The 221,523-nt window shown below is 69.3% G+C and carries 216 protein-coding genes, 3 tRNA genes and 1 pseudogene (1 of these 220 only partly in view); 119 read left to right on the top strand and 101 right to left on the bottom strand.

Annotated features, from left to right (window positions below):
- A protein-coding gene (locus AB6A69_RS11450; protein ID WP_371060857.1) for a hypothetical protein crosses the window boundary here: on the top strand, window positions 1–353 show its 3' portion. The gene continues 136 nt to the left of window position 1, outside the view; only the last 353 of its 489 coding nucleotides appear in the window; the start codon falls outside the window, past its left edge; its stop codon occupies window positions 351–353.
- On the opposite strand, the gene AB6A69_RS11445 is transcribed toward AB6A69_RS11450, so the two are convergent.
- Entirely contained in the window at window positions 350–949 is a 600-nt protein-coding gene (locus AB6A69_RS11445) for an HD domain-containing protein (RefSeq protein ID WP_371055839.1), read from the bottom strand. The two genes, AB6A69_RS11450 and AB6A69_RS11445, sit on opposite strands and share 4 nt — an antisense overlap.
- A 284-nt stretch (window positions 950–1,233) precedes the next feature.
- Here AB6A69_RS11445 and ahcY point away from each other — a divergent pair, with 284 nt between their 5' ends.
- Window positions 1,234–2,628 carry an adenosylhomocysteinase gene (ahcY, locus tag AB6A69_RS11440; protein WP_371038802.1) on the top strand — a complete coding sequence of 465 codons (1,395 nt, stop codon included), beginning with the start codon at window positions 1,234–1,236 and terminating at the stop codon, window positions 2,626–2,628.
- 121 nt (window positions 2,629–2,749) lie between these two features.
- On the top strand, window positions 2,750–3,091 hold the full coding sequence (locus AB6A69_RS11435) for a DUF2853 family protein (protein WP_371055838.1): 342 nt from the start codon (window positions 2,750–2,752) through the stop codon (window positions 3,089–3,091).
- Window positions 3,092–3,261: 170 nt separating this feature from the next.
- On the opposite strand, the gene AB6A69_RS11430 is transcribed toward AB6A69_RS11435, so the two are convergent.
- From AB6A69_RS11430 to tsaD, 3 genes are read right to left on the bottom strand one after another with little or no spacing between them, the layout of a single operon-like run.
- Window positions 3,262–3,687 (bottom strand): EVE domain-containing protein, encoded by a 426-nt coding sequence (locus tag AB6A69_RS11430; RefSeq protein ID WP_371060856.1) that lies wholly within the window; start codon window positions 3,685–3,687, stop codon window positions 3,262–3,264.
- Window positions 3,688–3,695: 8 nt separating this feature from the next.
- Window positions 3,696–4,658, bottom strand: a complete 963-nt coding sequence (locus AB6A69_RS11425) for an NAD(P)H-dependent glycerol-3-phosphate dehydrogenase (RefSeq protein ID WP_371060855.1) — start codon at window positions 4,656–4,658, stop codon at window positions 3,696–3,698.
- The gene (gene tsaD, locus AB6A69_RS11420; protein ID WP_371060854.1) at window positions 4,655–5,752 is read right to left on the bottom strand and encodes a tRNA (adenosine(37)-N6)-threonylcarbamoyltransferase complex transferase subunit TsaD; all 1,098 of its coding nucleotides are present in this window, start codon (window positions 5,750–5,752) and stop codon (window positions 4,655–4,657) included. The genes AB6A69_RS11425 and tsaD overlap by 4 nt, the downstream gene beginning before the upstream one ends.
- A 67-nt stretch (window positions 5,753–5,819) precedes the next feature.
- Here tsaD and AB6A69_RS11415 point away from each other — a divergent pair, with 67 nt between their 5' ends.
- From AB6A69_RS11415 to AB6A69_RS11395, 5 genes are all read left to right on the top strand, one after another.
- Complete coding sequence (locus AB6A69_RS11415; protein ID WP_371038797.1) at window positions 5,820–6,560, top strand: uroporphyrinogen-III synthase; 741 nt, start codon at window positions 5,820–5,822, stop codon at window positions 6,558–6,560.
- A gap of 51 nt (window positions 6,561–6,611) precedes the next feature.
- A complete protein-coding gene (locus AB6A69_RS11410) occupies window positions 6,612–8,198 on the top strand; it encodes a hypothetical protein (protein WP_371060853.1) in 1,587 nt (528 codons plus the stop codon).
- 4 nt (window positions 8,199–8,202) lie between these two features.
- Complete coding sequence (locus tag AB6A69_RS11405; protein ID WP_371038795.1) at window positions 8,203–9,732, top strand: heme biosynthesis protein HemY; 1,530 nt, start codon at window positions 8,203–8,205, stop codon at window positions 9,730–9,732.
- 45 nt (window positions 9,733–9,777) lie between these two features.
- A tRNA-Thr gene (locus AB6A69_RS11400) sits at window positions 9,778–9,853 on the top strand.
- Between the two features lie 35 nt (window positions 9,854–9,888).
- Window positions 9,889–10,779, top strand: coding sequence for an NAD-dependent epimerase/dehydratase family protein (locus AB6A69_RS11395; RefSeq protein WP_371060852.1), 891 nt, complete (start codon window positions 9,889–9,891; stop codon window positions 10,777–10,779).
- Window positions 10,780–10,783: 4 nt separating this feature from the next.
- Here AB6A69_RS11395 and AB6A69_RS11390 read toward each other — a convergent pair whose 3' ends face one another.
- Window positions 10,784–12,103: a UDP-glucose/GDP-mannose dehydrogenase family protein gene (locus AB6A69_RS11390; protein WP_371060851.1), complete on the bottom strand. Its 1,320-nt coding sequence runs from the start codon at window positions 12,101–12,103 to the stop codon at window positions 10,784–10,786.
- Between the two features lie 185 nt (window positions 12,104–12,288).
- Between AB6A69_RS11390 and AB6A69_RS11385 the strand changes: the two genes are divergently transcribed.
- Window positions 12,289–14,607: a hypothetical protein gene (locus tag AB6A69_RS11385; protein WP_371060850.1), complete on the top strand. Its 2,319-nt coding sequence runs from the start codon at window positions 12,289–12,291 to the stop codon at window positions 14,605–14,607.
- Between the two features lie 251 nt (window positions 14,608–14,858).
- Here AB6A69_RS11385 and AB6A69_RS11380 read toward each other — a convergent pair whose 3' ends face one another.
- The gene (locus tag AB6A69_RS11380; protein ID WP_371060988.1) at window positions 14,859–15,593 is read right to left on the bottom strand and encodes an ABC transporter permease; all 735 of its coding nucleotides are present in this window, start codon (window positions 15,591–15,593) and stop codon (window positions 14,859–14,861) included.
- Window positions 15,594–15,909: 316 nt separating this feature from the next.
- Here AB6A69_RS11380 and AB6A69_RS11375 point away from each other — a divergent pair, with 316 nt between their 5' ends.
- Window positions 15,910–16,998 (top strand): sugar transporter, encoded by a 1,089-nt coding sequence (locus tag AB6A69_RS11375; RefSeq protein ID WP_371060849.1) that lies wholly within the window; start codon window positions 15,910–15,912, stop codon window positions 16,996–16,998.
- A gap of 17 nt (window positions 16,999–17,015) precedes the next feature.
- Entirely contained in the window at window positions 17,016–17,723 is a 708-nt protein-coding gene (locus AB6A69_RS11370; protein ID WP_371060848.1) for an ABC transporter ATP-binding protein, read from the top strand.
- A 184-nt stretch (window positions 17,724–17,907) separates the two neighbouring features.
- Here AB6A69_RS11370 and AB6A69_RS11365 read toward each other — a convergent pair whose 3' ends face one another.
- The 14 genes from AB6A69_RS11365 to crtA all read right to left on the bottom strand — a co-directional run bounded on the left by AB6A69_RS11365 (window position 17,908) and on the right by crtA (window position 32,939).
- The gene (locus tag AB6A69_RS11365; protein ID WP_371060847.1) at window positions 17,908–18,879 is read right to left on the bottom strand and encodes a glycosyltransferase family 2 protein; all 972 of its coding nucleotides are present in this window, start codon (window positions 18,877–18,879) and stop codon (window positions 17,908–17,910) included.
- Between the two features lie 157 nt (window positions 18,880–19,036).
- On the bottom strand, window positions 19,037–20,023 hold the full coding sequence (locus tag AB6A69_RS11360) for a hypothetical protein (RefSeq protein WP_371060846.1): 987 nt from the start codon (window positions 20,021–20,023) through the stop codon (window positions 19,037–19,039).
- Window positions 20,024–20,027: 4 nt separating this feature from the next.
- Window positions 20,028–22,334: a glycoside hydrolase family 99-like domain-containing protein gene (locus AB6A69_RS11355; protein ID WP_371060845.1), complete on the bottom strand. Its 2,307-nt coding sequence runs from the start codon at window positions 22,332–22,334 to the stop codon at window positions 20,028–20,030.
- 104 nt (window positions 22,335–22,438) lie between these two features.
- Window positions 22,439–23,320, bottom strand: a complete 882-nt coding sequence (rfbA, locus tag AB6A69_RS11350; protein WP_371060844.1) for a glucose-1-phosphate thymidylyltransferase RfbA — start codon at window positions 23,318–23,320, stop codon at window positions 22,439–22,441.
- Window positions 23,317–24,195, bottom strand: coding sequence for a dTDP-4-dehydrorhamnose reductase (rfbD, locus tag AB6A69_RS11345; RefSeq protein ID WP_371060843.1), 879 nt, complete (start codon window positions 24,193–24,195; stop codon window positions 23,317–23,319). The genes rfbA and rfbD overlap by 4 nt, the downstream gene beginning before the upstream one ends.
- 79 nt (window positions 24,196–24,274) lie before the next feature.
- A complete protein-coding gene (rfbB, locus tag AB6A69_RS11340) occupies window positions 24,275–25,315 on the bottom strand; it encodes a dTDP-glucose 4,6-dehydratase (RefSeq protein WP_371060842.1) in 1,041 nt (346 codons plus the stop codon).
- A 71-nt stretch (window positions 25,316–25,386) separates the two neighbouring features.
- The gene (gene rfbC / locus AB6A69_RS11335) at window positions 25,387–25,950 is read right to left on the bottom strand and encodes a dTDP-4-dehydrorhamnose 3,5-epimerase (protein ID WP_371060841.1); all 564 of its coding nucleotides are present in this window, start codon (window positions 25,948–25,950) and stop codon (window positions 25,387–25,389) included.
- A gap of 38 nt (window positions 25,951–25,988) precedes the next feature.
- Window positions 25,989–26,819: a 3-deoxy-8-phosphooctulonate synthase gene (kdsA, locus tag AB6A69_RS11330; protein WP_371060840.1), complete on the bottom strand. Its 831-nt coding sequence runs from the start codon at window positions 26,817–26,819 to the stop codon at window positions 25,989–25,991.
- The gene (locus AB6A69_RS11325; protein WP_371060839.1) at window positions 26,816–27,601 is read right to left on the bottom strand and encodes a 3-deoxy-manno-octulosonate cytidylyltransferase; all 786 of its coding nucleotides are present in this window, start codon (window positions 27,599–27,601) and stop codon (window positions 26,816–26,818) included. Before AB6A69_RS11325 ends, kdsA begins: the two co-directional genes overlap by 4 nt.
- Window positions 27,598–28,569: an SIS domain-containing protein gene (locus AB6A69_RS11320; protein ID WP_371039396.1), complete on the bottom strand. Its 972-nt coding sequence runs from the start codon at window positions 28,567–28,569 to the stop codon at window positions 27,598–27,600. Before AB6A69_RS11320 ends, AB6A69_RS11325 begins: the two co-directional genes overlap by 4 nt.
- Before the next feature lie 35 nt (window positions 28,570–28,604).
- Window positions 28,605–29,495, bottom strand: a complete 891-nt coding sequence (gene bchO, locus AB6A69_RS11315) for an alpha/beta fold hydrolase BchO (RefSeq protein WP_371060838.1) — start codon at window positions 29,493–29,495, stop codon at window positions 28,605–28,607.
- 5 nt (window positions 29,496–29,500) lie between these two features.
- Window positions 29,501–31,195 (bottom strand): magnesium chelatase subunit D, encoded by a 1,695-nt coding sequence (locus tag AB6A69_RS11310; protein ID WP_371060837.1) that lies wholly within the window; start codon window positions 31,193–31,195, stop codon window positions 29,501–29,503.
- Window positions 31,192–32,196, bottom strand: a complete 1,005-nt coding sequence (gene bchI / locus AB6A69_RS11305) for a magnesium chelatase ATPase subunit I (RefSeq protein ID WP_371060836.1) — start codon at window positions 32,194–32,196, stop codon at window positions 31,192–31,194. Before bchI ends, AB6A69_RS11310 begins: the two co-directional genes overlap by 4 nt.
- Window positions 32,193–32,939, bottom strand: a complete 747-nt coding sequence (crtA, locus tag AB6A69_RS11300; protein ID WP_371060835.1) for a spheroidene monooxygenase — start codon at window positions 32,937–32,939, stop codon at window positions 32,193–32,195. Before crtA ends, bchI begins: the two co-directional genes overlap by 4 nt.
- Before the next feature lie 80 nt (window positions 32,940–33,019).
- On the opposite strand from crtA, the gene AB6A69_RS11295 reads away from it, so the two are divergent.
- From AB6A69_RS11295 to AB6A69_RS11285, 3 genes are read left to right on the top strand one after another with little or no spacing between them, the layout of a single operon-like run.
- Window positions 33,020–34,564: a phytoene desaturase gene (locus AB6A69_RS11295; RefSeq protein WP_371060834.1), complete on the top strand. Its 1,545-nt coding sequence runs from the start codon at window positions 33,020–33,022 to the stop codon at window positions 34,562–34,564.
- The gene (crtB, locus tag AB6A69_RS11290; protein WP_371060833.1) at window positions 34,561–35,601 is read left to right on the top strand and encodes a 15-cis-phytoene synthase; all 1,041 of its coding nucleotides are present in this window, start codon (window positions 34,561–34,563) and stop codon (window positions 35,599–35,601) included. The genes AB6A69_RS11295 and crtB overlap by 4 nt, the downstream gene beginning before the upstream one ends.
- A 5-nt stretch (window positions 35,602–35,606) precedes the next feature.
- The gene (locus AB6A69_RS11285; RefSeq protein ID WP_371060832.1) at window positions 35,607–36,089 is read left to right on the top strand and encodes a TspO/MBR family protein; all 483 of its coding nucleotides are present in this window, start codon (window positions 35,607–35,609) and stop codon (window positions 36,087–36,089) included.
- Here the strand turns inward: AB6A69_RS11285 and crtC are convergent.
- Together crtC and crtD are read right to left on the bottom strand one after the other, a co-directional pair.
- Entirely contained in the window at window positions 36,086–36,961 is an 876-nt protein-coding gene (gene crtC / locus AB6A69_RS11280; protein ID WP_371038790.1) for a carotenoid 1,2-hydratase, read from the bottom strand. The two genes, AB6A69_RS11285 and crtC, sit on opposite strands and share 4 nt — an antisense overlap.
- On the bottom strand, window positions 36,916–38,499 hold the full coding sequence (gene crtD, locus AB6A69_RS11275; protein ID WP_371060831.1) for a 1-hydroxycarotenoid 3,4-desaturase CrtD: 1,584 nt from the start codon (window positions 38,497–38,499) through the stop codon (window positions 36,916–36,918). The genes crtC and crtD overlap by 46 nt, the downstream gene beginning before the upstream one ends.
- Window positions 38,500–38,596: 97 nt before the next feature.
- Here crtD and AB6A69_RS11270 point away from each other — a divergent pair, with 97 nt between their 5' ends.
- The 14 genes from AB6A69_RS11270 to dxs all read left to right on the top strand — a co-directional run bounded on the left by AB6A69_RS11270 (window position 38,597) and on the right by dxs (window position 51,799).
- Entirely contained in the window at window positions 38,597–39,463 is an 867-nt protein-coding gene (locus tag AB6A69_RS11270) for a polyprenyl synthetase family protein (protein WP_371060830.1), read from the top strand.
- 1 nt (window position 39,464) lies between these two features.
- Window positions 39,465–40,604, top strand: coding sequence for a methyltransferase (locus tag AB6A69_RS11265; RefSeq protein ID WP_371060829.1), 1,140 nt, complete (start codon window positions 39,465–39,467; stop codon window positions 40,602–40,604).
- Between the two features lie 123 nt (window positions 40,605–40,727).
- Window positions 40,728–41,669: a chlorophyll synthesis pathway protein BchC gene (gene bchC / locus AB6A69_RS11260; protein WP_371055542.1), complete on the top strand. Its 942-nt coding sequence runs from the start codon at window positions 40,728–40,730 to the stop codon at window positions 41,667–41,669.
- A complete protein-coding gene (locus tag AB6A69_RS11255; RefSeq protein ID WP_371038774.1) occupies window positions 41,666–42,670 on the top strand; it encodes a chlorophyllide a reductase iron protein subunit X in 1,005 nt (334 codons plus the stop codon). Before bchC ends, AB6A69_RS11255 begins: the two co-directional genes overlap by 4 nt.
- Window positions 42,657–42,800 carry a hypothetical protein gene (locus tag AB6A69_RS11250; protein ID WP_371038773.1) on the top strand — a complete coding sequence of 48 codons (144 nt, stop codon included), beginning with the start codon at window positions 42,657–42,659 and terminating at the stop codon, window positions 42,798–42,800. Before AB6A69_RS11255 ends, AB6A69_RS11250 begins: the two co-directional genes overlap by 14 nt.
- Window positions 42,797–44,374, top strand: coding sequence for a chlorophyllide a reductase subunit Y (gene bchY / locus AB6A69_RS11245; RefSeq protein WP_371060828.1), 1,578 nt, complete (start codon window positions 42,797–42,799; stop codon window positions 44,372–44,374). The genes AB6A69_RS11250 and bchY overlap by 4 nt, the downstream gene beginning before the upstream one ends.
- Window positions 44,375–44,456: 82 nt before the next feature.
- The gene (gene bchZ, locus AB6A69_RS11240; protein WP_371038771.1) at window positions 44,457–45,929 is read left to right on the top strand and encodes a chlorophyllide a reductase subunit Z; all 1,473 of its coding nucleotides are present in this window, start codon (window positions 44,457–44,459) and stop codon (window positions 45,927–45,929) included.
- Between the two features lie 13 nt (window positions 45,930–45,942).
- The gene (pufQ, locus tag AB6A69_RS11235; RefSeq protein WP_371060827.1) at window positions 45,943–46,158 is read left to right on the top strand and encodes a cytochrome PufQ; all 216 of its coding nucleotides are present in this window, start codon (window positions 45,943–45,945) and stop codon (window positions 46,156–46,158) included.
- Between the two features lie 128 nt (window positions 46,159–46,286).
- Window positions 46,287–46,436: a light-harvesting antenna LH1, beta subunit gene (pufB, locus tag AB6A69_RS11230; RefSeq protein ID WP_371038769.1), complete on the top strand. Its 150-nt coding sequence runs from the start codon at window positions 46,287–46,289 to the stop codon at window positions 46,434–46,436.
- Between the two features lie 15 nt (window positions 46,437–46,451).
- Window positions 46,452–46,613: a light-harvesting antenna LH1, alpha subunit gene (pufA, locus tag AB6A69_RS11225; RefSeq protein ID WP_371038768.1), complete on the top strand. Its 162-nt coding sequence runs from the start codon at window positions 46,452–46,454 to the stop codon at window positions 46,611–46,613.
- A gap of 112 nt (window positions 46,614–46,725) precedes the next feature.
- Window positions 46,726–47,565, top strand: coding sequence for a photosynthetic reaction center subunit L (gene pufL, locus AB6A69_RS11220; protein WP_371038767.1), 840 nt, complete (start codon window positions 46,726–46,728; stop codon window positions 47,563–47,565).
- A gap of 3 nt (window positions 47,566–47,568) precedes the next feature.
- The gene (gene pufM, locus AB6A69_RS11215) at window positions 47,569–48,555 is read left to right on the top strand and encodes a photosynthetic reaction center subunit M (protein WP_371038766.1); all 987 of its coding nucleotides are present in this window, start codon (window positions 47,569–47,571) and stop codon (window positions 48,553–48,555) included.
- Between the two features lies 1 nt (window position 48,556).
- Window positions 48,557–49,675, top strand: coding sequence for a photosynthetic reaction center cytochrome PufC (pufC, locus tag AB6A69_RS11210; protein ID WP_371055546.1), 1,119 nt, complete (start codon window positions 48,557–48,559; stop codon window positions 49,673–49,675).
- 189 nt (window positions 49,676–49,864) lie between these two features.
- Window positions 49,865–51,799: a 1-deoxy-D-xylulose-5-phosphate synthase gene (gene dxs, locus AB6A69_RS11205; protein WP_371060826.1), complete on the top strand. Its 1,935-nt coding sequence runs from the start codon at window positions 49,865–49,867 to the stop codon at window positions 51,797–51,799.
- A 144-nt stretch (window positions 51,800–51,943) separates the two neighbouring features.
- Here dxs and AB6A69_RS11200 read toward each other — a convergent pair whose 3' ends face one another.
- Window positions 51,944–52,471, bottom strand: a complete 528-nt coding sequence (locus tag AB6A69_RS11200; protein WP_371060825.1) for a MarR family winged helix-turn-helix transcriptional regulator — start codon at window positions 52,469–52,471, stop codon at window positions 51,944–51,946.
- Window positions 52,472–52,518: 47 nt separating this feature from the next.
- Here AB6A69_RS11200 and AB6A69_RS11195 point away from each other — a divergent pair, with 47 nt between their 5' ends.
- Together AB6A69_RS11195 and AB6A69_RS11190 are read left to right on the top strand one after the other, a co-directional pair.
- The gene (locus AB6A69_RS11195) at window positions 52,519–53,217 is read left to right on the top strand and encodes a fumarylacetoacetate hydrolase family protein (RefSeq protein WP_371060824.1); all 699 of its coding nucleotides are present in this window, start codon (window positions 52,519–52,521) and stop codon (window positions 53,215–53,217) included.
- Window positions 53,218–53,221: 4 nt separating this feature from the next.
- Entirely contained in the window at window positions 53,222–54,442 is a 1,221-nt protein-coding gene (locus AB6A69_RS11190) for a 3-hydroxybenzoate 6-monooxygenase (RefSeq protein WP_371060823.1), read from the top strand.
- On the opposite strand, the gene AB6A69_RS11185 is transcribed toward AB6A69_RS11190, so the two are convergent.
- Genes AB6A69_RS11185 through AB6A69_RS11155 form a run of 7 tightly spaced genes read right to left on the bottom strand, consistent with a single transcriptional unit; the run spans window position 54,439 to window position 61,686 of the window.
- Entirely contained in the window at window positions 54,439–55,221 is a 783-nt protein-coding gene (locus AB6A69_RS11185) for a ZIP family metal transporter (RefSeq protein WP_371055551.1), read from the bottom strand. The genes AB6A69_RS11190 and AB6A69_RS11185 overlap by 4 nt on opposite strands.
- A gap of 23 nt (window positions 55,222–55,244) precedes the next feature.
- Window positions 55,245–55,772, bottom strand: a complete 528-nt coding sequence (idi, locus tag AB6A69_RS11180; RefSeq protein ID WP_371055552.1) for an isopentenyl-diphosphate Delta-isomerase — start codon at window positions 55,770–55,772, stop codon at window positions 55,245–55,247.
- Window positions 55,769–56,947, bottom strand: coding sequence for a geranylgeranyl diphosphate reductase (locus AB6A69_RS11175; RefSeq protein WP_371060822.1), 1,179 nt, complete (start codon window positions 56,945–56,947; stop codon window positions 55,769–55,771). The genes idi and AB6A69_RS11175 overlap by 4 nt, the downstream gene beginning before the upstream one ends.
- A gap of 3 nt (window positions 56,948–56,950) precedes the next feature.
- A complete protein-coding gene (locus AB6A69_RS11170; RefSeq protein WP_371060821.1) occupies window positions 56,951–58,240 on the bottom strand; it encodes a BCD family MFS transporter in 1,290 nt (429 codons plus the stop codon).
- On the bottom strand, window positions 58,237–59,148 hold the full coding sequence (gene chlG / locus AB6A69_RS11165; RefSeq protein ID WP_371060820.1) for a chlorophyll synthase ChlG: 912 nt from the start codon (window positions 59,146–59,148) through the stop codon (window positions 58,237–58,239). The genes AB6A69_RS11170 and chlG overlap by 4 nt, the downstream gene beginning before the upstream one ends.
- 57 nt (window positions 59,149–59,205) lie before the next feature.
- Window positions 59,206–60,639 (bottom strand): transcriptional regulator PpsR, encoded by a 1,434-nt coding sequence (gene ppsR, locus AB6A69_RS11160; RefSeq protein ID WP_371060819.1) that lies wholly within the window; start codon window positions 60,637–60,639, stop codon window positions 59,206–59,208.
- Between the two features lie 36 nt (window positions 60,640–60,675).
- On the bottom strand, window positions 60,676–61,686 hold the full coding sequence (locus tag AB6A69_RS11155) for a B12-binding domain-containing protein (RefSeq protein WP_371060818.1): 1,011 nt from the start codon (window positions 61,684–61,686) through the stop codon (window positions 60,676–60,678).
- 150 nt (window positions 61,687–61,836) lie between these two features.
- Between AB6A69_RS11155 and bchF the strand changes: the two genes are divergently transcribed.
- The 15 genes from bchF (at window position 61,837) to AB6A69_RS11080 (ending at window position 78,956) form a co-directional block, all read left to right on the top strand.
- Window positions 61,837–62,343, top strand: coding sequence for a 2-vinyl bacteriochlorophyllide hydratase (gene bchF, locus AB6A69_RS11150; RefSeq protein ID WP_371060817.1), 507 nt, complete (start codon window positions 61,837–61,839; stop codon window positions 62,341–62,343).
- Window positions 62,340–63,626, top strand: a complete 1,287-nt coding sequence (locus AB6A69_RS11145) for a ferredoxin:protochlorophyllide reductase (ATP-dependent) subunit N (protein WP_371060816.1) — start codon at window positions 62,340–62,342, stop codon at window positions 63,624–63,626. Before bchF ends, AB6A69_RS11145 begins: the two co-directional genes overlap by 4 nt.
- Window positions 63,623–65,218, top strand: a complete 1,596-nt coding sequence (bchB, locus tag AB6A69_RS11140) for a ferredoxin:protochlorophyllide reductase (ATP-dependent) subunit B (protein WP_371060815.1) — start codon at window positions 63,623–63,625, stop codon at window positions 65,216–65,218. The genes AB6A69_RS11145 and bchB overlap by 4 nt, the downstream gene beginning before the upstream one ends.
- Window positions 65,208–68,780 carry a magnesium chelatase subunit H gene (locus tag AB6A69_RS11135; protein ID WP_371060814.1) on the top strand — a complete coding sequence of 1,191 codons (3,573 nt, stop codon included), beginning with the start codon at window positions 65,208–65,210 and terminating at the stop codon, window positions 68,778–68,780. Before bchB ends, AB6A69_RS11135 begins: the two co-directional genes overlap by 11 nt.
- 295 nt (window positions 68,781–69,075) lie before the next feature.
- Entirely contained in the window at window positions 69,076–69,894 is an 819-nt protein-coding gene (bchL, locus tag AB6A69_RS11130) for a ferredoxin:protochlorophyllide reductase (ATP-dependent) iron-sulfur ATP-binding protein (RefSeq protein WP_371060987.1), read from the top strand.
- Window positions 69,894–70,574, top strand: a complete 681-nt coding sequence (gene bchM / locus AB6A69_RS11125) for a magnesium protoporphyrin IX methyltransferase (protein WP_371060813.1) — start codon at window positions 69,894–69,896, stop codon at window positions 70,572–70,574. The genes bchL and bchM overlap by 1 nt, the downstream gene beginning before the upstream one ends.
- Entirely contained in the window at window positions 70,571–72,016 is a 1,446-nt protein-coding gene (locus AB6A69_RS11120) for a PucC family protein (protein ID WP_371060812.1), read from the top strand. Before bchM ends, AB6A69_RS11120 begins: the two co-directional genes overlap by 4 nt.
- Before the next feature lie 27 nt (window positions 72,017–72,043).
- Window positions 72,044–72,814, top strand: a complete 771-nt coding sequence (puhA, locus tag AB6A69_RS11115; RefSeq protein WP_371038748.1) for a photosynthetic reaction center subunit H — start codon at window positions 72,044–72,046, stop codon at window positions 72,812–72,814.
- A 19-nt stretch (window positions 72,815–72,833) separates the two neighbouring features.
- On the top strand, window positions 72,834–73,493 hold the full coding sequence (gene puhB / locus AB6A69_RS11110; RefSeq protein ID WP_371060811.1) for a photosynthetic complex putative assembly protein PuhB: 660 nt from the start codon (window positions 72,834–72,836) through the stop codon (window positions 73,491–73,493).
- Between the two features lie 30 nt (window positions 73,494–73,523).
- Window positions 73,524–73,991 (top strand): photosynthetic complex assembly protein PuhC, encoded by a 468-nt coding sequence (gene puhC, locus AB6A69_RS11105; RefSeq protein WP_371060810.1) that lies wholly within the window; start codon window positions 73,524–73,526, stop codon window positions 73,989–73,991.
- A gap of 19 nt (window positions 73,992–74,010) precedes the next feature.
- The gene (locus AB6A69_RS11100) at window positions 74,011–74,307 is read left to right on the top strand and encodes a hypothetical protein (protein WP_371038745.1); all 297 of its coding nucleotides are present in this window, start codon (window positions 74,011–74,013) and stop codon (window positions 74,305–74,307) included.
- Complete coding sequence (gene acsF, locus AB6A69_RS11095; RefSeq protein ID WP_371038744.1) at window positions 74,304–75,440, top strand: magnesium-protoporphyrin IX monomethyl ester (oxidative) cyclase; 1,137 nt, start codon at window positions 74,304–74,306, stop codon at window positions 75,438–75,440. The genes AB6A69_RS11100 and acsF overlap by 4 nt, the downstream gene beginning before the upstream one ends.
- Window positions 75,440–76,255, top strand: a complete 816-nt coding sequence (gene puhE / locus AB6A69_RS11090; protein WP_371038743.1) for a putative photosynthetic complex assembly protein PuhE — start codon at window positions 75,440–75,442, stop codon at window positions 76,253–76,255. The genes acsF and puhE overlap by 1 nt, the downstream gene beginning before the upstream one ends.
- Window positions 76,245–77,459 carry a 5-aminolevulinate synthase gene (hemA, locus tag AB6A69_RS11085; protein WP_371038742.1) on the top strand — a complete coding sequence of 405 codons (1,215 nt, stop codon included), beginning with the start codon at window positions 76,245–76,247 and terminating at the stop codon, window positions 77,457–77,459. Before puhE ends, hemA begins: the two co-directional genes overlap by 11 nt.
- Window positions 77,460–77,735: 276 nt before the next feature.
- Window positions 77,736–78,956: a Wzz/FepE/Etk N-terminal domain-containing protein gene (locus AB6A69_RS11080; RefSeq protein WP_371060809.1), complete on the top strand. Its 1,221-nt coding sequence runs from the start codon at window positions 77,736–77,738 to the stop codon at window positions 78,954–78,956.
- Between the two features lie 131 nt (window positions 78,957–79,087).
- On the opposite strand, the gene AB6A69_RS11075 is transcribed toward AB6A69_RS11080, so the two are convergent.
- Both AB6A69_RS11075 and AB6A69_RS11070 read right to left on the bottom strand, forming a co-directional pair.
- Window positions 79,088–79,786, bottom strand: coding sequence for a CpsD/CapB family tyrosine-protein kinase (locus tag AB6A69_RS11075; RefSeq protein WP_371060808.1), 699 nt, complete (start codon window positions 79,784–79,786; stop codon window positions 79,088–79,090).
- 386 nt (window positions 79,787–80,172) lie between these two features.
- Complete coding sequence (locus AB6A69_RS11070; protein ID WP_371060807.1) at window positions 80,173–80,865, bottom strand: sugar transferase; 693 nt, start codon at window positions 80,863–80,865, stop codon at window positions 80,173–80,175.
- A 709-nt stretch (window positions 80,866–81,574) separates the two neighbouring features.
- Between AB6A69_RS11070 and AB6A69_RS11065 the strand changes: the two genes are divergently transcribed.
- The 6 genes from AB6A69_RS11065 to AB6A69_RS11040 all read left to right on the top strand — a co-directional run bounded on the left by AB6A69_RS11065 (window position 81,575) and on the right by AB6A69_RS11040 (window position 85,375).
- Window positions 81,575–82,186 (top strand): ribonuclease D, encoded by a 612-nt coding sequence (locus tag AB6A69_RS11065; protein ID WP_371038788.1) that lies wholly within the window; start codon window positions 81,575–81,577, stop codon window positions 82,184–82,186.
- Window positions 82,187–82,231: 45 nt separating this feature from the next.
- Window positions 82,232–82,834, top strand: a complete 603-nt coding sequence (locus AB6A69_RS11060; RefSeq protein WP_371055569.1) for a hypothetical protein — start codon at window positions 82,232–82,234, stop codon at window positions 82,832–82,834.
- 17 nt (window positions 82,835–82,851) lie between these two features.
- Entirely contained in the window at window positions 82,852–83,331 is a 480-nt protein-coding gene (gene lptA / locus AB6A69_RS11055; protein ID WP_371060806.1) for a lipopolysaccharide transport periplasmic protein LptA, read from the top strand.
- The gene (gene lptB / locus AB6A69_RS11050; RefSeq protein WP_371038736.1) at window positions 83,331–84,089 is read left to right on the top strand and encodes an LPS export ABC transporter ATP-binding protein; all 759 of its coding nucleotides are present in this window, start codon (window positions 83,331–83,333) and stop codon (window positions 84,087–84,089) included. The genes lptA and lptB overlap by 1 nt, the downstream gene beginning before the upstream one ends.
- 196 nt (window positions 84,090–84,285) lie before the next feature.
- Entirely contained in the window at window positions 84,286–84,861 is a 576-nt protein-coding gene (gene hpf / locus AB6A69_RS11045; RefSeq protein ID WP_371060805.1) for a ribosome hibernation-promoting factor, HPF/YfiA family, read from the top strand.
- 49 nt (window positions 84,862–84,910) lie between these two features.
- Complete coding sequence (locus AB6A69_RS11040; RefSeq protein ID WP_371038735.1) at window positions 84,911–85,375, top strand: PTS sugar transporter subunit IIA; 465 nt, start codon at window positions 84,911–84,913, stop codon at window positions 85,373–85,375.
- Here the strand turns inward: AB6A69_RS11040 and AB6A69_RS11035 are convergent.
- From AB6A69_RS11035 to cysQ, 7 genes are all read right to left on the bottom strand, one after another.
- On the bottom strand, window positions 85,344–86,807 hold the full coding sequence (locus tag AB6A69_RS11035; protein WP_371060804.1) for a nodulation protein NodH: 1,464 nt from the start codon (window positions 86,805–86,807) through the stop codon (window positions 85,344–85,346). The genes AB6A69_RS11040 and AB6A69_RS11035 overlap by 32 nt on opposite strands.
- Before the next feature lie 3 nt (window positions 86,808–86,810).
- Window positions 86,811–88,511 (bottom strand): beta-1,6-N-acetylglucosaminyltransferase, encoded by a 1,701-nt coding sequence (locus AB6A69_RS11030; protein WP_371055573.1) that lies wholly within the window; start codon window positions 88,509–88,511, stop codon window positions 86,811–86,813.
- On the bottom strand, window positions 88,508–89,518 hold the full coding sequence (locus AB6A69_RS11025) for a glycosyltransferase family 2 protein (RefSeq protein ID WP_371060803.1): 1,011 nt from the start codon (window positions 89,516–89,518) through the stop codon (window positions 88,508–88,510). The genes AB6A69_RS11030 and AB6A69_RS11025 overlap by 4 nt, the downstream gene beginning before the upstream one ends.
- Complete coding sequence (locus AB6A69_RS11020) at window positions 89,519–90,400, bottom strand: glycosyltransferase family 2 protein (protein WP_371060802.1); 882 nt, start codon at window positions 90,398–90,400, stop codon at window positions 89,519–89,521.
- 164 nt (window positions 90,401–90,564) lie between these two features.
- A complete protein-coding gene (gene galE / locus AB6A69_RS11015; protein ID WP_371060801.1) occupies window positions 90,565–91,548 on the bottom strand; it encodes a UDP-glucose 4-epimerase GalE in 984 nt (327 codons plus the stop codon).
- 19 nt (window positions 91,549–91,567) lie between these two features.
- A complete protein-coding gene (gene galU / locus AB6A69_RS11010) occupies window positions 91,568–92,461 on the bottom strand; it encodes a UTP--glucose-1-phosphate uridylyltransferase GalU (RefSeq protein WP_371060986.1) in 894 nt (297 codons plus the stop codon).
- Window positions 92,462–92,589: 128 nt separating this feature from the next.
- Window positions 92,590–93,387: a 3'(2'),5'-bisphosphate nucleotidase CysQ gene (gene cysQ, locus AB6A69_RS11005; RefSeq protein ID WP_371060800.1), complete on the bottom strand. Its 798-nt coding sequence runs from the start codon at window positions 93,385–93,387 to the stop codon at window positions 92,590–92,592.
- Window positions 93,388–93,521: 134 nt separating this feature from the next.
- Here cysQ and AB6A69_RS11000 point away from each other — a divergent pair, with 134 nt between their 5' ends.
- Both AB6A69_RS11000 and AB6A69_RS10995 read left to right on the top strand, forming a co-directional pair.
- On the top strand, window positions 93,522–94,343 hold the full coding sequence (locus AB6A69_RS11000) for an ABC transporter permease (RefSeq protein WP_371038728.1): 822 nt from the start codon (window positions 93,522–93,524) through the stop codon (window positions 94,341–94,343).
- A gap of 32 nt (window positions 94,344–94,375) precedes the next feature.
- Window positions 94,376–95,014: a COG3650 family protein gene (locus tag AB6A69_RS10995; RefSeq protein WP_371060799.1), complete on the top strand. Its 639-nt coding sequence runs from the start codon at window positions 94,376–94,378 to the stop codon at window positions 95,012–95,014.
- Between the two features lie 4 nt (window positions 95,015–95,018).
- Here the strand turns inward: AB6A69_RS10995 and AB6A69_RS10990 are convergent, their stop codons facing one another.
- Window positions 95,019–95,666, bottom strand: coding sequence for an alpha-ketoglutarate-dependent dioxygenase AlkB (locus tag AB6A69_RS10990; protein ID WP_371060798.1), 648 nt, complete (start codon window positions 95,664–95,666; stop codon window positions 95,019–95,021).
- Window positions 95,667–95,822: 156 nt separating this feature from the next.
- Here AB6A69_RS10990 and dnaK point away from each other — a divergent pair, with 156 nt between their 5' ends.
- The 3 genes from dnaK to radC all read left to right on the top strand — a co-directional run bounded on the left by dnaK (window position 95,823) and on the right by radC (window position 100,043).
- On the top strand, window positions 95,823–97,757 hold the full coding sequence (dnaK, locus tag AB6A69_RS10985; protein WP_371060797.1) for a molecular chaperone DnaK: 1,935 nt from the start codon (window positions 95,823–95,825) through the stop codon (window positions 97,755–97,757).
- Window positions 97,758–97,842: 85 nt separating this feature from the next.
- Entirely contained in the window at window positions 97,843–98,991 is a 1,149-nt protein-coding gene (dnaJ, locus tag AB6A69_RS10980; RefSeq protein ID WP_371055578.1) for a molecular chaperone DnaJ, read from the top strand.
- 281 nt (window positions 98,992–99,272) lie between these two features.
- On the top strand, window positions 99,273–100,043 hold the full coding sequence (gene radC / locus AB6A69_RS10975) for a DNA repair protein RadC (protein ID WP_371060796.1): 771 nt from the start codon (window positions 99,273–99,275) through the stop codon (window positions 100,041–100,043).
- Between the two features lie 24 nt (window positions 100,044–100,067).
- On the opposite strand, the gene AB6A69_RS10970 is transcribed toward radC, so the two are convergent.
- Window positions 100,068–101,246, bottom strand: a complete 1,179-nt coding sequence (locus AB6A69_RS10970; RefSeq protein ID WP_371060795.1) for an acetyl-CoA C-acyltransferase family protein — start codon at window positions 101,244–101,246, stop codon at window positions 100,068–100,070.
- Between the two features lie 121 nt (window positions 101,247–101,367).
- Here AB6A69_RS10970 and AB6A69_RS10965 point away from each other — a divergent pair, with 121 nt between their 5' ends.
- Together AB6A69_RS10965 and tdh are read left to right on the top strand one after the other, a co-directional pair.
- Window positions 101,368–102,552 (top strand): glycine C-acetyltransferase, encoded by a 1,185-nt coding sequence (locus AB6A69_RS10965; RefSeq protein ID WP_371038721.1) that lies wholly within the window; start codon window positions 101,368–101,370, stop codon window positions 102,550–102,552.
- Complete coding sequence (tdh, locus tag AB6A69_RS10960; RefSeq protein WP_371060794.1) at window positions 102,552–103,589, top strand: L-threonine 3-dehydrogenase; 1,038 nt, start codon at window positions 102,552–102,554, stop codon at window positions 103,587–103,589. Before AB6A69_RS10965 ends, tdh begins: the two co-directional genes overlap by 1 nt.
- 3 nt (window positions 103,590–103,592) lie before the next feature.
- On the opposite strand, the gene deoC is transcribed toward tdh, so the two are convergent.
- The 6 genes from deoC to AB6A69_RS10930 all read right to left on the bottom strand — a co-directional run bounded on the left by deoC (window position 103,593) and on the right by AB6A69_RS10930 (window position 110,847).
- Window positions 103,593–104,549 (bottom strand): deoxyribose-phosphate aldolase, encoded by a 957-nt coding sequence (deoC, locus tag AB6A69_RS10955; RefSeq protein WP_371060793.1) that lies wholly within the window; start codon window positions 104,547–104,549, stop codon window positions 103,593–103,595.
- 83 nt (window positions 104,550–104,632) lie between these two features.
- Window positions 104,633–105,409 carry a sulfotransferase family protein gene (locus AB6A69_RS10950; RefSeq protein ID WP_371060792.1) on the bottom strand — a complete coding sequence of 259 codons (777 nt, stop codon included), beginning with the start codon at window positions 105,407–105,409 and terminating at the stop codon, window positions 104,633–104,635.
- Between the two features lie 7 nt (window positions 105,410–105,416).
- The gene (locus AB6A69_RS10945) at window positions 105,417–106,766 is read right to left on the bottom strand and encodes a lytic murein transglycosylase (RefSeq protein ID WP_371060791.1); all 1,350 of its coding nucleotides are present in this window, start codon (window positions 106,764–106,766) and stop codon (window positions 105,417–105,419) included.
- Window positions 106,767–106,865: 99 nt separating this feature from the next.
- Window positions 106,866–109,121 carry a ribonuclease R gene (gene rnr, locus AB6A69_RS10940; protein WP_371060790.1) on the bottom strand — a complete coding sequence of 752 codons (2,256 nt, stop codon included), beginning with the start codon at window positions 109,119–109,121 and terminating at the stop codon, window positions 106,866–106,868.
- A gap of 146 nt (window positions 109,122–109,267) precedes the next feature.
- On the bottom strand, window positions 109,268–110,413 hold the full coding sequence (dapE, locus tag AB6A69_RS10935) for a succinyl-diaminopimelate desuccinylase (protein ID WP_371060789.1): 1,146 nt from the start codon (window positions 110,411–110,413) through the stop codon (window positions 109,268–109,270).
- Between the two features lie 95 nt (window positions 110,414–110,508).
- Window positions 110,509–110,847, bottom strand: a complete 339-nt coding sequence (locus AB6A69_RS10930) for a hypothetical protein (RefSeq protein ID WP_371038714.1) — start codon at window positions 110,845–110,847, stop codon at window positions 110,509–110,511.
- A 128-nt stretch (window positions 110,848–110,975) separates the two neighbouring features.
- Here AB6A69_RS10930 and AB6A69_RS10925 point away from each other — a divergent pair, with 128 nt between their 5' ends.
- Both AB6A69_RS10925 and AB6A69_RS10920 read left to right on the top strand, forming a co-directional pair.
- Window positions 110,976–111,998, top strand: a complete 1,023-nt coding sequence (locus AB6A69_RS10925; RefSeq protein ID WP_371038713.1) for an aspartate-semialdehyde dehydrogenase — start codon at window positions 110,976–110,978, stop codon at window positions 111,996–111,998.
- Window positions 111,999–112,175: 177 nt separating this feature from the next.
- Window positions 112,176–112,532, top strand: a complete 357-nt coding sequence (locus AB6A69_RS10920; RefSeq protein ID WP_371060788.1) for a hypothetical protein — start codon at window positions 112,176–112,178, stop codon at window positions 112,530–112,532.
- 3 nt (window positions 112,533–112,535) lie between these two features.
- On the opposite strand, the gene AB6A69_RS10915 is transcribed toward AB6A69_RS10920, so the two are convergent.
- Window positions 112,536–113,189 carry a carbonic anhydrase gene (locus tag AB6A69_RS10915; protein ID WP_371060787.1) on the bottom strand — a complete coding sequence of 218 codons (654 nt, stop codon included), beginning with the start codon at window positions 113,187–113,189 and terminating at the stop codon, window positions 112,536–112,538.
- Between the two features lie 180 nt (window positions 113,190–113,369).
- Between AB6A69_RS10915 and AB6A69_RS10910 the strand changes: the two genes are divergently transcribed.
- Window positions 113,370–114,761, top strand: coding sequence for a M17 family metallopeptidase (locus tag AB6A69_RS10910; protein ID WP_371055588.1), 1,392 nt, complete (start codon window positions 113,370–113,372; stop codon window positions 114,759–114,761).
- On the top strand, window positions 114,758–115,642 hold the full coding sequence (locus tag AB6A69_RS10905; RefSeq protein ID WP_371060786.1) for a C40 family peptidase: 885 nt from the start codon (window positions 114,758–114,760) through the stop codon (window positions 115,640–115,642). The genes AB6A69_RS10910 and AB6A69_RS10905 overlap by 4 nt, the downstream gene beginning before the upstream one ends.
- Here AB6A69_RS10905 and AB6A69_RS10900 read toward each other — a convergent pair.
- Genes AB6A69_RS10900 through paaZ form a run of 3 tightly spaced genes read right to left on the bottom strand, consistent with a single transcriptional unit; the run spans window position 115,590 to window position 118,823 of the window.
- The gene (locus AB6A69_RS10900; protein WP_371060785.1) at window positions 115,590–115,928 is read right to left on the bottom strand and encodes a DUF2794 domain-containing protein; all 339 of its coding nucleotides are present in this window, start codon (window positions 115,926–115,928) and stop codon (window positions 115,590–115,592) included. The genes AB6A69_RS10905 and AB6A69_RS10900 overlap by 53 nt on opposite strands.
- Window positions 115,929–115,960: 32 nt before the next feature.
- Window positions 115,961–116,776 carry a PaaX family transcriptional regulator C-terminal domain-containing protein gene (locus AB6A69_RS10895; protein ID WP_371060784.1) on the bottom strand — a complete coding sequence of 272 codons (816 nt, stop codon included), beginning with the start codon at window positions 116,774–116,776 and terminating at the stop codon, window positions 115,961–115,963.
- A 19-nt stretch (window positions 116,777–116,795) separates the two neighbouring features.
- Entirely contained in the window at window positions 116,796–118,823 is a 2,028-nt protein-coding gene (gene paaZ / locus AB6A69_RS10890; RefSeq protein ID WP_371060783.1) for a phenylacetic acid degradation bifunctional protein PaaZ, read from the bottom strand.
- A 116-nt stretch (window positions 118,824–118,939) separates the two neighbouring features.
- Between paaZ and paaI the strand changes: the two genes are divergently transcribed.
- Genes paaI through AB6A69_RS10870 form a run of 4 tightly spaced genes read left to right on the top strand, consistent with a single transcriptional unit; the run spans window position 118,940 to window position 122,452 of the window.
- A complete protein-coding gene (gene paaI, locus AB6A69_RS10885) occupies window positions 118,940–119,371 on the top strand; it encodes a hydroxyphenylacetyl-CoA thioesterase PaaI (protein ID WP_371055593.1) in 432 nt (143 codons plus the stop codon).
- Entirely contained in the window at window positions 119,368–120,561 is a 1,194-nt protein-coding gene (pcaF, locus tag AB6A69_RS10880) for a 3-oxoadipyl-CoA thiolase (protein ID WP_371060782.1), read from the top strand. Before paaI ends, pcaF begins: the two co-directional genes overlap by 4 nt.
- Window positions 120,561–121,874 (top strand): phenylacetate--CoA ligase PaaK, encoded by a 1,314-nt coding sequence (gene paaK, locus AB6A69_RS10875; protein WP_371060781.1) that lies wholly within the window; start codon window positions 120,561–120,563, stop codon window positions 121,872–121,874. The genes pcaF and paaK overlap by 1 nt, the downstream gene beginning before the upstream one ends.
- An 8-nt stretch (window positions 121,875–121,882) precedes the next feature.
- Entirely contained in the window at window positions 121,883–122,452 is a 570-nt protein-coding gene (locus AB6A69_RS10870) for a TetR/AcrR family transcriptional regulator (protein WP_371038702.1), read from the top strand.
- Between the two features lie 116 nt (window positions 122,453–122,568).
- On the opposite strand, the gene AB6A69_RS10865 is transcribed toward AB6A69_RS10870, so the two are convergent.
- Both AB6A69_RS10865 and AB6A69_RS10860 read right to left on the bottom strand, forming a co-directional pair.
- On the bottom strand, window positions 122,569–124,206 hold the full coding sequence (locus AB6A69_RS10865) for a DUF6504 family protein (RefSeq protein ID WP_371060780.1): 1,638 nt from the start codon (window positions 124,204–124,206) through the stop codon (window positions 122,569–122,571).
- A gap of 77 nt (window positions 124,207–124,283) precedes the next feature.
- On the bottom strand, window positions 124,284–124,550 hold the full coding sequence (locus AB6A69_RS10860; protein ID WP_371060779.1) for an I78 family peptidase inhibitor: 267 nt from the start codon (window positions 124,548–124,550) through the stop codon (window positions 124,284–124,286).
- Between the two features lie 118 nt (window positions 124,551–124,668).
- On the opposite strand from AB6A69_RS10860, the gene AB6A69_RS10855 reads away from it, so the two are divergent.
- The 4 genes from AB6A69_RS10855 (at window position 124,669) to AB6A69_RS10840 (ending at window position 127,779) form a co-directional block, all read left to right on the top strand.
- Window positions 124,669–125,796: an S-(hydroxymethyl)glutathione dehydrogenase/class III alcohol dehydrogenase gene (locus AB6A69_RS10855; protein ID WP_371060778.1), complete on the top strand. Its 1,128-nt coding sequence runs from the start codon at window positions 124,669–124,671 to the stop codon at window positions 125,794–125,796.
- A 25-nt stretch (window positions 125,797–125,821) separates the two neighbouring features.
- On the top strand, window positions 125,822–126,310 hold the full coding sequence (locus tag AB6A69_RS10850) for an N-acetyltransferase family protein (protein ID WP_371060777.1): 489 nt from the start codon (window positions 125,822–125,824) through the stop codon (window positions 126,308–126,310).
- A gap of 57 nt (window positions 126,311–126,367) precedes the next feature.
- Window positions 126,368–127,084 carry an NYN domain-containing protein gene (locus AB6A69_RS10845; protein WP_371055599.1) on the top strand — a complete coding sequence of 239 codons (717 nt, stop codon included), beginning with the start codon at window positions 126,368–126,370 and terminating at the stop codon, window positions 127,082–127,084.
- 176 nt (window positions 127,085–127,260) lie between these two features.
- Window positions 127,261–127,779: a GNAT family N-acetyltransferase gene (locus AB6A69_RS10840; RefSeq protein ID WP_371060776.1), complete on the top strand. Its 519-nt coding sequence runs from the start codon at window positions 127,261–127,263 to the stop codon at window positions 127,777–127,779.
- A 265-nt stretch (window positions 127,780–128,044) separates the two neighbouring features.
- Here the strand turns inward: AB6A69_RS10840 and AB6A69_RS10835 are convergent, their stop codons facing one another.
- Window positions 128,045–128,686, bottom strand: coding sequence for a TetR/AcrR family transcriptional regulator (locus AB6A69_RS10835; RefSeq protein ID WP_371060985.1), 642 nt, complete (start codon window positions 128,684–128,686; stop codon window positions 128,045–128,047).
- A gap of 130 nt (window positions 128,687–128,816) precedes the next feature.
- Here AB6A69_RS10835 and mbfA point away from each other — a divergent pair, with 130 nt between their 5' ends.
- The 9 genes from mbfA (at window position 128,817) to zapE (ending at window position 136,530) form a co-directional block, all read left to right on the top strand.
- Window positions 128,817–129,791 carry an iron exporter MbfA gene (mbfA, locus tag AB6A69_RS10830; RefSeq protein ID WP_371060775.1) on the top strand — a complete coding sequence of 325 codons (975 nt, stop codon included), beginning with the start codon at window positions 128,817–128,819 and terminating at the stop codon, window positions 129,789–129,791.
- Window positions 129,792–129,857: 66 nt separating this feature from the next.
- Complete coding sequence (locus AB6A69_RS10825; protein ID WP_371038693.1) at window positions 129,858–130,787, top strand: AEC family transporter; 930 nt, start codon at window positions 129,858–129,860, stop codon at window positions 130,785–130,787.
- Between the two features lie 14 nt (window positions 130,788–130,801).
- Window positions 130,802–131,506: a nitroreductase family protein gene (locus AB6A69_RS10820; protein ID WP_371060774.1), complete on the top strand. Its 705-nt coding sequence runs from the start codon at window positions 130,802–130,804 to the stop codon at window positions 131,504–131,506.
- A gap of 66 nt (window positions 131,507–131,572) precedes the next feature.
- Window positions 131,573–132,403, top strand: coding sequence for an S-formylglutathione hydrolase (fghA, locus tag AB6A69_RS10815; protein WP_371060773.1), 831 nt, complete (start codon window positions 131,573–131,575; stop codon window positions 132,401–132,403).
- Window positions 132,400–132,846 carry a YaiI/YqxD family protein gene (locus AB6A69_RS10810; RefSeq protein WP_371060772.1) on the top strand — a complete coding sequence of 149 codons (447 nt, stop codon included), beginning with the start codon at window positions 132,400–132,402 and terminating at the stop codon, window positions 132,844–132,846. Before fghA ends, AB6A69_RS10810 begins: the two co-directional genes overlap by 4 nt.
- Before the next feature lie 94 nt (window positions 132,847–132,940).
- Window positions 132,941–133,561 (top strand): HAD family hydrolase, encoded by a 621-nt coding sequence (locus tag AB6A69_RS10805; protein ID WP_371060771.1) that lies wholly within the window; start codon window positions 132,941–132,943, stop codon window positions 133,559–133,561.
- A complete protein-coding gene (locus AB6A69_RS10800; RefSeq protein WP_371060770.1) occupies window positions 133,558–134,478 on the top strand; it encodes an ornithine cyclodeaminase family protein in 921 nt (306 codons plus the stop codon). Before AB6A69_RS10805 ends, AB6A69_RS10800 begins: the two co-directional genes overlap by 4 nt.
- Entirely contained in the window at window positions 134,475–135,422 is a 948-nt protein-coding gene (locus AB6A69_RS10795) for an alpha/beta fold hydrolase (RefSeq protein ID WP_371060769.1), read from the top strand. Before AB6A69_RS10800 ends, AB6A69_RS10795 begins: the two co-directional genes overlap by 4 nt.
- A gap of 46 nt (window positions 135,423–135,468) precedes the next feature.
- Window positions 135,469–136,530, top strand: a complete 1,062-nt coding sequence (gene zapE / locus AB6A69_RS10790; protein ID WP_371060768.1) for a cell division protein ZapE — start codon at window positions 135,469–135,471, stop codon at window positions 136,528–136,530.
- 23 nt (window positions 136,531–136,553) lie between these two features.
- Here the strand turns inward: zapE and AB6A69_RS10785 are convergent, their stop codons facing one another.
- Genes AB6A69_RS10785 through AB6A69_RS10775 form a run of 3 tightly spaced genes read right to left on the bottom strand, consistent with a single transcriptional unit; the run spans window position 136,554 to window position 139,725 of the window.
- Complete coding sequence (locus tag AB6A69_RS10785) at window positions 136,554–137,828, bottom strand: folylpolyglutamate synthase/dihydrofolate synthase family protein (protein WP_371060767.1); 1,275 nt, start codon at window positions 137,826–137,828, stop codon at window positions 136,554–136,556.
- Window positions 137,825–138,757: an acetyl-CoA carboxylase, carboxyltransferase subunit beta gene (gene accD, locus AB6A69_RS10780; RefSeq protein WP_371038683.1), complete on the bottom strand. Its 933-nt coding sequence runs from the start codon at window positions 138,755–138,757 to the stop codon at window positions 137,825–137,827. The genes AB6A69_RS10785 and accD overlap by 4 nt, the downstream gene beginning before the upstream one ends.
- A 59-nt stretch (window positions 138,758–138,816) precedes the next feature.
- Entirely contained in the window at window positions 138,817–139,725 is a 909-nt protein-coding gene (locus AB6A69_RS10775; RefSeq protein WP_371038682.1) for a lysostaphin resistance A-like protein, read from the bottom strand.
- Between the two features lie 104 nt (window positions 139,726–139,829).
- On the opposite strand from AB6A69_RS10775, the gene ilvD reads away from it, so the two are divergent.
- The 4 genes from ilvD to AB6A69_RS10755 are packed head-to-tail and all read left to right on the top strand — an operon-like array spanning window position 139,830 to window position 143,406.
- Window positions 139,830–141,563 carry a dihydroxy-acid dehydratase gene (ilvD, locus tag AB6A69_RS10770; RefSeq protein WP_371060766.1) on the top strand — a complete coding sequence of 578 codons (1,734 nt, stop codon included), beginning with the start codon at window positions 139,830–139,832 and terminating at the stop codon, window positions 141,561–141,563.
- A complete protein-coding gene (locus AB6A69_RS10765) occupies window positions 141,544–142,203 on the top strand; it encodes a dihydroxy-acid dehydratase (RefSeq protein WP_371060765.1) in 660 nt (219 codons plus the stop codon). The genes ilvD and AB6A69_RS10765 overlap by 20 nt, the downstream gene beginning before the upstream one ends.
- A 50-nt stretch (window positions 142,204–142,253) precedes the next feature.
- Window positions 142,254–143,024: a DUF6478 family protein gene (locus tag AB6A69_RS10760; protein WP_371060764.1), complete on the top strand. Its 771-nt coding sequence runs from the start codon at window positions 142,254–142,256 to the stop codon at window positions 143,022–143,024.
- 10 nt (window positions 143,025–143,034) lie between these two features.
- The gene (locus AB6A69_RS10755; protein WP_371038678.1) at window positions 143,035–143,406 is read left to right on the top strand and encodes a hypothetical protein; all 372 of its coding nucleotides are present in this window, start codon (window positions 143,035–143,037) and stop codon (window positions 143,404–143,406) included.
- Between the two features lie 55 nt (window positions 143,407–143,461).
- On the opposite strand, the gene AB6A69_RS10750 is transcribed toward AB6A69_RS10755, so the two are convergent.
- The 3 genes from AB6A69_RS10750 to petA are packed head-to-tail and all read right to left on the bottom strand — an operon-like array spanning window position 143,462 to window position 146,214.
- Window positions 143,462–144,277 (bottom strand): cytochrome c1, encoded by an 816-nt coding sequence (locus tag AB6A69_RS10750; RefSeq protein WP_371060763.1) that lies wholly within the window; start codon window positions 144,275–144,277, stop codon window positions 143,462–143,464.
- A 17-nt stretch (window positions 144,278–144,294) separates the two neighbouring features.
- Window positions 144,295–145,638, bottom strand: coding sequence for a cytochrome bc complex cytochrome b subunit (locus AB6A69_RS10745; RefSeq protein ID WP_371038676.1), 1,344 nt, complete (start codon window positions 145,636–145,638; stop codon window positions 144,295–144,297).
- A 12-nt stretch (window positions 145,639–145,650) separates the two neighbouring features.
- The gene (gene petA, locus AB6A69_RS10740; RefSeq protein ID WP_371060762.1) at window positions 145,651–146,214 is read right to left on the bottom strand and encodes a ubiquinol-cytochrome c reductase iron-sulfur subunit; all 564 of its coding nucleotides are present in this window, start codon (window positions 146,212–146,214) and stop codon (window positions 145,651–145,653) included.
- Between the two features lie 258 nt (window positions 146,215–146,472).
- On the opposite strand from petA, the gene AB6A69_RS10735 reads away from it, so the two are divergent.
- Window positions 146,473–147,132, top strand: a complete 660-nt coding sequence (locus tag AB6A69_RS10735) for an outer membrane protein (protein ID WP_371055614.1) — start codon at window positions 146,473–146,475, stop codon at window positions 147,130–147,132.
- A gap of 9 nt (window positions 147,133–147,141) precedes the next feature.
- Here AB6A69_RS10735 and AB6A69_RS10730 read toward each other — a convergent pair whose 3' ends face one another.
- The 3 genes from AB6A69_RS10730 to dapF all read right to left on the bottom strand — a co-directional run bounded on the left by AB6A69_RS10730 (window position 147,142) and on the right by dapF (window position 149,881).
- Window positions 147,142–147,744, bottom strand: coding sequence for a glutathione S-transferase (locus AB6A69_RS10730; protein WP_371060761.1), 603 nt, complete (start codon window positions 147,742–147,744; stop codon window positions 147,142–147,144).
- Between the two features lie 80 nt (window positions 147,745–147,824).
- Window positions 147,825–149,081, bottom strand: coding sequence for a tRNA (N(6)-L-threonylcarbamoyladenosine(37)-C(2))-methylthiotransferase MtaB (mtaB, locus tag AB6A69_RS10725; protein ID WP_371060760.1), 1,257 nt, complete (start codon window positions 149,079–149,081; stop codon window positions 147,825–147,827).
- Entirely contained in the window at window positions 149,078–149,881 is an 804-nt protein-coding gene (gene dapF / locus AB6A69_RS10720) for a diaminopimelate epimerase (RefSeq protein ID WP_371060759.1), read from the bottom strand. The genes mtaB and dapF overlap by 4 nt, the downstream gene beginning before the upstream one ends.
- Window positions 149,882–150,021: 140 nt before the next feature.
- On the opposite strand from dapF, the gene AB6A69_RS10715 reads away from it, so the two are divergent.
- A tRNA-Lys gene (locus AB6A69_RS10715) sits at window positions 150,022–150,097 on the top strand.
- Window positions 150,098–150,161: 64 nt separating this feature from the next.
- Here the strand turns inward: AB6A69_RS10715 and dapD are convergent.
- Complete coding sequence (gene dapD, locus AB6A69_RS10710; RefSeq protein WP_371060758.1) at window positions 150,162–150,989, bottom strand: 2,3,4,5-tetrahydropyridine-2,6-dicarboxylate N-succinyltransferase; 828 nt, start codon at window positions 150,987–150,989, stop codon at window positions 150,162–150,164.
- A 109-nt stretch (window positions 150,990–151,098) separates the two neighbouring features.
- On the opposite strand from dapD, the gene AB6A69_RS10705 reads away from it, so the two are divergent.
- From AB6A69_RS10705 to AB6A69_RS10695, 3 genes are all read left to right on the top strand, one after another.
- A complete protein-coding gene (locus tag AB6A69_RS10705; RefSeq protein ID WP_371039290.1) occupies window positions 151,099–151,959 on the top strand; it encodes a TIGR00730 family Rossman fold protein in 861 nt (286 codons plus the stop codon).
- Window positions 151,960–152,040: 81 nt separating this feature from the next.
- The gene (locus AB6A69_RS10700; protein ID WP_371060757.1) at window positions 152,041–153,000 is read left to right on the top strand and encodes a DnaJ C-terminal domain-containing protein; all 960 of its coding nucleotides are present in this window, start codon (window positions 152,041–152,043) and stop codon (window positions 152,998–153,000) included.
- Entirely contained in the window at window positions 152,997–153,344 is a 348-nt protein-coding gene (locus tag AB6A69_RS10695; protein ID WP_371039288.1) for a hypothetical protein, read from the top strand. The genes AB6A69_RS10700 and AB6A69_RS10695 overlap by 4 nt, the downstream gene beginning before the upstream one ends.
- Before the next feature lie 9 nt (window positions 153,345–153,353).
- Here AB6A69_RS10695 and AB6A69_RS10690 read toward each other — a convergent pair whose 3' ends face one another.
- The 4 genes from AB6A69_RS10690 to AB6A69_RS10675 form a co-directional block, all read right to left on the bottom strand.
- The gene (locus AB6A69_RS10690) at window positions 153,354–154,064 is read right to left on the bottom strand and encodes a gamma-glutamyl-gamma-aminobutyrate hydrolase family protein (protein ID WP_371039287.1); all 711 of its coding nucleotides are present in this window, start codon (window positions 154,062–154,064) and stop codon (window positions 153,354–153,356) included.
- Window positions 154,061–155,020, bottom strand: coding sequence for an amidoligase family protein (locus tag AB6A69_RS10685; RefSeq protein ID WP_371060756.1), 960 nt, complete (start codon window positions 155,018–155,020; stop codon window positions 154,061–154,063). The genes AB6A69_RS10690 and AB6A69_RS10685 overlap by 4 nt, the downstream gene beginning before the upstream one ends.
- Window positions 155,021–155,070: 50 nt before the next feature.
- Window positions 155,071–156,249, bottom strand: a complete 1,179-nt coding sequence (gene rlmN / locus AB6A69_RS10680; RefSeq protein WP_371060755.1) for a 23S rRNA (adenine(2503)-C(2))-methyltransferase RlmN — start codon at window positions 156,247–156,249, stop codon at window positions 155,071–155,073.
- Window positions 156,250–156,353: 104 nt separating this feature from the next.
- A complete protein-coding gene (locus tag AB6A69_RS10675; protein WP_371039284.1) occupies window positions 156,354–156,890 on the bottom strand; it encodes an invasion associated locus B family protein in 537 nt (178 codons plus the stop codon).
- A 180-nt stretch (window positions 156,891–157,070) separates the two neighbouring features.
- Here AB6A69_RS10675 and AB6A69_RS10670 point away from each other — a divergent pair, with 180 nt between their 5' ends.
- Window positions 157,071–158,093, top strand: a complete 1,023-nt coding sequence (locus tag AB6A69_RS10670) for an asparaginase (protein WP_371060754.1) — start codon at window positions 157,071–157,073, stop codon at window positions 158,091–158,093.
- A gap of 33 nt (window positions 158,094–158,126) precedes the next feature.
- Here the strand turns inward: AB6A69_RS10670 and serB are convergent, their stop codons facing one another.
- Window positions 158,127–159,011, bottom strand: coding sequence for a phosphoserine phosphatase SerB (gene serB / locus AB6A69_RS10665; RefSeq protein WP_371060753.1), 885 nt, complete (start codon window positions 159,009–159,011; stop codon window positions 158,127–158,129).
- A gap of 161 nt (window positions 159,012–159,172) precedes the next feature.
- Between serB and AB6A69_RS10660 the strand changes: the two genes are divergently transcribed.
- The 3 genes from AB6A69_RS10660 to AB6A69_RS10650 all read left to right on the top strand — a co-directional run bounded on the left by AB6A69_RS10660 (window position 159,173) and on the right by AB6A69_RS10650 (window position 162,826).
- Window positions 159,173–160,330, top strand: a complete 1,158-nt coding sequence (locus tag AB6A69_RS10660) for a phosphoserine transaminase (protein ID WP_371060752.1) — start codon at window positions 159,173–159,175, stop codon at window positions 160,328–160,330.
- Window positions 160,331–160,461: 131 nt separating this feature from the next.
- Window positions 160,462–162,057: a phosphoglycerate dehydrogenase gene (gene serA / locus AB6A69_RS10655; RefSeq protein ID WP_371055627.1), complete on the top strand. Its 1,596-nt coding sequence runs from the start codon at window positions 160,462–160,464 to the stop codon at window positions 162,055–162,057.
- A 52-nt stretch (window positions 162,058–162,109) separates the two neighbouring features.
- Window positions 162,110–162,826: a metallophosphoesterase gene (locus tag AB6A69_RS10650; RefSeq protein WP_371060751.1), complete on the top strand. Its 717-nt coding sequence runs from the start codon at window positions 162,110–162,112 to the stop codon at window positions 162,824–162,826.
- Window positions 162,827–162,846: 20 nt separating this feature from the next.
- On the opposite strand, the gene AB6A69_RS10645 is transcribed toward AB6A69_RS10650, so the two are convergent.
- The 3 genes from AB6A69_RS10645 to smpB form a co-directional block, all read right to left on the bottom strand.
- Window positions 162,847–164,022 carry an aromatic amino acid transaminase gene (locus tag AB6A69_RS10645; RefSeq protein WP_371060750.1) on the bottom strand — a complete coding sequence of 392 codons (1,176 nt, stop codon included), beginning with the start codon at window positions 164,020–164,022 and terminating at the stop codon, window positions 162,847–162,849.
- The gene (gene sseA / locus AB6A69_RS10640; protein WP_371060749.1) at window positions 164,022–164,909 is read right to left on the bottom strand and encodes a 3-mercaptopyruvate sulfurtransferase; all 888 of its coding nucleotides are present in this window, start codon (window positions 164,907–164,909) and stop codon (window positions 164,022–164,024) included. The genes AB6A69_RS10645 and sseA overlap by 1 nt, the downstream gene beginning before the upstream one ends.
- A 61-nt stretch (window positions 164,910–164,970) precedes the next feature.
- Window positions 164,971–165,456, bottom strand: coding sequence for an SsrA-binding protein SmpB (gene smpB, locus AB6A69_RS10635; RefSeq protein WP_371060748.1), 486 nt, complete (start codon window positions 165,454–165,456; stop codon window positions 164,971–164,973).
- Between the two features lie 112 nt (window positions 165,457–165,568).
- Between smpB and AB6A69_RS10630 the strand changes: the two genes are divergently transcribed.
- Window positions 165,569–166,918 carry an aminotransferase class III-fold pyridoxal phosphate-dependent enzyme gene (locus AB6A69_RS10630; RefSeq protein WP_371060747.1) on the top strand — a complete coding sequence of 450 codons (1,350 nt, stop codon included), beginning with the start codon at window positions 165,569–165,571 and terminating at the stop codon, window positions 166,916–166,918.
- A 109-nt stretch (window positions 166,919–167,027) separates the two neighbouring features.
- On the opposite strand, the gene AB6A69_RS10625 is transcribed toward AB6A69_RS10630, so the two are convergent.
- Both AB6A69_RS10625 and nth read right to left on the bottom strand, forming a co-directional pair.
- Window positions 167,028–168,014: an adenosine kinase gene (locus tag AB6A69_RS10625; protein ID WP_371060746.1), complete on the bottom strand. Its 987-nt coding sequence runs from the start codon at window positions 168,012–168,014 to the stop codon at window positions 167,028–167,030.
- Window positions 168,011–168,655: an endonuclease III gene (nth, locus tag AB6A69_RS10620; RefSeq protein ID WP_371060745.1), complete on the bottom strand. Its 645-nt coding sequence runs from the start codon at window positions 168,653–168,655 to the stop codon at window positions 168,011–168,013. Before nth ends, AB6A69_RS10625 begins: the two co-directional genes overlap by 4 nt.
- A gap of 108 nt (window positions 168,656–168,763) precedes the next feature.
- On the opposite strand from nth, the gene AB6A69_RS10615 reads away from it, so the two are divergent.
- Together AB6A69_RS10615 and AB6A69_RS10610 are read left to right on the top strand one after the other, a co-directional pair.
- Window positions 168,764–169,630 (top strand): methylated-DNA--[protein]-cysteine S-methyltransferase, encoded by an 867-nt coding sequence (locus AB6A69_RS10615; RefSeq protein WP_371060744.1) that lies wholly within the window; start codon window positions 168,764–168,766, stop codon window positions 169,628–169,630.
- Window positions 169,631–169,754: 124 nt separating this feature from the next.
- On the top strand, window positions 169,755–170,411 hold the full coding sequence (locus AB6A69_RS10610; protein ID WP_371060743.1) for an OmpA family protein: 657 nt from the start codon (window positions 169,755–169,757) through the stop codon (window positions 170,409–170,411).
- Between the two features lie 65 nt (window positions 170,412–170,476).
- On the opposite strand, the gene rsmD is transcribed toward AB6A69_RS10610, so the two are convergent.
- Both rsmD and AB6A69_RS10600 read right to left on the bottom strand, forming a co-directional pair.
- A complete protein-coding gene (gene rsmD, locus AB6A69_RS10605; protein WP_371060742.1) occupies window positions 170,477–171,037 on the bottom strand; it encodes a 16S rRNA (guanine(966)-N(2))-methyltransferase RsmD in 561 nt (186 codons plus the stop codon).
- A complete protein-coding gene (locus AB6A69_RS10600) occupies window positions 171,034–172,245 on the bottom strand; it encodes an NAD(P)/FAD-dependent oxidoreductase (protein WP_371055637.1) in 1,212 nt (403 codons plus the stop codon). Before AB6A69_RS10600 ends, rsmD begins: the two co-directional genes overlap by 4 nt.
- Before the next feature lie 95 nt (window positions 172,246–172,340).
- On the opposite strand from AB6A69_RS10600, the gene AB6A69_RS10595 reads away from it, so the two are divergent.
- Entirely contained in the window at window positions 172,341–172,829 is a 489-nt protein-coding gene (locus AB6A69_RS10595; RefSeq protein ID WP_371060741.1) for a peroxiredoxin, read from the top strand.
- Window positions 172,830–172,848: 19 nt separating this feature from the next.
- Here the strand turns inward: AB6A69_RS10595 and AB6A69_RS10590 are convergent, their stop codons facing one another.
- From AB6A69_RS10590 to AB6A69_RS10560, 7 genes and pseudogenes are all read right to left on the bottom strand, one after another.
- Window positions 172,849–173,604, bottom strand: coding sequence for a hypothetical protein (locus AB6A69_RS10590; RefSeq protein WP_371060740.1), 756 nt, complete (start codon window positions 173,602–173,604; stop codon window positions 172,849–172,851).
- Entirely contained in the window at window positions 173,601–173,903 is a 303-nt protein-coding gene (locus AB6A69_RS10585; protein WP_371060739.1) for a 4a-hydroxytetrahydrobiopterin dehydratase, read from the bottom strand. The genes AB6A69_RS10590 and AB6A69_RS10585 overlap by 4 nt, the downstream gene beginning before the upstream one ends.
- Window positions 173,900–175,099, bottom strand: a complete 1,200-nt coding sequence (locus AB6A69_RS10580; protein WP_371060738.1) for a GNAT family N-acetyltransferase — start codon at window positions 175,097–175,099, stop codon at window positions 173,900–173,902. Before AB6A69_RS10580 ends, AB6A69_RS10585 begins: the two co-directional genes overlap by 4 nt.
- Before the next feature lie 32 nt (window positions 175,100–175,131).
- The gene (locus tag AB6A69_RS10575; protein WP_371060737.1) at window positions 175,132–175,896 is read right to left on the bottom strand and encodes a glycerophosphodiester phosphodiesterase family protein; all 765 of its coding nucleotides are present in this window, start codon (window positions 175,894–175,896) and stop codon (window positions 175,132–175,134) included.
- Complete coding sequence (locus tag AB6A69_RS10570; RefSeq protein WP_371060736.1) at window positions 175,893–176,360, bottom strand: RidA family protein; 468 nt, start codon at window positions 176,358–176,360, stop codon at window positions 175,893–175,895. The genes AB6A69_RS10575 and AB6A69_RS10570 overlap by 4 nt, the downstream gene beginning before the upstream one ends.
- Before the next feature lie 104 nt (window positions 176,361–176,464).
- A complete protein-coding gene (locus AB6A69_RS10565; protein ID WP_371060735.1) occupies window positions 176,465–177,772 on the bottom strand; it encodes an HlyD family type I secretion periplasmic adaptor subunit in 1,308 nt (435 codons plus the stop codon).
- Window positions 177,769–179,502, bottom strand: a pseudogene (locus AB6A69_RS10560) (type I secretion system permease/ATPase). The gene AB6A69_RS10565 and the pseudogene AB6A69_RS10560 overlap by 4 nt, the downstream one beginning before the upstream one ends.
- A 207-nt stretch (window positions 179,503–179,709) precedes the next feature.
- On the opposite strand from AB6A69_RS10560, the gene AB6A69_RS10555 reads away from it, so the two are divergent.
- Window positions 179,710–180,471, top strand: coding sequence for a VacJ family lipoprotein (locus AB6A69_RS10555; RefSeq protein WP_371039262.1), 762 nt, complete (start codon window positions 179,710–179,712; stop codon window positions 180,469–180,471).
- Window positions 180,461–181,060, top strand: a complete 600-nt coding sequence (locus tag AB6A69_RS10550) for a phospholipid-binding protein MlaC (RefSeq protein WP_371039261.1) — start codon at window positions 180,461–180,463, stop codon at window positions 181,058–181,060. The genes AB6A69_RS10555 and AB6A69_RS10550 overlap by 11 nt, the downstream gene beginning before the upstream one ends.
- A 12-nt stretch (window positions 181,061–181,072) precedes the next feature.
- Here the strand turns inward: AB6A69_RS10550 and AB6A69_RS10545 are convergent, their stop codons facing one another.
- Complete coding sequence (locus AB6A69_RS10545; protein WP_371060734.1) at window positions 181,073–183,241, bottom strand: transglycosylase domain-containing protein; 2,169 nt, start codon at window positions 183,239–183,241, stop codon at window positions 181,073–181,075.
- Window positions 183,242–183,493: 252 nt separating this feature from the next.
- Between AB6A69_RS10545 and AB6A69_RS10540 the strand changes: the two genes are divergently transcribed.
- Complete coding sequence (locus AB6A69_RS10540) at window positions 183,494–183,832, top strand: P-II family nitrogen regulator (protein ID WP_371039259.1); 339 nt, start codon at window positions 183,494–183,496, stop codon at window positions 183,830–183,832.
- Between the two features lie 34 nt (window positions 183,833–183,866).
- Window positions 183,867–185,210: an ammonium transporter gene (locus AB6A69_RS10535; RefSeq protein ID WP_371039258.1), complete on the top strand. Its 1,344-nt coding sequence runs from the start codon at window positions 183,867–183,869 to the stop codon at window positions 185,208–185,210.
- An 80-nt stretch (window positions 185,211–185,290) separates the two neighbouring features.
- Here the strand turns inward: AB6A69_RS10535 and AB6A69_RS10530 are convergent, their stop codons facing one another.
- Entirely contained in the window at window positions 185,291–185,668 is a 378-nt protein-coding gene (locus AB6A69_RS10530) for a rhodanese-like domain-containing protein (RefSeq protein WP_371039257.1), read from the bottom strand.
- Window positions 185,669–185,816: 148 nt separating this feature from the next.
- Here AB6A69_RS10530 and mutL point away from each other — a divergent pair, with 148 nt between their 5' ends.
- Both mutL and AB6A69_RS10520 read left to right on the top strand, forming a co-directional pair.
- Window positions 185,817–187,673, top strand: a complete 1,857-nt coding sequence (gene mutL, locus AB6A69_RS10525) for a DNA mismatch repair endonuclease MutL (RefSeq protein ID WP_371060733.1) — start codon at window positions 185,817–185,819, stop codon at window positions 187,671–187,673.
- On the top strand, window positions 187,670–188,839 hold the full coding sequence (locus AB6A69_RS10520) for a DNA recombination protein RmuC (protein WP_371060732.1): 1,170 nt from the start codon (window positions 187,670–187,672) through the stop codon (window positions 188,837–188,839). The genes mutL and AB6A69_RS10520 overlap by 4 nt, the downstream gene beginning before the upstream one ends.
- A gap of 18 nt (window positions 188,840–188,857) precedes the next feature.
- Here the strand turns inward: AB6A69_RS10520 and AB6A69_RS10515 are convergent, their stop codons facing one another.
- Both AB6A69_RS10515 and AB6A69_RS10510 read right to left on the bottom strand, forming a co-directional pair.
- Complete coding sequence (locus tag AB6A69_RS10515; RefSeq protein ID WP_371060984.1) at window positions 188,858–189,517, bottom strand: ChrR family anti-sigma-E factor; 660 nt, start codon at window positions 189,515–189,517, stop codon at window positions 188,858–188,860.
- An 8-nt stretch (window positions 189,518–189,525) separates the two neighbouring features.
- A complete protein-coding gene (locus tag AB6A69_RS10510) occupies window positions 189,526–190,086 on the bottom strand; it encodes a sigma-70 family RNA polymerase sigma factor (RefSeq protein ID WP_371039254.1) in 561 nt (186 codons plus the stop codon).
- 228 nt (window positions 190,087–190,314) lie between these two features.
- On the opposite strand from AB6A69_RS10510, the gene AB6A69_RS10505 reads away from it, so the two are divergent.
- From AB6A69_RS10505 to AB6A69_RS10485, 5 genes are all read left to right on the top strand, one after another.
- The gene (locus AB6A69_RS10505) at window positions 190,315–191,610 is read left to right on the top strand and encodes an NAD(P)/FAD-dependent oxidoreductase (protein ID WP_371060731.1); all 1,296 of its coding nucleotides are present in this window, start codon (window positions 190,315–190,317) and stop codon (window positions 191,608–191,610) included.
- Window positions 191,607–192,365, top strand: coding sequence for a DUF1365 domain-containing protein (locus AB6A69_RS10500; RefSeq protein ID WP_371060730.1), 759 nt, complete (start codon window positions 191,607–191,609; stop codon window positions 192,363–192,365). The genes AB6A69_RS10505 and AB6A69_RS10500 overlap by 4 nt, the downstream gene beginning before the upstream one ends.
- The gene (locus tag AB6A69_RS10495; protein ID WP_371060729.1) at window positions 192,362–193,570 is read left to right on the top strand and encodes an MFS transporter; all 1,209 of its coding nucleotides are present in this window, start codon (window positions 192,362–192,364) and stop codon (window positions 193,568–193,570) included. Before AB6A69_RS10500 ends, AB6A69_RS10495 begins: the two co-directional genes overlap by 4 nt.
- Before the next feature lie 270 nt (window positions 193,571–193,840).
- Window positions 193,841–194,572 (top strand): SDR family NAD(P)-dependent oxidoreductase, encoded by a 732-nt coding sequence (locus AB6A69_RS10490; RefSeq protein WP_371060728.1) that lies wholly within the window; start codon window positions 193,841–193,843, stop codon window positions 194,570–194,572.
- A 48-nt stretch (window positions 194,573–194,620) separates the two neighbouring features.
- Entirely contained in the window at window positions 194,621–194,947 is a 327-nt protein-coding gene (locus AB6A69_RS10485) for a DUF3775 domain-containing protein (protein WP_371039249.1), read from the top strand.
- 13 nt (window positions 194,948–194,960) lie between these two features.
- On the opposite strand, the gene AB6A69_RS10480 is transcribed toward AB6A69_RS10485, so the two are convergent.
- From AB6A69_RS10480 to AB6A69_RS10460, 5 genes are all read right to left on the bottom strand, one after another.
- Entirely contained in the window at window positions 194,961–196,106 is a 1,146-nt protein-coding gene (locus AB6A69_RS10480; RefSeq protein ID WP_371060727.1) for a saccharopine dehydrogenase family protein, read from the bottom strand.
- On the bottom strand, window positions 196,103–197,158 hold the full coding sequence (locus tag AB6A69_RS10475) for a saccharopine dehydrogenase (protein WP_371060726.1): 1,056 nt from the start codon (window positions 197,156–197,158) through the stop codon (window positions 196,103–196,105). Before AB6A69_RS10475 ends, AB6A69_RS10480 begins: the two co-directional genes overlap by 4 nt.
- 10 nt (window positions 197,159–197,168) lie before the next feature.
- Window positions 197,169–197,822 carry a histidine phosphatase family protein gene (locus AB6A69_RS10470; protein ID WP_371039247.1) on the bottom strand — a complete coding sequence of 218 codons (654 nt, stop codon included), beginning with the start codon at window positions 197,820–197,822 and terminating at the stop codon, window positions 197,169–197,171.
- A gap of 93 nt (window positions 197,823–197,915) precedes the next feature.
- Window positions 197,916–198,617, bottom strand: coding sequence for a response regulator (locus AB6A69_RS10465; protein WP_371039245.1), 702 nt, complete (start codon window positions 198,615–198,617; stop codon window positions 197,916–197,918).
- On the bottom strand, window positions 198,614–200,530 hold the full coding sequence (locus AB6A69_RS10460) for a PAS-domain containing protein (protein WP_371060725.1): 1,917 nt from the start codon (window positions 200,528–200,530) through the stop codon (window positions 198,614–198,616). Before AB6A69_RS10460 ends, AB6A69_RS10465 begins: the two co-directional genes overlap by 4 nt.
- A gap of 204 nt (window positions 200,531–200,734) precedes the next feature.
- Between AB6A69_RS10460 and AB6A69_RS10455 the strand changes: the two genes are divergently transcribed.
- The 8 genes from AB6A69_RS10455 (at window position 200,735) to AB6A69_RS10420 (ending at window position 209,561) form a co-directional block, all read left to right on the top strand.
- Window positions 200,735–202,711, top strand: a complete 1,977-nt coding sequence (locus tag AB6A69_RS10455; RefSeq protein WP_371060724.1) for an AMP-binding protein — start codon at window positions 200,735–200,737, stop codon at window positions 202,709–202,711.
- A 125-nt stretch (window positions 202,712–202,836) separates the two neighbouring features.
- Window positions 202,837–203,595 (top strand): ABC transporter ATP-binding protein, encoded by a 759-nt coding sequence (locus AB6A69_RS10450; protein WP_371060983.1) that lies wholly within the window; start codon window positions 202,837–202,839, stop codon window positions 203,593–203,595.
- Between the two features lie 95 nt (window positions 203,596–203,690).
- Window positions 203,691–204,677, top strand: a complete 987-nt coding sequence (locus AB6A69_RS10445; RefSeq protein ID WP_371055661.1) for a branched-chain amino acid ABC transporter permease — start codon at window positions 203,691–203,693, stop codon at window positions 204,675–204,677.
- 4 nt (window positions 204,678–204,681) lie between these two features.
- Window positions 204,682–204,957, top strand: a complete 276-nt coding sequence (locus tag AB6A69_RS10440) for a hypothetical protein (RefSeq protein WP_371060723.1) — start codon at window positions 204,682–204,684, stop codon at window positions 204,955–204,957.
- Entirely contained in the window at window positions 204,944–206,020 is a 1,077-nt protein-coding gene (locus tag AB6A69_RS10435) for a branched-chain amino acid ABC transporter permease (RefSeq protein WP_371039240.1), read from the top strand. Before AB6A69_RS10440 ends, AB6A69_RS10435 begins: the two co-directional genes overlap by 14 nt.
- 66 nt (window positions 206,021–206,086) lie before the next feature.
- Window positions 206,087–207,373, top strand: a complete 1,287-nt coding sequence (locus tag AB6A69_RS10430; RefSeq protein ID WP_371060722.1) for an ABC transporter substrate-binding protein — start codon at window positions 206,087–206,089, stop codon at window positions 207,371–207,373.
- Between the two features lie 115 nt (window positions 207,374–207,488).
- A complete protein-coding gene (locus tag AB6A69_RS10425) occupies window positions 207,489–208,310 on the top strand; it encodes an ABC transporter ATP-binding protein (RefSeq protein ID WP_371055663.1) in 822 nt (273 codons plus the stop codon).
- A 15-nt stretch (window positions 208,311–208,325) separates the two neighbouring features.
- On the top strand, window positions 208,326–209,561 hold the full coding sequence (locus tag AB6A69_RS10420; protein ID WP_371060721.1) for a phenylacetate--CoA ligase family protein: 1,236 nt from the start codon (window positions 208,326–208,328) through the stop codon (window positions 209,559–209,561).
- 19 nt (window positions 209,562–209,580) lie between these two features.
- On the opposite strand, the gene AB6A69_RS10415 is transcribed toward AB6A69_RS10420, so the two are convergent.
- From AB6A69_RS10415 to AB6A69_RS10405, 3 genes are all read right to left on the bottom strand, one after another.
- Window positions 209,581–211,407, bottom strand: a complete 1,827-nt coding sequence (locus AB6A69_RS10415; protein WP_371060720.1) for a PHA/PHB synthase family protein — start codon at window positions 211,405–211,407, stop codon at window positions 209,581–209,583.
- Between the two features lie 148 nt (window positions 211,408–211,555).
- Window positions 211,556–211,681: a type B 50S ribosomal protein L36 gene (gene ykgO, locus AB6A69_RS10410; protein WP_371039234.1), complete on the bottom strand. Its 126-nt coding sequence runs from the start codon at window positions 211,679–211,681 to the stop codon at window positions 211,556–211,558.
- An 84-nt stretch (window positions 211,682–211,765) separates the two neighbouring features.
- Window positions 211,766–211,840: transfer RNA gene (locus AB6A69_RS10405), tRNA-Val, on the bottom strand.
- 151 nt (window positions 211,841–211,991) lie between these two features.
- Here AB6A69_RS10405 and AB6A69_RS10400 point away from each other — a divergent pair.
- The gene (locus AB6A69_RS10400) at window positions 211,992–212,855 is read left to right on the top strand and encodes an N-formylglutamate amidohydrolase (RefSeq protein ID WP_371060719.1); all 864 of its coding nucleotides are present in this window, start codon (window positions 211,992–211,994) and stop codon (window positions 212,853–212,855) included.
- Between the two features lie 4 nt (window positions 212,856–212,859).
- On the opposite strand, the gene AB6A69_RS10395 is transcribed toward AB6A69_RS10400, so the two are convergent.
- Together AB6A69_RS10395 and pyrF are read right to left on the bottom strand one after the other, a co-directional pair.
- Entirely contained in the window at window positions 212,860–214,113 is a 1,254-nt protein-coding gene (locus AB6A69_RS10395; protein WP_371060718.1) for a DNA polymerase IV, read from the bottom strand.
- A 79-nt stretch (window positions 214,114–214,192) separates the two neighbouring features.
- Window positions 214,193–214,882, bottom strand: a complete 690-nt coding sequence (gene pyrF, locus AB6A69_RS10390) for an orotidine-5'-phosphate decarboxylase (protein ID WP_371060717.1) — start codon at window positions 214,880–214,882, stop codon at window positions 214,193–214,195.
- 190 nt (window positions 214,883–215,072) lie between these two features.
- Between pyrF and clpB the strand changes: the two genes are divergently transcribed.
- Window positions 215,073–217,697, top strand: a complete 2,625-nt coding sequence (gene clpB / locus AB6A69_RS10385; protein WP_371039230.1) for an ATP-dependent chaperone ClpB — start codon at window positions 215,073–215,075, stop codon at window positions 217,695–217,697.
- Between the two features lie 76 nt (window positions 217,698–217,773).
- Here the strand turns inward: clpB and AB6A69_RS10380 are convergent, their stop codons facing one another.
- The 3 genes from AB6A69_RS10380 to AB6A69_RS10370 form a co-directional block, all read right to left on the bottom strand.
- Window positions 217,774–218,268, bottom strand: a complete 495-nt coding sequence (locus tag AB6A69_RS10380; RefSeq protein ID WP_371039229.1) for a fasciclin domain-containing protein — start codon at window positions 218,266–218,268, stop codon at window positions 217,774–217,776.
- Window positions 218,269–218,358: 90 nt separating this feature from the next.
- Window positions 218,359–218,835, bottom strand: a complete 477-nt coding sequence (locus AB6A69_RS10375; RefSeq protein ID WP_371039227.1) for a fasciclin domain-containing protein — start codon at window positions 218,833–218,835, stop codon at window positions 218,359–218,361.
- Window positions 218,836–219,059: 224 nt separating this feature from the next.
- Window positions 219,060–219,500: a DUF302 domain-containing protein gene (locus tag AB6A69_RS10370; RefSeq protein ID WP_371060716.1), complete on the bottom strand. Its 441-nt coding sequence runs from the start codon at window positions 219,498–219,500 to the stop codon at window positions 219,060–219,062.
- Window positions 219,501–219,788: 288 nt separating this feature from the next.
- Between AB6A69_RS10370 and msrP the strand changes: the two genes are divergently transcribed.
- On the top strand, window positions 219,789–220,694 hold the full coding sequence (gene msrP / locus AB6A69_RS10365; RefSeq protein ID WP_371060715.1) for a protein-methionine-sulfoxide reductase catalytic subunit MsrP: 906 nt from the start codon (window positions 219,789–219,791) through the stop codon (window positions 220,692–220,694).
- Window positions 220,694–221,320, top strand: coding sequence for a protein-methionine-sulfoxide reductase heme-binding subunit MsrQ (gene msrQ, locus AB6A69_RS10360; protein ID WP_371060714.1), 627 nt, complete (start codon window positions 220,694–220,696; stop codon window positions 221,318–221,320). Before msrP ends, msrQ begins: the two co-directional genes overlap by 1 nt.
- Before the next feature lie 19 nt (window positions 221,321–221,339).
- Here the strand turns inward: msrQ and AB6A69_RS10355 are convergent.
- Window positions 221,340–221,523 (bottom strand): hypothetical protein (locus AB6A69_RS10355; RefSeq protein ID WP_371060713.1); only part of this gene is annotated, 184 nt, incomplete at its 5' end.

The raw sequence follows: 221,523 nt of genomic DNA, 5'->3' as shown, positions 1-221,523 counted from the left end.
TCGAGGTCGGATTCGGCCGCACGCAGGAAAGCGCCACGGACACGCTGCGCGACATACTCGGCTCCCCCGCCCCGCCGCAACGCTCGGTCGCCTGCGCGGGCGTGCAGACGGTGCGCTGGGCCGAAGAGGGCCTTTCGCTCCATTTCGCCCGCGACGCTTTCGTCGGATGGGAGGCGGTGCCCGCGCCTCGGCCGATCCCGAGCGCAAGCGGCCTTCGCGCCGGCGGCCCGGCCCCGGGCGGCGCGGGGCTCGGCCCCTTCGAGCGCGACGGGATACGCGGCCTTTCCGGGCCGGACGGCGAGATTTCCCGGCTCTGGGCCGGGCGCGACTGCCCGACGGGCGGCGTCGGCTAACCAAGCGCCTCGAGGAGGTCCGCGTGCCGCCGCCTGTAGGCGGTACGAACCTCCACGGGCGGGCGCGGCCGGATCACGATACCCTCGATCAGGCCGGCGTCGGGCCGGCCGAAGAAACGGTCCGCCTCGCGCGCGTCGAAGCCCGCGATCTGCGTCGCCTCGAGCCATGCGCTCACCCGGTCGGCGCGCTTGATCTGCTTCTTCAGTTTCGCGCCGCATTCCGCCTGCAGGCCGAAGCGCAGGTGGATCGCCGCCTGAAGCCGCGCCTCGAGCGCGCCGTACCCCGGCCCGACGGCGGATTTGACCGGCGAGATCATGTCGCCGATCACGTATTCCGGCGCATCGTGCAGAAGCGCGGCGAGGCGCGCGGCGGGCCCTGCCCCGGGATGCATCCGGGCGAAGAGCTCCTCGACCAGGAGCGAATGCTCGGCCACCGAATAGGGCCAGTCGCCTTCGGTCTGGCCGTTCCAGCGCGCGACGAAGGCAAGGCCGTGGGCGATGTCCTCGATCTCGATGTCGACGGGCGTCGGATCGAGAAGGTCGAGCCGGCGGCCCGAGAGCATTCTCTGCCAGGCGCGGGGCGGGGCTTTCGGCATGGCGCGGTCCCGGATGAACGGATCGCCGCTCTCCTAGCAGAGCGGCCGGCCGCTCCGCCAGACCCGCGCCGCGCGGGCGGATCGGTCCCGCGGCTTCGGGCGGCGACATGTCGCGCCCGTGGCGCCGTGTTTCCGGTATTTCAGCCGATTCGATCCGATCTTTCGGTATTGCGCCGGTCCGCGGGGCCTCCGAACGGCGTTCCGGGCCCCCGGGCGCGTTGAACATGGCCGGCACGGTCGCTATAGCGATAGCCGACAGCCAGCCATCAAGCAGGAGCCGCCCCGTGGCCAAGGACTACATCGTCAAGGACATCTCGCTTGCCGGCTACGGCCGCAAGGAACTCGACATCGCCGAAACGGAGATGCCGGGCCTCATGGCGCTGCGCGAGGAATACGGCGCGTCGAAGCCGCTCGCCGGGGCGCGCATCGCCGGCAGCCTGCACATGACGATCCAGACCGCCGTGCTGATCGAGACGCTGACGGCGCTCGGCGCCGAGGTGCGCTGGGCCTCCTGCAACATCTTCTCCACCCAGGATCACGCCGCCGCGGCCATCGCCGAGACGGGCACGCCGGTCTTCGCCGTGAAGGGCGAGACGCTGGAGGAGTACTGGGACTACTGCGACCGCATCTTCCATTTCGAGGAAGGCGGCGCGAACATGATCCTCGACGATGGCGGCGACGCCACGCTCTACATCCTGATGGGGGCCCGCGTGGAGGAAGGCGAGGAGGATCTCATCGCCGTGCCGACCTCCGAGGAGGAGGAGGCGCTTTTCGCCCAGATCCGCAAGCGCATGGCCGAAAGCCCCGGCTGGTTCACGAAACAGCGCCACATGATCAGGGGCGTGACCGAAGAGACCACTACGGGCGTCAACCGGCTCTACAAGATGATGGAGAAGGGGCACCTGCCCTTCCCCGCGATCAACGTCAACGACAGCGTCACCAAGTCGAAGTTCGACAACAAGTACGGCTGCAAGGAAAGCCTCGTGGACGGCATCCGGCGGGCGACCGACACGATGATGGCGGGCAAGGTGGCGGTCGTCTGCGGATACGGCGACGTGGGCAAGGGCTCCGCGGCCAGCCTGCGGGGCGCGGGCGCCCGCGTGAAGGTGACCGAGGTGGATCCGATCTGCGCGCTCCAGGCCGCGATGGACGGCTTCGAGGTCGTGCTGCTGGAGGACGTCGTCTCGAGCGCGGACATCTTCATCACCACCACCGGCAACAAGGACGTCATCCGCCTCGAGCACATGCGCGACATGAAGGACATGGCGATCGTCGGCAACATCGGCCATTTCGACAACGAGATCCAGGTCGCGGCGCTGAAGAACCACAAGTGGACCAACATCAAGGACCAGGTGGACATGATCGAGATGCCGGCGGGCAACCGGATCATCCTTCTGTCCGAAGGGCGTCTGCTGAACCTCGGCAACGCCACGGGGCATCCGTCCTTCGTGATGTCGGCCTCCTTCACCAACCAGGTGCTCGCGCAGATCGAGATCTGGACGAAGGGCGACCAGTACGAGAACAAGGTCTACGTCCTGCCCAAGCACCTCGACGAGAAGGTGGCGCGTCTGCACCTCGAGAAGATCGGCGCGAAGCTCACCCCGCTCGATCCCGAGCAGGCGGCGTATATCGGCGTGACGCCCGAAGGTCCCTTCAAGCCCGAGCATTACCGCTACTGAGGGCATCCCGTCCCGGGCGCCCCGCGCAAGAAACGTCTTGAGGTGACGTTGCGTGAGGGTAGACTGGCGCCGGGCCCGCGGTTTGCCCGCAGCGGCGTGTTGGGACAGGGAGTGTTTTCGGATGGGACGAAGAGAGGAACTGATCGAGGTCTACGCCGACGATCTGAAAAAGAAGTGCGGCGTGACGCCGGACATGGACCTTCTGACCAAGGTCACGATCGGCTGCGGCCCGGCGATCTACGACGCGGACGCGTCCACGGTTGCCTCGAGCCAGCCCGGGGAACTCGAGACGGTGAAGCAGAACTTCCTCGTCAAGAAACTCGGCCTCAAGGACGGTCCGGAACTCGACGATGCCATCCAGAAGGTGATCGAGACCTACGGCGCCTCGGAGCGCAACAAGTATCGTGCCGTGGTCTATTATCTCCTGACCAAGCATTTCGGCAAGGAAGCCGTCTACGCCTGATCGCCCGATCCGGGCAATTCTAGGTACTTCCGGTTTGCGCCGCGCCCCTGACCGGCGCTATCCTGAGAGTAGAGGCCAGAATGGCCGGAACCGACAGGACGCATGTCTGGTGTGTGGGATCACCGGGAGTGGCGGAGGGTTCCGGCGTGGCCGGCCCTCCGTTTTCCGTGTCAGGACTCCGGGTCCGCCTCACCCATCTCGCAGACACGGCGCCATTCCGCCGCCGACACGGGCTGGACCGACAGGCGCGGGTTCTTCACAAGCACCATCTCCGCCAGCTCCGGGTCGGCCTTGATCTCGTCCAGCGTCACGGGCCGGGGAAAGGGGGCCACGGCCTTCACGTCCACGCAGTCCCAGCGCGGGTCGTCGCTGGTGCTGTCGGGATGCGCCTCGGCGATCACCTCGACGATGCCCACGACCGCCTTGTCGGTCTGCGAGTGGTAGAAGAATCCGCGATCGCCCACCGCCATCTCGCGCATGAAGTTGCGCGCCTGGTAGTTTCGCACGCCGTCCCATTCCTCGCCGGCGTCCCCCTTGGCGACCTGGTCGTCCCAGGACCAGGTGTCGGGTTCCGACTTGAAGAGCCAGTAACGCATCTCGCCTCCTATTCCGCGCGCAGCGGCCGCGCCAGAAGCATGTCCATCGCCTGCGTCACGTCAAGCCGCCCCTCCAGCAAGGCGACGACGGCTTCGGTGATGGGCATCTCCACCCCGAGCCGCGCGGCGCGCTGGGCCACCGCGCGGGCGGTTGCCGCGCCCTCCACGGTGACCGCCGGGTCGAACGCGTCCCCCCGCCCCAGCGCGAGCCCGCGCCGGTAGTTCCGCGAGCCTTCGGAGGTGCAGGTGAGCGCGAGATCGCCGAAACCCGAAAGCCCGGCGAGCGTCGCCGGGTCGGCCCCCTGCGCCACCGCCATGCGGTTCATCTCGGCGAAGCCCCGCGTCATCACCGCCGCGCGCGCGCTTTCGCCCAGCCCGGCCCCGATCGCGGCGCCGCAAGCGATGGCGATGACGTTCTTGAGCGCGCCGCCAAGCTCCGCTCCCACTATGTCGGCGGTGCGGTAAAGCCGCAGCACGGGCGTCGAGAGCAGCGCCTGCAGCGCCTCGCCCGCCGCCTCGTCGGCGCAGGCGAGCGTGAGCGCTGTCGGCAGCCCGCGCGCGATGTCATGGGCGAAGCTCGGTCCCGTGAGGATGGCGGCGGACGCCCCGGGCAACGCCTTGGCCAGAACCTCGGCCGGGCCCAGCGTCGTGCCGAGTTCGACCCCCTTGCAACAGGCGACGAGGCGGTGCGGGGCAAGCGTTTCCGCCTCGGCTTCGACCAGCCCGCGCAGCGCCTGCATCGGCACGGCGAGCAGGATCGCCTTGGCCCCCGAAAGCGCGGCGACGTCCGCGACGGGCGACAGGCCCGGTGGCAGGGCGTGACCGGGAAGGTGGCGGCGGTTCTCGCGCGACTGCGTCATCGCGGTCACGTGTGACGGGTCGCGCGCCCAGAGACGCACCTCGCGTCCCGCACCTGCAAGCGCGATGCCGAGCGCGGTGCCGAACGCGCCCCCGCCCGCGATGCCGATCATGCCTTGGCCCCCTTGCGCCCACCGCCGAGCAACCCGGCCCGCCCCGGATCGAGCGGCCAGCGCGGCCGCGCGGCAAGCTCCATCCCGTCGCGCCGGCCGGCGCGGTAAAGTTCGAGCCCGGCCCAGGCGATCATCGCCGCGTTGTCGGTGCAAAGCGCGAGGGGCGGCGCGACGAAGCGCGCGCCGACGTCGCGCGCGACCCGCTCGATCGCGGTGCGTATCGTGGCGTTCGCCGCGACCCCACCCGCCACGGCGAGGGAGGGGGCGGCGGGCGTCTGTGCGAGATGGGCGTGAAGCGCCCGCCGGGTCTTTTCGGCCAGCACCTCGGCGACCGCCGCCTGGAACCCGGCGCAGAGATCCGCGCGGTCGGCGCGCGTCAGCCCGCCCTGCTGCGCCACCAGCCGGTCGCGCGCGCGCAGCACGGCGGTCTTCAGCCCCGAGAACGACATGTCGCATCCCGCCCGGTCGAGAAGCGGGCGCGGGAAATCGAAGCGCGCCGGATCGCCCGCCGCGGCCTCCCGCTCCACCGACGGCCCCCCGGGCTGGGGCAGGCCCAGCAGGCGCGCCACCTTGTCGAACGCCTCGCCCGGCGCGTCGTCGATGGTGCCGCCGAGCCGGTGGAACGCCTCCGCGCCGCGCACCTCCAGAAGCTGGCAGTGCCCGCCCGAGACGAGAAGGATCAGATAGGGGAACGCCAACCCGTCGGTCAGGCGGGGCGTCAGCGCGTGGCCCGCGAGGTGGTTCACGGCGACGAGCGGCAGACCGGCCCCGGCGGCGATCCCCTTCGCGCACATCACCCCGGCCAGGACGCCCCCGATGAGGCCCGGACCCGCCGTCACCGCCACGGCGTCCATCTGCCTGAGCGTGAGCCCCGAAACCGACAGCGCCTCCGTCACGCAGAGGTCGAGCCGTTCCGCGTGCGCCCGGGCGGCGATCTCGGGGACGATGCCGCCATAGGCCGCGTGCAGCTCGCCCTGTCCCTTCACGACGGAGGCGAGGATTTCGGGCCGATCATCCGCACGTTGCCGCACGACCGCGGCAGCGGTATCATCGCAACTGCTTTCCAGCCCCAATATGGTGAGCTGATCCGCCACAACGCCTCCCGATGCTTCGGAACGCTCTCCCGTAGCACCGTGCCCGCGTCCGAACAATGGCCCGCCCATGCCGCCCCCGCCCGTCCTTTTGCTGACCCGGCCCCATGACGCCTCGGAGCGATTCGCGACCGAGCTTTCGCGGATCCTGGGCGACGCCGCGCCGGAGGTCTGCATCTCGCCGCTGATGCGCGTCGATTTCGCGGGCCGGCTGCCCGGCATGGCCGATGTTGCGGCGCTGGTCTTCACCTCGGCCAACGGGGTCCGCGCCTTTGTCGCGGCGGGCGGGCCCCGCGGCCTGCCTGCCTTCGCCGTGGGCGAGGCGACGGCAGAGGCGGCGCGCCGCGCAGGCATCTCCGCGCAGCCCGCGGGCGGCGACGCGCAGGCGCTCGTGGCGCATGTCGCGGCGCGGCGGCCCGCGGGGCGCATCGTGCATGTCCGCGGCGAGCATGCCCGGGGCGATGTCGCGATGCGGCTTCGTGCGGCGGGGCTTCGCGTGGAGGAGGCGGTGCTTTACCGCCAGGTGCTCTTGCCCTTCACGGATAGCGCCCGCCGCGTCCTGGCAGGGCGCGCGCCGGTCGTCGCGCCGCTCTTCTCGCCGCGCACGGCCGAGCAGTTCGCGCGGCAGCATCGCGGCGGCGCGCCGCTCTGGCTCGTCGCGATGAGCGAGGCCGTGGCCGGGCGGGTGAGCCATCTTCCGGCCCGCCGCATCGCCGTGGCGACGCGGCCCGACGCCCCTTCCATGCTGAAGGGCGTGGCGCAACTTATTGAAAGCGCCGTGCGGCTTGAGAGCGATGAGGGTGCCGGGTAAGGTCGCTCCGGCGACAGTGCAGCCGGACGAGAATCGAAAGGTGGGTGAGACGTGGCAGACCGGGACAAGACGCGGAAGCCCTCCGAGACCGAAGACGAGGACAAGGCCGCCGCGACGGTCGACGGCTCCGAGCCGGAGCAAGGCGAAGACGGCGCCGAAAACGACAGCGCCCGGGACGAGGACACCCCCGACCGAGCGGAACACCCGGGGGCCTACGAACCCGACGCTTTTCCCGAAGGCGAGGACGCGCCCGCCGCGATGTCGGATGCCGGCCCCGGCGCGGTCGAGGATGACGCACCCGACACCGGCGCGGGCCCGGACGTAGAGGCCGGGAGCGGAGAGGCGCCGCAGACCGGAACGGCCGACGATGAACCCGACGAGGCGCCGCCCGAGCAGCCTTGGGGCGGCGGCGAGGAGCCGCAGCAGGTAGAGCCGGAAGACACCGCCGATGACGCGGACCGGACCGGCGCGCCCGTCGCCGAGGCCGCGGGGGGCGCCGCCGCCGGCGCGGCGGCCGGTGCCGCCGCCGCCAGCGCGAGCGCGGACGACGAGGCGCGATCGTCCCGCGAGACGCGGTCCGCGCCCGCCACGCGCGAAACGATCGTGCGGAAGGGCGGTTTCTGGCCCATGCTTTTCGGCGGCATCGCCGCCGCCGCGCTGGGGTTCGGCGCCGCGCAGGTCATCGACCCCGAGGCGCTGGGCCTGCCGGGACGGGACGACACCGAACTGGAAGACGCGCTTGCCGCGCAGTCCGACCGAATCGCGGAGCTGCGCCAGCAGCTCGCGGCGCTGAGCGACGACGCCCCCGATATTTCGTCTCTCGACGCGCGGCTGGAGGAGATGGCGGGCGCCATCTCCGGCCTGCAATCGGATCTGACGGGCCTTTCCGACGAGGTGGCGGCGCTGTCGTCCTCCGCCGCGCGGATCGACGAGATCGCCGCACGGCTGGGCGACATCGACGCACGGCTTGCCGAGGTCGAGAAGCGCCCCGCGGCCGAGAACGTCGAAGCCAGCGTGATCGCGGCGTATGAGCGTGAACTCCAGGCCTTGCAGGAGTCCGTGGCGGCGCAGCGCGCCGAGGTGGAGCGGATGGTGGAAGAGGCCACCGCCCGCGAGGCGGACGCCGCCGAGGCCGCACGCCGTGCCGAAGCCGTGTCCGCGCTCGCGCGGATCGTGTCGGCCATCGATGCCGGGCAGCCATATGACGCCGCGCTCGACACGCTTTCGGACAGGCTGGACGGGTCCGTGCCCGAGGGCCTTGCCGCCGCCGCCGCCGACGGCGTGGCCCCGCTCGCCGCCTTGCAGGACGCCTTCCCCGACGTGGCGCGCGCCGCGCTCGCCGCCGCGCGGAACGCCGAGGCGCCCCCCGAGGATGCCGGCGGACGGCTGATGAACTTCCTGCGTGACGAACTCGGCGCGCGCTCGACCATCGCCCGCGAGGGCGACGACGCCGATGCGGTGCTGTCGCGCGCCGAGGCCGCGGTGCGTGCCGGCGAGCTTGGCGCGGCGCTCGAGGAGCTCGCGGCGCTGCCGGAACCCGCCCGGGCCGAAATGGCGGCATGGGAGGAGCGCGCGCGCGCCCGGGTCGCCGCCACCTCCGCCGTGGACGCGCTCGCGCAGCGCCTGAACGAGGAATAGCCGCATGCTCTGGTCCCTTATCAAGATCCTGCTTTTCGTCGCCGCCGTGGCCGGTCTCGCCTACGGCGCGACGTGGCTTCTGGACGCCGAGGGCGGGGTTCAGATCACCGTGGCGAATACCGAGTTCACCCTCGGCGCGTTGCAGTCGGCGATCGCGCTGCTTCTTCTCGTCGTGGTGCTCTATGTCGTTCTCAAGCTGGTCTCGCTCCTGGTGGCGACGCTGCGGTTCATCAACGGTGACGAGACGGCGATCAGCCGGCATTTCACTCGCAACCGGGAAAAGAAGGGCCTGCGCGCCGTGAGCGACAGTCTCATGGCGCTGGCCGCGGGGGACGGGCAGGCGGCGATCTCCAGCGCGCGGCAAGCCCGCAAGTATCTCGACAAGCCCGAACTGACCAACATCCTCATCGCCCAGGGCGCGGAAGCCGCGGGCGATGCGAAGGTCGCCGAGGCGACCTACAAGAAGCTCGTTGCCGAGGAGCGGACCCGCTTCGTCGGTCTGCGTGGGATCCTCAAGCAGAAGCTCGCCGCGGGCGATACCGACACCGCCCTGAAACTCGCGGAGCGGGCCTTCGCGATCCGTCCGCGCAACGAGGAGATGCAGGATACGCTTCTCAAGCTTCAGGCCGAATGCAAGGACTGGGCCGGGGCGCGCAAGACGCTGGCCGCCAAGCTGAAGCATGGTGCGATGCCGCGCGACCTGCACAAGCGCCGCGACGCGGTGCTCGCGCTTTCCGAGGCGAAGGAAGTGCTCGACGAGGGGAGCGACATCAAGGCGCGCGAGGCCGCGATCGAGGCCAACCGCCGCTCGCCCGACCTCATTCCCGCCGCGGTCATGGCGGCGCGCGGCTACATCGAGAAGGGCAAGCCGCGCTATGCCGCGCGTCTTCTGAAAAAGGCGTGGGGCGTGCGGCCCCATCCGGATCTCGCCGCCGCCTTCGCCGAGATCGCCCCGGACGAGACGCCGGCGAAGCGCCTGAAGCGCTTCGAGGAGCTGGTGCAGACCAATCCGGGGGACCGCGAGTCGAAGCTTCTGAAAGCGGAGCTGCACATCGCGGCCGAGGATTTTCCCGCGGCGCGCCGCGCGATCGGCGACCTGGTCGAGACGGATCCGGACACGCGCGTTCTGACCACGATGGCGGCGATCGAGCGGGGCGAAGGCGCGCCGGACGAGGTCGTGCGCGGCTGGCTGGCGCGCGCTGTCACCGCGCCGCGCGGCCCGCAATGGGTGTGCGACAACTGCCATGCGGTTGCAGCCGACTGGGGGCCTATCTGCCACAACTGCGGCGGCTTCGACACGCTGAGCTGGAAACGCCCGCAAGAGCCGGAGCAGACGGCGGCCTCGACCGAGGCGATGCTGCCGCTGATCGTGGGCCATGGCGCCCGCCGGGAGGACGTCGCGGAGGCCGAGGTCCTGCCCGCCGGGTCCGGGCAGTCCGATCGCGCCCGGGATGCCGGCTCCGCGAACGAGGCGGAGGAGGCCGGAAAGGGAGAAACCGTCGAGGCCGAAGCTGCGGACGAGACGCGAAAATAGCCCTTTTCGCCCGCGCCACCCGGTGCTAAGAGCCACGCCCACGGCGCCGGTGTAGCTCAGCTGGTAGAGCACGTCATTCGTAATGATGGGGTCGGGGGTTCGAGTCCCTTCACCGGCACCACCCATCCCCGTCACCTGTCGCCGAGGTGCGACGCCATGGCTGCGCATGACCGGGAAGACATCGTTCTCGCCGGGGCGAGCGGTCGGGTCGGGCGCCTTCTGCGCCGGGCGTGGTGCATAGCGCCGGGGCCCGGCGCCGGGCTCGTTCCGATCGCCCGGCGGCCCGGGCCCGGCACGCTCGCCTGGGATTCCCTCGAAGCGCCGGGCGCATTGTCTCGCCTGCTCGCGGGGCGCGCCTCCCGCATCGCCGCCATGGTTGTCCTGACGGGCATCACGCCAGGGCCGGGGGTCCGGCTGGATCTCAATGCGCCGCTGGCGCGCGGCAGTCTGGACGGGGCGCGGGCGGCGGGGATCGAACGCGTGCTTTTCGCCTCCTCCGCGGCGGTTTACGGACCCGGTGGCGGCAGGCGCCCGTTCTCGGAGAAGGACCCGCCCGCGCCGGCGACCGCCTATGGCGCGGCCAAGCGGGATGCCGAAGCCGAGGTCGCGCGCTTTCGGGATCTCGGCATGGAGGTCGCGATCCTGCGCATCGGCAACGTTCTGGGCGCGGACGCGCTGATGCGCAGCGCGGAAAACGCCACGCCCGATGCGCCGCTCGCCCTCGACCGCTTCGCCAGCGGGCACGGCCCGGTCCGGAGCTACATCGGCCCCCTCGGGCTCGCCCGGGTGATCGCCGCGCTCGCCATGCATCCCGGGCCGCTGCCCGATCTGCTGAACGTGGCCGCCCCGGAACCCGTGGCGATGGAGGATCTTCTGCAAGCGGCCGGCGTGCCGTGGCGCTGGACGCCCGCGCCCGGTGCCGCTCAGGAACGCGTCACGCTGGACTGCGCCCGGCTGACCGCACTTCTGCCCGGCCTGCCGCTCGCCGAGACCGCCGCGGCCATGGTCGCCGAAGGCGCCGCGTTGCCGCCCCTGCCGGCGGCATGAGGGATCACGCGCCGAACCCGGCGCGCCCCACGCCCTCGTAGGCCTCGAAGCCCGCGTCCCGCACGTCCTGCGGCGCGTAGACGTTTCTCAGGTCGGCCATGCGGGGCGCGGCCATCTGCCGTGCCAAACGCTTCAGGTCGAGCGCCCGGAACTCGTTCCACTCCGTCAGGATGACGAGAAGATCGGCCTCCTGCGCCGCCTCGTAGGCGTCCTCCACCCAGCTGACGCCGGGCAGCAGGGCCTCTCCCTCGCGCCGCCCCTGGGGGTCCGTCACCCGGACCCTGGCGCCGCCGCCCACCAGCGACGGCACGATGGTGAGGGCCGGCGCGTCCCGCATGTCGTCGGTGTTGGGCTTGAAGGTGACGCCCAGCACCGCGACCGTCTTGTTGTTGAAGCTGCCGCCGCAGAGATCGAGCAGCTTCTCGATCATCCGCCGCTTCACCTCCTCGTTGACTTTGATGACCGTCTCGGTGATCTGCATCGGCATCGCGTGTTCCTGCCCGATCCGGGCCAGCGCCCGGGTGTCCTTGGGAAAGCACGACCCGCCATAGCCCGGCCCGGCATGGAGGAACTTGTTGCCGATCCGGTTGTCGAGACCCATCCCGTGCGCCACCTGCTTCACGTCCGCGCCCACCCGCTCGCACAACCCGGCGATCTCGTTGATGAAGGTGATCTTGGCGGCGAGAAAGGCGTTGGCCGCGTACTTGATCATTTCCGCCGACTCGAGGTCGATGGTCAGGATCGGGAAGTCGCGCAGGTAGAGCGGGCGGTAGATCTCTGACATCACCTTCGCCGCGCGATCGGACTGAACCCCCACCACGACGCGGTCGGGGCGCATGAAATCGTCGATCGCGGCGCCTTCGCGCAGGAACTCGGGGTTCGAGGCCACGTCGAAGTCGAGCTCCGGGTTGGCGGCGCGGACCACCTGCCCGACCTGCCGGTTCGTTCCAACCGGCACGGTCGACTTGGTCACGATCACGACGTAGTCGCTGGCGACGCGCGCGATCTCTTCGGCGGCGGCCATGACATAGGTCAGATCCGCGTGGCCGTCGCCGCGCCGGGTCGGCGTGCCCACCGCGATGAACACCGCCTCGGCGCCCGCCACGGCATGGGCGAGATCGCGGGTGAAGGAAAGCCGCCCTGCCTCGACGTTGCGGGCCATGAGCTCGTCGAGCCCCGGCTCGTAGATCGGCACCTCGCCGCGTTCGAGGCGCGCGATCTTCTCCGGGTTCTTGTCGACGCAGACCACCTCGTGTCCGAAGTCGGAAAAACAAACGCCTGAGACGAGCCCGACATAGCCCGTCCCGATCATCGCAATCTTCATGGCCGCCCCTCGCTGTCGCGTCGGGGGCTTATGGGGCGAGGCCGCGCGGCGTGTCAACGACGGGTGAAACCCGTTCGTCGGGGCCGCGAGGCCTGCCGGTGGTCGCCCGTGGGGCCGGCGGCGAAAAGGTTCTGTTAACCAAGCACCCCTAGCATGGCACGAGTTGCAGAAAGGGCGAACCCGGCTTGACACCTCTTACCCATGTCGCGTCGCTCGGCGGCAGCACGGCGTCCGTCTTCGGGGGCATCCTGGATCTCGCCTGGCTCTCGGTCGGCGGCCGTGACGTTCTCTACATGCTGAGCAGGCCGGACGGGGTCTGGCTCACGGCCTACGCCGCAGGGCCAGACGGCGCGCTCGGCGAACTCGGGCGCGCGGATATCCCGGGCCTTCCCGTTCCGGGCCTCTCCGCGCGGCTGGCCGTCGCGCCGGCAGGCGACGCGCCTTCCGTCTTCGTCTCGGGGCTCGCGGCGCCCGGGCTCGTCTCGGTGGCTCTCGACGCGAGCGGCGCGCCCATGGCCGCCGTCGCCGCGGTTGCCGGGACCGAAAGCCTCCAGGCCTTCCTTCCCGGAGGGAGCGGCATCGCCTACGCCGTGGATGCCGGGGCCGAGGCCATCGATCTCCTGCGCATGGGGCCCGACGGGGCCTTCGAGGCTTTCGGGCAGGTCCCCGCGCCGGGCGGTATCGGGGCGCTGGCTCTGGCGGACCATGCCGGCGCCCGTTTCCTGCTCGCCGCGGCGTCCGGCGAGGTGAGCCTGGCGAGTTACGCGGTGGCGGAGGACGGTTCGCTCCGCGTCGCGGACACGCTTCTTGCGGTGGACGGGCCGGGCATCGCCGCGCCTTCCGCGGTTGCCGCCGCGACGGTCGAGGACGCGACCTACGGCATCGTCGCCGGGGCGGGAAGTTCCAGCCTTTCGGTGCTGCGTCTCGACGCGAATGGCGGCATGACGGTCGCCGATCACCTGATCGACGACCTGACGACACGTTTCGACCATGTCGGCCAGCTGGCCGTCGCGACCACGGCGCAGGGGGTCTATGTCGCGGCGGCGGGCGGCGATGACGGGGTCAGCCTGTTCCGGCTGCTTCCGGGCGGCCGGTTGCTGCACCTCGCCACGCTCGAGGATGCGGCCGGGCGTGCGCTCGCCGATGTCGCCTCCCTCTCGCTCGGCGTCACGGTGGGCGGGCTGCACCTCGTCACCGCGAGCGCATCCGAGGCCACGATCGCCTGGCACCGGATGGAGCTTGATCCCGATGGCCTCACACTTCGCGCCGATCCGGTGGGCGCGCCGCTTGCGGGCGGGGATGGCGACGACCTGCTGGCGGGCGGCAGCGGCGACGACCGGCTTTCCGGCGGGGCGGGCCGCGACATCCTGATGGATGGCCCGGGCGACGACACGCTTCTTGGCGGCCCCGGCGCCGACGTGTTCGTGATGGCGTGGGACGATGCGCCGGACCGGATAGAGGACTACGACCCGGCGGAGGACCGCATCGACCTCTCTGCCTGGCCGATGTTCCGGGACGCCTCGCAACTCTCCGTGACGTCCGTCGCCGGCGGTTCCGAGATCCGTTTCCGAGCCGAGACCCTGACCGTGGCGACCCGCGACGGCCGTGCGCTCGACGATGCGGCCGTCGCCGCGCTCACCCCGACGGGTGGATCGCGGTTTCTGCCGGCGTGGTTCGGACCCCCACCGGAAAATCCGCCGCCGCCCGAGCCGGACGCCCCCGGCATCTCTTTCACGGGTACGGCGGCCGACGACATGATCCTGGGGTCAGAGGGTGATGACACTCTCGACGGGGCGGGGGGCGACGATTCGATTGAGGGTGCGGGCGGCAACGATCTGCTCCTCGGAGGAACGGGTAACGACACACTGCGCGGTCAGGATGGCGCGGACACGCTCAAGGGTGGAGACGGGCGCGACACGCTCGACGGTGGCGCCGGCGACGACCGGCTTGTCGGAGGCGAGAGCGAGGCGGATTTAGGCGACGTAATCTATGGCGGCGCCGGCGACGACAGTATTGACGGTGGACATGGCAACGATCTGCTTTACGGCGGCGAAGGAGGCGATACGCTTGCGGGCGGTTTCGGCGCCGATACGCTGGTGGGTAACACCGGCGACGACGTGTTGACAGGCGGGGCCTTCTCGGACCTGATCTTCGGTGGCGACGGGTTCGACTTTATCAATGGCGGCTTTGGCAGCGACCGTCTGAACGGCGGCGCGGGCGCCGACCGGTTCTTTCACGTCGGCATCCAGGGACATGGCTCGGACTGGATCCAGGACTTTTCCGACGTGGAGGGCGACGTGCTCCTCTACGGCGGGCAGGGTGCCAGATCCGATCATTTTCAGGTCAATTACGCCAACACGGCGGGCGCGGGCGATCCAGCCGTGGACGAAGCCTTCGTCATCTACCGCCCCTCCGGCCAGATCCTCTGGGCGCTGGTGGACGGTGGCGGCCTCGGCAGCCTTGAGTTGCGCATCGACGGAGAAACCTTCGACCTCATGGCCTGACAGCGCCGATGTGGTGAGAACATTCGAGCGATCCGCAAGGCGCTCGAACCGTTGCGGTTGAAGACAAGAGGCTTTCTGTCCCGTCTTGCCGAGCGCGCTCCAAGCGTTTGGGAAACAACGTTCAGAGCCTGGAATCGTCAGAACGGTTGCAAGGGGGCGGTTGGCAGCCCTCTCATTCGGATTGGACTTTCGTCGCAGTCGAGCCTGCTATGGCCTTACCCCGGGCAATATTCGTGGCGCAACGAAGCGGCCTACCTCCGGTCGATGATCGCCCTGTGGTATCGTCTGAGCATAAGCATCGCGAAGACGGCGCAGACCAGAGAAATCCCGAAGACATAGGCTTCCGATACGAGATTGGCGTCGTAAGTGCCGTAGAAGCCGGCGCGCATTTCCATGATTACATGAGCGAGGGGATTCCAGAGCAACATGTCGCGATACTGTTCGGGCAACGCGTCCATCAGGAAGAAAATGCCGGAAATGATGAAGAGAGGCCGTGTCAGGATGGACCACACCTGCTGCCAGACGGGGAACATGCTCATCAGAAAGCAATTCAGGCAACCGACGCCAAAACCGAGGGCGAAGAGCATGGCGAGGGCCCTGAAGATCGCCGACATGTCCAGCAATACTTTGAGATCGAGAAGAACCACGATGCCTGTCATGACGATGATGAACACCAGCGTTTGCGTGAGAAAACTCAGGATCATCCGCGCGAGCACCGCGTCCATGAACGTCACGTTCGGGTATGCAAGGAGCTGGTGCGAGAAGAGGATGGCTGTGCCCAGTCTATGATTGAGGCCCGTAAAGGCCGTCAGCGTGGTGTAACCCGTGGCGTAGAAAAGCACGAAGCTGGTGCCCATCGGTGGCGTGCGAAAGGCGTAGGAAAACACGATCGACAGAAGAGCGATCGCGGCGACAGGCTCAAGGATCGCCCAAAGGTAGCCGCCGGGCGACCTGCCATAGGTCGTCGACATTTCGCGTAGAACCAGAGCCCCGATTGAGCGCAGGGCTGGAAACCGACGCCTGCTGCCTGTGGAGCGTGGGGCCGGGCCGAAGTTTTCCGTGGCAGTCAGGAGACTTCCCTCTCAACCGATTTCTGCTAAGACCATGAATGGATGAAACAGCATGGGAATCCAAGTCTGCGGCGCCCCGCGGACGCGCCCGAAAGCTGGAGATCGGCTCATTTTGAAAACACCCCTTCAACCGGACAAGAGTGATACTCAACCACGCCAAGGGGGCTGTCAGGGTGCGGCGGCCCCGGCGCCGGCAGGCGCGTCCGTCCCGAAGACGCGTCATTTCGGGATCGTGTTCAGTTTCGTGCTGCTCGTGCTCGCGCCGTTCGGGGCATCGGTCTACTATCTCTACGCCATTGCGGCAGATCAGTATGCAGCTCGCGTCGGCTTCGCCGTGAGATCCGAGGAAATCGAGAGCGCGCAGGACCTGCTCGGAGGACTTTCGAGGTCTCTCTCCGGCTCCAGTTCTTCGGACACGGATATTCTTTATGAGTTCATCCAAAGCCAGGATCTGGTGGAAACGATCGACGAAGAGCTCGATCTGGTCCGGATCTTCACTGTCCCGGAGCACGACCCCGTCTTCGCCTACCAGCCCACAGGTGCCATCGAGGACCTCGTTGACTACTGGCAGCGCATGGTGCGCGTGAGCTACGATGGGAATACGGGTCTGATCAATCTCCGCGTCAACGCGTTCGACCCCGTGGACGCGCACCGAATGGCGCGGGAGATAGTCGCCAACTCTGCGGACCTGATCAACAGGCTTTCGGCGATCGCGCGCGAGGATGCGACCCGCTACGCACGTGAAGACCTCGAGCAAGCGGTCGAGCGTTTGAAGTCGGCGCGAGAGGCGCTTACTCAGTTTCGGAGCGAAACCCGTATCGTCGACCCAAGCGCGGACATCCAGGGCCAGATGGGATTGCTGAACTCGCTCGAGGCGCAGCTCGCCGCCGCCTACATCGAACTGAGTGTCCTTCGGGAAACCGTCCGCGAGGAGGATCCGCGGATAGATCAGGCACGCCGCAGGCTGTCGGTGATCGAGGGTCTGATCGAGCAGGAACGCGCAAAGTTCGGGATGGGAGGCGGCCGTGGTGTTCGCGCGGATGGAAGGGACTATTCCACGCTGGTGGGAGAGTTCGAGCGGCTCATGGTCGATCTGGAATATGCCGAGGAAAGTTACCTTGCGGCCCGAAACGCGCTGGATACGGCCACCGCCGCGGCGCAGCGGCAGAGCAGGTATCTGGCAACATATGCCCAGCCGACGATGCCGCAGAGCTCTCGCTATCCTCAGCGCTTCATGCTTTCGGCCGCGATCGGAATGTTCCTGTTGCTGTCATGGTCCTTGCTCGCCTTGATCTATTACAGCCTGCGTGACCGGCGCTGAGCACATCGGGGTGGCACATGATAGAGTTGCGTAACGTCAGCAAGAGCTACTACCTCGGCGGCGCGACCAAGGCGGTTGCGCGCAACATCAGCTTCGTCTTTCCAAGCGGTACGAGCGTCGCGCTTCTGGGTCGCAATGGCGCTGGCAAGTCGAGCATGCTCAGCATGATCGCCGGCACGATAGAGCCCGATTCCGGCGAGATAATCGCGAATGGCACGATCTCTTGGCCCGTCGGTTTTGCCGGTTCCTTTCATCCCGACCTTACAGGCCGGCAGAACGTCAGATTTGTTGCCCGCATCTACGGTGTGGATACCGACGAGATGGTAGATTTCGCGTGTGACTTCGCGGATCTCGAGAAGCACTTCGACCAACCGGTGCGCACCTACTCGTCCGGGATGAAGGCGCGGCTCGCCTTCGCGACCTCCATGGCCGTTCCTTTCGACACCTATCTGATCGATGAGGTGACCGCCGTTGGCGATGCCGCGTTTCGCGCGAAGAGCCAAGCGATCCTGTCGGCCCGCCTCGAACGCAGTGGCGCCATCATCGTGTCTCACTCGATGCAGTTGCTGGAGCAGTTGTGCACTTCCGGGGTCGTGCTCGACAGGGGACGGTTCTTCTATTACGCGCGCGTGCAAAAGGCGATCGAGCATCACCAACATCTGATGCAAGGCCGCCTGCCGCCATGGATGCAGCGCGCGCGTCCTCGGCCGCGCGTGGTGAATTGAGGCTTGCAGGCGAGATGCAGACGGTTAAGCGAGCGTCTCCGTTTCTCTGAATTCGTCCACGTATACGATCAGGATCGACATTCGGCCAGCTATGCGGTGGACGATCGGCCGGGCATCGCGCCGTTGCCGGGCTGGACGACCGCCAATTAAGGATCGTTCGTCTCATGCGGAGCGCCGCGCGAAATCATAACCGCCCGAAAAGCGCCGCAGTATAAAGAGAGACGAGCCCGAAAAAACCCTGTCGGTACAGTCGGGCTTGTCGCAACAGGCGCAGCCTTTGCCAAACGGCGGCCTTTCTGCAGGCGTCGAACTCGGCGAGCAATTGCCGATTCTCCGGCGTTAACCTGTGAGACGATGCCTTGAGCGCGAGAAGATTGATCGTGTTCCAACGCCGGAAACGGCCGGAGAGCATCAATCTCAATCGCCGCAACCGTGCTGCCATCCCGGTGTTCGCACCTATCAGGTTCCCGCCATGCTGCCGATACAAAAGCACCGGCTGCGGATCAAATATGACGCGGCCTCCGGCTCCCGTCACGATTTGGTATATCCACCAATCATGTACGACCAGCTTGGCCACAGCCCGGCTGGCATCGCGCACGAGGTCAAGGGCTGCGCGGTTCAGCATCATGGTGTTGCCGCCCGCGATGTTCTGGACCAAGGCATGGCGGAAGGCCGGTGGCCTGGTAATGTTTCGTGAGAGGCGGAGATGGTTCAACTCGGCATCACATTCGAACGTGCGGGCACAATAAAGAACGATCTCCGATTCATGGCTGTTCTCCGACAGGGCGGAGAGCCCTCTCTCCAGCTTGTCGGGCAGCCAGACGTCATCCTGATCCGAAAGTGCGACCACATCGATCCAGTCGGGCGTGTCCTGGAGGAGGCTGAGAAAGTTCTTCGCGGATCCCCGGCGCGGCCCGTTGGTGGTACGGATGCAAATCTCGGGATGCGACTTTCGGAACGCGTCGATGAGCGCGAGTGTGTCGTCGGTCGAGCCGTCGTCGCTGACCAAGATCAGGTCTGGGAGGCGGCTCTGTGACAAGTAGCTTTCCAGTTGTTCCTGGATACAGGACGCGCCGTTGTAGGTCGCTAGCAGGACCGCGATGGAGGGGTGTGTCCGTGTCGCGCCCGCGCTCTCAGGCATGCGCTCCGGATCCATCGAGGTTCAGGGGCGACAGAGCTTCACCATGGCGCAATTCGAGAACGCAGACGAAACATGCAGGATGCAGGGTAGGGCAGCGCGCCAGTCTTCGGTCCGCTCCGAAACCGGGCCGCGGTCGTTGCAACCGTCTGCGAAATGGCATCGCTTCGTGCTCCTACAAGCGGTCCTGCACGAAATGGCGGGCCGCTTTCGGCCAGAATCCGGCCTCCAGCCCTCCTCGGAAGACGGCTGGCTCGAGTGGCGCGCTGGACGTGATTCGGAAATCGGGTTGCAGAGGTTGCCGCCGTCTGGTGAGCTTCTCGTTGAGAGGATCGAAATGCGCGCGCAACATATCAAATTCCGGACGCGAAAAGACGCATGTAGCAATATCTTCGCCGTGGCTCGACTTTATGAGAGACGCGCAGCGGTGCACGAGCCAAGGCGGTGCAACCTTCGGCTGCGCGAGGACATTTGCAAGCCAGCTTGCCAGTGGCATCGGAGACACATTCGATTGTCCGCCGTTCACCAACTTCATTTCGTCCTGCGCAATTTCAATTCCAAGAACACGCAGAAGTATCGAGATGATGCCGCCTTCGGAAGTTTTGCTTCTGTTGTAATCCAGTAGTGTTATCTCCTCAGGTAAGAAGACGCGCTCAAGTCGATCGATCAGTAGATTGTAATCGACGAAGAGCCCGCCTATCACTCCTGTTTCGATACTTTTCGAAACGATGTGTGGCGCACCTGGTGGCTGCTGTTTCTTGGAGAGCTCAAGATAAACGGACTGTAGAAACTGCCATTGTTCACGAAGAACGCAGATAACTTCAATCGTTTCGAAGTCCGAAAGTATGTCGCGAATTTCTGCTAGGTCTACGTCCCCTTCACCGCATCTAGAGAACTCTTCGCTCGACAAGAAGACAGTGCTTTCAGTCGTGGCGTATTTTCTGGTCAGTTTGCGCAACGCTTCCCCACTGCCACCTGGAAGTTGGTACACCGGGTTCAACGAGATCCAGTCGCAAACGAAGCCGTGATGTCCGGAAACCGCTCCGAGCACCGGATAGATCAGCCTGTGTCGCGCCAGAAGGGCCGCGTTGGCGGCGAATGTATCCTGAATCGTCGTAGAGGCAGTCTTGTGCGTTCCTATGTGCAGTACGACGCGTGCCATGCAGTCAAGCCTCCTTCGGCGCCGCAGAGGGTCTCGGATCCCGAACGGTGACGGCCGTCGCGGATGGTGTCACCTTTGTGCCGGAGGGCCGGAGATGTTCGGCGAGTACCTTCAGGTAAAGGTCCTGGTAATTGAGTGTCGGTTCGAGCATCGCCTTTTCAGCCCATTCGTTCCATGCATTTATAATAAGCTCTCTACGGTAGGAGTTGGAAACCCGTTCTTTCATTAATCTGGATAGCCAGCGATTGAAGCTTGCTGGATTGGCGCCATAGGCAATATGTGCTTTCAGGCGACGTCTTGCAGTATTGTCCCAGCTTGGCATTATCCCACAAATCGTTCTTTGGGGTAGCGAATTTGCATAAACTGATGACAGGGATCTGTCCGAGACCTTGCAATAATCATAAATGGTACCCAAAAATTCGTCCCGTAGGCGCTGGCTCAACCGCGTCTCGATTGGCCCGCCAAAAAGATATGCATCCGTGTCGACAAGGCCGTGGGGTGGCATTTCTACCCAGAAGTCGAAAACGTCGCGATCGACAGGCGAGTCACCCGCCACATGGAAGCAGACCGCGCCGAGTTCGACCTCGCCGACTCCCGCCTTTCGCCAGGCGAACCGCATGCGTTCCACGTTTTTGGAGGGCTCAGGCAAGTCCTCTGGCCGATAGATCACGAAACGGGGGCGCCGACCGTCCGGTCTCTGGTAGCGCGGATCTTTCATGTAGGGCAGGCTGTCGGCCACAAGCATCTCTTCAAAGCCTGGTGCGTAGCTCTGCTCGATGAGAACGGTACCACTCAGGCCATCCCAGTTGCGCCGCCAGCTTTCGTTGGCCCAGCAAAGGTAGAAAGGAAAGTCGATTTCCGGTCGCTCCAGCAGCCGGTCGAGCGGTGCCTCTAGAACGCGGCGTCCGTCGAACCAGTAATGATAGACGCAGAAGCCGTCGATCCCCGCTGCCCTCGCCAACTCGGCTTGCTGACCCATCACCTCTGTGAGGCGCAGATCATAGAAGCCGAGTTCGGAAGGCAACATGGGTTGGCTGTGCCCGTCGAAGAAACTCTTGGCGCCCACGACGCCCCGCCATTCTGTGAAGCCCTTGCCCCACCATAGATCATTTTCGGGAATTGGGTGAAACTGGGGGAGATAAAAGGCTGAGACGTAGGACGGTGGGCAAGGCCGGGCGATCACCCGCTGCGCCGCTGCATTGCGTAACTCGGCCGTCTGCAGAACTTTCTGGCCCGCCGCCCTTGCAAGTGCGCCAATGGCGCGTTCGAGCGCGTGGGCAAGCGTTCCGTCCACCTGGCCCGTCTCCGCTTCGAAATGCTCGGGCTTCAACTGCAAGGCCTTCAGAAGCCCGATCATAAGCGGTTTCATCCAGTACATCGACCCGGCGGGGAAAGAGAGATCTTCAGGCTCGATCTCGATCTCTATTCGCCGCAACACGCTGCGCGTGTTTTCAAGATTTGTCCCCCACCATTTCGGATCCGTGTAGTGCTGCCCGTCCGCCACCCAGTAGGCCGCGGCCTGATCGCCAACAAAGGTCTCCACCAGTGCTGCCTGATCATCTGGCAAGATGCCCTTGATGAGATGGCGTCGCCAGGAATCGCCGTCCGCTCGATGCGGAGATTTCTTCGAATGAAGCTTGCAGACGGCTTCGTAATCGTCGAGCGCTCCGGAGTTGACCAGTTTCAGGAAGGGCAGAATGTCGCGCCCGCGATTCTCGACAGGCTGCACAAATGCCCCGGGGAATTCGCCCCTTATTTCCTCGGCCAGAACGAGAGTCTGGTCGCCTCGGTAGGGCAGGGTGACGAAGATATCGTGGTCCAGCTGGACACGGCGCAGTGTTTCGGCGAATTCGGGCCAGAGCTCGGGATAATAGAGATGGAGAACGATGGCGAACCGCGCGCGCGGGCGGCCAAGATCCACGAACGGCATATGGGGAACGTCCGCCGGCAGCTCCTCGATACGCGGCAGCTCCTTGGTGATGCGGGATTCCGTGTGGCCGATCTGGAGAAAGTGCAGTAGAGGCGACATGCCGATCTCGGCGACGTCCGGATTGTAACGCAGATAGGCTGCAGGCGAAAATTCCGGGTTCGGCCTATAGCCTCGGCTCTCGCCGAAGACGACATAGTGACGCAAGGGAAACCGGTGGAACAGCGGATGGATGTCGGGATAGGCCCCGCGATAGTAGATCGGGTCGAACAGGCGGGATGTCCGGGCCTGCCGCAGGAGTTGTCGCTCCTCACCCGTTAACAGGAAGATGCGAAGGAAACGCGCAAGGCGGGAAAAAGGATCTAGCGATGGTTCGGACTGCATAGGCGACACCCAATGAAAGTCCGGTTTCCGAGACCGACCGACCGCAAGCAACGCTCAGTTGAGAAGGAGCCAACCTCAATCGCCCACCTCCACGAGAACATGGCTCATTTCTCCACAACCGACAACAGGTAGCGTCCGTAGCCGTTCTTCGCGAACTGCGCCGCCCGTTCCCGCAGGCTCTTGGCATCGATCCAGCCCTGCCTGAAGGCGATTTCGTCGGGGCTTCCGGTCTGGAGACCTTGCCGCGTCTCCAGCGTGCGCACGAAGTTACCGGCCTCGAGGAGCGATCCGTGTGTGCCGGTGTCGAGCCAGGCGTAACCGCGGCCCATCAGCTCGACGCTGAGCGTCGCCTCCGCGAGGTAGGTTTCCAGAAGGCTGGTGATCTCAAGTTCGCCGCGCTCCGAGGACGTGACGTGCCGGGCCCGCTCCGGCGCGGTTCCGTCCAGGAAATAGAGCCCGGTGACCGCGTAGCTCGACGGCGGAACCTCAGGCTTTTCGATGATCGCGCGGGCTTTGCCATCGGCATCGAAATCCACCACCCCGTATCTCTCTGGGTCCGAGACGTGGTAACCGAAGACGGTTCCGCCCGTGGCCTTGCGGTCGGCCTCCTTGAGAAGCTCGGGCAGCCCGTGGCCGAAGAAGATGTTGTCGCCGAGCACCATGGCCGAGCAAGCGCCCGCCAGGAATTCTTCGGCGAGGATATAGGCCTGGGCAAGGCCCTCTGGACGCGGTTGGATGATATAGGTCAGCGAGATTCCCCACTGCGCGCCGTCGCCGAGCATGCGCTGGAACTGCGCCTGGTCCTCGGGCGTGGTGATGACGGCGATGTCCCGGATGCCGGCGAGCATGAGAACGCTCAGCGGGTAATAGATCATCGGCTTGTCGTAGATCGGGAGAAGCTGTTTCGAAACGCCGAGCGTGATCGGGTAGAGCCGCGTGCCCGACCCGCCGGCGAGAATGATGCCCTTGCGCTGCGTGACGCTCATCTTGGCCTCCGGATATCTTCGCGGGCGAGCGCGCCCAGTTCGTTGAGAACCTGCACGAGCCCCGCCTTCCAGTCGGGCCGCGCGGTGCCAAAGGCGGTCTCCGTCATCCGGCAGTCCAGCCTGGAGTTCAGCGGGCGCGCTGCGGGAGTGGGGTAGTCGCTGGTCGGGATACCGTCCACGTGCACCGGCCGTCCGGCAAGATCGAATATGGCTTCGGCAAACGCCTTCCAGCTCACGTCGGGCGCGCCGGAAAAGTGATAGGTGCCCGCCCTGCCCGGTTGCCCCGCAAGGCCGGACGCGATCGCGAGGCAGGCTTCGGCGATTGCCGTGGCGGGCGTCGGCCCGCCGATCTGGTCGTCCACGATGCGGAGCGACTGCCGCGTTTCCGAGAGCCTCAGCATGGTCTTGACGAAATTGGCGCCATGGGCGGAGAAGACCCAGGAGGTGCGCAGGATGGCATGGACCCCGCCCGCCGCGCGCACCGCCCGTTCGCCTGCCAGTTTCGTGCGGCCATAGGCGTTGATCGGGGTCTCCCGGTCGTCGGGGCGCCAGGGCGCTTCGCCCGAGCCATCGAAGACGTAATCGGTGGAGACGTGGACGAAGGGGATGGAGAGCCTCGCGCAGGCTTCGGCCATCGCGCCCGGCGCGTCTGCATTGATCCTGCGGGCGAGCGCCTCTTCCTCCTCGGCGCGGTCGACGGCGGTGTAGGCGGCTGCATTGATCACCGCGTCCGGCGCATGGTCGGCAATGGCTGCCGCGCAGCTTTTAGGCATCGAAAGGTCGGCCTCGGCACGGGAGAGCGCCCGCACGCCCGGTGCCCGCCGGGCGAGTTCACGTGCGACTTGGCCGGTCGTGCCGAAGACGAGTGTCTTCATTCGGCGACTCCCCCCACGGCGGAGCACCCCGAACCCCGAGAGGAGGGGCGAGACCGGAAGGATGTGCCCAATAAACACATCACTGCGCGAGTCCGAGCCTCTGCCCGACGCCGCGCCGCGTCTGCAGGGCGCGCCACCACGGCTCGTTCTCAAGGTACCATCGCACCGTAATCCGAAGCCCGTCCTCGAGCGTCACGCCTGGCCGCCAGCCGAACTCGGCCCGGATGCGTGACGGGTCGATCGCGTAGCGCAGGTCGTGGCCCGGACGGTCGGTCACGAAGCTGATCTGCTCGGCATAGGGGGCGGCTCCGGGGCGCTCCTCGTCGAGGATCGCGCAGAGTGTCCGCACCAGGTCGATGTTGCGCGCCTCGCTGTCGCCGCCGATGGCGTACGTGCGTCCGACCGCGCCCTCGCTCAGGACGAGCAGAAGCGCCTCGGCGTGATCCTCGACGTAAAGCCAGTCCCGCACGTTCTCGCCTGCGCCATAGACCGGGATCGGATCGCCGGCGAGAGCGTTCAGGATCGTCACCGGGATGAGCTTCTCGGGAAACTGGTAGGGCCCGTAATTGTTCGAGCAGTTGCTGAGCACCACGGGCAGCCCGTAGGTCTCGTGCCAGGCCCGCACGAGGTGGTCCGAGCCCGCCTTGGATGCCGAATACGGGCTGCGCGGGTCGTAAGGCGTATCCTCGGTGAAGCGGCCCTCCGGCCCAAGGGAGCCGAACACCTCGTCGGTGGAGATGTGATGGAACCGGAAGTCTTCCGGTTGGCCGCTCGCGGTCCAGTAGGCGCGCGCGGCCTCGAGCATCTGGAAGGTGCCGAGGATGTTCGTCTCGATGAAGGTCGCCGGCCCGTCGATCGAGCGGTCCACGTGGCTTTCGGCGGCGAGATGCATCACCGCGTCCGGACGGTGTTCCGCGAAGATGCGGTCGAGCGCGGCGCGGTCGCGGATGTCGGCCTTCTCGAACCTGTAGAGCGGGCTGTCGGCGACGCTGGCGACATTGGCGAGACAGGAGGCGTAGGTGAGGGCGTCGAGGTTCACGACCTCGTGTCCCCCGGAAATCGCCCGCCGGATGACGGCGGACCCGATGAACCCCGCGCCGCCGGTGATCAGAATGCGCATGATCCTCCGTCCCGAACCGCTTCTCAAGATGGTCGTAGATGCTCCTTGGCGCTGCGTAAACACGCTGGCGGTCAGTCAGCAACGTTGAACGGGCTTTCCAGCTCCGAGAGAGGCGCGGCGCGGGCATCCTTTTCCGACAGAACCGGCGCGCGATCGCCAAGCGGCCACTCTATGCCGATCTCGGGATCGTTCCAGAGCACGGCGCCCTCGGCTTCGGGCGCGTAGGTGTCGGTGCACTTGTAGATTATCTCCGTATCGGGCTCGAGCGTGCAGAAGCCGTGGGCGAAACCCGCGGGCACGAGGAGTTGCCGGCCGTTCTCGAAGGAAAGCTCCACACCGACCCAGCGGCCGTAGGTCGGGCTGTCCATGCGGATGTCCACGGCCACATCGAAGAGCGCGCCGCGCCCGCAGCGCACGAGCTTGTCCTGCGCCCGGGGCGGCGCCTGGAAATGCAGGCCGCGGATGGTGCCCGCCTCCGCCGAGAGGGAGTGATTGTCCTGCACAAAGACATGATGAATCCCAGCCGCAGCGAATGTTTCGCGGTTGTAGCTTTCGCTGAAGAAGCCGCGGTGGTCGCCGAATCGGCGCGGCGTCAGGATCTTCACGCCGGGAAGGCTCGTCTCTTCGATCTGCATGAGGCGCGTCCTGCGGGTTGGATGTCTTTGTGTCGCGGTCAGACCGCGCCCTCCTTGGCCAGCGCGTCGAAGGCGCGCAGGCGGGCGATGATGGGGGCGAGGTCGTCCACCGGGATCATGTTCGGCCCGTCCGAGGGCGCGTTGTCGGGGTCCTGGTGGGTCTCGAGGAACACCGCCGAGACGCCCACGGCACAGGCGGCGCGGGCGAGCACCGGCGCGAACTCGCGCTGGCCACCGCTCGTGGCGCCCTGCCCGCCGGGCTGCTGCACCGAATGGGTGGCGTCGAAGACCACCGGGTAGCCCGTCCGCGCCATGATCGGCAGCGCGCGGAAATCGGTGACAAGCGTGTTGTAGCCGAAGCTCGTGCCGCGCTCGCAGAGCAGGATGCGCTCGTTACCAGTGGAGGCGATCTTGGCCGCGACGTTGGCCATGTCCCAGGGCGCGAGGAACTGGCCCTTCTTCACGTTGACCGCGCGTCCCGTCTCTCCGGCGGCCAGCAGGAGGTCGGTCTGGCGGCAGAGGAAGGCCGGGATCTGGAGCACGTCGCAGACCTCGGCGGCGGGCGCGCAATGCCCGGGCTCATGCACGTCGGTCAGGATCGGAACGCCGAATTCCTCGCGGATGCGGCCGAGGATCTCGAGCCCCGCCTCCATGCCGAGGCCGCGCGCCGTGCCGAGGGACGACCGGTTCGCCTTGTCGTAGCTCGCCTTGAAGACGAAGCGCGTCCCGGTGGGCGCGCAGGCCTCTGCGATGCGCTCGGCCATCATCCGGGCATGGTCGAGGCTTTCGAGCTGGCAGGGCCCGGTGATGAGCGCGACGGGCCGGTCGCCCCCGATCTCGATGTCGCCTGCGGTGACGATGCGGGTCATGCCATCTCTCTCAGCGCCGCCTCAATCCGGGGGATGTCGGCGGGATTGTTGAGTTCCCAGAAGACGCGGCCATGCGCCTCGACCTCCACGCAGCGGATTTTCTGCCCATGCTCTAGAAAGCGCAACTGCTCCAGCCCCTCCAGCCCTTCGAGCCGCCCCACGGGCCAGGCGCGATAGGCCGAAAGCGCCGCCTGCCGGTAGGCGTAGACGCCGATGTGATGCCAGACCGGCGGCGCGCCCGCGATCTTCGCCGAATCGAGCCAGGGAATCACTTCCTTCGAGAAGTAAAGCGCGTCGCCATGCACGTCGAAGACGGCCGTCGTGCCGCCCACCCGGCCCTGGCGGCGATCCTCGGTGAAGTGCGCGTAGGTGGTCGCGTCGCAGCGCAGCACGGGCGTGGCCACCTGCACCCCGGGCGCGGCGCGCATCTCGGCCACGAGCGCCTCGACGAACCAGGGCGGCGTCAGCGGCGCGTCGCCCTGCAGGTTCACGACGATCTCCGCGCCGATGCGCTCGGCCGCTTCGGCGCAGCGCTCGGTGCCGTTGCGGCAATCGGGCGATGTCATCACCACGGAGGCGCCGAAACCCAGGGCCGCGTTGCGGATGCGCGCGTCGTCGGTGAGCACATGAACCGCGTCGATGCCGGGCACGGCCTGCGCCGCCTCCCAGGACAGGCGGATGAGGCTTTTGCGGGTGCCGTCGGGCAGCGCGATCTCGGCCAACGGCTTGCCGGGATAGCGCGTGGAGGCGTAGCGCGCGGGGATCAGGATCGCCACGCTCATGCCACGCCCGCGCGCAGAAGATCGTGGATGTGCAGCACGCCCAGCGGATGCCGCGCCGCGTCCGCCACGAGAAGAACGGTGATCTTGCGCGCGTTCATCAGCGCCAGCGCCTCTGCGGCCAGCATGTCGGGCGCGACCGTCACCGGGTCCGGCGTGGCGACCTCTCCGGCGGTCCGCGACATCAGCCCGTCCATGCTGCGGCGCAGGTCGCCGTCGGTGATGACGCCGCTCACGCGGCGGTCGGTGTCGAGCACGGCGGCGATCCCGAACCCGCCCGAGGTCATGGCCAGCAGCGTCTCGGACATGGGCGCATCGGGCGCGACGGCCGGCACGGCCGCGGCGCCGTGCATCAGCTGGTCGACACGCGCGAGCTGCGCGCCGAGCTTGCCGCCCGGGTGGAACATGCGGAAATCCTCGGCCCGGAAGCCGCGCGCCTCCATCAGCGCGACGGCGAGCGCGTCGCCGAGCGCCATGGCCATGGTGGTGGAGGTGGTGGGCGCCATGCCGATGGCGCAGGCCTCCGGCGCGTCGGGCAGCAGGAGCGCATGGTCGGCGGCGCCCATGAGCGTGCTGTCGGCACGCGAGGAAATGGCGACGAGCGGGATCGAGAACCGCCGCACATAGGCGAGGGTATCGCGCAGTTCCGCCGTCTCGCCGGAATTGGACAGCAGCAGGCAGACGTCGCCCTGCGCGATCATGCCGAGATCGCCGTGGCTCGCCTCGGACGGGTGGACGAAGAGCGCGGGCGTCCCGGTGGAGGCGAGCGTGGCAGCGATCTTGTGGCCCACATGCCCCGACTTGCCGATGCCCGACACGATCACGCGGCCCTGCGCGGCGAGGATCGCCGCCACCGCGGCGTCGAACGCCTCCGGCAACTCCGCCGCGAGCCGCGCGAGCGCGTCGGCCTCCACCGATATGACGCGGCGCGCGGTGGCGCTGGCGGCGGTCGAGGAGGGCGGGGGGCTCATTGGGCGATGGTCTCCGGCACGGCGGCAGTTCGGAGCTATGCCGAGCCGCGCTCCGCCGCAAGCCCTGCGGGCCGGCCGGCGAGGAACCCCTCGATCTCCGCGGCCACCGCCGCCGGGTTTTCCTCATGCGCGAGGTGGCCGAGGCCCGGCAGGTGGACGACGCGCGCATCGGGCAGCCGCGCGGCCGCCCGGTCGGACACCGAGGGCGGCACCGCGCGGTCGCGATCGCCGGTGATGAAAAGCGTGCGCGCCGCGAGGTCCGGAAGCCGCCCGATGAGCGGATCGATGCTCCATTGCGCCATCATCTTCAGCGTCGCGTCGACGTGGTCGCGGTCGCCCATGAGGCGGGCATAGAGCGCCAGCCCCGTCTCGTCGAGCTCGGACCCCGTCGAGCCGATGAGCCGCCGGACGCGGGCGGGGCTGGCGCCGCCAAGCGTGAAGGCGCTTGCGGTGAACGGGTTGAGCGCGAGCAGTTTCGCGAGCGCGGGGAAAAGCCATCCGGCCACGCCTTCGAAATTTCCCAGCGCGGCGTTGATCCCGATGACGTCGGGCGCGGGCGTCAGCCGCTCGGCAAGCGCGAGCGCGATGGCCGCGCCGGCGGAATGGCCGATGATGGCCCGCGGCTGCCAGCCCTCCGCGGCCACGAGCGCGGCGATATCCGTCGTCATCAGCGGCAGGGAGCAGCGCGATTTCGTGCCGGCCCGCGTGAAGCCCTGCCCGGGCATGTCGAGCGCGACGACGTGCCGGTCGGCCGCGAGGATCGGCAGAAGGTCGCGGAAGCTGTGGGTCGACCCGCCCGCGCCGTGGATCAGCAGGAGCGTCTCGCCCGCGCCCGCCTCCTGCACGTGCCAGCGATGCGGCGCCACGGCGGCGCGGCGGGACATGTCGGCGTTCGGCCAGCCCGGAAGGTCGCGTGCCCAGTCCATGCGGCTCAGTCCCCCAGCGCCTGCGAGATGGCGCCGGACAGCCGCCGCGCGTCGGCGCGCGGCAGGGCCAGGTAGACGCCGCCAAGCCGGTCGGACAGGTTTCGCCCCTCCTGCCCCGGGCGGGTCGCCGTGTCGATGACGATCGCGCCGATCCCCTGCGCGCGCAGCGTGTCGGCCATGCGCCCGGCATCCTCGGCCGCCTGTGCGCGCCCGCCGGTCCCGTCGAGCCCGACATTGGCGCGCCCATCGGTCAGAAGCGCGATCTTCGGGCTGAGACCGCGCCCGCCGGATTGCACGGCAAGCCGCGTCGCCGCCTCGAGCCCCGCGGCCAGCGGCGTACCGCCGCCGCCCGGCAGCGCGGCGAGGCGGCGCTTGGTCTGCACGAGCGAGCGGGTGGGCGGCAGGAGAAGCTCCGCCCCCGTGCCGCGAAACGCCACCAGCGCGACGTGGTCGCGCCGGGCATAGGCCTCTGCCAGAAGGATCTCCACCGCGCCCTTCGCCTCGCCGAGCCGCGCCATGGCAAGCGATCCCGACGCGTCCACGGCGAAGATCAGCAGGCGGTCCGAGCGGTCCTCGTAACGGCGCAGGCGGACGTCGGAGGCATGGACGAGCACGCGCCCCGCGTCGGGCTGCTGTCGCCGGCGGATGGTCTGCCAGGGCGCGGCGGCGCGCAGCGTCGCGACGAGATCGACCCGGTCAGGCCCGCCGGGGCGGCCGGGGCGCGAGGGCAGGGGTCGGCCGCGCCGGTTGCCCTTGCGCTTCGCCCCGGCGCCCGCGCCGCCCATGGCGCGCCGCGTGGCCTTTTCCTCGGCGAGCCGCGCGAGCAGGTCGCGCGGCACGAACGCCGATACGGCCTCGACCAGAAGTTCTGACGGGATCTCCGCGCCCTCGTCTTCCCCGTCGGGCCTGTCCTCGCCGTCCTCCGTCTCCGGCGGATCGGGGTCGGGAGGCGGTGGCTCCTCCTCTTCTTCCTCCTCTTGGGGCAGCATCGTCGCGCGGGCGGGGTAGACGAGTTCGGCGGCGTTTCGCAGGTCATCGTCCGAGATCGCGTCGCGCCCGGCGAGCGCGGCCTCTGCGCGCGCGGCGCGCAAGGCGAGGAGGGGCGCGCGCAGGCTGTCGATCCCGAAGCGCGCGGCAAGCGCGGTCAGGGCGGCGGCGTGCTCGTCCGTGGTGGCGAGCTCGGGAAGACGGGCACGCGCCGCCGCGATCGCTGCCGCGCCGGGCATGTCGCCGCGGGCCTCCAGCCTGCCGATCCCCTCCAGGTCGACGCGGAACGCCAGCCGCTCGGCAAGCGGTTTCGGCGCGCGCTCGTCGGGCTCGGCGCCCTCGTCGAGCAGGATGAGCGCGTGTCCCGGGCTTGCGTCGAGGATCTGCGCCAGCCGCGCGGCAAGATCGGGCGGGCAGCGTTCCGCCATCGGCAGCACGATCCGGCCGGGGCGCTGGGCGAGCCCCCCTTGCACCACGGGCCGCCCGGCGGCGAGGGTCGCCGCGACGTCGAGGCCGCCGAAAAGCTCGGCATCGCCGGTTTCGGGATGGATGCGGTGAGCCTCTCCCGAAAGGCCGGCGACGTGGTCCTCGAAGGCGCGCCGCACCGGGCCGACGCGGGCGCGCACCACCATGCCCCGAAGCCCGGCCGGATCCACCGCGAGAAGCGCGAGCGCATGGAGCGCCCGCTCCCACCGCGCCCGGCCGTCCGTCACGCGAGGATCTCCTCGACCACCCGGGCCACGCGCGTGCCCGAGCCGGCCTCGTCCAGCGGATCGCGGCGCAGCCGGTGGGAGAGCGCGATCGGCGCGACACGGCGCAGATGCGGCCGCGCCAGCTCGTCGGCGCCCTCATAGGCGGCCAGCGCCCGGCCCGCGCGCAGCAGCGTCAGCTCGCCCCGCAGCCCGTCGGCGCCGAGCGCCACGCAAAGCGATGCGCAGTCGCGCAGGCTGTCGTCCGGGGTCGCCACCTCGCGCAGGCGTGACCGCGCGTCGAGGATCCGCTCGCGCACCTTGGCGTCCTCGGCCTGCCAGTGCGCCATGAAGGCATCGTGGCGGGTCTCGAAGGCGTCGCGCCGGCGCACCACCTCGATCCGGTCCTCGATGTCGGTCGGAGAGGCGACCTCGACCGAAAGGCCGAACCGGTCCAGCAGCTGGGGGCGCAACTCGCCTTCCTCGGGGTTGCCCGAGCCCACCAGCACGAAGCGCGCCGGATGGCGGACCGACAGGCCCTCGCGCTCCACCACGTTCTGGCCCGATTGCGCCACGTCGAGGAGAAGATCGACGATGTGATCCTCCAGAAGGTTCACCTCGTCGATGTAGAGGTAGCCGCGATTCGCCTGGGCGAGCAGGCCGGGCTGGAACACCTTCTCGCCGCTGGTGAGCGCGCGTTCGATGTCGAGCGCGCCGGTCACGCGGTCCTCGGTCACGCCGAGGGGAAGGTCGACGACGGGCGTCGGTTTTTCCACGATCTCGCTGCCCACGCCCAGCGCCCAGTCGGGCACCTGCTCTGGGGCCTCGGCGTTCACCGGGCAGCCCTGCACCACGCGAATCGGCGGCAGCAGCGCGGCGAGCGCCCGCACGGCGGTGGATTTCCCCGTGCCCCTGTCGCCGAAGACCAGGACGCCGCCGAGCCCCGGCTCGATCGCGGTCAGGATCATGGCGAGCTTCATCTGTTCCTGTCCGACGATGGCTGAAAACGGGAACGGGGCGGTCATGCGGCGATCTCCAGGTCTGCGACGGGGTTCCGGCCTTCCCATGTGCCACGGACCGACCGGACGCGGAAGCGTGCGTAGAGTTCCTCGCTGAACCAGCCGCCCTCGCGCACGGCGCGGATGGCGCGGCCGTGCGGCCCGTCGCCCCGGGCGAAGCGGGCCATGGCCGAGGTGTCCGGCCAGATCGAGAAGGTCACCTGGCGCAGCCACGGCACCTCGCCGATGCCGATCTTGAAGCGCACGTTGGGGTCGGCGCCGATGACGTCGCTGATGTCGGGCCCCGCGCCCCAGAACGCGCGCGCCCTCGTGGGCCGGATCGTCGCGCGGGTGAGGGCCGCGACCGGGCCGGGGCGGGCCGCCTCCGTCACCTCGAAGGGTTCGCGGCCCGACCAGCGCCCGCGCACCGAGGTGGTCGAGAGGAAGACGGTCATCGCCTCCTCCGCGTGGTCGTGGTAGCGGCGGAAGACGGGCGCCTCGGCGGTCTGCCTCTCGGCGGCCTCAAGGTCGGGCCAGGTGGCGAGAATGGCGTAGACGCCCCAGTTGGGGCGCGGGGTGAAGCCCTCGCCCGTGCCCGAGCCGCAAAGCTTCCAGAAGCCCAGACCGGGCAGGCGCGACATCGCCCAGCGCGCGGCCCCCATCTGGGTGAACGCCCAGACCCTGTCGAAGCCCGGGGCAAAGCGGAAAAAGCTGAGGCTGACGGTCTGGATGGCATCCCCTCCGGCTTGGGTGTCAGATGTTTCTGACACGGATTGCGGGGCCTGAAAAGAGCCCGCCCCGACCTGCGGTTCTGGTTGTAAAGTAAAATGGACAGTAGTAGCATACAGGCATGTTGACACGCCTCGATCCGAACCTCGTCGCCGGCGCCACGCCCGCCGCCCCATCCGCCATCGTCGTCGGCGCCGGACTCGGGGGGCTCGCCTCCGCGATGCGGCTCGGCGCGCGCGGCTACCGCGTCACCGTCATAGATCGCCTCGACCGCGCCGGGGGGCGCGGATCCTCCATCACGCAGGAGGGTCATCGCTTCGATCTCGGCCCGACCATCGTGACGGTGCCGCAGGTCCTGGAAAAGCTCTGGGCGGCCTGCGGGCGCGATTTCCACGCCGACGTGGACCTGCGCCCGCTCGATCCCTTCTACGAGATCCGCTGGCCGGACGGGTCGCATTTCACCGCGCGCCAATCCACCGAGGCGATGGTGGAAGAGGTGCGCCGCCTCTCGCCCGACGACGTGCCCGGCTACCGGAAATTCCTCAAGGATGCGGAGCGCCGTTACGTCGTCGGTTTCGAGGGTATGGTCGCCGAACCCATGCACCGGCTCTGGGACACGGTGAAGGTGCTGCCGGAATTCGCGCTGCTTCGGGCGGACCAGTCGATCCTGGGCCTCGCCCGCAAGCGGGTGAAGGACGAGCGGTTGCGCATGGCGCTGTCGTTCCATCCCCTCTTCATCGGCGGCGATCCGATGCACGTGACCTCGATGTACGCGCTCGTGAGCCACCTCGAGAAGCAGTTCGGCGTGCATTACGCGATCGGGGGCGTCCAGGCGATCGCCGACGCGATGGCCAAGGTGGTGACGGAACAGGGCGGGCTGATCCGCCACGGCGCCGAAGCCGACGAGATCCTCGTCCGGGATGGTCGCGCCGCGGGCGTGCGCCTGACCGACGGCGAGACGCTGCCGGCCTCCGTCGTCGTGTCGAACGCCGATGCGGGGCACACCTATACCCGGCTGCTGCGCAACGCGCCGAAGCGCCGCTGGTCCGACCGCAAGATCGGGTCGCGCCGGTGGTCGATGGGCCTGTTCGTCTGGTATTTCGGCACGAAGGGCACCGCGGGGATGTGGAAGGACGTGGGACACCACACGATCCTTTCCGGGCCGCGCTACGAGGGGCTTCTGAAGGACATCTTCCTCAAGGGGCACCTGGCGGACGACATGAGCCTCTACCTGCACCGACCCTCGGTCACCGATCCCACCGTGGCACCCGAGGGCGGCGACACCTTCTATGTCCTTTCGCCCGTCCCGCATCTGGGACATGCCGATCCGGTGGACTGGTCGACGATGCGCGATGCCTATCGCGCGAAGGTCGCGAAGGTGCTCCAGGACACGATCCCCGGCTTCGAGGATCACCTGAGCGCAGAACTGATCTTCACCCCCGAGGAGTTCCGCGACCGGTACCTCTCGCCCCTGGGCAGCGGGTTCTCGATCGAGCCGCGCATCCTTCAAAGCGCGTGGTTCCGGCCCCACAACGTGAGCGAGGAGGCCGAGGGCCTCTATCTCGCCGGCGCGGGCACGCATCCCGGCGCGGGGTTGCCGGGCGTCGTCTCTTCCGCCGAGGTGCTGGACAAGCTCGTGCCCGATCCCGTGCAGGTGACGGCGTGATCGCGCCTGCGGATCTCGACCACTGCACCCGGGCGATACGGCACGGGTCGCGCAGTTTCCACACGGCATCGCGGCTTCTGCCGCGCGACGTGCGCGACAAGGCGCTCGCGCTCTACGCGTTCTGCCGGCTGGCCGACGACGCCGTGGATCTCCAGGATGCCAAGGCCTCCGCGGTGGACGGCCTGCAGGAGCGCCTTTCGCTCGTCTACGACGGGCGGCCGCGCAACGCGCCCGAGGATCGCGCCTTCGCCGCCATGGTGGCCGACACGGACATGCCGCGCGCGCTGCCCGAGGCGCTGCTCGAGGGATTTGCCTGGGACGCGCTGGAGCGGCGATACGACAGCTTCTCGGAGCTTTGCGCCTATTCCGCGCGGGTCGCGTCGGCCGTGGGCGCGATGATGTGCGTGCTGATGGGCGTGCGCGACAGGGGCGCGCTTGCGCGGGCGTGCGATCTCGGCGTGGCGATGCAGCTCACGAACATCTGCCGCGATGTCGGCGAGGACGCGCGCGAGGGGCGGCTTTACCTGCCCACCGCCTGGCTCGTCGAGGCCGGGCTCGATCCGGACGCGTTCCTCTCCGACCCGGACGCCTCCCCGCAGCTTCGCGCCATCGTGCGCAGGCTTCTGCGGGAGGCCGACACGCTCTACGCCCGCTCGGAGGCCGGGGTAACGCGCCTTCCGCGCGGGGCGCGGCCGGGCATCTTCGCGGCGCGTTACATCTACGCGGGGATCGGCGGGCGTGTCGCGCGCGCAGGGCATGACAGTGTCGGCACGCGGGCCCGGACGAGCGGCGCGGAGAAACTCGGCTGGGCGAGCCTCGCCATCCTGCGCGCCTCGGCCACGATGGTGATGCCGGTCTCGCCGCTGCTTTACGCGCGCCCGTTGCCGGAGACGGCCTTCCTGGTCGAGGCTGCCGCGGCGCCGGAGACGCGGCGCGCCGATTGGTCGGACAAGCTTTACGCGACGCTCGCGCGCGCGAAGGCGCATGAGCTCGAGCGTGCGCGGCCCTTGATGCAGCGGATGCCGCGGGCTAGCTAGCCTGCATGGATTTCGTTCTCTTCGCGATTTTCCTCGCGGCCTGCTTTGCCGCGGGGTCGACCGGCGGGCTCTTCCCGCCGGGATCGTGGTATCGCGACCTTTCGAAACCCTGGTGGACCCCGCCGGACTGGATGTTCCCGGTCGCCTGGACCGCGCTTTACATCTGCATGTCGAGCGCCGCGGCCCTTGCCGCGGTCGAACCTGACAGCGGCCTCGCCATGGCGCTCTGGGGACTTCAGATCGCGCTCAACGGCCTCTGGACGCCGGTCTTCTTCGGGTTGCGGCGGATCAAGCTCGGCATGGCAGTGCTCGGCGCGCTCTGGCTGTCGGTCGCGGCCTGCATGGCGGCGCTCTGGCAGGTCGTACCGCTCGCCGGGGCGCTTTTCCTGCCCTACCTGGTGTGGGTCAGCATCGCCGCCGCGCTCAATCTCGCGGTGTGGCGCCGCAACCCCGACATCGCCGCCAATCCTCCGGAATTCGCCAGCTAGTCCGGAAAGCGCCAGCCGGCGCGGCGCGGGACCCGGACGGCGAGCATTGGCTTGAGAAGCGGCGAGCGGAATCGGGTGAGGTCCAGCGCCTCGTGCACGCCCACCGTCTCTTCCCCGTCGAGGCGCGTGCGCACCGCCGAGCGGTTGTAGAAGGGCGCGTCGAGCATGGCGAGCACCTGCCGCGGCCGGTAGCCCGCATCGGCGCGCGTCTCGCGGCGGACCATCCAGAAGGGGCGCTTGAGCGGCGCCTTGGGATGCGGCTCCACCAGTTCCGCCCCGCCGGACTCGTCGAAGTGGATCGCCTGCGCCAACTCGCTGCCGTCGAGGCGCGTGGCGTCGTAGAAGCAGGTGGCGCCCTTCCGGGTCGGGAAGCGCCCCCAGGTCCAGTAGGCGAAATCCTCCTCCAGCGCCCGGCTGCCGAAATTCGCGTCGAAGTAGCCGTGCCCCGACCACTGCCATCCCGGCGCGTCCAGCGCGACCTCGATCCCGGCATTGGGGGCGAAGGGCCGCCAGACATGGGCGCCGTCCTCCGTCAGCAGAAGTTCGCGGTCGCTCAGGGCGGCGGGCTTCACCCGGATCTGTCCCCGCACCCGCGAGATCACCGGCGGGGCGGAGATCTCGTTCACGTCGATGACGAGTTCGCCCGCTTGCCAGTGCATCGCCGAGGGGCCGACGCGGAAACTGTCGCGGCTCTTGCGAAGCGCGCTGCGGCCCCGGTCGGTCATGGTGAAGCGCCCGCCGGGCCCGTAGGTGGCCACGTTGATGCAGACGTGGTTCTCGGGATCGCGCCGGCCCGACCAGCGGTACCAGGGCGAGAAGACCGAGCCTATGAAGCCGATGACGGAGACGGCGCGGCGGCCGTCGTCCGAGATGCCGTCGATGTACCACCACGCGTAGCCGTTGGGCGGGACGTCGATGTCGAAGTTCGGTCGCTCAGCATCGCCTCGGCCGCGTGCCGCCCGGAGAGGGCCGCCATCGGCACGCCCGCCCCCGGGTGCGCCCCGCCCCCCGCGAGGTAGAGCCCCGCCACTTTCGTCCGCGCCCGCGGCCGCCCCAGCGCGGCCGTCATCCCGTGCGGGCTCTGCCCGTAGAGCGCCCCCAGAGAGGCCGGGAACAGGCTCTCGAACCCGCCCGGGGTCGTCAGCGCCTCCGGTCCCGGCAGGGGATCCATCGCAAGCCCCATGTGGTTCAGCTTGTCGAAGGTGCGTTTCAGGCATGGGGCGTACTCCTCGGCGGCGCGCGACGGGCCCTCCAGGGGCGGCGCGTTGACGATGATCTCGAAGCGTTCCTGCGCGGGTGGCGCGCGGCCGAGGCCGCGGTCCTGCGCGCAGATGTAGAGCGTGGGGTCGGCGGGCGGTCGGCCCGCACGCAGATCGGCGAACTCGGCCGCGTAATCGGCCGAGAAGAAGACGTTGTGGTGGGCGAGGTCGCGCCCGGACGGCTGTGCCGCGAATGCCCAGACCTGCGCCGAGAGCGAGCGCGGCGCCCGCGCCGCGGCCTGCGCGACCTTGCCCGTGCCGGGTCCGAGCGCCCCGGTGGCCAGCGCGCGCGGATCGCCGTTGAAAAGAACCTGTGCGGCCGGAAGCCGTGTGCCGTCCGCGAGAGACACCGCCACCGCGCGGCCCCCGTCGGTTTCGATCCGCGCCACATGGGTTTCGTAGCGGAACTGAGCGCCGCATTCTTCGGCAAGCCGCGCGATCTTCGCGGCGAGCGCATGCATGCCGCCCTCGACCACCCAGACCCCGGCGGCCTCCGCCTGCCAGATCAGCGCGAGAAGCGCGGGCGCGGCATAGGGCGAGCCGCCGACATAGGTGGCGAACCGCCCGAAGAGCTGCGCGAGGCGCGGGTCGTCGAACTGGCGGCGCAGGGCCTGCGCGAGGGTCGCATGGGGCGCCATGTCGGCCATCAGCCGCGGCCGGCGCAGGACCGTCGCCGCGAGGTCGGGCAGGCGCGGCTCCGCCGTCTGCATCATCGGGCGGTCGAACGCCTGATAAAGGCGCCGCGCCCGGGCGGAGAAGGCACGGAACTGGTCCGCCGCCCGCGGTCCGGCGAAGGCGTCGATGGCCGCGGCGCTCTCCGTCTCGCTGTCGAAGAGGTCGAGCGTCGCGCCGTCGGGCCAGAAATGCCGCGCCAGCAGATGCTGGCGGTGCAGGGTGACGTGATCCTCCAGACGCGCGCCCATGGCGGCGAAGAGATCGTCGAAGACGCGCCGCATGGTGAGCACCGTGGGGCCGGTGTCGGCCGGGCCGGAGGCCGTGGGCACGGTCCGCATCTTGCCGCCGGGCGCCGCGTGCCGCTCCAGCACGAGGACGGGCCGGCCGGCTGCGGCCAGCCGCGCCGCGGCGGCCAGCCCTCCTATCCCCGCGCCCACCACGATCGTGGGCGTGTCGCTGAAATTCGTCGCCGCCATGCCCTGATTGTTGACTCCGGCTTGCGAAGTGTCCAGAATAATTTACACAATACGTGTCAGTTTATGAAGACGCAGCCAGAAAGCAGGAGCCCGCCCCATGGATCTGAACGCGCGTATCGACGACGCGGTGTGCCGCGCGATCGCCATCGGCCGGGGCGGTGTCGCGCCGGCGCAGCTTTCCGAGGCGCTGGATTACGCGACCTCGCCGGGCGGGGCGCGCATCCGGCCGACGATCCTCGCCTCGGTGGCGATGGCCTGCGGCGACGACCGGCCCGGCGTGACCGATGCCGCCGTCGCGGCGCTGGAACTGATCCATTGCGCCAGCCTCGTGCATGACGACCTGCCCTGCTTCGACGATGCCGAACTGCGCCGCGGCAAGCCGTCGGTGCACCGGGCCTACTCGGAGCCTCTCGCGGTTCTTGCCGGCGACAGCCTCATCATCCTCGCCTTCGACGTGCTCGCCCGTGCCGCCGAGGACGCGCCCCGCCGCGGCGTGCGCCTCATGCGCACGCTGGCGCAGTGTTCGGGCATGCCGAACGGGATCTGCGCGGGCCAGGGCTGGGAGAGCGAGGCGAAAGTCGATCTCGCCGCCTATCACCGGTCGAAGACCGGCGCGCTTTTCATCGCCGCGACCCAGATGGGGGCAATCGCGGCGGGACACGACCCCGAACCCTGGTACGAGCTGGGCGACCGCATCGGCGAGGCGTTCCAGGTGGCCGACGACCTGCGCGATGCGCTCATGGACGTTGACGCGCTGGGCAAGCCCGCGGGACAGGACGAGGCGCATGGGCGCCCGAACGCGGTGGCCGAGCTCGGCGTGGCCGGCGCCACCGGCAGGCTGCGCAACATCCTCGCGGGGGCCATCTCCTCGATCCCGTCCTGCCCCGGCGAGGCGCGCCTTGCCCAGATGGTTCGCATGCAGTCCGAGCGGATCATGCCCGACGCCGTCCGGCACCTCGCCTGACATGTCCGACGCGGTGCAGGAGCGCCTGGCCTCGCGCCCCCGCGGCGATCTTCGCACATGGCTCGCCCGGCTCGCCGCGCGCGAGGACGTCCAGCGCTGGGCGAGCGCGTTGCCGTTCACGCGCGGCCGCGTGCGGCGCGAGGGCGAGGCGCTCATGGATCTCGTCTCGGGGTTCGTGCAGAGCCAGGCCCTGCTCGCGCTGGTGGAGCTCGACGTGATCGCCGCGCTGATGGACGGGCCGCGCGCGCCCGCCGCGCTGGCCCGCGCCGCGGACGTGCCGGAAGACCGGATGGCGGCGCTCTTGCAGGCCGGGGCGGCGATGGGCCTGCTGCACCGGCGCCACGACGGCCGCTTCGCGGTGCGGCCCCGGGGCGCGGCGCTCGTCGGCGTGCCGGGCCTCGTGCCGATGATCCGGCATCACGGCGCGTTTTACCGCGACATGGCCGATCCGGTGGCGCTCTTGCGTGGCGAGGCGGAGACCGAGCTCGCGCGGGTCTGGCCCTATGTCTTCGGCGCCCGGGAGGGGCTGCATCCCGCGACCGCGCGCGCCTATTCCGACCTCATGACGCAATCGCAGGGGCTGGTGGCGCAGGACGCCCTTCGCATGGTCCCGCTTCGCGGCGTTCGGCGGCTTCTCGACGTGGGCGGCGGCACCGGCGCGTTCCTGCGCGCCGCGGCGGCGCGCCATCCAGGGCTCGAGCTCGCGCTCTTCGACCTGCCCGAAGTGATCGACGAGGCGCGCGGCCAGATGGCTGCCGCCGGTCTCGAGGCGCGGACCCGCTTTCACCCGGGCTCGTTCCGGGACGCCCCGCTGCCCCAAGGGGCCGATGCGATCTCTCTGATTCGCGTGCTCTACGATCACGAGGACGCGACGGTGCGCGACCTTCTGGCCAAGGCGCATGCCGCGTTGCCGCCGGGCGGTACACTCGTCGTGGCCGAACCTATGTCGGGCGGCGACCGGCCGGACCGCGCCACCGACGTCTACTTCGCCTTCTACACGATGGCGATGCGGACCGGGCGGGTGCGTTCGGCCGCGCGTATCGCGGAAATGGTCGCCGAGGCGGGATTTGACGAGATCCGCGTGCCGCGCGCCGCGCGCCCTTACGTCACCGGCGCGCTCTCCGCCGTCAGGCGGAGCTGACGGCGTTGCAGAAGAATCCGTCCAATGGCATTGACAGATTAGACTGTAAAGCTAAACTGACACTCAAGACACGGGAACGCATAGGGCGCCGACTCGCAAGCGGGCGCCGGCGAGAGAGAGAACATGGATACGACTGCTGTTCTTCTTAACGGTCCGAGGGACCTTCATCTGGACCAGGTTCCCCTCGCGGAGCCGGGCGCGGGCGATCTCGTCGTGCGAATCGGGCATTCGGGCATCTCCACCGGCACCGAGAAGCTTTTCTACACAGGCCAGATGCCGCCGTTTCCGGGCATGGGCTACCCGCTCGTCCCCGGCTACGAGGCCGCGGGCGAGATCGTGGAGGCCGATGCGGCCACCGGTTACCGGCCCGGCCAGCACGTCTTCGTGCCGGGCGCCAACTGCTTCGACGGGGCCTTCGGGCTCTTCGGCGGGGCGGCCAGAACGCTGGTCACGCAGGCCGACCGGGTGACGCCCATCGACGCCGGCTGGGGCGCGGAGGGCGCGCTGCTCGCGCTTGCGGCCACGGCGCGCCACGCCATGGCCGGCCTCGACAAGACGGTGCCCGACCTCGTCGTCGGTCACGGGGTCCTGGGCCGACTGCTCGCCCGGCTGACCGTCGCGGCGGGCGCCCCCGCTCCCACCGTATGGGAGGTCGCCGAGGACCGGCGCGCGGGCGCCGAGGGCTACGAGGTCATTCACCCCGACGACGATCCGCGGCGTGATTACCGCGCGATCTACGACGCGTCCGGCAACGCGGCGATCCTGAACGACCTCATCGGACGCCTGGCGAAAGGCGGCGAGGTGGTGCTCGCGGGGTTCTATCCCGAAGGGCTCTCCTTCGCCTTCCCGCCCGCCTTCCTGAAGGAGGCGCGCCTTCGCGTGGCCGCCGAATGGGCGCGCGAGGATCTCGCGGCGACTCGGGCCCTGGTGGAGAGCGGCGCGCTCTCTCTCGCGGGGCTGATCACTCACCGCGTTCCCGCGCGGGAGGCCGAAACCGCATACCGGACAGCCTTCGAGGATCCGGCATGCCTGAAAATGATTCTGGACTGGGAGGATGCGGCGTGAAGGACGAAGTGCCGAACCTGAAGGATTTCGATCAGCGTCTCCGCGACGAGGCCGCAGAGGATCCGACGCTTGAGGTTCCCGCGGAGGAGCCGACCAAACACACCCAGATCATCGCGATCTACGGCAAGGGCGGCATCGGCAAGTCGTTCACGCTGGCCAATCTCAGCCACATGATGGCCGAGCAAGGCAAGCGCGTGCTGCTGATCGGCTGCGATCCCAAGTCGGACACCACGTCGCTTCTGTTCGGCGGCAAGGCCTGCCCCACGATCATCGAGACCTCGACCGCGAAGAAGCTCGCCGGCGAGGAGGTGAAGATCGGCGACGTCTGCTTCAAGCGCGGCGGCGTCTTCGCGATGGAGCTTGGCGGGCCCGAGGTCGGCCGCGGCTGCGGCGGGCGCGGCATCATCCACGGCTTCGAGCTGCTGGAGAAGCTGGGCTTCCACGACTGGGATTTCGACTACGTGCTGCTCGATTTCCTGGGCGATGTCGTCTGCGGCGGCTTCGGCCTGCCGATCGCGCGGGACATGGCGCAGAAGGTGATCGTGGTCGCCTCCAACGACCTGCAGTCGCTTTACGTGGCCAACAACGTCTGCTCGGCGGTGCAGTATTTCCGCAAGCTCGGTGGCAATGTCGGCGTGGCCGGCATGGTCGTCAACAAGGACGACGGGGCCGGCCAGGCCCAGGCCTTCGCCGAGCAGGTTGAAATCCCCATTCTCGCCGCGATCCCGCAGGACGACGACCTGCGCCGCAAATCGGCCTCCTACGAGATCGTGGGCACCAACGAGACCCAGTGGGGCGCGCTTTTCGCGGAGCTGGCCGAGAACGTGGCCGGAGCCCCGCCGACGCACCCCACGCCGCTGTCCCAGGACGGGCTGCTCGGCCTTTTCGAGGGCAAGGACACCGGCGCCGACTTCGTGCTCGAGCCGGCGACCGACGAGGACATGCGTGGCAAGTACACGGCGACCAAGGAGTCGCTGGAGGTGATCTATGACGACGCCTGAGCCCGCTCGCGATCCCCAGCTCGCCGCGCTGCGCCGGATGCTGGCGCAGGCCAAGCCCGAACAGCTTCGCCGGCTTTTCGACGACATCCGCCACGCCGGCGCCCCTGATGAAGACGGGAGGACCGCATGACCGACGAGGTGCGCTACGACGACGCCGCCGACGCCGTGGTGATCCGGGGCGAGACCCGCACCGCCTCCGCGCCGGAAGGCGCGGCCGCCGCCGGTGCGGCCGACGGGATGGGCTGCCACTCGGGCCAGGAGATGGAGAAGGCCGCGCGCATGGCCGGCCAGTCCGAAATCCTGGACCAGTATGCCGCCGACTATCCGCAAGGGCCGCACGACAAGCCGCAAAGCATGTGCCCCGCCTTCGGCTCGCTGCGCGTGGGTCTTCGGATGCGGCGCGTGGCCACGATGCTGTCGGGCAGCGCCTGCTGCGTCTATGGCCTGACCTTCGTGAGCCATTTCTACGGCGCGCGGCGCTCGGTTGGCTACGTGCCCTTCAGTTCCGAGACGCTGGTCACGGGTAAGCTGTTCGAGGACATCCGTGACGCGGTCTACGAGATGGCCGATCCCGACCGCTTCGACGCGATCGTGGTGACGAACCTCTGCGTTCCGACCGCCTCGGGCGTGCCGCTGCGGCTCTTGCCGGACGAGATCAACGGCGTGCGCATCGTGGGCATCGACGTGCCGGGCTTCGGCGTGCCCACGCATGCCGAGGCGAAGGATGTTCTTGCCGGCGCCATGCTGAACTACGCCCGCGCCGAGGTCGAGGCCGGGCCGGTCGCGGCGCCCGAGGGCGGGCGCGCGTCGCGCCCCACCGTGACGATGCTGGGCGAGATGTTCCCCGCCGATCCCATGATGATCGGCCGGATGCTCGACCCCATGGGTCTTGCCGCCGGGCCGGTCGTGCCCTGCCGCGAGTGGCGCGAGCTTTACGCCGCGCTCGACGGCGCGGTGGTCGCGGCGATCCACCCCTTCTACACCGCCGCGATCCGCGAGTTTCAGGCGGCCGGTCGGCCGATCGTGGGCTCGGCGCCCGTGGGCTACGAAGGCACGGCGAGCTGGCTGAAGGCGATCGGCGAGGCGCATGGCGTCCCGGCCGAGAAGATTGCCGAGGCGCAGAACGCCGTGCTCCCAGCCATCAAGGGCGCGCTCGAGGGCGCGCGGCTGGAGGGACGGATCACGCTTTCCGGCTACGAGGGCAGCGAGCTTCTGGTGGCGCGGCTTCTGGTCGAGAGCGGTGCGGAGGTTGCCTATGTCGGCTCCGCCTGCCCGAAAACGTCCTGGAGCGAGGAGGACGCCGCCTGGCTCGAGGCGCATGGCGCCAAGGTCAAGTTCCGCGCGAGCCTCGAGGACGACTGTGCCGCGATGGAGGCCATCCGGCCCGACCTCGCCATCGGCACGACGCCTGTCGTGCAGAAGGCCAAGGAGATGTCGATCCCGTCGCTCTACTTCACGAACCTCATCTCGGCCCGGCCCCTGATGGGGCCCGCGGGCGCCGGCTCGCTTCAGCAGGTCATGCGCGCCGCGATGGAGAACAAGGACCGCATGGAGCACATGAGCGCCTTCTTCGACGGTGTCGGCGAAGGCGACACGGCGGGCATCTGGGAAGGTGCGCCCAACCTGCATCCCGAGTTCGCCGAGCGCCACCGCAAGAAGCTCGAGAAGCAGGCGCGCGCGGCCAAGGCGGAGCAGATGATATGAGTGCCGCCCGCCGCAACCACCCTGCAGGATGCGTGATCTCACGCACCCTGCGCGCCACCTCCGGAAACGACGGGAGGGCCACATGCTGATCCAGGACCATGACAGGGCCGGCGGCTACTGGGGCGCGGTCTATGCCTTCACCGCGGTGAAGGGTCTCCAGGTCGTGATCGACGGCCCGGTGGGCTGCGAGAACCTGCCGGTGACGAGCGTGCTGCACTACACCGACGGCCTGCCGCCGCACGAGTTGCCGATCGTGGTCACCGGGCTCGCCGAAGAGGAGCTGGGCCGCGAGGGCACCGAAGGCGCCATGAAGCGCGCGTGGGACACGCTCGACCCGGCGCTTCCCTCGGTCGTCGTCACCGGCTCCATCGCCGAGATGATCGGCGGCGGCGTGACGCCGCAGGGCACGACGATCCAGCGCTTCCTGCCGCGCACCATCGACGAGGACCAGTGGGAATCGGCCGACCGGGCGATGACCTGGATCTTTACCGAGTTCGGCATGACGAAGGGCCGGATGCCGCCCGAGAAGAAGCGGCCCGAAGGCGCGAAACCGCGCGTCAACATCCTCGGGCCCATGTACGGCGTGTTCAACATGCCCTCGGACCTCGCCGAGATCCGGCGTCTGGTCGAGGGCATCGGCGCGGAGGTCAACATGGTGATGCCGCTGGGCAGCCACCTGGCCGAGATGCGCGATCTCGTGAACGCCGACGTGAACGTGGTGATGTACCGCGAGTTCGGCCGCGGCCTCGCCGAGGTGCTGGGCAAGCCGTACCTGCAGGCGCCGATCGGGGTGGAGAGCACCACGAAGTTCCTGCGCAAGCTGGGCGAGCTCACGGGCCTCGATCCCGAGCCGTTCATCGAGACGGAGAAGCACTCGACCATCAAGCCGGTCTGGGATCTCTGGCGCTCGGTCACGCAGGATTTCTTCGCCACGGCGAGCTTCGCGGTGGTGGCGAACGAGACCTATGCCCGCGGCCTTCGCCAATACCTCGAGCACGATCTGGGGCTGCCCTGCGCCTTCGCGGTGGCGCGCGTGGCGGGCCGCAAGACCAACAACGAGGAGGTGCGGGCGCTGATGGCGCGCGAGCGGCCTCTGATCGTGATGGGAAGCATCAACGAGAAGATGTACCTGGCCGAACTCAAGCAGGGCCACGGCCCGCAGCCGGCCTTCATCCCGGCGAGCTTCCCGGGTGCCGCGATCCGCCGCGCCACGGGCACGCCCATGATGGGCTATGCCGGCGCGACCTACGTCCTGCAGGAAGTCTGCAACGGGCTTTTCGACGCGCTTTTCCACATCCTGCCGCTGGGCACGGAGATGGACGCGGCGGACGCGACGCCCACGCGGCTGCGCCGCGATTTCCCCTGGGACGCCGACGCGCAGGCGGAACTCGACCGCATCGTGGCGACACATCCCATTCTCACACGCATCTCGGCGGCGAAGTCCTTGCGCGACGCCGCCGAGCGCGCCGCGCTCGAACAGGGCGCGGAGCGCGTGGTTCTCGAAACCGTCAAGGCCTTGTCGCCGGCCTCACAACGCGACGCTCAGGAGGGCTGACAAAATGACAGACATGACCTCTAACCCCCCGACCCGGACCCGCTGCGGACGGCGCCGCGGGGCCGAATTCCAGTTCTATTTCGCACTCATCTTCACGGCGGCGATCCCCTTCGCCTCCGCCGCGTGGGTGCGCGACGTGATCGGTCAACGCTCGCTCAACATGCACGGGCCGCTCGCCCGGGCCTGGGCCGAGGCGGACCGGATCACGCCAGTGATCTTCTCGGCCTGAGCGTGACGCTCGGACCGGGAGAAAGCCCTGCCCGCCTTCGGGGCGGACAGAACCCGGCGGGGCATCCTGCTCCAAAGGACCCGGCCGCGGGGATCGCGGCGTCAGTCTAACGTTCCGGAGGAAAGTTCATGGCTGATAATACCGACCTGTCCTTCACAGGTCTCACAGACGAACAGGCCCAGGAACTGCACTCGGTCTACATGAGCGGCCTTTGGCTGTTCGTGGCCGTTGCAGTGGTCGCGCACATCGCGACCTTCATCTGGTTCCCCTGGTTCTGATCGGAGGAAAACAAGATGGCAAAGTTCTACAAGATCTGGCTGATCTTCGACCCTCGCCGCGTGTTCGTGGCCCAGGGCGTGTTCCTCTTCCTGCTCGCGGTGATGATCCATCTCGTGCTGCTCAGCACCGATGGCTTCAACTGGTTCGAGATCGCTGCGGCGAAATACGAACGGTGACCACGGCACACCGAAATGGCTGCGGGCGGCCCGGGTCGCCCGCAGCAATCCGACACGGCAACACTGACGGCTTTCGGTCGCACCGGCCAGCCGCCAAACGCGGAGAAAGATAATGGCTTTGCTCAGTTTCGAGAGAAAGTACCGCGTCCGCGGAGGGACGCTGATCGGCGGCGACCTGTTCGATTTCTGGGTCGGCCCCTTCTATGTAGGCTTCTTCGGGGTCACGACCGCCTTCTTCGCCGCGCTGGGGACGATCCTCATCTTCTGGGGCGCGGCAGAGCAGGGAACCTTCAATCCCTGGCTCATCAACATCGCGCCGCCCGATCTCAGCTACGGGCTCGGCATGGCGCCGCTCATGGAGGGCGGGCTGTGGCAGATCATCACGATCTGCGCCATCGGCGCCTTCGTGAGCTGGGCGCTCCGGGAGGTGGAGATCTGCCGCAAGCTCGGCATCGGCTATCACGTGCCCGTCGCCTTCGGCTTCGCGATCTTCGCCTACGTCACGCTGGTGGTGTTCCGCCCGGTGCTGATGGGCGCCTGGGGGCACGGATTTCCCTACGGCATCTTCAGCCACCTCGACTGGGTGTCGAACACGGGCTACGCCTACCTGCACTTCCACTACAACCCGGCGCACATGCTGGCGGTGACGTTCTTCTTCACCACCACCCTGGCGCTCGCCCTTCATGGCGGCCTGATCCTGTCGGCGGCCAACCCCGAGAAGGACGAGGAGGCCAAGACGCCGGACCACGAGGACACCTTCTTCCGCGATTTCATCGGCTACTCGGTGGGCACGCTGGGCATCCATCGCCTGGGCCTGCTGCTGGCGCTCAACGCCGGCTTCTGGTCGGCCATCTGCATCATCATCTCGGGTCCGGTCTGGACCAAGGGCTGGCCCGAATGGTGGAACTGGTGGCTCGAGCTCCCGATCTGGCCCTCTCAGGTGGGGATGTAAGACATGCCGGAGTATCAGAACATATTCACGCAGGTGCAGGTCCGCGGACCCGCCGAAATGGGAATGGACGACAGCGGCCTGATGGCCCAAGAGCGTACCGGCGGCGCAGGCTTCTCGAACCTGCTGGGCTGGATCGGCAACGCGCAGCTCGGACCGATCTATCTGGGCTATGCCGGGGTCATCAGCCTCGTCACCGGGACGCTGTGGCTCAACATCATCGGGTTCAACATGCTCGCCCAGGTGGGCTGGTCGATCCCCGAGTTCATCCGCCAGCTCTTCTGGCTTGCGCTCGAGCCGCCGGGGCCGGAATACGGCCTGTCGATGCCGCCGCTCAACGACGGCGGGTGGTTCATGATCGCCTCGTTCTTCCTTCTGGTCTCGGTGCTGGCCTGGTGGCTGCGCTCCTACCAGCTGGCGCAGGAACACAAGATGGGCAAGCACGTCTTCTGGGCGTTCGGCGCGGCGATCTGGCTCTTCCTGGTGCTGGGCCTCTTCCGTCCGGTGCTGATGGGCTCCTGGTCCGAGATGGTGCCCTACGGCATCTTCCCGCACCTCGACTGGACGACAGCCTTCTCGATCCGCTACGGCAACCTCTACTACAACCCGTTCCACTGCCTCTCGATCGTGTTCCTCTATGGCTCCGTGCTCTTGTTCGCGATGCACGGCGGCACGATCCTCGCGGTGTCCCGCTTCGGCGGCGACCGGGAGCTGGAGCAGATCTACGACCGTGGCACGGCCTCCGAGCGGGCGGCGCTGTTCTGGCGCTGGACCATGGGCTTCAACGCCACGATGGAGGGTATCCACCGCTGGGCGTGGTGGTTCGCGGTGCTGACGCCGATCACCGGCGGCATCGGGATCCTGCTTACCGGAACGGTCGTGGACAACTGGTTCATCTGGGCCCAGGAGCACAACTTCGCACCGGCATACGATGGCTCCTACGGCTACGAGGCCTATGGTTCCTACGAGGCCTTCATCGGACAGGAGAACTGAGATGCTCCCCCAATGGTTCAACAAGTGGAATCGTGAGAACCCCACGAACATCTACGGCCCCGCCATCGGCGTTGGCGTGGTCGGGGGGGCCGTCTTCGTCGCCGCCCTGCTCGTCAGCTGGGGCCAGCCCTACGCGACCGACAGCCTGCAGACGGGTCCGCGCGGCACGGGGATGTCGGTGCCGGAGTTCGAGAGCGATCTCGCGACGCCGGACCCGACCATCGCCGGCTTTCTCGAGACCACCTCCGCGCCGATCCCGCCCCAGGGCGGCGAGGAGACCGCCGGCGACGCGCGGGACAACGTGCCCCCGGGCCTGGAGAACCTGACGGTCGAGAACTACGACCGTCTGCTCACGGCGATGCGCGCCTGGACCGGGATTCCGGATCTTTTCGAGGATGCGGGATCCTACCAGACCGCGGTGGGCCACGTGATGATCGGCATGACCCAGAACATCAACGAGAACTGGGCCGGGCACGTCAACGCGAACAAGGAGGTGGGCGTGACCTGCTACACCTGCCATCGCGGGCAGCCGGTGCCGAACAACATATGGTTCCGCGCCACGCCCACGGTGGAGACCATGGAAGGCTGGTCGGCCGTCCAGAACAGGGTGACCCCCCTCAGCCAGTACACCTCGCTGCCCTCCGACGCGCTCGAGGAGTACCTGGTGAACTACGGGGTGATCGCGGTGCACGATCTGGAAAGCCGTGTGGAGAACGACATCGCCAACGACCCGCTGATCCAGCACACCGAGCGGACCTACTCGCTGATGAACTACGTCAGCAACTCGCTCGGCGTGAACTGCCTGTTCTGCCACAACAGCCGGGCCTTCTACGCGTCGTCCGGCCAGATCACGCCGCAATGGGCCACCGCCAATCTGGGCATCCAGATGGTGCTCGAACTCAACAACGAGTACCTGATCCCGATCGAGGGGCTCTATCCGCCCGAGCGGTTGGGCCCGGTGCACGGCGACGCGCCCAAGGCCGCCTGCAAGACCTGCCACCAGGGCTACCAGCAGCCGCTGCAGGGCACCAACGTCATCGCCGACTGGCCCGAGCTCGCCACGACGAGCGGGGAGCCGGTCTACGACACGCCCGCGGATCAGGCGGCGCTGACCGAATAGGGGCACGGGGGCGGCGTCGCGCCGCCCCGCCCCACGCCGCGTTCGGGCCGGCCCTGGGAGGGGTGGTCCGGGCGTCGGGGCCCAGGCCCCGGTTCCCTTCCTGTTGGCGACAGGAAACCGGCGCCGCGCCAGCTGCTTGCACTTCGGGCGCGGCGCCGACCCCCGGGTCGGTACATGACGGAGGACACGATGACGTTGCCCCAGACCCCCCTTCTCGACCGTGTCGCCGGGCCCGCGGACCTGCGCCACCTCCCGGACCGGGACCTCGCCGCGCTGGCCGACGAGCTGCGCGACGAGGTGATCTCCGCCGTCTCCGAGACGGGCGGGCATCTGGGCTCCTCCCTCGGGGTCGTCGAACTCACCGTGGCGATCCATGCCGTCTTCAACACGCCGATGGACAAGCTCGTCTGGGACGTCGGCCACCAGTGCTATCCGCACAAGATCCTGACCGGGCGGCGCGACCGCATCCGGACGCTTCGCCAGAAGGACGGGCTTTCGGGCTTCACCAAGCGCGCCGAAAGCGAGCACGATCCCTTCGGCGCCGCGCATTCCTCCACCTCGATTTCCGCCGCGCTCGGCTTCGCCGTGGGGCGCGACATGGGTCAGCCCACGGGCGATGCGATCGCCGTGATCGGCGACGGCGCGATCAGCGCGGGCATGGCCTACGAGGCGCTCAACAACGCGGGCCACGAGGGGCGGCGCCTTTTCGTGATCCTCAACGACAACGAGATGTCGATCGCGCCGCCCGTCGGCGCGATGTCGCGCTATCTGTCGCGGCTTTACGCCAACGAGCCGCTGGCGCGGATGCGCTCGCTCGCCGAGGGGTTCGAGGCCGCGCTGCCCGAGCCCATGCGGGAGGGCGCGCGCCGCGCCCGCCAGCTCGTCACCGGCGTGACCGGGCAGGGTACGCTCTTCGAGGAGCTCGGCTTCGAGTATGTGGGCCCGATCGACGGCCACGACATGAGCCAGCTCCTGCCCGTCCTGCGCGCGGCGCGGGCACGGGCCACCGGGCCGGTCCTGATCCATTGCTGCACGGTGAAGGGCAAGGGCTACGCCCCCGCCGAAAGCGCCGCCGACAAGTATCACGGGGTGGCGAAGTTCGACGTGGCGACCGGCACGCAGGCGAAATCGACGCCCGCCGCGCCGTCCTATACTGGTGTCTTCGGCGACGCGCTGACCCAGGCGGCGGCGCGCGATCCGAAGATCGTCGCGGTGACGGCGGCCATGCCGGGCGGCACCGGCGTGGACCGCATGGCGAAGCGTTTCCCGGGCCGCGTCTTCGACGTCGGCATCGCAGAGCAGCACGCCGTGACCTTCGCGGCGGGCATGGCGGCGAGCGGGCTGCGCCCGTTCTGCGCGATCTACTCCACCTTCCTTCAGCGCGGCTACGACCAGGTGGTGCATGACGTGGCGCTTCAGGGGCTGCCCGTGCGCTTCGCCATCGACCGGGCGGGGCTTGTGGGCGCCGACGGCGCGACCCATGCAGGAGCCTTCGATATCGGCTATCTCGGCGCGTTGCCGGGCATGACGCTGATGGCCGCCGCGGACGAGGCCGAGCTCGTCCACATGGTGGCCACCGCGGCGGCGTTCGACGAGGGGCCCATCGCTTTCCGCTACCCGCGCGGCGCGGGCGTCGGGGTCGCGATGCCCGAGGCGGGCCAACCCCTCGAGATCGGGCGCGGCCGCGTTCTCCGCGAGGGGACTGACGCGGCGATCTTCTCCTACGGCGCGCATCTTTCCGAGGCACTCCGCGCGGCCGAGGTGCTGGATCGCGACGGCATCTCCGTCACCGTCGCCGACGCCCGCTTCGCCAAGCCGCTGGACGAGGCGCTGCTGTTGCGACTTGCGCGGAACCACGGCGCGCTGATCACGCTGGAGGAGGGTGCGATGGGCGGTTTCGGGGCGTTCGTCATGCACGCGCTCGCCCGGCATGGCGCGTTCGACCGTGGTCTCGCGATCCGCAACGTCGGCCTGCCCGACCGCTACATCGACCAGGCCAGGCCCGAAGACATGTATGCGGCGGCCGGAATGAGCGCGGCGGACATCGCCTCCGCCGTGCGCGATGCGCTTGGCCGCGGCGAGGCGGTCGCGCCGGGCGTCGTGCCGTTCCCTGCCGTGCGTTAGGGCAAGGCAAGGCCGCGGAGCGGCCATAACCACGGCAAGCCGGCAAGCGCTGCCTTCGGGCGTTCAGTCCGAAGCCGGGCACGCCTTGCCCCCGCGGGCCTGAAGCCTCCATTTCGGCCTCTCCGTCGGCCCGGGCGCCGCGGGTCACCCTTTTCCGACACGCCTGTCCGCGTCCTGCAGCGGGGCCCGGCTGCGCGCGTTGCCGGCCTCTGCCGCCTTGCGGAGCAGGCGTATCAGTTCGGTGCGTTCGGCCGGGTCGAGCCCTGACAGGATCTCGTCCTGAAGGGCACGCACGACGGGATCGGCCTCGGCGAGCAGCGCCTCGCCGGCCCGTGTCGGCCGCAGCACCCGGGCGCGCCGGTCGCGGGCGCTGACATCCCGTTCGACGAGCCCCTTGGCTTCCAGCCTGTCCACCACGCCGCCAATCGTCACGCGGTCGTAGGCGATGAGGCCCGCGAGCGTCGCCTGGTCCACGCCCGGGTTCCGGGCGAGCGCGGAGAGCGCGGCGAACTGCACCGGGGTCAGGTCATGGCCCGCCCGCCGCATCGCGCCGGCGAAGACCGAAACCGAGATCTGGTGCAGCCGCCGGATCAGGTGGCCCGGCATCTCGTGAAGGTCCAGCATCCCGGAAGGGTAGGCGCGTGCCCGATAATTGACAAGTATACTTATCATTCGTACAGGTCGTATGAGAGCCGGCACCGCCGGCAAGGGAGGACTGCATGACCGATTTCCTGTTCGAACCGCCGGCCACGCCGGGTGTTCCCGTTGCGGGCGAGGCGGCGCTCTATCCGGTGGGGCGCATCTTCTGCGTGGGGCGCAACTACGCCGCCCACGCCGCCGAGATGGGGGTGGAGGCCGACCGCGAGGCGCCCTTCTACTTCACCAAGTCGCCCTCGGCCTTCCTCGCCTCGGGCGCGACGCTGCCCTACCCGCCGGGTACGGAAAACCTGCATTACGAGATGGAACTGGCGCTGGCCATCGGCGCGCCGGCCTTCCGGGTGAGCGCGGCCGACGCGCCGGACGCGATCTACGCCTATGGCTGCGCCCTCGACATGACGCGGCGCGACCTGCAGCTCAAGGCCCGCGAGAAGCAGCGGCCCTGGGATCTCGGCAAGGATGTCGAGGGCTCCGCTGTCTTCGCGCCGATGACCCGGGCCGCCGAACTGGGCGAGATCGGCCCGCAGCGCATCCATCTTTCCGTCAACGGCGAGATCAGGCAGGACGCCCGTCTCTCCGACCTGATCCATTCGGTGCCCGAGATCGTCGCGGACCTCTCGAAGTTCTATCACCTGCGTCCGGGCGACCTGATCATGACGGGCACGCCCGCGGGGGTCGGCCCGGTGGAGCCGGGGGACCGGATCGAGGGCGGGGTGGACGGGCTCGCGCCCATCTCGCTCGCCATCGGTCCGGCGGAGTAGCCCCGTGACCCAACGGCCCGTCCTGATCGCCGGAGGCGGTATCGGTGGCCTCGCGGCCGCCATCGGCCTCGCCCGTGCGGGAATCCCCGTGTTGGTGCTGGAGAAGGCGCGCCAGCTCGGCGAGATCGGCGCGGGCATCCAGCTCGGCCCGAACGCCTTCCATGCCTTCGATTATCTCGGCGTCGGAGAGACGGCGCGCAAGATGGCGGTCTACGTGGACAGCCTTCGCCTGATGGACGCGCTGACGGCGGAGGAAATCTGCCGCATCCCGCTCGGAGAGGCGTTCCGCGCGCGGATGGGTAACCCCTACGCCGTGGTGCACCGGGGCGAATTGCACGGCGTCTTCCTCAAGGCGTGCGAGGCGCACCCGCTCGTGGAGCTGCGGACCTCGTCTGCCGTCGCGAGCTACGCGCAGGACGGCGAGACCGCGACCGCGATCCTCGAGTCCGGTGAGCGCGTGACGGGCCGCGCGCTTATCGGCGCCGACGGTCTCTGGTCGCCCATACGCGCGCAACTCGCGGGGGACGGCGCGCCACGCGTTTCCGGCCACACCACCTACCGGAGCGTGATCCCGGTCGAGGAGATGCCGGAGGAGCTGCGCTGGAACGCCGCGACGCTCTGGGCCGGTCCGAAGTGCCATATCGTGCACTACCCGCTCTCGGGCTGGAAGCTCTTCAACCTGGTCGTGACCTATCACAACCATGCGGCCGAGCCGGCGGCGGGCAAGCCGGTCTCGCACGACGAGGTGCGCCGCGGCTTCGAGCATGTCGCGCCGATGGCGCGGCAGATCATCGAAAAGGGACAGGACTGGAAGCTCTGGGTGCTTTGCGACCGGGAGCCGGTGGCGAACTGGGTGGACGGGCGCGTAGCGCTTCTGGGCGATTCGGCGCACCCCATGCTGCAATACATGGCGCAGGGCGCGTGCATGGCGATGGAGGACGCGGTGGCGCTCGCCCACGAGATGGAGGCGGTCGGCGGCGATGTCGCGGCGGCGCTTCCGGCCTACAACGCGCGCCGCGCGCTGCGCACCGCGCGGGTGCAGCTCCAGTCGCGCGCGGTGGGCGAGCATGTCTACCACCCGGCGGGGGCCCATGCGGAGCTGAGGAACGCGATCATGCGTGCCAAGAGCCCGGAAGACTGGTACGACACGGTGGATTGGCTCTACGGTTCCACCGGGCTCGAGGGCGCGGTCTCGCTGGAGATGCGCGGCCGCCGCGCCGGCTAACCCAGCGCCACGTCGAGAATCAGCATCACGACAAGGCCCACGGTCAGCCCGGCGGTGGCCTGTTTGCGGTAGCCGGAGCGGTGCGTCTCGGGGATGATCTCGTGGCTGATGATGTAAAGCATCGCGCCCGCCGCGAAGGTGAGGCCCCAGGGCAGAAGAGGCTCGGCAAGCGTGAGCGCGGCGGCGCCCAGAAGGCCCCCAACCGGCTCCACCAGCCCGGTCAGCGTGGCGATCAGCACGGCGCGGCCCGGAGGATAGCGTTCGCCCACGAGCGCGAGCGCCACCGCGAGCCCCTCGGGCATGTTCTGAAGCCCGATCCCGAGGGCGAGCGCGGCACCCTTGCCCACGTCGCCCGAGGCGAAGCCCACGCCCACCGCCATGCCTTCGGGAAAGTTGTGCAGCGTGATGGCGATGACGAAAAGCCAGATCTTCTCGAGCCGTGTGCCCGACGGGCCCTCGGGGCCCGAGACGAAATGCCGGTGGGGCACGCGCTCGTTCAGGCCCCACATCGCGGCCACCCCGAGCAGGATCCCGGCCGAAGCGATGAGCGCCGGGGGCAGCCGCCCATCGTAGCGCTCGCCGGCGTGGTCGATCGCGGGCAGGATCAGCGAGAAGAAACTCGCGGTAAGCATCACGCCCGCCGCGAAACCCAGAAGCGTGTTCGACATGCGTTCGGACACGCGGCGTCCGAAAAGGACCGGAAGCGCGCCGGCGCCCGTCATGAGCCCCGCGCCAAGGCTGCCCGCGAGACCGAGGATGACCGGATCGCCCGGTTGCATGCCCGCGACCCCGGGGCGCGCGGCTAGGCCATCACGCGGCCGAAGATCTCCGCCCGGTGCCGCTCCAGGTAGATCCGGAGCCAGGGCGTGAACCGGTCGGCGTGGCGCGAGACCTCCTCCACGAGCGTGGAGAGCGGAAGCCAGCGCGTCGCCATGACCTCCTCTGGGTCCGGGGCCGCCGCGATCCGGCGCCCCGCCCGGGCGACGAAGACATCCACGACCTCGTGTTCGATAAGGTTCCCGCCCACCGGCGCGCGGTATTCCAGCTGTCCGCGATAGGTCAGCGGCAATCCCTCGATGCCGAGTTCTTCATGCAGGCGGCGGCGCGCGCAGTCCTGCGGCGCCTCGTCCCAGCCCGGATGCGTGCAGCAGGAATTCGCCCAGAGCCCAGGCGTGTGATATTTCCCGAGCGCCCGGCGCTGGAGCAGGACCTCGTCGCCGTGCATCACGAAGACCGACACCGCCTTGTGCCGCAGCCCGCGGCGATGCGCCTCCAGCTTCTCGACCGGCGTCAGCGCGCCGTTGACCCAGGCGGGGACGGTGAGGCTCATGTATAGGTTTCCCTGACGATCCCGGAGAGGTGGGCGAGGTTCTTCAGCCCGATCTTTATATGGGCGAGCGGGCGGGATTTCACGAGTTCCTTGTTCATGTAGGCCTCGAAGGTCAAGCGCTGCACGTCCACGTCGTGGCACAGCGAGACGAAGCGTTCCCGCCGCGCATCGGAGCGGTAATAGGCATCCTGCATCACGCCGAGGATCTTGAAGACGCTCTTGTGCTCGCGCATGAAGAGGTGCCGGGCGAGCTTGAGCTTGGCGGTCTGGCCCGAGGTCAGCGTCGCGGCGGCGGCCGCGGCGGCGACGCGCCCGCCCATCATGGCATAGAAGATCCCCTCTCCCGAGGAGGGTGCGACGACGCCCGCCGCGTCGCCGGCAAGCACCACGTCGCGGCCGTTGTCCCAGCGGTCGAGTGGCTTGAGCGGGATGGGCGCGCCCTCCTTCCGGATGGTCGGGCAATCGGCAAGGCCGGAGGCCGCGCGCAGATCGGCGGTGGCCTGCTTCACGTCCACCTCCTTCACCATGCTGCCCATGCCGACGCTCGCCGACTTGCCGTGGGGGAATACCCAGCCGTAGAAGTCGGGCGAGATGCGCCCGTCATAGACGACGTCGCAGCGCTCGGGGTCGTAGCTGCCGATCTTGCCGGGCGCCTCGATGATCTCGTGATAGGCGATCACGTAGGGGATCTTGTCGCCGCCCGGCACTTCCTGCCGCGCCACGCCGGAACGCGCGCCGTCCGCGCCGATCACCAGCGTCGTCGCCAGCCGCCGGGTCTCGCCCGTCTCCTTGTCGCGGAAGACGACATGCGTGCCCGTCTCGTCGCGCTCGATCTTCGTGAACGTGCCGAGGTAGCGATCCGCGCCCGCGGCCTCCGCGCGGTCGCGAAGGAAGGCGTCGAAATGCTCCCGGTCGACCATGCCGACGAAGCCGTTCTCGATCGGGATGTCGACCTGGCGGCCGGTGGGCGAAATCATCCGCGCCGTGGTGATCCTGGCCACGAGCTGGTCCTCGGGGATGTCGAAATCCCGGATCGCGCGCGGCGGGATCGCGCCGCCGCAGGGTTTTATGCGCCCCTCGCGGTCGATGAAGGCGACCTTGCGGCCCTCGCGGGCGAGGTCTTCCGCGGCTGTGGCACCCGAGGGGCCAGCCCCCACGACGACGACATCATACATATTTCATTCTCCCGGCATCAGCGCCGCGCCACGTCCGGCGCGGGTGGTTTCGATCACGCGGAGCGCCATCAGCGCCGCCACGAGGAAAAGAGTGGCCTCGGCCAGGAAGACGGCGCCGAAGGCGGTCGCCTCGCTGTCGAAGAGGCGGCGCATCATGTCGGCGCCGGCCGCGCCGGCCAGCCCGCCGAAGCCCGCCGCGATGGCCTGCGCCGCACCCCAGAGGCCCATGCGTGTGCCTTCGCGCGTTTCGCGGCCGCGGCCTGCAAGCGCCATCATGGAGCCGATGGCGGCCACCGCGAACACCCCGTTGAAAAAGCCCAGCGCCACGACGGCGGGCATCAGCAGCGGCCGAAGCCCCAGACTGCCCGCGGTGGCGATGACGATGAGGCTTGCCGCCGAGCCGAGGCAGCCTGCGATGACCCAGCCGCGAAGACTTCCAAGCCGGAAACCGGTCGCGGCAATGCCCACGAGCAGCATGCCCAGAAACACGCCGCCGTTCTGCGCGCCCGACAGCGTGGTGGACTGGCCCGGCGTCAGCCCGAAGACGAGGCCGGCGAAGGGTTCGAGGATCAGTTCCTGCATGAAATAGGCGGTCATGGACAGGAAGACGAAGATCGTGAAATTGCGGGCATGAGGCTCACCCCATACCTCGCGCAGGCCCTCGCGAAAGCTCATCTCGTCATGCGACGGCTGCGCCGCGACGCGACGCTCGATCCCCCAGACGGAGACCAGGGTGAGAAGGACCGCGCCGCAGGTCACGACGGCGACGATGCGCAGCAGGAGCGCGTGGCTGTAAGGCTCCAGGAAGGCGCCCACCGTCCCCGCGGTCACGGCGATGCCGAGAATCATCATCAGCCAGGTGATCGTGGCCGCCGCGGCGCGGCGGGGCGGCGCCGTGGCGGTGGCGAGCAGGGCGAGCAGCGAGGTGCCCGAGGCGCCGACGCCGATCCCGATCAGCGCATAGGCCAGGATGGAAACCGAAAGGCCGAGTGCGAAGCTCGTGTCCAGAAGTACGACGCCCCAGGCCGCCCCGAAGCCGCCGGCCGCGAGGACCGCCATGCCGCCCACGATGAAGAGCGTCCGGTTGCCGCCCGCGTCCGACAGGAAGCCCCAGTTCGGGCGCGTGATCTGGATGCCGTAATGCAATGCGACCAGAAGGCCCGGCAGCACCGCGGGCAGCGCCAGTTCGACGACCATCAGGCGGTTGAGGGTGGAGGTCGTGAGCACCACGATCGCGCCGAGGCTCATCTGCACGAGCCCCAGCCGGAAGATCGATAGCCAGGACAGCGTCATCCCGCACCTCCCAGCGCGCGAAGCGCGAAGGCCGCGATCATCATGCCCGAGACATACATCGCCACGCCCGTGCCGTTGAACCACGGCGCCTTGCCCTTCGGGTCGCGCATCATCACTTGCGCCGCCCAGATCTGTCCGAGGATCAGCACCGCGATCGCCGCCGCGTGCCATTCGCGGCCCCAGCCGGCGAGCAGCGTGAACACCACGATCTGCGGCAGGATCATCACCCACGCCGCGACCCGGGCCGCGCGTTCCGGGCCCAGAACGACCGGCAGCGATTCGACCCCGGTCTGACGGTCGCCTTCCAGCGCCTTGAAATCGTTCAGGGTCATGATGCCGTGCGCGCCAACGCCGTAGAGCAGGGCGATGGTCACGATCTCGGGCGAGGGCGCGCCCGCCGAAAGGACGGCCGCGCCGGTGAACCACGGCAGCGTTTCGTAGGAGAGGCCGACAAGGCCCGGCCCGGCGATGCCAGACCGCTTCAGCCGCACCGGCTCGGCCGAATAGGCCCAGGCGGCGATGACGCCCACCACCGTCGCGCCGAAGCCCCAGGGCCCGAGCTGCCAGCCGACGACGAGCGCCAGCGCCGACATCGCGAGCGCGATCCAGAGGCCCCAGCGGCCGGGAATGCGCCCCGAGGGGATCGGGCGGTCCGGTTCGTTGATGGCGTCGACCTCGCGGTCGCACCAGTCGTTCGCGGCCTGGCTCATCCCGCAGACGAGCGGGCCGGCCAGCACCACGCCGAGCAGCACGAGGCCCAGACTGTCGAAAGGGTTCGCGCCGACCGAGACGAGGCCGCACAGGTAGGCCCACATCGGCGGGAACCAGGTGATCGGTTTCAGAAGCGTCAGAACCGCCCCGGGTTCGGGCAGCCGACGCTCGGACTGTAAGTTTTCCAAGACACTCATGTGTCAAGTAAACTATACAATCGAGAGTCGCGAAAGGGTTTTCTTGCCTGTCGCGCTTTATTCGTCGGGGTCGTTGCTGCTGTCGATGAGGCCGTATTTGCGAAGCTTCACGTAGAGGCTTTGCCGGGACAGGCCGAGCATCTCGGCCGCGGCCACGCGGTTGTTGTCGGTCAGGCGGATCGCCGTCTCGATGCAGAGCTTTTCCACGACGTCGGTCGTCGCGCCGACGAGTTCCTTGAGCGACGCGGTGCCCACGAGGTCCATCACGTTCTGCATGGCCTCGTCGCTGACGGCGGCGCCGGCCTCGGCGATGCCGCGCGGCTGGGACGTCGTCACGTCACGGAGGATGAAGCCGATGCCCCGGTCCACGCGGCCGCGAAGCCTGGCGGCCGAAAGCTCGACGGTCGCGCGCATGCCGACGACGCTTTCGAGTTGTGCCGCGTACCCCTTGATCTTGCCGGTCTTCTCGAGCGCTTCGAGAATGAGCTTCATGTCGACCGAGCCGCGGGCGAGGAAATCCGCGATGGAACGCCCTTCCACGTCGCGCTGCTGCGCCGCGTCGGTCAGGCGCAGGAACCCCTCGTTGGCCTCGCGGATCACGCCCTTGGCGTCCGTCAGCACGATCGCGTCCGGCGTATATTCGTAAAGCCGGGCGAGACTAAGGGCAAGCTCGCGCCCGGTCCCCTCCTCGTCCGACAGGGCCTCGATCCGGACCAGCATCGACACCTCGCCGGAGGCCCGGAAGAACTCGGGAAGGAGCCGCACGTCGCGGGCGGTGCGGCGCACCACGGCCGGAACGCCGGTGCCGTGTTCGGATGCCGCGGCGGTCTTCAGGCTCTCGCCGAACTCGCCCTTGCGCCGGCCCTCGAAGCACTGGGCGAGGGCGCTGGCGCTCAGGTTGTCGGTCTTCACGCCCAGCAGATCCATCGCGGCTCGGTTCATGTCGATCGCACGCCCCGAGTCGGGATCCACGGTGATCATGGGTGTGGCGGCGGCATCGAACACGACGCGATACCGCGTCTCCACGCCGCGGAACCGCTCGAGGTCGCGTTCCCGCGCCATCTGCTCGCGCACAAGGCGTTGCTGCAGATCCGCGAAGGGCTGCATGTCGCGCCCCAGAAGCAGGATGCCGTTGTCTTCGCCGGTGTCGTGGAGCGTGTAGCGAATGGGAAATTCCCAGTTCGCGTTGTCGACGTGGTTGAGCTCCATCGGTCGCACGATCGCATCGCGGTCCGACAGGACCGTCGCCATGCGATCTTCGAACTTGGCCCTGCTGTCCTCGGAGAGGAAGTCCCGGAAATCGCGACCCACCCAATGGTCGAGGCAGCCGAGATAGGGGCTGTCGGGGCTGACCGAGATGCCCTTGACCTTGCCGGTCCTGTCGATTGCCACCGCGATGTCGGCGAACTGCTCGATGATGCGCTCGACGCGGGACGGCGCGGGTAGTACGCCGACGCGTACCCGTTCATGCATCCGTCCCTGCTTGGTCACGGCGTCCTTCCTATCGCTGCGCCATGAACCCCGTGTTCATGACGACTGCTCCATAGATAGTGGTTCGACCCGGGATGCAACAAGGCCACAGGCCTCGATCGCGCCCTGTGTCGTCATCGCAGCATGATCGGCGCCGCATCTTGCCAGCAAATCGGGCACATGGCCCACGGCCTGGCCGCCCACCACGACGGGCGGAAGCGATCCGCACGCCGCGCGGAGGTGGCCGATCAACGCTCCTACGCGGTCCACGGCGCGGTCGGTCGCGCAGCTTACGCCGATCATGTCGAAACCGCCCGCCGCGATCTGCCCGGCAAGCTCATCGGGGTGGCCGCCGATCGCCATCCGCACACGGTGGCCCAGCCGGTTGAACTGGTCGGCCGCGACGAAGGCGCCAAGCGCGTGGTTTTCGAACTCCGGCACGACGACGAGAATCGCCAGCGTCTGCGGCGCGGCCTGGGCCGGGGCGGGAAGCGGGCCGGAGGCGCGGCGGTCGCGAAGGATTCGCTGAAGCCGGGCGGTGCCCGTGGTGACGTCCACGAAGCTTACCTCGTCGCGGACCCAGCGATCGCCGAGACGCGCCGCCGCGCGCGGGATGATCACGTCATGGATCGTGTCGGTGCTGAAGCCGCTCGCGACAAGCGAGGTGATCGTGCGTTGATGAGAGGTCTCGACCTCGGCGAGCAGCGCGTCGCAAAGACGCTCGACCCACCCGTCGATGCTGTCCGGCGCGGTTTCCTGTCGGGATTCGGCTAGCAGGCGGATCGCGGACTCTGCCAGCGCCTCGATGGTCGTGCCCGAGTTCCGCTCGTCTTCGCGCGCGCACGCTAGGTTGTTGGATACGGGATGCATTCTGTCCTCCGTCAGCAGGCGCAAGGGATCCTCGCCGGCAACCCGCCCGGCCGATCCTGTCGAAAACAGTGCGTACTGCTCACCAACGCTGTCAAACGATCGTGACACATCGCGCCCGCGCGACGGCGTAGCGCCCTGTTTTTGCCCCAAAAAATTTTTCCGAAATTTCAGGTGCTTTCGTTTGGAAATCAAAAACAACGGAGTTTCATGGCCGCATGGGGTGTGAGTCGGATAAAACTGACAGTCTGGGGGTCGCCAAGGTGTAAATTATTATTGACACTTTCGCGCCCGGCCCCGTAGCATCCATCCAAGCACACTGGAAACCGCGGAGGACCGATGGCGCCGCACATGCAGACACAGCCAAGCTCCGGCGCGCCCCTGCTTTACACCCCGGAGCAGCGCGCCCGCCGCGATTCCACCATCTGGACGCCGGTCCAGGGCGTGCTCGCGCCGCTGCAGTTCCTGGTGTTTCTCGTGTCGCTCGCCCTCGTCCTGCGCTTCCTTCTGACCGGCGAGGGTTACGCGGCCGCGACATGGTCCGTCGTGATCAAGACCGGCGTGCTCTACACGATCATGGTGACCGGCGCGATCTGGGAAAAAGTCGTTTTCGGCCAGTATCTTTTCGCGCCCGCCTTCTTCTGGGAAGACGTGTTTTCCTTCGCGGTGATCGCCTTGCACACCGCCTATCTCTACATGGTCTGGTCGGACGGCTTTTCCGCGAACGCGGAGATGGCGATCGCGCTGGCGGCCTACGCCGCCTACGTCGTCAACGCCGGCCAGTTCCTCTGGAAACTTCGCATGGCGCGCCTCGGAGCGCAGGCCGCCGATGCCGCTGCAGCGCGGGAGGCCGCATGACCCGTAATTTCGCCCCGCCGCCCGCCGCCGGATGCCGGACCGCGCCGATTCTCAAGGAGCGCGGCCAGCGCGAGGTGTTCTGCGGTCTGACGGGAATCATCTGGCTGCACCGCAAGATGCAGGACGCCTTCTTCCTCGTGGTCGGCTCGCGCACCTGCGCGCATCTTCTGCAGTCCGCCGCGGGCGTGATGATCTTCGCAGAGCCGCGTTTCGGTACCGCGATCCTCGAGGAGCAGGATCTCGCGGGTCTCGCGGACGCGCACGCGGAGCTCGAGCGCGAGGTGGAGCGCCTGCTGTCGCGCCGGCCCGACATCCGCCAGCTTTTCCTCGTGGGCTCCTGCCCGTCGGAGGTCATCAAGCTCGACCTCGCGCGCGCGGCCGAACGGCTCACGCAGCGCCATGCCCCGCGGGTGCGGGTGCTGAACTACTCCGGCTCGGGGATCGAGACGACCTTCACCGAGGGAGAGGACGCCTGCCTCGCCTCGATGGTGCCCGTGCTGCCTGAAACCGATGCGCGCCAGCTCATGCTGGTGGGGGCGCTGCCCGACGTGGTCGAGGACCAGGCGCGCGACCTGCTGGACAAGCTCGGCGTCGGGCCGGTCACCGTGCTGCCCGCCGCGCGGGCGAGCGACCAGGTGGCGGTCGGGCCGAACACCGTCGTTGCGCTGACGCAACCCTTCCTGGGCGACACGCTGCAATGCCTCGAACGCCGCGGCGCGCGACACCTGCCCGCGCCCTTCCCCTTCGGCGAAGAGGGCACGACCGCGTGGCTGCGCGCCATCGCGGCCGAGTTCGGCGTGTCGGATGAGCGCTTCGAGGAGGTCACGGCCGCGCCGCGCGCCCGCGCGCGCAAGGCCGTCGCCCAGGCGGCCGAGGTCCTGAACGGGCGCTCCGTCTTCTTCTTCCCCGACAGCCAGCTCGAGATCCCGCTCGCGCGCTTCCTGACGCGCGAATGCGGGATGGACGCGGTAGAGGTGGGCGCGCCCTACATCAACAAGCAGGTGGTCGGGGCCGACCTCGACCTGCTCGCCGAGGGTCCGGTGCTCTCGGAGGGGCAGGATGTGGACCTGCAGCTCGACCGCGTGCGCGCCGCGCGCCCCGACCTCACGGTCTGCGGCCTGGGCCTCGCCAATCCGCTGGAGGCGGAAGGGCTCACGACGAAGTGGGCGATCGAGCTCGTCTTCACGCCGGTGCATTTCTACGAACAGGCGGGCGATCTGGCCGGGCTCTTCTCGCGCCCGATCCGCCGGCACGACCTGCTGAAGCTGGAGGCCGTGGAATGAAGCTCTCGGTCTGGACCTACGAAGGCCCGCCCCATGTCGGCGCGATGCGCGTCGCGACGGGCATGAGCCGGCTGCACTACGTGCTGCACGCGCCGCAGGGCGACACCTATGCCGATCTGCTGTTCACCATGATCGAGCGGCGCGATCACCGCCCGCCGGTCACCTACACCACCTTCCAGGCGCGCGACCTGGGCAGCGACACCGCGGACCTCTTCAAGACCGCCTGCCAGGACGCCTACGACCGTTTCCGGCCGCAGGCGATGATCGTCGGCGCCTCCTGCACCGCGGAGCTCATCCAGGACGACCCCGGCGGCATGGCCGAGACGATGGGCATGCCGGTGCCGATCGTGCCGCTGGAGTTGCCAAGCTACCAGCGCAAGGAAAACTTCGGCTGTGACGAGACCTTCTTCCAGCTGGTGAAGGCGCTCGCGCGCCCGGTGGAGAAGACCGAAGAGATCACCGCCAACCTGATCGGGCCCACGGCGCTCGGCTTCCGCCACCGCGACGACATCGTCGAGGTGACGCGGCATCTGGAGGAGATGGGCATCGGCGTGAACGTCGTCGGCCCCATGGGCGCCACGCCCGAGGACCTCACGCGGCTGGGCGCGGCGCATTTCAACGTGCTGATGTATCCCGAGACCGCCGAAAGCGCCGCGCGCTGGATGGAGCGCGAACTCGGCCTGCCCTTCACGAAGACGGTGCCGATCGGCGTGGGCGCGACGCGCGATTTCCTGCAGGAGGTGAGCGACATCACCGGCCTGCCCGTGCAGGCGGACGAAAACCGCCTGCGCCTGCCCTGGTACTCGGCGAGCGTCGATTCGACCTACCTTACCGGCAAGCGCGTCTTCCTTTTCGGCGACGGCACCCATGTCGCCGCGGCGGCGCGCATCGCACGGGACGAGATGGGCTTCGAGGTGGTGGGCCTGGGCTGCTACAACCGCGAGCAGGCCCGCAACATCCGCCGCGTGGCCAAGGAGTACGGCGTCGAGGCCACGGTCACCGACGACTATCTCGAGGTCGAGGCCGCCATCGAGGCCGCCGCCCCCGAGATGATTCTCGGCACGCAGATGGAGCGCCATATCGGCAAGCGCCTCGGCATTCCCTGCGCCGTGATCTCGGCGCCCGTGCATGTTCAGGACTTCCCCGCCCGCTATTCGCCCCAGATGGGCTTCGAGGGCGCGAACGTGATCTTCGACACCTGGGTGCACCCGCTGGTCATGGGCCTCGAGGAGCACCTGCTGCACATGTTCCGCGAGGATTTCGAGTTCCACGACGAGGCGGGGCCGTCGCATCACGCGGCGCATTCCCCGGCACGGCACCCGGCGGCGACGGTGCAAGAGGGGGGCGCTGCCCCCCGTCCGGCTGCGCCGGACGCCCCCCGGAGTATTTCTGTCCAAGAAGAAGGGCCGGGCGCGACGTCGGGCGGCATCGAGATCGTCTGGCGGCCCGCGGCGGAAAAGGAGCTCAAGAAGATCCCCTTCTTCGTGCGCGGCAAGGCCAAGCGCAACACCGAGGCCTTCGCGCGCGAGCGCGGGGTGGCCGAGATCGACGTCGACACCCTCTACGAGGCGAAGGCTCACTATGCGCGATGACGGGATGATCAAGGGCCGGATGCCCGGCTACCGCGTGACGATCATCACGCTCGATTCCCACGCGGCGAGCGCCTGCGACCGGGTCGCCGAGCGGCTGTCGCACGAGTTTCCGGGGCTGTCGGTGTCCCTCCACGCGGCGGCCGAGTGGGGCGAGACGCCCGGCGCTTTCGAGCGCGCGGTCGAGGCGGTCGAAAGCGCGGACATCGTGATCGCCAACCTGCTGTTCCTCGAGGAGCACGTGAAGCCGATCCTGCCGCATCTTCAGGCCCGGCGGGATCACTGCGACGCGATGGCGGGCGTGATCGCCGACGCGCAGATCGTCAAGCTGACGCGGATGGGCACACTCGACATGGCCGCGCCAGACAGCGGCGTGCGCAAGCTGATCAAGCGGCTGCGCGGTTCGTCCAAACCCTCGTCGGATTCGGGCGAGAGCAAGATGCGGATGCTGCGACGCCTGCCGAAGATCCTGCGCTTCATCCCGGGCAAGGCGCAGGACCTGCGCGCCTGGTTCCTGGTGATGCAGTACTGGCTCGGCGGGTCGGACGACAACATCGAGTCGCTGATGCGCTTCCTGATCTCGCGCTACTGCCGCCACGAGGCGTGGCGCGGCGGCGAGGCCCCGGCCCCGGTGGAGTATCCCGACACGGGGCTTTATCACCCCGATCTTCCCGGCCGCATCACCGAGGATCCCGCAGAGATGCCCGCGCCGCAGGGCGCGCGCGGCACCGTCGGTCTTCTGATGATGCGCAGCTACGTCCTTTCGGGCGACACCGCGCATTACGACGCGGTGATCCGGGCGCTGGAAGCGAAGGGGCTGCGCGTTCTGCCGGCCTTCGCCGGGGGGCTCGACGGGCGGCCCGCGATCGAGAAGTTCTTCCGCGACGAGGCCGGCGCCACGATCGACACGCTGCTTTCGCTCACGGGCTTCAGCCTCGTGGGCGGGCCCGCCTACAACGACAGCGAGGCGGCGGTGGGCGTTCTGAAGGCGCTCGACGTGCCCTATCTCGCCGCGCATCCGCTGGAATTCCAGACGCTGGCGCAATGGGCCTCCTCCGCGCAGGGCCTCGGGCCGATCGAGACGACCATGCTGATCGCGCTGCCCGAACTGGACGGTGCGACGAACCCCTGCGTCTTCGCGGGCCGGCACGGGACCGAGCCCTGCCAGGGCTGCCGCTACGCCTGCCACGTCGAGCAGGAGAGCCGCGACATGGCGCCCTGCCACGAGCGGATCGACAGCCTCGCCGAGCGCGTGGAGCGCCAGATCCGCCTGCGGCGCAAGCAGAACGCCGAGAAGAAGGTGGGCGTCGTTCTCTTCGGCTTCCCGCCGAACGCCGGCGCCGTGGGCACTGCCGCCTACCTCGCCGTCTGGGAGAGCCTCTACAACACGCTGCACCGCATGGCCTCGGCCGGCTACGACCTCGATCCGCCCGAAAGCGTCGAGGCGCTGCGCGCGGCGGTGCTGGAGGGCAACGCCCGGCAATACGGGCAGGAGGCGAATGTCGCGGCCTATGTCAGCGCCGACGAGATCGTCCGCAACACCCCGCCGCTGAAGGCGATCGAGGCCGTGTGGGGCCCGGCGCCGGGCAAGATCCAGTCGGACGGGCGCGGCGTCTTCGTGCTGGGCCACCAGTTCGGCAACGTCTTCGTGGGCATCCAGCCCGCCTTCGGCTACGAGGGCGATCCGATGCGCCTGCTCTTCGAGAAGGGCTTTGCGCCGACGCACGCCTTCGTCACCTTCTACCTCTGGTTGCGCAATACCTACGAGGCCGACGCCATCCTGCATTTCGGGATGCACGGCGCGCTGGAGTTCATGCCGGGCAAGCAGGCGGGAATGGGCGCGATGGACTGGCCCGACCGCCTGATCGGCGAGATGCCGAACATCTACCTCTACGCCTCGAACAACCCGTCGGAGGCGAGCCTCGCCAAGCGCCGGTCCGGCGCGGTGACGATCACGCACCTGACCCCGGCGCTGGCCGCGTCGGGCCTCTACAAGGGGCTGTCCGAACTCAAGGACTCGTTAACGCGCTGGCGCGCGATGGCCGGGGACGACCCCTCGCGCGGCGAACTCGAGACGCTGATCGCCGAGCAGGCGGAGGCGGTGGACATGGGCGGCCAGCCGGCCGAGGCGCTGTGGCTGAAGCTGCTGGAGACCGAGGACGCGCTCATTCCCGAGGGGCTGCATGTGCTCGGCCGGCCGATGACCGAGGCGCAGAAGGCCGACTACCTCGCGCTCATCGAGGACCTGGACGAGGAGACCCGGGCGCGGGTGGCCGAGCTTATCGGCGGCGACCACGAGATCCCCGCGATCCTCAACGCGCTCGAGGCGCGCTACACCGCGCCGGTGCCCGGCGGCGACCTGATCCGCTCCACCGACGTGCTGCCGACGGGGCGGAACATCCACGCCTTCGATCCCTTCCGGATGCCGACCGAATTCGCCTGCCGGGAGGGGGCCAGGCAGGCCGAGGTCCTGCTTGCGACCCACGAGGAGGTGCCCCGGAGCATCGCGGTCGTGCTGTGGGGGTCCGACAACATCAAGTCCGACGGCGGGCCGCTCGCCCAGGCGCTGGCGCTCCTCGGGGCGCGGCCCCGCTTCGACAGTTTCGGGCGGCTCGCGGGCGCCGATCTCATCCCGCTGGAAGAGCTGGGCCGCCCGCGCATCGACGTGATCATGACGCTTTCGGGCATCTTCCGCGACCTGCTGCCCCTGCAGACCCGGATGCTGGCGGAGGCCGCCTGGAAGGCCGCCACCGCCGACGAACCCGCCGAGATGAACTTCGTGCGCGCCAATGCGCTGGCCTATGCCGAGAAGATCGGCTGCGACATGGAGACCGCCAGCCTGCGCGTCTTCTCCAACGCCGAGGGCGCCTACGGCTCGAACGTGAACCAACTCGTGGACAGCTCCGCCTTCGGCGACGAGGACGAGCTGGCCGACGCCTACCAGGCCCGCAAGAGCTTCGCCTATGGCCGCGACGGCAAGGCCGCGCCGCAGGGCGAGCTTCTGGGGGAGGCGCTGAGGGACGTGGAGCTTGCCTATCAGAACCTCGAATCCGTCGAGCTGGGGGTGACCACGGTCGATCATTACTTCGACACGCTGGGCGGCATCAGCCGGGCGGTGAAGCGCGCGCGCGGCGGGCAGGAGGCCAAGGTCTACATTTCCGACACCACGCGCGGGACCGGCAAGGTCCGCACGCTGGCCGACCAGGTATCGCTCGAGACGCGCTCGCGCTCGCTCAACCCGAAATTCTACGAGGCGCTCCTGAGCCACGGCGCCGAGGGCGTGCGCCAGATCGAGGCGCAGGTGACCAACACGCTGGGCTGGTCGGCCACGACCGGGGCCGTGGAGCCCTGGGTCTACCAGCGGATCTCGGAGACGTTCGTGCTGGATGCGGAGATGCGGCAGCGGCTGGCGGATCTGAACCCGCAGGCGTCGAGCCGGATGGCGAACCGGCTGCTCGAGGCCTCGGACCGCGCCTACTGGCAGCCCGACGCGGCGACGCTCGCGGCGCTGCAGGACGCGGCCGACGCGCTGGAGGACCGGATGGAAGGGATCGCGGCGGAATGAGCGGGGCCTGCGCATACGGCACGGTTGCCAGGGGGCGCTGCCCCCTCGGCCTTCGGCCTCACCCCCGGAGTATTTCCGCCAAGAAGAAGTATCGGCGCGGCGCGGGACAGGGACGCGCCGTCACGGACGAGAAAAGGAGACGCCCATGAGCCCGCTCGACAGCAAGCTGCCCCCGGCCGCGAGAGCCAACGCCCGCGAGCAGGAGGGGCTGAAGAAACGCGGTCTCGGCGCGCCGCCGACGATCAGGACGGGCGAGGACGGCGAGGGATCGCTGCAGGTGCACCAGGACCCGGCGATGAAGATCGAGGGGGCGAAGGTCTTTTCCGTCTACGGCAAGGGCGGGATCGGCAAGTCAACCACGTCCTCGAACCTCAGCGTGGCGTTTTCCACCCTGGGCAAGCGGGTGCTGCAGATCGGCTGCGACCCCAAGCACGATTCGACCTTCACGCTGACCGGGCACCTGCAGCCCACGGTGATCGACATCCTCAAGGAGGTCGATTTCCACGCCGAGGAGCTGCGTCCGGAGGACTTCATGACCGAGGGGTTCAACGGGGTGCAATGCGTCGAGGCAGGCGGTCCGCCCGCCGGCACCGGCTGCGGCGGTTACGTCGTGGGGCAGACGGTGAAGCTGCTGAAGCAGCACCACATGCTCGAGAACACCGACGTGGTGATCTTCGACGTGCTGGGCGACGTGGTCTGCGGCGGCTTCGCCGCGCCGCTCCAGCACGCCGACCGGGCGGTGATCGTGACCGCGAACGACTTCGACTCGATCTACGCGATGAACCGGATCATCGCAGCGGTGCAGGCGAAGTCGAACAACTACAAGGTGCGGCTCGCGGGGTGCGTGGCGAACCGGTCGCGCGACACCAACGAGGTCGACCGCTACTGCGAGGAAGTCGGTTTCAAGCGCATCGCGCACATGCCGGACTTCGACGCGATCCGGCGCTCGCGGCTCAAGAAGAAGACGCTCTTCGAGATGCCCGACGAGGAGGACATCGTCCTGGCGCGCAAGGAATACGTGCGCCTGGCGGAGACGCTCTGGAACGGCACCGAGCCGTTCGCGCCCGCGCCGATGGAGGACCGCGACATCTTCGAGCTGCTGGGCTTCGATTGATGAGCTACGAGAGCACCCTTTCCCGCGTCGAGACCTATTTCGACAAGACCGCGACCCGGACCTGGGAGCGGCTGACCTCGGATGCGCCGGTCTCGCGGATCCGCGAGACGGTGCGCCGGGGGCGTGACGAGATGCGCGCGCTGATGCTCTCCGCGCTGCCGGCGGATCTTGCGGGCGCGCGGGTGCTCGACGCCGGTTGCGGGGCCGGGCAGATGACCGCCGAGCTTGCCCGCCGCGGGGCCGAGGTGGTCGCGGTGGACATCTCGCCCTCGCTCGTGCGGATCGCGCAGGCGCGGCTCGATCCCGCGCTCGCGCGGCGCGTGACCTTCCTTTCCGGCGACATGCTGGACGCGGCGCTGGGCCGGTTCGATCATGCCATGGCGATGGACAGCCTGATCTACTACCGCCTCGACGACATCGCGCGGGCCCTCGACGGGCTGGCGCGGCGGGCGGACGGGAAGGTCGTCTTCACCGTCGCGCCGCGCACCGCGCTTCTGATGATGATGTGGCGGGCGGGCCAGCTTTTCCCGCGGTCCGACCGCTCGCCCACCATGGTGCCGCACGCGCCCGCCCGGATCGCCGGCGCGCTGCGCGGCGCGGGCACGCCGGGCCGGCTGCGCATTCTGGGCCGCGTGGCCCGCGGCTTCTACATTTCCGAGGCGCTCGAGGTCTCGGCATGAGCGCGCAGCGCCGGATATCCCCGCTCGCGCGGCTGACGACGCAGATCCTGCCCTTCGCGGACGCGGCCAGCGAGGGGCTGCCGATGCGCGAGCTTCTGCGCCTGTCGCTCTTCCAGGTCTCGGTGGGCATGGCGATGGTCATGCTGCTGGGGACGCTGAACCGCGTGATGATCGTCGAGCTTTCGGTGCCCGCGCTGGTGGTGGCCTCGATGATCGCGCTGCCGGTGCTGATCGCGCCCTTCCGGGCGCTTCTGGGCTTCCGCTCGGACAACCACCGCAGCGCGCTCGGCTGGAAGCGCGTGCCCTATCTGTGGTTCGGATCGCTCTGGCAGATGGGCGGCCTCGCGGTGATGCCCTTCGCCATCCTCGTTCTGGGCGGGCAGCAGGCGGTGGGCCCGGGCTGGGCGGGCGAGGTGCTCGCGGCCCTTGCCTTCCTGATGGCCGGGCTCGGGATGCACATGACCCAGACCGCCGGGCTGGCGCTGGCGGCGGACCGGGCCACGGACGAGACGCGGCCCCGCGTGGTGGCGCTTCTTTACGTGATGTACCTGCTCGGCATGGGGGTCTCGGCCATCGTGATCGGCTGGCTCCTGCGCGATTTCGGGTCCTTCACGCTGGTCCGGGTCGTGCAGGGCGTGGCCCTGGCCGGGCTCCTGTTCAATGTCGTCGCGCTCTGGAAGCAGGAGAAGGTGCGCCCGATGAGCCGCGCCGAGCGCGAGGCGCCCAAGCCCCGCTTCCGCGACGCCTGGGCCGATCTCGCCCGGGGCGGCACCGCGGGCCGGCTTCTCGCCGTGGTGTTCCTCGGCACCATGGCCTTCAACATGCAGGACGTGCTTCTGGAGCCTTACGGGGGCGAGATCCTCGGCTTGTCGGTCTCGGCCACGACGCTTCTGACCGCGACCTGGGCGGGCGGCGCGCTGCTGTCCTTCGCGCTCGCGGCGCGGATGCTCGCCCGTGGCTCCAACCCCTACCGCATGGCGGCGCTGGGCGTGCTGGTCGGGATCGCGGCCTTCTCCGTCGTGATCTTCGCCGCGCCGCTCGGATCCGCCGCGCTCTTCTTCTCGGGCGCCGCGCTGATCGGTTTCGGCGGCGGCATGTTCGCGGTGGCGACGCTGACCGCCGCGATGACGATGCCCGTCGACGGCGCCGCGGGGCGCGGCCTCGCGCTCGGCGCCTGGGGCGCGGCGCAGGCCACGGCGGCGGGGCTGTCCATCGCCCTCGGCGGGGGGCTGCGCGATGTCGTGAACCACGCCGCCCTGTCGGGCCGCCTGGGCGAGGCGCTCGCCGACCCGGCGACCGGCTATTCCGTCGTCTACCACCTCGAGATCGGTCTTCTCTTCGTCACGCTCGCGGCCATCGGCCCGCTCGTGAAGACCGTCGTGAAACCCGTCGGCCGGCAGGCGGCGCCCACCCGGATGGGCCTCGCCGAGATGCCGACATGACCCTGCGCTTCCTGAAAGGAACGACCCATGACTGAGACATTCTTCGGAGAGTTCGACCTGGCGAGCCTGTCGCTCTGGCTCTTCTACATCTTCTTCGCCGGGCTTGTCGTCTATCTGCAGCGCGAGAACATGCGCGAGGGCTATCCGCTCGAGGACGAGCAGGGCAACCCGGCCCCCACGCCGAGCCTGTTCCCGCTGCCCGAGGACAAGACCTTCAAGCTGCCGCATGGCCGTGGTGAGGTCTCCTATCCCTCCGGCCAGATCCCCGAGCGCGAGAACCTGGCGCTCGAACAGACCCACCCGGTCCGGGGCTATCCCTTCGTTCCCACGGGCGATCCGATGGTGGACGGCGTGGGCCCTGCCTCGTGGTGCCACCGCGGCGACGTGCCCGAGCTCGACGGCAAGGGACACCCCAAGATCATCCCGATGTCGGCGACCGAGCATTTCCACGTCGCCGCGGGCCGCGACCCGCAAGGCCTGCCGGTGATGTCGGGCGACGGCACGGTGGTGGGAACCGTCACGGACATGTGGATCGACGAGCCGGAGCAGCTCGTGCGCTACCTCGAATTCGAACTCGACGCCGAGTGGGGCGAGGGCAAGCGCCTCGTGCCGATGACCCTGTCGGTCATCAAGCGCGACCGCGTCGTGGTGCGCACGATCTACGCCAAGCAGTTCGCCGACGTACCGAAGCACGCCTCGCCGCGGCAGGTCACCAAGCTCGAGGAGGACAAGATCTCCGCCTACTACGCGGGCGGCGTGCTCTACGCGGACGAGGAACGCCTCGAGCCGCAGCTCTGACCGGAAGGACGCGACACCCATGCCGCATGATCATCACGACGACTTCGCCTTCGAGCCCGTGGAGGGCCTGCCGGAAGCGCCGCCCGAAGGCGAGCACATCCTCTGGCAGGGCCGCCCGGACTGGTGGGCGCTCGCCCTGGAATCTCTGAACCTCAAATGGGTGATGGGTTATTTCGTCTTCCTCGCGGCATGGAGACTGGTCGCCGCCCTGGACCTGATGCCCTTCTCCCAGGCGCTGGCGATCTCGACGCCGTTCCTCGTCATGGGCCTCGTCGTCTGCGCCCTGCTCGCGCTCATCGCGTGGGTGCAGGCGCGCGCGACGGTCTACACCATCACGAACAGCCGCGTCGCGATGCGGGTGGGTGCGGCGCTGACCGTCACGCTCAACCTGCCTTACACGCAGATCGCGAACGCGCATCTGGACCTCCGCCGCCGGGGCACGGGCACCATCGCGCTCGATCTTCTGGGCGAGACCAAGTTCAGCTACCTCGTGCTCTGGCCGCATGCCCGGCCGTGGCGCCTGCGCCATCCCGAGCCGGCGCTGCGCTGCATCCCGGACGCCGCGCACGTCGCGCGGCTGCTCGCCGAGGCCGCCGAGGCGCGGATCGAACAGCCGCGGATCGCCCGCGCGCCCGCCGCGGGCCAGAGACCCGGCCCCGCCGCCGTGGCCGCCGAATGACCCAGTCGCAAGCAAGGGGGAGACCCGAAGATGTCTGATACCGCCCGACCGCCGCGCACCTACACGCCGGAGGAACAGATCGTTCCGCTGATGATGGTGCGCGCGATGTTCGGTCTCGTGCTCCTGGTCCTGGTGATCGTGTCGGCCGCGGTCTGGACCGGCCGCCCCACGACCTCCACACCGCCCGAGAGCGCGGTCACGCATTCCCGCATGCTCTATCTCGGCGGCGACATGTCCGGCGCGGCCACCGTGCGCGCCGAGGACGGCACGCTGATCGCCGATCTCTCCCCCGAGGAGGGCGGCTTCGTCTCCGGTGTGTGGCGCGTGCTTCAGCGCGAACGCACCAAGCACCGCGTGGCCCTCGACGGGCCCGTGGAACTGATGCGCCACGAGAACGGGCGCTTCACCGTCTCCGACCCCTCCACGGGATGGCGCGCCGACCTGATGGGGTTCGGTCGGGACAATGCCAGGGCCTTCGCCAAGCTTCTGGCCGAGTGATCGAAAGGGAACCGGATCAATGGGACTACTGACGAGAGAAACGGAAAGGGCGCCTTGCACGGTCGAGGTGAGCCACAAGTTCGAAAGCCTGCACGCGCATGTGCGGTTCAACAACGGAGCCGTGGTCTATCCCGGCGACGAGGTGAAGGTGGAGGGGCCCGAGATCATGGCCCCCTTCGGAGAGATCGTGATCGAGGACCGCGAGGCGATCATCGTCCGCGCGAGCCGGCTGGAGCGCCTCTGGACGCGCCTCACGGGCGATCTGGAAGTGATGGAACTCTGCGAGTTCTCTTTCTCGGAGGAGGTCGAGCTATGAACGCGTTCACGAAGAACATGCCCGCCCATTCCGCCGACGCGACGACGGCCGAAGAGGGCCTCGCCATCCAGGAGGAGCAGGCGAAGTTCGACAGCAAGGCGGCCACCGACGTGGCGATGCAGAACACCCTGCTGACGCCGCGCTTCTACACCACCGATTTCGACGAGCTGGACGCGATCGACGTCACGCCCGTCCGCGAGGACTGGGACGCGCTGATCGCGGAGATGGAGGCCGATCCGAACAAGGGTCACTTCAAGAAGAACGAGGACTGGGACCACGTCGACTGGGACGGCATGGATCCGGCGCTGAAGAAGGAATTCATCGACTTCCTGATTTCCTCCTGCACGGCGGAATTCTCGGGCTGCGTGCTCTACAAGGAGATGAAGCGCCGCGGGAAGAACCACGACATCACCCAGCTCTTCCAGCTCATGGCGCGCGACGAGGCGCGGCATGCGGGCTTCATCAACGACGCGCTGCGCGAGGCGGGCGTGGCGGTGAATCTCGGGTTCCTGACGCAGAAGAAGAAATACACCTTCTTCCGGCCCAAGTTCATCTATTACGCCACCTACCTCAGCGAGAAGATCGGCTACGCGCGCTACATCACGATCTTCCGCCATCTTCAGGCGAACCCGGAGCATCGCTTCCACCCCATCTTCAAGTGGTTCGAGGAATGGTGTGGCGACGAGTTCCGCCACGGAGAGGCCTTCGCGCTGCTGATGAAGACCGACCCGAAACTCACGCGCGGCGTCAACGTGTGGTGGATCAAGTTCTTCCTCACCGCCGTCTTCGCCACGATGTATGTCCGCGATCACCAGCGCCCCGCCTTCCACAAGGCGCTCGGCGTCGATCCGGACTGGTACGCGCACGAGGTATTCACCAAGACCAGCGCGCTGTCCGAGCAGATCTTCCCGATCACGCTCGACATCGAGAACCCGCGCTGGCAGCGCAACCTCGAGCGTCTGCACCGGGCCAATGTCGCCATCGCGGATGCCAAGAAGCAGGGCGGCCTTGCCGGCAAGGTGAAGCAACTGGCCGGCAGCGCGCGCGCGGCGCTGACATTCGCCGCGCTCTACACGATCCCGGCGAAAAGGCATCAGGTGCCCGAAAGCACCCGTCTGGAGCCTGCCTACTGATGCCGGACTCGGGCTGGATCGCGGCGCTCTTCGCGCTTTTCGCCTGGTGGTTCTCCACCGGGGCGATCCTGGCCGTGGTGCGCCTTGCCGACCGGCGCGGGCCGCGCGCCAATTCCGCGGCCACGCTTCTGTCCCTGCCGCTTCTGGCGGCGGGGATCTGGGGCTATCACGCGACGCTCGGCGGCACGGGGCCCGCCGCGGTCTATGGTGCGTTCCTCGCGGCGCTGGCGATCTGGGGCTGGATCGAGCTTGCCTTCCTCACCGGGCAGATCACGGGCCCCATGTCGCGGCCCTGTCCGCCCGGCGTCCCGGAAGGTGAGCGTTTCATCCGTGCCTGGGGCACCATCGCCTATCACGAGATGCTGCTGGCGGGCATGCTGATCGCGCTGGCGCTCTGGGGCTGGGGGGCGGAGAACCTGTTCGGCCTCTGGACCTTCGCGGTACTCTTCTGCGCGCGCATCTCGGCCAAGCTCAACCTTTTCTACGGCGTTCCCAAGATCAATGTGGAGTTCATCCCCGAAGCGCTCGCGCATCTGCCTAGCCATTTCCGCACCGGGCGGATCAACCGGCTCTTCCCGCTCTCGGTCTCGCTGCTCACCGCGGCCAGCGCCTGCTGGGCCGAGCGGCTGATCGCGGCCGACACGCCCTCGCAGGTGGTGGGCTTCGCCCTTCTCTTCGCGATCACCGTGCTGGCGCTGCTGGAACACTGGCTGATGGTGATCCCGTGGCAGGACGCGAAACTCTGGCGCTGGATGCTTCCCGAGCGCCCCAAGACAACAAAGACTTACGGACCGGAGGACGCTCATGGACTTTGACACGCTGTTCGAGACCCAGATCGAGGCCCTGAAGGAAGAAGGCAACTATCGCCGCTTCGCCGAACTCGAGCGCCAGTGCGGCGGCTTCCCGCGTGCCCGGTGCCATGACGCCGACGCCCCGGACGAGGTCACGGTGTGGTGCTCCAACGACTATCTCGGCATGGGTCAGCATCCGGTCGTCACCGATCGCATGAAGGCGGTGATCGAAAGCTGCGGCGCGGGCGCGGGCGGCACGCGCAACATCTCGGGCACGAACCATCACCACGTCGCGCTCGAGCGCGAGCTCGCCGACCTGCACGGCAAGGAGGCCGCGCTGCTCTTCACCTCGGGCTACGTCTCCAACTGGGCGGCGCTCTCCACCTTGGGCGCGCGCCTGCCGGACGCGGTGATCCTGTCGGACGAGTTGAACCACGCCAGCATGATCGAGGGCATCCGCCACTCGCGCGCGAAAAAGGTGATCTGGAAACACAACGACCCCGAGGACCTCGACCGCAAGCTCGCGGCGCTGCCCGCCAACGCGCCGAAGATCGTGGCCTTCGAATCCGTCTACTCGATGGACGGCGACATCTGCCCGATGGAAGAGATCGTCGAGGTCGCCGAGACGCACGGCGCGATGACTTATCTCGACGAGGTGCATGCCGTGGGGCTTTACGGGCCGCGCGGCGGCGGCGTCTCGGAAGAACGCGGCCTTTCCGACCGCATCACGCTGATCGAGGGCACGCTCGGCAAGGCGTTCGGCGTCATGGGGGGCTACATCACCGGATCCGAGGCGCTGTGCGACTTCGTGCGCAGTTTCGCCTCCGGTTTCATCTTCACCACGGCGCTGCCGCCGGCGGTGGCGGCGGCCGCGCAGGCCTCGATCGCCTACCTCAAGACCTCGGACGTGGAGCGGCAGGTCCAGCGGCGCAACGTCGCGCGGCTTCGGGCCGGGCTCGACCGCGCAGGCATTCCGCATCTGCCGAACCCGAGCCACATCATCCCGGTGATGATCAAGGATCCGGTGAAGTGCCGGCAGATCGCCGACATCCTGATGCAGGATTACGGGATCTACGTTCAGCCGATCAACTATCCGACCGTGCCCAAGGGTACCGAGCGGCTGCGCTTCACGCCCTCGCCCTGGCATACGGAGGCGGACATCGACCACCTGCTCAAGGCGCTCACCGCGCTTTGGAAGCAGTGCGCGCTCGCCCACGCGGTGGCCTGAGCCGCCTCCGCTCCCACCCGGCATGACAGCGCCCGGCGCGCCCCGCGAAGCGCCGGGGCGGCCGCGCGCGCTGCTCCCCCCGAAGTCGCAAGCCCCGTCTTCCAGTCGAAACAGCTCCGGACGCTGACCGGAAACGTTTTGTTTCCGGCAATCATATGGCGATTCCGTGGCGACCTCGCAGTCAACGCGATAAACGGCTGATGTGGGGATGCATGGCGGCGCGGCGCCCCGGGAAGAGGTGCGAGGCTCTTCGCTTCGCCTGCAAGGGTGGGCTTTATGCGCGGTCTTCAGTCGCTGGACGAGTTCGTTGTGATGATGCGCCGCCGCGCCTGGGCGATGATCATCGTGGCGGCGTTCGGCTGCACGGCCTCCCTCTGGTACGCGCTGCAGCAACCGCGCGTTTACGAGGCCTCGGCAACGGTGCAGATCCGCAGCGCCATGGCGGACGGGCTTTCCGGGCCCATGGTCGGCGACGAATACCGCGTGGCCCGGCAGATCGCGCTCATAGAGCGCCGCATGCTGGCTCGCGATACCATCGCCTCGCTCGTCGAGCGATACAGGCTTTACGAGGATCTTCCCGACCTCGACAGGCTGGACAGGATCGCGCGCCTGCGCCGCGCGATAAGTCTGGAAGATCTTCCGAGTGACCGGCTCGGGTGGATGCAAGGGGGCAGCCCGCCGTCCGGCCTGATCCTCCGGGTGCGCCTCGAGGATCCCGAAATGGCCGCGATCGTGGCGAACGATCTCATGGGGCTCGTTCTCGCGCAGAGCAACGAGGGCCTTGTCGAGCGCACGCGCATGACGCGCGCCTTCCTCGAGGACGAGGAGCGGCGCCTGGTCCGGGAGATCGACGCGCTCGAGGGCCGCATCGCGGAGTTCAAGCGCCGGAATACAGACGCGCTGCCCGACAACTTGCCCGTCTTGCGCGCCCATCTGAGCGCGCTGCGCGAGACGGGGCTGGAGATCGAACGCCAGATCATCGCCCTTCAGGCCACCCCCGGCCGCGCGGACATCAAGGCGACCGAGGACCGGATCGAGCGCCTCGAGACCCGTCAGGCGCGGATCGCGGAACGGATCGAGCGGATCGAGGAAAGCCTTGCCGCGGCCCCCGAGATCGAGCGGCAATTCGGTGCGCTGGCGCGGGCGCTCCTTCAGCTGGAGGAACGCTTCGAGGCGGTCACGCGCCACCTTGCCGACGCCGAGTTGCGGCAGGGGCTTGCCGACCGGCAGGCAGCCGCGACCTTCGAGGTCCTCGAAACGGCAATGCCGCCCGCGTCGCCCGATCTGGCGAGCCGTCGCAACATTGCCGTGGTGGGCACCGCGGCCAGTCTTGCCGCCGCGGTGCTGCTGGCCCTCTTTCTCGAACTTCTGGATCCGACCATCCGCTCTCCGGCCGAGCTGGAACGCCGGCTGGGGGTCCGGCCGATCGTCTCTGTTCCGACCATCCGCGGCCCCTCGGGCGGAGGACGGCGCAGGCTGACCGTCGTGGCCGCTTAGATCGTGCCAAGCCCGGGGATGCCGGCGATCGCGCGGATCGCGGCGCAGTATTCTCCCGCCGTTACGCCCCTTGCGTGGATCCTGCCATGGCCACCCTGGCTCAGACCGGGCGCCCGCCGGTGCCTGGGTCTTCAGTCGCAGTGCCGCGAAAGCGTCGCGCCCTCGGCCCTGTTCAGAACGACACCCAGAAGCGGCTTGTCGTGCGCCAGCCGGCGCGAGACCTCCTCGATCTCCTCGGCACGCGTGACGCCGCCGCCCGCGACCAGCAGCACGCCATCGAAATGGCGCTGGAACGCGAGCAGATCGTCGTGACAAAGCGCCGGCGGCAGATCGAAGAGCACCACATCGGGGCGCAACGCCTCCTGCATCGCCGCGAGCGCCGCGTCCGTGCCCGGCGCGAAAAGGAGTTCGGCCGGATCGCTCTCGACATGCTCGTTCAGGGCAAGGGCGAGGGTCCGACCGACGCCAAGATCGTTTTCCCCGAAACGCCGGAAGTGGTCTTTCACCGTCGCCCGGCCGGACAGGAAGCGCCGCAGGATGCCGGGATCCGCGACGCCGAGCAGCTTCGCCAGTCCCGGGTCGCGCAGGTCGAGGTCCATCAGGACGGTGCGCACCCGTTCCGCCCGCGACAGGCTGATCGCCAGGTTGGCGGCGAGGAAACTCTTGCCGCATTCCCGGGTGGGGGAGGTGATCGCCACCCGGCTCCAGCCATTTTCCTTCAGGGTGCTCAAGAGCCGCGAGCGCAGCACGTCGAAGGTGCCGTGCGCCGGGTCCTCGCGCGTCGCGGCGATGATCCGATGACGCTCCAGGTTAGGCGTGTTCAGGGGCACGCAGGGCAGGTTGCCCCAGGCATCGTCGACTGCATTCGGCGGAAGGACCGCAGGGATGCGGGGCGCGGCCTGTTTTTGCACCGGCTCGGGCCGCTGCGGGGGCGGTCCTGCCGCGGCCTGCGGCCGCGATGCGCCGGGGGCCGGGGCGGTGGGTCGCGGCGCCGCCTCGCCACGCCGCATCCCGTGCCGGGGCACGCCGCGATTCGACTCTTTCGAGAGCGCATCGAAACCGGGCCGGCTCATCGGCAGCCTCCTGTCATGCCCGCACGGCCCGGCACCGTCTTCAAGATCGGATCGAGCTTCACCATGTCCCTGCCTGTCGTTATCGGCCCATCACTGCTGCCAAGGGCGTGCGGACCGGGGGCGCGCAGCCGGGTCCGGCCGTTTCACCGCCCGGTTCCGCGCAGAACCACGCGCACGGTCCGAAGCAGAACCCGCAGATCGGTTCCGAACGACAGGTCGCGGAAATACTGGGTGTCGTGCAGCGCCCGCTCGGCGAAGCCCGAGTCGTTGCGCACCGTGATCTGCCAGTAGCCGGTAATCCCGGGGCGCATCGCGTAATAGGCAAGACCCGGATAAAGGTCGCGCTGATGCGCCATCATCGGGCGCGGGCCGACCAGCGACATGTCGCCCACGAGCACGTTCCAGAGTTGCGGCAGCTCGTCGAACGAAGATTTCCGGATGACATGACCCAGGCGCGTGACGCGTGGGTCGTCCCTCAGCTTCTGCGACCATTCCCATTCCGCCCGCGCCTCGGGATCGGCGGCCAGATGCGCCTCGAGCATCCGGTCGGCGTCGGGCACCATGCTGCGCAACTTCCACATGCTGAAAATGCGCCCGTTTCGCCCGATGCGGGGTTGCCGGTAAAGCGGCGAGTGCCCGTCGAGCGACAGCAGGATCATGAGCGGAAGCAGAAGCATCAGGGCCGGAAGCGCCATCAGAAGAACGCCGAGCACGTCGAGCACGCGCTTGCCGCCATGGCGATAGAGGCCGCGGTCCGATCGATCGAGAAGCGACGTCTCGAACACCCTTTCCCGGGCGTGCTGCTCGGGCGGTGCAGTCTTTTCAAGCCGGACCATCAACATGGCGACGTCATACCCTTTACCGCTACCGGCCATCGTGCTTCAGCGCGGAAATCCCGCCACTGGAAAGACGCACCGCCGATCCACATGGAACACTGGTTTCGCCCTTTGGCCCCTTGGCCCGGCGCGACGACCCCAATTCGGGTGGCGTGTCCCGCGCGAGTGAGGATACAGCCATTTTTTCTTTCGTTTGAATAGAATGCGGCTCTCCTCTCGTCCGGTCAAGGGCGTCGCGGCGGTTTGCAACCGGTGCGCGCGGCGGAGATTTCCGCCAACCCGACCGGACGCGAGAAGAGGCGTTGCCGGCGCCTTGGCTCGCCTGGGAAACAGAAGTCTTGCAGAAGCTGCGGCGCGCGTTCGGGGGAAACAATCCAGCTGCGACCCCGCGCCTTGGCCCGGTTTCGACGCGGGATTTCGCCCGTGTTTTCGGGAAAGGGCAGGACGCCTCGTGCCGCGGCGCGTCCTGCGGCATGATGGGCGCTTTCGGCGGAGGCATGCCTGCCACCTGTTCCCGGCGCAGGGGCGCGATCGGGGTTTGTGACGCATTTCGCCCATAGGTTGCAATTTCGCGGGGCGCGGCGCTTGCACGCGGGCGAAAATCCCCCAACAACCGGCGCCGGCGGCGAATCGGCCCGGCCGCGTGGAGTTGCAAGAGCGCGGGCGAAGGCCTATCCCCTTCGTCGGAACATGGATGACGGAGCGGCGCGTGGCGAACCACCTTTACGAGGGCGATCTACCGGACGGGCTGGATCTCGGCCCGGTGGTGGCGATCGATTGCGAGGCCATGGGCCTCAAGCCGCATCGCGACCGGCTTTGCGTCGTGCAGCTTTCCGCAGGCGACGGCGCGGCGCATCTCGTCCAGATCGCCCGCGGCCAGAGCGGGGCGCCCAACCTCGAACGGCTGCTCGCGGACGCGGGCACCCTGAAGCTCTTTCACTTCGGCCGGTTCGACATCGCGCTGCTTCTGCACAGCTTCGGCGTGCTGACCGCGCCGGTCTACTGCACCAAGATCGCCAGCAAGCTGGCGCGCACCTACACCGACCGGCACGGGCTGAAGGCGCTGCTGCAGGAAACGCTCGGCATCGACATTTCCAAGCAGCAGCAATCGAGCGACTGGGGCGCGGAGGCGCTGTCCGACGCGCAGCTCGACTACGCCGCCTCGGACGTGCTGCACCTTCACCGGCTGCGCGAGGCGCTCGACGCGATGCTGCAGCGCGAGGGGCGGGCAGAGCTCGCGCAGGCGTGCTTCGATTTCCTGCCGACGCGCGCCCGCCTCGACCTCGAGGGCTGGCCCGACGAGGACGTGTTCGCGCATTGACCCGGGGCCGGGATCTCCGGGGCCGCGGCGCCGCGGCGCGCTGAGATGGCGCTGGGCGACCGGGCCCATTCGCGCCTCGTCGCGTGGCTCAAGATCCTGTTGCCGCTCGCCGCGCTGGCGCTGCTTTCCACGCTCTTCATGCTGGCGCGGCCCCCGACGCAGCCCGGCCAGGCGCCTTTCGGGCAAGATGGTTTGCGTTCCGGCACCGCCGAGGAGGTGGTCAGGCAACCCGTCTATACCGGCAGGACGGCCGAGGGCGCGGCGCTGAGCGTGCGCGCGGCAGAGGTGCGGCCGGGCGGGGTGGACGGGCCGGTCACCGCCACGACCGTGGCGGCGGAGTTGCAGACCTCCGGCGGCGGATGGCTCCGGCTCGAGGCCGGCCGCGCCGAATGGACCGAGGAGAATGGCGCGCTCGTCTTCGGCGGCGGGGTGGAGATGGAAAGCTCCGCGGGCTACGCGCTCACCACCGCGCGCATGGTGGTGACGCTGGACCGGTATGCCGCGGATACCGGGGGGGCGGTCGAGGGACGGGCGCCCGCGGGCACGATCCGCGCCGACCGGCTGCAGGTGCAGGCCGCCGAAATTCCGGGGCAGGCCCGATTGCTTTTCACCGGCCGGGTAAAGCTGGTATACGAACCACAGGGGTAAGGAGCGGGCTGGCTTCCGTGCGGAAAATCCACATCATCGCGGTGGCGATCTGGTTGGCGGGTGCGCCGGCCTTCGGCCAGTCGGTCGCGTTCGGCGATGCGGCACAGGACACCGACGCCCCGGTCGAAGTGACCGCCGACGCGCTATCCGTCACCGAGCAGGAGGGCACCGCGCTCTTCACCGGCAACGTGGTCATCGCGCAGGGCGAATTTCGCCTCGCCGCGCCGCGCGTGCTGATCACCTACGATCAGGACGGCGACCGCATCGCGCGGATGGAGGCCACGGGCGGCGTGACGCTCGTGAGCGGCACGGACGCCGCCGAGGCCGAGCGCGCCGACTACGACCCCGACGCCGGGACCATCGTGATGACGGGCAAGGTGCTTCTGACGCAGGGCCGCAACGCGATCAGCGCGGAACGGATTTCGGTCGACCTCGATGGCGGAACCGCCGAGATGTCGGGAGGGGTGCGGACCCTCATCCAGCCGGGGGCGGAGTGATGGAGGGCCCGCAGTTCGCCGTCACGGAGGGAGACTCGGGCCTTCGTGTCCGCCACCTGCGCAAGAGCTATCGCAAGCGTGTCGTCATCCGCGACGTGAACATGGAGCTGCACCGCGGAGAGGTGGTCGGCTTGCTCGGGCCGAACGGCTCCGGCAAGACGACCTGTTTCTACGCCGTCGCCGGGCTGATCTATCCCGAGGGCGGGCAGGTCCTCGTGGATGGCGTCGACGTCACGTCCCTGCCGATGTATCGCCGCGCGCGGCTCGGGATCGGCTACCTGCCGCAGGAGATGTCGATCTTCCGCGGGCTCAGCGTCGAGGACAACATCGCGGCGATCCTCGACATCTCCGAGCGTGACCGGCACCGCCGGCGCGAGCGCCTGGAAGAGCTGCTGTCGGAATTCTCCATCGAGCATCTGCGCCGCGCGCCTGCGCTGGCGCTTTCGGGCGGCGAGAGGCGGCGGGTCGAGATCGCGCGCTGCCTGGCCGCCAACCCGAAATACCTGCTTCTGGACGAGCCTTTCGCGGGGGTGGATCCGATCTCGGTCAACGACATCCGCCACCTCGTCGCGGATCTCCGGACGCGGGGAATCGGCGTGCTCATCACCGATCACAATGTCCGCGAGACTCTGGAGATCGTGGATCGCGCCTACATCCTGCACGACGGCACGATGCTGATGTCCGGCTCGCCCGCGGAGGTTGTGCGCAACGAAAACGTGCGCCGGGTCTATCTCGGAGAGAACTTCCGGATCTCGTGACCCGCGCGCTAGCGATTGACAGGGCGCCGTGGTCTCCTCTCAAATACGAACGTGACGGTTCTGCGACACGACCCGCCCTGCGTCGCGGCATGTACCGCGGCGGCCTGACCGGGCGTTCCCGCGGACGGCATCTAGCGTCCCCGGCCAGCGCGACCCAACCGGCGCGACCGGCCCGGACGGCACGAAAGGAGACGGGATGCGATATCAGATCAGTGGCAAGCAGATCGACATCGGCGAGGCGCTTCAGGAACATGTGAAGCAGGAACTGGGCGCGGCGATCGGCAAGTATGCCGAGCGTCCCACCGATGCCCAGATCATCTTTTCCCGCGACGCGCACGAATTCGTCTGCGAGGCCGCGGTGCATCTCTCGACCGGGCTGACCGCCAACGCCAAGGCCGCCGCGACAGAGATATATGCCGCCTTCGACGCCTGCTGTGCGAAGATGGAAAAGCAGCTGCGCCGCTACAAGCGCAGGTTGAAGGACCATCACCGCGCCCGCGCCGAACCTGTTGAACTGATCGGAGCCTCCTCGTATATCCTCGCGTCGAACGAAGAGAGCGACGAATCGGATTCCGAAAGCCTTCAGCCCGTGATCGTCGCGGAGATGCAGACCAAGATCCCCTTGCTGAGCGTCGGCGAGGCCGTAATGCAGATGGAACTGGCCGGCGCACCCGTGCTGGTGTTCCGAAACGAAAAAAGGAACGGGGTGAACGTCGTCTACAGGCGTGACGACGGAAACATCGGCTGGATCGAACCGCAGGACCCCGGCTGAGGGGGTCGGCCCGGCACGTCTCCCGCCCGTCCCCGAGAGCAGGCAAGAGATGGACCTTCTGGAACTGATCAAGCCCCAGGCCGTGCGCGTCGTGACGTCGGCCACCTCGAAGAAGCGGCTCATTCATGAACTCGCCGACCTCGCGGAAGCGGTCTACGGCATCGATGGCGAGAGCGCCGTCGCCGCCCTGCAGGAGCGCGAGACGCTTGGCCCGACCGGCGTGGGCGGAGGCGTGGCGCTGCCGCATTGCCGTCTGCCCGGGATCGAAACCATGGCCGGCGTCTTCATCCTGCTCGAGCGCCCGGTGGATTTCGACGCGGTCGACCGTCAACCGGTCGACCTCGCGCTCGGCCTCTTCGCGCCGGAGGATGCCGGGGTGGAGCATCTGAAGGCCCTGGCGCGGGTGTCGCGCACGCTGCGGCAGAGCTCCGTCTGCGCCAAGCTGCGCGCCAACCCCGACCCGGCCAAGCTTCACGCGATCCTTACCGAGGCCCAGCGCGAACAGGCCGCGTGACGGCGGCAGGCCGCCAGTCCGTGAAGCCGAACTGCCGGAAATCCCGGGCATAGACCTGTCGCGCCTTCGCATCCAGACCGGTATCGTGGATGTCGCGGAGCGCGAAGGGCGTGTCGCCCGGCGCGCCGTCCGGCGCCGACGCGACCTCGCGCCCCGCCGCCGCGGCGAGCGCGGGCAGCCACGCGGCCATCTCCTCCTCCCGGACGACAAGGTCCGGCAGCGCGAACGCCGACATGTCGTGCAGAAGTTGCGCCTGGCTCGTCCAGTGCGGATCCGTACGCAGGTTCGTGAGCCCGGCCAGGTTGTCCTTCACGAAGTCCAGAAAGCCCTCGAACGCCGCGCGGTGCGCGGCGGCGTCGTAGCGCGGATCCGGCAGCGCCTCGGGCAGGGGCAGGCCGCGCTGGCGCAGCAGGTGCCGGCGGATGCGCCGGAACGCCCCTTCCCCGGTGGACAGGATGCGCGCGCAGAAGACCGCGTGCGCGCGAGCCAGCGGGTGGCGCAGCACGGTGAAACGCCGGTGCCCCGGATGCGCCTTCATCCACTGGCGCAGCTCCTTCTGGGTGAAATTCGCCGCCAGTGCTTCGGGCGGGGCGCCGTCGAGCGCGGCGAGCCACCGCGCGACCTCTGCCTCGGGCCCGCCCCGAAGCGGCATGTATAGAAGCGGCGTTTCCGGCGCGGCGACGAAGGAGGGCACGGCGGGGCCCCGGCGGGGTTCGAGGTTCGGCGTGCGCGACAGGTGGAAACGGTCGATCCGCGCAAGCTCTTTCTCCAGCGCGGCGGGATCGGCGACCTTGGCCTCCAGCGGCGCCGGGTTCTGCCGCTTCAGCGTGTCGTCGAGCGCCTCCAGCCGCGCCTCGGAGCCGAGCCAGGCGGCAAGGCCGTTCACGACGTCGAGCCGTTTCAGATCCTCGTAGTCGAGCCAGAAGGCGGACTGGCCCGTGACCTGCAGCGCGTGCAGGATCCGCAGCTGGAAGTCCTGCAGTTCCGAGACGTGCCGCTCGAACTCCGCCCCGTCGAACGCGGCGCGCGCCGCCTTGCGGCGGGACATGTCGGTCAGTTTCCATTGCCCCGTCTGCCGCGCGATCTTCCACGAGACATAGCTTTCGAGCGGATTGCGGTTCAGCACGATCTTCGCGCAGCGGGGATCGGCAAGAAGATCGTCCAGGATGCGCGGGTCATGGTCGTGGAAGTAGCGGAACCCGTCCAGCGTGTCGGGCGCGGCGCGCAGCGCGGCGAGTAGCGCGCCGGGATCCGCATCGCGCGCGGTTCTGTCGATGCCCAGGATTTGGTCCCGCTTCGGGTAACCGATGAAGTGCGGGTTGAACGCCTCGCCATGACAGCGGATGCCGGGCAGCGCGTTGAGGTTCGCCTCGAGGAAGTTCGAGCCGGTGCGCATGTCGGCGAAAACGACGAAGAGGTCGAACCGCGCCATCGGCTACTTCACGACATAGGGGCGGGGGGTGCAGGACGTGGCCTCGCCCGGGTCGGGCACGACCGGGAAATTGCCCATCAGGTAGGGGTGCATCCCTTCGTTCTTGAGGTCCTGCAGGAATTGCCCGAATCCGGTGAGATCGGTCATCCGCGGCATCTCCGCGAGGCGTTGCATGCCCCGCGGCGCGATCTCCTCGAGGATGGTCTGAAGCGGCTGAACGGGCCCTTCGATGAACTCCGCCAGCGTCCAGATCCGCACCCGCGCCTTCACCCAGGGAGACCGGAGCACCTTGAGATGCAGGGCTTCGACATGCTGCAGCTGCGCCGCCTCGCGGCGGTGCGAGGTGAAGCCGCGGTTCGCACGGAAAAGCGGGATCGCCCAGGCGCCGGTGATGACCGAGATCTGCGCGTTCGTGTCCTTGGCGATGTCCCAGTTGATCGCCTGGTTGTCGCGCGGTCCGAACTGGAAGCACTGCCGCTGGCCGCGCGTGTTCCAGACCAGGCTGGTGAGGAATGCCTTGGGATTGGCGTCGCGGATCGCCGCGCTGTCCGACAGTCCGCCCGCGATGACGTCCTGGCCGTCCGCGAATTCCGCGCGGTCTGGCGCGAAGAGATGGCCATGCACCGTTGCGCCCGTCATCCGGCAAAGCCAGGGCGCGAAATCCTCGAAGAGTTCGGCGAAGCCCTGGAACATGGAATATGGCCCGGCGGTGGGGCTTGTCTCGAACCCCTCGCGGGGAAACCGGCCTTGCATGCAGAGCCCCGGCCGGCCGCGGGTCCGCCGCTCCACCGCGCGGGCGAAGACGCGGTCGATCTTGGACGGGTTGGGTTCCGCGCGTGTCATGCCCTGGCCCGCGTGGCCGAGGAACGTCTCGTAAAGACGGTCGGCGCGCGGCCAGATCTTTCTTGCCACGAAGCAGTCGGAGCGGCGCAGAAGCTCCAGGTGGTCGTCGTAGAAGATGTGCGGCTTGCCCTTGAAGTCGAATTTCGAAAGCGTGAGCGACCGGCTTTCGACCTCGTGCGAGTGGCGCCGCGCGAGGGTCTGGAAATAGCTTTCATCCGGGATCCAGACGCGGCGGAAGTAGTGGTCGTACAAGGCCCGGTTCGGGTCGCCGAGGATCTTGGCCAGCGTGTCCCGGGTCAGGCACCACCACTGGCTGCCGAGATGGGGGACGATCCCCTCGGGAAGGCGGCGCTTGCGGCCGATCCGGCGCTGAAGCGACACGTAGCCGTCGAAGAGAGGGCGCTGGCTTTTCCACGCGAAGGGAAACGAGAGGGTGAAACGTTCTTCGTGCAGGCCGCCCACCGTCCAGGGCACCTCGGCGGTGGTCGCGCTTTCGATGAAGTCCGTGCGCGGCCGCGCGGCAAGGTAGTCCGAAAGCTCGCTCACGGGCCGCAGCGGCAGGCATGCGCCCGAGGCGAGGTAGACGTGGCGGACGTCGGGAAACGCCGTCAGCATGAGCTCCGCGGCGGACTGGGTCGCCGCCACGATTCCCCATGTGCCCCATTCGCAGCGGAAGCGGCGGGAGAAGCGCACGTCGGGCAGGTCCGAGAGCGCCGCGCGAAGGCGGTCGTAGCCCTGGGGCGGCACCGCGCGGTCGACGTGGATCACGAGCGGGCAGCCCGCGCGCGCCCAGTGGCGGGCGACCTGGACGGCCCGGCCGAGGGCGGTATGCACCAGCATGATGACGCCGACCCCGTTCATGCCCAGTTGCCCTTGGACATCAGGCCGAGGATCTCCAGCTGGCGCCAGTTCAGGTATCTCTCTGACCACTGGCACCAGAGCCCGGGGTCGTCCTCGGCCAGCGCCGCGTAGGCGCGATACTCGCGTCCGCCGGCGTAGTGCTCGCCCCGGCCGAGTTCTTCCTCGGCCTTGGCGCCGAGCGTGTCGAGGAACTTTGCATGGAGAAGGACGCCGCACGGCTTCTCGCCGCCCCGGTCGTCGTAGACGAGGTTGAGCCCGCGCGGCAGCAGCATGTGGGTCGAACTGACATAGGCGTAGCGTCGGTGCCATTTCACCAGCGGGATCTTGTTGAGCGCCGGCGCCTTGCGTGGCGCGTCGGGGAAGAAGACGCGCTGGCGCGGTCCGCCCTGGATCCAAAGATTGCCCAGCCGGGGGTTCCTCTCGATCCGGTAGTTGCCCGCGTCGAACCAGGACGCGATCTCGAACGGGTTCTGCCCGGGCCGGTAGGGCCGGGCGGAGAGCGGCCCCTTTGGATACATGTCGAGGATCATCGCGCCGAAGGACCGGATCGGCAGCGCGTCGAGCCAGTCGGTCAGCGCGGCGATGGGCCGCGTGTCGCAGAACGGGAAGACGAAGAATTCGTCCGCATCGACGGTCAGGCACCAGTGGCCGTGCCCGTAACGCGCGAGCAGCCCGTTCATCCAGTCGATGCCGAAGCGGGCGTGCTTGTAGCTTGCCCGCGTGTGCCAGAGCGAGACATCGGGCTGCTGGGCGAGGTAGTCGCGCGACCCGTCGTCGCTGTCGTTGTCCACGAAGAGAAAATGGCCGACGCCGAGATCGCGATAATACTGCAGGAAATAGGGAAGGCGCACGCCCTCGTTGCGCTGGGTGCAGAACAGCAGCACGTCGCCCGGCCGGATGCCGCCGGTGCGGTCGGCGACGGGCCGAAGCTGGCGGCGCTTCAGCATGGCGCGGGCGCGCCACCCCTTGCGCTGCAGGCGCAGCCGGTATGACCGCCAGAACCGCATTCAGCCTCTCTCTTTTTCCGCCCAGCGCCCCCGGGCGATCAGGCCCGCGTCTTCGAGTTGCCTCCACCCCTTATACTGCGCCGACGCCTTCGACCAAAGTACGGGGTTCCGCAGGATCGCATCGTAATAGCCATCATATCGTTCAACATGGGTAAAATGCTGCCGGCGGCGTTTTTCCTCGCGGGATTTCTCGATCACCACGTCGAGGAACTTGGTGTGCAGAAGCGCGCCGCGCGGCCGGTCGAGCCGCGCGTCGAACACGGCGTTGAGCCTGCGGGGCAGGGCGATATGCGTGGAACTGACATAGGCGTAGCCGCGCCGCCAGCGCACCAGCGGCATCTTGTGCAGGTGCGGTGCCCGCTCGGGCGCCTCGGCGAAGAACGCGCGCTTGCGCACGCCGCCCCGGATCGAGACGTTGCGGTATCGTGGCTGCCATTCCCAAGTGTAGTTCCACTGGTCGAACCAGCCGAGCGTCGTCGTCGGGTCGCTGCCGGGCGTGTAGGCCGCCGCGCCAAGGGGCCCTTTCGGGTAGAGGTCCAGCATCATGGCGCCCATGGCCGGGATCTTCTCCCGGTCGAGCCACGCGGTCAGCTCGTCGAGCCCCCGCCGCTCCCACTCCGGGTAGATCAGGATCTCGTCGGCATCGACGGTCAGGCACCAGTGGCCGTGCCCGTGGCGGCGCTGGAGAAGGGTGAGCCAGTCCATCCCGAAACGTGCGTCGCGATAGGCGCTTTCCGTGCGCCAGAGCGACACGTCGGGCGCCTTCGCCAGCCTCTCGGCGGTGCCGTCGGTGCTGCCATTGTCCACGACAAGGAAATGATCCACCCCCAGCCGGCGGTAATGGTCGAGGAAATGGGGCAGGCGGACCGCCTCGTTCCGCATCGTGGAAAAGCAAAGGATCGCCCCGCGCCGGATCGCGCCCGTCCGGTCCGCGACGGGGGTCAGCTCCGCGCGCTTCCGCCACGCGCGCAGAAGCAGGCGGCGGCGGCGCCAGCGCAGGCGGTAGGCGCGCCAGAGCTCTGGGGCGGCGGTGCGGGCGGCGCCGGTCAGCTGGCATATCCGCCGGTGCGGTGCCAGCGCCAGGCGTCCTCTATCATCGTCTCCAGCGTGGACCGCGCGGGCTGCCAGCCGAGCTCGGCCTCCGCGCGGCCGGATCCGGAGACGAGCCGGGTGCAGTCGCCGGCGCGGCGCGGCCCCTCCGTCACCGGAACGTCGCGGCCCGTGACGGCGCGGGCGGCGTCGATCACCTGCCGCACCGAAAAGCCGTGCCCCGTGCCGAGGTTGAACACCCGGCTGTCCCGTCCCTCCGCCAGCCAGCGCAGCCCCGCCAGATGCGCCGACACGAGATCGCTGACGTGCACGTAGTCGCGGATGCAGGTGCCGTCGGGCGTGTCGTAATCCGTTCCGTGGATGGTGAGCGCTGGGCGCTGCCCGTCGATGGCCTGAAGGATCAGCGGGACGAGATGCGTCTCGGGACGGTGGAATTCCCCGATCTCGGCCTCCGGATCGGCGCCGGCCACGTTGAAGTAGCGAAAGACGACGCTGCGAAGACCGTGCGCGGCCCCGAACTGGGCGAGGATCTCCTCCACCGCGCGCTTCGAGGCGCCGTAGGCGTTGACCGGGCGCAGCGCGCTCTTCTCGTCGAGGGTGACGCCGTCCTGTTCGCCGTAGACCGCGCAGGTCGAGGAGAACACGACGTCGCGGCAGCCGGCCGCAAGGGCCGCCTCGGCCAGGGTGAGCGAGCCCAGCACGTTGTTGCGCCAGTAGCGGCCGGGATCGCCCATCGCCTCGCCGACCTGGCTCAGCGCCGCGAAGTGCATCACCGCGGCGGGCCGATGACGCGCGAACACCGCGTCGAGCCGCGCGCGGTCGGTCAGGTCGCCGCGCTCTAACGGGCCGAACCGCGCGGCCTGTTCCCATCCGGTGACGAGATTGTCGTAGGCCACGGGCGTATGGCCCGCCGCGGCGAGCGCCTTGCAGGCGTGGGAGCCGATATACCCCGCGCCGCCGGTGACCAGGATCCGCGCCATCGGGCGATGCCGCGCCGCCCTACTGCGCGGCCTTCTCGACCGAGACGAGTTCGTGCAGGTAGCGCAGCAGGTCCTCGCGCAGGTCGTCGCGCGCCAGCCCGAAGGCGACGGTGGCCTGCAGGAACCCCGCCTTGGAGCCGCAGTCGAAGCGCTGGCCGCGGAAGCGGTAGCCATAGACGTCGCGGCCCTGCGCGATCTCGTCGGCGATGGCGTCGGTCAGCTGGATCTCGTTGCCCGAGCCCTGTTTCATGCGGTTCAGGTTCTTCAGCACGTCGGGGGTGAGGATGTAGCGGCCGATCACCGCGAGGTTCGAGGGCGCCTGGTCCGGTGTGGGCTTTTCCACCATGCCGCGCACCTTCACGAGATCTCCCTTGTCGTCCTCGAGGTCGAGCACCCCGTAGGAGCCGATGCGTTCCCGGGGCACGTCCATCGCGGCGACCATGGCGCCGCCCGTCTCCTCGTAGGCTTCGGTCATCTGCTGAAGGCAGGGCTGCTCCGCGGCGATCACGTCGTCGGGGAGGATCACCGCGAAGGGCTCGTCCCCGATGAGACGCCGCGCGCACCAGACGGCATGGCCGAGACCCAGCGCCTTGTGCTGGCGGATATAGGCGATCGCGCCCGATTCCATGTTGGTGTTCTTGAGGATCTGCAGAAGCTCGGTCTTGCCCGCCTTGCGCAGCGCGGTCTCGAGTTCGGGCGCATGGTCGAAATAGTCCTCCAGCGCGCTCTTGCCGCGCGAGGTGACGAAGATGAATTCCTTGATCCCCGCGGCACGCGCCTCGTCGATCGCGTACTGGATGAGGGGCCGGTCCACGAGCGTCATGATCTCCTTCGGTACCGATTTCGTGGCCGGCAGGAAGCGTGTGCCCAGCCCCGCAACCGGGAAGATCGCCTTCGTTACCTTGTTCCGCATGCCCTGCTCCTGATCGACGAATTCACGCATGTCCGCCCCTCCGGGCGGCTCACCATGGCCGGAGCCTAGCGAAGTTCCGGGGGCGATGCATGTCGGATTTGTGGAATTCCCGAGGCCCCGGCGCGGGATCAGCCCGACATCAGCGAAACGCCCGGCGCGTAGGCGATGAAATAGGGATTGGCGAAACCGGCCTTGCCGTAGGCGAGCGGCGTGTGGTCGTCGAACCGCACCACGCGCCCCCCCGCCCCGTTGAGCACGGCGTGGCCCGCGGCCGTGTCCCACTCCATGGTGCGCCCCAGGCGCGGGTAAAGGTCGGCCTCTCCCGCGGCCAGCAGGCAGAACTTCAGCGACGAGCCCGCGCTGACCAGCTCCTTCACCTCGTAGCGCGCGATGTAGGCGTCGGTTTCCTCGTCGCGGTGCGACTTCGAGGCCACGACCCTGAGCGCCGAATTGTCGGGCTCCGCGACGTGAAGCTCCCGCGTCTCGCCGGGGTGGGCGGGGTCCATCTCTCCGGTCTCCTCCACCGCCCGGCCCGTGGCCGTGGTGTAGAAGAGGCGGCCCCTGGCCGGGGCGTAGACGACCCCGCGCACCGGCAGACCCTCCTCGACATAGGCGATGTTCACGGTGAAGTCGCCGCGGCGCCGGATGAACTCGCGCGTGCCGTCGAGCGGATCCACGACAAGGAAGGTGAAGGCGTCCTGCGCGTGGCTTTCGGCCTGCTCCTCCGTGACGAGCGGCATGTCCGGGAACGCCGCGCGCAGGCCGTCGGAAATGATCCGGTCGGCGGCCTCGTCGGCGGCGGTCACGGGGCTTTCGTCGCTCTTCGCGCGCGCCTGGAGATCCCCGGACCGGTAGTGGCGCATGATCTCCGCACCGGCCTCGAGGGCCAGCCGGCGGACCGTTTCGGTCAGCACATCGTGATCCATCCGCCGTCTCCTCGGCTCGCGTCGCCCGCGCGCGCCCTGCGCGAGATTGCCAATCGGGGCCGCCGCCCTTATGATCGCGTGGTAACGGAACCGCAAGTCGTCCGGGTGATCGTCGGGTCGGAGAGCAGAGACCCATGTTCCAGCAGACCCCCCCGCGAAACACGATCGGCTCGGCCGTCTCGACGGCGGAACGGGTGTATCACGGCGTCGTGCGCAGCGTCCGCAAGACGCATGGCAGCCCGATCATGTCGATCCTCATCAACGTGATGCAGACGGCGATCTTCGTGCTCGCCTTCTACTTCATGTTCACCTTCCTCGGCCTGCGTGGGCTCAAGATCCGGGGCGATTTCCTCATCTACATCATGACGGGCGTCTTCCTGTTCATGACGCACATCAAGACGGTGGGCGCCGTCGTCGCCTCCGAGGGGCCGGCCTCGCCGATGATGCTGCACGGGCCGATGAACACCGCCATCTCGATCCTCTCGGCGGCCGTGGGGATGCTCTACATCCAGTTGCTGTCGATGTTCCTGATCCTGTTCGTCTACCATGTGGGTTTCACGCCGGTCGAAATCCACGACCCGATCGGGTGCCTCGCCATGGTGCTGCTGGCGTGGTTCACCGGGGCGGCGGTGGGGCTCGTGCTGCTGGCGCTTAAGCCCTGGATGCCCGGCGTCGTCACCCTGATGACGAGCGTCTATCAACGCGCCAACATGATCGCCTCGGGCAAGATGTTCGTGGCCAACGCGCTGCCGCCGCACATGCTGATGCTGTTCGACTGGAACCCGCTCTTTCACGCCATCGACCAGGCGCGCGGCTTCGCCTTCATCAACTACTTCCCACGCAACAGTTCGATAGAGTATCCTCTCACCGTCGGGATCGTGCTGCTTCTGATCGGCCTGATGGGCGAATTCGTCACCCGCAAGCACGCCTCGCCAAGCTGGTACGCGCGGCGCTGAGGCCATGCGGCCGAAAGGCAAAGGAGATTGTCATGCCCCGTGCCCTCTTGAGCGTCCTCGCCGCGTTCGCCCTGGCCCTCGCCGCCGCCGCGCCGGCGGCCGCGCAGGATGGGCCCCTGCCCGCGCTCTACGACGTGCGGGGCGTGGCACCGGATGACGTGCTGAACGTCCGCGCCGCGCCGTCGGCGGACGCGGCGCGCATCGGCGCGCTTGCGCCCGGTGCGCGGGGCGTCGAGGTCACCGCGATCGACTCCGCCGCGGGCTGGGGGCGGGTCAATGCCGGCGAACAGGCGGGCTGGGTGTCGATGCGCTTTCTCGCCCGGCAGCCGCGGCAGGGGGGCAACGCCCTGCCGGTTCCCATGCGCTGCTTCGGCACCGAACCGTTCTGGAGCCTGTCGGTCGCCGAGGACGGGCTGCGCCTCGAGGGGCCGGGCGTGCCGCGCGCGGTGACCGCCTCGCTTTCCGAACGCACGCGCGCGGCCGGTCGCCCGGACGCCTACGGCTTCGTCGGCTGGGGCGCGGGCGGCGGGCAGGCGATCCACGGAACGGTGCGCCGCGCGCGGTGCAGCGACGGGATGTCGGACCGGCTGTTCGGGCTTTCCGCCGACCTGCTCGTGCAGGACGGCGGGGCGCTGCGGCAATACGCGGGCTGCTGCACCCTGGCGCGCTGAGCCGTCACTCTACCACCCTAAGCGTCAGGTTGATCCGCCCGCCGCCGGGCAGCAGCGACGAAGAGCCGAAGCGGATCCGGTCCACCCCGTGCCATGCCAGCCGCGCAGGCCCCTCCAGAAGCGCGACGTCCCCCGATCGCAGCCAGAGCGACCGCGAGGGGCGCGGCGCGTCCACGCCGCCCACCCGGAAGAGCGCCTCGTCCCCCAGCGAGACCGACAGGACGGGCCAGGAGAAATCCGCCTCGTCGCGGTCCTGGTGCAGCCCCATCCGCGCGCCTTCCCCGTACCAGTTGACGAGGCAGCAATCCGGCGCGCGCGCGAGGCCCGTGACCTCGTTCCAGATCTCCATCACCTGCGCTGGGATCGGCGGCCAGGCCGCGCCCGAGGGATGGCGCGCGGCGTAGTGGTAGCCCGACCTGTCCGACACCCAGCCGAGGCGGCCCGCTGCGGTCATCCGGACGGACATGGGGCGCCCGCCGGGCGTCACCTGGGTCACGAAGGGCGCGACCCGCGCCAGCGCGCGCAACCTGTCAACGAGCCGCGCCTGCGCGGGCGCGTCGAGCCAGCCGCGCAGCACGCGGACGCCGTTCAGGACCACCGTCTCGACCATCGCGGGCGCCTCCCATTCGCGGCTCGCGGCAATTGTTCCCATCGGGTCCAAAGGCTTGCTTGCAGGCCCCCGGACCCCTCCCTATATACCCGCCAGATGCGTGGCGGGCACTGGCCCGGCACGTGAAATGCGGAGCAGGGATGCCGGAACGGGTCCGCCGCTTCGGGATATCGCCTTGAACAGAAGAGGGATCAAACCATGGCCAAAGTGATCGGGATCGACCTCGGGACCACGAACAGCTGTGTCGCCATCATGGATGGCTCGCAACCCCGAGTGATCGAGAATTCGGAGGGCGCGCGCACCACCCCCTCCATCGTGGCCTTCACCGACGACGAACGTCTCGTCGGCCAGCCGGCAAAGCGGCAGGCCGTCACCAACCCCGAAAACACGATCTTCGGCGTCAAGCGCCTCGTCGGCCGGCGCCTCGACGACCCGGATCTCTCCCGGGACCTCAAGAACCTCCCCTACAGCGTCGTGGACGGCGGCAACGGCGATGCCTGGGTCGAGGTCAAGGGTGACACGTACTCTCCCAGCCAGATTTCCGCCTTCATCCTGCAGAAGATGAAGGAAACCGCCGAGAGCTACCTCGGCGACGAGGTGACGCAAGCCGTCATCACCGTGCCCGCCTACTTCAACGACGCACAGCGCCAGGCCACCAAGGACGCGGGCAAGATCGCGGGCCTCGAAGTGCTGCGCATCATCAACGAGCCCACGGCGGCCGCGCTGGCCTACGGCCTCGACAAGAAGGACAGCAAGACGATCGCGGTCTACGACCTCGGCGGCGGCACCTTCGACGTGACGATCCTCGAGATCGACGACGGGCTCTTCGAGGTGAAATCCACCAACGGGGACACCTTCCTCGGCGGCGAGGACTTCGACATGCGGGTCGTCAACTACCTCGCCGACGAGTTCAAGAAGGAGCACGGCGTCGACCTGACGCAGGACAAGATGGCGCTTCAGCGCCTCAAGGAAGCCGCCGAGAAGGCCAAGATCGAGCTGTCGTCCTCGACGCAGACCGAGATCAACCAGCCCTTCATCTCCATGGACAAGGGCACCGGCCAGCCGCTGCACATGGTGATGAAACTCACCCGCGCGAAGCTCGAAAGCCTGGTGGGCGATCTCATCAAGGGCTCGCTGAAACCGTGCGAGGCGGCGCTCAAGGACGCGGGCCTGTCGAAGTCCGACATCGACGAGATCGTGCTCGTGGGCGGCCAGACGCGGATGCCCAAGGTGCTCGAGGAGGTGACCAAGTTCTTCGGCAAGGAGCCGCACAAGGGCGTGAACCCCGATGAGGTCGTGGCGCTGGGCGCGGCGATCCAGGCCGGCGTGCTGCAGGGCGACGTGAAGGACGTGGTGCTGCTCGACGTGACGCCGCTGTCGCTCGGGATCGAGACGCTGGGCGGCGTGTTCACGCGGCTCATCGACCGCAACACGACCATTCCGACGAAGAAGAGCCAGGTCTTCTCCACCGCCGAGGACAACCAGGGCGCCGTGACGATCCGGGTCTTCCAGGGCGAGCGCGAGATGGCGGCCGACAACAAGATGCTCGGCCAGTTCAACCTCGAGGACATTCCCCCGGCGCCGCGCGGCATGCCGCAGATCGAGGTCACCTTCGACATCGACGCCAACGGCATCGTCAACGTCTCGGCCAAGGATAAGGGCACCGGCAAGGAGCAGAAGATCACCATCCAGGCGTCGGGCGGCCTGTCGGATGCCGATATCGAGAAGATGGTGAAGGACGCCGAGGAGAACGCGGAAGCCGACAAGCAGCGCCGCGAACTCGTGGAGGCGAAGAACCAGGCCGAGAGCCTCGTGCACTCCACCGAGAAATCGCTCGAGGATCACGGCGACAAGGTCGATCCCTCGACCGTGGAGGCGATCGAACTGGCCGTTTCGGCGCTCAAGGAAGAGCTCGAAAAGGACGACACCACCGCCGAGAAGATCCGCGCCGGCATCCAGAACGTCACCGAGGCCGCGATGAAACTCGGCGAGGCGATCTACAAGTCGAGCCAGGAAGAAGCCGCTTCGGAGGGTGCCTCCGACGGGTCGGACTCCACGGACGCCTCCGGCAGCGGGGACGACGATATCGTCGACGCGGATTTCGAGGATCTCGATGATGACAAGCGGGCCTGACGACGCCCGCTCCTGACGAAACGCGCTGGGGCCGGTCCGGATACCGGGCCGGCCCTTCGCGGTTTCGGGCGAGGGAGATTTGCCGATGGCAAAACGCGATTACTACGACGTGCTCGGTGTGACGCGCGGAGCGTCGGCCGAGGAAATCAAGAAGGCCTACCGCCGCAAGGCGAAGGAGCTGCATCCCGACCGGAACCAGGACAACCCGACGGCCGAGGCCGACTTCAAGGAGGCGAACGAAGCCTACGAGGTGCTTCGCGACGCCGAGAAGAAGGCCGCCTACGACCGCTTCGGCCATGCCGCCTTCGAGCAGGGCATGGGCGGCGGCGGCGCGCGCCCGGGCGGATACGGTCCGGGCGGCGGCGATTTCGCCTCCGCGTTCTCGGACGTCTTCGACGACCTCTTCGGTGATTTCATGGGCGGGCGCGGCGGCCGACGGAACCGCGCCGCGCGCGGTGCAGATCTGCGATACAACCTGCGCGTGACGCTCGAGGACGCCTACACCGGGATGCAGAAGACCATCACCGTTCCCGGTTCGGTGCAATGCGGCGCGTGCGAGGGCACCGGCGCCGAGGGCGGTGCGGAACCCACGACGTGCCCGACCTGTTCGGGCATGGGCAAGGTGCGCGCGCAGCAGGGTTTCTTCACCGTGGAACGGACCTGTCCCACCTGCTCGGGCCTCGGGCAGATCATCAAGAATCCCTGCAATGTCTGCGGCGGCGCGGGACGTGTCGAAAAGGAGCGCGCGCTCTCTGTGAACATTCCCGCGGGCGTGGAGACCGGAACGCGGATCCGCCTCGCCGGCGAGGGCGAGGCCGGGATGCGCGGCGGGCCGCCGGGCGATCTCTACATCTTCATCGAGGTGCAGCCGCACAAGCTTTTCGAGCGCGAGGGCGCGGACCTGCACTGCCGGGTGCCGGTGTCGATGCCGGCCGCCGCGCTTGGCGGCGACATCGAGGTTCCCACCATCGACGGCGGTCGAAGCCGCGTGAAGATTCCCGCCGGAAGCCAGTCCGGCCGCCAGATGCGGTTGCGCGGAAAGGGCATGCCGGCCCTTCGCGGAGGCACGCATGGCGACATGTTCATCGAACTTGCCGTGGAAACGCCTGTCAACCTGACCGGGCGGCAAAAGGAACTCCTGCGCGAGTTCGAGGCCCTTTCGGAAGACAACAATCCCGAAAGCAAGAGCTTCTTCTCCTCGGTGAAGAGTTTCTGGGACAGCATGAAGGGGTGAGGGCCGCCCGGAAAACGCTCCGGCGGAGCGTTTTCAGGGCCGAACGCGCGAGGCGCCAGCCCGGAGGGAGGGCGCATGGGCAAGCGACCGCGGCACTCCTCCGCCCCGCCGCCACTCGGGCCCCTCCCGCCGGTCCTGATCCAGCGGACGCGCCTTCGGCGCGACGGCTTCAGTGAGCGGTCCCGGACAGCCGGCATAGCCGGCAGGTCCGGGACCGCACGAGGGCGCGCGCCGGCCCGGTGTTAACGCTTCGTTCACCGGCCTGCGGCAAAGGTCGGGCCATGCGTTCACGTTCCGCCTTTGGCGAGGGGCCGCTGCCCCTTTTCGACGCCGACGAGGCGGGTGCGGACACGCGACCCGTCAACGCCGGCGCCCGGCCCCCGTCGTATCTTCGCGACCACCGCAGCCGGCTGCGCGACCGCTTCCTCGCCGGCGGCGCCGATCCCATGCCGGATTACGAGTTGCTGGAACTCGTCCTCTTTCGCGCGATTCCGCGGCAGGACGTGAAGCCGCTGGCGCGCGCACTCATCGAGCGCTTCGGGGATTTCAACGCGGTGGTCTCCGCGCCCCGGGATCGCCTTGCGGAAACGCCCGGGCTGGGGCCGGCTGTCATCTGCGAACTCAAGGTGGTGGAGGCCGCGGCGCACCGGCTGGCGCGGGCGCGCGTGATCGGTCGGCCCGTGATCTCCAGCTGGGAGGCGCTGCTGGATTACTGCCGCACCACCATGGCCCATCGCGCGACCGAAGAGTTCCGCGTGCTCTACCTCGACCGCAAGAACGTGCTCGTGGCCGATGAGGCGCAGGGCCGCGGCACCGTCGACCACGTTCCCGTCTATCCCCGTGAAGTGGTCAAGCGGGCGCTCGAACTCAACGCCTCTGCCATGATCCTGGTGCACAACCACCCTTCGGGCGATCCGACGCCCTCGCAGGCCGACATCGCAATGACGGAGCGTATCCGCGCCGCGGCCGAGGCGTTGTCGATCACCCTGCACGACCACCTGGTGATCGGCCGCGCGCGCGAGGTGAGCTTCCGCGCCGAGGGGTTGCTCTGACCGGGGCGGCCATCCCGCCGCGCGTCAGCCCCGTTCGATGGCGAGCGCAATGCCCTGGCCGCCGCCGATGCACATGGTGACGAGCGCGCGCCGGCCGCCGCACCGTTCGAGCTCGTAAAGCGCCTTCACGGTCAGGATCGCGCCGGTGGCGCCCACCGGGTGGCCGAGGGCGATGGCCCCGCCGTTCGGATTCACCTTCTCCGGATCGAGGCCCAACCCCGCGTTGACCGCGAGCGCCTGCGCGGCGAAGGCCTCGTTCGACTCGATAACGTCGAAATCCCCGACCGAGAGGCCGGTGCGTTCGAGCAGGCGCTTCACCGCCGGGACCGGGCCGATCCCCATCACCTCGGGGCGCACGCCGGCATGGGCGTAGCCCAGCACGCGGGCGCGCGGCTTCAGGCCCGCGGCCTCCGCCGCCTCGGCGCGGGCGAGGACGATCGCGGCCGCGCCGTCGTTGATCCCGCTCGCGTTGCCCGCCGTCACGGAGCCGTCCTTGCGGAACACCGGACGCAGCGCTGCCAGCCCCTCGGAGGTCGCGTCGCGCTTCACGTGTTCGTCGGTGTCGAAAGCGACCGTGTCGCGCTTCACCCGTACCTCGACGGGCACGATCTGTTCGTCGAAGCGGCCCTCCTCGATCGCCCGCGTGGCGCGGCGCTGGCTTTCAAGGGCGAAGGCGTCCTGCGCCTCGCGGCTCACCTGGTGCTCTTCCGAGACGTTCTCGGCCGTCACGCCCATGTGGCCGGTGCCGAAGGGGCAGTTGAGCGCGCCCAGCATCATGTCGAGGGTGCGGACGTCGCCCATCTTCGCGCCCCAGCGCTGGTCGGGCACGATGAAGGGGGAGCGGCTCATGTTCTCGGCGCCGCCGGCGAGGCCGAATTCCGCGTCGCCCATGGCCAGCGACTGGATCACCGACACGATCGCCTGGGCGCCCGATCCGCAAAGACGGTTCACGTTCATCGCCGGCGTCGTCTCGGGGATGCCCGCCTCCATCCCCGCGACGCGTGAAAGATACATGTCGCGCGGCTCGGTGTTGATGACATGCCCGAAGGCGATATGGCCGATCTGGCCACCCTCCACGCCCGCGCGCTCCAGCGCGGCGCGCGCGGCCGCCGCCCCGAGCGCGATGGGCGGCGTGCCGGCGAGGCTGCCGCCGAAGGTGCCGATGGCGGTGCGCGCGCCGCCGAGGATCACGATATCGTCCATGGTGAGAATCTCCGCCCGAGTGTCGGGGGCAGACTAGCCGCGCGCGCGGGCCGCGTCACCCTGAGCCCGCGTTGACTTCGCGGTGCGCGGGCCGCAGACGGACGGGAAAGGGAGAACGGCGATGCAAGACAGCTTTCTGACGCGGATCCGGGACGAGCTTTCGGCGCTGGAGGCGGAGGGCCTGATCAAGCGCGAGCGCGAGATCACCTCGCCGCAGGCCGCGGAGGTCACCGTGGCCGGGCGCGAGGTCATCAACCTTTGCGCCAACAACTACCTCGGGCTTGCCGACGATCCCCGGCTGATCGACGCGGCCAAGGCCGCGATGGACGATCACGGATGGGGCATGGCGAGCGTGCGCTTCATCTGCGGCACGCAGGACCTGCACCGGGATCTGGAGCGGCGTCTCGCGGCTTTCCTCGACATGGACGACGCGATTCTCTTCGCGGCCTGTTTCGACGCCAATGGCGGGCTTTTCGAACCGCTGCTCGGGCCCGAGGACGCCGTGATCTCGGATGCGCTCAACCACGCCTCGATCATCGACGGTATCCGGCTCTGCAAGGCGCGGCGCTACCGCTACGCCAATTCCGACATGGCCGATCTCGAGGCGAAGCTCGCCGAGGCGCGCGCGGCGGGCGCGCGCGACATCCTGATCGCGACCGACGGCGTCTTCTCGATGGATGGCTATCTCGCCGATCTGCCCGGGATCACCCGGTTGGCGGAGCGTTACGGCGCGATGGTCATGGTGGACGACTGCCACGCCACCGGCTTCATGGGGGCGCGCGGCGCCGGCACGCCGGCGCATGCGGGCGTGCAGGTCGATATCCTGACCGGCACGCTCGGCAAGGCGCTGGGCGGCGCGATCGGCGGCTACGTGGCCGGGCCGCAGCCCGTGATCGACCTGCTTCGCCAGCGCGCGCGGCCCTATCTCTTCTCCAACGCGCTGCCGCCGGCGGTCTGCGCGGCGGGCATCGCGGCCATCGACATCGTGGAGGAGGGCGAGCAGCTGCGCGCGCGGCTCTTCGAGAACGCCGCCTACTGGCGGGCGGGGCTCGAGCGGCTGGGCTTCGACCTTCTGCCGGGCGAGCATCCGATCGTGCCGGTGATGCTGGGCGAGGCGCGCGCGGCGCAGGCCATGGCCGCGCGGCTATTCGAGGAGGGGGTCTATGTCTCGGGCTTCTTCTTCCCCGTCGTGCCGCGGGGCGCGGCGCGCATCCGCACGCAGATGAACGCGGCGCTCACGCGGGAGGAGCTCGACCGCGCGCTCGCCGCCTTCGAGCGCGCGGGCAAGGCCGAGGGAGTGATCTGATGCTGAACGACATGAAGGCGCTGGTGAAGGCCGAGCCCCGCGAGGGGCTCTGGATGCGCCGGGAGCCCGTCCCCGAGATCGGCCCCGACGACGTGCTGATCCGGGTCAGGAAGACGGGCATCTGCGGCACCGACATCCATATCTGGAACTGGGACGACTGGGCGCGGCGCACCGTGCCGGTGCCGCTCGTCACCGGTCACGAGTTCGCGGGCGAGATCGTGGAGATGGGCCGGAACGTCGAGGACCTGGCGATCGGCCAGCGCTGTTCGGGCGAGGGGCACCTGATCGGGCGGCACTCGCGCCAGAGCCGCGCGGGGAAGTTCCACCTCGACCCCGAGACGCGCGGGGTCGGGGTCAACGAGCCCGGCGCCTTCGCCGAGTATCTCCGTCTGCCCGCCTTCAACGTGGTGCCGCTGCCCGACGAGATCGACGAAGAGATCGGCGCGATCCTCGATCCCCTGGGCAACGCGGTGCACACCGCGCTCTCCTTCGATCTGGTGGGCGAGGACGTGCTCGTGACGGGGGCGGGCCCGATCGGGATCATGGCGGCTGCGGTGGCGCGGCATGTGGGCGCGCGCCACGTCGTGATCACCGACATCAACCCCGACCGGCTCGCGCTTGCTGCAAGGGTCGCCGACGTGGTGACGGTGAACGTCGCCGAGGAGGATCTCGCCGCGGTGGAGGCGCGGCTCGGCATGAAGGAGGGCTTCGACGTCGGGCTCGAGATGTCGGGCAGCCAGGCGGCGCTCGACCAGATGGTGGAGGCGCTGGTGATGGGCGGGCGCATCGCGCTTCTGGGCATCCCGCCCGGCAAGTCGCCCGTCGACTGGAGCCGCATCGTCTTCAAGGCGATCACCATCAAGGGCGTCTACGGCCGCGAGATCTTCGAGACCTGGTACAAGATGATCGCCATGCTCGAGAACGGGCTCGACGTGCGCGGCGTCATCACCCACCGTTTCCCCGTGGACCGCTTCGAGGAAGGCTTCGCCGCCATGCTCTCGGGCCGGAGCGGCAAGGTGGTGCTGGACTGGACGTGAGGCTCAGGCCGGCGCGGCCTCTTCGAGCGCGCGCGCGATGTCGGCCAGGAGCGAGGACGCGCCGAAGCGGAAGCGCGCGGGGGTGAGCCACGCCTCGCCCAGTTCCCGGCGCAGGAGCGCGAGCCAGGCGAGCGCATCCTCCGCCTTCGAGATGCCGCCCGCGGGTTTGAAACCCACCTCATGGCCCGTCCGGTCGCGGTAATCCCGGATCGCGCGCATCATGGCCAGCCCGGCGGGCAGGGTGGCGTTGACCGCCTCCTTGCCCGTCGAGGTCTTGACGAAATCCGCGCCCGCCATCATCGCCACCAGCGCCGCGCGCGCGATCGTCGTCGCGTCGCCGAGTTCCCCGGTGGAGAGGATCACCTTGAGATGCGCCGGCCCGCAGGCGTCCCGGAAGGCGGCGAGCTCGTCGTGCAGCGTCCGCCAGTCCCCGGCGAGCGCGAGGTGGCGGGGGATCACCACGTCGATCTCCGCCGCGCCGGCGCGCACGCTCTCCTCGATCTCCACGATCCGCGCGCGCAGGGGCGAGAGACCGTGCGGGAAACCCGCCGAGACGGCGGCCACGGGAATGTCCGTTCCGGCGAGACCCTCGCGCGCCGCCGGGATCATCGCATGGTAGACGCAGACCGCCGCGACCGTTCGCTCCTCCTGCCCGATCCGACGCGCGAGATCCTCCGGCAGCGGCGCGCGCGCGGTCGCGGCCAGCGTCCGCACGCGCTCCGGCGTGTCGTCGCCCGAAAGGGTGGTGAGGTCGATCATGCCGAGGGCGCGCGCCAGCCACTCCGTGCGCTCTGCATCGGGTAGGTCGGGTCTGGCTGCGGCCTCGCGTTCCAGCGCCGCCCCGTCCATCGAGACGGTTTCAAGCCACCGCAAGTCCAGCCGCCCGCCGGGATTGCGGGCCGGTTCTGATCGCGAGGCCCGCTGCGCCGCCTGCGCCGGCGTTTCGGCTGCGTTGCCCATGACGTGCCCCCTTCGTTCGCGGCGCACTGTGTCAGTCGCCCGGGCTTTCCACAAGGTGGCGCGCGCCCTGCGCTCTTGCCCTGTCAGGCCGTGACGTCCCGCACGGGGTAGCCCAGTTCCGAGAAATCACGCGCGAAGAGCCGCGACACGATCTCCGCCGCATGCGGGGTGTAGTGCCGGGCGATCTCTCCTTCGGCGCCGGTGCTTTTGGGGCCCTTGCGCTGCAATTCGCCGAGCGGCGCGCCGAAAAGCCTGCGGTGAATCGTGTCGAGATCGGCTTGCAGCGCCTCCAGACGCGCAACCATGTCGAAGCGATCCAGCGGCAATACCAGCCCATCGACCTGCGGCGCCCAGTGATTGTCCGCATGCAGCCCGCCATCGTCGAGATACTTGCAGAAGTCCTCGAAGCTCGGCGTTTCGATGCCGTGCCGCGCGAACCACCGCCACGGACCGCGTCGCTGCGTGCGCGGTTTCATGACCTTGTCGAGAAACGCCGAAAGCGTACGCGTGTAGGGGTCGCGCAAGATGACGAACTTGAAATAGTCGGTCTCGACCGCGCGCACCTGCGCCGCCGAAAGCCGGGAGGGCCTCACGAAACGATGCTTCGGCGAGACCGCGTCGTCCGGGCCGAAGATGCGGTTCGCAAGAAGGCTCGTGACGGTGCTGTTGGCGTTCTTCGGAAGACGATTGTAGAGGAAGCCGGTCTGCGGACAGACCACGACGCGCATGTCGACCTCGCTCCACCAAAGGTCGCCGCGATAGGGGTGGCGCCGGTAGAATGGCGTCAGGCGGTTCGCCGTGCCGCCGATCAGTCTGTTCGCGAGGCCAAGTCCCGGATACGGGTGTTGCGCCTGGGTCATTGGCAGCTCATCTCAGCCGCTCGAGCAGCGCGAGCGAGGCGTAGCCGTCGGGCACGATGCCGCGGGACTGCTGGAAGGCGCGTACCGCCGCGATCGTCAGCGGCCCGATGCGGCCGTCGACGCCTTGCGTGTCGAACCCCGCGCTGGTCAGCCGGCGCTGCATCTCCTTGCGCTCGTCGTAGGTGAGCGCCCGGTCCCCGCGCGGCCAGCCGCCCCGGAACGGCGGCCCGCCCCGCAGCCGGTCGGAAAGATGGCCCACGCCGATCACGTAGGCGTCGGCGGTGTTGTAGCGCTCCAGCACCTCGAAATTCTTGAAGATCAGGAACGCCGCGCCCTTCGATCCTGCCGGCAGCAGCACCGAGGCCGCGCCGAAATCCCGCACCGGGCGGCCGTCCATGCCGACCACGCCGCGCCTTGCCCAGTCAGACGGCATCTTCAGGATCTCGCGATCCGCGAGGCGGTAGTCGAAGCCTTGCGGGAGCTGCACCTCGACGCCCCAGGGCATGCCCTTCACCCAGCCGAAATGCTTCAGGTAGGCGGCGGTCGAGGCGAGCGCGTCGGTCGGATCCTCGCCCCAGATCTCGCGCCGGCCGTCGCCGTCGAAATCCTCCGCATGGGCTAGGTAGGAGGTGGGCATGAACTGGGTGTGGCCCATCGCCCCGGCCCAGCTGCCCCGCATGTTGCGCGCGGTGGTGTCGCCGCTTTGCAGGATCTTCAGCGCGGCCACGAGCTGCTCCTCGAAGAAGGCGCCGCGGCGGCCGTCGAAGGCCAGCGTCGCCATCGCTTCGATCACGTCGGTTTCGCCCCGGAATGTGCCGTAAGCCGATTCCAACCCCCAGATCGCGGCGACGACCTCCTTCTCGACGCCGTAGCGCGCCTCGATGCGCGCCAGCGTGGCGCCGTGGCGCTCGAGCGCGGCGCGCCCGTTGCGGATGCGCGTCTCGGAGACGGCGCTGTCGAGGTAGTCCCAGATCGTCTTGGTGAACTCCGACTGGTTGCGGTCGCGCTCGATGATCGCGGCGTCGTAGCGCACGCCGCGGAAGGCCGCGTCGAACACATCGTCGCGGATCCCCTGGGCGCGGGCTCGGAACCCGCCGATCCAGTCGCGGAAGGCGGCGTCCTTGGCGGCGGGCACGGGCATCCTGTTCTCCGTCGCGACGGTCACGAGGTCGGCAGGCCGGTGGCGCGGCCGCAGTGACGTGCCCGGCAGGAACACGGCCATCGCGGGCCGAAGCTCCGTGGTGAGCGCGGCGGCGGCGCGTGCCTCGGGGCGGGGCGACGCGTCGGGGCCCGCGGCTGCCGGAACGGGAAGCAGTGTCGCGGCCGCAAGAAGGCCGGCGGAACGGAGACGGGTCATGGGCTGCTCGGCTCGCTATGTTTTCCCCGACAATAGCGCGAACCCGCCGGTTCCGAAAGCGGCCCGTCGCCGGGCCGCCGGCGAGCGGCGGGCGCTCGCCTAGCGGCGCGCCTTCCGCGTGACCTTGCGCTTGGTCTTGGCGTCCTTGTGCTGGGCGCGCTGGGCCTTGCGCTTCGGCGGCTTGCCCCGCGGCGCCGAGGGGCGCGGCATCTTCCGGTCCTCGAGCTCGACCAGTTCGAGCGCGAGCCCGCCGGTCACCGGCGCGGCCTCCGTCAGGCGGACGGTGACCCTCTGGCCCACCGAGATCTTCGTGCCGGTGTCCGCGCCCATGAGCGTGCCGCTGTCGCGGTCGAAGTGGAAATACTCGTGCCCCAGCGCGCGCATCGGCACGAGCCCGTCGGCGCCGGTCTCGTCGAGCTTCACGAAGACGCCGAAACGCGCGATGCCGCTGATGCGCCCGGTGAACTCCGCGCCCACCCGGTCCGACAGGTAGGCGGCGAGGTAGCGGTCGTTGGTGTCGCGCTCGGCCATCATCGAGCGGCGCTCGGTCTCGGAGATGTGCGTCGCGGTCTGCTCCAGCCGGTCGATCTCTTCCCGCGACAGCCCGTCGTCGCCCCAGCCATGGGCGGTGATGAGCGCGCGATGCACCACGAGGTCGGCGTAGCGGCGGATCGGCGAGGTGAAATGCGCGTAGGACTGCAGCGCCAGCCCGAAATGCCCGAAATTCGCGGGCGAGTAATAGGCCTGCGTCATCGACCGCAGGGTGGAAAGATTGATGAGTTCGGCCTCATCGCTTCCCGCCGCCTGGTCGAGCAGGCGGTTGAGGTGCTCGGTCTTCAGCACCTGGCCCTTGGCCAGCGTGAAGCCCGCGGCCTCGGCGGTGTCGCGCAGGCTTTCGAGCTTCTCCGGCGAGGGCTCCTCGTGCACGCGGAAGAGCAGCGGGGACTTGCGCGCGATCAGCGTCTCGGCGGCGGCCACGTTGGCCAGCACCATGAACTCCTCGATGAGGCGGTGCGCGTCGAGCCGGTCGCGGAAATTCACCGAGACGACCTTGCCCTCCTCGGACAGTTCCACTTTGCGCTCGGGCAGGTCGAGGTCGAGGGGCTGACGCGCCTCGCGCGCCCGGACGAGCGCGCGGTAGGCCGCGAAGAGGGGGTGAACGACCTCGTCCACCAGCGGTCCCGTCCGGTCGTCCGGCGCGCCGTCCTCGGCGGCCTGGACCTGTTCGTAGGTGAGCGAGGCCGCCGACCGCATCAGCCCGCGCTGGAAGCGGTGCGAGATCTTGCGCCCGGCGGTGTCGATCTGCATGCGCACCGCGATCACCGGGCGCGGCACGCCCTCGTGCAACGAGCAGAGATCGCCCGACAGCCGGTCGGGCAGCATCGGCACCACGCGGTCGGGAAAGTAGCTGGAGTTGCCGCGTTTCTTCGCCTCGCGGTCGAGGGTGGAACCGGGCCGCACGAAATGCGCCACGTCGGCGATAGCGACCCAGATGACGTGCCCGCCCGCGTTCCTCGGGTCGTCGTCGGCATGGGCCCAGACCGCGTCGTCGTGGTCGCGCGCGTCGGACGGATCGATGGTGACGAGCGGCAGCTCGCGCAGGTCCTCGCGGCCGGAGAGCCCGGCGGGCTTCATCCGGTCGGCTTCCTCCACCACCTCGTCGGGGAAGTCGTGCGGGATGCCGTGCTGGTGGATCGCGATGAGCGAGACGGCCCTGGGCGCGGAAGGATCGCCCAGCCGTTCCAGGATGCGCGCGCGGGGCAGGCCCATGCGGCCCGCCGGACCCGCCTGTTCGGCCTCGACGAGTTCGCCGTCCTTCGCGCCCAGCGTGGCGCCCTGCGCCACGGTCCACTCCTTGCCGTCGCCCTTGTCGATGGGCACGATCCGCCCGCCCTCGGCCCGCGCGCGGAAGATGCCCAGAACGCGGCGCGGGTTCGATCCGATCCGGCGGATCAGGCGGGCCTCGTAGTTGTGCTCTCCGCCCTTCACGCGGGTGAGGCGCGCCAGGATGCGGTCGCCCTCGCCGAGGGCGGGATCGCTCGCGCGCGGGACGAAAAGGACACGCGGCTCCACCCCCTCGCCGTGCCATTCCAGCGGGCGGGCGAACAGGTCGCCGTCGGCGTCCGGCGCGAGAACCTGCAGCACCGTCACCGGCGGCAGGCTTTCGGGGTCGCGGTAGGTCTTCTTGCGCTTCTCGAGATGACCCTCGGCCTCGAGCTCCTTGAGCAGGCGCTTGAGGTCGATCCGTTCGGCGCCCTTGAGGCCGAAGGCCTTGGCGATGTCGCGCTTGGAATTGAGCGTCGGGTGCTCCTCGATCCAGCGCAGGATCTCGTCCTTGGAGGGAAGTGTGCTCATGGGCTCGGCGTATCACGTCGCGGAAAAGGCGTCATCGCGAAATGGCGCCCGGGCCGCCCCTCGGGCGGGGCGCGGGCGCCGGGCGGCTGCGGTGGCGCGGTGGTCTGGCAAAAGGCGCATCGGGCGATGCGGCCCCGGTGAAAGGATCAGGCGAAGAAGTCGCGGAGGATCCGCGCGTAGATCGCCTTCAGGCTGTGGATGTGGGGAAGCGGCACATGCTCGTCAACCTGGTGCATGGACTTGCCCACGAGGCCGAACTCCACCACCGGGCAGTGATCCTTGACGAAGCGTGCGTCAGAGGTGCCCCCGGAGGTGGACAGTTCCGGCGTGACGCCGGTCTCCGCCTCGACCGCGCGCGCGACGAGATCGGAGAACGGCCCGGGGGGCGTCAGGAACGCCTCGCCAGAGACGGAAATCCGCAGATCGATGCCGACGCCGAAGGTCTCGGCCACCGCCGCCGCCTCGGACCGGAGCCAGGCGGACAGGCTTTCGCCCGTGTGGCGGTCGTTGAAGCGGACGTTCACCGTGGCGCGGCAGGCTGCGGGGATCACGTTGGTGGCGGGGTTGCCGGTGTCGATGGTCACGACGGCGAGGGTGGACGGGTCGAAATGCTCCGTCCCGTTGTCGAGCTCGGCCGAGGCCAGACGGTCCATCAGCCGCGCCATCGCCGGCAGCGGGTTCTTCGCGCGATGGGGGTAGGCCGCGTGCCCCTGCACGCCAGTCACCGTGAAGACGGCGTTGAGCGATCCGCGCCGCCCGATCTTCACCGTGTCGCCGAGGCGCTCGCGGCTGGTGGGCTCGCCCACCAGGCAGACCGACATCGCCTCGCCCTCGGCGGCCATCCAGTCCAGAAGCGCCGCGGTGCCGTCCACCGCCGGGCCTTCCTCGTCGCCGGTGATGGCGAGCAGGATTGCGCCGTCCCCGGGCGGGGTCTCCTGCACGAAATCCACCGCGGCGGCGGCGAAGGCGGCCACGCCTGATTTCATGTCGGTGGCGCCCCGCCCGTAAAGCACGCCGTCCCGCTCCTCCGCGGCGAAGGGCGGCACCGACCAGGCGTCCTCGTCGCCCACGGGCACCACGTCGGTATGCCCGTTGAAGCCGAAGCTCCGCACCGCGCCCTTCTCGCCCCAGCGCGCGAGAAGATTGGCGACGCCGCCACGGTCGACCCGGACGCACCGGAAGCCGGCCCCGGAGAGCAGCGACTCGAGCAGCGCGAGCGCCCCGCCCTCCTCGGGCGTGACGGAGGGGCAGCGGACCAGGTCGGCGGTCAGGCGGGCTGGATCGGTGGCCATGTGCGTCGCTCCGCGGCAGGTCGAACTCGCTGGGCGCCTAGCGCGGATCGCGGGCGAGGGCAAATGCGACGATGCCCGCGCGGCCCGGTTCCGGCTCAGTCTTCCGTCGCGGACGCCCCGTCGTGAAGCGGCGTCATCTGGGCGACGATGACGGCGTTCTCGTCGCGGGCGCGCGCCATGAGGTCTTCTTCCTCGGCGGGGATGTCATGACCGGCGGCGCGGCGTTCCGCGGCGGTGCCGTAAGCGGTGACATCGAGGGGCGCGAGGCCCGCCTGGCGCAGCACCGCCACCGTCTCGCGCACCGCCTCCGCCTCGTCGACGCCCGACGCGTAGCAGACGAGCGCGGCGCCGCTCGCCGCGTCGGGCAGCCCGTCGCCGGGCTTTCGGCCCACCTCGACGAGAAGCATGAAGACATCGTGGTCGGCGCGGCTCATGGCCGCCCGTATAGCGCCCCGCGCGCCCATGCGCCATCCCCGGCCCTTCCACCCGGCGCGGCGTTCCTGTATCACGCCGCCGATTGCGCGGCGCCCGATGCGGGCGCCGGCCGGGAAAGGAGAGCCGGATGGGCTACAGGATCGCCGTCGTGGGGGCCACGGGCAACGTGGGCCGCGAAATGCTCAACATCCTCGCCGAGCGGGAGTTTCCCGCCGACGAGGTCGCCGCGCTTGCGAGCCGCCGCTCGCTGGGCACCGAGGTGAGCTTCGGGGACCGCACGCTCAAGACCCAGGACCTCGACACGTTCGATTTCACGGGCTGGGACATGGCGCTCTTCGCCATCGGCTCGGACGCCACGAAGACCTACGCGCCGCGGGCCGCCAAGGCCGGATGCGTGGTGATCGACAATTCGTCGCTCTACCGCATGGACCCCGACGTCCCGCTCATCGTGCCCGAGGCGAACGCCGACGCCATCGACGGCTACGCGAAGAAGAACATCATCGCCAACCCGAACTGTTCCACCGCGCAGATGGTGGTGGCGCTGAAGCCCCTGCACGACCGTGCGCGCATCAAGCGGGTGGTGGTTTCGACCTACCAGTCGGTCTCGGGCGCCGGGAAGGAGGGGATGGACGAGCTCTGGGACCAGACCAAGGCCGTCTACAACCCGACCGACGAGATCGCGCCGAAGAAGTTCCAGAAGCAGATCGCCTTCAACGTGATCCCGCATATCGACGTCTTCATGGAGGACGGGTCCACCAAGGAAGAGTGGAAGATGGTGGCGGAGACGAAGAAGATCGTCGACCCCGCTATCAAGGTCACGGCGACCTGCGTGCGGGTGCCGGTCTTCGTCGGTCACGCCGAGGCGATCAACCTCGAGTTCGAGGAGCACCTCGACGAGGACGAGGCACGCGACATCCTGCGCCAGTCGCCGGGGATCATGGTGATCGACAAGCGCGAGGACGGCGGCTACGTCACGCCGGTCGAGTGCGTCGGCGATTTCGCCACCTTCGTCAGCCGGATCCGCCAGGACCCGACGATCGACAACGGGCTCAACATCTGGGTCGTGTCGGACAATCTCCGGAAGGGCGCGGCGCTCAACGCCGTGCAGATCGCCGAATTGCTGGGCAGCCGCTGTCTGAAGAAAGGCTGAAGCCGCCGATCGCGTTGCAGAAATGCGGCCTTGCGGCGGCGACGTGGCACGTCGCCGCCGAGTTTCCTGTTTTGGGCCTCATTGCCGCGCTACTCTGCCGCTACCGTAAGCGGGAGCGACAACCCGCGGCCGTGCGAGGCAGACGTGACACGAGGCAGGAAAACGAGGCCGGCGCCCATGGATCTTGACGGCAGGCAGGACGCCGCCGACCGCGCGGAAGAGGATCTCTTCACCCGGTGGCGCCATGACGGCGCAGAGATGGATTGCGAGACCGCGACGCTTCTGCGCGCGCACCTCGCCCCGCTTTTCGAAGAGGCCGAAAGCTGGCGGGCGCTGCGTGCGGAACTTGCGGCGCGGGGGCTGAAGCTCGCGATCCGGGGCGGCCGGCTCACGGTGATCGGCGCGGCGAGCGGGCGGGCGATCTGCACCGCCTCCTTCCTGGGCGTGCCGCTTGCCGCGCTATCGGCGCGTCTGGGTCGCCCTTGCGTGGTCGCGCTGCCGGGCTCTGACGCGGCGGGCGAGTTCCTCAACTGACCGTCAGAGCGGGCGGAAGCCGCCCGCGTGTGGATCGTAGGATTCCAGCGCGCCCTCCCCGATCTCCGTCCAGAGCCCGTGGACGCTGAGCTGTCCCGCGTCGACGGCGTCCGACACGAACGGGAAGCTCATCAGGTTCTCCAGCGAGATCACCACCGCGGCCTTTTCCAGCGCGCGGGCCTGCGCCTCGGGGTCGGTTTCGTCCTTCACGCGCTCCCAGCCGGGGCGAAGGATGTCCATCCAGCGGCCCACGAAGCTCGACGCATCCTCCAGCTCGGGCGCATGACCCCGGCACATCTGGATGCAGCCCTGCACCCCGCCGCAGTTCGAGTGTCCGAGCACGATCAGGTGCGCGACATGCAGCGCGTTCACGGCGTATTCCACCGCCGCCGAGGTGCCGTGATGATGGCCGCCCGGCTCGTAGGGCGGCACGAGGTTGGCGACGTTGCGGTGGATGAAGAACTCTCCCTGGTCCGCGCCGAAGATCGAGGTGACGTGGACCCGGCTGTCGCAGCAGGAGATCACCATGGCGCGGGGGTGCTGGCCCTCGCGCGCGAGGTGCTTGTACCAGGCGCGGTTCTGGGCGTAGCCGGTCGCCTTCCAGCCGTGATAGCGCTGGACGAGATAGGCGGGCAGCGGCGTGGCGCGGGTCTTCATGGTGCGGCTGGGCCTCCCCGGGGCGCGGTCGGACACCGCCGATACGCCCTTTGACGACCGAATTCGAGCGGAATTTTCCGTCGCGCGCAATCCTTCGTCATGCCGCGCCGCGCCGCAACCCCTTGCGGGCGGCGGACGCGCCGCTAGGCTGACGCCGCCCATCGCAGGAGGATCGCGCCCATGACACTCGCCTTCGCCCCAGCGGACGCCGCGGCGCTGCCGCTCTGGCTCGTGCAGTGCGACGAGATCGAGACGTGGCGCGCCGGCCTGCCCGAGACGCAGCAGGCCTGGGCGCGCGCGGCCGGATTCGGCGGCGGCCTCGGCGAGGCGCTGCTGCTGCCCGGACCCGATGGCGCGCCCGCGGCCGCGGCCGCGGGATACGGGACGCCGGCGCAGCGGCGGCGCGAGCGTTTCGCGCTGGCCGCCGCGGCGGGCGCCCTGCCGCCGGGGGACTACCGCCTTGCCGCGCCGCTCCCCGCCGGGACGGCCGAGGCCGAATCGCTGGGCTGGCTGCTCGCCGGTTACCGTTTCGACCGGTACCGCGCGGGGTCGGAACCGCCGAAGCCGCGCCGCCTCGTGGCGCCGGAGGGCGTGGACGCCGCGCGGGTGGAGCGGTTCGCCGCCGGCGAGGCGCTTGCCCGCGACCTCGTGAACACGCCGGCCGCAGACATGGGGCCGGGCGCGCTGGAAGCGGCCTGTGCCGAGCTTGCCGGGCAATTCGGCGCCCGCATGACGGTGACGCGGGGCGAGGCGCTGGCGCCGGCCAACCTGCCCATGATCCACGCCGTGGGCCGGGCGGGACCGGAGGAGCCGCGCCTCGTCGACATGTCCTGGGGCGAGACGGGGCCAAGGCTGACGCTGGTGGGCAAGGGCGTCTGTTTCGACACGGGCGGGCTCAACCTCAAACCCGCGCAGGGCATGGCGCTGATGAAGAAGGACATGGGCGGCGCGGCCACGGTGCTCGGCCTCGCGCGGATGATTATGGACGCGGGCTGGCCGGTGCGCCTGCGGGTGCTGATCCCGGCGGTCGAGAACGCGGTGGCGGGCCACGCGATGCGGCCGGGCGACATCCTGACCTCGCGCAAGGGGCTGACCGTGGAAATCAACAACACCGACGCGGAAGGTCGGCTGGTGCTCGCCGACGCGCTGGCGCTCGCCGACGAGGAGGCGCCCGAGATCGTCGTCTCCATGGCGACGCTGACCGGCGCGGCGCGCGTGGCGGTGGGGCCCGACCTCGCGCCGTTCTACACCGGCTCGGACGGGCTGGCCCGGGCGCTCTTGGATGGGGGCGCGCGGCTGGCCGACCCGGTGTGGCGGATGCCTTTCCACGACCCCTACGAGACGATGATCGAGCCCGGCATCGCCGATCTCGACAACGCGCCCTCGGGCGGGTTCGCGGGATCGATCACGGCCGCGCTTTTCCTGCGCCGCTTCGTGGAGCAGGCCGGGACCTACGCGCATTTCGACATCTACGGCTGGCAGCCGAAATCCGCGCCCGGCCGCCCGCGCGGCGGTGCCGCGCAGGGCGCGCGGGCGCTCTTCGACGCGCTGCCCGGCGCGCTCGGGCTGTGAGCGACCGCCGCACCACGCCGGTCAACGCCCGCGTGGCGGCGGCGCATCTGGCCGGCCGGGTTGCCGCGCCGCGCTTCGTCGAGGGGGAACCGGCCTCCGTGATCGCGCCGGTGGCCGAGCTTCTCGCGGCGCCCGAAGGCGCGCGCGACCGGCAGCTTCTCTTCGGCGCCCCGGTCACGGTCTACGAGCGGCGCGACGGCTGGGCCTTCGTTCAGGCCGAGGCGGACGGCTATGTGGGCTATCTGGCCGAAACCTGTCTGGGAGAGCCCGCACATCCCACGCACCGGGTCGCGGCGCACGCCACGCATCTCTACCCCGCGGCGGACATGAAGCGGCGCGAGCGGAGGGCGCTCAGCCTCGGCGCGCGCGTCGTCGTCACCGGCGTCTCCGGGCGTTTCGCCGAGACGCCCGGTGGCTTCGTGCCGTCCTGCCATCTCGCACCGCTCGACACGCCCGAGGCCGATCCGGTCGCCGTCGCCGCCCGGCTTCTGGGCACGCCCTACCTCTGGGGCGGGAATTCCGCGTGGGGCATCGACTGTTCCGGCCTCGTCCAGATCGCCTGCACCGCCTGCGGCATCGTCTGCCCCGGCGACAGCGACATGCAGGAGGCGGCGCTGGGCAGGCTGCTCGGGGAAGACGCGCCGCTTCGCAGGGGCGACCTGCTGTTCTGGAAAGGGCATGTGGCCTGGGTGGCGGACCCTGAGACGCTCCTCCACGCCAACGCCCACCACATGGCCGTGACCGAAGAACCGCTTCGGGAAGCCCTTGCCCGGATCGAGGCGCAGGGCGACGGGCCGGTGACCGCGCGCAAGCGTCTCGGCCGAGCCGCTACTCCACCGCCCGGATCAGCTTTCGTTCGAGGACCCGGAGCACCGTCTTGAGGTCGTGCCCGCGCTTCAGGATGCGGCCGTCCATGCCGATCACCGCGTATTGTCCCTGCCGGGCCCGCAGCTTCGGCCGCTTCTCAATCCGGTAGAGGGGGTGTTCCGCGGTGCGACGGAACACCGAGAAGATCGCGGCCTCCCGCAGCGTCGAGATGCCGTAGTCGCGCCACTCCCCGGCGGCGACCATGCGGCCGTAGAGCGACAGGATCACGCCCAGTTCGGCGCGGTCGAAGGCGATGCGGTCGGGCGCGCTGGCGGCGTGCAGGGGCGTGAAGGAGTTCATCTGCGGAAGATTTGCGCCCTTCGCGTCACAAATCAAGCCTGCGCTGGCCCGCCGAAGCGTGCGGCCGTCGCCGGCCCGGCGGGCGGCATGGGCGGCACGTCGTCGAGCGGGGTGTCGAACCACGCGTCGGCGGCGGGGGTCAGCGCGTGATAAATCCGGGCAACCGCGGCGCGCGGGCTCGCCGCCGCCCGGGGCCGCAGCGCCTCGGGCAGAAGTTCCGCGGGCGGTTCCGGCCAGCGCAGCACCAGCCGCCGCCAGCGGTGCACGAGAAGCGTGCGCGCCGCGGCGGCGTCGAGAGGCCCCATCTCCGGCCCGTCGAGCGCGGCGACGTCCGCGAGAAGCGCGGCGATCGCGGCCTGCTGTTCGGGCGGCAAGAGCGCCTCGCGCATCCCGGGCGCGAGGGCGGAAAGCTGCCCGGTGACGGCGAGGGTGGCGCCCTCCGGCGCCCTGCCGGGCAGAAGCCGGAGGCCCGGGGCGACCGGGAACCCTGCCTCCTCCTCGCAGCCCTGGCAGAGCGTCCATTCCGTGACGGGCGCCGTCACCGGCGGGGCATAGATCCGCGCGGTCGCGGGCGCGAAGCGGGCGAGCCCCTCGGCGCTCAGCCGGTAGCGGCTGTGACGCCCCGTGCGCTCGGTCTCGACCCAGCCGTCGCGGCGTAGCCGCGAGAGCGCGGTGCGAAGCGTGCCGGAGGTGATGCCGACACGCTCCATCAGACGCTGAAGGCGCACCGTGGCGATGCTGCCGCCGCGTGGCTGGACGCTGTCGCCGAAGACCGTGATGACGAGCGACCAGACGCGCGGGCGGCTTTCGGCGTGAAGCGCGGCGATGACGGGGGCGAGCGGGTCCATCCCCGCGCTCTACCCCGGATCAGCGGGAATAGGAAACCATCGTGAGAAGCTCGTAATTGGCGACCTGCTCGCCCTCCTGGTTGGTCATCGCCACGTCCCAGGCGACCTCGCCGTAATCGTCGGTGCGGCGGGTCTTGCGCTTGACCGTCAGGCGCACCTTCACGCAGTCGCCGGGGCTGACCGGCTTCTGGAAAGACAGTGCGTTCAATCCGGTGTTGGCGAGCACCGGGCCCGGGTCCGGCTGCACGAAGAGGCCGGCGGCGAAGGACAGGAGCAGGTAGCCGTGCGCCACGCGGCCCGGGAAGAAGGGGTTCGCCCGCGCCGCGTCCTCGTCCATGTGGGCGTAGAAGGTATCTCCGGTGAACTCGGCGAAATGCTCGATGTCCTCGAGCGTGACCTCGCGCTCCGGGGTATGGAGCGTCTCGCCGATCCGAAGCTCGTGGAAGGTGCGCTGGAAGGGATGGGCCGGGCCCGTCTTCTCCGCAGCGCCACGGACCCACTGGCCGCCGATGGCGGTCAGGATATCGGGGCTGCCCTGCACCGCGGTGCGCTGCATGTAGTGGAGCACGCCGCGCACGCCGCCAAGCTCCTCTCCGCCGCCCGCGCGGCCCGGCCCGCCATGGACCATGTGCGGAAGCGGCGATCCGTGACCGGTGGATTCCTTCATCGAGTCGCGGTCGTTGAAGTAGAGCCGGCCGTGCCAGGCCGCGGCCTCGAGCGTGATCTCCCGCGCGACCTCCGGATCGTGGGTGATGACCGAGGCCACGAGCGAGCCTTCCCCGCGATTGGCGAGCGCCGCGGCATGGGCCGGATCGCGGTAGGGCAGGAGCGTGGAGACCGGGCCGAAGGCCTCCACCGCATGGACGGCAGAGGCCGAATCGGGGTCGGGGCAGCGGAAGAGCATGGGCGGCAGGAACGCGCCCTCATGGGTGGCGCCCGAGAGCTCGAACTGCTCCGGGTCGCCGCAGACGCGCTCCACCTCGTGGGCGAAGGCTGCGATCTTCTCCAGCACGTCGGCCTTCTGGTCGGCGGAGGCGAGCGCGCCCATGCGCACGCCCTCGGCCGCCGGGTCGCCCACCGTCGTCTTGCCAAGCCGATCGGAGAGCGCCTCGGCCACCGCGTCGAGCTGCGCCTCGGGCACGATCATGCGGCGCGTGGCGGTGCATTTCTGCCCCGCCTTGGTCGTCATCTCGTTCGCCGCCTCCTTGACGAACAGGTCGAACTCGGGCGTGCCGGGCACCGCGTCGGGGCCGAGGATCGAGGCATTGAGGCTGTCCTGCTCGGCATGGAAGCGCACTGAGCGACGGGTCAGGTTGGGATTGGAGCGCAGCTTCACCGCCGTGTCGGCCGAGCCCGTGAAGCTGACCACGTCCTGCGGCCCGAGGCGATCCAGCAGGTCGCCCGTGCCGCCGACGACGAGCTGCACCGCGCCGTCGGGCAGGATCCCCGACTCGACGATCATGCGAAAGCACGCCTCGGTCAGGTAGCAGGTCTGTGTCGCGGGCTTCACGATGGCGGGCATCCCCGCCAGCAGCGTCGGCGCGAGCTTCTCCAGCATGCCCCAGACCGGAAAGTTGAAGGCGTTGATCTGTACCGCGACGCCCCGAAGCGGCACCGCGACGTGCTGGCCGAGGAAACTTCCGCCCTTTGACAGCTGCTCCACCGCGCCGTCGAGATAGACGTGCCCGTCGGGCATCTCGCGCCGGCCCTTGGAGGCGAAGACGAAGACCGTTCCGATGCCGCCGTCGATGTCCACCGCGCCGTCGCGGCGCGTGGCGCCGGTGAGCGGGTTGAGGGCGTAAAGCTCCTCCTTCCGCTCGTTCAGGTAAGTCGCGAGCGCCTTCAGCATCTTCGCGCGCTCGTGGAACGTCATGGCGCGCAGCGCCGGGCCGCCGGATTGCACTGCCCAGTCGATCATCGCCTGGAAGTCGAGATCGGCGCCGCCGGCGCGGGCGATCTGCCGGCCGTCCACGGGGCCGAGGATCGGGCGGGCCTCAGGCCCTGGCGCGACCCAGTGGCCGGCGGCGTAGCTTTCGGGTGCGAGCATGGGAAACCTCCTCCGGGTGTCGCGGAGAGCATGGGGGCGGCGGCGGCGGAAATCAACACTCTTGACCGTCCGGTCGGTTATGTGCATCGTGCGGCCGATCAGGGGAGGAGGGGCCGGTGACGCCTCAGGAACGCGCCGAGAAGAGCGCCGCGGCCATGTGGGCCAACGACCGCGCGTCGAAGTGGCTCGGCATGTCGCTCGACGCCGTGGGTCCGGGCACCGCTACGCTCAGCTTCGAGGTGCAGGACCATCACCTGAACGGGCACGACATCTGCCACGGCGGCTACATCTTCACGCTCGCCGACAGCGCCTTCGCCTTCGCCTGCAACAGCTACAACACCAACGTCGTGGCGCAGATGAACGTCGTCACCTTCCTGTCGCCGGGCCGGCAGGGCGAACGGCTGAGTGCGGTCTGCCGCGAGGTGAGCCGCGCCGGGCGGTCGGGCATCTACGACGTTGCGGTGACCGCCCCCGACGGGCGCGAGGTGGCGCAGTTCCGCGGCCATTCCCGCCAGATCCAGGGGCAGCATTTCGAGGAGGAGACATGACCGACGCCTATCTCTGCGAGGGGCTTCGCACCCCCATCGGCCGCTTCGGCGGGGCGCTTTCGTCGGTGCGGCCCGACGACATGCTGGCCCATGTCATCCGCGAGGTCGTCGCGCCCTTTCCCGGGCTGTCGGTGGACGAGGTTATCATGGGCTGCGCCAACCAGGCCGGCGAGGACAACCGCAACGTGGCCCGCATGGCGGCCCTTCTGGCCGGGCTCGGAGAGGAGGTGCCGGGCACCACCGTCAACCGGCTCTGCGGCTCGGGCCTCGACGCGGTGGGCATGGCCGCGCGCGCCGTCCGGCTGGGCGAGGCCCAGGTCGTGCTCGCGGGCGGCGTGGAGAGCATGAGCCGCGCGCCCTTCGTGATGCCCAAGGCGGGAAGCGCCTTCTCGCGCCAGGCCGAGATCCACGACACGACCATCGGCTGGCGCTTCGTGAACCCGGAGATGAAGGCGCGCTTCGGCGTCGACTCCATGCCGGAGACGGCCGAGAACGTGGCGGCGGATTTCAACGTCGCGCGCCATGACCAGGACGCCTTCGCGCTGCGCTCGCAGACCCGCGCCATGGCCGCGATCGGGTCGGGGCGGATGGCGCGCGAGATCACGCCCGTCGAGGTGCCCCAGCGCAAGGGCCCGCCGGTGGAGGTCACGCGCGACGAACATCCCCGCGAGACCTCGATCGAGAAACTGGCGAGCCTTCATACCCCCTTCCGCGCGGATGGCTCCGTGACCGCGGGCAACGCCTCGGGCGTGAACGACGGCGCCGCCGCGCTGATCGTGGCCTCCGCCGCGGCGGTGGAGAAATACGGGCTCACCCCCCGCGCGCGCATCGCCGGCATGGCGACGGCGGGCGTTCCGCCGCGCATCATGGGGATGGGGCCGGCGCCCGCGACGAAGAAGTTGATGGAGCGGCACGGGCTGTCGATCGGCGACATCGATCTCGTGGAGCTCAACGAGGCCTTCGCGAGCCAAGCCCTCGCCGTGCTGCGCGAGCTCGGGCTGCCCGACGACGCGGCGCACGTGAACCCCAACGGCGGCGCCATCGCGCTCGGCCATCCGCTGGGGATGTCGGGCGCGCGGCTCGCGCTCACCGCGTCGATCAGCATGAGCGACATCGGGGCAAGGCGCGCCGTCTGCACGATGTGCATCGGCGTGGGACAGGGAATCTCGCTGCTGCTGGAGGCCGTGTGATGGAAGATCTTTCGCCCAAGCCCGGAGACCTCGAACCGATCGAGACCGCCTCGCGCGACGAGATCGCGGCGCTGCAGCTCGAGCGCATGAAATGGTCGCTGCGCCACGCCTACGAGAACGTGCCGTTCTACAAGACGGGTTTCGACGCGGCCGGTGTCCATCCCGACGACCTGAACGAGCTGTCGGACCTCGCGAAGTTCCCCTTCACCGTGAAGACGGACCTGCGCGACAACTACCCCTTCGGCATGTTCGCCGTCCCGCGTGAGCAGGTGGCGCGCATCCACGCCTCCTCGGGAACCACGGGCCAGCCGACGGTGGTGGGATATACCGCAAACGATCTCGACGTCTGGGGCACGGTGGTGGCCCGCTCGCTCCGGGCGGCGGGTCTGCGGCGCGGGAACCTTCTGCACAACGCCTATGGCTACGGCCTCTTCACCGGCGGCCTCGGCGTGCATCTGGGCGCCGAGAAACTGGGGCTGACCACCGTACCCATATCGGGCGGCATGACCCAGCGGCAGGTCCGCCTGATCGAGGATTTCCGCGCCGACGGCATCACCGTCACGCCGTCCTACGCGCTTTCGATCATCGACGAGTATCACGCCCAGGGCCTCGACCCGCGCCGCTCGCCGCTCAAGGTGGGCGTGTTCGGCGCCGAGCCCTGGACCGACGCCATGCGCCGCGAGATCGAGGAGACCTTCGACATGCACGCGGTGGACATCTACGGGCTCTCGGAGGTCATGGGCCCGGGCGTCGCCAACGAATGCGTCGAGACGAAGGACGGGCTGCATGTCTGGGAGGATCATTTCTACCCCGAAGTGATCGACCCGGCGACGGGCGAGGTGCTGCCGGACGGCGAGCGGGGCGAGCTGGTGTTCACCTCGCTGACCAAGGAGGCGTTTCCGATCATCCGCTACCGGACGCGGGACCTCACGCGGCTGATGCCGGGGACCGCGCGTGCGATGCGGCGCATGGAGAAGATCACGGGGCGCTCCGACGACATGATCATCCTGCGCGGCGTCAACGTGTTCCCGACCCAGATCGAGGAGCAGCTGATGACGGTGCAGGGCCTCGCGCCGCATTTCCAGCTGGAACTCGACCGCGTGGGCCACAAGGACGAGATGCGCGTGAAATGCGAATGCACCGCCCTGGCGGCCGAACCCGAGGCGCGGATGCGCGCGGGCCAGGAGTTGCGGCACAAGATCAAGAGCGTGGTTGGCGTGACCGTGGTGGTGGAGGTCGCGGACCCCGGTTCGGTCGCGCGCAGTCAGGGCAAGGCCGTGCGCATCGTGGACAACCGCCCGAAGGACGGCTGACGCGGCCGGTGGCACGGGGGCTTGCACGCGATCACGATGCCAAGCGCGCGGCGCTGCGCAAGGGGGCCGCGCGCTATTTCGCGCGGCACGGCTACGACCGCGCCTCCATGGCGGGCGCGGCGCGCGACTGCGGCGTGTCGAAGGCGCTGCTCTACCATTATTACGACAGCAAGGAGGCGCTGCTCTTCGACATTCTCGAGGCGCATCTGACCGAACTCGCCGAGCGCGCCGAGGCGGCGCGCCCGGGCGGGCTTCGCGCGCTGATGGCGGCCCTTCTCGCCGCCTACGAGGACGCCGACGCCGAGCACAAGCTGCAGCTCGACGCCCTCGCCACGCTGCCGGAGGAGATGAAGGCGCCGCTCGTGGCGGCGCAGCGCCGCGTGGTGCGGGAGATGTCGGAGGCTGTCGCCGCCGAGGCGCCCGGGCTCGACGCCGACCGGCTGCGCGCGGTGACCATGTCGGTCTTCGGCATCCTCAACTGGGTCTACATGTGGCACCGGCCCGGCAAGGGCCTGTCGCGCGAGGATTACGCCGATCTTGCCGCCGACATGGTGCTCGGGGGTGTGCGCGGTCTTTGAGCCGGGCGCGTCCCGGCGGACCCGGCTGCGCCGGGACGGCTTTGCCGGGGCCGCCTGCGGCGGCCGGCCTCCGGCGGGAGTATTGGGGCCAAGAAGAAGCCGGTGACGCGCGGCATTCACGCGAAGGCGCCGTGGCAGAACCAGCCGGGCGACATGGTCCCGCCATGGGCGTAGTAGAGCCAGAGCCTGTCGCCTGCCGAGGTCGTCACCCGCCAGTAGTCGCGCTGCCCGGTGCGCCAGTCGGGATCGTCGAGCCACCATTCGGGCGCGATCCGCTCGGGCCCCTCGGCGGCGGCGGTGGCGAGGTCACGCCCGCGCCAGCGGAACCGCGCGGGCGGCCCGGGGGTTTCGGGTGCGTTCACCGGTTCGGGACGCCAGAGCGAGAGCGGGCGCGGCGCGGGGGGCGCGGGCCAGCGGCTGTCGAAGGGCCCTGTCCAGGCGGCGGCCTGCACCGTCGCGGTCTTCTCGGGGACGTGGCTTCCGGCCGGGTGGCGGCGGGTGATCGCCTCGAGCCCGATGCGCGCGCCGAGCCGGCCGATCAGGTCCTCGAGCGCGCCCTCCGGCGTGGCGTCGCGGCGCGCGGCCGCGCCCGCGTCGAGATGGCCGCAGGGACGGCGCGCGGACACGGGCTCGGTCAGCGTGGCCTCGAGGCGCAGCGCGTCGATCCCGAAGCCCGCCTCGATCCCGCCGATCTTCAGCGCGAAGAGCGGGCGGATGCGGTCGGGGTCGGCGGCGGGGCGGGCGAGGCCGACCTCCACCGTCTCGTGCGTTCCGTCGGCGCGCATCGCCTCGAGCCGGAGCCGCCGCGCGCCCCGACCGGCCGTCGCGAGCCGCGCGCAGACACGCTCGAGCAGCCGGTCGAGCGCGGCCATCACGTCGGCCTCCAGCCCGATCGGGTCGGGCAGGGTGAGGCGGGCGGCGAAATGCGGCGGGGTCGCGGCCGGGGAGACCGGCTCTGGCGCCGCGCCGAAGGCCTGGTCGAGACGCGTGACGAGGGCAGGGCCGAAGCGGCGCGCGAGCGCGGCGCGCGGCTGGCCGGCCAGATCGCCGATCCGGCGCAGGCCGAGCCGGGCGAGCGCCTCGGCGGTGTCCGGCTCCAGCCGGAGCGCGGCCACCGGCAGCGCGGCGAGCGCGCTGTGCGTCCGTCCGGGCGGCGCGATGCAGCCTGTCTGCGGCGCTGGCGCGGCGGGTCTGTTGCGGGGACGTCGGGCGGCGGTGGCGCGGGTGGCGCGTGCCTCCTGGCGGATCTCGTCGCCCGAGCGGTGCGGCGCGCCGGCCGCCCCGGCGTGGTGCGCGAGCGCCCAGGCCGCGCCGCGCGTGTCGGCGATGGCGGCGCGCACCGTCAGGCCGAAGCCCGCGCAATCCTGCACGATCCGGTCGAGAAGCCCCGCCTCGCCGCCGAAGAGATGGGCGCAGCCGGTGATGTCGGCCACGAGCCCGTCGGGCGGCTCCTCGGCGATCCAGGGCGAGACGCGTTCCGCCCAGCGGCGCAGCGCGGCGAGGAAGGCGGCTTCGGCCGCGGGGGTCTCGCGCCGTGTCACGAGGCCCGGGCAGACCGCCATGGCGTCGGCGAGCGGCTGGCCGGGAGAAAGCCCCGCCGCTTCGGCCGCCGCCGAGACTGAGGCGAGCACCTGGCGCTGCCGCGCGTCGCGGACCACCGCGAAGGGGCTGTCGGGACAGGATGCGCCGAGCCGCAGCAGCCGCTCGGCCGCGAGCCGGGGAAACCAGATCGACAAGATGCGCCGCGGGGACATGACCGAAAGGATGTTCTTTGTATGTTCTCGCCCTGATCTAGGCCGAGTCGGCCGGCGAGTCGAGGCCCGGCCCTGTCCTAGACGCAGTCCACCCGCAAGATGCGGCCCGCCTCGTCCACGGTGATGGTCATCCGGTCGGGACGGAAATCCATCGTGGCGGGCTGGCCCGGGCGCAGCACGCGCGTGTTTTCCGGCAGCGCCACCCCGTCCAGGATACTGGCGGGTCGGTCCACGAGGAACTGCATGGTGGAGGCGCCGCACGCGTCCCCCGGGTCGCCGGGCGCGGGCCCGCAGGCGGCCAGCGCGAGCGGCAGGAGCGAAAATGCGGCAAGGCGTCCTGGCATGGCGGTCTCCTTTTCCCTGCATGGGGAGTGTCGCGGAAGCCTCACGACATGTCGATGCCGAGTTGAAATGGCCGCGCGCTTGCCACAGGCTGGTGCCGCGACAGCAGGGGAGGAGCGCATGCGCACGAAAGCCGCCGTGGCCCTAGGGGCCGGCAAGCCGCTGGAGATCATGGACGTCAACCTCGAGGGGCCGAGGGCCGGAGAGGTCCTGGTGGAGATCAAGGCCACCGGCATCTGCCACACCGACGAGTTCACGCGCTCGGGCGCGGACCCCGAGGGCCTCTTCCCGTCGATCCTGGGCCACGAGGGGGCGGGCATCGTCGTCGAGGTGGGCGAGGGCGTCACCAGCGTGAAGCCGGGCGATCATGTCATCCCGCTCTACACGCCCGAGTGCCGCGCGTGCCCGTCCTGCCTGAGCCAGAAGACCAATCTGTGCACCGCCATCCGGTCGACGCAGGGCCAGGGCCTCATGCCCGACGGGACCTCGCGCTTCTCCACGCTGGATGGCGACGTGCTGCACCACTACATGGGCTGCTCGACCTTCGCCAACCACACGGTCCTGCCCGAGATCGCGGTGGCGAAGATCCGCCAGGACGCGCCCTTCGACAAGGTCTGCTACATCGGCTGCGGGGTGACCACCGGCGTCGGCGCGGTGATCAACACCGCCAAGGTCGAGATCGGGGCGAAGGCCGCCGTCTTCGGGCTGGGCGGCATCGGGCTCAACGTGATCCAGGGACTTCGCCTCGCCGGCGCGGACATGATCATCGGGGTGGACATCAACCCCGACAAGCGCGCCCAGGCCGAGCGTTTCGGAATGACCCATTTCGTCAACCCGAACGAGGTCGAGAACGTCACGCAGGCAATCGTGGATCTGACCAAGACGAAGGCCGACCAGATCGGCGGCGCCGACTACTCCTTCGACTGTACCGGCAACGTGCAGGTCATGCGCGCGGCGCTGGAATGCACCCATCGCGGCTGGGGGGAGTCGGTGATCATCGGCGTGGCGCCCGCGGGTGCCGAGATCTCGACCCGTCCCTTCCAGCTCGTGACCGGCCGGGTCTGGAAGGGCACGGCCTTCGGCGGAGCGCGCGGGCGCACCGACGTGCCGAAGATCGTCGACTGGTACATGGACGGCAAGATCGAGATCGATCCGATGATCACGCACACGCTCTCGCTCGACGAGATCAACAAGGGCTTCGATCTCATGCACGCGGGCGAGTCGATCCGCTCGGTGGTCGTCTACTGACGCGTTCGCCCGGGAGTCTTCCCGCATGGCGCTCGCGATCCGCCCGGCAACCGCGGCCGACGACGACGCGATCTGGGCGATCCTGAAGCCCGTGATCGAGGCGGGCGACAGCCTCGTCGCCGATCCGCGGGGCGGGCGCGCGGGCGCCCTCGCCTACTGGCGCCCGCCCGGCGCGGAAACTTTCGTGGCCGAGGAGGAGGGTCGCGTCCTCGGCACCTACTACCTGAAGCCCAACCAGCCAGGCGGCGGCGCCCATGTCGCCAACGCGGGCTATTGCACGGCGCCCTGGGCGCGAGGCCGGGGCGTGGCGCGGAAGATGCTTGCCCATTCCCTCGAGGAGGCGCGGGCGCGCGGATTCCGCGCCATGCAGTTCAATTTCGTCGTCGCCACCAACACCCGCGCGATAGAGACATGGGACCGTGCGGGCTTCACGGTGGTGGGACGCCTGCCGGAAGCGTTCCGGCACCCGGCGGAAGGCTTGGTGGATGCGCTGGTGATGCATCGCCGGCTCTGAGGACACATTGTGCCCGCCGCCCGTATCGGCGACATTGCCGGAAAATGGAGGACCTTCTTGCCCAGCCCCGACCGCACCCCGCTTCTGGCCGTTCTCATCGACGCCGACAACGTGCCGGCGAAACACGCCAAGCAGATCCTGAAGGAGATCACCACCTTCGGGGAGCCCGGGCTTCGCCGGGTCTACGGCGACTGGTCGAACCAGCGGCTTGCCGGCTGGACCCGTGTCGCGCAGGAACTCGGCCTCGTGCAGCATCAGCAGACGGCGAACACCAGGGGCAAGAACGCCTCTGACATCGGGCTCGTGATCGACGCGATGGACATTCTCCATGCCGGCCGGTTCGACGGGTTCGTTCTGGTGTCCTCGGACAGCGACTTCACCCGCCTCGCTAGCCGCATCAGGGAACATGGCCTGACCGTGATCGGTATCGGCGAGGCCAAGGCGCCGGACGCGCTGAAGAACGCCTGCAACCGCTTCGTGGCGATCGAGAACATCGCGCCGGAGGACACCGGCCCGTCGCGGACCCGCGAGGTGAGCGGCCAGACGCTTTCGGAGGCGCGGCAGCTCTTTTTCGACGCGATGGAAAAGATCGACCAGGAGGAGGACGAATGGTTCCCGCTGGGGCGCATCGGCCAGCAGATCCAGGCGGATTACCCGGATTTCGACACGCGGACCTATGGCAAGCGGAAGCTTTCGGACCTCGTCGCGGACCTGAAGGTGTTCGAGACGAAGAAGGGGCCGGGCAACCAGCTTCTCGTTCGGCGGGTGGACTGACGAAGGTTCTGGGTCGAACTCTTCGCCGGCCCGCGAGGTCATCGGCCGTCGGATGCGATACACATGGGGGGCCTTCGGGCGCCCTGATCCTGTCAGGGTGAAGGTCCGCTGCGAGCCCGTTGCCGCCGTTCCGGTGAGGGAGAAGAACTGCTAGGCTCAAAAACTGGGGGGATGTGATGACTGCCGACGAGATCCGGATTGAAGTGTTAAGGGATCTGGCCGGCGTGCCCGGTTGGATCGACATGAAACGGGAATATCTGGGTTTTGCCGTGGCGCGTCATAAGGAGGCGACCGGGCAGGTTGTCGACCCAGAGGAGCAACTTCGCCAGACTGTCGAGCAAACTGACGAATTTCTTGGACCTGATGGCTGCTTTATCGTTGCCAGGAGTCGAGAGGGAGACTTGATCGGCATGGTGCTCTTGCACCGGCTTTCCAATGGGAAGGGGGAGATAAAGCGGCTCTTCGTGCGGCCGCAAGCCAGGCGTACCGGGCTTGCCAGACGATTACTGGACCGACTCGAAATAGAAGCCCGAGAGATGGGCCTTTCGGCGCTTTATCTCGACACGAGCAGCGGACTTCGGGAAGCGATCGCGTTCTATGAATCTCGGGGTTTTGAGGAAGCTCCTTTTGACCCTGCCAGTGTGCAAGATCCAGAGATCGCGCGTCATCTCGTAATCATGGAGAAGCCGCTTTAGTCGGAGCCCACATCGTTCTTGCCCCGACTGTCTCCTAAGTCCGCAAGCCTGTTGGTGCGAATGCCCAGCTGGACCACTTTGCCCTACAGAGCGGCTCTGTTGCACAAATCGGCTTTTGACCGAGGTTCCCCTTTCCCCTGACAGACTTACTGGTGATGAAAAGTCCAATGACTGAAAAGTCCGCCAAGCGGCCGAACGCAGGTTGGACGGCCTCCCGCATTGTCTGGTGGATAATAGGGAACGTCTTCTTCTTCCCTCCAACCTGTCATGATTTTTCGGAAGAAGAATCGTGACGCCCATAGCGCGCCATGAAGGTCTCGACCGCGCCGTCGATGACGCGCTGCACTTCCTCTTCGGTGAAGCTGCGCTTGATGCCGAAGACCATGCGCGGGTGCAGGTCGGCCTTGCAGAGCTCCGCGAACTGGTCGGCGGCGAGGTCGACGTCGTCGATCTCTAGCTCGCCCCGCGCGCAGGCATCGGAGAGGTAGCGCTTCATGCGGTCGCGGACGAGCGCCGGCCCGCATTCGTAGAACTCGCGCCCGAGTTCGGGGAAGCGGTCCGCCTCGGCCACGCAGATCCGGTAGACGCGCTGGCCGAGATCGGAAAGCATGAAGCCGAGCATCTTGCGCGCCGCGACGGGAAGCACGCAACGCGGCGGCGCCGTGGTTTCCACGAGTTCGAGCGACTCCGCGGCGGCATGGGCGCATTCGCGCTTGGCCACTTCCATGAACAGAAGCCGCTTGTCCGCGAAGTAGCTGTAGAGCGTCGCCTTGGAAACGCCCGCCGCGCGGGCGATGTCGTCCACGCTGGCCCCCTCGAACCCGTCGCTGAGAAAGACCTTGCGCGCGCCTTCGAGCACCTGGTCGTATTTCCGGCCCTTCCGCGGCGTGCTCGAGGATGCGTTCATCGGCGTGTCTTCCATGTCGCGAACATAAACCGAACGGTTCAGTTCTAGCAACCCCGCTCGCCCGGGACCGCGGGCCTTGCCTTCGCCGCGGGGCCGCTATAATTTGGAATAATTCTAAACTGAGGCACTCATGCGTTTCTTCACCCAGCGGCGGCATTTCAGCGATCTCGGCGAGCGGGAAATCCTCGCTCTCGCCGTGTCCTCCGAGGAGGACGACGCGAGGATCTATCGCAGCTACGCCGAGCGGCTGCACGACGCCTATCCGGACACCGCCCGGATCTTCGAGGGAATGGCGGCGGAGGAGGACCGTCACCGCACGCGGCTGATCGAGCAGCACGAAAAACGCTTCGGCCCGACCATACCGCTGATCCGCCGCGAGCATGTCGCGGGGTATTACGCGCGCCGCCCCGTCTGGCTGGTCGAGAACCTCGGCATCGAGCGGATCCGCGACGAGGCCGCGATGATGGAGAAGGAGGCGGAGCATTTCTATCACGTCGCCGCGCAGCGGAGCACGGATGCGGAGACGCGCAAGCTTCTGGGCGACCTCGCCGCCGCGGAGGCGGGCCATCAGCAGGTGGCGGACCGGCTCGCCGAGGAACACCTCGACGCCGACGCGAAAAGTGCCGAGGAGCGCACGGCGCGGCGCCAGTTCGTCCTGACCTGGGCGCAGCCGGGCCTTGCGGGGCTGATGGACGGCTCCGTGTCCACGCTCGCGCCGATCTTCGCGACCGCCTTCGCCACGCAGGACACCTCGACGACGTTTCTCGTCGGCCTCGCGGCCTCCGTCGGGGCAGGCATCTCGATGGGGTTCACCGAGGCGGCCTCGGATGACGGGGAGCTGTCGGGGCGGGGATCGCCGATCAAGCGGGGCCTCGCCTCGGGCGTGATGACCACGCTCGGCGGGCTCGGCCACGCGCTGCCCTATCTCATTCCGCATTTCGCCACCGCGACGGCCATCGCCATCGCCGTCGTCTTCGTGGAGCTCTGGGCGATCGCGTGGATGCAGAATCGTTTCATGGAGACGCCCTGGCTGCGCGCGACCTTCCAGGTGGTGCTGGGCGGCGCGCTCGTCTTCGCCGCGGGGGTTCTGATCGGCAGCGGCTAGGCGTCGTCGCAGCCCTCGCGCGTGGCGGCGGATTGACGCGGGCCGGGGGCATGCTACGAAGCTTCGGTGCTCGAGATATTCCTAAAGACGCTGCCGTTCTTTTCGCTGATCGGCCTCGGTTTCTGGGCCGGGCGAAGCGGATTCTTCAGCGCCGAGGCCACCGCCTACCTGACGAAGTTCGTCTTCTACTTCGCGCTCTCGGCGATGCTCTTCCGCTTCGCCGCAAATCTCTCGATCACGGAGATCTTCGACGGGCGCCTGGTGGCCGGGTATCTCTGGGGCACGGCGGTGGTCTACGCGATCGCCACCGGCGTCGCGTTGCTGCGAAGGCTCGACGTTCCCACCGCCGCGGTCGAGGCGCAGACGGCGGTGATCGGCAACACCGGCTTTCTCGGCGTGCCGATGCTGACGCTGCTGCTGGGGGCCGGGGCGATCGGGCCGGTGATGCTCGCGCTCGCCGTGGACCTCATCGTGTTTTCCTCGCTCATCGTGATCCTGATCACGGGGGCGCGCGACGGGCGGATGAGCCTCGCCATTCTTGGGACGGTGGGCACGGGGCTGGTCCGCAACCCGATGATCGTGTCGATCACGCTGGGCCTCGCATGGTCGGGCACCGGTTGGACGATCCCGGGGCCGGTGAACGAGTTCCTGGGCATTCTCGGCGCCGCCGCGACGCCCGGGGCGCTCTTCGCGATCGGGGCGTCGCTTGCCACCAAGTCGGCCGAACGCGTGGAAATCGCAGCCTGGCTCAGCCTGTGCAAGCTGGTGCTGCATCCGGCGGCCGTAGCCTTCGGTGTGCTCTGGCTCTTTCCCGCCGATCCCTACAAGGCGGGCGTGATGATCGCCGCCGCGGCCTTGCCCGTGGCGGGCAACGTGTACATCCTTGCGCAGCACTACGGCGTGGCGCCGCAGCGGGTATCGGCGGCGATCCTGCTCTCGACGCTGGCGAGCATCGTCACCGTCACCTGGGTCATCGCCAACCTGCCCGCGACCTGAAAGGGAGGCCACCGATGTTCCGCAAGGGCGAAGTCCGTTACGAGCCGCTACCGCTTCCCGACCGGCGGGAGATGGACGATGCGCGGATGATCGCGGCGGCGCGCGCCGTCCACGAGGAGATGCGCACCCGCCACAGCGTGCGCGACTTTTCCGACCGGCCCGTGCCCGGAGAGGTGATCGCGGAATGCGTCCGCACCGCCGGCACCGCGCCGTCGGGCGCCAATCACCAGCCCTGGCACTTCGTGGCGATCTGCGATCCGGCGATGAAGGCGCGCATCCGCGCCGCCGCCGAGGCGGAGGAAGAACGCTTCTACGAGGGGGCCGCCGGCGAGGAATGGCTGAAGGCGCTGGAGCCCATGGGCACCGCCGCCTCGAAACCGCACCTGACCACCGCCCCCTGGCTCGTCGTGGTCTTCGCGCAGCGTTACGGCCTCACCGAGGAGGGCGAGCGCTACAAGAACTACTATGTCCCCGAAAGCGTGGGCATCGCCACCGGCTTTCTGATCGCCGCGCTGCACCGCGCGGGGCTGTCCTGCCTGACCCACACGCCCAACCCGATGCGTTTTCTCAATGATCTCTGCGGCCGCCCCGATCACGAGAAGCCGGTGATGATCCTCGTCGTGGGGCACCCTGCCGAGGACGCGACCGTGCCGCGCGCGGCGAAGATCAAGAAGCCGCTCGAAGAGATCCTGACCATCTGCCCCGACGGGGACGCCTGAGCCCTTTTCCGCGCGCCGCCCGTCCTGCTAGGAGAGGGCGGAAGCCCAAGGGAAGGAGCCCCGCCCATGCAGACCGTCTCGGAAAACCGCGCCTTCGGCGGCGTGCAAGGCGTCTACACCCACGCCTCCGACGCCTGCGCCTGCGACATGACCTTCGGCCTCTTCCTTCCGGAAGAGGCGAAGGACGCGCCGGTGCCCGTGCTCTTCTATCTCTCGGGGCTCACCTGCACGCACGAGAACGCCATGACCAAGGCGGGGGCGCAGGGCTGGGCGGCGGAGCAGGGCGTCGCGGTCGTCTTCCCCGACACCAGCCCGCGCGGCGCGGAGGTGGCCGACGACGAGAGCTACGACCTCGGCCAGGGCGCGGGGTTCTACGTCAACGCCACCGAGATGCCCTGGGCCCGGCATTACCGCATGTGGGATTACGTGGCCGAGGAGTTGCCCGCGCTCATCGGCGCGCATTTTGCGGTGGACCCGGAGCGCCAGGCGATCACCGGCCATTCCATGGGCGGGCACGGCGCGCTGACGCTGGCGATGGGGCTGCCCGGGCGCTACCGCTCGGTGTCGGCCTTCGCGCCCATCGCGCATCCGAGCGCGGCGGAGTGGGGGCGCAAGCAGCTCCGCGCCTATCTTGGCGAGGACGAGACCGCGTGGCGGCCCCATGACGCGGCCTTGACGATGCGCGACCGGGGGCTCGACGCGCCCTTGCTGGTCGATCAGGGAACGGCCGATCCCCACATCGACAAGCTGCGCCCCGAGGCGCTGGCCGAGGCGATGGCGGCGTGCCGCGTGGACGGCGCGCTGCGCCTGCGGAAGGGCTATGACCACAGCTACTTCTTCGTCGCGAGCTTCATGGAGGAGCATCTTCGCTTCCATGCCGAGGCGCTTTACGCGTGACCCTCTACGTCGACGCCGACGCCTGCCCGGTGAAGGCCGAGGCCGAGCGCGTCGCCACACGTCACAAGGTGCCGGTGAAGCTGGTCAGCAACGGCGGCCTGCGTCCCTCCACAAACCCGCTGGTCGAGGTGGTGATCGTGCCCGAGGGGCCCGACATGGCCGATCTCTGGATCGCCGAGCGCGCGGGACGGGGCGACGTGGTGGTGACGAACGACATGCCGCTCGCGGCGCGCTGCGTGGCCTCCGGCGCGCTTGTCCTGCGGCCCGACGGCAGCGCCCTGACCGAGCGCAACGTGGGCGAGGCGCTTGCCCTGCGCGACCTGATGACCGATCTGCGTGCGGCCGATCCGTTCCGTCAGGGCGGGGCGAAAGGTTTCGGGAAGGCCGACCGCGTCCGTTTCCTCGACGCTCTGGAACGGTCGCTGCGCGCCGCGCGGGCGTGATCCCCGCGCATGGCACGGAAGGATGGAAAATCCCGCCCGTTTGCGCCTAGGCTCATGGCGACGCCCAGGAACTGGCGGAAAGGGAAACGGAACGATGCGACCTGACGCGGTTATCTTCGACATCGGCAACGTGCTGATCGAATGGAACCCCGAACGGTTCTACGACGCCGAGATCGGCCCGGCCCGGCGCCGCGCGCTCTTCGAGGCGGTGGACCTGCATGCCATGAACGACCGCGTGGATCGGGGCGGGGACTTCCGCGACACCATCTACGAAACGGCCGAGGCCTACCCCGAATGGCGGGACGAGATCAGGCTCTGGCATGACCGCTGGATCGAGCTCGCGCAGCCCGAGATCCCGGAATCCGTGCGCTTGCTGCGCGCGCTGCGCGGCCGGGGCGTGCCGGTCTTCGCGCTCACGAATTTCGGCATCGGCAGCTTCGAGCTGGCGCGCGGCCACTACCCCTTCCTCGACGAGTTCGACCGCGCCTTCATCTCGGGGCACATGGGCGTCATCAAGCCCGAGCCGGAAATCTACGCGCGGGTGGAGGCCGAGACGGGGCTTGCGCCGGAGCGGCTGCTCTTCGCCGACGACCGGGCGGACAACGTGGCCGCCGCGGCCGCGCGCGGCTGGCAGGCGCACCGCTTCGACGGACACGAGGGCTGGGCGCGGCGGCTCGTCGATGCGGGGCTTCTGGGCGCCGAGGCCGCAGCATGAGCGCGGTTCCGGTGATCCCCTTCGCCGAGGGCGAGGCGCGGCTCGACTGGCGCGCGCTCTGCGACGCGTTCGCCGATGGGCACCGCCGCCCGAAGGCCGAGGTGGCCGACAGTTTCCTTTACCGGGGCGAGGACACGCTTCTGTCGCGCGCGGCCTGGATCGACGGGCTGGGCATCGCCGTGAAATCGGCGACGATCTTTCCCGGCAACACGGCGCGCGATCTTGCCAGCGTCAATGGCGGGGTCAGCCTTTATGCCGACGATACCGGCCTGCTCGAGGCGATCGTCGATTTCCATCTCGTGACGAAATGGAAGACGGCCGGCGACAGCCTCTTTGCCGCCCGCCGCCTGGCGCGGCCCGATGCGCGCGAGATCCTGATCGTCGGCGCGGGCACGGTGGCGCGCTCGCTGCGCGAGGCCTATGGCGCGGGCTTTCCCGGGGCGCGCTTCACCGTCTGGAACCGCAGCCGCGCGCGGGCCGAGGAGATGGCGGCAGCCTTTCCGGGCATGGCCGTGGCCGACGATCTCGAAGCCGCGGTGGCGGGGGCGGACATCGTCACCTGCGCCACCATGTCGACCGAGCCGGTGATCCGCGGCGCGTGGCTGCGCCCCGGCCAGCACCTCGACCTCATCGGCGCCTTCCGCCGCGACATGCGCGAGGCGGATGACGACGCGCTGTCGCGCGCCCGCGTCTTCGTGGACAGCCGCGCCACGACGGTCGGGCATATCGGCGAGCTTCTCATCCCAATCGCCTCGGGCGCCTTCGCGGAAGAGGACATCGTCGCCGATTTCTACCAGCCCGACGCCTTCGCCCGGAAGGGCGCGGAGGAGGTCACGCTTTTCAAGAACGGCGGCGGGGCGCATCTCGACCTGATGACGGCGCGCTACATCCTGTCGCGCTGGCAGGCGGCCGCATGAGCGCGTGGCTCTGGCTGGTGGGGGCCGCGTCTGCGGGGATCGCGGCCGCGCCCTTCCTGCGCGAGCGCCGCCGCCCGATCATGGATGCGCAGGCCCGCCGCGCCGCGCCCGGCGAGTTCGCCCCCCTGCCGCTCGGCGAGACGCATTATCGCTGGGCGGGACAGGCGCGGGGCCCGGTCGCGGTCTGCGTGCACGGCCTCACCACGCCCTCCTTCGTGTGGGAGGCGCTTCTGCCCGAGCTTTCGCGCCTGGGGTTTCGCGTCCTGGTCTACGATCTCTACGGGCGCGGCTTTTCGGACCGGCCGGCCGGGCCGCAGGACGCGGCGTTCTTCACCGGTCAGCTCGACGCCCTGCTCGCCGACATGCTGGAGGAGGACGAGGCGATCACGCTCATCGGCTACTCGATGGGCGGGGCCATCGCCACGGCATATGCGGCGCGCCGGCCGGAGCGGCTGCGAAGCCTCGTGCTGATCGCGCCGGCCGGCATGGGCCACGACCTCGGCCCGCTGGCGCGCTTCGCGTGCGGTGCACCGCTTTTCGGCGACTGGCTCTTTCTCGCGGGCTATCCCCGCCAGCTTCGCCGCGGCATCGCGGAAGAGGCCGCGGCGGGCCGGGAAAGCGCCGTGCCCGACATGGCCGAGCGCCAGGCGGCGGAGCTGCGCTGGCGCGGCTTCCTCCCGGCGGTGAAGGCCAGCCTTCGCGGCATCCTCGCCCGCCCGATGGAGGCCGAGCATCGCGCGATCTCGCGCGCGGGCGTGCCGGTGCTGGCGATCTGGGGGCGGGAGGACACGGTGATCCCGCTCTCCGCCCTCGGGCGTCTCGTGCAGTGGAACCGGGTGGCGCGGCAGGAGGTGGTCGAGGGCGCGGGCCACGGCCTTGTCCATACCCACCCCGCCGAGGTGGCCGAGGCGATGCGCGACTTCGTCGAGGACCCGCCCGGCTGAGCCGCGACTCTGGCGGCGCGTCGTGGCCCGCGCTATGGCGGACGGCATGAGCGAGACGATGCAGGATCTCTACGCCGCGCGCGTGGCGACCGGGGCGATCGACCCGGACCCGGCGCAGGAGGCGGTGCTGCCCGAGCTGGAGCGCATCCGCCGCGCTCTCGCCCAGCCCGTGAAGCGCGGGCTCTTCCGCCGCGCGCCGGAACCGCCGAGGGGCCTTTATCTCTGGGGCGGGGTCGGGCGCGGCAAGTCCATGCTGATGGACCTTTTCGCCGCGGCCTCGCCCGCGCCCACGCGCCGCGTGCATTTTCACGCCTTCATGCAGGAGGTGCACGCCGGCATGGCCGCGGCGCGGGCCGAGGGGGTGGACGACGCGATCCGGCCCGTGGCCGCCGCCGTCGCGGACGAGATCAGCTGCCTTGCCTTCGACGAGATGCAGATCACCGACATCACCGACGCGATGATCGTCGGGCGGCTCTTCGAGCAGCTCTTCGCGGCGGGGGTCGTGGTGGTCGCTACCTCGAACCGCGCGCCCGACGATCTTTACAAGGACGGGCTGAACCGCGCGCTCTTCCTGCCCTTCATCGATCTCCTGAAGGAGCGCCTGGTTGTCCACGAGCTCGCCGGGGCAACCGACTACCGGCAGGACCGGCTTGCGGGCTCGCCGGTCTATTTCACGCCCGTGGACGCGGTGGCACGGCGCACCGTGGCCGAGATCTGGGACGGGCTGACCGGCGGCGATCACGCGCCGCTCACGCTGCGCGTCCAGGGCCGCGACGTGGTGCTGCCCGCCTTCCACAACGGGGTGGCGCGGGCACGCTTCCACGACCTTTGCGGACAACCGCTGGGGCCGGCCGATTACCTCGCCATCGCGGATGCGGTGCGGGTGCTCGTGCTCGAGGACATCCCGCAGCTCGGCCGCTCCAACTTCAACGAGGCGCGGCGCTTCGTGACCCTGGTGGACGCGCTTTACGAGGCGCGGGTGCGGCTCATCTGCACCGCCGCCGCCCTGCCCGAGATGCTTTACGTCGAGGGAGAGGGCAGCTTCGAGTTCGCGCGCACCGCGAGCCGGCTGCGCGAGATGATGAGCCACGGCTGGGGTCATCCCTGAGCCTGTCCGCGCCCCCGAGGCGATCAGCCGTTCTCCCGCAGGATGGCGCCGGCGAGGTAGAGCGAGCCGCAGATGAGCACCCGTGCATCGGGCGTCTCTGCGGCGAGGGCGGCGAGGGCGGCGGCAGGGCTCTCGGCGGTGCGGGCGGGCAGGCCCGCGGCCTCGGCCGCGGCGGCGGTGGTCTCGGCGGGCAGGGTGTTCGCCTCGCCTGGGATCGACACCGCCGTCAGGCTGTCGGCCACGCCCGCTAGCGGCGCGAGATAGCCCGCCACGTCCTTGGTGTTGAGCATCCCGCAGACGAGGTGGGTGGGCCGCGACGGCAGGCTTGCGAGGTGGCGCGCCAGCGCGGCGCCGGCGGAGGCGTTGTGCCCGCCGTCGAGCCAGAGTTCGACGCCGGGCGCGCTCTCGGCCAGAGGTCCGCGGCGCAGGCGCTGCATCCGCGCCGGCCATTCCGCGCCCGTCACGGCGGCCTCGCAGGCGTCCTCTCCGAAGCCGAGGTGGCGCAGCGCGGCGAGCGCCGCGCCCGCGTTGTCGATCTGGTGGGCGCCCGGCAGGACGGGCGGGGGCAGGTCCAGAAGCCCGCGCTCGTCCTGGTAGATCAGGCGCCCCCGCTCTTCCCGGGCATGCCAGTGCTGGCCATGGGCGAGAAGCGGAACGCCGCGCCGCGCGGCCTGCCGCTCGATCACCTCCATCGCGTCCTCGGGTTGCGGGCCGACGACGCAGGGCGTGCCGCGCTTCAGGATACCCGCCTTCTCGAAGGCGATCTTCGCCACCGTGTCGCCGAGGAACTGCTCGTGGTCGCGCGAGATGGGCGTCACGATCGTGAGCCGCGGCGCGTCGACCACGTTCGTCGCGTCGAGCCGCCCGCCGAGGCCGGTCTCGAGCAGCGTCCAGTCAGCGGGCGTGCGCGCGAAGGCCAGAAGCGCCGCGCAGGTGGTGATCTCGAAATAGGTGATCGGCGCGCCGCCGTTCGCGGCCTCGCACTCGTCTAGCGCCGCCGTCAGCGCCTCTTCGGAAATCAGCGCGCCGGAAAGCCGGATTCGTTCGTGGAAGCGGGCGAGGTGCGGCGAGGTGTAGGCGTGCACGCGCTGGCCGCCGGCCTCGAGACCCGCGCGCAGGAAGGCGAGGGTGGAGCCCTTGCCGTTCGTCCCGGCAAGGTGGATGACGGGCGCGAGCGCGCGCTCGGGGTGGCCCAGCGCGGCGAGCAGCCGCCAGACCCGGTCGAGCGTGAGGTCGATCACCTTGGGGTGCAGCGACATCATCCGTTCGAGGATGACGTCGGAGGCAAGCCCGCTCATCGCGCGGCGGGCTCCTTTGCGGCGACGGCGGTGTCGTCGCCCGGCGTCTCGGGCGCCGGCAGGTCGCCCTTCACAGCGGGGGGCAGGTTCAGCAGCATCCGCGTGATCGAGATGAGCTCGTCCCGGAGCTGGCCGCGCGGCGTCACGCGGTCGAGCATCCCGTGATCCAGAAGATACTCGGCGCGCTGGAAGCCCTCTGGCAGCTTCTCGCGGATCGTCTGCTCGATCACGCGGGGCCCGGCAAAACAGATCAGCGCGCCCGGCTCGGCGATCTGCACGTCGCCCAGCATGGCGTAGCTTGCCGTCACCCCGCCCGTGGTGGGGTGGGTGAGCACGACGATGTAGGGCAGGCCCGCCTCCTTCACCATCTCCACGGCGACGGTGGTGCGCGGCATCTGCATGAGCGAAAGGATCCCCTCCTGCATCCGGGCGCCGCCGGCGGCGGAGAACAGGATCAGGGGCCGCCGCGTTTCGACGGCGCGGCGCGCGGCGGCGATGATGGCGTTGCCGACATACATCCCCATCGACCCGCCCATGAAGGAAAAGTCCTGCGCGGCGGCGACGATGGGGGTGCGCCCGATCTCGCCCTCGGCGACCAGCATCGCCTCCTTCTCGCCGGTGGCCTTCTGCGCGGCCTTCATGCGGTCCGGATATCTTTTCTGGTCGCGGAACTGCAGCGGGTCGGCAACCGGCTGGGGAACACCGACCTCCTTGAAGACGCCGGCGTCGAAAAGCGTGGCGAAGCGCTCGCGCGGGCTGATCGGCATGTGGTGGCCGCAATTCGTGCAGACGTTGAGGTTGTCGCTGAGTTCACGGTGGAACAGCATCGTCCCGCATTCGTCGCACTTCGTCCAAAGGTTCTCGGGCATCTCGCGGCGCGAGAAGATCGAGTTGATGCGGGGCCGGACGTAGTTGGTGATCCAGTTCATGGCGGTGCCTTGCTGGGCGGGGACTGGGGCGAAATAAGCCCGCGAGCGCCGGATTGCAATCAGCGGCGGATCGCGACGCGCGCGGCCAGCCAGGAACATCCCATGATGGCCAGATCCACTGGCAGGGCGCTGCGGATGGCGTCGGTGTCGGTCGTGCTGAAGGGGTAGACGTAGAGCGCGAGCCCCGAGAGGTTGCCCTCCATCGCTGTGAGGGCCACGGCGAAGAGATTGTTGAAGAAGTGCATGGCGATGGCCGGCCCGAGATTGCCCGCCCGCGCGGTCAGGTCGGCGAGCGCGATGGCGAAGGCGCCGGTCCAGAGCGCCACCAGCCACGCATTGCCCGTGAACTGGCCCGGCGCGTAGTGGCCGAAGGCGAACAGCGCCGAGGGCACGCCGATCCAGATGAGCGGGCTGCGGTAGCGCGCGGCGAGCTGCTGCTGGAGGTAGCCGCGGAACAGCACTTCCTCGGCGCCGGTCTGCACCACGAGCGCGCTCAGCGTGAACGGCAAAAGCGCGAGCCAGAGCCCCGGCGCCATGTTCGGCTCGGGCGCGGCCGCCCCCGGCGCGCCCCACGGCGGAAGCAGCATCACGAGCAGGAAAAGAAGCCCGAGCGCGCCGAGAACGCGGAAGAAGTCGCGCGCCGCCTGCCGCAACGAGGGGCCGAGAAGGCTCGCGAAGCTGCGGCCGTGCAGATGATGCGCCGCCGCCGCGGCACCGAGCGCCATGAACACGAAGCTGTAGAGGATCACCAGCGCCGAGGCCGGGGTCGTCCCGGTTCCGTCCTCGAAGGTGAGCGCGTCGTAAAGCCTGTCGGGCGAGACCGCGTAGAGCACCGCGCGCATCGCCCAGTTGAGCCCGAAGAGCACGAGCGCCACCAGGAGCACCCCGAGCAGCAGGCGCCACGGCTCCGGCGTGGATCTCGCGGGGGCAACGAACGCGTCGTGGCGGGCGTAGGGCTGGCCGGTCATGCTGGGATAGCTAGTGCGCCGCGCGCATTCCCGCAATCGGCCTTGTGCGCTGGCGGGCGTTTCCGTATCCCCTTGATCCAATCGACCCGAGGGAGGCCCGACGCATGCTCAAGCGCAAGTTCGACAAGTCCCGGCTGCCGAGCCGCCACGTCACCGAAGGCCCGGCGCGCGCGCCGCATCGCTCCTACTACTACGCCATGGGCATGTCCGAGGAGGAGATCCACCAGCCGCTGGTGGGCGTGGCAACCTGCTGGAACGAGGCGGCGCCCTGCAACATCGCGCTCTCCCGCCAGGCGCAAGCGGTGAAGATGGGCGTGAGTCAGGGCGAGGGCACCCCGCGCGAGTTCACCACAATCACCGTCACCGACGGCATCGCCATGGGTCACGAGGGGATGCGCTCCTCGCTCGCCTCGCGGGAGGCCATCGCCGACACGGTCGAACTTACAATGCGCGGGCACTGCTACGACGCGCTCGTGGGGCTTGCGGGCTGCGACAAGTCGCTTCCCGGCATGATGATGGCGATGGTGCGCCTCAACGTGCCCTCGGTCTTCATCTATGGCGGCTCGATCCTGCCGGGGCGGCTCGACGGCAAGGACGTGACCGTGCAGGACGTGTTCGAGGCGGTGGGCCGTCACCAGGCGGGCGACTACTCCGACGAGCAGCTCGCGGTGCTGGAGCGCGTGGCCTGCCCCTCGGCGGGGGCCTGCGGCGGGCAGTTCACGGCCAACACCATGGCCTGCGTTTCCGAGGCGATGGGCCTCGCGCTGCCCAACTCCTCCGGCGCGCCTGCGCCGTACGAGAGCCGCGACCAGTACGGCGAGGCCTCGGGCCGCGCCGTCATGGACCTGCTAGAAAAGAACATCCGCGCCCGCGACATCGTCACGCTCAAGTCGCTTCAGAACGCCGCGCGGGTGGTGGCGTGCACGGGCGGGTCGACCAATGCCGGGCTGCACCTGCCGGCCATCGCCCACGAGGCCGGGATCGATTTCTTCCTAGACGACGTGTGCGAGATCTTCCGCGACACGCCCTATTTCGTGGACCTGAAGCCCGGCGGCCAGTTCGTCGCCAAGGATCTCTACGAGGCGGGCGGCGTGCCCGTGGTGATGAAGGAGCTGCGCAAGGCGGGGCTTCTGCACGAGGACTGCCTGACCGTCACGGGCCGCTCCATCGGCGAGGAGCTTGACCTGGTCGAGCGCGAGGCGGACGGCCGCGTGGTCCATCCCGTCGCGACGCCGATCACCGCAACCGGGGGCGTGGTCGGGCTGAAGGGCAACCTCGCGCCGCAGGGCGCCATCGTGAAGGTGGCCGGCATGGCCGCGGAAGAACAGCGCTTCACCGGCCCGGCGCGCGTCTTCGAATGCGAGGAGGACGCCTTCGCCGCCGTCAAGGCGCGCGAATACGAGGAGGGCGAGGTGATCGTCATCCGCAACGAGGGACCTGCCGGCGGGCCGGGGATGCGCGAGATGCTCGCCACCACCGCCGCGCTGTCTGGGCAGGGCATGGGCAAGAAGGTCGCGCTCATCACCGACGGGCGCTTCTCGGGCGCCACACGTGGCTTCTGCGTCGGCCATGTGGGTCCCGAAGCCGCCCATGGCGGGCCGATCGCGCTGATCCGGAACGGCGACATGATCACCATCGACGCGATCGGGGGTGAGTTGAGCGTGGATGTCTCCGACGAGGAGCTGAAGGCGCGCCGCGACGCGTGGCAGGGCCCGCGCGAGACGATTTACGCCTCCGGCGCGCTGTGGAAATACGCGCAGATCGTGGGCGAGACCTACAAGGGCGCGGTCACGCATCCGGGCGGCAAAGCCGAAAAGCATGTCTACATGGACCTCTAGAGCCGGCGCTCTCGCCGCGCTCGGGGCTGTCGCGTTGGTGTCGGCCGGGGGTTGCACAGCCCCCGGCGGCGCCGGTTCCGCGCCGCGGGAGGTCACGGTCGCGCGCGGGGCGCTCGTCGTCGTCGCGCCGCCCGGCTATTGCATCGACGAGAGCGCGACGCGCGACAGCGAGGAGGCAAGCTTCGTGCTGATCGCGAGTTGCGCGAGCCTTGCCTCCGGTCGTGTTCGGGGGCCGGCGGTCGCGCCCGCGCTGGTGACGGTCACCGTCTCGGCGCAGGACCCCGCGCTGGCCGAGCCCGACGCCCGCGCCCTCGCCGCGGCGGCCGGGGCCACGCGTGTGCTGGCGATGCGCCAGGCCGGGGCGCTGGCGCTCGTTCATCTGGGCGAGGGCGGCGACGCGGCGCTGCCTGGCGGCGATCCCCGGCATTGGCGCGGGGCCACCGTCGAGGCCGGCCGCGTCGTCGGCGTCGCCGCCTACGCGCCGCTCGGCAGCCCCGTGGCGGGGGAAGAGGGCGGCACGCTTCTTGCGGGCGTGGCCGCGCGGCTTCGCGCCGGCCCTGCTCCGGCCACCGCCACGGCCCCGGCCACCGTCCCGCCCGGTGGCGGGCCCTTCGCGGCGATCCGGGATTTGTTCACCTGACGCGTATTTTGCGCTATCAGGAGCGGTGGAATTCCTCCCGGGGGGACGGCATGGCGAGCGATGGCGGCATTCTGGACGGGCTGGCGCGGCGGCGGTCGCTGCGCGCCTGGACGCGTGCCGCACGCGGCGCCGAAGACGCCGCGCTTCCCGATCTTCGCCGGCAGATCGACGCGGCGCGCGGTCTGCGCGCGCAACTCGACCGGCTGATCCACACCGGCGAGGCGCGGCTCGCCGGTACCGCCGCCGGTGACGCGGTGCCGAAGTCACGGCCCGGCACCGACTGGTGGTGGCGTCCGGAGCTCTGGGACGGGCCGCTGGACGCGCCGGGCATGGCGTCGGTGCCGGCGGGCAGCGCGCTCGGCGCGCAGGCGCGGCTTTTCCACGACTGCCCGCGCGCCGAGATCGCGTTGCGCCAGGTCCGCAACCGCTGCGCGGCGGGCTTTGCGCCCTATGCCTTGCAGGCGGATGTCTTCGGCTTCGACGGCAGCTATCTGTCCCTCGCGCTGGAGGTGCCGGACGCCGCGGCGCAGGGGCTGCAGAAGCGGCACGTCATCGCCGTGGAGGCCGCCATCGAAACCGAGCGTCCGCTCGAGGTGTTCGTCCGGCTGAACATCCGGCACGGTCCCAACACCGAGCAGCTTGTCCGGGAGGTGACGCCGGGGGCGGACCCCGCCGTCGCCGAGTTCGATCTTGCCTACACCCGCCTCAACGATCGCCGGACGGAGCGGCTCTGGGTCGACCTGATCTTCGAGCGGCCGGCCATGACGCAGATCGTGCTGCGCGACGTCACGATGTCGCGCAGGGTCCGCGCGCAGATCTGAGGGGCAGCCCATGTCCACGCTGACCGTGACGAAGACCCGGCTTTCCGGCGGCCTGTGGGAGGGCCTCGTGTCCGGCGCGTCGGCCCCGCCCGAGATCGAGGTGCTGCACGACGCCCGCCCCGTCGAAGGCGTGCGGCTGGAACAGTCCGCCGAGGATGGCGCGCTCTGGCGGCTCAGCGTGCCGGTGCCGGCCGCCGCGATCGCCGACGGGGTGCAGACCTTCGTCATCCGGGACGGGGCAAGCGGCGAGACGCTGGAAAGCTTCTGCATTCTCGCGGGCGAAGCGCTCGACCACGACATCCGCGCCGAGATCGCGCTGCTGCGCGAGGAGCTGGATCTGCTGAAGCGGGCCTTCCGCCGTCACTGCCGCGACGGCGCATGAAAAACCCCCGCGCCGGGGCGCGGGGGGCGATGGGATCCGGTTCAGGCGAGCGGTGTCACTCGCCCTTCTTCGCCCGGGCCTTGACGGGCGCCCAGAGGCGCTTGTTGGTGAGGTAAAGCAGCACGGTCAGGATGGTCAGGAACAGCACCCCGGTGAAGCCGGCCTGCTTGCGTTCCATCATCTTGGGCTCGGCCGTCCACATCAGGAAGGCGGCCACGTCCTTCGCCATCTGCTCTTCCGTTGCGGGCGTGCCGTCGGCGTACTCCACCGCGCCTTCGTAAAGCGGCGGGGCCATGTTGATCCAGCCGCCGTCGATCACCGTGTTCTCGTAGAGCACGGCGCCGGCCTCCACCTTGTCCTCTCCAGTGTAGCCGAGGAGCAGCGACGCGGTGTATTCCGCACCACCCATGCCCTTGAAGAGCTGCGCGATGCCGGTGCCGTAGGGGCCGCTGAAGCCCGCCCGGGCCTTGGCCATCAGCGAAAGGTCGGGCGCGCCCTGCGTCTCGTTCGCCGGGAAGTGATCCGTCGGCCGCAGCGGGCGCAGGTCGCCGGTTTCGGCGTCCACGAGTTCGGGATTCGAGGCCGCGTCGATGACCATGAACTGCTCGGCGTAGGCGCGAACCTGATCGGCCGGCATGCCCGGGCCGGTCTCGCTGGTGAGAGTGCGGATCGGCACATGTTCCAGCCCGTGGCACGCGGAGCAGACCTGAGTATAGACCTGCAGGCCGCGCTGGAGCTGCGCCTGGTCGTAGGTTCCGAACGGCCCCTCGAAGGAGAAGGCGAAATCCTGCACATCCCCGGCGCCACCGGCGGCGAAAGCGCCGGTGGCTGCGAGCGACAGGGCCGCGGAGGCTGCGAGTTTCTTCAGCATGTCGTTTGCGTCCTTTCTCACTCGGCCGGCTGGGCGGCGGGCTTGGCCGTGCCTTCGTCGGACGAGAGATGGGCCTTGAAATCCTCCTCGATGGTCGCCGGCTGCGGTTGCGGCTTCTCCAGCACGCCCAGGAGCGGCAGGATCACGAGGAAGAAGGCGAACCAGTAGGTGGCGCCGATCAGGGCGATGACCGGGTAGATGCCTTCCGCCGGCATCGCGCCCGCCCACATCAGCACGAAGAAGTCGACGCAGAAGAGCGCGAACCACCACTTGAACATCGGCCGGTAGCGGCCCGACCGCACGTTCGACGTGTCGAGCCAAGGCACCAGCGCGACCACGATGATCGAGCCGAACATCGCCAGTACGCCGAAGAACTTGGCGTCGATGATGCCGCCGGTGATGAAGCTCGTGAACTGGACGATCCAGACCGAGTCGTCGAAGGCGCGCAGGATCGCGTAGAAGGGCAGGAAGTACCACTCCGGAACGATGTGCGCCGGGGTCACCAGCGGGTCGGCCTCGATGTAGTTGTCGGGGTGGCCGAGGTAGTTCGGCATGAAGCCGACGATGGCGAAGAAGATGATGAAGATCACGCCGAGCGCGAACAGGTCCTTCATCACGAAGTAGGGCCAGAAGGGAACGGTGTCCTTCTCGGCTTCCGCCTTCGAGGTGCGCCGCACCTCCACGCCGGTGGGGTTGTTGTTACCCGTGGTGTGGAAGGCCCAGATGTGGACGATCACGAGGCCGGCGATGATGAACGGCATCAGGTAGTGCAGCGAGAAGAACCGCTGCAGCGTCGCGTTGCCGACGGCCGGGCCGCCCTGCAGCCAGACCAGCAGCGAATCGCCGATGAACGGGATCGCGCCGAAGAGGCCGGTGATCACGGTGGCGCCCCAGAACGACATCTGGCCCCACGGCAGCACGTAGCCCATGAAGGCCGTCGCCATCATCAGCAGGTAGATCAGGATACCGATGATCCAGGTGATCTCGCGCGGCGCCTTGTAGGACCCGTAGTAGAGCCCGCGTGCGATGTGCGCGTAGACGGCGACGAAGAACAGCGAGGCGCCGTTCATGTGCAGATACCGCAGGAAGTGCCCGCCGTTCACGTTGCGCATGATGTGCTCGACGCTGGCGAAGGCCATGTCGGCATGCGGCGTGTAGTGCATCACGAGCACGATGCCGGTGATGATCTGCAACGCCAGCGTGAAGGTCAGGACGATGCCCCAGATCCACATCCAGTTCAGGTTGATGGGCGTGGGGATCTTGATCGTGTCGTAGAGCAGGGCCGCGATGGGCAGACGGCGGTGAAGCCACTTTTCGCCATCGCTCCGCGGCTCGTAGTGGTCGTGCGGGATACCAGACATTGGTGCGTCTCCTTACCCGAGCTTGATCGTGGTCTCGTCGGCGAATTCGGCGACGGGGATGTGAAGGTTTTCGGGCGCGGGCCCCTTCCGGATGCGGCCGGCGCCGTCGTAGTGCGAGCCGTGGCAGGGGCAGAACCAGCCGTTGAAGTCGCCGGCGCCGTCACCGATGGGAACGCAGCCGAGATGGGTGCAGACGCCGATCTGCACCAGCCACTCGCCACCTTCGTCCAGCGTGCGGTTTTCGTCCGTCGCGGTCGTGTCGCCCTGAATGTTGGGGTTGCGGGCCTCCCGGTCGATCAGCGTGCTGACCTCCACCTGGCGTTCCGCCTCGATCTCCTCGGGGGTGCGGCGGCGGATGAACACCGGCTTGCCCAGGTATTTCACGGTCAGCTGCGTTCCGGGCTCGACGCCCGACACGTCGACGCGGATCGTCGAGAGTGCCTGGACGTCGGCCGAGGGGTTCATCTGGTCGACGAGGGGCCAGATCGCGGCGCCTGCGGCCACGGCCCCGGCGCCCGCCGTTGCGTAATAGAGGAAATCCCTCCGGCTGCTGTCGTGGTCTTCGGCGTGGGACACGTCGTCATCTCCTTGCTTGGGCCGGCCATGGCCCCTGGAATGGTCATGCCACCAGGGAGCTTGCGCAAGCCCCCGCGGTCGAGGGGTTATTTAGCGGGGTGGCGTCCCCCCGTCCAGCGCAACCCGGCCCGCCATCGGCCGGGAGCGCCGATTGGTCGCGGTTCAGCCCGCCCGCCAGGACGGTTGAGCCCGCCCGCGAGGAGGCGTAAAGAACGGGCACCCCGCGGTCCCACGCGGTAGACAGCGAGGTACAAGCGAATGCAACGGTGGACGATCGCCCTCGGCGCGGCCCTTTCGGGGCTCTTGTCGATGCCCGCTGCCGCGGAGACGGAACTCGGCCTCTACATCGGCTGGCAGACATTGCCGCACAGCCGTGTCGAGGGCAGCGACCCGGACGCGGGCGCGTTTTCCCGCACCATCGGCTGGGACGGAAAGTCGTTCGACATGCCGCCCTACTATGGCGGGCGCGTCACGTTCTGGCGGAGCGAGAGTTTCGGCTGGGGCTTCGAGGCGACCCATACCAAGGCCTACATGCCCGACTCGGACCGCGCAGCCCTCGGCTTCGACCGTTTCGAGCTGACCGACGGGCACAACATCGTCACCGTGAACGCGCAGCGCCGTTGGAAGGACATGTGGGGCGGTGTCACGCCCTATGTCGGCGCGGGTGTCGGGGTCGCGATCCCGCATGTCGACGTGCAGGCCAGCGCCGGCGGGCCGCGCACCTACGGCTACCAGCTCACGGGGCCGGCCGTGCGCCTTTTCGCGGGCGCGAGCTACGATCTCACCGAAAGCTGGGCGGCCTTCGGCGAATACCAGTTCACCGCGTCGTGGAACGACGTCGATCTCGACAGCGGCGGCTCTTTCGAAACCGACCTCTACACCAACGCGATCAATGTCGGCGTGAGCTACAAGTTCTGAGGCGGCGCGTCAGGCCGGGCGCGTGGCCTGCATCGCCGCGCGCTCGCCGAACACCGCGTACCAGTCGTCGAGCGCGCCGCGCCCGGCCCGCCAGGGCCTATCGGGGTGACGGAAGTCGAGGTAGCCCAGCGCGCAGCCCAGCGCGATCTGCCCCATGTCGAGGCGGCCTGCCAGATGGCTCATCCAGCGCGCCTCCAGCGTGTCGAGCGCGCGCGCTATCTTGCCCCACTGGCCCTCGATCCACTCCTCGGAGCGGTGCGGCTCGGGCCGGAAACGGTGCTCGTAGACCATCAGCACCGCGGCATCCATGATCCCGTCGGCCGTCGCCTCGAGCGTGAGCGTCTCCCAGAGCCGCGCGTCGGGATAGAGCCCTGCGCCCGCACGCGCATCGAGCCAGCGGCAGATGACCCGGCTGTCGTAAAGCGCGGGGCCGTCTTCCCGGATCAGCGCAGGAATCTTGCCCAGGGGATTGTGGGAGGTGATCGCCGGGTCGGGCGCGAGGGCCGAGGCGGCGGTGTCGACCTCCCGCACCTCGTCGGAAAGGCCGGCCTCGATCACGCAGACGCGGACCTTTCGGGCGAAGGGGGATGGCGGGGCGGTAAGAAGCTGCATGGCGGCGCTCCGGTGGCGTCGGGCAGAGTCTAGGCGTGCGGCAAAGCGGTGTCCATCACGCGCGGCGGACCCGCGGCGCGTCAGGCCGCCCGGAGGCGCGCGCCGTCGTCGCCCTCGATCGTCGCGGAGACGATCGCGCCCTCGGGCCGATCCTCGGCGAAGCTCACCTCGGTGAACTGTTCGGTGCGGCCGAGGCGCGGATGCTCCATGAGAACGTCGTGGCGGTGGCCGTGCTGCGCCGCGAGATGCGCCGCGACGCGCGCGGCGCCTGCTGCCCGCAGGCGCCGCGCGCGGTCCTTGATGGCGCGCGCGTCCACCTGCGGCATGCGGGCGGCGGGGGTTCCGGGGCGCGGCGAGTAGGGAAAGACGTGCAGCCAGGTGAGGCCGCACTCCTCCACCAGCCGCAGCGCGTTCTCGAAATGCGCCTCGGTCTCGGTGGGAAAGCCCGCGATGATGTCGGCTCCGAAGGTCATGTCGGGGCGCAGCCGCCGCGCCTCTTCGCAGAAGCGGATCGCGTCGTCGCGAAGGTGCCGGCGCTTCATGCGCTTGAGGATCAGGTCGTCGCCGTGCTGAAGCGAGAGGTGAAGATGCGGCATCAGCCGCGGCTCGGTCGCGATCGCCTGCATGAGGCTTTCGTCCGCCTCGATCGAGTCGATCGAGGAAAGCCGGAGCCGCGGCAGATCCGGCACGAGTTTCAGGATGCGCAGCACCAGATCGCCGAGGCGCGGCGCCGCGGGCAGGTCCGCGCCCCAGCTCGTGAGGTCGACGCCGGTCAGCACGACCTCGTTGTAGCCCGCCTCCACCAGCCGCGCGATCTGGTCCACGACGACACCCGCCGGCACCGACCGGGAATTCCCGCGTCCGAAGGGGATGATGCAGAAGGTGCAGCGATGGTCGCAGCCGTTCTGGATCTGGACATAGGCGCGCGAGCGGGTGCCGAACCCGTCGATCAGGTGCCCCGCCGTCTCGCGCACCGACATGATGTCGTCCACCTGCACGCGCTCGGTCTGGCCCACGAAGTCGGCGGCGAGGCCCGCCCAGGTCTCGGCGCGCATCTTCTCGGCGTTGCCGATCACCGCGTCCACCTCGTCCATTGCGGCGAAGGTCCCGGGCTCGGTCTGCGCGGCGCAGCCGGTGACGATCAGCCGTGCCTCGGGGTGCTCGCGGCGCAGGCGCCGAATCTCCTGCCGTGCCTTGCGCACGGCTTCCGCCGTCACCGCGCAGGTGTTGACGACCACCGCGTCGCCGAGGCCGGCGGCGGCGGAGAGCTCCTTCATCGCCTCCGTCTCGTAGGCGTTGAGCCGGCAGCCGAGCGTGGTGAAACGGGGCGCGTTCATCCCGCCTCCTCCAGGAAGTCGGGCGTGAGCGTGCCCGAGAACACGTGCATCGTGGGCCCCGTCATCCAGACGCCGTCCTCGCGCCAGTCGATCCCGATCTCGCCGCCGTCGAGAACCACCGCCACCTGCCGCCCCGCGAGCCCGCGCCGCGCGGCCGCCACGGCCACGGCGCAGGACGAGGAGCCGGAGGCCAGCGTGATGCCCGTGCCGCGTTCCCAGACCCGCATCCGCAGCCGGTCCGGGGCGATCACGCTGGCCACCTGCACGTTCGCGCGCTCGGGAAAGAGCGGGTGCGTCTCGTAGCGGGGGCCGAACTGCGCGAGCGGTACGGCCTCCGCGTCCTCCACGAAGAAGGTGCAGTGCGGGTTGCCCATGCTGGTGGCCGTGGGCGCGCCCTCGATCGGCAGCTCCAGCGTGTCCATGGCTTCGGCGAGCGGGATGTCGCGCCAGTCGGTGCCGGGGGCGCCCATGTTGACGGAAGTGAGGCCGCCGCCCGCGTCCACGGCCTCCAGAACCCCGTGCGCCGTGGCGAGGCGAAGCCGGTCGCGCCCCGTCTCCTCCATCAGATGCCGCGCGATGCAGCGTGTGGCGTTGCCGCAGGCCGCCGAGGGCGAGCCGTCGGCATTGAGGAACTCGAGCCGCGCGTCGGCGTTCTCGCCCGGATGGATGACGGCGAGCTGGTCGAAGCCCACGCCGCGGTGCCGGTCGGCCAGCGCTCGCGCGAGCGCCGGCGACGGCGCGCCCCCGCCCTGCCGCGCGTCGAGCACCACGAAATCGTTGCCGAGCCCGTGCATCTTCATGAACGGTTGGCCGGGAGTTGCGCCTTGACCCATGCGCGCCGATATAATCGGAGCGCCGCGCCGAATCCAGAGCACCGCGGCACGGGCTGCGATTTTCGGGGTTGACCCCTCCGAACGCGATTCATACACACACGCCTCGTGGGCCGTTAGCTCAGTTGGTAGAGCAACTGACTTTTAATCAGTGGGTCGCAGGTTCGAATCCTGCACGGCTCACCACTTCCGATGAAACCGACCGTTCTGTTCCGCCGGTGCGGCGCGCCCGGGGGCCGGGCGCGCGTCTTCAGGCGCGCAGAAGATCGTTGATCGCGGTCTTGGCGCGGGTCTTCTCGTCCACGCGCTTGACGATCACCGCGCAGTAGAGGTTCAGGTCGTTCTTCGTGGGCATCGAGCCCGAGACGACGACGGAATAGCGCGGCACTTCGCCCATGAAGACCTCGCCGGTCTCGCGGTCCACGATCTTGGTGGACTTGCCGATATAGACCCCCATGCCGAGCACCGAGCCCTCGCGCACGATGCAGCCTTCCACCACCTCGGAGCGGGCGCCGATGAAGCAGTTGTCCTCGATGATGGTGGGGTCGGCCTGGAGCGGTTCCAGCACGCCGCCGATGCCCACCCCGCCCGACAGGTGCACGTTCCTGCCGATCTGCGCGCAGGACCCGACGGTGGCCCAGGTATCGACCATCGTGCCGCTGTCCACATAGGCGCCGACATTCACGAAGGACGGCATCAGCACCACGCCGGGCGCGACATAGGCCGACCGGCGCACGACGCAGTTCGGCACCGCGCGGAAACCGGCCGCGCGCCAGTCGGTCTCGCCCCAGCCCTTGAACTTGCTGTCCACCTTGTCCCACCAGTGCGCGCCCTGCGGCCCCCCGTCCTGCGCCTGCATGTCATGCAGCCGAAAGCCCAGAAGCACCGCCTTCTTGGCCCACTGGTTGACGTGCCAGTCGCCGTCCTCTCCGCGCTGGGCCACGCGAAGCGCGCCCGTGTCGAGCGCCTGGAGCGTCTCCTCCACGGCCTCGCGGACCTCGCCGCCGGTGGCGGGCGTGATGGTGTCGCGCGCCTCCCAGGCGGCGTCGATTGCGGCTTCGAGCCGGGCGTGGGACATGCCGTGCCTCTCCTTCCGGAAATTCCTCTTCGGGGTGGGTATAGGCCGAGCGGGACGGCGGCACAATCGGGCCTCGCGCAGCCGCGGCGGCTGCGCTAGTCAGAGCGCCATGACGCAGGACAGACGCGCCCCGACGAAGGACGATCGCCGCAGCCCGTTCCCGGACGCCGGAACGGACCGGTCCACCGCCGAGCACAAGCCCGGCACGGTGCAGACCCGCGCGCCGGCCTACCGCCTCGCCTTCGTGGACGAGGAGTTCATGCTGCGCGACGAGCTGCGCCCGGTCAGGCTGCAGCTCGAGCTTCTGAAACCCCAGCTCCTGATGGACGCCCACGGCGTGCAGAGCACGATCGTGCTCTTCGGCGGGGCGCGCATCCCTGAGCCTGCGAAGGCGGAAGGGGCGAAGACGCCCCGGCTGGCCGAACTCTCGCGCTTCTACGAGGTGGCGCGCGAGTTCGCGCGCATGATGACCGAGCGCAGCCTCGGCACCGGAGAGAACGTGATCGTCACGGGCGGCGGGCCGGGGGTGATGGAGGCGGGCAACCGCGGCGCGCACGAGGCCGGCGGCGAGAGCATCGGCCTCAGCATCGTGCTGCCCCACGAGCAGATCCCGAACCCCTACGTGACCCCGGATCTCTGCTTCAACTTTCACTACTTCGCGATCCGCAAGATGCACTTCCTGATGCGCGCCAACGCGGTCTGCATCTTCCCCGGCGGTTTCGGCACCATGGACGAGATGTTCGAGGCGCTCACGCTGATCCAGACCGGCCGCATGACGCGGGTTCCGTTCCTGCTTTTCGGGCGGGAGTTCTGGGAGAGCATCATCGACTGGCACGCGCTGGCCGAGGCGGGCACGATCTCCGACGACGACCTGTCGCTCTTCCGTTACGCGGAAACGGCCGAAGAGGCCGTCGAGATCATCGAGAACTGGGGCCCGATGGGCAAGCGCGACAGCATCCCGGGCCGCTGAGCGCCCGGGGCGCCCCTTGTATCCCGGCCGCGAAGCGGTATCACATCGGGGGCGGAACGCGGACGCGCGAGGAGCCGGCCCATGAGTTTCGATCCCTACGAGGCGCTGGGCGTCGAGAAGACCGCAAGCGAGGCCGAGATCAAGAAGGCCTACCGGAAGATCGCGAGGGAGTCACATCCCGATCTCAAGCCCGACGACCCGGCCGCCGAGGCGCGCTTCAAGACCGCCAACGCGGCCTACGAGCTTCTCAAGGATCCCGAGATGCGCGCGCGCTACGACCGTGGCGAGATCGACGAGACCGGGCAGGAGCGCGCGCAGCCGTTCTACCGCGATTTCGCCGAGCAGCCGGGCAACCCCTATCGCGGCGGCGCCCGGTCCGGGGCCTACGCCTTCGGGGAAGAGGACGACATGTCCGACATCTTCGCGGAGTTCCTGCGCGCGCGGGGGCAGGGCGGCGGGCCCTTCGCGAGTGGCTTCGGCCGCGGCGCGCGCGAGGTCCATGCCCGCGGGGCGGATCGCCACTACACGCTGAAGGTGCCCTTCCTCGACGCCACGCGCGGCACGCGCACGCAGATCACGCTGCCCGAGGGCGGGCGGCTCGAGGTGACGATCCCGGAGGGCGCGGCGGACGGGCAGACGCTGCGGCTGCGCGGCAAGGGCGGCGCGGGCCTTGGCGAGGGGCCGCCGGGCGACGCCTACGTGACGCTGGAGGTCGAGCCCCACCCGATCTTCCGCCGCGAGGGGGACGACATACATGTCACCCTGCCGATCTCCATCGACGAGGCGGTGCTGGGCGGCAAGGTGCGCACGCCCACCATCGACGGGCCGGTGAACCTGTCCATCCCCAAGGGCGCCAGCAGCGGACGGGTGTTGCGGCTGCGCGGCCGGGGCGCGAAGCGGCGGGGCGGAAAGGATCGCGGCGATCAGCTGGTCGAGCTGTCGATCGTGGCGCCGCCCGAGATCGATGCAGAGCTCGAAGCCTTCATGCAGCGCTGGCGCGAGGAGCACGCCCACGATCCACGCGAGGGGATGCCGACATGAAATGCCTCTACACACGCACGGAGACCGTGTCCGCCGTCGCGCGGCTGACCGAGACGCAGCTCGTCGCCTTCATCGAGGCCGATCTCGTCCGCCCGCTCCACTCCGAAGACGGGCCGAAGTTCCGGCAGATGGACATCGCGCGGCTGGAGCTTCTTTGCGAGCTCGCGGAGAGCCACGCGCTCGACGAGGATGCGCTGGGCCTGGTGATGTCGCTCGTCGATCAGCTGCACGGGGTGCGCGCGGAACTGCGCGCCCTGCTCGACGCGCTGGAGGCCGCCGATCCGGATTTCTGCGCGCGGGTGACCCGGCGCGTGCGGGAGGCGCGCGCCGCGGCGGCCGGGTAGACGGCCCGGTCAGTCGATCCGGTCCACCGCCGGCATCTGGCGCGCCGCCTGCTGCCGCGCCCCCGCGGCCTCGACGAGCGCGCGGAAAAGCCGGCGCTGGCGGCGCGCGTAGATCAGGTGCTCGGGATGCCACTGCACGCCGAGGGCGAAGGGCTCCTCCACCCGTTCGATCGCCTGCACCATGCCGCCGAGGTCGTGCGCGGCGACCCGCAGCCCGTCCCCCAGCCGGTCCACCGCCTGGGTGTGAAGCGCGTTCACGCGCATGGGCTCGTGGCCGGCGAGCGCGGCAAGCCGCGTGCCGGGGTGAACGTGCACCTGCTTGCGCGGCAGCACCGTCCAGCGGCGGTCGCTGCGGGTGTAGACCGCGTAGGCGTCCTGGTGGAGCGAGCCGCCCAGCGCGACGTTGAGCATCTGGCTGCCGCGGCAGATCCCCAGCACGGGCTTGTCGCGGACGAGCGCCGCCTTGACGAGCTCGCGTTCCAGCGCGTCGCGGTCGGGGTCGAGGCGGGCCGAGGTGACGATCCGGCCGCCGTAGAGATCGGGCGAGATGTCGTCGCCGCCGCCGATCACCAGCCCGTCCACCGAGTCAAGGTCGGCCGGGCGCCCCGCCTCCCAGCGCACGGCCCTTCCGCCCGCCCACCAGATGTTCAGCGCCATCCACGGGAAGATCCGCCATCCCGAGCGGCGCGAGACGGTCACGGCGATGCGCGGGGGGCTCACGGCGTCTCTATCCCCCTGGCGGCGAGGATCGCGCCCGCCTCCTCGCCCCAGGCACCGCGGAACAGGGTCACGGCGCCATGCGCAGCCTCCCACCGTGTCGCGAGCGTCCCGAGAAGATCGCCGTCCGCGGCGACCCGTTCGACAGTGCGCCATTGCCGCCATGGCAGGTCGAGCGACCAGTCGGACTCGTCGATCCGGCAATCGGGCAGCCGGAAATGGAAGGCCGGGCGCGCCGAGGTGGCGCCGGTGATCGCCGCAGCGACGCGATCGGGGTCGAGATGGGCGAAGACCGGCAGCATGTCGAGACCGCGGTTTCGCGTCGGCGTCTCCTCGAGGTAGATGTCGATCACCGGCGCCAGCCCGGCCTCGGGGCCCAGCGCGACGAGACGCCGGACGAAGCTCGTGGGATAGGGGTCGGTGAAGGGCAGCACGCGGCGCGCCTCGTTGATCGGGGCGGCGAGGCGAAGCCAATCCTCCACGAGCGCGTAGGCCATGAGCGGGCGCACCACGTCCTGCGCCGCGTCCGAGACGATTTCCACGTTGAGATGCACGCCGAAGCCGAAGACCACGCCGGCGCGGCTGCCCGTCGCGCCGGCCTCCCGCAGCGCCTTGCGTGCGTCGTCGAGCGCGAGAAGCCCGTCGCGGTCGAGCGGCTCCGTCACGATCTCCACCGGAACGACCTCGCGGGCCAGCTCGCGCCCGGCATCGAGAAGCCGCGGCCAGTTGGCGAGCTTTTCCCGGAGCGCGGTGTCGAGGTAGACATCGATGCCGCCGATGCGGCTGTCCTCAACCCGCCGGTCGTGACCGCCCACGGACACCACGCGCCCGCCGAGATGCTTCGCGATCACATCCGCCGCCGCGATCTCGCTCAGCCCGCCGAATTCCACCTCGACGCCGGTGCGCCGGGCGTGCCCATCGCTGTTCTCGGGGCTGGGAAGGGGAGCGAAGCGAGTCATGGCGCCGACATACCCCGCCTCATGCCGTGATGCGAGAGCTGCGGCGCCTTTCAGAGGCCGGCCTCTGCCTCGATCTCGGCGCGGCGCTTCTTCGCGCGCTCGGTCGCGGACTTGAGCTGGCCGCAAGCGGCCATGATGTCCTCGCCCCGCGGCGTGCGGATCGGCGCGGCGTAGCCCGCCTTGTACAGGATGTCGGCGAAGGCCTCGATCCGCTCCCAGTCGGAACGCTCGTAGGGCGCGCCCGGCCATTCGTTGAACGGGATCAGGTTGATCTTGGCGGGGATGCCCGCGATCAGTCTGACAAGCCGCCGCGCGTCCGCGTCGCTGTCGTTCACGTCCTTCAGCATCACGTATTCGAAGGTGATACGCTCTGAGTTCGACAGCCGCGGATAGGCGCGCAGCGCGTCGAGCAGCGTGGCGATGTTCCACTTCCTGTTGATCGGCACCAGGCGGTCGCGCACCTCGTCGGTGGTGGCGTGGAAGCTCACCGCCAGCAGGCAGCCGATCTCCTCGGCGCAGCGGATGATCTCGGGCACGACGCCCGAAGTGGACAGCGTGATGCGACGGCGCGAGAGCGAGATCCCCTCGCCGTCCATGGCGATCTGCATGGCGTCGCGCACGTTCTCGAAATTGTAGAGCGGCTCGCCCATGCCCATGAGCACGATGTTGGAGATCAGGCGCGGCCGCTCGCCCATGCCTTCGCCGGGCCTGGGCCACTCGTCCAGGTCGTCGCGCGCGGCCATGACCTGACCCACGATCTCGCCGGCGGTCAGGTTGCGCACCAGCTTCTGCGTGCCGGTGTGGCAAAAGGAACAGGTGAGCGTGCAGCCCACCTGGCTCGATATGCAGAGCGTGCCGCGCCCTTCCTCGGGGATATAGACCGTCTCCACCTCGTGGCCGCCGGCGATCCGCACGAGATACTTGCGCGTGCCGTCGGCGCTGACCTGTTTCGAGACCACTTCGGGGATCTCGATGGTGAAATGGCGGGCCAGCTCGGCGCGGTAGGCCTTGGAGAGGTTCGTCATCTCCGCGAAGTCGCGCGCGCCGCGATGGTAGATCCACTGCCAGAGCTGCGCCACGCGCATCTTCGCCTGTTTCTCGGGCGTGCCGTGGGCCACGAGCGTCTCGCGCAGCGCCTCGCGGGTGAGGCCCACGAGATTGATCCGTCCCTCCGGCAGTTTCCGGGGGATGGTGACGAGATCCTGCGTGATCGGCGCGCTGGCTGACATCTGGCTATCCTGACTGAAAGACGTCCCACCCATATAGGATTCGCGCGCCCGCGCCAAAGGGGTCGCGGGGCGGTGGACGCGTCCGGCGCAGGGCGCGCGCCCGGTCAGTCGCCCGAGCAGCGCCGCTGGGCCTCTTCCAGCGCGGCGGTATAGCCCAGGAGGGAGAAGGTGTCCTTCGTGGTGGTGCCCCGGCTCGAGCGCGCGGTGAGCACGGCATCCACACCCGCCTTCATCGCCTCGATGATCCGGCGGTCGTCCTCCGCGGTGGCGGGCCAGCCCCACTCGCCATCGGTGTAAAGCTCGAATTCGGTGCCGCCGATGTTCACGTTCACCGTGGACCCTTCGGCGAAGGGGTAGCCGCCGGTGAAGGTCACCTGCCCCTCGATCCCCGCGCCGGGGCGGAAGAAGGTGAAGAGCAGGATGTCGCCGCGGCGCACGGCGACGACGCGGCCGTCGCGGGTGTTCACCGTCTCCTTGGGCTGGGACACCGCCCAGCATTCGGTGGGATCATCCTCGACGAAGACGCTCCAGTCCGTCTCCGCCGCGACCCGGTTGGTGCTCTGCTCGTCCTGGGCCATCGCGCCGGCGGGCGCCAAAAGGGCCAGCGCGCCGACGACGCCCAGCGCGATCCGTGACATCATGCCTCCAGCCTCCATGCCGTCCTTGCCTCGATACCGCCTGCCGCGCTAGCCGTTGGCCGGCTCTGTTGCGGGCGCGCGGGCGGTCACATGCCTATGTGGCATGGCGCAATCTAGCGTCAAAGCCTCGGCGCGCGAAAGAGCGGTTGGCGGAAAATCGCCGTTTCGTGAGGGGAAAAACGGATGCCGGACGCAACGCTGATGACAGAGGTCCACCGCGGCCCGTTCCTGGAAAGCCGGCACGCCGGCCACGCGGTCATCGCGGACCTTTCCGGGGTGCTGGAGGCCTGGGGTGATCCCGATGCCGTGATCCTGCCGCGCTCGTCGGTGAAGATGATCCAGGCGCTTCCGCTCGTCGCCTCGGGCGCGGCGCGCGAGGCGGGACTCGGGAGCGAGCAGCTCGCGCTGGCCTGCGCCTCCCACAACGGCGCGGCGATCCACACCGGGCGGGTCGCGGCGTGGCTCGACAGCCTCGGCATGGGCGAGGCGGAGCTGCGCTGCGGGCCGCAGATGCCCGATGACAGGGAGGCGAAATTCGCCCTGATCCGCGCCCATGAGCAGCCCTCGCAGATCCACAACAACTGCTCGGGCAAGCATGCGGGGATGCTGACGCTGGCCCGCCACCTGGGGGCAGGACCGGACTACGTCGACCCCGATCATCCCGTGCAGCGCGCCTGCCGGTCCGCCTTCGAGGAGGTGACCGGCGAGCCGAGCCCCGGCTACGGCATCGATGGCTGTTCGGTCCCGAACTTCGCGACCCGGCTTTCGGCGCTCGCGCGGGCGATGGCGTGGTTCGCCACGGCGGAGCAGCGGGCCGACACCGCCAGCCGCGCGGCGGCGGAGCTCGTGGCGGCGATGACGGCGCATCCGGATCTCGTGGCCGGGGAGGGCCGCGCCTGCACCGAACTCATGCGCGCCGCCGGCGGTCGCGCGGCGATCAAGACCGGGGCCGAGGGCGTCTTTACCGCGATCCTGCCCGAGATGGGCCTCGGCATCGCGCTCAAGATCGCCGATGGTGCAACGCGCGCCTCGGAATGCGCGATGGCCGCACTGCTCGTGCGGCTCGGCGTGCTGGAGGCGGGCGACCCGGCGGTGCGGCGGCGGATGGACGCGCCGATCCGGAACCGGCGCGGCATCGAGACGGGATCGATCCGGCCCGCCGACGCGCTGCGGGCCCCCGCCACGACGCGCAGCGCCGCGCCGTGACCGCGCGCGCCCCGCGGCCGCGTCCACCATCCGCTAGCGGCCGGCCGCGGTGAACTCCGACCGCGCGTATCCCTGCAGGTAAAGAAGCGCCGTCAAGTCGCCGTGGTTCACGCGGACCTCGCAAAGCGCCTGCACGGCGGGTTTGGCATGAAGCGCGACCCCGAGGCCCGCCCGCCCCAGCATGCCGAGGTCGTTCGCGCCATCGCCCACGGCCAGCACTTCGGAGTCCGTGATCCCGAGGCGCGCCGCGGTCTCCTCCAGCGCGCGCACCTTGGCGTCACGTCCCAGGATGGGCCGCGCGACCGTGCCCGTGAGCCTGCCGTCCTCGCTTTCCAGCAGGTTCGCGCGCGCCTCGTTAAAGCCGATCGCCTCGGCCACCGGCCCGGTGAAGGCCGTGAAGCCCCCCGAGACGAGAAGCGTGTGCGCGCCGGCCGCGCGCATCGTCGCCACCAGCGCAGCGCCTCCCGGCATGGGGGTGATGCGCGAGGCGAGCACCTCCTGGATCACCGCTTCGTCGAGCCCCTCGAGCAGGGCCACGCGCTCGGTGAGCGCGCCCTCGAAATCCAGCTCGCCGTTCATCGCCCGCGCGGTGATCTCGCGGACATGCGCGCCCACGCCCGCGACCTCGGCCAGCTCGTCGATGCATTCCTGCCGGATCATGGTGCTGTCCATGTCCGCCACCAGCAGCTTCTTGCGCCGATCGCCCGCTTGCTGCACCGCGAGGTCCACGCCGAGGCGCTGAAGCTCCTCCCAGACATCCCGGAGGTTGCGGGGCGGCGCGGGCACCTCGAACTCCGCCGCCTCGCCGGGCGAAAGCCAGCGTGCGACCCCTCCGCCCCAGGCGTTTCGAAGGCTCTCAACGAGCGCGGTGTCCAGCGTCGGGCGGGCGGGGTCGGTCAGAAGCGTGACGGTCTGCATGGGGGCGGGGCGTTTCCTATCGTGGGCGCGCATCGAGCCGATGCGACGCTTTCGCGCGATCTAGCGACATTTTCCATCTTGTGAAAGGCGCGAAACGGTCCTAACCCCGTTCGCGGGACACCCCTCCCCAACGAGGGGCGAATATCTGGAAGGATATCGACATGACGGCTTCGACCAAACCGGAGACGCGGCCGGGCAATCCGCGTTTTTCCTCCGGCCCCTGCGCCAAACCCCCCGTCTTTACCCTCGACAGGCTGGCCGACGCGCCGCTCGGGCGCTCCCATCGCGCCGCGGTGGGCAAGGAGAAGCTCAAGGCCGCGATCGAGGGCACGCGCGAAATCCTCGGCGTGCCCGACGACTACCGCATCGGGATCGTGCCCGCCTCCGACACCGGGGCGGTCGAGATGGCGATGTGGTCGCTTCTCGGCGCGCGGACATGCGAGATGCTCGCCTGGGAAAGCTTCGGCGCGGGCTGGGTCACGGACGCCGTCAAGCAGCTGAAACTCGACGCCACCGTGCGCGAGGCCGACTACGGCGAGATCGTGGACCTTTCGCAGGTCGATTTCGACGCCGACGTGGTCTTCACCTGGAACGGGACGACAAGCGGCGTGCGCGTGCCCGACGGCGCCGCGATCCCGGACGACCGCGCCGGCCTGACGATCTGCGACGCGACCTCCGCCGCCTTCGCGCAGGACCTGCCATGGGAGAAGCTCGACGTCGTCACCTTCTCCTGGCAGAAGGTCATGGGCGGCGAGGCGGCGCACGGGATGCTGATCCTTTCCCCCCGCGCGGTCGAGCGGCTCGAAAGCTACACGCCGCCCTGGCCGCTGCCGAAGATCTTCCGCATGACGAAGGGCGGCAAGCTCAACGAGGGGCTGTTCGAGGGCGCGACGATCAACACGCCCTCGATGCTCTGCGTGGAGGACTACCTTCTCGCGCTCGACTGGGCGCGCGAGATCGGCGGGCTCGAGGGGCTGAAGGCCAGGGCCGACGCCAACGCGAAGGCCGTCTGGGAGTTCTGCGAGGCCCGCGACTGGATCGAGAACCTCGCCAAGGATCCGGCGACACGGTCGAACACCTCCGTCTGCCTGAAGTTCGCCGACGCGCGGATCGCCGACGGCGCCGCCTTCGCCAAGGCGGTGGCCAAGCGGCTGGAGGCGGAGGGCGTGGCGCTCGACGTGGGCGCCTACCGCGACGCGCCCCCGGGGCTGCGCATCTGGTGCGGCGCCACGGTGGAGCTTGTTGACATCGAGGCGATGCTGCCCTGGCTCGACTGGGCGTTCGAGACCCAGATCGCCGAGCAGGCCCAGGCCGCGTGATCCCGAAGGCGCGTGCCTGGCACGCGCCCCACCCCCGATATCCCGCCCGGCGCGTCGTGAAGGGCGCCGGGACCAGCAACCCAACAGCAGGGTGCGTGCCCGGCACGCGCCGTTCTTCGAGGAAAACAAAAATGGCTCCCAAGGTTCTCGTTTCCGACAAGCTGTCGGACACCGCCGTGCAGATCTTCCGCGACCGGGGGATCGAGGTGGATTTCATGCCCGAGGTGGGCAAGGACAAGGAAAAGCTGCAGGAGATCATCGGCGGCTATGACGGCCTCGCGATCCGCTCGGCGACGAAGGTGACCGCGAAGCTCCTGGAGGCGGCGGACAACCTGAAGGTCATCGGCCGCGCCGGCATCGGCGTGGACAACGTGGACCGCGAGGCGGCCTCCAAGAAGGGCGTGATCGTGATGAACACGCCCTTCGGCAACTCGATCACCACCGCCGAGCACGCCATCGCGCTGATGTTCGCCGTCGCCCGCCAGATCCCCGAGGCCAGCGCCTCGACCCATGCCGGCAAGTGGGAGAAATCGCGCTTCATGGGCGTGGAGCTTACCGCCAAGACGCTGGGCGTGATCGGGGCGGGGAACATCGGCTCCATCGTGTGCGATCGCGCCCGCGGCCTGCGGATGAAGGTCGTGGCCTACGATCCCTTCCTCAGCCAGGAGAAGGCCGACAGGATGGGCGTGGAGAAGGTCGAGCTCGACGAGCTGCTCGGCCGGGCCGACTTCATCACGCTGCACGTGCCGCTGACCGACCAGACGAAGAACATCCTGAGCCGCGAGAACCTGGAAAAGACGAAGACGGGCGTGCGCATCGTCAACTGCGCCCGCGGCGGGCTGGTCGACGAGGCGGCGCTGGCCGAGCTGGTGAAATCCGGCCATGTCGCGGGCGCGGGCATCGACGTCTTCGAGGTCGAGCCCGCCACCGAGAACGCGCTTTTCGGCCTGCCGGGCGTGGTCTGCACGCCGCATCTGGGCGCGGCCACCACCGAGGCGCAGGAGAACGTCGCGCTCCAGGTGGCCGAGCAGATGTCGGACTACCTGCTGACGGGGGCGGTGACGAATGCGCTCAACATGCCGTCGGTCACCGCGGAGGAGGCCAAGGTGATGGGCCCCTGGCTCAAGCTGGCCGATCATCTGGGCAGCTTCATCGGCCAGATGACCGACGAGCCGATCCAGGCGATCAACATCCTCTATGACGGCTCGGTCTCCGAGATGAACCTGGAGGCGCTTAACTGCTCGGTCATCGCCGGGATCATGAAGCGCGCCAATCCCGACGTGAACATGGTCTCCGCGCCGCTGATCGCGCAGGAGCGGGGCATCAAGACCTCGACGACCAACCAGGCGAAATCGGGCGTATTCGAAGGCTACGTCAAGGTGACCGTGGTGACCGGCAAGCGCGAACGCTCGATCGCCGGGACCGTGTTTTCCGACGGCAAGCCGCGTTTCATCCAGATCAAGGGCATCAACATCGACGCCGAGATCGGGCGGCACATGGTCTATACCACCAACGAGGACGTGCCCGGCATCATCGGCACGCTCGGCCAGACCATGGGCAAGAACGGCGTGAACATCGCCAACTTCACCCTGGGGCGGAAAGCCGCGAAGGGCGAGGCCATCGCGCTTCTCTATGTCGACGCGCCGATCCCGGCCCCGGCGGTCGAGGAGTTGCGGGCGACCGGTCTTTTCGGTCAGGTGAAGCCGCTGGAGTTCGACGTGGCGTGACCGCCCCCGCGCGGCGCGGTCTGGCCGGGTCCGGCTTGAATGGGAATGGCTCATGACGATCTACGCCGTCGGCGACATCCACGGCTACCGTGACGCGCTGGAAGAAGCGCTGGCCCGCATCGACGACGACCCCGGCGCGCCGGACGCGCCGGTGGTCTTCCTGGGCGACCTCGTCGACCGCGGCCCCGACAGCCGCGGCGTCATCGACCTGCTGATCCGGGGCCTTGCCGAGGGGCGGCCCTGGATCGTCCTGAAGGGCAACCATGACCGGCTGTTCGAGCGGTTCCTCGATCACGGCGCCGAGCACGATCCGCGCGTCCTGTCGGGGCGGGGCTGGCTGACCCCCCAGCTTGGCGGGCCGGCGACGCTTGCCTCCTACGGGATAAAGGCCGACGACCGCCCCCCGCTGGAGGTGCTGGCCGAGGCGCGCGACGCGGTGCCGGCGTCGCATCTGCAATTCCTGCGCGCCCGCCCGCTCTGGCACATGGCCGGCGGGTTGCTTTTCGTCCACGCCGGTATCCGGCCCGGCGTCCCCCTCGAGGAGCAGACGGAGGACGATCTTCTCTGGATTCGCGACCCGTTCCTGGACCACGCCCGCGCGTTCCCCTGGCTCGTGGTGCACGGGCATACCGCGATCGAGTATCCGCGCCATTACGGCAACCGCGTCAATCTGGACGGTGGCGCGGGATGGGGCCGAGACCTCGTGCCCGCGGTTTTCGAAGGCGACGACGCCTTCCTTCTGGGGCCGCGCGGGCGCGTCCCGGTGTGAGCCGGGCCGCGCCGGACGGGTCAGAGCCCGGCGGCGATGATCGCCTGGGCCAGCTTCGGCACCGACTCGCGGTTCAGCCCCGCGATGTTCATGCGCGAATCGCCCACCATGTAGATGCCGTGATCGGCGCGCAGCGTCTCGACCTTGTCGGGATCCGCGCCCAGCCGCGAGAACATGCCCCGATGCTGAGCGAGAAAGCCGAAACGATCCGAGCCGGAGCGCTGCCGAAGCTCGCCCGCCAGTTGCTCGCGCAACTCCAGCATTCCGGTGCGCATCTCCTCGAGCTCGGCCTCCCAGTCGGCGCGAAGCTCCGGGTCGGTCAGCACTTCGGTCACGATCCGTGCCCCGTGATCGGGCGGGAAGGAGAAGTTCTGGCGATTGAGATACGCCATCGTGTCCTGCAGCAGCCCCGGATCCGCCGCCGTGCCCATCAGGATGCCGGTGCGCTCGCGGTAGACGCCGAAATTCTTCGAGCAGCTCGCCGCGACGAGCGTCTCCGGCATCGACGCGACGACCTGGCGCGTGGGCGCCGCGTCCGCCTCCAGCCCGTCGCCGAAACCCTGATAGGCCAGGTCGATCATTGGCGTCGCGCCGGTGGCCTGAAGCGCGGCGATCACCTCGGCCCACTGGGGACGGTTGAGGTTCGCGCCAGTGGGGTTGTGGCAGCAGCCGTGCAGCAGCACCACGTCGCCCGGCCGCGCCGCGCCGATATCCGCAAGCATGCCCGCAAAATCGACCCCGCCGGTCTCGGCGTCGAAGTAGCGGTAGGGCACCATCTCGATGCCGAGATATTTCAGGATCGAGACGTGGTTGGGCCAGGTCGGGTCGGAGACGAAGACGCGCAGCCCAGGATTGGCCATCCGCGCAAGCTCGAACGCCTGGCGCACCGCGCCGGTGCCGCCCGGCGTCGCCACCGCCGCCACCCGCTCGCGCGGGACTGCGCCGCCGAGAACGAGGTCGACCATCGCGTCGCCGAAGGCCGGATCGCCCGCGAGCCCCGTGTAGGCCTTGGTGGTCTGCGCCTCCCAGATCCGCTTCTCGGCGGCCTTCACCGCGCGCATCACCGGGGTGACGCCCTCGGCGTTGCGGTAGACGCCGACGCCAAGGTCGATCTTGTCGTCGCGCGGATCCTCGCGGAACGCCTTCATCAGGGCGAGGATCTTGTCGGCGGGTAGCGCCTTGAGCTCTTCGAACATCAGTCTTCTCCGGTGGCCACGGGCAGCGTGGCGAACTGGCCCCACTCGGCCCAGGAGCCGTCATAGAGCGCGTGATCGGTCTTGCCGAGCCGTTCCAGGGCGAGGTTCAGGATCGCCGCGGTCACCCCGGAACCGCAGGTGGTGATCGCGGGCCGGGACAGGTCCACCCCGGCGGCCTCGAAGGCGACACGCAGGCCGGGCGCGTCCTTCATCGTGCCGTCCCCGTTCAGAAGCGCCTGGAACGGCACGTTGCGGGAGCCGGGAACATGCCCGGCGCGCAGGCCGGGGCGCGGTTCCTCCGCCTCGCCGCGGAACCGTTCGGGCGGGCGCGCGTCGAGGATTTCCGTGTCGCCCAGTTTCGCGGCCGCGGCCACCTGCGTCACGTCCTTGACGAGGTAGTTCTGGCGGCGCGCGGTCATGTGCCGGTCGCGCGGGACCGGCGGCAGGTCCTCCACCGGCCGCGCCTCGGCCTGCCATTTCGGAAAGCCCCCGTCGAGCACGGCCACGTCGTCCTTGCCCATCAGCCGGAAAAGCCACCAGACCCGGGCCGCCGAATAGAGGCCGGCGGTGTCGTAGACGACGACCTGGTGGCCGTCGCCCACGCCCATGGCGCGCATCCGGCTCATGAACTTCTCAACGGGCGGCGCCATGTGCGGCAGCTCGGACCGCGCGTCCGAGATGTCGTCGAGGTCGAAGAAGCGCGCGCCGGGGATGTGGGCCGCGTCGTACTCCGTCCGCGGGTCGCGGCCCTTGTCGGGCAGGTACCAGGACGCGTCGAGCACCCTCATGTCGGGATCGTCGAGGTGTCTGGCAAGCCAGCCCGTGGAAACCAGCGTCTTCGGATCGTCCTGCACCGCCTTCACCCGTCGTTCAGCCGCGTCGCGCATTGCCTACTACCCGGGGCACGCAAGAGCAAGGTTGGGGCCGGCTGGCGGCCTGCGGCGGGGCTCAGCCGTGCTCCTTGAGCAGCCGCGCCTTCTGGCGCTGCCAGTCGCGCTTGGCCTGCGTCTCGCGCTTGTCGGCGAGCTTCTTGCCTTTCGCGATGCCGATCTTCAGCTTCGCGACGCCCTTGTGGTTGAAGTAGAGCACGAGCGGGACCAGCGTCATGCCCTTCCTCTGGGTCTCGGACCACAGCTGCGCGAGCTCGCGCCTGTTGACGAGAAGCTTGCGCCGCCGCCGCTCCTCGTGGCCGAAGGTCTTGGCCTGGGCATAGGGCGCGATGGAACTGTTGACGAGCCAGAGCTCCCCGTCGTCCACCGTTGCGTAGCTCTCGGCGATGTTGGCGCCGCCCTGGCGGAGCGATTTCACCTCGGAGCCTTCGAGCACGATCCCGCATTCGAGATCCTCCTCGATCGCATAATCGAAGCGGGCGCGCCGGTTCTCCGCCACGACCCTGTAATTGCCGTCGTCCTTTTTCGCGTTCGTCTTCGCCATGACCGGCGTGTCCTACATGTGCGGGCGCGCGCTGTCCATCTTCCGCCGCGCGGGCTGGACGTTGCCGCAGGGACTGGTAGGATTTGATCAAATCATGACAGCGAGGTCCGCCATGAAGGACGATAACTTCCTGAAGGAAAACAACGCCCGCCATCTCTGGCACCCGATGGGCCATCCGGGCGCGGCGCAGACCGATGCGCCGAAGATCATCCGCAAGGCGCAGGGCGTGCGCATCACCGACATCGACGGCCACGAGGCGGTGGACGCCGTGGGCGGGCTCTGGTGCGTCAATCTCGGCTACTCCAACGACAAGGTGAAGGAGGCGATCGCCCGCCAGCTGCAGGAACTGCCCTACTACTCCGCCTTCGCCGGCACCTCGAACCCGCCGGCCATCGAGGCCTCCTGGATGGTGCGCGAGTTCTTCGCGGAAGACGGCATGGCGCGGGTCTTCTTCACCTCGGGCGGCTCCGATTCGGTGGACACCTGCCTGCGGCTCGCGCGTCAGTACCACAAGCTTCGCGGAGAGCCTGGCCGCACCAAGTTCCTGTCGCTCAAGAAGGGCTATCACGGCACCCATTGGGGCGGGGCGAGCGTGAACGGCAACAACCGCTTCCGCATCAACTACGAGCCGCTGCTGCCCGGCTGCTTCCACCTGCCCTCGCCCTACACCTACCGCAATCCCTTCGACGAGATCGACCCGGCGCGGCTCGCGCAGAAGATCGCCGCGATCGCCGAGGACGAGATCGCCTTCCAGGGGCCGGGCACCATCGCCGCCTTCATCATGGAACCGATCCAGGGCGCCGGCGGCGTCATCGTGCCGCACGAGACGCTTATGCCGCTCATGCGCGACATCTGCGACCGTCACGGGATCCTGATGATCTCGGACGAGGTGATCACCGGCTTCGGGCGCACCGGCGACTGGTCGGGCGCGCGGCACTGGGGGGTGAAGCCCGACCTCATGAGCGTCGCCAAGGGCATCACCTCGGGCTACTTCCCGGTGGGCGCCGCGCTCGTCAACGAGAAGGTGGCCGAGGTCTTCGAAACCGCCGACGCCGAGGGCGCGATCTTCCACGGCTACACCTACTCCGCCCACCCGGTGGGCGCGGCGGCGGTGGTGGCCTGCCTCGAGGAGACGCTGCGCCTCGACACGCGCTCGAACGCCGGCCCGCGCGGCACGCAGCTCTACGAGGGGGCGAAGCGGCTTGCCGAGAAGCACGACATCGTGGGCGACGTGCGCGGCGGGCACGGGCTGATGACCGGCATCGAGATCGTGTCGGACCGCGCCGCCCGGACGCCGATGGATGCGGTCACCATGAAGCGCATCCACCAGGCCACCTACGAGGCGGGGGCCATGGTCCGGCTCGGCATGCACAACATCCTGATGTCGCCGCCGCTGACCATCACCGAGGCGGAGGTCGACACGATTCTCGACGCGCTCGACAAGGGGTTCTCGGCGGCCTGACGCGGGGGCGGCGCGACCCGCGCTGCTTCTTCTTGGTGGAAATACTCTCGGGGGGGTGAGGCCCGGAACGGGCCGAGGGGGGCGGACAGCCCCCCTTTTGCGTTTCGGCTCAGACCGGCAGCCCGGCCTCGGCGAACAGCGCCTTCAGCTCCGTCTCCGGGCGCGCGCCGTAATGCGAGATCACCTCCCCGGCCGCAACCACGCCCATGCGGCCCGCGATCTCCAGCGACTGGTTGCCGGCAAGGCCGTAGAGGAACCCGGCCGCGAACTGGTCGCCCGCGCCGGTGGCGTCCACGGGGGTGACACGCTCCACCGGCACCACTGCCTCCTCCTCGCCGCGCACCAGCACCACGTCGTGGCCCGAGCGGGTGCACACCACCAGCCCGCTCTCCGCCGCGGCCCGCTCGAGCGCCGCAGAGAGATCGGTTTCGTAAAGCGATTCCCATTCGTGCTCGTTGCCGATGACGAAATCGAGCTCGCGCACGAGCTGGCGGAAGTCCTCGCGGTGGCGATCCACGCAGAAGGGGTCCGACAGGGTGATGCCCGCCATGCCGCCCGCGGCGCGGCAGGCGCGCGCCGCGGCGATGAAGGCCGCCTTCCCCGCGGGCTTGTCGTAGAGATAACCCTCGAGGAACAGGATCTCGGCGTCGCCCGCCACGCCCGCGTCGACGTCGCCGGGCCCAAGCTCGGCCGAGATGCCGAGATAGGTGTTCATCGACCGCTCGCCATCCGGCGAGACGAAAATCATTGACCGCGAGGTGGGCAGCTCCCCCTCTGCCACGGGCGGGTTCGGAAAGGCGGTGCCGTCCCGCGCCATGCCCTCGGCGTAGAAGCGGCCGAGCGCATCGTCGCGCACGCGCCCGATGAAGGCGGTGCGCAGCCCCAGATTGCCGAGCCCCGCGAGGGTATTGGCGACCGACCCGCCCGCCGCCTGCCAGCGGTTCTCCATCGCGCCGTAGAGCAGCTCGGCGCGGTCGCGCTCGATCAGCTGCATGATCCCCTTCTCGATTCCCATGCGCGAAAGGAAACCGTCGTCGCAGTTGCTGATCACGTCGACGATGGCGTTGCCGATGCCGACCACCTGGTAGCGTTTCACAGGGTCTTCTCCTCGTAGGCGCAGAGATCGCGGATGAGGCAGGCCGCGCAGGCGGGCTTGCGCGCCTTGCAGACGTAGCGGCCGTGCAGGATCATCCAGTGATGGGCGTGGAGCTGGAATTCGGCGGGCACGTTGTCCTCGATGGCGCGCTCCACGGCGACCACGTCCTTGCCCACCGCGAGGCCCGACCGGTTGCCGAGCCGGAAGATGTGGGTGTCCACCGCCTGCGCGGGATGGCGCCACCACATGTTCAGAACCACGTTCGCCGTCTTGCGGCCCACTCCCGGCAAGGACTGGAGCGCCGCGCGCGAGGACGGCACCTCTCCCCCGAACGCCTCGACGAGAATGCGCGAGAGCTTCAGGACGTTCTTCGCCTTGTTGCGGTAAAGGCCGATCGTCCGGATGTGCTCGATCAGGCCCTCCTCGCCCAGCTCCAGCATCTTCTGCGGCGTGTCGGCCACCTCGAAGAGCTTGCGGGTCGCCTTGTTCACGCCCGCGTCGGTGGCCTGCGCCGAGAACGCCACCGCGACGAGCAGCGTGAAGGCGTTGGTGTGCTCGAGTTCGCCCTCCGGCTCGGGCTCGGCCGCGCGAAAGCGGGTGAAGATCTCCCGGATGCTGTGGTAGTCGAGTTGCGCGGCCATGGCGCTCCTCATGCCCCGCCGGGGCGGGATGCGCAACAACCGGGTCGCGCGGGCGCGCGTCCGGGCTTAGCCCTGTCGCCATCAGGACACCGGTCGCGGGAGGACGGCATGGACGGCAACGCGGAAACCGGCGGTACCGCGGACCCCGGGGCGGGGGCGGGCTATCACTTCCAGCTGGTGCGCCGCGCCATCGCCGAGATCGACGCGGCGGAGACGCCGCTGTCGCTCGACGAACTCGCGGCCCGGATGCACATGAGCCCGGCCCATTTCCAGCGCGTCTTCTCGCGCTGGGCGGGCGTCTCGCCCAAGCGCTTCCAGCAATACCTCGCGCTCGGCCACGCCAAGACGCTTCTGCGCGAGCGTTTCACCACGCTCGACGCCGCCCATGCCGCGGGGCTTTCCGGTGGCGGGCGCCTCCATGACCTGTTCCTGCGCTGGGAGGCGATGCGGCCGGGCGACTACGCGCGACGGGGTGCGGGTCTTTCGATCCGCTGGGGGTGTTTCGACAGCCCTTTCGGCGAGGTGCTCGCCATGGGCACCGCGCACGGCCTCTGCGGGCTGGCCTTCACCGATGAGACGGGGCGCGAGGCGGCTTTCGAGGATCTCTCGTCCCGCTGGCCCGCCGCGCGCTTCGCCGAGGATGCGGACCCGCTCCGCGCCTCGGTGGAGGCCGCCTTCGGCGGCGGCGGGCGCGCGGCGCTGCACGTCCTGGGCGCGCCCTTCCAGATCAAGGTCTGGGAGGCGCTGCTCGCCGTGCCCTCGGGCCACGTGACGACCTACGCCGAGATTGCGCGCGCCATCGGCAGCCCGCGTGCCGTGCGCGCGGTGGGCGCGGCGGTGGGGCGCAACCCGGTCGGCTGGCTCATCCCCTGCCATCGCGTGATCGCGGGGTCCGGCAAGCTTGCGGGATATCATTGGGGCCTGCCGGTCAAGCGTGCCATACTCGCCTGGGAATCGGCCCGGGCAGAGGCGTGACCGGCGCATGCCGACCGGCGGAGAACCGCCCAGACTCGTGGAAAACCGGTGTCGGAGGCGCCGGGCTCTTGGCATACTGTGTCGGAACCGGGCCGACACGGACCCAGAAAGACGAGGCACAGACATGACTTCACTGAAGCGTTCCCTGATTTTGGCCACCGCGTCGGCGATGGCTCTCGGGGCCTGCACCACGGACCCCAACGATCCCAACCGCAACACCCAGCAGGGCCTTCTGCTCGGCGGCGCGCTGGGCGCGGCAGCGGGCGCGATCGCGGGCAACAACCCCGAGGAGCGCCGGCGGAACGCGGTCGCGGGCGCGATCATCGGCGGCGCCGCGGGCGGTATCACCGGCAGCATCCTCGACCGACAGGAAAGGGAACTCCGCCAGCAATTCGACGACGATCGCATCAGCATCACGAACACGGGCGACCGCCTGATCGTGACGATGCCCAACGGCATCCTCTTCGACACCGACAGCGCGGCGGTCCGCCCCGGCCTGCGCGGCGACCTTTCGGTGCTGGCCCAGAGCCTGCAACGCTACCCCGACAGCGCCGTCCAGGTGATCGGTCATACCGACAACACGGGCGAGGCGGCCTACAACCAGCGCCTGTCCGAGCGCCGGGCGGAGGCGGTGGCCTCGACCCTAGTGACGGACGGCGTGCGGCCCCAGCGCCTGCGCATCATCGGTCGCGGCGAGGACCAGCCCGTGGCGAGCAACCTGACGCCCGAGGGGCGCCAGCAGAACCGCCGCGTCGAGGTGGTGATCATCCCGACCACCTGATCGGGACGGCACGCGCGGCGGGGATCGCCCGTCGCGCGCTTTCGCCGCCGGGGCGCCGGTGACGGTCAGGGCGCCCGGAGAAGCGTGACGGTCGTGTCGCCGTAACGCCGCGCTTCGAGCGTTTCGAAACCCTCGGGCGGCACCACCGCCCCGCCTTCCTCCCAAACCACGAGCGCGCCGGGCGCGAGCCAGCCGCCGCGCCGTGCGCCCTCCAGCGCGGCCCCGCCCAGGGCCTTGCCGTAGGGCGGGTCGAGGAAGACGAGGTCGAAGGGCTCCCCCGGGTTCTCTCCGAGCCGCGTGGCGTCGCGCCGCCAGATCCGCGTGACACCTCCCGCGCCGCAGATCTCGACGTTGCGGCGCAAGAGCGCGCGTGCCTTGGCGCCCTCGTCCACGAATATCGCGTGGGCGGCCCCGCGCGACAGCGCCTCGAGCCCGAGCGCCCCGGTGCCGGCGAAGAGGTCGAGCACCCGCGCCCCGGTGACCGGATCGCCGAAGCGCCCGCCGCCCAGCACGTTGAAAAGGCTTTCGCGCACACGGTCCTGCGTCGGGCGCAGATGCGCGCCCGCATCCCCCGCGCCGAGCCCCGCAAGCGCCCGGCCCCGCCACCGTCCGCCGACGATCCTCACGCCGCGAGCAGCGCCTTGAGGTCGGTCCCGGGATCGGCGAGGGCGGCCCGGTCGGGCGAGCGGCCCGCCTCAAGCAGCCGCTTGCCGACCATGTAGTCGCGGGGCGCGTTCATCGCGTCCACGGCGAGCAGCGTATCGTCCGCGAAATACCAGTGCGACACCGATCCCGCGGTCGTCCCGGGGCGCACCACCACGCGGTCATGCCCCTGGCCGAGCCCGGCGATCTGGAGCTTGACGTCATACTGGTCGGACCAGAACCAGGGCGTGGGATCGTAGGCCACGCCCGCGCCCAGCATGTTCCGCGCCACGGTTTCGGCCATGTCGATCGCGTTCTGCACGCTTTCCAGCCGAAGGCGTCCGCCGCGCCAGGGAAACGAGGCGCAATCCCCCGCTGCCCAGATCGCCGGGTCGGAGCTGCGCCCCTCCGCGTCGGTGCGGATGCCGTTCTCGATCGCAAGCCCCGCCGCCTCGGCCAGCGCGGTCGCGGGCGTGATGCCGATCCCCACGATCACCATGTCGAGGGCAAGCTCGGTGCCATCGGAGAGCGCGGCGCCCGTCACCCGGTCCTCGCCCACCAGGCGTTCGAGCCCGGTGCCTTCGCGCAGGTCCACGCCGCGGGCGCGGTGCAGCGCGCGGAAGTAGTCGGCCGTCTCGGAACAGGCGACGCGGCCCAGGATGCGGGGGGCCGCTTCCACCAGAGTGACCTCCATGCCCGCCTTCGCGCACACCGCCGCGGCCTCGAGCCCGATATATCCGCCGCCCACCACGAGGACGCGCCCGCCCGCCCGGATCGCCGGGGCCATGGTGTCCACGTCCTTGAGGTCGCGCACGACATGCACGCCCGCGAGTTCCCCGCCGATCGCGCCGGGCAGCCGCCGCGGCACCGCGCCGGTGCAGAGCGCGAGCGCGTCGTAGGGATGGGTGTGGCCGCCCGCGATCACCGTCCGGTCGGCGCGGTCGATCGCCACCGCGGTTTCGCTCAGGTGCAGGTCGATTCCGTTTTCCGCGTAGAAGCTTTCGGGCCGCAGGAAGAGCCGCTCGAGCGCCATCTCGCCCATGAGATACTGCTTGGACAGCGGCGGGCGCTGGTAGGGCGGCACGGGCTCTTCGCCGATCATGGTGATCGCGCCCTCATGTCCCTCGGCCCTGAGCCGCGCGGCGAGCGACGCGCCCGCCTGCCCCGCGCCGACGATGACGATCCGCTCCATCCCGCATCCCTTCCCGTTTGCCGTGGTCCTGCCCCGCGCCGGAGCCTATATCGGGGCTGGAGACAGGTGCAATGAAACTGGAGAGAGGGACAGACATGACCATTTCCACAGGCGAGAAGCTGCCCGCCGCGACGCTGATGCGCATGGGCGCGGACGGCCCCGAGGCGGTGGCGCTCGAGGATATCACGGCGGGCCGCAAGGTCGTGGTCTTTGCCGTGCCCGGCGCCTTCACCCCGACCTGCCATTCGGCCCATGTGCCGAGCTTCGTGCGCACGAAGGACGAGTTCGCGGGCAAGGGCGTGGACGAGATCGTCTGCGTCGCGGTGAACGACCCGTTCGTGATGGGCGCGTGGGGCGAGGCCACCGGCGCGAGCGCGGCGGGTCTTTCCATGCTGGGCGATCCCGACGCCGCCTTCACCAGGGCGATCGGCATGGACTTCGACGCGCCGCCCGCCGGGCTGCACGCGCGTTCCAAGCGCTACGCCATGCTTGTCGAGGACGGCGAGGTGAAGCTCTTGCATGTCGAAGACAATCCCGGCGCCTGCGAAAGCTCGGCGGGCGAGGCGCTTCTCGCCGCGATGTGAAGGGCGCGGGGCCGCGGGCTTAGCCCCGGCCCCGTGACCCTGCGAGGAGCGGCGCTGCGAGAAGCGCCAGAAACAGGATCGCCGAAAGGCCGCTGCCCGCCCCGCGCCCGCCCAGGAGAGCGGTGCCGGCCCAGACAGCCAGAAGCGCGCCGGACAGAAGGACGACGCGGGCCGCCGGCCGTCGCGCCCGCAGCGCCGCGATTTGTGCGGCGGCGATCAACGCGCCCGCGCCCGCCGTGGCGGCCGCGGATGCGGCGGCGGGGGGCAGGTTGGCGCCCACCAGCACCGCATGGGCCGCCGCCGGGAAGAATACCAGCGCGAGATGCGACGGGTCGGCGCGCGCCGCCATCGCTGCCGGGCGCGCCCTGAGCCAGCGATGGCCGACGGCCACCAGCCCGGCACCGAGCGCGAGGGGCAGGCCTGCGAGAAAAAGCGCCGACGCCAGCCAGCCCATCGGCTCCAGCCCCGGCAGGCGTTTCAGCGCGAAGATCAGCCCGCCCACCGCTGCGAGGATCACCGGATAACCGAGATAGCCGAGCGCCCAGCGCGGGACGCCGACCCAAATCCCGGCGAGGCCGAGCGCGGCGACGATGGTGGGCAGTGCACGGGCGAGCGGGCCGGGCAGCTCCGTTCCGGTCGCGAGCGCCCAGAGCCCGGGCAGGGCCACCAGCGCCACGGCGGGCAGGGCGGCGAGCACCGCCTCGCCCGTCGATCCCTCCGCCGGGCGCAGCCGCGTGCCCTGTCCGAAGGGGGCCGGCCCGTGCGTCTCGCTCACCCCAGGCCGGCGAGCTGGTCGAACTTGCGCGCGAGCTTGGCGTCGAGCGACGACAGCCCGTCCACGTCATGGGTCGTCAGGGTGACGATGACGGTCTTGTAGACGTTGGACCATTCCGGGTGATGGTCCCACTTCTCCGCCCAGAAGGCCGCGCGGGTCATCCAGCCGAAGGCTTCGACGAAATTGTCGAACTGGTAGGTGCGGGTGATCGCGTCGCGCCCGTCCACCATCTGCCAGCCGGCGTCCAGGAGCGGCTGCAACACGGTCTTGCGTGCGGTATCGCTGAGCTTCTCGGTCATTCGGGTTCCTCCACATCTGCCTTTCGGAATGGCCCGTAGGCCGTGAGCACCTCTATGTCCTGCGTCACCGCGCGCCGCTCGGCCTCGAGGTAGCGCGCGACCGCGTCGGCGAAGCCCGGATCGGCGATCCAGTGCAGGGAATGCACCTCGCATGGCAGGTAGCCGCGGGCAAGCTTGTGTTCCCCCTGCGCGCCGGCCTCGACGCGGGAAAGACCCTCCGCGATGGCGAAGTCGATCGCGCGATAGTAGCAGGCCTCGAAATGCAGGCAGGGGTGATGCTCCACGCAGCCCCAGTAACGGCCGAAAAGCGTGTCGCGCCCGATCAGGTTCATGGCGCCCGCGACATGGCCGCCCTCGCGGCGGGCCATCACCAGGAGGATGTCGTCGCGAAGCCGCTCCTGCGCGAGGTCGAAGAAGGCGCGTGTGAGGTAGGGGCGGCCCCATTTCCGCGCGCCGGTATCCTGGTAGAAGCGCCAGAAGGCGTCCCAGTGCCTGGGCCGGATCGCGTCGCCCGTCAACATCTCGATCTCGCCGCCGAACTCGTTGGCCTGTCGGCGCTCCTTGCGGATCGTCTTGCGCTTGCGCGAGGAGAGGTCCGCGAGGAAGGCGTCGAAATCCGCGTAACCGCGGTTCTGCCAGTGGAACTGCTCGGTCACGCGGCGCATCAGCCCCATCTTCTCGCCCGCCGCGGCCTCCTCTTCCGTGCAGAAGGTGACGTGGACCGAGGAGAGCCCGTTGTCGGCGGCAAGCTGCACCGCCCCCTGCACCAGCGCCGCGCGGCCCCGGAGCTCTTCACCGGGGCGGACCAGAAGACGCCGCCCGGTGGCGGGCGTGAACGGTACCGCGATCTGGAACTTCGGGTAGTAGCGCCCGCCGGCGCGCTCGTAGGCGTGCGCCCAGTTGTGGTCGAAGATGTATTCGCCCTGGCTGTGGCCCTTGGCGTAAAGCGGTGCCACGGCGATGACGCGCCCACCGGAGCGCGCCACGAGGTGGCGCGGCTCCCAGCCGGTGCCGGGCCCGACCGATCCGCTTTCCTCCAGCGCGGAAAGGAAGCGGTGGGTCGTGAAGGGGTCGATCGGCCGACCGCCGCTGGCGGCCTCGGGGCAGGCGCAGGCATCCCAGTCCTCCGCCGGAATGTCGGCGAGGCTTGCATGGGCCGTGACCTCGATCGGCTCGTTCTGTGCACCGTCGTCCATCATGCGGGAAACTGGGCCGCGACGGTCCGCGATCAAGCCGGAACCGCCGCGCGGTAGCCTTCGAAGGTCACGTTCTGCGCCAGCCGGCGCGCCGCGCGTTCCTCGGCCTCCGACCGGATCGTCCAGGACAGCACCGGAACGCCGGTCGCGCGGATATCGACCACGCGCGGGCGATCGAGGTCGGTATGCTCGTGGCTGATGAACATCGCGCCGCTGCGCTCGAATTCGGGCGCCTCGCGCAGTCGGGCGCGAAGTTCCTCGGGCATGTGCGGCCAGAGCGCCTCGTCGAAGGCGCTGGTGGTGAGGCCGCGCGGGATGTCGGGCCGAAGCGCGCCCATGCGCGCGACGGCGTGACCGTTGAAGGACATCACCGCCAGCGGTCCCGCGTAACCGGCAAGTGCGCGCGCGGCCGCGGCCTCCAGTGCGCCGTCGGTCGGCCCCATGCGACCGTGCTGGTCCTTGAGCTCGACCAGCAGCGGCACGCGGCCGCCCACGATCGCGAGGATCTCGCGCAGCGTGGGGATGCCCTCGCCGTCGCCGCCCGACAGCGCGATGCGCCCGAGTTCCGCCGCGTCGCGCGTGCGGATCACGCCGGTTTCGCCGGTCAGCCGCCGCAGGTCGTAGTCGTGAAACACCATCGCCTCGCCGTCGGCCGAGGGCTGCAGGTCGATCTCGATACCGTAGCCCGCCGCGACCGCGGCGCGCACCGCCGCGCGGCTGTTCTCGGGCCGGCCCTCGCCGTGAAGCGCGCGGTGGGCGATGGGCGTTTTCAGGAAGACCGGGTCGAGCGCCGTCATGCGATCTCGAAGATCCCCTCGATCTCGACGGCGACACCCAGCGGCAGCGACGCCGCCGAGACGGCCGAGCGCGCGTGCCGGCCGGCATCGCCCAACGCCTCGACGAGAAAGTCCGACGCGCCGTTCACCACCTTGGGCTGCTCGGTGAAGTCGGCGGTGGAGTTGACGAAGCCGGTGAGCTTCACCACCCGCGTCAGCCGGTCCAGATCGCCGCCGCAGGCCGCGCGCAGCTGCGCCAGAAGCGACAGCGCGCAGCGCCGCGCCGCGGCCGCGCCGGCCTCGGTGGAAAGCTCCGCGCCGAGTTTGCCCGTGATGAGCGCGCCGCCCTCGTCCATGGAAATCTGGCCCGATACGTGCACCAGGTTCCCGGTCTGCACGTAAGGCACGTAATTCGCCGCCGGGGCCGGCGCGTCGGGCAGCGTCACCCCAAGCTCCTCCAGCCGTGCCTCGATCTTTCCGCTCATGCTGTCCTCCCGCATTCCTCCAGAGTCGTGGCGGACGCTACAGTCTGGCGGCGGCCGGGAAAAGCGCCAATCGGGCCGGGCGCGGGGCGTTCGGCGCGGCCCGCTCAGCGTTCGCGGAACGCCTTCGAGAAATAGTCCGTGAGCGGCTTCAGCAGATAGGCGATGGGGGTGCGGTCATCGGTCCGGATGAACGCCTCGACCGGCATGCCGGGCACGAGCACCAGGTCGTCTGGCAATCGGTCCTGTTCAGCTTCCGACAGCGTGATCTCGGCCCGGTAGTAGGCTTTCTGCGTGGCCTCGTCGGTAAAGATGTCGGCCGAGACCTGCGTCACCTGCCCGAAGAGTTCCGGCGTGCTGCGCTGATCGAAGGCGGAAAAGCGCAACGTCACGTCCTGCCCGGGATAGACCTGGTCGATGTGGATGGGCGCCACGCGCGCCGCGATCACGAGCGGGCGATCCTGCGGCACGATGTAGAGCAGCGGGTCCGCCGGGCGGATCACCGAGCGCGGCGCGAAGACCTGAAGCCCGTAGATGATGCCCGCGACAGGCGCGCGCACTTCCATCCGGCGAAGCCGCTCGACGAGGGTGCGGCGGCGCTCGGACAGTTCGAGTTCGCGGAACTGCAGGTCGCGCAACCGGGTGATCGCCTCTTCGCGTCGCCGCGAGCGCAGGTTCAGGATCTCGATCTCGGTGATGCGCCCCTGCGCCTGCGCCCGCTGGGCGGTCAGCTCGCCCACCAGCCCGCTGAGCCGGGCTTCCTCACGCTGCAACGAGAGGACGCGCGAAGTCTGCGCGAGGCCGCGATCGAGAAGCGATTGCTGGTCGGAAAGCTCTTCCTCGATCAGGCTCAGCTGCCGCGTCAGCGCCGTCTGCTGCGCGTCGATCCCCTCGATCTGGTTGCCGATCTGCTCTGCGCGGCGGCGCAGCTGTCCGGCTTCGGTCTCGACGGATTCGCGCCGCGCCTCGAAGAGCCGCAGTTGCCCGTCGATGAGGCCGCGCACCTCGGCGCTGATGTCGGCCCGTTCCACAAGCAGACTGTCGAAGACCGGCGCATCCGCCTCGTCGCGTTCGGCCTCGAGCCTGCCGCGACGGGCCATCAGTTCGAACAGCTGGCCTTCGACGATGGCAAGTTCGGAGCGCATTTCGCCGGCGTCGAGGCGGATCAGCACCTGGTCGGCCTGCACCGTGTCGCCCTCGTCGACCAGGATGCCCTCCACCACGCCACCGTCCGGGTGCTGGACCACCTGCCGGTTGCGCTCGACCTCGATCTGGCCGGAGGCGACGACGGCGCCCGAGATCTCGGTCATCGCCGACCATGTTCCGAAGCCGCCCACCAGCGTGACCAGCGCGACGAGTCCTACGGCCATGGGCATCCGCATCCGGAAGCGCGGAGAGGTCGCCTCGTCGCTCATCGCATGCCTCCCGGCGTCGCGGATTTCAGGATCTGCTGATGGTTCTTGACCTGGCTTTGAAGCACTTCGTCCTTGGGGCCGAAGGCGACCCGGTTGCCCTGGTCGAGCATCAGCAGCATGTCGCATTCCACGATCGCCGCCGGGCGATGCGCCATGATGAGCACCGCGCCGCCCCGCGCCTTGACGCCGCGGATGGCCGCGTTGAGCGCGAGGCTCCCCTCGTTGTCGAGATTGGAGTTCGGCTCATCGAGCACGAGCAGGACCGGATCGCCGTAAAGCGCGCGGGCGAGGCCGATCCGCTGGGTCTGGCCGCCCGAAAGCCGCCCGCCGATGTTGCGCAGCTTGGTGTCGTAGCCATCGGGAAGTTTCAGGATCATCTCGTGGGCGTCGGCGAGCTTGGCGGCCTTCACCACCGCGTCCGGATCCGGGGTCAGGGACAGGCGGGCGATGTTCTCGGCGACCGTCCCGTCGAAAAGCTCCACGCTCTGCGGCAGGTAGCCCACATGGCGCCCGAGCACTTCCGGCGCGTACTGGTCCAGCGTCGCGCCGTCGAGGCGCACCTTGCCGCCTGCCGGCCGCCAGAGCCCGGTGAGCGCGCGCGCGAGCGTGGACTTGCCCGCGCCCGACGGCCCGATGACCCCGAGCGCCTCGCCGGGGTTCACCGCGAAGCTGACGATCCGGAGCGCCGCCTGCGTCTGGCCGGGTGGCACGACGGTCAGTTGCTGCACGTCGAGCTTCGCGCGCGGAGCGGGCAGGCTGGTGCGCGCCGTCTCGGGGGGCACCTCGGACAGGAGTTCGGCAAGCGAGGCCCAGCCGCGCCGCGCGGCCTGCATCAGCGGCCAGTTCCCGATGGCAAGCTCGATCGGCGCGAGCGCCCGGCCGAGCAGGATGGAGCCCGCGATCATCGCGCCGGGCGTCAGCTCCCCGCGCAGCACCAGCCAGGCGCCGAGGCCCAGCATCGCCGATTGCAGCATCAGCCGGAAGGTCTTGATCAGCTAGGTGAAGGTCCCGGCCACGTCGGAGGCGCCGACCTGGTTGTCGAGCGCCTCGTCGCGCGCCTGCCGCCAGCGATCGAAGGCCGCGCCGCGCATTCCGAGGCTCTGCACCGTCTCCGCCTCGTCGCGGATCTGGTTCGCCATGGTCTCGGCGCGGTAGACGGCGGCGTTGCCCTTGTCGAGCGGGCGGCGCGAGAGCCACTGGTTGATCGCCGTGAAGGCGATGAGCAGCGTGCCGCCGGCCACGGCCAGGATGCCCAGCCAGGGATGGAAGAGCGCGATGCCGAAAAGGAAGAAGGGGGTCCACGGGATGTCGAAGAAGGCCATGAGCCCCGGCGACGTCAGCAGGCGCTGCACCGATTCGAGATCGCGCAGCCCGGTGCCGGAGCGCTGGTCGGGCGCGATGGCCGACTTGCGCATCACCGCGTCGAAGACCCGCCTGTCGAGCCGCGACTGGAAGCGCGCACCGACGCGCGCCATGATCCTCGAGCGGGCGTAATCCAGAAAGCCCATCATGCCGTAGAGAAAGACAACGAGGATCGAGAGCGCGACGAGCGTCGCCTCGGACCGCGAACTCAGGACACGGTCGTAAAGCTGGAGCATGTAAAGCGGCCCCGTCAGCATCAACAGGTTCACGAAGAAGCTGAAAACGCCCACGAACCAGAAATAGCCGCGGTTCTCGCGACGCGCCGCCCGAAGCTCTTCCAGCCCGGGCGAAGGATCGATCTTTCTCATACGCGTCGTTCCGCCCTGCGCTCTTGTCCGCTCAGCGTGCTTTTGCCAGAGTTTGCAGGGCGGGTCCACTTGTCGCGCATCCGCCACAGCGCGGCGAAGACGGCGCGGAGGGTGATGGGCATTCCGCTCGCTTGTCCTCATGAAAGCGCCTAGTCTGCGCCGGGCGGGTCTCTTCCGCGCTTAGATGATCCTTGAAGGAAATCCATGGTGTCCCCTTTGCGCCTTCGCCGCCTCGTGATGCTTCTGGCATTGCCGCTTCTGGCCGCGTGTTCCGTGCCCGAGCCCGGAAACGAGGGCGGGATCCACGATCCCTACGAGCCGGCGAACCGGCGGGTTCACGAGTTCAACAAGAGCCTCGACCGCTCCGTGGTCCGGCCGCTGGCGCGGGGCTACACCCGGGCCGTGCCCGACGGGATCGAGGACAGCATCGTTCAGTTCGGCGACACGTTCTCGACCCCGGGCTATGCCGTGAACCGCCTTCTGCAGGGGGATCTCAGGGGCGCCGGGCTCAACACCGTGCGGTTCGCGACGAATGCGGTTCTCGGGTTCGGGGGCATCTTCGATGTCGCCAAGGAGTTCGGGCTGCCGGCCGACGAGACCGATTTCGGCGAGACGCTGGCGGTCTGGGGCGTTCCGGAGGGCGCCTATCGCGTGTCGCCCGTTTTCGGGCCCTCCACCGAACGCGACTCGGCGGGCCGCCTCGTGGGCTGGTTCCTCAACCCGCTCGACATCGCTCTGCCGCGGCCCGAACGGTATTCGGGGCTCGTGGCGCGGGGCCTTGGCGGGCTGACGGAGCGCGGGCGCTTCTCGGACACCTACGATTCCGTTCTGCATGAAAGTGCCGACAGCTATGCGCAGACCCGCCTGATCTATCTCCAGAACCGGCGCTTCGAGCTGGGCGCGCGCAGCGGCGGCGCGCCGGCCGAGGAGACCTTCACCGATCCCTACGAGGAACTCTATGGCGACTGACATCTCCCGCCGCGGCTTCCTTGCCGGCGCTGCTACCGCCGCCGTCCTCGCGCCGCGCCCCGCTTTCGCGCTGACGGAGGGCCGGGCGCGCGGCCTCGTCGACAGCCTCGTCGAAGAGATCAACGCGGTCATCTCGTCCGGACGGTCGGAACGGCAGATGTACCCAGAATTCGAGCGCATCTTCCGGCGCTACGCCGACGTGCCGACCATCGCGGCCTACGCCCTCGGCGTGGACCGGCGCCGGGCGAGCGAGGCGCAGATGCGCGCCTTCACCGAGGCGTTCACCGGTTACATCTCGCGCAAGTACGGCAAGCGGTTCCGGGAGTTTTCCGGAGGGCGGCTCGAGGTCGAGACCGTGAGCCGGGTGAAGAACTATTACCAGGTCCGCACCACCGCCTACCTGCCGGGCCAGTCGCCCTTCATCGTGGATTTCCACGTCTCGGACCGGTCGGGCCGCGATCTCTTCTTCAACATGTTCATCGAAGGCGTGAACATGCTCCTGACGGAGCGCGAAGAGATCGGCGCCATGCTCGACCGGCGGGGCGGCGACATCGACCGGCTCATCGCGGAGCTGCGCGGCGCGGGCTGAGCGCCGGTCCGGTCAATTGGCGCCGAAAAGATCGCGCAGCACCTGCTCCAGCACCGAATCGGCGACATCGTCACGGCCGCGCCGCTCCGCGGCGGGCCCGTCGCGCGATGCCGCGGGCGCGCGTTCCGCCGGGCGCAGCATCGGCAGGGGCCGCGGCGGCAGATCCGCGTGCAAGCGGCGCATGGTTTCATGCCAGATCTCGGCGGGCAGCCCGCCGCCGGTGACGCCTGAGAGCGGGGTGTTGTCGTCGTATCCCATCCAGACGCCCGCGACGTAATCGGCGGTGAAGCCCACGAACCAGGCGTCGCGCGCGGCCTGCGTGGTGCCCGTCTTGCCCGCGGCCTCGCGATCGGGCAGGGCGGCGCGGCGGCCCGTGCCCTCGCTCACCACCTTCTCCATCATGTAGATCAATTCGCGCGCGGCCTCCTCGCGGATCACGCGTTCGCCGATGCCGCCTTCCGAATTGTCGATGAGCGCCCCCGCGTCGCCCTTCAGCCGCAGCTCCATCAGGCCGTAGGGCGATACCGAGGATCCGCCGTTCAGGATCCCGGCATAGGCGGCCGTCATCTCCAGCAGCGTCGACTCCGACGCCCCGAGCGCCAGCGCGGGGCCGGCGGCGAGATCGCTTTCGATACCGAAATCGGCGGCCACGCGCCGCACGTTCTCGCGCCCCACATGTTCGGAGATCTTCACCGCCGGGATGTTCAGCGAGCGCTTGAACGCCTCGGTGAGCGTCACGAGCCCCGCGTAGTCGTTGGTGTAGTTCTCGGGCGACCAGGGGCCCGAGCCGGGAATGTCGATGGTGAGCGGCTCGTCGCGGATCATGTCGTTGGGGTGGTAGCCGAGTTCGAGCGCGGTGGCGTAGACGAAGGGCTTGAAGGCCGATCCGGTCTGGCGCTTGGCTTGCGTCGCGCGGTTGAACACGCCCGAGACGCGGGTCTTGCGGCCGCCCACCATGGCACGCACCGCGCCGTCGGCCGACATCACCACGATGGCGGCCTGCGCCTCCGAGCCCTCGCGCACCTTGGTTTCGAAGATGTGCAGCAGCGCCTCTTCGGCGGCGCGCTGCATGGCCCGGTCGAGCGTGGTCGTGATGACCACGTCCTCGGTGGTGTCGCGCGTGAAGTATTCCGGCGTCGAGGACATCACCCAGTCCGCGAAATAGCCCCCTGCCTTGGCCTCCGCGGTCTCGGAGAGCGCGGCCGGCTGCGCGAGCGCGGCCGCGGCCTCCGCCTCCGTCAGGTAGCCCTGCTCTTCCATCAGCCGGATCACCGTGGCCGCGCGGTTGCGGGAGCGTTCGAGGTTGTTGGTGGGTGCAAGCGCGGTGGGCGCGGTCAGCAGCCCCGCGAGCATCGCGCCCTCGGACGGCTCGAGGTTCCGCGCAGGCTTGCCGAAGAAGCGCTGCGCCGCGGCCTCGGCGCCGTGCGCGCCGCCGCCCATGTAGGCGCGATTGAGGTAGATCGAGAGGATCTCGTCCTTGGAGTACTTGGCCTCCATCGCCATGGCGTAAAGCGCCTCGCGCAGTTTCCGCCAGAGCGTTGTCTGCCGGCAGTCGGCCTCGTAGGCGGCCTGAGTTTCCCATGCGGCGGGGTCGTATCGCACGCCGAGGCAGAGCAGCTTCGCGGTCTGCTGGGTGATCGTGGAGCCGCCGTGACCCTGAAGCGGCCCGCGCCCTTCCGACAGGTTGATGCGGATGGCGCCCGCGATGCCGATCGGGTCCACCCCGGGATGCAGGCGGAAGCGCTTGTCCTCGGTGGCGATCACGGCGTTCTTGAGATGCGGCGCCACGGTATCGGCCGTCACGACGCCGCCGAAGACCTCGCCGCGCCAGGCGAACACCTCGCCCTGCCGGTCGAGCAGGGTGACCGAGCCGCGCGCCCGCCCGTCCAGGATCTGCTCGTAGGGAGGCAGGGTGGCGTAATAATAGGCGACGCCGCCGCCGATCAGCAGCGCGACGATGAGGGTGACGCGCCAGGTCAGCCCCCAGAGCATCCGCGTGACGAAGGCGAAAAGGCCCGTGACGGCCGCCACGACGGGATTGCGCGGCGCCTTGCGCCGGCTGCCAGTCCTGCGTTTGCGCGGCGCGGGTTTGCGCGCGGCGGTCCTGGAGGGGGGCTTCCCGCGGCCCTTGCCCCGGCGATCCGCCACCAGCCGGGGCGGCCTGCGGCCTGAATCACTCATTATGCTTCTCTCGGCGCCTGCTCTGGGGGCGAGCATATCCTCTAAACGGCGCGATGTTTAGGGCGTCCGTGCCGCGGTGCAGCTTCACGTGTAGGTTAAAAATAATGCATATTTTTATAAATGCTCAAAAATTACGCATATGTTCGCGCCTTGCCGTCCCCGAGCGGGGGCAAATCTTTGCACCACCTCCCCTGACCGATTTTCTGCATCTGCACAGGAGCAGCGGCAGCTGCCTAAGCGAAGGGGATGACGTTGAAACTGATCATAGCAACGATCAAGCCGTTCAAGCTCGAGGAGGTGCGCGAGGCGCTCACCTCCGTCGGCGTCCGCGGCATGATGGTCACGGAAATCAAGGGGTTCGGGTCGCAGTCCGGCCATACGGAGATCTATCGCGGCGCGGAATACGCCGTGAACTTCGTGCCCAAGGTCAAGCTCGAGATCGCGGTGGACGACGGCATGGTCGACCAGGTGGTCGAGACCATCGCCAAGACCGCGCGCACCGGAAAGATCGGCGACGGGAAGATCTTCGTCCTGGATCTCGCGCAGGCCGTTCGGGTGCGCACGGGCGAAACCAACGCGGACGCGCTTTGACGCGGGTCACAGGATGAAAGAGGGGAAAAAACCTATGAAACTCACGAGAACTCTTGCCCTGGCCGGCGTGCTGGCGGCGCTGCCCGCGCTCGCCATGGCGCAGGACGAGGCGCCGGCGCCGCTGGCGACGGACGAATTCGTCTGGATCATGAACTCGCTGCTGTTCCTGATCGGCGGCTTCCTGGTGTTCTTCATGGCCGCCGGCTTCGCCATGCTCGAGGGCGGGCTCGTCCGCTCTAAGAACGTGACCATGCAGATGACGAAGAACGTCGGGCTCTTCTCGCTCGCGGCGATCTTCTACTGGCTGATCGGCTACAACCTGATGTATCCGCTGGGCGACTGGGCGATCGAGGGCTGGTTCTCGGGCCTCTTCCCGGCCTGGGCGGTGCTCGAGCCCGTGGGCGTGACGCTCGCGGACGCCGATGATGCCTCCTACGCCTCCACCGGATCGGACTACATCTTCCAGCTGATGTTCTGCGCGGCGACCGCTTCGATCGTCTCGGGCGCGCTCGCCGAGCGGATCAAGCTCTGGCCGTTCCTGATCTTCACGATCGTCCTGACGGGCTTCATCTACCCGCTCACGGCGTCCTGGCAGTGGGGCGGCGGCTGGCTGTCCGAGGCCGGGTTCTCCGACTTTGCCGGCTCGACCGTCGTGCATGCCTGCGGCGCGGCCGCGGCGCTTGCCGGCGCGATCGTGCTCGGCCCGCGCAAGGGCAAGTACGACAAGGACGGCAAGGTGCACCCGATGCCGGGCTCCAACCTGGCGCTGGCGACGCTCGGGATGTTCATCCTGTGGCTCGGCTGGTTCGGCTTCAACGGCGGCTCGCAGCTCGCCATGGGGTCGGTCGGCGACGTGGCGGATGTCTCCCGCATCTTCTCCAACACCAACATGGCCGCGGCATCGGGCGCCGTCACCGCGCTGATCCTGACGCAAGTGCTCTATGGCAAGCCCGACCTGACCATGGTGCTCAACGGCGCGCTGGCCGGTCTGGTGTCGATCACCGCGGAGCCGCTCGCGCCCTCGCTTCTGCTCGCGGGCATCATCGGCGCCGTGGGCGGGGTGATCGTGGTGCTGACCGTCCCGATGCTGGACAAGTTCAAGATCGACGACGTGGTCGGCGCCATCCCGGTGCACGGTTTCGCCGGGATCTGGGGCACCTTCGCGGTCGTGCTGACCGGCACCTCCACGATCGGCCCGCAGATCCTCGGCATGGTCGGCATCATCGGCGCGACCTTCGTCCTGTCGCTGATCGTCTGGCTGATCCTCAAGGCCGTGATCGGCATCCGCGTCGACGAGGAGGCGGAGATCAACGGCCTGGACGTTTCCGAGCTGGGCATGGAGGCCTACCCCGAGTTCTCCAAGGGCGGATCTTCCTGAGCCGATCCCGAGAGAACCTTAAAAGAGGCCCGGGCATGGTCGTGCCCGGGCCTTCTTCGTTTCCGTCGGTCATGCGGGGCTCAGGGCTCGACCTTCTGCGGCGCGCCGCTTGCCATGTTCGTGCCGACATAGGGAAGTTTCGCGGTCTTCCATCCGGCGAACCCTCCTTCCATGTGCGCGATCCGGTCGAAACCCGCCTCGATCGCGGCGCGCGCGGTCTTCTCGGAGCGCACGCCGGAGCCGCAGTGGAACACGAGCCGCTTCTCGGACTGGCCGGGTAGGGATTTCGCGTCGAAGAAGGCGAGCGGCATCAGAAGCGCGCCCTCGATGTGCTCGAACATGTATTCCTGGGGTGTGCGCACGTCGATCAGCACGATCTCCCCGGCCCGGGCGGCTCGGGACACCTCCTCGGGGCTCCAGGTCTCGAGCTTGGCGTCGCCGACGGTCTCGGTCTTCATGAACGTCTCCTTGGCTGCATGGTCGGTCGGGGTCCGAAGGCTGCCCCGCGCGCCCAAGACTAGCGGTTCGCCGCGCCGCCGCACAGAGGGCGGCGACGCGGCCGTGCCGGGTGGTCGAATCGTGCATGGGCGTGCTAGGTCTTGTTGAATGAACGAATTCAGCCACAAGATAACCGCGTCGCGCCCGGTCATTCGTGCGCTCGACGAGGCCGCCATCAACCGCATCGCCGCCGGCGAGGTCGTGGAGCGGCCCGCCTCGGCGGTGAAGGAGCTTGTGGAGAACGCGATCGATTCCGGTGCCGGGCGGATCGAGATCGCCCAGGCCGACGGCGGCAAGACGCTGATCCGTGTCCGCGACGACGGCTGCGGCATGACGGCGGACGACCTTCCCTTCGCGGTGGCGCGTCATGCCACCTCCAAGATCGACGGGTCGGACCTCCTCGATATCCGCAGCTTCGGGTTCCGCGGCGAGGCGCTGGCCTCGCTCGGCGCGGTGGGCCGGCTGACGCTCACCAGCCGCGCGCAGGGCGCGGAGGCCGCGTCGCTGACCGTCACGGGCGGCGACATGGGCCCGGTGCGGCCCGCCGCGCTCGACCGCGGCACGGTGGTGGAACTGCGCGACCTCTTCCGTGCGACGCCCGCGCGGCTGAAGTTCCTGCGCACCGACCGCGCAGAGGCGCAGGCCATCGCGGACGCCGTGCGCCGCCTCGCCATGGCCGAACCCTTCGTGGGCTTCACGCTGCGCGACGTGACGGGCGGCGGCGAAGGGCGGGTCAGCTTCCGCGCCGACGCGGAGACCGGCGATCTTTTCGACGCGCTTGCCGGGCGGCTAGCATCGGTCCTCGGAGAGGATTTCCTGCGAAACGCGCTTCCCATCGAGGCCGAGCGCGAGGGGCTGCGGCTGCGCGGCTACGCGGCGCTTCCCACCTATTCGCGCGGGGCGGCGGTGGCGCAGTATCTTTTCGTGAACGGCCGCCCGGTGCGCGACCGGATGCTGGTGGGCGCGCTGCGTGCCGCCTACATGGACGTGCTGCCGCGCGACCGCCACGCGGTGGCCGCGCTTTACGTCGACTGCGATCCGCGGCTCGTGGACGTGAACGTGCATCCCGCCAAGACGGAGGTGCGCTTTCGCGACCCGGGCGTGGCCCGCGGGCTGATCGTCTCGGCGCTTCGCCATGCGCTGGCCGAGGCCGGGCACCGGGCGTCCACCACCGTGGCGGGGGCGGCGCTCGGCGCGGCGCGGCCCGAAGCGCCGGCCGCGCCCCGCTACCAGATGGACCGGCCCTCCGCCGGGGCGCGGGCCGCCTCCTACATGGCCCAGGCACCGGGCTTCGCCGAGATGGCGGACGACTGGAGCGCGCGGATCGACGCGCCGCAGGACGTGGCCGAGGACGCGCCAACCGCGCAGGCGGCGCCCGCGGAGCGGCTGCCGCTCGGCGCCGCGCGCGCGCAGCTTCACGAGACCTACATCGTCGCGCAGACGGAAGACGGCGTGGTGATCGTGGATCAGCACGCGGCGCATGAGCGGCTGGTCTACGAGCGGCTGAAGCGCCAGCTCGCCGAGGCGGATGTCGCGTCGCAGGCCCTGCTCATTCCCGAGATCGTGTCGCTGGCCGGCCCGGACCGGGCGCGCCTTCTGGACGCGGCGAAGGATCTGTCCCGTCTCGGGCTGGCGCTCGAGCCTTTCGGCGGCGACGCCATCGCGGTGCGCGCGACCCCGGCCGCGCTGGGCGCGGTGGATGCGCGCGCGCTCGTGCGCGACGTGGCCGACGAGCTGGCCGACGAGGGCGAAAGCCAGGCGGTCGAGACGCGGCTGCTCTCGGTGCTGAGCCGCGCCGCCTGCCACGGCTCCATCCGTGCGGGACGGCGGATGCGGGCCGAGGAGATGAACGCCCTGCTGCGCGAGATGGAGGCGACGCCGCTTTCGGGCCAGTGCAACCACGGGCGGCCCACTTACGTCGAGTTGAAGCTTGCCGACATCGAGCGGCTTTTCGGACGGCGATGATCGAGCTCGGCGACCGCGCCGTGGCGCTTGACGACCCCCTCGCCCTCGCGCTCATCGGCGGGGCGGCGCTTCTCCTGCTTGCCCTGTGGCTGCTGGTCGTGACCGCGCGCGCCGCGGGCCGGGCGGCGCGCACGGTTGAGCCGCTTCAACGGCAACTGGGCGCGCTCGGCCAGCGGGTGCGCGAACTGGGCGACGGGCAGCACCGGCTTTCGGGCGGGCTGACCCACGTCGCCGAAGCGCAGGCCCGCTCACAGACGGAGACGCTGCGCCTGATGGAAGAGCGCCTCGCGCAGGTGAACGAGCGGATCGGCGAGAGCCTCTCGGGCAGCGCGCGGCGCACCGCCCATTCGCTGGGCGAGCTTCAGGAGCGTCTGAAGACCATCGACCGCGCGCAGGAGAAGATCACCCAGCTTTCCGGCGATGTGCTCGGCCTGCAGGACATCCTGTCGAACAAGCAGACGCGCGGGGCGTTCGGTGAGATCCAGCTTTACGACATCCTCGCCAAGGCGTTGCCGCGCGACAGCTATTCGGTGCAGGGCAAGCTTGCCTCGGGCGCGCGCCCCGATGCGCTCGTGCACCTGCCGCACCCGCCCGGGCCCATCGTCATCGACAGCAAGTTCCCGCTCGAGGCGTACGAGGCGCTGCGGCGCGCGGAAACGCGCGAGGCGGCGCAGCGCGCGGCGCAAGCGTTCCGGCAGGCCGTACGCGCCCATGTCCGCACGATCGCGGAGAAATACATCGTCGAGGGCGAAACGGCCGACGGGGCGCTGATGTTCCTGCCGTCCGAGGCCGTCTACGCAGAGCTTCACGGCAACTTCCCGGACCTCGTGCGGGAGGGCTTCGCGGCGCATGTCTGGATCGTGTCGCCCACCACCTGCATGGCCACGCTCAACACCATGCGCGCGGTGTTGAAGGACGCGCGGCTGCGCGCCGAGGCCGCGCGCATCCGCCGGGAACTGTCGCTACTGGGGTCGGACATGGCCCGGCTCGGCCAGCGGGTGGAGAATCTCGACCGCCACTTCGGGCAGGCGGCGCGGGACGTGGCCGAGATCAAGCTGAGCGCGGAGAAGGCGGCCGCCCGGGCCCACCGGCTCGACCGGTTCGAGTTCGACGACCCGATCGATGAGGCGGCGGCTGGACCGCCGTCCCCCGATGCGGCGGAGTGAGCGGCCCGCCGCCCGGGATCAGATTTGCAGGAAGGGCTGGGCGAGCCGCGGCACGAGGCCCGAGAACCGCAAGGGGGCGTCGGTGACCGCGAGGCAGATGCAATCCTCGCCCTCTTCGGCGACGGGGCTGTGGTGCAGCTTCTCGTCGGCGATCTCGACGTCGCCCGGCCCGAAGCGATCGGTCTTGTCACTGAATGCGCCGCGCAGGACGAGAGTGACCTCGGCACCGCTGTGCCCGTGATCCGGAACCGCCATGCCTGCGGGGATGTAGAGAAGACGCGCGCGCGCCTCGCCGGTCATGGGCAGGAGGGCCTGCTTAACGCCGCGGCCGATGTTCTGCCAGCGCACGTCGTCGAGACCGCCGCCGACATAGACCCGAACGGGCGCGGGCAACGCCTCGCCGGGCGCGGCGGCCGGAACGGCCGCCTCGGCCGGTTCGGGAAGACCCGTCTCGATCAGGCGCAGCGTCGCGGCGAGGCTGTCCTCGTCGAGCGCCACCGCGTCCTCGTTTTCGAGCACGGCGCCACCCAGGGTTTCGTAGCTCTCGGCCTCGGCACGGCAGGCGTCGCACAGGGACAGGTGCGACGCCACCACGAGATCGAAGGCCTCGGGCAGGGCGCCGGCGGCGTAAGCCATCAGCAGTTGCGGACTCAGGTGATGCTTGATCTTGGCAGTCATCGGCATGGTCACTTCATTTCGTGGCGCAGGCGCTCCAGCGCCAGGCGAATTCTCGATTTTATGGTGCCGAGCGGCAGGCCCGTCTCGGCGGCGATCTCGGTGTGACTGAGTTCCCCGAAATACGCGCGCTCGATCAGGTATCTCTGCTTGTCCGGCAGCGCGCGCAGCGCCTCGGCCAGGCGGTCCGTCTCCTGCTGAAGCGTCACCACCTCTTCCTGGTCGGGGTCCGCCTCGGGCCCCCAGGGAAGATCCTCGGGCTCGGGGCGGCGCTGGCGGCGCAGCGCGTCGATACGGCGGTTGCGCGCGATCGTGAACACCCAGGTGGCGACGCTGGCGCGGGCCGGGTCGAACTGGTGCGCCTTCTGCCAGAGCGTCGCCATCACTTCCTGCGTGCATTCCTCGGCAAGGCCGGCATCCGCGCCCGATCGGATCAGAAACGCCTTCACGCGCGGAGCGAAATGTCCGAAAAGCTCGGCGAAGGCGCCCTGATCGCGCGTGTCCCGGATGCGATGGACATGCGCGGTCCAGTCACAGGCGGCATCGCTCTTGGCGTCTCCCGCACCCGTCACGATCGCGGCCCGCGCTGCATCGGCGCGCCCGCCCGGACAGCTGGAAAGCACAGGCGCCGGAGGCGGCGTGAATGCGTGGTCGAGTGTGTCGACATCCGTAAACATACCTTTATTACGGGTCGCCGAAAGCGGTGGATCACCCGGGCCGAAAGATTCCTTGTCATCGGCCCGGCCAAGATCACCGTAATGAAGTGCACAAGACAACCCAAGAGACGGAGTCCGCCCCTCATGCCATTCGAGCAGCCCCCCACCACCCCCCGCAGGATCGCCGTGATCGGCGGAGGCATTTCCGGCATGGGCGCGGCGCATTACCTGGCGGACGCGCACCGCGTGACGCTCTTCGAGGCGGAGCCGCGGCTGGGGGGCCATGCGCGCACGGTGCTCGCGGGCAAGCACGGCGACCAGCCGGTGGACATGGGCTTCATCGTCTTCAACAACGCCAATTACCCGCTTCTCACCCGGCTGTTCGACGAGCTCGACGTCCCCGTGACGGAAAGCCGCATGAGCTTCGGTGTCTCGATCGACGGGGGGCGCTTCGAGTACGGTCTTTCCAGCCTCGGGTCGGTTTTCGCGCAGCGCCGCAATCTCGCAGACCCGCGCTACTGGCGGCTCATCCGCGACGTGCTGCGCTTCAACGCGCGGGGGTACGACACCGCGCAGGAGGCCGGGCTGACCGTGGGCGGCCTGCTCGACCGGCTGCGCTCGGGCCGCTGGTTCCGCGACTACTACCTGCTGCCCTTCTCGGGCGCGATCTGGTCGGTGCCCAAGGCGCAGATACTGGAATTCCCGGCCCGCGCGATGCTGGAATTCTTCCGCAACCACCACCTGCTCGGGATCACCGGACAGCACCAGTGGTACACCGTGGCCGGCGGCTCGATCGAGTATGTCCGCCGCCTCGAGGCGGCGCTCGGCGGCCAGGGAGTGGACATCCGCAAGGGCTGCGCGGTGCGTTCCGTGCGCCGGGATGCCGGCGGCGTGGAGGTGGCGGTGCCCGGCGGCCCGCCCGAGCGGTTCGACGAAGTGGTGTTCGCCACCCATTCGGACCAGGCGATGCGGCTTCTGTCGGATCCGACCGCCGAGGAGCGCGCCACGGTCGGGCGCATCGGCTACCAGCCCAACCGCGTGGTGCTGCATTCCGACACCGGCGTGATGCCGCGCCGGCGGCTCGCCTGGTCGTCGTGGAACTACACCGAGGACCCTGGCGGGCCGCAGGGGCGGATCCGGGTGAGCTACTGGATGAACTCGCTTCAGCCGATCCCCGAGGACGATCCGCTTTTCGTGACGCTGAACGACGCGCGCCCCATCCGCGAAGAGCTCATCCACGAAGAGACCACCTTCGCGCACCCGGTCTACGACACCGCGGCGCTCGAGGCGCAGGCGCGGTTGCCCGAACTCCAGGGCGCCAACGGGACATGGTTCTGCGGCGCCTGGGTCAAGAACGGGTTCCACGAGGACGGCCTGTCGAGCGCCCATGACGTGGCGCGGACAATCCTTGCCCGCGACGCCGGGATCGCGGCGGCGTGACCGCGCGGATCGAGCATATCGCCGGGCAGACCTTCCACGGGCGGAAGGGCGAGGTCCGCAACGCGTTCCGCTACGGCGTGGATTACCTTCTGCTCGACGCGGAGGCAGAGGTTGCCGCGCCGCGGCTCTTTTCCCGCAACGCGCGGAACCTCGTCTCGCTCTGGGACGTGGATCACGGCGGGGCGCGGGGCGCGGGGCGCGGGGCGGCCTGGGTGCGCGACGTGCTTGCCGCCCACGGGCTCGATCTGCCGGGACCGGTGCTGCTGCTCGCGCAGCCGCGGGTACTGGGCCACGTCTTCAACCCGGTCAGCTTCTGGCTGTGCCATGACGCGGAGGCGCGGCTTTGCGCGGTGATCGCGGAGGTCAACAACACCTTCGGCGACCGTCACTCCTATCTCGTGCATCACGACGACCTGCGCCCGATCGCGGCCGAGGACCGGCTGACCTCGCGCAAGATCTTCCACGTCTCGCCGTTCCAGCCGGTGGAGGGCGACTACACTTTCCGCTTCGACATAACCCGCGAGCGTGTCGGCGTGTGGATCGACTACCTGCGGGAGGATGGCGGCCTTCTGGCGACGTTGACGGGGCATCGCCGCCCGCTGACCACCCGCCGGCTTCTCGGTACCGGTCTGCGCCGGCCCTTCGGCTCGCGGCGGGTGCTCGCGCTCATTCACTGGCAGGCGCTGAAGCTGTGGTGGAAGGGCGCACGCTTCCATTCCCGCCCCGAGCCGCCGGAGGCCGAGATCACCCGATGACCCAGCGCCTCCCGGCCTATGGCCTGTTCGCCGCGATGCTCGCGTCGGCCGGGCTTCCGCTCTATATCCACGCGCCGAAGGTCTATGTGGACGAATACGGCGTGAGCCTTGCGGCGCTGGGCGCGGTGCTCTTCGGTCTGCGCCTTCTGGACGTGGTGCAGGATCCGCTGCTCGGCCGGCTCGTCGCGATGCTGCGGGGCCGCCGGCGGATCGCCGTCGCGGCAGGCGTCGCCATCATCGGCGCGGCGATGGTCGGGCTTTTCGGCGTGACGCCGCCGGTGGCCCCGCTTCTGTGGTTCGCGCTGATGCTGACATTCGTCTTCTCCGCGTTCAGCTTCCTGACCATCGCCTTCTACGCGCAAGGCGTGACCAAGGCGGACGACCTCGGACAGGGTGGGCATCTTCGCGTCGCGCGATGGCGCGAGACCGGCGCCCTTCTGGGCGTTTCCGCGGCGGCGGTGGCCCCCGCCGTGCTGGGATTCTCGGTCTTCGCCTGGGTTTTCGCCGCGCTGGCGCTGGCGGCGGGCCTTTCGATGCGGCGCGAATGGCGCGGCCCGGCCGGCGACGCGCTGGGCGGGGGCGGATTCGGACCCGTGCTGGCCGACCCGGGCGCGCGCCGGCTGCTGCTTGTCGCGCTCGCGAACGCGACGCCCGTGGCGGTGACATCCACGCTCTTCCTGTTCTTCGTCGAAAGCCGCCTTCAGGCGCCGGGCTACGAGGGGCCGTTGCTGCTGCTGTTTTTCATGGCCGCGGCCGGGGCGGCGCCCGCCTGGGGCGTGGCGGCCGACCGTTACGGGGCGCGGCGCGTGCTTCTTGGCGCGATGTCGCTGTCGGTCCTGGGCTTCATCTTCGCGCTCGGGCTCGGCGCGGGGGACTGGCCGGCCTTCGCGGTGATCTGCGTGATCACCGGCGCGGCGCTCGGCGCCGACATGGTGGTGCTGCCCGCGCTCTTCGCGAGCCGTCTCGCGGTGGTCGCGCCCGGGGCGGCGGAGGGCTTCGGGCTGTGGTCCTTCGTGTCGAAGGCCACGCTGGCGATCGCGGCGGTCTCGCTTCTGCCCGCGCTCGAGGCCGCGGGTTTCGAGGCCGGCACCGAGAACGACGAAACCGCCCTCTGGACGCTGACCTTCCTCTACGCGGGCGTACCTTGCGTGCTGAAACTCCTGGCCATGGGGTTGCTCGTCACCGCGCCCCTCGACGAGAAGTGAGGCGATGAATGTCCGCCCGAACGCCGTGACCGGCACGGACGGACACGCCCGCGCCGGCATCGTGGATGTTGTGGACGCGCAGCCGGGCTGGCACAAATGCGAGACGGGCACGCGACGCGGCAGCACCCGTCCGCCCGCGGCAAGCATCCGGGCGCGCGCCGCCGCTGCGGCCCGGCGGGTCCGCGCGGCGGACGGCAAAGACGCGGACGCGGTCGGCAGCCGCTGGGCCGTTCGGGCGGAACCGGCGACTACTCATGGAAAGGAGACGGCGTGAAGGACTGGACTGGTAAACGCTACTGGCTGATCGGGGCGAGCGAAGGGCTCGGTGAGGCGCTCGCGCGCAAGATGAGCGCGGCGGGCGTGGAACTCATCCTGTCCGCGCGCAGCGCAGAAAAGCTCGAGGCGCTGGCCGAGGACCTGCCGGGCCGCGCCTCGGCCGTGCCGGTGGACGTGACCGATCGCGAAAGCCTCGAGCGCGCGGCGGCCGAGATCGGAGAGATCGACGGGATGGTGTTCCTCGCCGGGGTCTACTGGCCGATGCCGTCGCAGGAGTGGAAGCCCGAGCAGGTCGAGGCCATGGCCGACGTGAACTTCACCGGCGCGGTGCGCGCGGTGGGCGCGGTGCTGCCGGCGATGGTGGCGCGCGATCGGGGCCACATCGTGCTGACCGGCAGCCTCTCGGGGTTCCGCGGTCTGCCCAGCGCCATCGGCTACGCCGCTTCGAAGGCCGGCGTCATGGCGCTGGCCGAAAGCATGCATTGCGACCTGCGAAAGACGGGCGTCGAGGTGCAACTCGTCAACCCGGGTTTCGTGCGCACGCGGCTCACCGACAAGAACGAGTTCCACATGCCCTTCCTGATGGAACCCGAGCACGCGGCGCGGGAGATCTTCGAGCACATGAGCGCGGGCGGCTTCGCGCGCAACTTTCCCACGCTCTTCTCGCTTCTGTTCCGGGGAAGCCTCTTTCTGCCGGACTGGCTTTACTACCGTGTCTTCTCATAGCATGAGCGGCTTCGCGGCAGCCGCCGCCCAGCCGGAAGGAGAGAAAGGATGCTGAGCATTTCGTCGCGCAAGGTCGCGCAGGTCGTGCTGATGGACCGCGAGCTCGGGCGGGCCGAGGCGGAGCTGCGCGCCTTCATCGACAACCTGCCCGAGGACGAGAAATACGAACTCGTGGCGGTGATGTGGATCGGCCGGGGCGCCTTCGACGCCGAGGAGCTCGGGGAAGCGGTCCGCACCGCCGAGGCGGAGGCGTCGACGCCCACCGCCGACTACCTCATCGGCACGCCGCATCTGTCCGATCACCTCGAGGCGGGCATGGAGGCGCTGGGCCTGCCGCTCGCCGACGACGAGGACGATCTTCTCGGGCACAGCTAGGCGCGGCGCGCCCTCAGCGAAGGAAGTCCACCACCTCGAGGTGCTGGGCCAGCCGGTCGATCTCCTCCAGCCAGCGCGCGACGAGGCGCGGATCCGAAGGTGCGGCGGAAACGCCCGCGGGAATCTCACGCGCGAGAACGGACTCGACCGCCTGCGCGACGGTCCGGCTGACCAGACGGCCCATGGCGGTGCCGCGCGCGTCGCCCCAGGCATCCATCACGTAGGTCTTGTGCCAGACGGGCGCGCCCGCCTTTTCGGCCAGCAGCGAGACGCAGAGCACGACCCTGTCGGCCTCGCCCTCGTCATAGGCATTCTCGGCCCAGAGCCGTTCGGAGAGATCGCGGAGGATCGTCTCTCCCTCCTCGCCCTCGGGCAGGGTCTCGATCGTGCGGAAGATGTCGGCCCAGGCGTCCGACCAGCCTTCGAGCCGGAGCGTGCCGCGCACGAATTCCTTCACCTTCCAGCGCGGCTCGAAGCCGTATTCCTCCATGAAGGGCAGCGAGTCGCGGTTGGGATAGACCTCGAAGCTCTCGGGGCGCGGCAACGGTGCGTCGTAGCGGCGGATCGCGTCCCAGGGCCGGGTCACGCGAAGCTCGCTGAAGTCGCGGATCGAGCGCGAGGGCGAGCGGAGCGCCTTCAGCACCCCGAGGGGCGACCAGCTGAACTTGTAGCGGAAGGCGTTGGCCTGCTTCGGGATGCCGCCGCAATAGGACAGGAAGGAGAGCGTGTTCTCCGGGTCGAAGGCCGGCGAGGCGCGGTACTCGGCCACGAGGTGATGCGCCATCAGGTGGTCGATGCCTGGGTCGAGCCCGACCTCGTTCACGAGCGCCACGCCCGCCGCCCGCGCCTTGCTGTCGAGCGTGCGCATCTCCGGCGAGATGTAGGAGGAGGAGACGAAGCCCGCCCCGGCCGCGATCGCGCGCTCGGCCAGCGGCACGTGCCAGTCGCCCGGCAGCATGGACACCACCACATCGCCCGGTTCCAGCGCCGCCGCGAGCGCGTCGATGTCGAAGGCCGAGATCCGGTCGGTCAGGTCGCCCACCGCGGCCTGCGCCTTTTCCGCCGTGCGGTTCCAGACATGGACGTCGTGGCCCGCCTCGATCAGCCGCCTGAGCCCGGGCACCGCCGAAAGCCCCGTTCCGCACCAGTGGATCGTCATGCCTGCACCTCCCTCACATGCCTGTCGAATTCCGCCCGCGCCCGGCCCCAGACGCCACTCTCCAGCTTGTCGAGCGCCCGGAGCGAGGGCAAGAGCTGCGCCGCGAAGTCCTCCGAGGACTCCCGCGGCAGGAGCGAGGGCAGGTTGTCGATGGCCATGACGTCGAGCGGCGGCGCGTCGTGCACGCGCACCACCGGCGCGGCCCAGTTCGTGGCCGCGTCGTAAAGCGGGATCGGGTTGTAGTCGCTGTCGGGATCGCAGGCGATATCGCCGATCACCCGCAGTTCGCGCCCCGTATCGCGCGCGTCGGGCCCCACGAAGACGGGCGTGCCCGGCCGCGCGAGGATGCAGTTGAAGAAGAGCGTGTGCCCGAGGATCTCGGGGAAGGGGCCGCCATGGGCCGTCTCTTCCATGTCCCAGCGCGTGGGCGCGATGCCCATCGCCTCGCAGAGGTCGGCCGCGCCCGTGCCGACGCGCCCCTTCGCGCCGATCACGATGGCCGAGGGCGCGTCGAGGCCCGCCATGTCCTGCCCCAGCTCGTCCAGAAGCGCGGCCGTGTCGTCGCGGGGCGCAACCGGCGGGCAGAGACCGCCACGGGCCTGCGCGGCCCAGGCCGTGAGGCTGACCGCCGCGCCGGCGTAGCCCGCCCAGTACCCGAAGGCCGCCACCCGGCGCCCCGCCTCGTCCACGAGATATTCGAGGTCGTAGAGCGCCCCGCCCCCCGCCGCGAAGCGCGCGAGCAGCCGTTGCCCCGCGTGCTGTCCCTTGAAGGCGTGGCCGAACATGATGTGGCGGTGCACGAGCGGCGTGCCGTCCTCCGGCAGCTCCTTCAGGCCGAAGATCAGCGCGTCGCGCGGCGCCTCCCGCCAGCTTCCGGCCTCGGCCAGCCCGCAGCCGGCGGCGGCGTAGTCGGCGGCCGGGATCACGCGGGTCGCGCTGTCCTCCACCGTCACCCGGATGCCCCGCCGAAGAAGATCGGCCGCGCCGGCGGGCGTGATGCCGACCCGTCGCTCGTTCGGCCGCGCCTCGGCCCTGACCCAGAGATGCGCCATGCCGCCTCCGTCAGTAATGGGTGCGCGCGTGGGCGCGGTCGGGCCGGTCGAGATGCGGCACGGCGTTGAAGCCGGAAAGGATCGTGCCGTGGTCGGTCACGAGGATCCGGTGGACCGAACTGTTGAGGATCGGCATCAGGATCCGCGCGAAGCTCTTCGGGTCGAGGCCGAGAAGGCTGCGCACGATCATGCCGATCACCCCGCCCGAGGTCACGCAGAGCACCCGGCGGCCGGGCTGCGCGGCCTCGTGCAGGATGTCGGTGACGCGAAGCTCGAACTCGCTGAAGGTCTCGTTGCCCATGATCTCTGCGTCGTGCCAGGCCTGCATGACCTCGGTGATGTGGGCGGCGAACTCCTCGTCGCTGCGCGGCATCGGCGTGCCGCGGTGCTGCCGCAGCGCGTCGCCGAGGTTGAAATAGTCCATCTCGTTGAGGCGCGGATCCGCCTCGGGGGCGGGGCCGAGCTCTCCCATGGCCGTGTGGGTCTCGCGGTGGCGGCGCAGCGTGCCGGTGAGCACCGCGTCGAAGGTCTCGCCGGTTTCGCGCATGTGGTTGCCGAGCCATTGGCTCTGCTGGTGGCCGAGCGGCGACAACCGGTCGTAGGACGCCTCGTCCGCCGCTGCCGAATTCGCCTGGCCATGCCGAATCAGGATGATCTCGCCCATGAAGGTCCCGCCTTGTTCCGGCGACAGCGCCTAGCCGATTTCGCGGGGCTTGCCAAACCGTTGCGCGAAAGCGCCGCGCGGCCGCGCATGGGCTCAGCCCCACTGCACCTCGCCGAGGAAGATGTAGCCCGCGCCGTAGACCGTCTTGATCAGGCGCGGGTTGCGCGGATCCTCGCGCAGCTTGGTGCGCAGCCGCGAGATGCGGACATCCATCGCGCGGTCGAAGCTTTCGCCGGCCGCGCCGCCGAGCGCCTCCTGCATGTGCCCGCGCGAAATGAGCCGGCGCGGGCTTTCGAGGAAAAGCCGCAGCACCTCGCCCTCGGCATGGCTGAAGGGGGTTTCCGTCCCGGCGTCGTCCTCGAGCGTGTACCGGTCGAAATGCGCGGTCCAGCCCTCGAAGCGCGCCGTCTCCGATGCGGCGGGCGCGGGCGCGCGCTTGCGCAGCCGCGCGCGGATCCGGGCGACCACCTCGGTCGGGTCGAAAGGCTTTATGATGTAGTCGTCGGCGCCGAGTTCCAGCCCGGTGACCCGGTCCTGCACCTGCGCGCGGCCCGAGATGATGATGACCGCCGCCCCGCTTTGCAGCGCGAGCCGGTGCACGAGCGTCAGCCCGTCGCGGTCGGGCAGGCCGAGATCGACGAGGCAGACATCCGGCACGGACTGGCGCAGCGCGGCCTCGAATTCGGTGGCCCGGGCGAAGCTCATGGTGCGGAACCCCGCCTCCTCCAGCGCGGTGGCGAGCATGGCGCGGATCGCCGGCTCGTCGTCGAGGATGGTGACGAGCGGCGCGCTCATGCCGCGGCCTGGGGGCCGAGCGCGGCGGCGAGCGTCTCCACCCCGAAGGGCTTGGCCAGCACCGGCGCGAGCGACAGCGCCTCGCGGTGGCGGGGATCCTCGGGCGGCAGCGAGGTCATCAGCCAGATCGGCGGGCCGTCGGGGCCGAGCGCGCGGGCGAGGTCGAGGCCCGTCTCGGCACCGGCGAGCGAGATGTCGGAAAGCACCGCGCCGATTTCCGGCAGGCCGTCGAGAAGCGCGCGCGCCTCCGCCACGGAGGCCGCTTCTGCGACCGCGTGGCCAAGTCCCGTCAGCATGGCGCGGAGCGACGCGCGCAGATCGGCGCTGTCCTCCACCAGCAGCACGAGCCGGCCATCGCCCAGCGTCGGCGCGGGCCGAAGCGGAAGCCGCAGCGCCACCCGCGCCCCGGAGAGGGTGTTGCCGAGCGTCACGCGCCCGCCGGCGAGCTTCGCCATGTCGTAGACCATCGCGAGGCCGAGGCCGGACCCCTCGCCGCCCTTGGTGGTATAGAACGGTTCCAGCGCGCGGGCGAGCGCCGCATCGGAAAAGCCCGGGCCCGTGTCGCTGACGCTGAATTCGGCCCAGGTGGCCTGCACCTCCTCCAGCACGACCGAGATGCGCCCGGCGCCGCCGCAGGCGTCGCGCGCATTCAGGATGAGGTTGAGGAGCGCGTCCTGAACGAGCCCGGCGTCGAGCAGGATCCGGCGCCCCTCCAGCCCGTTCACCACCGAGAGCGCGACGCCGTCGGGCAGCGCGGCGCGCGCCAGCGTCGCGAGATCGCCGAGGAAGGCGGACGTGTCGCACGGCCGTGGGCGCCAGTCCCGCGCGCCGGTCAGATCGGCCAGCCGGTCGAGCAGCGTGCCGCCCCGGTGCGCCGCGGAAAGCGTCGCCTCCACCAGCGCGCGCGCGTCCGTGTCGAGCGGCCGCCGCGCGAGCTGGGCCTGGCTGCCGAGGATGATGGTGAGCAGGTTCGCGAAATCATGCGCGAGCCCCGAGGTGAGCCGCGCCGCCATCTCCCGGCGCCTCGTCTGCTGGAGCGTGGCGCGCGCCTGGGTCTCCTCGGTCACGTCCATCGAAAGGATGTAGACGCCCGCGATCCCGTCCGCGCGCCGGTCCGGCGTGAAGGCCGCGCGGATGCGGCGCTGGCTGATCTCGTCGGTGAACTCGAAGACGCTTTCGCGCCCCTCGAAGGCGGCGTCGAGGCGCGGGCGGATCCGGGCATGGGCCTGAAGCCCCAGAACCTCGGCGATGGGCCGGCCCACGATGTCGCGCGGGCGGCCCGGCATGACCGAGGACAGCCGCCGGTTCGAGTAGGTGTAACGCCGCTCGCCGTCCACATGGGCGATGTGCGCCGGCATCATCTCGGCGGTCAGGCGCGTGCGCGCCTCCATCTCGGTGAGCTGGCGCGTCGCCTCCTCGAGCGCGGCGTTCGTGGCGGCGAGTTGCCGGTTCGTGGCGGCGAGTTCCTCGGAATGGGCGATCAGCCGGTCCGACAGCTCGGCCGAGCGCGCGCGCAGAAGCGCCTCGTGCTGCTTGGCCGGCGTTATGTCCGTGTAGACGGTGACCCAGCCGCCCTGGGGCAGCGGCGCGCCCTCGACGCTGATGGTGCGCCCGTTGGCGCGGGTACGCTCCATGTAATGCGGCTCGAAGGCGCGGGCGATGTCGACGCGGTCGCGCACCGCCTGCTCCACGTCCTCGACGGGTCCGTATTCGCCGCGCGTCACGAGGTGGCGGATCGTGTCCTCGAAGCGCGCCCCCGGCTCCACCAGCCATCGCGGCAGGTCGAACATCTCCTGGAAGCGGCGGTTGCAGGCCGCAAGGCGCAGATCGCTGTCGTAGATCGACAGCGCCTGCTGGATCAGGTTGAGCCCCGCCATCATCAGGGCCTCGGTGCCGCGCGCGTGCTCGGCCATCGGCGTCCTCTCCTCCCGGATGGAATGGCTAGCACCGGACGCATCGGGCGCAAAGGGCCTCCGCAGCGGGCCTGTTACAATTTGCAAGGATTTCGACATTTTCCCGAAAAGGTTGACGCCGAGCCTTTCCCACGGGTCAGATATGACCTCGTCGCTTGGGAGGGCGGCGCCCCGGAGACGACCCCGGGACTGGGAGGAGACATCTTGGCGACGACACCAGCGGGCGCGGCGGATCTTCGGTCGATCCCGGCGCTACTAGAGCGGAATGTGCGCGCGTTCGGCGACGCCCCGGCCTACCGGGAGAAGGAATTCGGCATCTGGCAGGGCTGGAGCTGGGCCGAGGCCGCGCGCGAGATCGACGCGTTCGCCCTCGGGCTTCTCAACCTTGGCGTGGCGGAGGGAGATTTCGTCGCCGTCATCGGGCGCAACAGGCCCTATCTCTACTGGGCGATGGTGGCGGCGCAGTCGGTGGGCGCGGTGCCCGTGCCGCTTTACCAGGACGCCGTCGCCGAGGAGATGGCCTATGTGATGGGGCATTGCGGCGCGCGCTTCGCCGTCGTCGCCGACCAGGAGCAGGTCGACAAGCTCATCGAGGTGCAGGAGCGCCTGCACCAGCTCGAGCACATCATCTACATCGATCCGCGCGGGCTTCGGAAATACGACCATTCGCGGCTGCACCAGTTCAGCCACGTTCAGGATCAGGGCCGCGCCGCGGAAGAGGAGTTCGCGCCGGAGCTGGAGCGGCGCCGCGCGCGGCTGACCTACGACGACATCTGCGTGATGCTCTACACCTCGGGCACCACGGGAAAGCCCAAGGGCGTCGTGCTTTCGAACCGCAACATCATCGAGACGGCGAAGGCCTCCGCCGAGTTCGACGCCCTGACACGGCAGGAGGAGGTGCTGGCCTACCTGCCGATGGCCTGGGTGGGCGACTTCATCTTTTCGATCGGGCAGGCCTACTGGGCGGGGTTCTGCGTGAACTGCCCCGAAAGCCCCGACACGATGATGACCGACCTCCGCGAGATCGGCCCGACCTACTATTTCGCCCCGCCGCGCATCTTCGAGACGCAGCTGACCACCGTGATGATCCGGATGGAGGACGCGGGGAAGATCAAGAAGCGGATCTTCGACGCCTTCATGGCGCACGCCCGCCGGGTGGGGCCGGCGATCCTCGACGGCAAGCCCGTGGGCGGCTGGGACCGGTTCCGCTACTGGCTCGGCAACATCCTCGTCTACGGGCCGCTCAAGAACGTGCTGGGCCTGTCGCGCATCCGCGTGGGCTACACGGCCGGAGAGGCGATCGGGCCGGAGATCTTCGACTTCTACCGCTCCCTCGGGATCAACCTGAAACAGCTCTACGGCCAGACGGAAGCGTCGGTCTTCATCACCCAGCAGCCCGACGGCGAGGTACGCTCGGACACCGTCGGCGTGCCCTCCCCGGGCGTGGAGGTCGAGGTGCGCGAGAACGGCGAGGTCTATTACCGCAGCCCGGGTGTCTTCGTCGAGTACTACAAGAACCCCGAATCCACCGCCGACACGAAGGATCCGGACGGCTGGGTGGCCACGGGCGACGCGGGCTTCTTCGAGCCCGATACCGGGCACCTGCGCATCATCGACCGCGCGAAGGACGTGGCCAAGATGGCGGACGGGAGCCTCTTCGCGCCGAAATACGTCGAGAACAAGCTCAAGTTCTACCCCAACATTCTGGAGGCCGTGGTGTTCGGGGCGGGCCGCGACCGCTGCTGCGCCTTCGTCAACATCGACCTCAGCGCCGTCGGCAACTGGGCGGAGCGCAACAACATCGCCTACGCCTCCTACCAGGAGCTGGCGGGCCACCCGCGGGTGCTGGAGATGATCCAGAACCACGTCGAGGAGACCAACCGCTCCATCGCCGAGGACGAGATGCTGTCGGCCTGCCAGGTTCACCGCTTCCTCGTGCTGCACAAGGAACTCGACGCCGACGACGGGGAGCTGACCCGCACCCGCAAGGTGCGCCGCAAGATCATCGGCGAGAAGTTCGACGACCTCGTGACCGCGCTCTACGACGGCTCGGAGAGCGTCTACACCGAGACGGAAGTCACTTACGAGGACGGCCGCAAGGGCAAGATCAAGGCGACGCTGGAGATCCGCGACGCGGAGGTCGTGCCGGTGCGCACGCCACGGAAGGAGGCCGCGGAATGAGCGCCGATCCCGTCGTCAGCCGCGACGATCTTGCCGAAACGGTGCATGAAAGCACCCATGAGGGCGGCGCGCACCGCGACGCGGGCCATGTCACCGCCGATGGCCGCACGATCGGCGGCGTGGTGATGGAGATGAAGAACATCACCCTGCGTTTCGGCGGCGTCACCGCGATCAGGGACATCTCCTTCGACATCCGCGAGGGCGAGATCCGCGCGATCATCGGGCCGAACGGCGCGGGAAAGTCCTCGATGCTGAACGTCATCTCGGGCTTCTACTTGCCGCAGGAGGGCGAGGTCTGGTTCCGCGGCGAGAAGCGCCCGTGGATGCGGCCCTACCAGGTCGCGCGGCAGGGCATCGCGCGCACCTTCCAGAACATCGCGCTCTTCGAGGGGATGAGCGTCCTCGACAACGTGATGACCGGGCGGCTGACGCAGATGCGCACGGGGATCTTCGCGCAGGCGCTCTGGAAGGGCGCGGCCGAGCGCGAGGAGGTGGAAAACCGCGAGAACGCGGAACGGATCATCGACTTTCTCGAGATCCAGCACATCCGCAAGACGCCCGTCGGACGTTTGCCCTACGGGCTGAAGAAGCGGGTGGAACTGGCCCGCGCGCTCGCGGCCGAGCCGGCGCTGCTGCTGCTGGACGAACCGATGGCGGGCATGAACGTCGAGGAGAAGGAGGACATGAGCCGCTTCATCCTGGACGTGAACGACGAGTTCGGCACCACCATCGCCCTGATCGAGCATGACATGGGCGTGGTCATGGACCTCTCGGACCGGGTGGTGGTGATGGATTACGGCAAGAAGATCGGCGACGGGACGCCCGACGAGGTGCGCAACAACCAGGAGGTGATCGATGCCTATCTGGGGGTGGCCCATGACTGAGCGACGGACGGACGGCGCTCGGCTTCGCCATCGCCCCGCCCGCCGTCCCGCGGGCGTGGCGCGCGGTGCGTCGGGAACGGCAAGGGAGGCGAGCGATGCCTGAACAGTTCTTCTGGGGCATCGAGGTCGTGCTGAACGGCCTGATGGCCGGCGTGCTCTACGCGCTCGTCGCGCTGGGCTTCGTGTTGATCTTCAAGGCGAGCGGGATATTCAATTACAGCCAGGGGGTGCTGGCGCTCTTCGCGGCGCTGACGCTGGTCGGCATCATGGACGGGCAGGTGCCCTTCTCGCATCTCATCAACGCCGTCTTCGGAACCGAGATCCACCATTTCGGCTGGCACCTTCCGGCGCTGGCCGCGATCCTGCTGACCGCGCTCGTCATGGTGGGGCTGGCCTGGGCGGTGCAGCAGCTCATCTTCCGCCACCTCGTGGGGCAGGAACCGATCATCCTGTTCATGGCGACGATCGGCCTGGCCTATTTCCTCGAGGGGCTGGGCGACGTCATGTGGGGCGCCGACATCAAGAACCTCGACGTCGGGCTGCCGCAGGGCATCAACACCACGATCGACGAGATGACCTACACTTGGTTCGGCTACGGGTTCTTCATCGACAATCTCGACATCGCGGCCACGCTGATCGCCGCGGCGCTGGTCACGCTGCTGATCCTTTTCGCGCAATACACCAAGCAGGGCCGTGCCATGCGCGCCGTGGCCGACGATCACCAGGCCGCGCTTTCCGTCGGCATCTCGCTCAACTTCATCTGGGTCATGGTCTGGTCGCTGGCGGGCATCGTCGCGCTTGTGGCCGGCATCATGTGGGGCACGAAGATGGGCGTGCAGTTCTCGCTCTCGCTCATCGCGCTGAAGGCGCTGCCGGTGCTGATGCTGGGCGGCTTCACCTCGATCCCCGGCGCGATCGTCGGCGGCCTCATCATCGGCGTGGGCGAGAAGCTTTTCGAGTTCCTCATCGGCCCCATGGTCGGAGGCGCCACCGAGAACTGGTTTGCCTATGTGCTCGCGCTCGTCTTCCTCGTCTTCCGGCCGCAGGGCCTGTTCGGCGAGAAGATCATCGAGAGGGTCTGAGCCCGTGGGCAAGCTGATCGCCATCGCCAATGTCGTCGCCTGGTCGGGCTTCTGGGCCTTCGGCTACCTCGCCCTCGCCTCCGCGGGGGAGCTGTCGGGCGGGCAGATCGCCGTCGCGGCGCTGCTGGCCTTCGCCGGGCTTGCGACGGGCGTGACCTGCTGGCTCTGGCTCGCGCGGGCGGCGGAGGCCACGGGCTACGCGAAACCCTCGAAGCAGCTGACGCCGCAGGCGCGCGCCAGGGCACAGGAACAAGGAGAGGTTCGAGATGCTCTATCGTGAGGCGGGCGACTTCAAGACGAGCTACGTCGCCGACAGTCAGACCTTCCCGATCCGGTTCGATCGCTGGCGCTATTACGCGGTGCTGGCCGTGGCGTTCCTCGTCGTGCCGTTCGTCGTCAACGACTACTGGGCCAACGCCGTCCTGCTGCCGTTCCTGATCTACGCCATCGCGGCGATCGGGCTGAACATCCTGACGGGCTATTGCGGGCAGGTGAGCCTCGGCACCGGGGGCTTCATGGCGGTGGGGGCCTACGGCTGCTACAAGCTGATGACGGCCTTTCCCGACGTGTCGATCGTCCTTCACATCGTCCTCGCCGGGGGGATCACCGCGGCGGTGGGGGTGCTGTTCGGGCTGCCCTCGCTCAGGATCAAGGGCTTCTATCTGGCCGTCGCCACGCTCGCCGCGCAGTTCTTCCTCGTCTGGCTCTTCAACAAGGTGCCGTGGTTCTACAACTACTCCGCCTCCGGGCAGATCACCGCGCCGGAGCGCACGGTCTTCGGCGTGGCCGTCACGGGACCCGAGGCCCCGGCCTGGGCGGCCTATCTTCTGTGCCTCGTCTTCGTCACCGTGCTGGCGATCGTCGCGCGGAACCTGACCCGCGGCACGCAGGGCCGCAAATGGATGGCGATCCGCGACATGGACATCGCCGCCGAGATCATCGGGGTGAGCCCGCTGGCCGCCAAGCTGTCGGCCTTCGCCGTCTCGTCCTTCTTCATCGGCATCGCGGGCGCGCTCTTCTTCGCCGTCTACCTGGGCGCGGTCGAGGTGGGCGAGGCGTTCGGCATCCAGAAGTCGTTCCTGGTGCTCTTCATGATCATCATTGGCGGCCTCGGCTCGATCTTCGGAAGCTTCGCGGGCGCGGCCTTCCTGGTGCTGTTGCCGGTCTTCCTGAAGAACGTGCTGGTGGGCATGCTTGGCTGGCCGTCGGACCTTGCCGCGCATCTGGAACTCATCATCGTGGGCGGGCTCATCGTGCTCTTTCTGGTGGCCGAGCCGCATGGCCTCGCCCAGCTCTGGCGCCTCGCGAAGGAAAAGCTGAGGCTCTGGCCCTTCCCCTATTGAGGGGGCGGGCACGGCGGAAGAGGAGCCGCCGTCACTGAACGAAGATCGAAAGGGAGGAGAACCCCAATGAGAAAGACACTGACTGCCCTGGCGCTTGCCGCCAGCATGGCCGCCGGGCCGGCGCTCGCCGACCTGGTGTTCCCGGACCTGAGCTATCGCACCGGCCCCTACGCCGCGGGCGGCATCCCGTTCTCGGACGGCTACCGCGACTACTTCACCATGGTGAACGAGCGCGACGGCGGCATCGGCGGCGTGCCCGCCCGCGTGATCGAGTGCGAGACGGGCTACAACACGGAGAAGGGGGTCGAGTGCTACGAGGCCACGAAGGGCGAGGGCGCGCTGATCTACCAGCCGCTCTCGACCGGGATCACCTACCAGCTGATCCCCAAGGTCTCGGCCGACGGCATCCCGCTTCACACCATGGGCTACGGTCGCACCTCGGCGAAGAACGGCGAGGTGTTCGAGTGGGTGTTCAACTACCCCGCGAACTACTGGGACGCGGCCTCGGTGGCAATCAAGTACCTGCTGGACGAGAACGGCGGCGATCTTTCGGACAGCAAGATCACCCTGCTCTACCACAACTCCGCCTACGGCAAGGAGCCGATCCGCACGCTCGAAAGCCTGGCCGAGAAGCACGGCTACGAGCTCACGACCATCGCGGTGGACCACCCCGGCCAGGAACAGAAGAGCCAGTGGCTTCAGATCCGGCGCGAGCGGCCCGACTACGTGATCATGTGGGGCTGGGGCGTGATGAACCAGGTCGCGATCCAGGAGGCCGCCAACATCCGCTTCCCGATGGAGAACTTCATCGGCAACTGGTGGGCGGGCGCCGAGCATGACGTGACGCCCGCGGGCGCCGCCGCCGACGGCTACAAGTCGCTCAACATGAACCGGATCGCGGACTACCCGGTCTTCGCCGACATCCGCACCCACGTGATCGACAAGGGCCTCGCGGCCGGCGACGGATCCAACGTGGGCAAGGTGCTCTATACCCGCGGCATGTATGCGGCCATGCTCGCCGTCGAGGCGGCCAAGACCGCGCAGGAGATCCACGGCACCGACCAGATCGACGCGGCGATGATGCGCGACGGCATGGAAGCGCTGGAGATGACGGCCGCGAAGATGGAGGCGCTGGGCGCGCCCGGGATCGGGCCCGAGTTTGGCGTGACCTGCTCGAACCACGGCGGCTCCGGCGGCGGCATCGTGCAGCAGTGGGATGCCGAGGCCGGCGAGTGGAAGGCGCTCACCGACTACATCGCGCCCGACGACGAGATCCTGCAGCCCTTGATCGAGGAGGACTCCATGGCCTTCGCCGCGGAGAACGACATCGATCTGCGCTGCAACGAGAGCTGAACCGGCCGCCCCGGCCGCCCGCCTGCAAGGGCGGCCGGGCACCCGGTATCCAGGGAGCGAGGACCGGCCGGTCGGCACCGCCGCCCCGACCGGCCCCGAAACGAGAGAGGCGAGGATGCTCGACGCAGGCCGCACGGAGGAGGCGCTCCTCGAGGTCAACAACATCGAGGTGATCTACAACCACGTGATCCTCGTGCTGAAGGGCGTGAGCCTTTCCGTGCCGAAGGGCGGCATCGTCGCGCTTCTCGGCGGCAACGGGGCGGGCAAGACCACGACGCTCAAGGCGATCTCGAGCCTCTTGGCCTCCGAGCGCGGGGAGGTCACCAAGGGCTCCATCGTCTACCGCGGGGAACGCGTGCAGCATCTCGACCCCTCCGCGCTGGTGAAACGCGGCGTCATCCAGGTGATGGAGGGGCGCCACTGCTTCGAGCACCTCACGGTGGAGGAAAACCTGCTGACTGGCGCCTATACGCGCAGCGCGGGGGCCGCGGCGATCCAGCAGGATCTCGAGATGGTCTACGAGTACTTTCCCCGTCTGAAGCAGGTGCGCAAGAGCCAGGCGGGCTATACCTCGGGCGGCGAGCAGCAGATGACGGCGATCGGGCGCGCGCTGATGTCGCGCCCCGAGACGATCCTGCTGGACGAGCCGTCCATGGGCCTCGCGCCGCAGCTCGTCGAACAGATCTTCGGCATCGTGAAGTCGGTGAACGAGAACGAGGGCGTGACGTTTCTGCTGGCCGAGCAGAACACCAACGTGGCCCTGCGTTTCGCGCGCTACGGCTACATCCTGGAATCGGGCCGCGTGGTGATGGATGGCCCCGCCGACGAGTTGCGCGAGAACCCGGACGTGAAGGAATTCTACCTCGGCATGTCCGAGGAGGGGCGCAAGTCGTTCCGCGACGTGCGCTCCTACCGCCGTCGCAAGCGGTGGCTCTGAGCAAGGGAGACGGCGATGGACACGGCCCGCACAGGCACCCATTACGACGAGCTGGAAACCCGGAGCGCCGATGCCCGCGCGGCATGGATCGCCGGGGCGCTGCCCGCGCAGATGGCCCGCGCGAAGGCGCTTCCGGGCTATGCCGAGACGCTCGCGGAGGTGGATCCCGAGGCGATCACATCGGCCGAGGCGCTTTCCGCGCTGCCGGTGCTGCGCAAGGCGCGGCTGGGCCGCGCACAGGCCGGCGACCCGCCCTTTGGCGGCTACACGACCCGGCCGGCCTCGGGTTTCGCGCATGTGTTCCAGTCGCCCGGACCGATCTATGAGCCGGGCGGCGACGCGCATGACTGGTGGCGGATGGGCCGCTTCCTGCATGCCTGCGGCGTGGGCGCGGACGATATCGTGCAGAACTGCTTCGGCTATCACCTGACGCCCGCCGGCATGATCTTCGAGTCCGGTGCGCGGGCGGTTGGCGCGGCGGTGCTGCCTGCGGGCACCGGGCAGACGGAGCTTCAGGTGCGCGCCGCGGCGGATATCGGCAGCACGGCCTATGCCGGGACGCCCGATTATCTGAAGGTGATCCTCGACAAGGCCGACGAGATGGGCGAGCGGCTGAGGCTCACGAAGGCGGCTGTGGGGGGCGGCGCGCTCTTCCCGTCGCTGCGCCAGGAATACGCCGACAGGGGCATCGCCTGCCTGCAGTGCTATGCCACCGCCGATCTCGGCAACATCGCCTATGAGAGCGCGGCGATGGAGGGGATGATCCTCGACGAGCATGTCCTCGTGGAGATCGTGACCCCGGGCACCGGCGACCCGGTTCCGGCCGGCGAGGTGGGCGAGGTCGTCGTCACCACGCTCAACCCCGACTACCCGCTGATCCGCTTCGCGACCGGCGACCTTTCGGCGGTGATGCCGGGCGAAAGCCCTTGCGGCCGCACGAACACGCGCATCAAGGGCTGGATGGGCCGCGCCGATCAGACCACGAAGATCAAGGGCATGTTCGTGCGCCCCGAGCAGGTGGCCGCGCTGGTGGCGCGCCACGACGAGATCGCGAAGGCCCGCGTCATCGCCCGCCGCGAGGGAGAGATGGACGCGATGACCGTGCAGGTCGAGGCCGAGGGCGGCGACGCCGCCGCCTTCGAGGCGAGCGTCGCGGAACTTCTGAAGATGCGCGGCCAGGTCGAGGTGGTGCCGCCCGGCAGCCTGCCGCGCGACGGCCTCGTGATCGAGGACCGGCGCAAATACGACTGATCCGCGCCGCGCGCGGGGCTCAGCGCTGGAAGACGTAGCTGCCGGGTGCGGGCTCGATCGGGCGGAGCCCCTTGCCGGGCGCGCCCATCGGCGGGGGCGGGATCTCGACCCCGCTGCCCTGCTCGCGCAGGAAGCGCGCCCATTCCGGCCACCAGGAGCCGTCTTCCTTCACGGCGCATTCAAGCCAGGTGTCGGGGTCCATGTAGTGCGCGCCGGGGGCGCGGTGCCCGATCCGGTAATGCCGGTGCGGGTGACCGGGCTCCGACACGATACCGCCATTGTGGCCGCTCGAGGTCAGCACGAAGCGCATGTCGGTGTCGGTGAAGAGCTTCGCCTTGTAGACCGAGTGCCAGGGCGCGATGTGATCCTTCTCGGTGCCGACCACGAACATCGGCGCCGAGATGTCGCGCAGCGCGATCACCCGCTCCTCGACCGCGAAACGGCCTCCGGTCAGGCGGTTCTCCATGAAGAGCGCGCGCAGATACTCCGAATGCATGCGCGCCGGCATCCGGGTGGTGTCGCGGTTCCACACGAGGATGTCGGCGTCGGGCTCCTCCTGGCCCATGAGGTAGCGGCGCACCCAGCGCGTCCAGATCTGGTCCTCGGGGCGCAGCGCGCGGAATGCGCCGCTCATGTGATCGCTGTCCAGCGTGCCCTGGTCCCACATCATGTCCTCGAGGAAGGCGAGCTGGCTTTCGTCCACGAAAAGCATGATCTCGCCCGCCTCGGAGAAGTCGGTCTGCGCCGCGAGAAGGGTGATCGAGGCGAGGCGGTCGTCATGGTTGCGCGCCATGGTGGCCGCCGCGATGGAGAGGATCGTGCCGCCCAGGCAATAGCCGCAGGCATGGATGCGCTGCCCCTCGCAGATGGTCGAGACGGCGTCGATCGCCGCCATCACGCCAAGCCGGCGGTAATCGTCGAGCGACAGGTCCCGGTGCTCTGCCGTGGGGTTCACCCAGGAAATGGCGAAGACCGTGAAGCCCTGGCCCACGAGCCAGTTGATGAGCGAATTCTCCGGGCGCAGGTCGAGGATGTAGTATTTCATGATCCAGGCCGGCACGACGAGCACGGGCTCGGCCTGGACGGTCTCGATTTGAGGTGTGTACTGGATCAGCTCGAAGAGGTCGTTGCGGAAGACCACCTGGCCGGGCGTACAGGCGAGGGTTTCGCCCACGCGGTACTCCGAGTCCGGTTCGCTGGTCTCTCCGGTCAGCGCGTCGCCCATGTCGCGGGCGAGATGCCGCGCCCCGTCGAGGACGGCATGGCCCCGCGTCTCGCGCACGGTCTCCAGGATCTCCGGGTTCAGCCAGGGCATGTTCGAGGGCGAGACGGCGTCGAGCATCTGGCGCGCCATGAAGCCCGCGCGCTTCGCGCTCTGGGGCCGCGCGCCGCGGATCGGCTGGGTCGCGAGGTCCCACCAGTCATGCGCCGCAAGAAAGCCCTGCTGGTAGAGGCTGAAGGGGAACCGGCCCCAGTCGGCATGGCCGAAGCGGTGATCGTTGGAGCCCGGCTCGAACGGGGGTGACGCCTCGGCGTTCGTCGCGGCGGCGGCGAAGCCTGCGAGTTTCCACCAGTTCTGCTGGGCCCGCTCCACGAGTTCGAGCTGGCGGCCCGGCGCGCGGGCAAGATGCGTGGCCCAGTCCGCCCAGGCGGCCCAGGCCGCGTGCGGGGATATCCCGCCGGTCTGCCGCGCGAGGACCGCGCGGGTGGCGCGGTCGAGCGTCTCGTGGGGATGATCGAGCGCGCGGTGCGACGCGCGCGGCGCGGGAGATGGCGTCGGGTTGCGTGGCGCGTCGCTCGTGGGCGGCGGGGAAAATCGTTGGCGGGGTGCTTTGTCGTCGGGCATGGGGTCTTGTCGTGCTGGTTTCCGTCTTGGTGCCAGCCGAACATGCCAGTTTCATGACGCATCATCCAGAAGACGCGTCCGCGCACATGAAAACGGGCCGCGCCGGCTGGCGCGGCCCGGCGACCACCTGACGGCGGCCGGTGTTCTTTCAGCCCTGGCGGGCCTTGAAGCGCGGCTGGGACTTGTTGATGACGTAGACGCGGCCCTTGCGGCGCACAACGCGGCAATCGCGGTGGCGCGTCTTGAGCGAGCGCAGCGAGTTTCTGACCTTCATGGTCCTCTCCTTCTTCGCGCGGCGCGTGCCTTCCGGATGCGCCAGACCGTTGTGTCGGGCCGCCCTTGCGGGCGGAGCGGCCGGTGGTGGGCGGTACTGGGATCGAACCAGTGACCCCTACGATGTCAACGTAGTGCTCTACCGCTGAGCTAACCGCCCGAAAACCGGCACCGATTCCATGCCCCCAAACAAAACGGGGCGCGGGTGTCCGCGCCGGTAGCGCGCTCTATAAAAGGAGTCGTGGGGTGGATCAAGGTCTTTTGGCAGGGCGTGCAATCGCGCTATCATCCCCGCCAGCAGGGAGAAACGCGTGGCCCATTCGCCGTACCAGATCAGCCATCCGCGGCAGCGCACATCGTGCGTCGTCTTCGCCTCTCCCCACAGCGGACGGGACTATCCCTGGAGCTTCCTGCGCCGGACCGTTCTCGACGAGCATTCCATACGCTCGTCGGAGGACGCCTATGTCGACAGGCTTTTCGAATGCGCGCCGGACTTCGGCGCGCCCCTGCTCAAGGGCGGTGTGCCGCGCGCCTTCGTGGACCTGAACCGCTCCGCCGAGGAGCTCGACCCGGCGCTCATCGAGGGCGTGCGCCGGACGAGCCACAACCCGCGGGTGTCCTCGGGCCTCGGGGTGATCCCGCGCGTGGTCGCCAACGGCCGCGCAATCTATCGCGGCAAGATCCCCCTGGAAGAGGCGCAGCGGCGCATCTCGCTTTACTGGCGGCCCTATCACGGCGAGTTGCAGCACCAGCTGTCGCAGGCCCACGGTCTTTTCGGCCGGGCGATCCTGGTGGACTGCCATTCCATGCCCCATGAGGCGGTGGACGGCATCACGCGCGCCGGCGCCCGCCGGCCCGAGATCGTGCTGGGCGACAGGTTCGGCGCCTCGTCCTCGGCCGAGATCGTGGACCGGATCGAGGCGGCGTTTTCCGCCGCGGGGCTGGTCGTGGTGCGCAACGCGCCCTTCGCCGGCGCCTACATCGCGCAGAACTACGGGCGCCCCTCGCGCAACCAGCACGCCGTCCAGATCGAGATCGACCGCGCGCTCTACATGAACGAGCAGGTGATCCGGCCCAACGCGAACTTCAACGCCTTCCGCGACCTTCTGCGCGGCGTGATCGCGGACATCGCGGCGATCGGAGAGGCGGAGGCGCGGCCGCTCGCGGCCGAGTGAGGCGCTAGCGCAAGGACCGCCCCTTCAGGATCGCCGCCGGTCCGAACCGGGCGCGGATCGTGTCGGCCGCGCGCTCTGCCTGTCCGCGCCGCGCCGCCTGTGGGTCCAGCAGGTCGCCCGACCGCTCGGCCTCGGCCGCCGGGCAAAGCTCCGACAGGCCGACGCCCAGCAACCGGTAGAGCCCGTCCGCCCCCGCCGCGTCCAGAAGCCCGCGTGCGGTACGGTAGATCCGGTCGGCGAGCTGGGTCGCGTCGCGCAGGGACTGGCGGCGCGTCACGGTCCGGAAATCGGCGCGTTTCAGCTTCAGCGTGACGACGCGGCCCGCCAGATCCTTGGCCTTCGCCCTGTCCGACACCTTCTCCGACATGCGCCACAGATGCCCGTCCAGCAGATCCGGGTCGGCGGTGTCCTCCCCGAAGGTCGTCTCGTTGGAGATCGACTTCACCGGCCCGTCGGCCGAGACGCGGCGCGTGTCCTCGCCCCGCGCGAGATGCCAGAGCCGCCCGCCCATGGACCCGAAGCGCGCCTCGAGCGCCAGTTTCTCCCAGCGGCGCAGATCGCTGAAACGGTGGATGCCGGCGCGGGCGAGCGCCTCCTGCCCCGCCTCGCCCACGCCCCAGATGAGGCGCACGGGCCGGTCGTGCAGGAAATCCTGCGTCTCGGCCCGTCCGATGACCGAGTATCCCTGCGGCTTGTCGAGGTCGGAGGCCACCTTGGCGAGGAACTTGTTGTGCGAAAGCCCGATCGAGCCGGTGACGCCCAGCTCGTCCTTCATCCGCCGGACGAGCCGCGCGAGCATCACGGCGGGCGGGTGCCCGTGCAGCCGCTCGGTGCCCGAGAGATCGAGGAACGCCTCGTCGAGCGACAGCGGCTCCACCGCGGGGGTGAGTTCCGTCATCATCGCGCGGATCGCGCGGCTGACCTCGGCGTAAAGATCCATCCGCGGCTTCATAACCACCGCCTCGGGGCAGAGCTCCAGCGCCTTGAACATCGGCATGGCCGAGCGCACGCCGCGGATCCGGGCGACGTAGCAGGCGGTGGAGACGACGCCCCGCCGGCCGCCGCCGATGATGAGCGGCCGGTCGGCCAGCTCGGGGTTCTCGCGTTTCTCGACGCTGGCGTAGAAGGCGTCGCAGTCCATGTGGGCGATGGACAGCTCGAAGAGTTCGGGATGCGACGTGACCCGCGGCCGCCCGCAGGCAGGGCAGCGACGTCCGGTCTCGAAGGTGGTCAGGCAGTCGCGGCAGAGGGCGGGCATGGCGCGATCATAGCATTGCGCGGCGGCGCGCACAGGGTCTTCGGGGCGCGCCGCCGGCCGAGCCGCGATCCCGGGCGGCTCAGGGCAGGGTGGAAAGGATCGCCTCTGCCGCGGCGCGCGGGTCCGCCGCCTGCCAGACGGGGCGGCCGACGACGATGTGATCGGCGCCGCCCGCGATGGCCTGCGCCGGTGTGGCCACGCGCTTCTGGTCGCCCAGGCCGGCGCCTGCGGGCCGCACCCCGGGCGTCACGATGAGCCGGCCCGCCGCCTCGGGCCGCGCGCGGATTATCGCCGCTTCCTGCGGGCTCGCGATGACGCCGTCCGCCCCGGCCTCGAAGGCCCGCGCGGCGCGCTCCACCACGAGGTCGGGAACCGCGCCCGCGCGGATGAGGCTCGCGTCGAGGTCCGCACGGTCGAGCGAGGTCAGGATCGTGACCGCGAGGATCTTCATCCCGGACCCGGCCGCGCCCGCCTTCGCGGCGCGGACGACATGAGGATCGCCGTGAACCGTTAGGAAATCGAGATCGAACCGCGCCAGCCCGCGCACCGCCGCCTCGACCGTGGCGCCGATGTCGAAGAGCTTCATGTCGAGGAAGATGCGCTTGCCGTGCTCACCCTTCAGCTCGTTGGCGAGCGCAAGGCCCCCGCCCGTGAGCATGCCGAGCCCGATCTTGTAGAAGCCCACCGCGTCGCCCAAGCGCTGCGCGAGGGTGAGGCCGGTATGCGCGTCGGGCACGTCCAGCGCCACGATGAGGCGGTTGTCGCTCATGCGGGTCCCCTTCCTGTCACGCGTTCCGCTTGCCGCAAAGCGCGCGCGGGAGCAAGCCGCCGAAAAAACGCGCGGCCCGCGTCTTGAAGCCTCGATGGGGTGTCGCCATCTTGCAACAGAAGGCCCGATGGGGGCGTGCCGCAAGGCGGGCGGCCCCGGCAAGGGTGCTTGATGAAAGGAGAAAAGACCCATGGACTTGTCCAAGTTCACGGAACGCTCGCGCGGTTTCGTCCAGGCGGCACAGACCATCGCGGTGCGCGAGGGACATCAGAAACTCGGCCCCGAGCATCTGCTCAAGGCGCTGATGGACGACGAGCAGGGGCTCGCCGCAAATCTAATCCGCCGCGCCGGCGGCGCGCCGGAGCGCGTGCTCGAGGCGGCGGAGGCCGGGCTGGCCAAGCTGCCCAAGGTCTCGGGCGACGGGGCGGGGCAGATGTATCTCGACACCCAGACCGCCAAGGTGCTCGACGAGGCGGAGAAGCTTGCCAAGAAGGCGGGCGACAGCTTCGTCCCCGTGGAACGCATCCTGACCGCGCTCGCGCTGGTGCGCTCGCCCGCGAAAGACGCGCTCGACGCCGGTGCGGTGAACCCGCAGAAGCTCAACGAGGCGATCAACGACCTGCGCAAGGGCCGCACCGCCGACACCGAGAGCGCGGAAGAGGGCTATGACGCGCTGAAGAAATACGCCCGCGACCTGACCGAGGCCGCGGCCGAGGGCAAGATCGACCCGATCATCGGCCGCGACGAGGAAATCCGCCGGGCGATGCAGGTGCTGTCGCGGCGCACCAAGAACAACCCGGTTCTCATCGGCGATCCCGGCGTCGGCAAGACCGCCATCGCCGAGGGCCTTGCGCTGAGGATCGTGAACGGCGACGTGCCCGAAAGCCTGAGGGACAAGAAGCTTCTGGCGCTCGACATGGGCGCGCTCATCGCCGGCGCGAAATACCGCGGCGAGTTCGAGGAGCGTCTGAAGGCGATCCTCTCGGAGGTCACCGCGGCGGCGGGAGAGATCATCCTCTTCATCGACGAGATGCACACGCTCGTGGGCGCGGGCAAGGCCGACGGGGCGATGGACGCGTCGAATCTTCTCAAGCCGGCGCTCGCGCGCGGGGAGCTTCACTGCGTCGGCGCCACCACGCTCGACGAGTATCGCAAGCATGTCGAGAAGGACGCGGCGCTCGCCCGGCGCTTCCAGCCGCTCTTCGTGGCGGAACCGACGGTCGAGGACACGGTCTCGATCCTGCGCGGCATCAAGGAGAAGTACGAGCTGCACCACGGGGTGCGGATCTCGGATTCCGCGCTGGTGGCTGCGGCGCAGCTGTCCGACCGCTACATCACCGACCGCTTCCTGCCCGACAAGGCGATCGACCTCATGGACGAGGCTGCATCGCGGCTGCGGATGGAGGTCGACTCCAAGCCAGAGGAACTCGACGCGCTCGACCGGCAGATCCTGCAGATGCAGATCGAGGCCGAGGCGCTGAAGAAGGAGGACGACCAGGCCTCGCGCGACCGGCTGGAGAAGCTGGAAAAGGAGCTTTCGGACCTGCAGGAGCAGTCGGCCGAGATGACCGCGAAATGGCAGGCCGAGCGTGACAAGCTCGCCTCGGCGCGCGGGCTGAAGGAACAGCTCGACCAGGCGCGCAACGAGCTCGAGCAGGCCAAGCGCGAGGGCAACCTCACGCGGGCGGGCGAGCTCAGCTACGGGGTCATCCCGCAGCTCGAGAAGCAGCTCGCCGAGGCCGAGGCCGTCGAGGGCGAGGCCGACGTGATGGTCGAGGAGGCCGTGCGCCCCGAGCAGATCGCGGCGGTGGTCGAACGCTGGACCGGCATCCCGATGTCGAAGATGCTTGAGGGCGAGCGCGATAAGCTGCTGCGCATGGAGCAGGAGCTTCACGCCCGGGTGGTCGGCCAGGCGCAGGCGGTGCGGGCGGTGTCGAACGCCGTGCGGCGGGCGCGTGCCGGCCTGCAGGACGAGAACCGGCCGCTCGGCTCCTTCCTGTTCCTCGGCCCCACCGGCGTGGGCAAGACCGAGCTCACGAAGGCGCTTGCCGACTTCCTCTTCGACGACGAGGGCGCGATGGTTCGCATCGACATGTCGGAGTTCATGGAGAAGCACTCCGTCGCCCGCCTGATCGGCGCGCCGCCGGGCTATGTCGGCTACGAGGAAGGCGGTGTGCTGACCGAGGCGGTGCGCCGCAGGCCCTACCAGGTGCTGCTCTTCGACGAGGTGGAGAAGGCGCACCCGGACGTGTTCAACGTGTTGCTCCAGGTGCTGGACGACGGTCAGCTCACCGACGGGCAGGGCCACAAGGTGGACTTCAAGCAGACGCTCATCGTGCTGACGTCGAACCTCGGCAGTCAGGCGCTGAGCCAGTTGCCCGAGGGCGCCGATCCGGGGGCCGCCAAGGCCGAGGTGATGGAGGCGGTGCGCAACCACTTCCGCCCCGAGTTCCTGAACCGGCTCGACGAGATCATCGTCTTCGACAGGCTGGACCGCGAGGACATGACCGGCATCGTGGACATCCAGCTCTCGCGCCTCGCGCGGCGTCTCGCGGACCGCAAGATCCGGCTGGAGCTCGACGACACGGCGCGCAAGTGGCTCGCCGACGAGGGTTATGACCCGGTCTTCGGCGCACGGCCGCTCAAGCGGGTGATCCAGCGCGCGTTGCAGGATCCGCTGGCCGAGAAGCTGCTGGCCGGCGACGTGCGCGACGGCGATGTGCTGACGGTGACGGCCGGCCCGGACGGGCTGGAGATCGGCGGGCATGTCGCCAGTTCCGGAAGCGAGCCGCCGCAGGACGCGGTCCTGCACTGAGGCGCGCGGGCCTTCGAAAACGCAAAGGCCCCCCGCGATTGGCAGGGGGCCTTTTTTCACGCGCCGGACCGGCGGCTCACTCGGGCAGAAGCACCGTGTCGATCACGTGGATGACACCGTTCGATGCCGAGATGTCGGCCTGCGTGACGCGGGCGTTCTCGACATGCACGGCGCTGCCTGTCGCGTTGATGTGAAGGCTTTGGCCCTGCACGGTCTCGGCGCTGAGGCGCTTGCCGGCAAGCTGGTCGGACGTCACCGCACCGGGCACGACGTGGTAGGTCAGAACGCTCACGAGCTGGTCGCGGTTCTCCGGCTGGAGAAGCGACTCGACCGTGCCGGCGGGCAGTTTCTCGAATGCCGCGTTCGTCGGCGCGAAGAGCGTGAAGGGCCCCGGGCCCTGAAGCGTCTCCACGAGGCCGGCGGCCTGCACCGCGGTCACGAGGGTCGAGAACTGGTCGTTCGACGCGGCGACGCCGACGATATCGGGCTGGCTGGGCGCCGGTGCGCAGGCGGCGAGGCCCGCGGCGAGGCCCGTGGCGGCGAGGGCGCGAAGTGCGAAACGGCGGTTCATCACTGTCTCCTTTCGAAATGCACTGTCAGGATACGACGGCGGGGCGGCTGAGCCGCCCCGCGCCAAAAGATCGTTGCGGTTCGCGCCGGATCACTCCGGCAGGATAACCGCGTCGATCACGTGGATGACGCCGTTCGAGGCTTCCACGTCGGCCTGGATGACGCTCGCGCCGTCCACGGTCACGCCACCCTCGGTGCCGATGGTCACCGACTGGCCGTTCACGGTCTCGGCCATCATGCCGTCCGACAGATCGCCCGACATGACCTTGCCCGGCACGACATGGTAGGTGAGGATCGCGGTCAGCGCATCGGTATCCTCGAGCAGGCCCTCGACGGTGCCCTCGGGCAGCGCCGCGAAGGCGTCATCGGTCGGCGCGAAGACGGTGAACGGGCCTTCGCCCTTCAGCGTCTCGACGAGGCCTGCCGCCTCGAGTGCGGCCGCGAGCGTGGTGAAGCTGCCGGCCTCGACCGCGGTGTCGACGATGTCCTTGCCCATGTGGTTGTCGGCGAAGGCCGGCGCGGCCAGGGCGGTTGCAGCGGTCATCGCGAAGAAAGTTCTGCGGAACATTCGAGTTTCCTCCTTGAACGTCATGTCCCTGCGCTCGATGGCGCAGGCCTTGGTGCCGGGGCGGCGGCGTGCCGCACCGATCATCCATTGCAGATTACGGCACGCGGACCGGTCCGGTTCACCGGGGATTTCCGCCGATGCGGCTTGACATCGCAAGGCGGCGCGCTAAGCGCGGTGCTTCGCAGGTTTCGACTTAAATTTTTGTGATCCGCCGTGATCGCCGGTTACTCGGCGATGGCTGCGCGCGTGATCCTGTCGAGAAGATCCTCGACTTCCTGCATCGATCCGTCGGGGAAGCCGCGATAGCCGATCATCACCCGGTCCTCGCCTGCCTGCTGCACCACGAAGATATGGTAGGGGCAGTATGCCACGTTCATCGGATCGGCCTCCATCACGCTGCGCGAGACCTTGGCCGAGCAGAAGCCGAACACGTCCGCGGCCTCGTAGAGCTGCACGTCCGAGCCCACATCCTCGCGGGTGCGCGCCAGCATGTTTCCCACATGGCTGGTGTGGTCGATCACCAGCCCCTCGTCGAGGATCGCGTTCTCGAGCCCGAACACGACATCGCCGTAGGACAGATCCGTGTCGTAGGTGACGATGTCCTCGGCAAGGGCCGGGCCGGCGGCAAGGCACAGCGCGGCGGCTGCGCGGGCGAATGCGGTCATGGTGTCCTCCCAGAAAGGTGCGCGGCGCGGAGGGACCGGGCCGCCAATACGGTCTTGACGGTAAGGCCCCCGCGGCCGCGTGACATTGAGGCAAATCAACATGCGGGCGACCCGGCCAACCGGCTCGCAGCCGATGGCCAGCCCGCGAGCGGGCGCTGCATCACCACGGGGCTTGCGACCGTGACACCGCGCCTCTGCCGATCCCAACGCCATCGTGACGCGCCGTGCATTGGGCGGCGCGGCGGCGCAACCTATGTTGCGAGCGATAACTGGATCAGGGAGAGCCCCATGTCCCACCGCTGGAAGAACGACCTGACGGAGCGTGACGTGACGCCGGAAGGCGCCTGGATCAGCCGCCGCGGCCTGATCGCGGGCGGCGCGGCGCTGGGGCTGGCGGGCCTCGCCCCCCGCGCCGAGGCGGCCGCGGAGGATCTTGAGCCCAACAGCTGGGAAGAGATCACCACCTACAACAATTTCTACGAGTTCGGCACGGACAAGAAGGATCCCGCGCGCCGCGCCGGGCAGATGACGGTGTCGCCCTGGTCGATCCGGATCGACGGGATGGTGGACCGCCCGGCGGACTACGCGTTCGAGGATATCCTCGCGCGGATGACGATGGAGGAGCGGATCTACCGTTTCCGCTGCGTGGAGGCGTGGTCGCGTGTCGTGCCGTGGAACGGTTTCGAGCTGGCGGACCTGCTCGATATGGCGGGCGTCCAGCCCGGCGCGAAATACGTGGCGTTCGAGACCTACCTGAACCGCGAGGAGATGCCGGGCACGCGTTTCCCGGTGCTCGACTGGCCCTATGTCGAAGGCCTTCGCCTCGACGAGGCGATGCACCCGCTTACCATCATGGCGACCGGCATCTACGGCCGCGATCTTCCCAACCAGAGCGGCGCGCCGCTCCGCCTCGTGGTGCCGTGGAAATACGGCTTCAAGTCGATCAAGTCCGTGGTGCGGATCACGCTGACCGAGGAAGAGCCGCCCACGAGCTGGAACAAGGCCAATCCGCGCGAATACGGCTTCTATTCCAACGTGAACCCCGAGGTCGACCATCCGCGCTGGAGCCAGGCGACCGAGCGGCGTATCGGCGGCGGGCTCTTCTCGGCGCGCCAGCCCACGCTCATGTTCAACGGTTACGCCGATGAGGTGGCGCTCCTTTACGCCGGCATGGACCTGACGAAGTTCTTCTGATGGCGCTCGCGCGGGTGATCTCTGCCGGGGCGCGGCGCGTCCCGGTCTGGGCGGTCTGGGCCGTGGCGCTCGCGCCTGTGCCATGGCTCTTCTGGGCCGGGGCCACGGGCGGGCTGGGCGTGGAGCCGGTGGAGGTCCTGGAGCACCGCCTCGGCCTTTACGCGCTGCAGTTCCTGATCGCGGGGCTCGCGATCACGCCTCTGCGCCGGCATCTCGGCGTGAACCTGCTGCGCTTTCGCCGGGCTTTGGGCCTCATCGCGTTCACCTATGTCGCGCTGCACCTCGCCGTCTGGCTGCTGCTCGACGTTCAGGATCCGGCGCGGGTCTGGTCGGACATCCTGAAACGCCCCTACATCACCATCGGCATGGGCGCCTTCCTGCTCATGGTTCCGCTCGCGCTTACCTCGAACGACTGGGCCGTGCGCCGTCTGGGGGCCGCCATGTGGCGGCGCCTGCATCGCGTGACCTATGCGGTTGCGGTGCTTGGCGCGCTGCACTTCGTCATGCTGTCCAAGGGGCTCCATCTCGAGCCGTTGTTCTACATGGGGGCGATTGTGGCGTTGCTGGCGTTGCGGCTGCGCCCGCGCGGCGCGGGCCGCGGTCTGTGGCGCGCCGACTCGGCCTGAACCGCCGCTTGCCGCGAGGTCACGACCCCGCATCCAAGAGCCCTGCGGCGGTGGTTGGGTGGCAACACGCTGATAAATAAGAAAAATCCGAGATGTCGAAAATTTCGCGAGGCGCCGGATTTTCCTCTTGCGGAGGTGTGTTGTGATCCGTAAATACGCCTTCACCGGCGGCGCGGGGACGCGGTGTTGGGAACATCGGGAGA

Source organism: Rhodosalinus sp. 5P4, from assembly GCF_041365695.1.
Taxonomy (GTDB): Bacteria; Pseudomonadota; Alphaproteobacteria; order Rhodobacterales; family Rhodobacteraceae; genus Rhodosalinus.
Note: the sequence above shows the minus strand (reverse complement) of the source record. Positions and strands in the feature narration are given on the sequence as shown.

What these genes read in the sequence shown, in the direction of transcription:
- AB6A69_RS10945 (WP_371060791.1), bottom strand. Translation starts at nt 106,766, where the DNA reads ATGACCCGTCTCCGTTCCGCCGGCCTTCTTGCGGCCGCGACACTGCTT.
- AB6A69_RS11405 (WP_371038795.1), top strand. Translation starts at nt 8,203, where the DNA reads ATGCTCTGGTCCCTTATCAAGATCCTGCTTTTCGTCGCCGCCGTGGCC.
- dxs (WP_371060826.1), top strand. Translation starts at nt 49,865, where the DNA reads ATGACGTTGCCCCAGACCCCCCTTCTCGACCGTGTCGCCGGGCCCGCG.
- hpf (WP_371060805.1), top strand. Translation starts at nt 84,286, where the DNA reads ATGCGATATCAGATCAGTGGCAAGCAGATCGACATCGGCGAGGCGCTT.
- AB6A69_RS11370 (WP_371060848.1), top strand. Translation starts at nt 17,016, where the DNA reads ATGATAGAGTTGCGTAACGTCAGCAAGAGCTACTACCTCGGCGGCGCG.
- AB6A69_RS10860 (WP_371060779.1), bottom strand. Translation starts at nt 124,550, where the DNA reads ATGCCAGGACGCCTTGCCGCATTTTCGCTCCTGCCGCTCGCGCTGGCC.
- AB6A69_RS11120 (WP_371060812.1), top strand. Translation starts at nt 70,571, where the DNA reads ATGAGCGCGCAGCGCCGGATATCCCCGCTCGCGCGGCTGACGACGCAG.
- AB6A69_RS11040 (WP_371038735.1), top strand. Translation starts at nt 84,911, where the DNA reads ATGGACCTTCTGGAACTGATCAAGCCCCAGGCCGTGCGCGTCGTGACG.
- AB6A69_RS11250 (WP_371038773.1), top strand. Translation starts at nt 42,657, where the DNA reads ATGACGACGCCTGAGCCCGCTCGCGATCCCCAGCTCGCCGCGCTGCGC.
- AB6A69_RS10565 (WP_371060735.1), bottom strand. Translation starts at nt 177,772, where the DNA reads ATGAGCGACGAGGCGACCTCTCCGCGCTTCCGGATGCGGATGCCCATG.
- msrQ (WP_371060714.1), top strand. Translation starts at nt 220,694, where the DNA reads ATGGCGCTCGCGCGGGTGATCTCTGCCGGGGCGCGGCGCGTCCCGGTC.
- AB6A69_RS10915 (WP_371060787.1), bottom strand. Translation starts at nt 113,189, where the DNA reads ATGAAGACCCGCGCCACGCCGCTGCCCGCCTATCTCGTCCAGCGCTAT.
- bchI (WP_371060836.1), bottom strand. Translation starts at nt 32,196, where the DNA reads ATGACCGCCCCGTTCCCGTTTTCAGCCATCGTCGGACAGGAACAGATG.
- pufA (WP_371038768.1), top strand. Translation starts at nt 46,452, where the DNA reads ATGGCAAAGTTCTACAAGATCTGGCTGATCTTCGACCCTCGCCGCGTG.
- AB6A69_RS10460 (WP_371060725.1), bottom strand. Translation starts at nt 200,530, where the DNA reads ATGGCCGAGCACGCGCGCGGCACCGAGGCCCTGATGATGGCGGGGCTC.
- AB6A69_RS10805 (WP_371060771.1), top strand. Translation starts at nt 132,941, where the DNA reads ATGCGACCTGACGCGGTTATCTTCGACATCGGCAACGTGCTGATCGAA.
- AB6A69_RS10420 (WP_371060721.1), top strand. Translation starts at nt 208,326, where the DNA reads ATGGACACGGCCCGCACAGGCACCCATTACGACGAGCTGGAAACCCGG.
- ykgO (WP_371039234.1), bottom strand. Translation starts at nt 211,681, where the DNA reads ATGAAGGTCAGAAACTCGCTGCGCTCGCTCAAGACGCGCCACCGCGAT.
- AB6A69_RS10370 (WP_371060716.1), bottom strand. Translation starts at nt 219,500, where the DNA reads ATGACCGCATTCGCCCGCGCAGCCGCCGCGCTGTGCCTTGCCGCCGGC.
- AB6A69_RS10930 (WP_371038714.1), bottom strand. Translation starts at nt 110,847, where the DNA reads ATGAGCCGCGCCGACCACGATGTCTTCATGCTTCTCGTCGAGGTGGGC.
- AB6A69_RS10925 (WP_371038713.1), top strand. Translation starts at nt 110,976, where the DNA reads ATGGGCTACAGGATCGCCGTCGTGGGGGCCACGGGCAACGTGGGCCGC.
- rfbD (WP_371060843.1), bottom strand. Translation starts at nt 24,195, where the DNA reads ATGAAGACACTCGTCTTCGGCACGACCGGCCAAGTCGCACGTGAACTC.
- AB6A69_RS10475 (WP_371060726.1), bottom strand. Translation starts at nt 197,158, where the DNA reads ATGGCGCATCTCTGGGTCAGGGCCGAGGCGCGGCCGAACGAGCGACGG.
- AB6A69_RS11060 (WP_371055569.1), top strand. Translation starts at nt 82,232, where the DNA reads ATGGCGCTGGGCGACCGGGCCCATTCGCGCCTCGTCGCGTGGCTCAAG.
- AB6A69_RS10685 (WP_371060756.1), bottom strand. Translation starts at nt 155,020, where the DNA reads ATGACTCGCTTCGCTCCCCTTCCCAGCCCCGAGAACAGCGATGGGCAC.
- tdh (WP_371060794.1), top strand. Translation starts at nt 102,552, where the DNA reads ATGCTGAACGACATGAAGGCGCTGGTGAAGGCCGAGCCCCGCGAGGGG.
- bchZ (WP_371038771.1), top strand. Translation starts at nt 44,457, where the DNA reads ATGCTGATCCAGGACCATGACAGGGCCGGCGGCTACTGGGGCGCGGTC.
- galU (WP_371060986.1), bottom strand. Translation starts at nt 92,461, where the DNA reads ATGCGGAACAAGGTAACGAAGGCGATCTTCCCGGTTGCGGGGCTGGGC.
- AB6A69_RS10835 (WP_371060985.1), bottom strand. Translation starts at nt 128,686, where the DNA reads ATGAACGCATCCTCGAGCACGCCGCGGAAGGGCCGGAAATACGACCAG.
- AB6A69_RS11435 (WP_371055838.1), top strand. Translation starts at nt 2,750, where the DNA reads ATGGGACGAAGAGAGGAACTGATCGAGGTCTACGCCGACGATCTGAAA.
- AB6A69_RS10670 (WP_371060754.1), top strand. Translation starts at nt 157,071, where the DNA reads ATGCCGGACGCAACGCTGATGACAGAGGTCCACCGCGGCCCGTTCCTG.
- puhA (WP_371038748.1), top strand. Translation starts at nt 72,044, where the DNA reads ATGACTGAGACATTCTTCGGAGAGTTCGACCTGGCGAGCCTGTCGCTC.
- AB6A69_RS11170 (WP_371060821.1), bottom strand. Translation starts at nt 58,240, where the DNA reads ATGACGCTGTCCTGGCTATCGATCTTCCGGCTGGGGCTCGTGCAGATG.
- pcaF (WP_371060782.1), top strand. Translation starts at nt 119,368, where the DNA reads ATGACCGACGCCTATCTCTGCGAGGGGCTTCGCACCCCCATCGGCCGC.
- galE (WP_371060801.1), bottom strand. Translation starts at nt 91,548, where the DNA reads ATGGCGCGGATCCTGGTCACCGGCGGCGCGGGGTATATCGGCTCCCAC.
- AB6A69_RS11025 (WP_371060803.1), bottom strand. Translation starts at nt 89,518, where the DNA reads ATGCGGTTCTGGCGGTCATACCGGCTGCGCCTGCAGCGCAAGGGGTGG.
- zapE (WP_371060768.1), top strand. Translation starts at nt 135,469, where the DNA reads ATGAGCGAGACGATGCAGGATCTCTACGCCGCGCGCGTGGCGACCGGG.
- AB6A69_RS11285 (WP_371060832.1), top strand. Translation starts at nt 35,607, where the DNA reads ATGGATTTCGTTCTCTTCGCGATTTTCCTCGCGGCCTGCTTTGCCGCG.
- AB6A69_RS10530 (WP_371039257.1), bottom strand. Translation starts at nt 185,668, where the DNA reads ATGAAGACCGAGACCGTCGGCGACGCCAAGCTCGAGACCTGGAGCCCC.
- bchY (WP_371060828.1), top strand. Translation starts at nt 42,797, where the DNA reads ATGACCGACGAGGTGCGCTACGACGACGCCGCCGACGCCGTGGTGATC.
- AB6A69_RS10650 (WP_371060751.1), top strand. Translation starts at nt 162,110, where the DNA reads ATGACGATCTACGCCGTCGGCGACATCCACGGCTACCGTGACGCGCTG.
- AB6A69_RS10785 (WP_371060767.1), bottom strand. Translation starts at nt 137,828, where the DNA reads ATGAGCGGGCTTGCCTCCGACGTCATCCTCGAACGGATGATGTCGCTG.
- AB6A69_RS11365 (WP_371060847.1), bottom strand. Translation starts at nt 18,879, where the DNA reads ATGGATCCGGAGCGCATGCCTGAGAGCGCGGGCGCGACACGGACACAC.
- AB6A69_RS10445 (WP_371055661.1), top strand. Translation starts at nt 203,691, where the DNA reads ATGCCTGAACAGTTCTTCTGGGGCATCGAGGTCGTGCTGAACGGCCTG.
- AB6A69_RS11200 (WP_371060825.1), bottom strand. Translation starts at nt 52,471, where the DNA reads ATGATAAGTATACTTGTCAATTATCGGGCACGCGCCTACCCTTCCGGG.
- rfbB (WP_371060842.1), bottom strand. Translation starts at nt 25,315, where the DNA reads ATGCGCATTCTGATCACCGGCGGCGCGGGGTTCATCGGGTCCGCCGTC.
- AB6A69_RS10675 (WP_371039284.1), bottom strand. Translation starts at nt 156,890, where the DNA reads ATGATGTCACGGATCGCGCTGGGCGTCGTCGGCGCGCTGGCCCTTTTG.
- rnr (WP_371060790.1), bottom strand. Translation starts at nt 109,121, where the DNA reads ATGAGCACACTTCCCTCCAAGGACGAGATCCTGCGCTGGATCGAGGAG.
- AB6A69_RS10850 (WP_371060777.1), top strand. Translation starts at nt 125,822, where the DNA reads ATGGCGCTCGCGATCCGCCCGGCAACCGCGGCCGACGACGACGCGATC.
- AB6A69_RS10865 (WP_371060780.1), bottom strand. Translation starts at nt 124,206, where the DNA reads ATGTCCCCGCGGCGCATCTTGTCGATCTGGTTTCCCCGGCTCGCGGCC.
- AB6A69_RS10585 (WP_371060739.1), bottom strand. Translation starts at nt 173,903, where the DNA reads ATGACCGAGAAGCTCAGCGATACCGCACGCAAGACCGTGTTGCAGCCG.
- AB6A69_RS10645 (WP_371060750.1), bottom strand. Translation starts at nt 164,022, where the DNA reads ATGTTCGAAGAGCTCAAGGCGCTACCCGCCGACAAGATCCTCGCCCTG.
- clpB (WP_371039230.1), top strand. Translation starts at nt 215,073, where the DNA reads ATGGACTTGTCCAAGTTCACGGAACGCTCGCGCGGTTTCGTCCAGGCG.
- AB6A69_RS10995 (WP_371060799.1), top strand. Translation starts at nt 94,376, where the DNA reads ATGCCCCGTGCCCTCTTGAGCGTCCTCGCCGCGTTCGCCCTGGCCCTC.
- pufC (WP_371055546.1), top strand. Translation starts at nt 48,557, where the DNA reads ATGCTCCCCCAATGGTTCAACAAGTGGAATCGTGAGAACCCCACGAAC.
- AB6A69_RS11270 (WP_371060830.1), top strand. Translation starts at nt 38,597, where the DNA reads ATGGATCTGAACGCGCGTATCGACGACGCGGTGTGCCGCGCGATCGCC.
- AB6A69_RS10660 (WP_371060752.1), top strand. Translation starts at nt 159,173, where the DNA reads ATGACGGCTTCGACCAAACCGGAGACGCGGCCGGGCAATCCGCGTTTT.
- AB6A69_RS10570 (WP_371060736.1), bottom strand. Translation starts at nt 176,360, where the DNA reads ATGAGCGGAAAGATCGAGGCACGGCTGGAGGAGCTTGGGGTGACGCTG.
- fghA (WP_371060773.1), top strand. Translation starts at nt 131,573, where the DNA reads ATGCAGACCGTCTCGGAAAACCGCGCCTTCGGCGGCGTGCAAGGCGTC.
- crtD (WP_371060831.1), bottom strand. Translation starts at nt 38,499, where the DNA reads ATGGCGGCGACGAATTTCAGCGACACGCCCACGATCGTGGTGGGCGCG.
- rfbA (WP_371060844.1), bottom strand. Translation starts at nt 23,320, where the DNA reads ATGAGCGTCACGCAGCGCAAGGGCATCATTCTCGCCGGCGGGTCGGGC.
- AB6A69_RS11325 (WP_371060839.1), bottom strand. Translation starts at nt 27,601, where the DNA reads ATGAGCGTGGCGATCCTGATCCCCGCGCGCTACGCCTCCACGCGCTAT.
- AB6A69_RS10430 (WP_371060722.1), top strand. Translation starts at nt 206,087, where the DNA reads ATGAGAAAGACACTGACTGCCCTGGCGCTTGCCGCCAGCATGGCCGCC.
- AB6A69_RS10615 (WP_371060744.1), top strand. Translation starts at nt 168,764, where the DNA reads ATGGACGGCAACGCGGAAACCGGCGGTACCGCGGACCCCGGGGCGGGG.
- AB6A69_RS11080 (WP_371060809.1), top strand. Translation starts at nt 77,736, where the DNA reads ATGCGCGGTCTTCAGTCGCTGGACGAGTTCGTTGTGATGATGCGCCGC.
- AB6A69_RS10515 (WP_371060984.1), bottom strand. Translation starts at nt 189,517, where the DNA reads ATGACTGCCAAGATCAAGCATCACCTGAGTCCGCAACTGCTGATGGCT.
- AB6A69_RS10535 (WP_371039258.1), top strand. Translation starts at nt 183,867, where the DNA reads ATGAAACTCACGAGAACTCTTGCCCTGGCCGGCGTGCTGGCGGCGCTG.
- AB6A69_RS10820 (WP_371060774.1), top strand. Translation starts at nt 130,802, where the DNA reads ATGTTCCGCAAGGGCGAAGTCCGTTACGAGCCGCTACCGCTTCCCGAC.
- AB6A69_RS10920 (WP_371060788.1), top strand. Translation starts at nt 112,176, where the DNA reads ATGGATCTTGACGGCAGGCAGGACGCCGCCGACCGCGCGGAAGAGGAT.
- AB6A69_RS10415 (WP_371060720.1), bottom strand. Translation starts at nt 211,407, where the DNA reads ATGCCCGACGACAAAGCACCCCGCCAACGATTTTCCCCGCCGCCCACG.
- rlmN (WP_371060755.1), bottom strand. Translation starts at nt 156,249, where the DNA reads ATGTCAGCCAGCGCGCCGATCACGCAGGATCTCGTCACCATCCCCCGG.
- AB6A69_RS11395 (WP_371060852.1), top strand. Translation starts at nt 9,889, where the DNA reads ATGGCTGCGCATGACCGGGAAGACATCGTTCTCGCCGGGGCGAGCGGT.
- ilvD (WP_371060766.1), top strand. Translation starts at nt 139,830, where the DNA reads ATGCTCAAGCGCAAGTTCGACAAGTCCCGGCTGCCGAGCCGCCACGTC.
- dapE (WP_371060789.1), bottom strand. Translation starts at nt 110,413, where the DNA reads ATGGCCACCGATCCAGCCCGCCTGACCGCCGACCTGGTCCGCTGCCCC.
- AB6A69_RS10765 (WP_371060765.1), top strand. Translation starts at nt 141,544, where the DNA reads ATGTCTACATGGACCTCTAGAGCCGGCGCTCTCGCCGCGCTCGGGGCT.
- AB6A69_RS10395 (WP_371060718.1), bottom strand. Translation starts at nt 214,113, where the DNA reads ATGCCCGCCCTCTGCCGCGACTGCCTGACCACCTTCGAGACCGGACGT.
- AB6A69_RS10465 (WP_371039245.1), bottom strand. Translation starts at nt 198,617, where the DNA reads ATGAGCGCGCCGCTCGTCACCATCCTCGACGACGAGCCGGCGATCCGC.
- AB6A69_RS10730 (WP_371060761.1), bottom strand. Translation starts at nt 147,744, where the DNA reads ATGCAGCTTCTTACCGCCCCGCCATCCCCCTTCGCCCGAAAGGTCCGC.
- bchL (WP_371060987.1), top strand. Translation starts at nt 69,076, where the DNA reads ATGAAGATCGAGGGGGCGAAGGTCTTTTCCGTCTACGGCAAGGGCGGG.
- AB6A69_RS10485 (WP_371039249.1), top strand. Translation starts at nt 194,621, where the DNA reads ATGCTGAGCATTTCGTCGCGCAAGGTCGCGCAGGTCGTGCTGATGGAC.
- paaZ (WP_371060783.1), bottom strand. Translation starts at nt 118,823, where the DNA reads ATGCTCGCACCCGAAAGCTACGCCGCCGGCCACTGGGTCGCGCCAGGG.
- AB6A69_RS10965 (WP_371038721.1), top strand. Translation starts at nt 101,368, where the DNA reads ATGCAAGACAGCTTTCTGACGCGGATCCGGGACGAGCTTTCGGCGCTG.
- sseA (WP_371060749.1), bottom strand. Translation starts at nt 164,909, where the DNA reads ATGCGCGACGCGGCTGAACGACGGGTGAAGGCGGTGCAGGACGATCCG.
- AB6A69_RS11355 (WP_371060845.1), bottom strand. Translation starts at nt 22,334, where the DNA reads ATGCAGTCCGAACCATCGCTAGATCCTTTTTCCCGCCTTGCGCGTTTC.
- bchF (WP_371060817.1), top strand. Translation starts at nt 61,837, where the DNA reads ATGCAGACACAGCCAAGCTCCGGCGCGCCCCTGCTTTACACCCCGGAG.
- AB6A69_RS11185 (WP_371055551.1), bottom strand. Translation starts at nt 55,221, where the DNA reads ATGCAACCGGGCGATCCGGTCATCCTCGGTCTCGCGGGCAGCCTTGGC.
- AB6A69_RS10480 (WP_371060727.1), bottom strand. Translation starts at nt 196,106, where the DNA reads ATGACGATCCACTGGTGCGGAACGGGGCTTTCGGCGGTGCCCGGGCTC.
- AB6A69_RS11360 (WP_371060846.1), bottom strand. Translation starts at nt 20,023, where the DNA reads ATGGCACGCGTCGTACTGCACATAGGAACGCACAAGACTGCCTCTACG.
- dnaK (WP_371060797.1), top strand. Translation starts at nt 95,823, where the DNA reads ATGGCCAAAGTGATCGGGATCGACCTCGGGACCACGAACAGCTGTGTC.
- cysQ (WP_371060800.1), bottom strand. Translation starts at nt 93,387, where the DNA reads ATGGATCACGATGTGCTGACCGAAACGGTCCGCCGGCTGGCCCTCGAG.
- puhC (WP_371060810.1), top strand. Translation starts at nt 73,524, where the DNA reads ATGTCTGATACCGCCCGACCGCCGCGCACCTACACGCCGGAGGAACAG.
- bchB (WP_371060815.1), top strand. Translation starts at nt 63,623, where the DNA reads ATGAAGCTCTCGGTCTGGACCTACGAAGGCCCGCCCCATGTCGGCGCG.
- AB6A69_RS10735 (WP_371055614.1), top strand. Translation starts at nt 146,473, where the DNA reads ATGCAACGGTGGACGATCGCCCTCGGCGCGGCCCTTTCGGGGCTCTTG.
- AB6A69_RS10375 (WP_371039227.1), bottom strand. Translation starts at nt 218,835, where the DNA reads ATGTTCCGCAGAACTTTCTTCGCGATGACCGCTGCAACCGCCCTGGCC.
- AB6A69_RS11030 (WP_371055573.1), bottom strand. Translation starts at nt 88,511, where the DNA reads ATGAACGGGGTCGGCGTCATCATGCTGGTGCATACCGCCCTCGGCCGG.
- AB6A69_RS10755 (WP_371038678.1), top strand. Translation starts at nt 143,035, where the DNA reads ATGTCCACGCTGACCGTGACGAAGACCCGGCTTTCCGGCGGCCTGTGG.
- chlG (WP_371060820.1), bottom strand. Translation starts at nt 59,148, where the DNA reads ATGAGTGTCTTGGAAAACTTACAGTCCGAGCGTCGGCTGCCCGAACCC.
- AB6A69_RS10970 (WP_371060795.1), bottom strand. Translation starts at nt 101,246, where the DNA reads ATGGACGATATCGTGATCCTCGGCGGCGCGCGCACCGCCATCGGCACC.
- dapF (WP_371060759.1), bottom strand. Translation starts at nt 149,881, where the DNA reads ATGAAGATGCACGGGCTCGGCAACGATTTCGTGGTGCTCGACGCGCGG.
- puhE (WP_371038743.1), top strand. Translation starts at nt 75,440, where the DNA reads ATGCCGGACTCGGGCTGGATCGCGGCGCTCTTCGCGCTTTTCGCCTGG.
- bchC (WP_371055542.1), top strand. Translation starts at nt 40,728, where the DNA reads ATGGATACGACTGCTGTTCTTCTTAACGGTCCGAGGGACCTTCATCTG.
- AB6A69_RS10855 (WP_371060778.1), top strand. Translation starts at nt 124,669, where the DNA reads ATGCGCACGAAAGCCGCCGTGGCCCTAGGGGCCGGCAAGCCGCTGGAG.
- AB6A69_RS11265 (WP_371060829.1), top strand. Translation starts at nt 39,465, where the DNA reads ATGTCCGACGCGGTGCAGGAGCGCCTGGCCTCGCGCCCCCGCGGCGAT.
- AB6A69_RS11415 (WP_371038797.1), top strand. Translation starts at nt 5,820, where the DNA reads ATGCCGCCCCCGCCCGTCCTTTTGCTGACCCGGCCCCATGACGCCTCG.
- hemA (WP_371038742.1), top strand. Translation starts at nt 76,245, where the DNA reads ATGGACTTTGACACGCTGTTCGAGACCCAGATCGAGGCCCTGAAGGAA.
- bchM (WP_371060813.1), top strand. Translation starts at nt 69,894, where the DNA reads ATGAGCTACGAGAGCACCCTTTCCCGCGTCGAGACCTATTTCGACAAG.
- AB6A69_RS11295 (WP_371060834.1), top strand. Translation starts at nt 33,020, where the DNA reads ATGTTGACACGCCTCGATCCGAACCTCGTCGCCGGCGCCACGCCCGCC.
- AB6A69_RS10775 (WP_371038682.1), bottom strand. Translation starts at nt 139,725, where the DNA reads ATGACCGGCCAGCCCTACGCCCGCCACGACGCGTTCGTTGCCCCCGCG.
- AB6A69_RS10695 (WP_371039288.1), top strand. Translation starts at nt 152,997, where the DNA reads ATGAAATGCCTCTACACACGCACGGAGACCGTGTCCGCCGTCGCGCGG.
- smpB (WP_371060748.1), bottom strand. Translation starts at nt 165,456, where the DNA reads ATGGCGAAGACGAACGCGAAAAAGGACGACGGCAATTACAGGGTCGTG.
- pufQ (WP_371060827.1), top strand. Translation starts at nt 45,943, where the DNA reads ATGACCTCTAACCCCCCGACCCGGACCCGCTGCGGACGGCGCCGCGGG.
- AB6A69_RS10840 (WP_371060776.1), top strand. Translation starts at nt 127,261, where the DNA reads ATGACTGCCGACGAGATCCGGATTGAAGTGTTAAGGGATCTGGCCGGC.
- AB6A69_RS10900 (WP_371060785.1), bottom strand. Translation starts at nt 115,928, where the DNA reads ATGAACTCCTTCACGCCCCTGCACGCCGCCAGCGCGCCCGACCGCATC.
- kdsA (WP_371060840.1), bottom strand. Translation starts at nt 26,819, where the DNA reads ATGACCCGCATCGTCACCGCAGGCGACATCGAGATCGGGGGCGACCGG.
- acsF (WP_371038744.1), top strand. Translation starts at nt 74,304, where the DNA reads ATGAACGCGTTCACGAAGAACATGCCCGCCCATTCCGCCGACGCGACG.
- AB6A69_RS10580 (WP_371060738.1), bottom strand. Translation starts at nt 175,099, where the DNA reads ATGGACGACGGTGCACAGAACGAGCCGATCGAGGTCACGGCCCATGCA.
- mutL (WP_371060733.1), top strand. Translation starts at nt 185,817, where the DNA reads ATGAACGAATTCAGCCACAAGATAACCGCGTCGCGCCCGGTCATTCGT.
- AB6A69_RS11070 (WP_371060807.1), bottom strand. Translation starts at nt 80,865, where the DNA reads ATGGTCCGGCTTGAAAAGACTGCACCGCCCGAGCAGCACGCCCGGGAA.
- dnaJ (WP_371055578.1), top strand. Translation starts at nt 97,843, where the DNA reads ATGGCAAAACGCGATTACTACGACGTGCTCGGTGTGACGCGCGGAGCG.
- mtaB (WP_371060760.1), bottom strand. Translation starts at nt 149,081, where the DNA reads ATGAACGCGCCCCGTTTCACCACGCTCGGCTGCCGGCTCAACGCCTAC.
- rfbC (WP_371060841.1), bottom strand. Translation starts at nt 25,950, where the DNA reads ATGCAGATCGAAGAGACGAGCCTTCCCGGCGTGAAGATCCTGACGCCG.
- AB6A69_RS11145 (WP_371060816.1), top strand. Translation starts at nt 62,340, where the DNA reads ATGACCCGTAATTTCGCCCCGCCGCCCGCCGCCGGATGCCGGACCGCG.
- AB6A69_RS10895 (WP_371060784.1), bottom strand. Translation starts at nt 116,776, where the DNA reads ATGGACCCGCTCGCCCCCGTCATCGCCGCGCTTCACGCCGAAAGCCGC.
- AB6A69_RS11445 (WP_371055839.1), bottom strand. Translation starts at nt 949, where the DNA reads ATGCCGAAAGCCCCGCCCCGCGCCTGGCAGAGAATGCTCTCGGGCCGC.
- pufL (WP_371038767.1), top strand. Translation starts at nt 46,726, where the DNA reads ATGGCTTTGCTCAGTTTCGAGAGAAAGTACCGCGTCCGCGGAGGGACG.
- AB6A69_RS10760 (WP_371060764.1), top strand. Translation starts at nt 142,254, where the DNA reads ATGGCGAGCGATGGCGGCATTCTGGACGGGCTGGCGCGGCGGCGGTCG.
- AB6A69_RS11390 (WP_371060851.1), bottom strand. Translation starts at nt 12,103, where the DNA reads ATGAAGATTGCGATGATCGGGACGGGCTATGTCGGGCTCGTCTCAGGC.
- AB6A69_RS10610 (WP_371060743.1), top strand. Translation starts at nt 169,755, where the DNA reads ATGACTTCACTGAAGCGTTCCCTGATTTTGGCCACCGCGTCGGCGATG.
- idi (WP_371055552.1), bottom strand. Translation starts at nt 55,772, where the DNA reads ATGAGCCTCACCGTCCCCGCCTGGGTCAACGGCGCGCTGACGCCGGTC.
- serA (WP_371055627.1), top strand. Translation starts at nt 160,462, where the DNA reads ATGGCTCCCAAGGTTCTCGTTTCCGACAAGCTGTCGGACACCGCCGTG.
- deoC (WP_371060793.1), bottom strand. Translation starts at nt 104,549, where the DNA reads ATGGGCAACGCAGCCGAAACGCCGGCGCAGGCGGCGCAGCGGGCCTCG.
- AB6A69_RS11000 (WP_371038728.1), top strand. Translation starts at nt 93,522, where the DNA reads ATGTTCCAGCAGACCCCCCCGCGAAACACGATCGGCTCGGCCGTCTCG.
- lptB (WP_371038736.1), top strand. Translation starts at nt 83,331, where the DNA reads ATGGAGGGCCCGCAGTTCGCCGTCACGGAGGGAGACTCGGGCCTTCGT.
- AB6A69_RS10545 (WP_371060734.1), bottom strand. Translation starts at nt 183,241, where the DNA reads ATGAGTGATTCAGGCCGCAGGCCGCCCCGGCTGGTGGCGGATCGCCGG.
- AB6A69_RS10495 (WP_371060729.1), top strand. Translation starts at nt 192,362, where the DNA reads ATGACCCAGCGCCTCCCGGCCTATGGCCTGTTCGCCGCGATGCTCGCG.
- AB6A69_RS10380 (WP_371039229.1), bottom strand. Translation starts at nt 218,268, where the DNA reads ATGAACCGCCGTTTCGCACTTCGCGCCCTCGCCGCCACGGGCCTCGCC.
- AB6A69_RS10520 (WP_371060732.1), top strand. Translation starts at nt 187,670, where the DNA reads ATGATCGAGCTCGGCGACCGCGCCGTGGCGCTTGACGACCCCCTCGCC.
- radC (WP_371060796.1), top strand. Translation starts at nt 99,273, where the DNA reads ATGCGTTCACGTTCCGCCTTTGGCGAGGGGCCGCTGCCCCTTTTCGAC.
- AB6A69_RS10435 (WP_371039240.1), top strand. Translation starts at nt 204,944, where the DNA reads ATGCTCTATCGTGAGGCGGGCGACTTCAAGACGAGCTACGTCGCCGAC.
- AB6A69_RS10595 (WP_371060741.1), top strand. Translation starts at nt 172,341, where the DNA reads ATGACCATTTCCACAGGCGAGAAGCTGCCCGCCGCGACGCTGATGCGC.
- AB6A69_RS10630 (WP_371060747.1), top strand. Translation starts at nt 165,569, where the DNA reads ATGAAGGACGATAACTTCCTGAAGGAAAACAACGCCCGCCATCTCTGG.
- pufB (WP_371038769.1), top strand. Translation starts at nt 46,287, where the DNA reads ATGGCTGATAATACCGACCTGTCCTTCACAGGTCTCACAGACGAACAG.
- pufM (WP_371038766.1), top strand. Translation starts at nt 47,569, where the DNA reads ATGCCGGAGTATCAGAACATATTCACGCAGGTGCAGGTCCGCGGACCC.
- AB6A69_RS11430 (WP_371060856.1), bottom strand. Translation starts at nt 3,687, where the DNA reads ATGCGTTACTGGCTCTTCAAGTCGGAACCCGACACCTGGTCCTGGGAC.
- accD (WP_371038683.1), bottom strand. Translation starts at nt 138,757, where the DNA reads ATGAACTGGATCACCAACTACGTCCGGCCCCGCATCAACTCGATCTTC.
- AB6A69_RS10425 (WP_371055663.1), top strand. Translation starts at nt 207,489, where the DNA reads ATGCTCGACGCAGGCCGCACGGAGGAGGCGCTCCTCGAGGTCAACAAC.
- AB6A69_RS10575 (WP_371060737.1), bottom strand. Translation starts at nt 175,896, where the DNA reads ATGACGGCGCTCGACCCGGTCTTCCTGAAAACGCCCATCGCCCACCGC.
- AB6A69_RS10750 (WP_371060763.1), bottom strand. Translation starts at nt 144,277, where the DNA reads ATGCTGAAGAAACTCGCAGCCTCCGCGGCCCTGTCGCTCGCAGCCACC.
- AB6A69_RS10550 (WP_371039261.1), top strand. Translation starts at nt 180,461, where the DNA reads ATGGCGACTGACATCTCCCGCCGCGGCTTCCTTGCCGGCGCTGCTACC.
- AB6A69_RS11035 (WP_371060804.1), bottom strand. Translation starts at nt 86,807, where the DNA reads ATGGCGCGGTTCGACCTCTTCGTCGTTTTCGCCGACATGCGCACCGGC.
- AB6A69_RS11195 (WP_371060824.1), top strand. Translation starts at nt 52,519, where the DNA reads ATGACCGATTTCCTGTTCGAACCGCCGGCCACGCCGGGTGTTCCCGTT.
- AB6A69_RS10705 (WP_371039290.1), top strand. Translation starts at nt 151,099, where the DNA reads ATGACGCAGGACAGACGCGCCCCGACGAAGGACGATCGCCGCAGCCCG.
- AB6A69_RS10505 (WP_371060731.1), top strand. Translation starts at nt 190,315, where the DNA reads ATGCCATTCGAGCAGCCCCCCACCACCCCCCGCAGGATCGCCGTGATC.
- puhB (WP_371060811.1), top strand. Translation starts at nt 72,834, where the DNA reads ATGCCGCATGATCATCACGACGACTTCGCCTTCGAGCCCGTGGAGGGC.
- AB6A69_RS10800 (WP_371060770.1), top strand. Translation starts at nt 133,558, where the DNA reads ATGAGCGCGGTTCCGGTGATCCCCTTCGCCGAGGGCGAGGCGCGGCTC.
- AB6A69_RS10910 (WP_371055588.1), top strand. Translation starts at nt 113,370, where the DNA reads ATGACACTCGCCTTCGCCCCAGCGGACGCCGCGGCGCTGCCGCTCTGG.
- dapD (WP_371060758.1), bottom strand. Translation starts at nt 150,989, where the DNA reads ATGTCCCACGCCCGGCTCGAAGCCGCAATCGACGCCGCCTGGGAGGCG.
- AB6A69_RS10990 (WP_371060798.1), bottom strand. Translation starts at nt 95,666, where the DNA reads ATGGGAACAATTGCCGCGAGCCGCGAATGGGAGGCGCCCGCGATGGTC.
- pyrF (WP_371060717.1), bottom strand. Translation starts at nt 214,882, where the DNA reads ATGAGCGACAACCGCCTCATCGTGGCGCTGGACGTGCCCGACGCGCAT.
- AB6A69_RS11320 (WP_371039396.1), bottom strand. Translation starts at nt 28,569, where the DNA reads ATGAGCCCCCCGCCCTCCTCGACCGCCGCCAGCGCCACCGCGCGCCGC.
- mbfA (WP_371060775.1), top strand. Translation starts at nt 128,817, where the DNA reads ATGCGTTTCTTCACCCAGCGGCGGCATTTCAGCGATCTCGGCGAGCGG.
- AB6A69_RS11020 (WP_371060802.1), bottom strand. Translation starts at nt 90,400, where the DNA reads ATGCGGAACGAGGCGGTCCGCCTGCCCCATTTCCTCGACCATTACCGC.
- AB6A69_RS10600 (WP_371055637.1), bottom strand. Translation starts at nt 172,245, where the DNA reads ATGGAGCGGATCGTCATCGTCGGCGCGGGGCAGGCGGGCGCGTCGCTC.
- serB (WP_371060753.1), bottom strand. Translation starts at nt 159,011, where the DNA reads ATGCAGACCGTCACGCTTCTGACCGACCCCGCCCGCCCGACGCTGGAC.
- AB6A69_RS10950 (WP_371060792.1), bottom strand. Translation starts at nt 105,409, where the DNA reads ATGACCCAGGCGCAACACCCGTATCCGGGACTTGGCCTCGCGAACAGA.
- paaK (WP_371060781.1), top strand. Translation starts at nt 120,561, where the DNA reads ATGGAAGATCTTTCGCCCAAGCCCGGAGACCTCGAACCGATCGAGACC.
- AB6A69_RS10745 (WP_371038676.1), bottom strand. Translation starts at nt 145,638, where the DNA reads ATGTCTGGTATCCCGCACGACCACTACGAGCCGCGGAGCGATGGCGAA.
- AB6A69_RS11100 (WP_371038745.1), top strand. Translation starts at nt 74,011, where the DNA reads ATGGGACTACTGACGAGAGAAACGGAAAGGGCGCCTTGCACGGTCGAG.
- AB6A69_RS10700 (WP_371060757.1), top strand. Translation starts at nt 152,041, where the DNA reads ATGAGTTTCGATCCCTACGAGGCGCTGGGCGTCGAGAAGACCGCAAGC.
- AB6A69_RS11135 (WP_371060814.1), top strand. Translation starts at nt 65,208, where the DNA reads ATGCGCGATGACGGGATGATCAAGGGCCGGATGCCCGGCTACCGCGTG.
- AB6A69_RS10470 (WP_371039247.1), bottom strand. Translation starts at nt 197,822, where the DNA reads ATGGGCGAGATCATCCTGATTCGGCATGGCCAGGCGAATTCGGCAGCG.
- msrP (WP_371060715.1), top strand. Translation starts at nt 219,789, where the DNA reads ATGTCCCACCGCTGGAAGAACGACCTGACGGAGCGTGACGTGACGCCG.
- bchO (WP_371060838.1), bottom strand. Translation starts at nt 29,495, where the DNA reads ATGGACTGGGCACGCGACCTTCCGGGCTGGCCGAACGCCGACATGTCC.
- AB6A69_RS11425 (WP_371060855.1), bottom strand. Translation starts at nt 4,658, where the DNA reads ATGATCGGCATCGCGGGCGGGGGCGCGTTCGGCACCGCGCTCGGCATC.
- AB6A69_RS10450 (WP_371060983.1), top strand. Translation starts at nt 202,837, where the DNA reads ATGGAGATGAAGAACATCACCCTGCGTTTCGGCGGCGTCACCGCGATC.
- AB6A69_RS10795 (WP_371060769.1), top strand. Translation starts at nt 134,475, where the DNA reads ATGAGCGCGTGGCTCTGGCTGGTGGGGGCCGCGTCTGCGGGGATCGCG.
- nth (WP_371060745.1), bottom strand. Translation starts at nt 168,655, where the DNA reads ATGGCCGCGCAACTCGACTACCACAGCATCCGGGAGATCTTCACCCGC.
- AB6A69_RS11175 (WP_371060822.1), bottom strand. Translation starts at nt 56,947, where the DNA reads ATGTATGATGTCGTCGTCGTGGGGGCTGGCCCCTCGGGTGCCACAGCC.